This is a genomic window from Paraburkholderia sp. UCT70 (assembly GCF_050434085.1).
In the GTDB taxonomy this organism is placed as follows: domain Bacteria; phylum Pseudomonadota; class Gammaproteobacteria; order Burkholderiales; family Burkholderiaceae; genus Paraburkholderia; species Paraburkholderia tuberum.
In genome coordinates this window covers 686,665-917,350 of sequence record NZ_JBNPVZ010000003.1, presented here as the reverse complement: position 1 = coordinate 917,350, position 230,686 = coordinate 686,665, and the positions used below count along the sequence as shown (strand labels likewise).

Below are 230,686 nucleotides of genomic sequence, written 5' to 3'. Positions count from 1 at the left end.
CGCGAACGAATCCACGCAACCGAGCCGCACCGGCAGCTTGCCTGCATGCGACGCATCGCCGACGCGCGCGCTCACCATCTGCGCATGTTCGATCAACGGACCGGCCAGTTCCAGCAATGCGCGTCCAGCGATATTGGGGCGTGGCGGCCGGCTTTCGCGATCGAACAGATCGACGCCTTGATCGCGCTCCAGCGCGCCAATGGCCTGGCTGATCGCGCTCTGGCTTACGCCCAACTGCTTCGCCGCGCCCGTCATGGACCCCGCCTCGCAGACTGCGATGAAAGCCTGCAACGCGCGCAGGTCGATGGGAGGTTGGGTTCGTCGCATGAAGACTCCGCTGGTTATCGCGTCTGGCGCCTTTCGCCTTCTTGCCCTCTTTTGTCACGGAAGAGCCTGCATGATGCTTTTTTTCTGCCGGCACTTGCCGACCATGAGCAATCCACGGTCTGCACCATAAGTTTGCCTAATACAAAAGTCCCGTGGGGTTCGGCTGCCTAGAATCGGCTCCATCTTCAACGCAGAGGTTCACATGAGCCATTACGATTTTGTTGTGATCGGAGCCGGTGTAATCGGAGCCTCGGTAGCCCATCATCTGGCCGCGCTCGGCGCGAAAAGCGTGCTTGTGCTTGAACGCAGCACCATTGGCGCGGGCACGACGTCACAGTCGTCCGGTCTGTTGCGCACCCATTATTCGGTGAAACAGAACGTCGAACTGGCCCGCTCGTCGTGGCGGGCTTTCAACAATTTCGCCGAATATGTTGGCGACGAGGAAGCGTCGTGCGGTCTCGTCAAATGCGGCTACATGATTTGCGCACCGGACGGCGGCAAGATCGATCCGCTGCGCGCGTCGTTGACCGCACAACAGGACATGGGTATCGAGGTCCAACTGCTCGACCGGGCCGAGGCGCGCGAACGCCTGCCGATCGCGCAATTCGACGACGCCGCGTTGATCGGCTACGAGCCGGAAGCGGGCTTCGCCGACGCGTATCTGGTTGCGACCAGCTTCGCTCGCGCGGCGCGCCGTCAAGGCGTCAGGATCATGGAAGGCGTGAGCGTTACCGGCGTAGTACGCGAAGGCCGCAAGGTGGTGGGGGTTCAGACGTCGGCTGGCTCGTTCGGTTGCGGCGCGCTGATCAGCACGCAGAACATCTGGACGCCGGAGATGGCCGCGTGGATGGACGTCGATTTGCCGGTCAAGCCTGAACGTCATACGGTGCTTGCGCTGGAATGCGACACAGCCGCCTATTCGTTCAAGATGCCCGCGTTCAAGGATCTTGGCTCAGCCGGGATGCTTTACTACCGCAGCTATGGCGGCAGCCAGATGCTCGTGTCCGAAGGCGTGGTCGGCGAAACGTTGAATGCGCCGGAGACCGAGCAAGGCGATATCTCGCTCGATTACGTCGGCGAAGTCGGCGCGCAAGTCGCCGAACGCTTTCCCGCTTATGAGACCGCAGGTCTGGCGTCGTCATGGACGGGTGTGTACGACGTCACGCCCGACTGGAATCCGGTGCTCGGCTCAGTTGGCGATATCGAAGGACTGGTGGTGGGATTCGGTTTCTCGGGACACGGTTTCAAGCTGTCGCCGGGGGTCGGTAAGATTCTCGCGCAGCATGCACTTGGGCAGCCCACTGAGGTTTCGCTGGCCCCCTATGCGTTGAGCCGGTTTGCGAGCGGTGCGCTGCTCGTCGGCAAATACGGCGCGGGCGCCGTGTCCTGATCCGGACCCTATCCACATGACCATTCGAATTCTCGTTCCCGTCAAACGGGTCGTCGATGCCAACGTGCGCGTGCGGGTCAGTGCAAGCGGCGTGATCGATACGGCCGGTTTGAAGATGTCGCTCAACCCCTTCGACGAATGCGCGGTCGAAAAGGCCCTGCAACTCAGGGAGGCAGGCGTGGCCTCCCAGGTAACGGTGGTGACGTGCGGCCAGTCCACCAGCCAGGACGTGTTGCGCACCGCCCTCGCGATGGGCGCCGACGACGCCGTGCTGATCGACACCGGCGCCGCCAGCGCCAGCGTGGACTCGCTGGCCGTCGCGCGCTTGCTGCGCGCGTACATGGCAACGAGCGACTTCGGCCTCGTCCTATGCGGCAAGCAGGCAATCGACAACGACATTGGCGGCGTCGCCGCCATGCTCGCGGCGTTGCTTGGCTGGTCCCAGGCGCTGAACGCAAGCGCGTTGTCCGCACGCGACGCTCACTGGCAGGTGACGTGTGGCGATGACGGCGGCACATCCGTGTGGGAACTGGACGGTCCGAGCGTTATCAGCGCGGACTTGCGTCTGGCCGAGCCGCGTCGCGTCACGCTGCCGAGCATCGTCAAGGCGAAGCAGAAACCGCTTGTGACGATCGACGGCGCATCGCTCGGCGTCGATCTGACGCCGAGCACGACGATCATCGAACTGCGAGACCCGCCTGTGCGCGAGGGCGGCATCAAGGTCGCGAATACCGCCGCGCTGCTGGATGCGCTCGCCGCACAACGTCCGTTGGACAACCTCGGAGCACCGGTATGAGAAGCCTTGTGGTAGGGGAATGGGAGCATGGCGAGTTCGCGGAATCGACGCGGCGCGCCGTCACTGCGGCGTTGCAACGTGGTTTGCCGGTCGACGTCCTGGTACCGGCAGCAGGCGCCCACGCTGCGGCCAGCATCACCGGCGTGGAGCGCGTGCTCGCCATCACGGGCGATGTGGCTCATGTTCAGGTGCCCGAAACGCTCGGCATGCAGCTTCAGGCCGTCTCTCACGATTACACGCTGATCGTCGCGAGTCACCGCAATCTCGGCCGCAGTGCGTTGCCGCGTGCCGCCGCGCTAACCGATGGCGCGTTTCTCGCGGACGTGACCGGCATCGACGCGCAAGGCCGCTTCACGCGAGGTCTTTATGCGGGCAGCGTCATCGCCAAAGTATCGGTCACAGCGCGCGTGACGTTTGCCACGGTACGCACCTCATCTTTCGTTGCGGCGCAGGCATCGGGCGGTGTCGCCGTGATTGTCGAAACGGAACCGGTCGCCGCGTTCAAGAAAACGAAGCTACTGGAGCGCCAGGCATCCGGACAATCCGGACGCGATCTGAACACGGCACGTGTCGTCATCTCGGGCGGCCGCGGACTGGCATCGAAAGACAACATGGTCCGTCTCGGCGAGTTCGCCGATCGCATAGGTGCCGCACTCGGCGCATCGCGAGCCGCCGTGGATGCGGGTTATGCGCCGAACGCCACGCAAGTGGGACAGACCGGCAAGACCGTCGCACCCGACGTGTATTTCGCATTCGGCATCTCCGGCGCGATCCAGCATCTGGCCGGCATGAAGGATTCGAAGGTGATCGTCGCCGTCAACAAGGATCCGGACGCGCCGATTTTTTCGGTGGCAGATTACGGCATCGTCGGCGATCTGTTCGATGTGTTAGGTGAGCTCGAAGCCCATGCCGGCGCAAGGGCAGCGTGATGGAACTCGACCTTCCGAACCCCATCTCGCGCGATAGCGGCGAAGCGCTGGGTCATCTGAAAACGCATCGTGCGGACGAGAACCTGCCGTCGGTCCGCTTTCTCGACTGCACGTCGGTCCCGCCCGAACCATGGGTCAACGGCGGCGGTACGACCCGCACCCTCGCTCGTGGTGCGAATCCGGCGGGCATAGCCGACTGGCGCGTGAGTCTGGCGGACCTTCAGGGCGCCGCGCGGTTTTCGCAATTCCCCGGCTTCGAACGGACTCTGCTGCTGATCGACGAGGGCACAGTCGATCTGCATTCGCAGGACGGCCAGTTGCTCGCGCGAACGGGTCAGCCAGTGCAGTTCTCCGGTGACCTGCACGTGTGGGTCAGCTTGCCGACGAAGCCCGTCCAGGTGCTCAACTTGATGGCACGGCGCGAAGCGTGCCGCGCGAAAGTCAGTGTCGCGACGAACGCGTTGCGGATCACGCCAGCACGCGTGCAACTGTTGATCAGTCTCTCCGGACAATGGAGCCTGTCGAGTGAGTTACTGAAGAACGTCACGCTGTCGCCGATGCATGGCATCTGGATCGAAGGCCGCAGCGACGAGCTGGATCTGCATCATGTCGGGCCCGGCGCGAAACTGGTGTCGATTGCGATCGAACCGATCGTCCCGCCACCCGCGCAATAAAGAATGCAACCATGCAGAACCTGAGAGAGCAATACGGCCCGCGCGAGTCGATGGAATACGACGTGGTGATCGTCGGCGGCGGCCCGGCTGGCCTGTCCGCAGCGATCCGCCTGAAACAGCTGGCGGCTGAAAAAGGCGTCGAGTTTGGCGTGTGCGTACTGGAAAAAGGCTCGGAGATCGGGGCGCATATCCTGTCGGGCGCGGTGATGGACCCGCGCGCGATCACCGAACTGATCCCGGACTGGAAGGAAAAAGGCGCGCCGCTCACGGTGGACGTGACCGAAGACAGGTTTCTGTTCCTGACCGAGACCGGCTCGAAGAGCGTGCCGGTCTGGGCGCTGCCGGAGAACTTCAAGAACCACGGCAACTATGTGATCAGCCTCGCAAACGTGACGCGCTGGCTGGGCCAGCAGGCCGAAGCCGCGGGCGTGGAGATTTTCCCGGGCTTTCCGGCCGCGGAGGTGTTGTACAACGACGACGGCTCGGTGAAAGGCGTCGCCACCGGCAACCTGGGCATCGGCAAGGACGGCGAGCCGACCGGGAACTTCCAGCTCGGCATGGAACTGCACGCGAAGTACACGCTGTTCTGCGAGGGCGCGCGTGGCCACCTCGGCCGTCAGCTGAACGACAGGTTCAAGCTGCGCGAAGGCGCCGATCCGCAGGTCTACGGTATCGGCATCAAGGAATTGTGGGAAATCGATCCGGCGAAGCACAAGCCGGGTCTGGTGATGCACACGGCTGGCTGGCCGCTCGAAAACGACACCTACGGCGGCTCGTTCCTCTATCACATGGACAACAACCAGGTGGTGGTGGGCTTCGTGGTCGGGCTCGGCTACACGAACCCATATCTGTCGCCGTTCGAGGAATTCCAGCGCTACAAGACGCATCCGGCGATCCGCGCGATCCTCGACGGCGGCAAGCGCGTGTCGTACGGCGCGCGCGCGATTACCGCCGGCGGCCTGATGTCGCTGCCCAAGCTGGTGTTCCCGGGCGGCGCGCTGGTCGGCGAGGACGCGGGCTTCCTGAACGCATCGCGGATCAAGGGTTCGCATGCGGCGATCAAGACCGGCATGCTCGCCGCCGACGCTGCTTTCGAAGCGGTGCAGGCGGGACGTCAGTCAGACGAACTGACCGCTTATCCAGCGTCGTTCAAGACTTCATGGCTGCATACCGAACTGCATCGCGCACGCAACTTCAAGCAGTGGATGAGCAAGGGCCTGTACCTCGGTACGCTGATGGTCGGCATAGAGCAGAAGCTGCTGGGCGGCACCGTGCCGTGGACGCTGCATCATCAGCATTCGGATCACGAGATGCTCAAGCCGGCTTCGCAGTGCAAGCCGATCGTGTGTCCGAAGCCGGATGGCAAGCTGACCTTTGACCGTTTGTCTTCGGTGTTCATCTCGAACACCAATCACGAGGAGAACCAGCCGGCTCACCTGACACTGAAAGATCCTGCCGTACCGGTCAATATCAACCTTCTCACTTACGATGGCCCCGAAGCACGCTTTTGTCCCGCAGGCGTCTATGAATTCGTAAAGGAGAACGGTTCGCCGCGCTTGCAGATCAACGCGCAGAACTGCGTGCACTGCAAGACGTGCGACATCAAGGACCCGACGCAGAACATCGTGTGGGTCGCACCGGAAGGTGGCGGCGGTCCGAACTACGCGAACATGTGACCGCGGCAAGGAAAAACGGCTTCAAAATTCGAAGCCGTTTTTCTTATGCACAGACGGATCAATTCAAACATTCGCCACCAACGATTGCACGGTGCCTTTTTCGACATCGCCCACATAGATGCCGAACGCGTCTTCGGTCCGCTCCTTGACGTAGCGGCGCAGCATCGATTGCACGGCCGGCTCGCGAATCTCGTCCCACGGTATCGCGTCGAGCGGCACGTAGCGAACGTCCGCTGCCGCCGGCGCGTCATCGACCACCCGTCCGCGATAGTAGATGTGCGTGACGCCCTTCTCTTCGAACACTGCAAACAGAAAATCGAGGTTGACGTTCAGCTTCAGACCGTCGAGCACGCCACGCAGACTCGCGGCGTCCGTCAGCGGCTCAAGCCGCGTGCCGGTGGGCAACTGCAATCCGCTCGCTGTCCTGATCAGCACGATTCCGTTGGCGTGCTCGAGAATCGCGCCGACCTGCGCACGTTGACCTGTCGCCGCCAACGCTTCCTGCGACAAACTGAAATCCACATACGCGCCACGGCAGTACCCTAACGGCGTCGCGCTCGAATGCGTGAAATCCACCACGCGACCGATCAGGATGATGTGATCGCCGGCATCCACTACCTGATGCGTCTCGCAGTCGAAGCTCGCCGCCGCGCCGTCCATCACCGGGCTGCCGGTGCGCCGCGCGTGCCACGCGACCTGTGCGAACTTGTCCGCGCTCTTCGACGCGAACACGCCTGACACGGGCCGCTGATCTTCCGCCAGCACGCTCACGGCGAAACGCTGCGTCTGTGAAAACACCGGATGGCTCGACGCGGTCTTGGCGATGCACACGAGGATCAACGCCGGATCGAGCGACACCGACGTGAACGAATTCGCGGTAAAGCCGCGCGGCGAGCCATCCCGCTGGATCGTCGTCACCACCGTCACGCCGGTGACGAACGCGCCCAGCGCACGGCGAAACTCGATGAGGTCAAAAGAAGAATCGGTCATGGTGCTGCTCCTCAGGACTGACGGCTCACATCGCGAATAAAGTGCAGAAGCCGCTGATTCACAATCGACGGCGCCGTAACGTTCATCATGTGCCGTTCGTTGGCGATGATCTCAGCGCGGCCAAGCGGCGCCGCGGCCGCCATCGACTCCGACATCGCCGGGCTCGAATTCGAATCGCACTCGCCGGTCATGAACAGCGCGGGCATGGCGAGCTGCGGCAGGCGACCCAGGTGCGCCTGGTCGGAACTCGCAAACAGGCGATATGTCCGCGCGTAGCCTTCGAGGTCGACGCTCTCCAGCAACGAACGCACCAACTCAGCGACGCTCGCCAGATGACCGGGCACGGGATCGTCGAACCAGCGGGCGAGCGTCGCGTCGATGCTCGGCTGGTCGAGGCCGCCGTTCAATGACGCCGCGCGCTGCATCACGGCAGCCCGTTGTGACGGCGTGCGGTCGTACACCGCGTTCAAAGCGGTCACGCTCGTCACCCGCGACGGGTGCCGCAACGCGAATTCGAGCGCGATCAGCGAACCCATCGAGTGGCCGACGACGTGCGCCGTCCTGACGTCGAGATGATCCAGCAGCGCCAGCAACTGCGCCGCGTATTCCTCCAGTTGCGGAGCAGCCGCAGGCAGCCGGCTCGCGCCATGCCCCAGCATGTCGTAGCTGACGACGCGAAAGTGCGCCTGCAACGCTTCGACCTGCGGTTCCCACACGCGGCGATTCATTCCCACACCATGGATCAGCACGAGGACCTCGCCCTCGCCTGCCACGCTATAGGCCGTGCCGTCGAATACACCGCTCCTCGACGCATTTGCGATATCGGTTTCACGCTTCATTGGAGCCCAGCTCCTTCAGATCCTGATAGCGGTCGCCAATCCGGTGATGCGGCCGGCCGCCAATCGACGCGCCGAGCGCAATGACGAGTTCGTCCGGCGCGGGCGCGTCGATGATCGAAAACTGGATGGTCAGGTAGTGCGAGCGCATGCCTTCGTCGTCCTTGTGCATCAGCGGAATCGTGACCGGGCAGTTCGGGCCGCCGCGCAGGTTCGTGAAGCTCAGATAGCTCTTGGCGCCGACCGCCTGGCGAAACCTGTTGCCAAAGCGCAGCGTGTGAATCAACGCCGAGGCGTGCTCGACTTCACCCGACGTCCCGACGATCGCCGCCTTGCCGTAACCCTCCACCGCGTCGCCAGAGCCAGCGATGCGCAGGATCTCGGCCGTCAACACTTCACCGAGCTGCGGCCCGAGCGCGTGAATCTCCGGCTTCAGGTCTTCGACGAAGCCGCGCCCGGCCCACGGATTGCGCAGCACCGCCGCTGCCGCGAACAGTTTCAACGGCTTGGGTGCGACCTTGCCGCCCTCGATGAACGTGTCTTCCACATAGGTGAGCAGCTTGCGAATCTCGAGCTTCATAAGAGTTCCTCCGGAGACAAGTGCGCCTTGGCTCAGTGCGCGACGCGTGGGAGGTATTATGGTATTCCATATTAGCGCATGCAAGGCCTTTCATCCCGATGACGGGTTTACGAGACTTCCTGCGAAGTACAGGCGAAAAAAAACCGTCGCGAGCGACGGTTTTTCTGGAGGACGAACCGACGTATTCAGGCGCTTTCGCTCTGATCCGTGACCTGCTCGGCAAGCGTGGTCATGGCGATCGCCGCGGTGCGCCGCACATGCTCGAGCGATGCCGCAGCGGCCGCATCGCCATCTTTCTTCGCAATCGCAGCCAGCAGCTTGTTCATTTCGCGATTCGAATCAGTGCCGCGCCCCGGCGAAGAAATCGTCACCGAACGCAGCTGGTTGATGCGGCCATTCAGCGACTTGACCACCTGATGCATCATCAGCTTGTGGCCGCCCGCGAACATCGCTTCGTAGAAGCGTTCGGTGTAGGTCAAAACGCGGCGGAAGTCGGACTTGTCGAACGCGTCTTCGATTTCCTTACGCAGTTCGCGCAGTTGCTTCACGAGCGCGGGCGTCGCAAGCTCGGCGCAGGCCCGGGCCGCTTCTGACTCAAGCAACGCCCGAATCTCGTAGATTTCCTGCACCTGTTCCGGGTCGAGTCGCGCGACGATCGGGCCCGAATGCGCGACCGTCTCTACCAGCCCTTCCGTTTCCAGATGGCGCAGCACTTCGCGCACCACGGTCCGGCTCACGCCCAACTGATCGCACAACGTCCGCTCGATCAACCGGTCGCCGGGACGATAAAAGCCCTGCGAAATGGCCTCGCGCAGCTTCTCGAGCGTGAGTTCGCGAAGGGTTGGTGCACTGCGGTCAACGCGCATCTGTTCGATCATGGCGAGCTTCCCAGGCAATATCCCTGGGCCGGTTGGTTCTTGGAATACCAAAGTATCGCACAGCCGTCGGCGGCGAACCGCGGTGCCGTGCGTCATGCGGGAAACACTTGCGCGTGAGACCGGTCCCAGTCGAGCCAGGCCTGTGCGCCCACCGCGAGCGCCGCTTCATGCGTGCCCGCTGCGGTGCGTATCGCGATCTCCTGCTGCCACGGTGTCGCCACCGAATAGTGCATCGTGTCGCCCAGGTACGTGATGTCGCGCACGACGACCGGCAAGCCGTCGTTCGCAACCTGCGGCGCCTGCGCGCGAATACGGATCTGTTCGGGCCGCAGCATCAGCGCGCCGCCGTCGCCGGCGTTGAGCGTATGGTCGCAGCCCGCAATCGGCACCGGTTTGCCGTTCGGGAACACCGCATGCGAGTCCGCGTGGCCGCCGGCCAGCGTGACCGGCAGAAAGTTCGAATTGCCGATGAAGCTCGCCACGAAGCGCGACGCCGGCTTCCGGTAAAGGTCCTCGCCCGTGCCGACCTGCTCAATGCGTCCTTTGTTGAACACCGCGATCCGGTCGGACAGGCGCAACGCCTCCTCCTGATCATGCGTCACATACAGGATCGTGACACCGGTTTGCTGATGAATCCGGCGCAGTTCGGTCTGCAATTCTTCACGCAGCTTCTTGTCGAGTGCGGACAGCGGCTCGTCCATCAGCAGGACTGGCGGATCGTAGGCAAGCGCACGCGCAATCGCGACGCGCTGCTGCATGCCGCCCGACAACATGCCGGGCATCCGGTCGCGGCAATCGCCCAGGTGCACGAGCTTGAGCATTTCATCGACTTTTGCCCGCACTTTGGCTTCAGGCCAGCGCCGCACGCGCAACGGAAACGCGACGTTCTCGCCGACCGTCAGATGCGGAAACAAGGTATAGCGCTGAAACACCATGCCGATATTGCGGCGATTCGGCGCGACGGACAGTAGCGGCTTGCCGTCGAGCAACACGCGGCCGTCAGTGGGCGACTGAAAACCGGCGACGATATATAACGTCGTGCTCTTGCCGGAGCCGGACGGCCCGAGAAAAGTCATGAACTCGCCCTTGTTGACGTCGAGCGACACCTGATCGATGGCGACGACCTGATCGTAGGTCTTGCGAAGGCGCTGAATCTGCAAAAACGGTGAGTTCACGATTTACCTCTCTTGAGTACAAGCCCCAGCAACATCAGGACAACGGTCAGTCCAACCAGCAGAGACGACGCGGCGGCAATCACCGGCGTCAGATCTTGCCGCAGCGTGCTCCAGATGCGCACGGGCAGCGTCTGTAGAGTCGGACTTGCCATGAAGATCGAGACCACGACTTCGTCCCACGACGCAAGAAACGAGAAGATCGCCGCGGCAAACAGGCCAAGCCGGATAGCCGGCAACGTGACCCGCCATTTCACTTCGAACGGACCGGCACCGCAAATCAGCGCGGCATCTTCGAGCGACGTGTCGAAGCTCTCGAGCGAATTGCTGATCGCGATGATCGAAAACGGCAGCGCGATGATCAGATGCCCGATCACGAAACCGACCAGCGTGCCCGTCAAACCGATGCGAAGGAAAAACCCGTACAGCGCGACGGCAAGCACGACGACCGGCAGCACCATCGGCGTGAGGAAAAACGCCTTCAGCAACGCGCGTCCGCGAAAATTGCCGCGTGTCAGCGCCAGCGACGCCAGCAGGCCCAGCACCACCGACAACACCATCACGACGAGTCCCAGTTCGACGCTCGTGAGCAGCGAGTCGAACCAGCCCGGATCGGAGAACAGCGTGCTGTACCACTGCAGCGTCCAACCGGGCGGCGGAAACATCAGCCATTGCGAATCGCCGAACGACAGCGCGACGATGAACAGCACCGGCAGCAGCAGGAACAGCGACACCGCGCCACCCACGCTCAGCAGCATCCAGCGCAAGGGACCAAGACGATCGAAATCGAGCAGCATGTCAGTGAACTCCTGTGGCGCTCGCGGCGCGGCCCGAGAAGCGAAGCTGTACCGCGTACAGCGACAACGTGACGAGCAGCAGCACGAACGCGGCCGCACCCGCCAGCCCCCAGTTCAACAATTGCTGGACGAGTTGCGCGATCAGTTCGGCGAGCATCATGTATTCCGGGCCACCCAGCAGCGCGGGTGTGACGAAGTAGCCGAGCGCCATCACGAACACCATCAACGCGCCACTGGCAATGCCTGGCATCGCGAGCGGCACGAGCACGCGCCAGAATGCCTGCCAGCGGCTCGCGCCGCAGATTGCGGCAGCGCGCAGCGTGGTCGGATCGATCGCGCGCAAGGTGGCGTGCAGTGGCATCACGAGAAACGGCAACATGATGTAAGTCATGCCGATCGTCACGCCAGTGAGGTTGTTCACGAGCGTGAGCGGCTCATGGATGACGCCGAGCCACATCAGCAGGCGGTTGATCGGACCGGTCTGTTGCAGCAACACCATCCATGCGAAGGTGCGCGCGAGCAGATTGGTCCACATCGACAGCAGCAGGATCGCGAACACCAGCTTGCCGATCCAGCGCGGCGCGATTGCGAGCAACCATGCGGTCGGGATGCCGATCACGACGGTCACGGCGGTCACCACCGAGGCGACGAAAAACGTATTGCCGAACACGCGCAGATAGGTAGTCGAGCCGAATAGCTGCGCGTAGTTCTGAAGGCCGGGCGTCGGCTCCAGCACGCTGCGCAGCAGCAGTGAGAGCACCGGCAACAGGAAAAACACGACCAGCAGCAACAGCGCCGGCGCGACCAGCCGGATCTTCCTGAAACCGACGGTCATCTTCGGCGCCACGACCGGCGGCTCCGCGATAGTACTGACTGCATTCGACATGATGACTCCTTCGCTGGGTTCGTCCGGTCGGCGCTTTACTTCGATTGCCACGCGTACCAGCGCTTCGCGATTTCATCGCGGTGATCGGCCCAGTACTTCATGTCGAGATTGATCTGCGTCGCCTTGTATTGATCCGGCTGCGTCTTCGCGACATCCGGCGGCAGGAGCGCGGCGGATTTCAGATTGACGGGCGCATAACCGGTTGCAGCGGCAAAATTCGCCTGAGCCTGCGGCGCGGTTGCGCTGGCAAGGAACTTCATCGCCTCGGCTTTATGTTTCGTACCCTTCGGCACCACCAGCATGTCGGCCGCGGTCAGGTTCTGATTCCACGACACGCCCACGTCCACGCCGGTCTGCTGCAACGCATGCAGCCGGCCGTTCCAGAACACGCCGATCGGCGCTTCGCCGGATGCCATCAGCTGCTGCGACTGCGCGCCGCCGCTCCACCAGACAATCTGGCTCTTGATCGTGTCGAGCTTTTTGAAGGCGCGATCGAGATCGAGCGGGTAGAGCTTGTCGGGCGCGACGCCATCGGCTAGCAAAGCGACTTCAAGCACGCCGGGCGCGGACCACTTGTAGAGCGTGCGCTTGCCAGGAAAACGCCTGGTGTCGAACAGATCGGCGTAGTTCGCCGGCGCGCCGCTCCTGTACGCCGCCTTGTTGTAGCCGAGCACGAACGAATAGTAAAAACTGCCCACTGCGCCCGGCGACATGAAGCGCGGGTCAAGTTGCGCCTTGTTCACCACCGAATAGTCGATCGGCTCGACGAGGCCGTCACGAAGCGCCGCATACGCGAAATCGCCTTCGACGTCGACCACGTCCCACTGCACGTTGCCGCTGTCGACCATCGCCTTGAGCTTGCCGTAATCGGTCGGGCCGTCCATCAGGACCTGAATGCCCGACGCCTGCGTGAACGGCTGCGCCCAATCCTTCTGCTGAGCCGACTGGGTCGTTCCGCCCCAACTGGCGAATACGATCGGCGCGGCGGCCGCGGACACCGGCGTATGGATCAACACGGCTGACGCGGCGGCCACGGTGGTGGCCACCGTGAAAGCCACTGCGCGCGCCCGCGCGGGCATACGTAGCGCTTGCTTCATGACTGCTCCTTGAAAGGATACGGCTGGCTTCGAGAGGACGGGTTGCGAATGCGGTTCTTACTTCAGCGGCGAAAACGCGGCGGGCTTCATGATCTTGCTTTCCATGGTTTCCATCAGCGCCTGAATCTTCGGTGTGAAGGCCTGCCATGCGGGATCTTCGGCGAGCCGTTGACGGCGCGCTTCGCGCTCGTCGAGACTCGGATACGCCCACATGTGGATGATCTGGTTCAGCGGTCCGATCTCCGAGAAGAAGTAGCCGACGAGTTCACCCAGATAGCGCTTCTGCAGCTCGATGCCTTCTTCCTCGACCAGCTTCAGATACGCGCGCACTGCGCCTGTCCTGATCTTGTACGTGCGGATTTCGTAGTACATATAGGTTTCCTTAGCGCATGACGAACGGGTCCGCGATCGGGTCGTCCGACGTGCGAATCCAGACGGATTTGGTGCGCGTGTAATCGAGTACCGCATCGAGGCCACCCTCACGCCCGAGGCCGCTCAGTCCATAGCCGCCGAACGGCACGATCGGAGACACGGCGCGATAGGTGTTGACCCAGACGATCCCCGCACGCAACTGCCGCGTGAGCCGATGCGCGCGCGTCAGATCGCGAGTGAACACACCCGACGCGAGGCCATACTTCGTGTCGTTGGCGAGCGCGAGCGCTTCGGCCTCTGTGTCGAAGGACATCACGCTCAGGACCGGTCCGAACAACTCCTGCGCAACGCTCGGCACCGTGGACGACGGGCAATCGACGATGGTCGGTTCGAAGAAGAAACCGTCGCCGTGTCCTGCGGGACGGCCACCGCCCGTCAAAAGCATGGCGCCCGCCTTGAGACTGGCACCGAGCACTGCTTCGATGTGATCGCGTTGCCTGCGCGTCGCGAGCGGTCCCATTTCGGTATCCACGTCCTGCGGATCGCCGATCCTGATTGCGCGCGCTTTTTCGACTAGCCGTGCGAGTAGCCGGTCACGGATGCCGCGCTGCACGAGCAATCGCGAGCCCGCCACGCAGCTCTGCCCCGTCGCGGCGAAGATGCCCGCGATCACCGCGTGGCTGACGCTGTCCAAATCGGCGTCGTCGAAAACGAGCACCGGCGATTTGCCGCCCAGTTCCAGCGACGTCGCCGCAAGGTTCTCGGCGGAGTTGCGCACGATCTGCCGCGCGGTGTCGGGGCCGCCTGTGAACGCGATCTTCGACACGAGCGGGTGGCTCGTCAGCGCGCGGCCGCAATCCGCGCCGAAACCGGTCAGGATGTTGACGACGCCCGCCGGAAAACCGGCCTCGTGCACGAGCCTGGCGAAGGCGAGCAGCGGCGCGGGGCCTTCCTCGGACGCCTTCAGTACGATCGTGCAGCCGGCGGCGAGCGCCGGCCCGATCTTCACGGCCGAGAGAAATAGTTGCGAATTCCACGGCACGATGCCGGCGACCACGCCGACCGGTTCGCGCCGGAGGAAGACGTCCATGTCGGGTTTGTCGACGGACAGGCAGGCGCCCTGGATCTTGTCGGCGACGCCCGCGTAATAGCGGTAGTACTCGGCCACGTAGCCGATCTGGCTGCGTGTCTCGCGGATGATCTTGCCGGTGTCTGCCGTCTCGAGTTGCGCGAGCTCCAGCGCGTTCGCCGCAACGAGGTCCGCGAGCCTGTACAACAGCTTGCCGCGCTGGCTGGCCGTCAGGCCCGCCCACTCCGGCGCGAACAAGGCGCGGTCCGCGGCTTGCACCGCACGGTCCACGTCCGCCACGCTGGCCGCGGGCATCGTCGCCCATGCGGCGCCGGTCGCGGGATTCACGCTATCGAAGGTTGCGGCCGCGTCGCTGAACTCACCGTCGATGTAATGCTGGAACGACTTCAACATAACTTCTGCTCCTGAGTGCAGAACGTCGATTCAAGGATGAACGGCAATCAGCCGTGCGCGGCGAAGGCGGGCATCACATCGGAGATGAAGCGTTCGAGCGAGCGGCGCTTGCGCTCGAAGCTCATATTGCTGTCAACCCAGAAGCTGTATTGATCGAAACCGAGTTCCTCATACTGTTTGAGACGGTCGATCACGGCGCCCGGCTGGCCGATCACGAGATTCTTGCGAATCTGCTCCGGCGCGTATTGCGGGAACGACGCGATGTCGGCGTCGGTCAGCGGTTCGATGAAGCCCTGCGTGACTGGACGCTCGTTCTTGAACCACTTGCTGAAGTAGCAGTAGAAGCGCGACAGGTCTTCGACGGCCGTGTCGACTTCGGCGGCGTCCGCACCGACGAAGGTATGCATCAGCATCATGATCTGCGGCCGCGGAATATCGGGGTTCGCCTTGCATGCTGCGTTAAAGCGTTCCATCAGACTGACGACTTCGCCGTCGCCCGCGGCCAGCGAGGTCACCTGCACATTGCAGCCATTGCGCACCGCAAATTCATGCGAGTTCGGATCGCGAGCGGCGAGCCACATCGGCGGATGGGGCAGCTGAATCGGACGCGGCACCGGCGTGGTGGACGGCCACGACCAGAACTCGCCCTGGTGCGCGTAATCGCCCTTGAACAACTGGCGCAAGGCAGGAACCAGGTCACGCATTCTGGCGCCGGCGCCGAACGCATCGAGACCGGGCAACAGACGTTCATATTCGAACGAGTACGCCCCGCGCGCGATGCCCAGATCGAGCCGCCCGTTGCTCGCGACGTCGACCATGCCGGCCTCGCCCGCCAGGCGGATCGGATGCCAGAACGGAGCGATCACCGTGCCCGTGCCGAGGCGAATCCGCTCGGTGCGTGCCGCCAGATACGAAAGGTTGATGAAGGGATTGGGCGCGATCGTGAATTCCATCGCGTGATGCTCGCCGATCCAGGCGGTTTCAAAACCACCCTTCTCTGCGACCTGGACGAGTTCGGTCAGCTCGTCGAAAAGTTGCCGATGCGGCGTCGCAGCGTCGTAACGCTCCATATGAACAAACAGCGAAAATTTCATGATCGACCTGTATGCAGAAAGCTGGGAGTCGGTCCTGCCGCGACCGGCGCGTCCTCGAAGGACGCCGTCGCTCCGTATCGACCGCTGGGATGCAGCGGTTGGTATTACGGTATTCCACCCAAGCCAACAGATCAAGCTTTTCAATATTATGGAATACCATAATATATTGCGCTGGCGCCAACTGGGCGCGCAAAGCGATGGTGTAGACGTGGTGGGCCAGGAACGGTAGTCGCCGAACCTGCTGCAGCGAGCGGCAAGGGTACGTTCAGGCAGGGTGCGGCGGAGGTTTCGTCTCGAGAGGGCAGTGTCCAGCGTCCGTTATCTGACGTGCGTTCAGACGCCCCAAGCGCCGCAAATATTCGGCTTACCGCGAGGGCCGCGGCCTTGAAAAAATCAGCCGCTGAGAGCAAGCAGCTTCCCTCATACGTTGGAACACGGCGAATGCGCGCAAGCGTTGCGCCGATCGCCGATATCTTTTCGGCAATGAGTGCTTTAGGCTCTTCACGTTGAAACTCGTCGGACAGGTTCAGTCTGCGGTTCCAATCGCGTCGAGGTACTGCTGAACGCTTTCTTCAATCTGCTGCCGATGCTTGTCGATCTTGTCTGTCCTGTCACGGCTGTCCACAGCCTTGCTCTGCGCTATTCAGGGCGCCGGCGCGAAATTATTTAACATACGCCTAAAAACGCTTTCCCTTTCTCGCAAGCGTATTGATGCGCGCTGGAACATCCGTCAAGAGCGCCGGCACTTTACGATGGTGCGTTGCCTGTTCATAAGCATAGGCCATCGCGATAAGCGTCGCTTCGTCCCATTGACGGCCAACGAAGATAATCCCGAACGGCGAACCCGACGCGTAGTAACCCGCCGGGACCGTCACGCCGGGCAATCCCGCGATGTTGATTTCTCCAACCGTTGTTTCCTGGATCGTTTCCTTCCCATGAAGTGGCGGCAGTTCGCAACGCATTTGCGGAAACGCCAACGCGTCGAGTTGCTGTGCGTTCATCACTGCGTCGAAGATGCGCAGATACTGCGCCTTGAGTTCGATGAACTCGGAGATGTCCGGCGGCGTTGCTGGAGTCTCGAGTGCCGCAGCGAATTGCGGCAAGTTGCGCATGAAACTGAGCACGCCCTTCGGACCGAACGCATCTTGCGAAGCGGTGGCCCTCGCGAAGTCGTCGAACGTCTTCAACGGGGAATCGGGACCCAAGCGCTGCAAGTATTGGTGAACGTCGTAGGGAATCGACTCGATGCCGCGCGCGTCGAAATTGGCGAGCGGCGGTGTCGGCTTGCGAAGTGAAGCGAACGACGTTCCGGCGAACGGGTCGTCGACGATAATTGCGCCCGCCGATTGCAACTCGTGCTTCGCGCGTTCGTAGAGTTGCGCCGCTTCATCCGATAGCGGCTGCGCACGCCAGCCCGGTCCGTACAGACCGATCCGCTTTCCTTTCAATGCGTCGACGCTCAGCGACGCGGTATAGCCGCCCTCCGGTTGATGTCCGACCGAAGCCAGCGTCTTCGGATCTTCCGATGAGTATCCAGCAAGCACATCGAGGCACAGCGCCGCGTCGCGCACGGTTCGCGCAATCGGGCCGACCACATCGCGATTACCGGACAGCGGCACCACGCCCGCATTTGGCACAAGTCCGATCGTCGGCTTGATGCCAACGAGGTCTTGCGACGACGCAGGGTTCTGGATGGACCCACCTGTTTCTTCGGCGAGTCCCAATACCGCCATCGCCGATGCAACGGCGGCCGCCGTGCCTGCACTGCTTGCGCCCGGCACACGATCCGGCATCACGACATTCAGTGTCGGACCGGCCCAACTGTCGTTCGCATGCGTGCCGGAGTGGCTCAACACGGGCACATTGGTCTTGCCGAGCAAGATCGCGCCCGCGGCGCGCATGCGCGCCACGACCGGCGCGTCTTTCGCCGGCATCAGATCGACGCCGCCGGTCTTGCTGTAAAGCAGCGACCAGCCGGCCGTCGTTGGAAAACCAACCATGTCCATCGGATCCTTGATGACGACCGGGACGCCTGCCAGCGGCCCCAGTGATTCACCGGCTGAGCGGCGCCGGTCAATATCACGCGCATCATCGAGTGCTGCCGGGTTCAGAAAAATGAGGGCGTTGTATTTCCCGTTGTGCGCTTCGATCTGTTCGAAACACGCTTTCGCGAGCGACTCAGCGCTAAAGCGTCCGCTTGCGAAACCTTCCTGTACTGCTTCTACGGTGAGATTCGCGAGATCGATGCCGACTCCGCGTTCTGAATCTGCACGCATATTTGACGGATCATGTGTCATGTCGCACTCGGTACATATGGTCGATTTAATGCTGACCGCCCAACGCTGCCCAGAATCGCCAGGAAGGCGGCCGCCAAAGTGATGGTGAAATACGAAGGCCATCGTTCGTCGCACGCAGCAGATTGAAAACAGTTTGCTGTGACCTTTCAAAGTCACAGAACCTGTCGCGGCACCTGATTCACTCAACGCCTTACTTTGAGAGCGAACAATCCTTGCGGCCGGAAGTACAGCGCCACAATCACGAGCAAAAGAATGGTCGCCTTGGCCATCGATCCGCTCAACAGAAGTTCGAACATCGACTGAAGCTGGCCAATCGCAAACGCCGAGAGGAACGTGCCGAGCAGACTCTCGATGCCGCCGAACACCACGACGATGAACGTGTCGACGATGTACTGCTGTCCCGTCACCGGCCCGGTGGAGGCCAGCATCGTGAGCGCACTGCCTGCGATGCCGGCAAGGCCGCACCCCACCGCGAAAGTCACGGCGTCCACACGCTCCGTGTCGATGCCGGCAGCGCCCGCCATCGCGCGATTCTGCATGACCGAGCGGATACGCAACCCCCAGCGACTGCGAAACAGGAACAGGTAGACCGCGAGCGCCACCGCCAGGGTAAGGAACAGGATGAAAATGCGGCTGAGCGGCAGACCGATATTCGGTGTGACGTTCCACGCGCCCTTCAGCCACGAGACGGTCGGCACGCTAACGTCGATGGGTCCGAAGATCTGCCGGTAGACCTGCTGGAGCACCAGCGAGAGGCCCCATGTCGCGAGCATGGTGTCGAGAGGACGATGGTAGAGCCGCCGGATCATCACGCGCTCGAGCACGAAGCCGACCGCCGCCGTGACAGCGAACGCCACCAGTATCCCCACAAGAAAATAGGCGCCCATCAGCACGGGGAAAAAACGCTGGAAAACGATCGACGTCAGGTACGTCATGTATGCGCCGAGCGCCATGAGTTCACCGTGCGCCATGTTGATAACGCCCATCAGGCCGAAGACGATTGCGAGGCCCACCGCCATGAGCGCGAGCACAGTGAACAGGGACAGGCCGTTGAACACCTGGACGAGGAAGACATCGAGAGACATGGTGGCGACCTTGTAAGTGGGCGTCGCGGGCACGCGCCGGACGCGCGCCGCTCAATACCTTTTGTGAAGCGCTTTACCCGAGCTTCGGGAAAGGGTTCGGCTCGATCAGCGGCGACTCGTAGATGATGTCGACCTGTCCGTCCGGCCTGAACATCCCGATCAGTGAATGCTTCCACAAGTGGTGATTGCTGACGTGAAAGCGCACGTCTCCTTCGGGAGCACTCCAGGCGAGTCCCGATGAAGCGGCGACCACCTTGGCGACATCGGTGCTCTTCGATTTCTCGACTGCGAGCTTCCACAGGTAGACCGCGGTATAGGCGGCCTCAAGCGTGTCGCCCAGCACGCGATCCTGCCCATACTTTGTCTTGAACGCCGTCACGAATTTCTCATTCTGCGGGTTCTTTTCGCTCTGGAAATAGCCCATGCACGAGTACACGCCCACCAGGTTGTCCTTGCCGATGCCGATCGCCTCCTCCTCGGTCACCGCCAGCGCCATGATTGCCTGGTTCTTGCCAGTCATCCCCACGGAGTTGAGTTGCTTGTAAAACGCAACATTCGATCCCCCGACGATGGTAGAGAGAATCACGTCGGGCTTGGCCGCCTTGATCTTGTTGATCACCGACGAGAACTCCGTCGCGCCCAGCGGAAAGTAGTCCTCGCCAAGCACAGTGCCACCCGCCTTTGCAATTGCAGCTTTCGCGATCCGGTTGGTGGTACGCGGCCAGATGTAGTCGGAGCCGATCAGGTAGAACTTCTTGCCTTTGTTCCTGGCGAGCCAGTTCACGGCGGGAATGGTCTGCTGCGTCGCTTCCTGGCCGGTGTACATGATGTTCTTCGACATCTCCAGCCCTTCGTAGTAAGTCGGATAGTAAAGCAGCCCGTTGTAGCGCTCGAATACCGGAAGCACAGCCTTGCGCGACGCCGACGTGTAGCAGCCGAACACCGCCGCCACCTTGTCGCTTTCCACGAGCTTTTGCGCTTTTTCGGCAAAGGTGGGCCAGTCGCTCGCGCCATCTTCCACGATCGGCGTGATGGGCCGCCCCATCACGCCGCCGGCCGCGTTGATCTCCTCGATCGCGAGTTTTTCCGCATCGACTACGTGCGCTTCCGCAATCGCAATCGTACCGGTCAGCGAATGCAGAATGCCGACCTTGATCGGGTCCGCAGCGTCTGCCGCGCGCGAGCCCAGCATGAGGGAACCCGGGAGCGTACTGGCGGCCGCTGCGGCAGCGGCTGTTTTCAAAAAGTCGCGTCGAGAATTCGTCATGGTGCCTTCATCGAGAAAGTAGTAGACAAAAAAAAGCCCGCAACTAAGGATGACTTAGCTGTCGGGCTTTTTGGCCTTTACCGTATATGACACCTTTGTCACACGCGGCGGAATTCACTATGATCGTTCTGCAGGACTGGCGCGCTGCTCCAGATCACGAGCGTTAGTGAGCAAGGTCCGTGCCAAATTACTCGCGTCATCGCCGGAATCCGTCGACCGCCTTGGCTCGCCTTATATATTTGATTCAACGACGATGCGGCAATCTCAGCGAGCCTTACGATGTCCGCCCAGGCGTGCGTCCAACACGCCAATTTGTGGCAAGAATGCACGGCGGCTGTGCGCAGCGTGGCTAATGCGCACAAGTCTGGGCGAACGGACCGCAATAAGAAAACGCATCGGCGTCACAGGAAGCCCAATATGTCTTCAACCAGATATGAACCCGTGAAAATCGGCGTGTTGTATTCGACCACGGGCGTAACAGGTCTCATCGAATCCTCGCAGCAGAGCGCCACCCTTTTCGCAGCCGACGAAATTAACCGCGCGGGCGGCATCAATGGCCGGGAAGTCCAACTGCTTGTCCGCGATCCGGGCTCGGTTGCGGCCAACTATGCGTCGATGGCCGAGGAGTTGATTGTCGAGGAAGGCGTGCGACTCATCATGGGCTGCTACATGTCTAGCGGCCGAAAGGTAGTGATCCCCGTGGTCGAGCGGCACAACGCATTGCTCTTCTATCCGACGCTATATGAGGGCTTCGAGTACAGCCGCAACGTCTTTTGCACGGGTACCCTGCCTAACCAGACCTGCGTGCCCCTCGCCGATTACATGCTTGAAAACTTCGGCTCGCGTGTGTTCATGATCGGCTCGGATTACATCTACCCTTACGAAACGAACCGCATCATGAAGGACTTCGTGTTCGAGCGCGGCGGCGAAACGGTGGACGAGCTCTACGTGCCGCTCGACGCTAGCGAGGAGCACTATCGCGTGATCGCTGCGCGCATCGCGGCGCTGTCACCCGACTTCGTGTTCTCGACCGTGGTGGGGGTCGGCGTTGAGCACCTGTATCGCAGCTTCGCGAAGAGCGGCCTCGATCCGCGCACCATGCCGATCGCCAGCGTGACGACGTCCGAGGCGGAGATTGCCGCGATGGGGGCGCACCTCGGTGAAGGCCACTTCACATCTGCCTCGTACTTCCAGTCCGTCGACACGCCAACGAACCGCGCCTGCCTCGACAATTACCGGTGCTTCATGGGCGGCGACGCCGTCACCAATATGTGCTGGGAGGCAGCCTACTTCCAGATGCACGTGCTCGCCAATGCCATGCGCAGCGTGGGCAGCGACAATCCGGTGTCGCTGCTGCGCGCCTTGCCGGGCATGGAGTTCGATGCGCCGCAGGGACGCATCCGCATGGACGAAGAGAATCACCACGCCTATCTTCATACCCGAATAGGCCGGGCCAACGCGGCCGGACAATTCGATATTGTCAGCGCGATACCCGAACGCGTACGTGCTGACCCGTATGTGATCGCACACACGGCGGCCGATAGCGGCCCGTTCGCACATGGCATTCCCAGTGCCGCTGGAGGCCGTTCATGACGCGCAGGCCGCCCACTTCTCAGGCCTTGCAGGACATACGATCGCTGCGCATAGCGGTGGTGCATTCACCCGACCAAGACAGGGATGAGTTGCTCGGGCACCTGAAACGGATTGGCTGCAAGGTGCATGTATGCTGGCCGAACCTCGATGTCGAACTCGACGCGATCGACCTGGTGATCATGTCGGTGAACCCGCAGACCGCTGCATATCATCACACCTGGCTCGGCCAGAAAGGCGCGCCGCCCATCATTCCCGTCGTGACCTATGAAAACCCGGTGGTGATCGAAGCCGTCATGCTGCTGAACGCCTTCAGCGTCATTCCGTCGCCGGTGCGCTCGTTCGGCGTGCTCACCGCGATTGCTGTCACCATCGCGCAGCACAAGAAGCAAAAGTCGCTGGAAAAGTACATCCAGCGCGCTGAGGAGAAGGCGTCGAAGCAGCGGACCATCGAACTCGCCAAGTCGATCCTCATGAAGAGTCAGCAACTATCGGAAGAAGATGCGTACCGTGCGTTGTGTTCGCAGGCGCGCGACAATCAGGCGCTGATAGAAGCCGTCGCCGATGAAATCGTCAGGACCGATTCCATGCGCCACTGAAACGCCCGTTAGCAGTGCGAGACGCACCATCGATGCACGGCTGCGCACGTTCGTCGCGCAGAACATGCCGGCAAAAATCGATGACCGAATCTCCGCGAGCAGTACGGAAATCCGCTAGCGGCTAGCGCTGACAGCGCGCACATGCATCACGCGCAGTCACAGGCACATTTGTTGCTGAAGTTTCGTTGCAGCATGAGCTCGCGCGTCGATGTCAATCAGGCGTAAGCAGCAGCAAAGTTTGACTCAACGATGCCGAACGAGACAAAGACGTCTCGGGCGGCAAAAGGCCAAAAAGCCCGACTTGCCAGTGTTTCTGGCATTCGGGCTTTTTTGCATTTCAGCGGCCGAGCAAGCGCGCAGACGCTGAAAAAACGCATGGCGCATGCGACATGTCTTGCTCCAGTTTTCTGAAAATAAGATTAGTTATCCTTTAAATATTTCTATGAGGTCGATCTCATGATTCCTATCCCGAAGAAAGGCACTCCCGAACGCGAGCAGTTGATCGCGCTTCACAAGGAATGCACGGAGTCCATGCATGGCGTGGCGGGCTTTTCGGTCCTCAGGTGCCAGACACCGGGCGACACCACCGTCGTGACCGGCGGCACCCATGAGCACCATGACCTGCGCCGTGTGCTGCTGCGCATGCGCGGCGCGTCGCCAAAAAACAAGCTCGTCGTGATCTGCACGAAGGTGGACGCCGAATGGCGCATCGGCCGGCTGTCAGGCATTCGCGGCGTGCCGCCAGTGTTCGTCAACGACGATGTCTACACCAGCGAGCAGGATATCCAGCACGCGATCTTCCTGATGCGTCTGGACGAGATGCCGGAAACCGATGGCATGCCCGAGAACTATTCGCAGGGTTACAAGCGCCGCGACGACAACTGGCCGGTGACCTGACCCGGTCTGCAACAACGCCCTTCCCTGCGCGGCCCAGCCGGCGCGGGACCACGACGACCGCCGCTCGACGAGCGGCATGAAAGCAGGAGCGATTCTCCATGTGTGCAATGCGACTCACCGGTTACGCGGACAAATTCAGCGTCTATCCCGGCGACACGATCAGGTTCTACGTCAACTGTGACGGGCCGGCGCAATATCGCGCTTCGATCGTGCAGATGATCAACGGCGACACCAACCCGCGCGGACCAGGCTTCATCGAGAAGGCCGTCATGGCCGATTGCGAAGCGACTTACGACGGCCGCCCGCAAGCGGTCTACGGCGGCTCGTATGCGTACGTGCCAGATGCGCCGCAACTGCAGGTGGAGAGCTTCACGCTGCAATGCTGGATCTGGCCGACCACGCCGCGCACCGATGCGCGCTACTGGAAGCATGGCGAGCAGGGCCTCGTCACAAAGTGGTCGAACGGCGCGGGCTACGGCCTCTTCATCAATGAGGACGGCTGCGCCGAACTGCGCATCAACGACCAGACCTTCACCACCGGCGCGCGTCTGCGGGATCATGCGTGGCATTTCCTCGCCGCCACCTTCGATGCGAAGAGCGGCGCCGTGGTACTGTATCACGAACCGCAGATCGCCTATGCGCTCGACCCGGCCGTGCCGCCCGTTGAAGCGCAGTGCGCCGGTCCAATCAGGCACGCGGACGTTCCGCTTGTCATCGCAGGATTCGTGAAGGGACTCGAAAGCGGTCCGATCGGGCGCTCGTCCGTGCCGCAGGGTGTATTGATCGGCGGTCACTACAACGGCAAGATCGATAGCCCGCGCCTGTGCAACCGCGCGCTCTCGCGCTTCGAGATCGAGACGATGAAGGCCGGTGTGCAACCGGGTCTGAGCGAGCGCCGCCATTCAGGGCCGACCGGCCCGTTGTCCGAATGCATCGTGGCGGCATGGGACTTTTCGGACGGCATCGACACGCTCGTATGCCGCGACCAGGGACCGTACAAATTTCACGCAGCGCTCGTCAACTGCCCGACGCGCGCCATGACCGGCTACAACTGGGCCGGCCGCAACTTCGACTGGAAGCACGCGCAGAAGGAATACGGCGCGATCCACTTTCACGACGACGACCTCGACAATGCGCGCTGGGATGTCAGCTTCGAATGGAAGGTGCCGGAGGACATCAGGAGCCGCTTCTATGCGGCAAAGCTCACCACGTCCGAAGGCGATGAAGACTACATCCCGTTCTGGATCGTGCCGAAACTCGGCGCGAAGAAGTCGAAAATCGCGGTCATGGTGCCGACCATCAGCTACATGGCGTATGCGAACGAGCACGTCGCGTGCAACGCGGGCGGCGCCGAGCTCTTCGTCTATCGGGTTCCGATCATGCAGCAGCAGAACATGTTCCTCGCCGAGCATCGCGAGTACGCCGGTTCGATCTACGACACGCATACCGACGGCAGCGGCATCTGCCTGTCGTCGCGGCTGCGGCCCATCCTGAGCATTCGCCCGAAGTACGACCACTTCCTCGCACAGGCGCCGTGGCAATATCCGGCCGATCTGCACCTCGTGTACTGGCTCGAGACGCTCGGCTACGAATACGATGTCTTCACCGACGAAGACCTGACTTACGACGGCCTCGCGCGCCTCGAAGACTACAACGTCATCATCACCGGCTCTCATCCGGAGCACAACTCGGGACCGCAGCTCGACGCGCTGCACGACTACACGCAGCGCGGCGGCCGAATCATGTACATGGGTGCCGATGGCTGGTACTGGGTGCATTCGTATCATCCGGCGTACGATGAACTCGGCCGCGGCATCGTCACCGAAATGCGCCGCTGCGAATCGGGCATCCGCACGTGGCGTGCCGATCCGGGCGAGTATTACCATCAGGGCACCGGCGAACTTGGCGGCATGTGGCGCTACCGCGGTCGCTACCTGCATTCGGTCGCGGGCACGGGCATGTCGTCGGAAGGCTTCGATATCTCCAGCTATTTCTCGCGCACGCCGGAAAGTCTCGACGAACGCGTCGGCTGGGCCTTCGACGGCATCGACTACGACGAGAAGCTCGGCAACTTCGGCCTCGTCGGCGGCGGTGCAGCAGGACTCGAACTCGATATCGTCGACACCATGCTCGGCTCGCCGCCGCACATTCTGACCGTGGCCACCTCCGCGGGACGTCACACTGAAGCCTACCTGCTCGTGATGGAAGACTTCGGCTTCAACCAGCAAGGTCTCGACGGCACCGTCCATCCACGCGTTCGCGCCGACATCACCTTCCATGAGACGCCGAACGGCGGTGGCTGTTTCGCCTTCAGTTCGATCGCGTATTGCGGCTCGTTACCCTGGAACAATTGCGACAACAACATCTCGCGGCTGACGAAGAACGTGCTCGATCGCTTCAGTGCCGACGGCCCGCTGCCGGCCGCCCCGCCGAGCGCGGTCGTACACCGTGGACGCGCGGACTATGAATCGCCCGCTGTCGTGACAACGAGCTGATTCACGGGGAGACCACGCCATGAGTGAAATCGTCGCGTCACGCGTTAAGGCGGCCGTCCGGACATTCTCGCTTAACGCCGATGCCTACCGTACGCTCGCGTTTGCACAGATCGAGGACGACGCGGTCTGGACCCGCGAGTGGATCTGCATCGGCGTCGACGAGGACATTCCCGACGCAGGCGACCTGCTGCCGTTCACCGCCGGCGATCATGCGGTGCACGTGCAGCGTCTCGCGAACGGCCGGCTCGCCGGCCGCTTCAACCTCGCGCAGCACGGCGGCTGCCGGATAGTGCCGTTGCAATGCCGGCAAGGCGCGAAGACGTCGTGCTCGTTCACGTCCTGCGGACATAGCCGCGACCGCGCGCCACTAGGCGAAGCCGAAACCGGCACGCCGAGCCCCGAGATGTATCAGTATCTCGGCCTGCGTCCGGAGCGCCTGCTGGGCGTGCGTGTCGCCGCGTTCGGGCCGCTGCTGTTCGTTCATCTCGACCCGGCGGGCAACGCGTTCGATGCCGGCGCGGCGCCCGCAGCCATCGCGAGCGTGAGCGGACGGCACGGCAACGAGTGGCTCGAAATGTCCGGCAACTGGAAGCAGGTCGGACAGCGCATCGCGGCAGGTGCGAAGCTCGCAGGCGCACGCGACGGGTGCGCTACATTCGAAAGCGGCGGCGATCCGGTGCATGCCACGTGGTGTTTTCCGAATCTGATCGTGCTCTCTGCAGGCGAAAGCACGTGCGTGATCATTCTCCAACCGATGGCATTGCAGCGCACGTTATGCCGTGTGAGCGTCTACGGCTCACAATCGCTCGCGCGATGGCGGGAGCTGCTCGAGCGCCGTTGCGCCGCAATCGGCAGGCCTGACGATTCGGTCCGCTGGCTCGAAACCACGCTCGCCGCTCGCATCGCACAGCGCATGAACCTCCTTCCCCTGACCGGATACGCCACATGAATTCCGTGACACAGCCAAGCGTCGACGAGGCCGTCAAGTTATATGCGAAGGGCCGTTTCGACGACGCCTTTCGTTCCTTTGAAACCCTCGCCGAGGCAGGCGACAGCAACGCCCAAGCATGGCTCGCCGCGCTCTATGCGAATGGCGAAGGCGTCGAAGCCGATTTGCAGCGCGCGTTCGAATGGTATGAAAAAGCCGCATGCCAGGGACATACGCAAGCGCAGACGAATCTAGGCGCCATGCTGCTGTCGCCTCACGAAGCGCTGCACGACGAGGCCGAGGGCGTGCGCTGGATAACGAAGGCGGCCGGAAACGGCGACCCATTCGCGCAGGCGAACCTCGCCAGTCTCTTCGCGAAGGGCCGCGGAATGCGGCAGGACGATGCGGCCGCCGCGCAGTGGTATCGCCGTGCTGCTGAACAGGGTCATTACCCGTCGCAGGCACGGCTTGGTTTCAGCTATGCAACGGGACGCGGCGTCGAGCGCGATCGGGTGCAGGCCTTCGCGTGGCTCTCGCTGGCCGCGCAGCATGGCGTCGGCACCGCGCTCAATGCGCTCGAGAACGTGTTGAGCGACATGTCGGCGGAAGAAAAGCGCGCGGGGGCGAACCTGTTCGAGCAGTGGCGCTCGCGCACCGCTAGCGGAGCATCGCCGGCACGCCTGATGCCGCTCGCAGGATAAAACACGCACGATGCCCCGGAGGAAACCGTGAACTACAGCGTGCAGCAGATCAAGTTCGAGTGTTTCAGCTACATCAAGGAGTTTGGCGCGCGCATGGAAGACTGGGTGATCGGCGCGGCGAGCGACCCCGACCGCGCGCTCTTCGAAGCGTGCGCCGTGGATCGCCGCGAGGACATCTGGATGTGGAAGCCCGCGCTGTCTCCGGCGGCGGCTTCGGCGGTGATCGACTTCATGACGTCGCGCTACCGATTGAGTCGCGCGGTAATGCAAGCAGACGACACGCCCGCGCGCTTCGTCTTCATGTACAGGAAGCGGCCAGCACGGGGTTGAGCGGGCTATGCCGTGACCGCTGCGATGCGTCGCAGCGCGACCGCGAGACCATCTTCCTGCGCCACCAGGGCCACGCGCTCCCGCCCGAACATCGTAACGGCGACGTCGAGCGATACGGCGTCGAACGAGAGGCAGGCACAACGAATTCCCTGCGCCGTCAGCTCTGTGATCGCGCGGCGCATGTCCTCGCGCAGATAGCGCGGATCGAAACTGTCGATATCGAAGGGCACGCCATCCGATACCACAAGGACCGAAGCCCTCGCGCCGTTGCGAACTTCGGGATCGAGCTTCGCGCCGACATGCCGAAGCGCCGCTCCAAATCGGGTCGACAGTCCCGGACGAACAGCCATGAGCCTCGTCTCGACAGCGCCGCTCCACGCGTCGGCGAAATCCTTGAAGATGTGAAACCGCACGCGCTGGCGGCCGTCGGAGTGAAAGCCGTACATCGCGAACGGGCGGCCATTCGCCGCGAGCGCTCGGCCCAGCACTCAGCTCGACGCAACCGCGCAGCGCATGCGCCCCGCCGCCGACGCCGACAGATCCAGCAGCACCGCGAGCGGCCCGCTCTCCGAACGCATGCGCCGCACAATGAAGCCCTTGACGTCGTCAGCCATGCCGCGACGCGCATCGATCCGGCCCATAATGCAGGCATCCAGGTCGAGCACGTCGCCCTCATATGCTCGCGTCCTGCCCACCGCCACGCGATGCCGCGCCGCGCGAAAAATAGCGCGCACGCGCCGCTCCACCGCTTCGTCGATGAACGCGGGCAAAAGCCGGTCGCCCGGTTCGGAACGCAGCGACTCCACCCGACACCAGTGACTCCGATAGCGCCGGATCACATAATCCCATTCGCGATACCGCGCCACGGAGACAACGGTCGACGGCGTCTCGTCGTCGTGCTCCGCGGGTGCGGCCGACGCCGGCGCTTCGCCCGGACTTGCCGCGAGCCCGCGAGGCGGTTGCGCGGCATCCGGCGGCAGCTCGCGCAGGTTCGGCGACTCCCGTAGCGTCGCGTTGCGCTCGGCAGGAGCGTCGTCGGGCGCATGGGCGATCGGCGTCGGCTCGGCGTTCCAGACGAGGCTATTGTCGTCGCGATACGCGGCCTCCTGCGCATAGGTCTTCGCGTTGAACTGCACGCGCATCTGGCCGAGATCGTTGCCGAGCAGGTTGCCAAGCTCGCGCGAGATGGCCGGATCGGCGCCGTGCGTCGCGGCGAACGCTGAGTCGAAGAGACGCCGGCCTTTCGTCACCCAGCCGTCGTCGTCGGCATAGTCCGGGTCGAGCAATGCGCGCGACAACCTTGCGATCAGCGCCGGCGCCGTCCTCGCGCCCTGCGTGCCGGTCCGATGAAACGTCAGCCACCATTGCCGCAGACCAGGATAACGCAGCACGGCGAGCCGCTCGACACGCGCATCCTCGAGCACCCCCACCAGCGCGACCTGCAGCGGCCGCAGCTTGCCCCGCTCGAAGCGCGCCGTCGACCACGTCAGGTGCGCGGCCGCATGCGCCGCACTCGCGAGGTAGAAGAGAGCTTCGTCGGCGGGTTCATCGCATGCGACCCGCGCGTCGGGCAGGAACAGCACCGGCTCCGTCACGAGCGGACGATCCGCCCGCATCTCGCCGTCGTCCCTCTGTGCGGCGAGCGACTGCACTTTCGGCGCGACGCTCCACGCCGCCTTCAGATAGAAAGCGAGCACGCGCGCGGCCGCGTCCAGTGAACCCGTGACTGCCTGGTCCGCCTGCATCGCTTAGCCGAACACGCCGGCGACCACTGCCATCAGCGCGGCGCACAGGTCCGCGTCGTCGGCGAGCGGCTGGATCACGCCGATGCGGCACGCGGACTGCTCGTCCATGCCCCCGGCAATCAGCGTCGCCGCATAGATCAGCATGCGGGTCGATGCGCCCTCGGGCAACGCGGGATCGTCGAGCGCGCGCGTGCGCGCACCGAGCGCCACCAGCTTTTGCGCGACTTCGGCACTCACGCCGGTCTCATGCGCGACGATGTCCGCTTCGGCGTGCGCGTCGGGCCAGGTCATTTCAAGCGCGACGAAGCGTTGCCGGGTGGACGGCTTCAGATCCTTCGACGCGTGCTGGTAATCCGGATTGAACGAGATCACGAGCACGAAGTCGGGATGCGCCGCGATCACCTCGCCGCACTTGTCGATGGGCAGGATGCGGCGCGAATCGGTGAGCGGATGGATCACAACCGTCGTATCCGTGCGCGCTTCCACGACTTCGTCGAGATAGCAGATCGCTCCGTGACGCACCGCCTGGGTAAGTGGTCCGTCCTGCCAATAGGTGCCATTGCCGTCGAGCAGGTAGCGACCTACCAGATCGCCCGCCGTCATGTCCTCATGGCAGGCAATCGTGACGAGTGGACGCCCGAGCTTCCACGCCATGTACTCGACCAGCCGGGTCTTGCCGCAGCCCGTCGGCCCTTTCAGCATGATCGGCAAACGGGCGTGATAGGCCGCCGCGAACCACCCGGTCTCGTGATGCACCGGCCGATACCACGGTTCCTTCGGCAGCCGCCACGGATCGAGCGGTAGCGCGGCGGTTGCGAGATGCGGCCTCGTCATGCGGGCTCCTTGTATTGGACGATTGAATGATTGGACGCTGCGCAGCGCTCACCCGTTGCACAACGCACCGCGAACCGCATCGATCGCGCGAGCGAGCGTCGTTCGCAACGAAAGACTGTCGGTGGCGAGGACGCGCATAAACGCGCCGCACTGTCCGGGCAACAAGCCGGCACCCGCGTAGAACGCATCTTCGGTCGCGTGTTCGAGCGCATGGGCGGCGGCAGCCCCTTCTTCGGCATTGAGCGTCAGCACCATCAAGCCACCATGCGCGGCGAAGCGCGAACTCACGCCACCCAACGGCCGGCCCGATGCCCCGTCGAGACGGAAGCGGTCGCGCGCGAGCAACCGGCCCTGTGCGCCGCGCACCGAGATCGCCGCATCGAGCGCGCCGAACGGCGTCTCGCTGCCTGCGGGGTCGTGCGTCGTATAGCAGTCCGCCAGCATGATGCGCGCACCGGGATGCAGGACGACGTCGATGCTGCTTTCGAGCCGCGTGCCGGGAAAGAGAATCGACGGATGCGGCAGCCAGTCGAGTTGCGCGCCCGCGTGCGCTTCGATATGCACGCGCGATTTCGCCGAGCCGCGTGTCATCGAGTGGACGATGGTGGCCGCGGCCGTCTCCACACGAGCACGCGCCCGTTCGGTCGCGACGACATGCTGATGCACGTCGTCGTCCTCGAACAGTCCGCCCGACGACGACTGCACGATCACTCGCGCATCCGCTCCATGTGCGAGCAGGCGGCCCACATGATACGGATACCCCGCGCGCTGCCGCGACAGATAAGTGGCGCCCGACGGCCCGCGCGAAAAGCACAGGTCGAGTTGCGGCTGCCAGAGCCCGGCGCTCGCCGGCAGGGCGTCAATGCGCATCGAAGAGCACGTTCTCCACGATCGCGTCGACTACAACATCGACGCCGTCGCCCGTCGCACAGTTGGTGAGCGCGACCGCGCGCTGGCCACGCACCTCGCGCGCCTCCCTCACCATCCGTTCGAGATCGACGCCCACGTAAGGCGCCAGATCGAACTTGTTGATGACGAGCAGATCGCAGGACACGACGCCGAGGCCGCGCTTGCGGGGGATATCGTCGCCGGCCGCCACGTCGATCACAAAGATCCAGTAATCCACCAGATCCAGAGAAAACGATGAAGCGAGATTGTCGCCACCCGACTCGATCAGCACGAGTTGCAGGCTTGTGAAGCGCTCGTCGAGTTCGTCGGCGGCCTGCAGGTTCAGCGTGGGATCCTCGCGGATCGCCGTATGCGGGCACGCGCCGGTTTCGACCGCGAGCACGCGCGCCGGATCGATCAGACCGCTGCGGCGCACGCGCTCAGCATCCTCGCGCGTGACGAGATCGTTGGTGATGACCGCGAGCTCGATGCCGCGCGCGGCGAAACGCGGGATCAGCCGCTCGAGCAACCGCGTCTTGCCCGATCCCACCGGACCGCCGATACCGACCCGCGCCGCTCGCGCCGTCGATTGAAACACCGGCTGGATATCGAAAGCTTCCATTTCAACTGGCACCGAACGTCTCCGGAAAGTACGAGCGATTAGCGCAAGATGTAGCGTCGCGACAGCGGCACTTCGCGCGCCGGGTCGCAGCGGATGACCTGCCCGTCGATCATCACGTCGAAGGTCTGCGGGTTGACCGTGAGATTTGGGCAGGCGTCGTTGTGCAGCATGTCGCGCTTGCTGAGCTTGCGGGTGCCGCACGCGCCGACGAGTTGCCGCGCGAGCCCGAGCTTCGCCGCCGCGCCCGCATCGAGCGCGAGCGGATTCACGAAGTTGACCGCGAGCGAGGCCGGCGCGCGGCCGAACGCGCCCCACTGCGGGCGCATCGCGAGCGGCTCGCAGGTCATCAGCGAGGCCGCCGAGTCGCCCATCGCCCCCCACGCGATAAAGCCGCCCTTCACGACCACCTCCGGCTTGATGCCGAAGAAAGCGGGCCGCCACAGCACGATGTCGGCGAGCTTGCCGTCCTCGAGCGAACCGACCGTATCGGCAATGCCGAAGGTGCGCGCCGCGTTGATCGTGTACTTGGCGATATAGCGCTTGATGCGCTCGTTGTCGCCGCGCGCCGAGCGTTCGCCGGGCAGGCGCCCGCGCTGGTCCTTCATCTTCGATGCGAGCTGCCACGTGCGGCAGATCACCTCGTTGATCCGGCCCATGCCCTGGCTGTCGGAGCCGAGCATCGAGATCGCGCCGAGGTCGTGCAGCACGTCCTCGGCGGAGATGGTCTGCGCGCGTACCCGCGATTCCGCGAACGCCACGTCCTCGGGCACCGCCGGATTCAGGTGATGGCACACCATGATCATGTCAAGGTGTTCGTCGAACGTGTTGATGGTGTATGGGTTGGTCGGGTTGGTCGAGGAAGGCAGGCAGTTCATGCGCCCGGCCACCGCGATGATGTCCGGCGCATGACCGCCGCCCGCACCTTCCGTGTGATACATGTGAATGGTGCGGTCCTTCATCGCCGCGATGGTGTCCTCCAGGAAGCCTGATTCGTTGAGCGTGTCCGAATGCAGTTGCACCTGGAAGTCGTATTCGTCCGCGACGCTGAGGCACGTATCGATCACGGCCGGCATCGCGCCCCAGTCTTCGTGGATCTTGAGACCGAGGCAGCCGCCGCGCAACTGGTCGACAAGCGACCCCGGCTTGCTCGAATTCCCGCGTCCAAGAAAACCGAAATTGAGCGGCCACTGTTCGGAAGCCTGCATCATGCGCCCCACGTTCCACGCGCCGCCGCAATCGATCCCCACCGTAATCGGCCCAAGCGAGCCGCCGATCAGCGTGGTCAGGCCCGAGGCAAGCGCATGCTCGCAGAGCTGCGCGGAGTCGAAATGCACGTGCACGTCGATGCCGCCCGGCGTCGCGATCAGGCCCTCTGCATCCTTGACCGTGGTCGCGACGCCGCACACGAGCTTCGGATGCACGCCGTCCATGACTTCCGGATTGCCTGCCTTGCCGATGGCGACGATGCGCCCGCCCTTGATGCCGATGTCGCCCTTGACGATGCCGAGAACCGGATCGATCACGGTCGCGTTGCAGATCAGCATGTCGAGCGCGCCGTCCGCGCTGTCGTGGCCCGCCTTCAGTCCCATGCCGTCGCGCAGCGTCTTGCCGCCGCCGTGCAGGCATTCATCGCCGGGCACCGCGTAGTCGTGCTCGATCTCGGCGAGAAGCGACGTGTCGCCCAGGCGCACCGCATCGCCGACCGTCGGGCCGAACATCTCGGCGTAGGCCTTGCGTGTCATCGTGACCATTCAGGCTCCCTTGAAGCCGCGCGCAGCGGCGCGACCGATGGCCGCTTCACGCAAGCCGGTTGCGTCGACAGCGCCGTCGGTCAGTCCATTGAGGCCGAAGATCTTCTGCGTGCCGCCGAATGCGACGAGCGTCACCTCCTTGTTGTCGCCTGGTTCGAAGCGCACGGCCGTGCCCGCCGGGATATCGAGCCGCATGCCGAACGCGGCCGCGCGATCGAAGCGCAGCGCGCGGTTGACCTCGAAGAAATGAAAGTGGCTGCCGACCTGGATCGGGCGGTCGCCGGTGTTCATCGCAGTGAGTACGACTTTCGCGCGGCCCGCGTTCAGTTCGATGTCGCCATCCGCGGCGAGGAGTTCTCCGGGGACGAGCGCGTCGGCGGGACGCGCCTCGTTGCCCGCGCGGATCGGCTGGTGCACGGTGACGAGCTTGGTGCCGTCGGGAAACGAGCCTTCCACCTGCAGCATGGGCAGCAAGTCGGCCACGCCCGGCAGCACATCGTCTTCGGTCAGGAGCGTCGAGCCGTACGCGATCAGATCCGCGACGCTGCGCCCTTCGCGCGCGCCCTCCAGAATCTCGTCGGCGATGATCGCGACCGCTTCGGGATGGTTCAGCCTGAGTCCCTTGTCGCGATGGCGACGCGCGAGCTGCGCGGCAGTGTAAAGCGTGAGGCGCTCGTATTCGGTGGGTGTCAGTAGCATCCGCACATCCGTCGTATTCAGTTCAGTTGGCGAAGAGCCGCGCGTCGTGCCGGCAATGGCGCATTGCGGCGATGTCCGCGGCGAAGGTGCTGGACCGCAGTTCGTCGAGATCAGGCGCTGGACGTGCGAGCACGGCGGCGAGCGGCGTGCGCAGGCTCGTGAGCACGCGCTGCGCGTCGAGATGGCCGACGATGCCGAGCCGCACCGCCGAACTCACAGCGCCCGTGCACGCCGCGTGCGCGGAGATTGCTCGCGCCTCGCCCTCACCGATGCCGAAGCTGCGCCACAGCATGCCCTGCACGGCCGGCAGATGGCCGGGTGTGCGCCCGGCGACAATGGCCGCGCGCAGGTCCTTCGCAAGCGCCGCACCGAGCCGCGCATGCACCTCGGCAAGCGTGCGGCCGAGCCGGCGCGAGCCTTGCCGCATCGGTTCGGGCAGCGTCACGGCTTCGGCCGCGGCATCGACTTCGAGCCAGGCGTCGAGCCGGTCCGCCCGCCATGCGGCGCACACGATGCCCTGATCGAGGCTCGCCCAGCGTTCTAGCGCCTGCGCTTGCACGAACACCGCGAGCGACGCGGCATCGGTCACGAGTCCGTCCTGCTGCAAGGCTTCGAGGCCCCATGAAAAGGCCATCGAACCGCTCGGGAAAAAGCTGTCCGATTGCTGCAGGCCCGCGAGCAGGCCCGTGAACTCAGTCATGTGCGTGCTCGTGCGCATGCGGGTGCGGGGAAGCGTGACGGCGCTCGTGCGCATGTTCGTGACCATGCTCGATCTCGCTGATGTGCCCATCTTCGAGCATGGGTGCAAGCCGCACGCGGTAGTCTTCGACCGGCCCCTTCACCGCGATCTCCAGCACGCTCCCGTCGAAGCGCACCGCCCAGTGCATGTTGCCGGCGAAATACCCGAGTTCGAGCGCGCTCGCGGCGTCGCGCGCCTGCACACGCAGCCAGCGCGTGTGCTCGGTGCGCACGACGAGCGCCGCGTCGGCGTCCAGATGCAGCACCGCGCCGTCGAAAAGATGCGTCCGGCGATCTAGCGCGATGCCGCATTCCACGCCGCGCTGGGTGCGCGTGCGCAGCCGGTGACGGCGGATGTCGTCGGCGGCGAGCGTGACCGTATCCACGCGCCCGCGATGTTCGAGCGCGTGCAGCAGATCGGCTACGTGCGGGTCCGACGCGCTGCCCACGATGGACGTATAGGTGATCATCGCGCGCTACCGATGCGTCAGGTCCGACGGGTTCGGGATGCCTGGGATCGGGCATTCCTCGGTGCCGGGCGTGCTGCGCGTGATGTCTTCAACCATCTTGCGCGTCGCTTCGGGGTCGGTGATCCACTTCGAATAGAAGTCGAACGGGCATTCGGCCACGCCGTTCGCATCCTCGCGGGAATTGATCTTGCCCGTGTAGCCGCGATGCAGCAGCTTGTACAGATGGTTTTCCGACTGCATGTTCTTACGCGCGTCGCGGATCAGGCTCTTCGAAAGCGCCGCGTACTGGATGCCCATCTCCTCGGTGCCGCACTCGCCTAGCGTGCGCCCGTCGAAGCCGACGATCGACGAGTGGCCGAAGTAGGAATACACGCCGTCGAAGCCCGCCGCATTTGCAACCGCCACATAGACGTTGTTGGCCCAGGCCATCGACTTCGCCATCACGATCTGCTGTTCCTTCGCCGGGTACATATAGCCCTGGCAGCGAACGATCAGCTCCGCGCCCTTCATCGCGCAGTCGCGCCAGATCTCCGGATAGTTGCCGTCGTCGCAGATGATGAGGCTTATCTTCATGCCCTTCGGCCCTTCCGACACATACGTGCAGTTGCCCGGATACCAGCCTTCGATCGGTACCCACGGCATGATCTTGCGGTACTTCTGCACGATCTCGCCCTTGTCGTTCATCAGGATCAGGGTGTTGTACGGCGCCTTGTTCGGATGCTCCTCGTGGCGCTCGCCGGTAAGCGAAAACACGCCCCACACCTTTGCGCTGCGGCAGGCTTCGGCGAAAATCTCCGTCTCTTCGCCCGGGATCGCGGCCGCCGTGTCGTACATCTCCTGCTGGTCGTACATGATGCCGTGCGTGCTGTATTCCGGGAAAATCACGAGGTCCATGCCGGGCAGGCCGGCCTTCATGCCCTTCAGCATCCCGGCTATGTTGCGCGCGTTCGCGAGCACCTCCGCCTTCGTGTGCAAACGCGGCATCTTGTAGTTCACGACAGCAACCCCGACGGTATCGAGACTGCTCGAAATATCACCATGTTGCATGCTCATCTCCTCGTGGATCAATGACATCGGTCCGGGCGTCTGGCATTACCGCCGTTCAGATGGTCAGGTAACGCATGATGCGATCGGCGTCGACGTTCTCGCGTTTGTCGCTGTGCACGAATCGCCCCTTCTCGATGATGAGGAAGCGGTCAGCGATGTCGAGTGTGAACGTGAGCACCTGCTCGGATACGATCAGTGCGAAATCGCGCTCCTTCTTCAGGCGGTTGAGCGCCCGCGCGATGTCCTTGATGATCGAGGGCTGGATGCCTTCGGTGGGTTCATCGAGAATCAGCACCTTGGGCTCCGAGACGAGCGCGCGCGCGATCGCGAGTTGCTGCTGCTGGCCGCCGGACAGATTGCCGCCGCGCCGGTTGCGCATCTCATGGAGCACCGGAAACGAATCGAAGATGTACTCGGGAATCACCGGCCGCTTGAAGCGGTCCATGCCGGACAGGATGTTTTCTTCGACGCTCAGATAAGGAAAGATCATGCGGCCCTGCGGCACGTAGCCAAAGCCCGCCGTCACACGCTCGTAGCTCTTTGCATTCACGAGCTCTCGGTCATTCAGTTTGATATGTCCGCTGCGCGATGGAATCATGCCGATCAGCGCCTTCAGCAGGGTCGTCTTGCCCATGCCGTTGCGGCCCATCACCGCGACGGTCTCGCCCGCCGCGAGATCGAAAGTGAGGTCGAGCAAGACATGACTCTCGCCGTAGAAGACGTTCAGGTTGTCGATAGCAAGCATGGTCAGTGCCCCAGGTAAACTTCGATCACGCGCGGGTCGTTCTGCACCGCGTCCATCTTGCCCTCCGCCAGCTTCTTGCCTTGATGCAATACCGTGACCTTGTGCGCAACCGATTTCACGAACTCCATGTCGTGCTCGATCACCACCACCGAGCGCCCTTCCGCGATCTTGCGCAGCAGCTCGCCCGTCAGCTCGCGCTCCTTCGCGCTCATGCCGGCAACAGGCTCATCAAGCAGCAGCAGTTCGGGGTCCTGCATCAACAGCATGCCGATCTCAAGCCATTGCTTCTGTCCGTGGGACAGCAGCGCCGCTTTGCGATCGAGTTCATCGTCGAGGAAGATCATCTGCGCGATACGGTCGATCTCGTTGCGCACCGTTTCACTGCGGTTGAAGAACAGGCAGCCGATCACGTCGCGCTTCTTCGGATATGAAATCTCGAGGTTCTCGGCCACGGTCAGATCCTCGTACACCATCGGGTTCTGAAACTTGCGCCCCACGCCCGCGCGCGTGATCTGGTACTCGAGCATTTTCTCCAGATAAAGCCCCTTGAACTCGATAGTGCCCGCCGTGGGCTTCGTCTTGCCGCAAATCATGTCAAGCAGCGTGGTCTTGCCCGCGCCATTCGGCCCGATCACGACATGCAGTTCCTTTTCTTCCACGTAGAAATTCAGATCGTCCACGGCCTTGAAACCATCGAACGACACCGTGAGGCCCTCCACCGCCAGGATCATCGACGTCATTGCGCGACTCCGTGACTGTTGCGTTGCCGGACCGGCTGGCGATCACGCAACCAGTCGATCACGCCAGCGAGCCCTTTCGGCAGGAACATCGGCACGAAAATGAAGAGCGCGCCAATGAAATACACCCAGAAGCCCACGAAATTTTCGGACAGAAAGCTCTTCGCCGCGCCGATGATCACAGTGCCGTACACCGCGCCGACAAGCGAGAGCCGACCACCGACCGCCGCATAGATCACCATTTCGATCGACGGCACGATGCCGCATACCGACGGCGAGGCAAAGCCGACCTGCAGCGTGAACATCGCGCCGCCAATCGCCGAGAACAAAGCGGCGACCGCGAAGATAAAACCCTTGAAGAGCGCCGGATCGTAGCCCGAGAAACGGATGCGGTCCTCGCGGTCGCGGATCGCGATCAACACCTTGCCGAGCCGGCTTCTCAGGATGAAGCGTCCGGCGAGCAGCGCGCCCAGCAACAGCATGGTGGTCACGTAGTACATGATCAGAGTGGCCGTGTTGCTCTGCACGCTATAGCCCATGAAGGTGGGCAAATTCGTGATGCCGTTGACACCGCCCGTATAGCCCTGCTGACCGATGATGACGATCGACATGATCGATGCGAGCGCAAGCGTCACGATCGAAAAATACACGCCGCCCACACGCTTTCTGAAGTTCGCATAGCCGAGCACGAAAGCAACCAGCGCCGGGATGACCAGGATCGCCGGCAACGCGAACCAGCCGTGCTCGAACGGCACCCACCACCACGGCAGCTTGTCGATGCTGTTCCAGGTCATGAAGTCGGGAACCGGCGAACCGCCGCCACCGAACACCGCTGCGGCCGGGTCGTTCGCACTGGCCTCGAGCTTCATGTACATCGCCATCATGTAGCTGCCCAGACCGAAGAAGATTCCTTGACCGAGGCTCAGGATGCCGCCGTAGCCCCATGTCAATACAAGGCCGACCGCGCAAAACGCGAAACTCAGGTACTTCGCGAACAGACCGAGACGGAACGCTCCCGTGAGCGCCGGTATGGCGATCAGCAGCACTAGGGCCAGAATCAGCACGGAATATTTGTCGAGCAGGAAGGCGCCACGCCAGCCGGCCGCGGCCGACGTGGCAGCGTTCGACGCGTCACCGCGTGGCGAAGAGAGAGGAAGGTTTTTCATGTTTCCGCGATGCCTCGATTTCAGTGTGTCCGATGGTCCGAAAGTGAATGGATGAAGACGTTTGTATGTTGCGGCCCTCGTCGCGCGTCACCGCCCGCGGACTCCCCGAAAAAAAAGCCCGAAGCCAGGAAGAACCTGGTTTTCGGGCTTTTTGGCCGGTGTCATGCGAGACGCCTTTGTCTCGGACGACGAAACGAGTGCGAAATTAACCGGCGATGAACGCGGCCGGTTGTTTCGTTAAGAGCGGACTATCGTGTGACGGATCGTGCGCTCGCAGGCTACGATTTGCAAGAGCCGTGCCATCCGACAAGAACGATGCCCAGTGCGGCATCCGTCCTTTCGCCGCGATGCGAGGCTCCCCAAGCTGGGGTGGAGGCGCACATTTCCCGTGCACTACGCATCGATCCTGCACAACGACGGAAGAAGTGCAGTTGGATTAGCAATTCAGAAATGCAGGTTTTCGTGAGCCTTGATGATTATGTCCGCCATCGCCTCGAGCGACTGGCGCTGGCCCATTGCGCGCGAGCGCAACACCTCGTGCGCCTCCGGCTCCGTCAGCTTGCGCGTATCCATCAGGATCGACTTGGCACGTTGGATTTGCCGCTGGTCCGCGGATTTTCCGGCGATTCTCTGCGCGTAGCGTTCCAGCGTCATGCGGCTCTTGTGCTGGTGCAGCGACACCGCCATCGCAGTGAGCACGCCAAACGAGCGCACGGGCGACGGCACTGTGCAGTAAGCGTTCAGTTGCATAACGATCTCGATGAAGATCGGATTCTCGTAGCTCACCACCGGGATCACTGGCGGCGTATCTCGCAACTCCAGCCACGGCAGTGGGCCTGAGAGCGTCTCGGGGCGCATCGCCATGAAGACGATGTCGGCCTCCTCCGGCAAAGCCGCCGGCGCCGGCCAGAAGCGGCACACGCGGCAGCCGATGCGGCGCAACTGCGCGAGCAATTCCTCGCCGTCCTGGTCGAGCGGATGGATTGCTACAACACTGAGCGAGCGGATGTCGCGAAGCCCTTGAGGCGTCGTCGGCAAAGGATGGCGTTTCATCGCTGCACCTCGTGATGGTCTACGTGCGGCACGGAGGCTGAAAGCTGTGCACGTCGCTAAACTCCTTCAAGGCGACTAACCGCATCGTTCAGGGGCCCATCGCCACGCCTTCGTAGCTCCAAGGTGGCCGAAACACAACTTTTCCGATCGGGCGCATGTCGACAACGGCGGCGCCCAGTATGCACACGAAATTTTTTTAACGCAACAATAGTTCCTATTAGGAAACTCCGGGGAGAGCCCCATGCCCGTCACGTAGGAGACCTTTCGTTCCGTATGCGGCTAGCGAATGCAACTGGACGACTGCGCTAGTCTGTCCGAACACGAACTTGGCGTCGCCGTTTGTGAACTGCGCGAGCGGCACGAACCGGAGACGGACTCAACGCGCTCAGCCGCAACTCGAAGGCGCTATTCCTGCCCGACCGATGGGCTTTGTCGATAACGAACAAGGGGCGAGTGAGATCGATATGCGAAGTAGTGCTTATATTGCGAGGTCGTAGAATTGGTCAGCGGCGGACGGAGGGGTCCCGAGAGGACATTTCATCTGCCCTTCAGCGATCATGTGCATAATTTCCATGCCGACCAGAAGAATCGGGGCACAGCGAAATGCCTTGAACCTTTAGCATGGGCCGCGTCCGTCGCTTGATCGCCCGATGGTCCTGTTCGACCAGGTTATTGAGATATTTCGACTGGCGGATGTTGATGGGCGTTTCACGATCGGCATTGATCGCGGCGAGATTGGCGCCGCTTGTGTCGATGGTTATCGTCTGGTGTACACCGTTCTGGACGATCGATTTCTCAAAGTAGCGCCGGGTCGCACTTTGTCCCGATGGGCGCGTTGCAGAGAGTCGATAATGTTGGCGGGCATTGTCACGTTCACGAGGCGGTCGGTTAGGATGACGAGATGAAGAACTCGAAATCGCTTTATCACGGTCACCGATTCCCGGCGTCAGTCATCAGCCATGCCGTTCGTTGGTACTTTCGCTTCCAGCTCAGCCTGCGCGACGTCGAGGAACTGCTGTTCGAGCGTGGCGTGATCGTCAGTCATGAATCGATTCGTCGTTGGACCGAGAAATTCGGCACTGGTTTCGCGCATCGCGTCAGGGCTGCGCGGCGCCAGCCGGGCAGCACGTGGCATCTTGACGAGATGTTCGTGACGTTACGCGGCGTGCCTTATCTCCTGTGGCGCGCGGTCGACCAACATGGCATTGAGCTCGATATCCTGCTGCAGAAGCGGCGTGGGTATTGTCACGTTGTTGATGTGCGGCCGAACGAAACCGCGGCGCGCGAGGATGATGAACTCATGCGGCGAGACGTCCGAGCATCGAGACGCACGTCACCCTCTCCCAAGCCTCGAAGGCTTGGGTGCGTACCTCTCGCTTCTGTTGCGCATTCGTGTGATATCGACAGTGCATGAACGGTTCTGGTGCAAACAGTGAATGTGATCGGTTAGAGTGCTGCTTCCCCGATCTCATGATTCGATAATGAGCAAGCTTAAAAACATGGGCGATCTGTTCTCAGGCCGTCACTTCAACCGCGATGTGATCATTCAGTGCGTGCGCTGGTATCTACGCTACAAGCTCAGCCTGCGTGATCTCGTCGAGATGATGGCCGAGCGCGGCCTGTCGCTCGCCTACACAACGATCCTTCGTTGGGTGAAGCGTTACACGCCGGAGTTTGTCAAGCGCTGGAACCGTTTCGGCACGCCTGCGGGAACGTCGTGGCGTGTCGACGAAACGTACCTGAGAGTCCGCGGTAAATGGGTCTATCTTTATCGGGCAGTAGATCGGGCGGGTCAGACGGTTGACTTCCTGCTCAGGGCGAAACGCGACGTGAACGCGGCCAAAGCCTTTTTCAACAAGGCAATCAAACATCAGGGGCGGCCGCCGCAAACCACTACACTCGATGGCTATGCCGCCTCACACCGTGCTGTGCGCGAGATGAAGGCCGACGGCCTGATGCCCGAGGGCACGAAGGTTCGATCTTCGAAATATCTCAACAATCTGATCGAACAGGACCATCGCCATATCAAGTCCCGGACCAATGCCATGCTCGGCTTCAAGCGTTTCAGGAACGCCGCGAGCACTCTGGCCGGCATTGAGTTGATGCATCGCATTAGCAAAGGCCAATTCAATCTCGCAAAGCTCGGCCTCAAAGATGCCACTGTACCCACCGTATGGAATGCGGTCCTGTCTTATCGATAAGGTATCCTTTTTATCGAGACCTTCTCGTCCAGACAGCCTATTTGCACCAGAACCTCATGCAGGACCGTCTGCCATTGCGCGCCTCGACGCGCTTCCCGGAAAAGCTCACCTTCATGTCGAATCCGGCCGCCCGCAGCGGCGTCGCGCTGCAACCCGCTCCGCTCGAAACGCTCGCTATCCCTGCGGCGCTTGACGGTCGCACGGGATCGAACCGCGCGATCGGCGGCCATGCGCAGATTGCCGCGGCAAACGACCTGGAGGCAATACAGGCATGGCTCGCGCGCTTTGCCGACAAGCCGGCGACCTTCGACAGCTACCGCAAGGAAGCCGAGCGGCTGCTGCTCTGGTCGCTGGTGCAGCCAGGCAAACCGCTGTCGTCACTCACCCACGAGGACCTTGTCCGCTATCAGCGCTTTCTCGCCGACCCGCAGCCCGCCGCAACATGGGTCTCGGGCAGGGGTCGCAAGCATCCGCGCGGCGACGCGCGCTGGAGACCTTTCTACGGCCCACTGTCCCCTGCCAGCACCCGGCAGGCGATGGTCATTCTGAACGTGCTGTTTTCATGGCTGGTGCAGGCCGGGTATCTGGCCGGCAACCCGCTCGCGCTCTCGCGCCAGCGGGCGCGGCATGCCGCGCCGCGCATTACCCGCTATCTCGAACCCGGGCTGTGGCAGGAGGTGAAGGACACCATCGCGTCGATGCCACAGGACACCGCGCGCGCCCGCGCGCACTATCACCGCGTGCGCTGGCTCTTTACGCTGCTGTATCTGGGCGGCCTGCGCATCGCCGAGGCCGGGGGCAACACGATGGGCCAGTTCTTCGCGCGGCGCGATGCCGATGGCGCGATGCGCTGGTGGCTGAGCGTCCACGGCAAGGGCGACAGGGAACGGCTGGTGCCGGCGACGCGCGAACTGATGACCGAACTCACGCGCTACCGGCAATCGTTCGGGATGACGGCCCTGCCCTCACCCGGTGAGGCTACGCCGCTCGTGCTTCCTATTGGCCGGACTTCAGAAGCCAGGACGAAGCTCGCCCGCGAACGCGCTGACGGCCGATCACCCGCGCCGCTCACGCGGGCCGCGCTGCACGCGATCGTGAAAAACGTGTTTGCAGGCGCCGCCGCCCGGCTGCGCGAACGCGGCGGAGAATTCCTGTCACGCGCGGACCTGCTCCAGGCGGCGTCTGCGCACTGGCTGCGACATACTGCCGGTTCGCACATGGCCGACCAGAAGGTCGATCTGCGCCTCGTGCGCGACAACCTCGGGCATGCGTCGCTGACCACCACCAGCGTGTATCTTCATGCTGACGACGATCGCCGCCATGATGAGACCGATGAGAAACACCGCATCGGCTGGTGAGGCCGGTGACTGTTCGTATTGCGCATGTCAGCGCCCCGGCGCAGTACAGGACAGCCGTCCCATATCCAGATTGCATCGCCTGTGCAAAAATGCTCTTAACGCTCCCTGAAGCGTCGTCCCTGACCACCTATGGAACTCCTCGACCTTGAACCGCAAGTGCTCGCGAATCGCCGCGGAGTGGCCTTCGGCCTCCCCCATCAGAGCACGGTTGGATGCGTCATCACCATCCGGGCGCTGGAAGCCTGCTTCTGGCTTGAACCGCAGGCCAGCGACGCGCGGATCCTGAAGACATTTCGTGACGGTTACAGCCGCATCCGGGCCATCGCCGAACGGAAGCTGCTCGCCCATCCGGCCACCACGCTTGAACTGACACCGACCGACTTCGTGCATCGCTAGGCGCGAGACGGCAGGCGAATGCGCACGCGACGCGGCGCTTAGGTGGCGCGCAGATTCGCGCTTCGTGCGCGGGCGCGAGAAGAACGAGCGGCGCAGCCTCGCTGCGGCGCCCAACGCCCCGCCATGTTGCCGGCTGCACAGCGAAGTCGCGCAAATCGGCGAGACCGCATCGCTGCGCACGTCCTCTCTACTGGTGCACGGTGCACGGCCTTGGCCGCCCATTCGACCTGGCGCAGTGCTTCAGCTGCGGCGGGCGGCCGAAGTAAAGTTCATCGCTGCGCGACGCGCTATACGTCGCGAGCTCTGATCCTGCGGATCGGTCAATCAGCGCGGCCTTGCCTGCACCCGGAGCGCCGACGAAACTTGGCATTACGCCATCACCGGCCACCGGGAATTTCATCAATCGCATCATTCGGTCAACGGCGACGGATCCTTATTCGGGCAGGCGTCAAACGCGTCTTTCACCGGTTACGTCTTCATCCGCGCTGTAGACGGTCAATCCTTCTACTGGGTCCATCGGTGCGTCCCACGGGCGCGCGGCAATGGCCCGCATTGCTGCTTCATAGCCCGCGCGCTGTCGGGAAGCAATGCCGGCTGGGGTGAAATCGATATCCTTCAACTGGTCGTCCCCGTCCAGGCGGGGCGCAGCAAGTTTGATCATACGCATGGTGGTCTGGCACCCCCAGGCGGCAAGCTCCTGGACTTCGGACGAGGCGCGCTCGGCTTCCGGCAAGCGCTTAACCAGTTCGCGGATCACATGGCGGAGACGGTGTATCTGCTGCTGACGCGCGATGTGGCTGTCGGTGCGACTGGCGTACTGGATGTCCTTTTGCCGCTCCGAGATCTGCCATATGCTTTCCGGCTCAGGGCCGATCGGGTTCCACACCTGTACCGAGAAGATGACCGAACTCTTGCGGGGCTTGTCATCCAGCACCACCTCGACCGGGGTGTTGGAATAAACGCCGCCGTCCCAATACGGCTCTCCGTCAATCCGCACGGCCGGGAACGCGGGTGGCAGCGCGCCCGAGCTCATGATGTGCGAGGCATTCAGCCGTTGGTCGCGCGAGTCGAAGTAGCGCATCGCGCCCGTGCAGGCGTGAACTGCGCCCACGGTCAGTCGCGGATGCCCGGCGTTCAGCAGATCGAAGTCGACCAGCGAACAAAGCGTATCGCGCAACGGCGCAATCAGGTAATACGACGCTCGATCCACGCCGAGCCGGGCGAGCGGTCCGAGCCAGGATGCCGGATTAGGCTGGAAGAATCCCTCGATGCCGCCGCCGATGATCATCCATTTTGCAAAGATTTTGTCCCAGCCAGGCCAGGCAGCAGGCACGTCCAGGCGGGTGCGGTCGGTCACCTGGTTCCAGAATTCCTCCAGCCGTCGATAACGGTGCTCCGGTGGATTCCCGGCGATCAAGGCTGCGTTGATCGCGCCAATGGAGGTGCCGATCACCCAATCCGGCTGTATGCCCGCTTCGTCCATCGCCTGATAGACACCAAGCTGATACGCGCCCAACGCGCCGCCACCCTGAAAGACGAGTACGACTTGCCCGGGCAACTCTGTGCGCGCTGGCTGGTTCACTCTCATCGATTGCCTCGCTGATCTTTTCCGTAGCGCGACCTGAGTAAGGCGCCCCACGCGCAGTTTCACCGTTGGGGGAGCGGTGCGCGGGGCGAGCGCGAATCGATTGCCAGGATGTGATCCTGTTTCCTTGGCGTTGCGTGACGGCGTGCGACGATGGGACCCGAATGCCATTAGCAAGTGTAGGCGATCGACACACGCTGACCTCCATTTCATCTGGCGACCAAGCGCGCTCAACCTCCGGTACCGGCGACATAGCCGACCCGCTTGATACTGCCGCGAAACGAGGTCTTACAATCGAAACCTGTCCCGCGCGGGGCGATGCTTCGCCAGGCCTGCCCCGGCCAGAGCGGAACAGGAGACATGCGCATCGCGGTTACTCGCCATCGCGATGGGAGGAACGCTGACCGACGAGGCGGCACAGGACTGCAAGGAGGCTACGCGATGCTCGCACTCTTTACCGATTTCGGGGCCGACGACATCTATGTCGGACAGGTAAGGGTCGCCTTGCTGCGACACGCGGCAGCCGGTACCCCCATTATCGATATGCTGCATACTGCCCCGAACTACGACTCGCAGGCAGGCGCGCATCTGCTCGCGGCGCTTGCGCAGTGGTATCCGCCGGATTGTGTCTTCCTGGCCGTGGTCGATCCGGGCGTGGGCGGCGAGCGGGATGCCGTCGTGCTGCAAGCCGACGGGCAGTGGTTCGTGGGGCCGGACAACGGGCTGCTCTCGGTCGTGGCGGCGCGCGCGGCGCGTACCCTGATCTGGCAGATTACATGGCGTCCCGCCGCGCTATCCGCCTCATTTCATGGTCGTGACCTGTTCGCCCCGATGGCAGCATGGATCAGCCGCGGCGAGTTGCCTCCCGACAAGCTCGTTGAGAGGACAGGCTTGCGCGTGCACCTGGATGCAGACGATTTCGCCGAGGTCATTTACGTCGATCACTACGGCAATGCAATGACGGGGCTGCGGGCTGGAACCGTGCCGAGGACTGCACGGCTAAGCGTCGCAGATACCGGTGTCCAATATGCCCGGGTCTTTTCCGATGCAATGGCCGGTCAAGCCTTCTGGTACGAGAACTCAATCGGGCTCGTCGAGATCGCCGTGAATCGCGGCAGCGCCGCGACGCAGCTTGGCGTACGTGTCGGAGATCCCGTCCGAGTGAACGGGGGCGGTGAATCGCCGACATAGCGCCAGGAAAACACGCTGGTGTCCCGAAGGCTGAAATGCTGTTTGTCCTCGAGGCGGTTCCTGGGGGCAGCGGGGAACCCGGAGGCGGCACATCTCGGGATGACAATCGAGAGGCGCCGTCAGCAAACATGCGGCAATCTACGCGAAAGGCATAAACCGACCCAGGTCGTGTGGAAACCCGATGGAATTTCAATGCGGCGCGTGACCCTGACCCAGCGACGCGTTTGACTGCCTTTACGGCGATGAGGGTGTAAAAATTTTTGTGTAAACGGTCATTTGGCAGGAAACTGTCAGCAACTGGAGCACAGATGACCGTAGCGAAACGCAACAAAAGAGAAAACCCCGATCCTGAACTCGTCAAGCTGGCAGACAGCCTGCTGGCGAACTACCAGAAGCCGGAAGATCTGATAGGCGAGAACGGGTTGCTCAAGCAGCTCACGAAGATGCTGGTGGAGCGAGCGCTTGAGACGGAGATGTCCGAGCACCTGGGCCATGGCAAGAGCGAAGCGGTGACTAATGCCACTGGCAACACCCGGAATGGGCATAGCGCCAAGACATTGCAGGGGGGAGTTTGGCGGGTTCCGTCGCAATAGCGGCGGCTGGTATGCTGGGGGACCTTACAGAATGATGTGAACGACAATGAAAGCACTCAGTCCGGCGGTAGCCAAGGTGCTGAAGCGGTTGCACTATCCGCTTGAGATCATGTTGGTGTGCGTGCGTTGGTACGTGGCCTACCCGCTGAGCTTGCGCAATCTCGAAGAGATGATGGCCGAACGCGGGATCGCGGTCGATCATTCGACCGTTCACCGGTGGGCCATCAAGCTTCTGCCGGTGCTTGAAAAGGCGTTCCGCCGCTGCAAGCGCCCGGTCGGCAAGAGCTGGCGTGTCGACGAGACCTACATCAAAGTCAAGGGGCAATGGACCTATCTGTACCGCGCCGTCGACAAGGCCGGCAACACGGTTGACTTTCTGCTGCGAGCCAGGCGGGACAAGGAAGCGGCCCGACGGTACTTCGAGAAGGCCATCGATCAGAATTGCGTGCCCGAAACCGTAACCATCGATAAAAGCGGTGCCAATCTGGCCGGGCTGCACGCCGTGAACGCCGAGCGTGAGACGCCCATCACGATCCGCCAGGTCAAGTATCTCAACAACATCGTGGAACAAGACCATCGGGCGATAAAGCGCCGTACCCGACCCATGTTGGGATTCAAGATATTTCGTTGTGCGCGCATCTTGTTAAGCGGCATTGAACTTATGCATATGATCGCCAAAGGGCAGATGAAAGACTGCGGCATCGGACAGACTGCCGCGGAGCAGTTCTACTCGTTAGCCGTATAAATAGTCCTAATCATGCGGGCCATTGTTCAACGCACTTTTTCTTATTGCGACAGAACCCTTACACTTGGGGCACTGGCCATGATGCTCCCTCCGGTTTATCGCAACCACCCTCAGAACTGGTCCTCCGATAGCGCCAGCCCCCCGCATCGCCATTCGCGCTGACAATCGACGCTTTCAGCCCCACTGCCTGGGGCAGCACATGTTCGGCAAAGAACTGCGCGGTCGCGATTTTCGCGCCGTTGAATAAAGAATTCTCGGCCTGCTTCTGCGCTGCGGCAAGCAGCGAACGCGCCATCTCCCATTGTCTACGTCCTCCGCGGATCCGATGAAGACAGCTGCGCCGGATTACACGTTCCTGCGCTTCGACAACCTCTTCTACACCTATATAGGTGTATGATTCAGCTGTCTTCCTCCTGCTCACTTTTGCACCGGTAGTCGGCAGCCTCATCGACTCACAGGCACGGTCCTCGAAGTCAGCGAGATCGCAAATTTTCGGCTCCAACGCAGCCGCCAAAGCAATATGACAAAGCTCTCCAGCGTCTCTGACGCGATCATCCGTCACATCGAATCCGGGTCACTGCGCGAGGGTGACCGCCTGCCCTCCGAGGGCGAACTCGCGGCATCTCATGGCGTTAGCGTTGGCACCATTCAGAAGGCTCTCGCCCGTCTCGTGCACTCCGGACTGATAACCCGCGAGCAAGGCCGCGGCACGTTTGTGTCGGGTACGCGTGTGGCCCCCGCAGACGTCCGCTACCTGCGCTTTCGCGACGCCGATGGCAACGAATTGCCGTCCTATGTTCACGGGCGCTCCGTAAGGCGTATGAAACGCAAAGGACCGTGGTCAGAATTTCTCAACGGTGACGGTTTCGTTCGCATTGAGAGAATCATCAGCGTCGGTGGACGCTTTGACCTCTATAGCGAATTCTGGCTGCGCGAGGAGCAATTCGTCGGACTGGGCAGTCTCGACAATGAGGCTCTTGATAAGAACCTGCGTGAACTCATCGGTCAGCGACTATCACTTCCCACGCTACGAGTCGACCAGTGGATCCGCTTCGGTGCACTTCCCCCGACGGCCGCTCGCGAGCTTGGGCTTGAGGCCGACGCGCCCGGCTTCATCATGGAGTTGCGCGGCTACACCCTGCGCGACCAGCCGCTTTACTATCAGAGCGTCTATTCCGGGCCATTTTCGGAGCGCCTCGTGGTCGTGCGCGAGAACGCAGCATAAGCCTGACGGCTTCATCGTTTGCGCACGCAGGAGGCGCTCTCGTGCGCCTCCTGTTTTTGGAGCTGCAGTTGCCCGCGAGCGTCGCATCAGAACTGATCTCCCGACAACGCCAGCACACCCTCGTCACCCTTCGCATTGACGATCGCCACTTCGAGCGCCGCCGCCTGCGGCAGCACATGCTCGGCGTAAAACCGCGCGGTCGCGATCTTCGCGTCATGGAACGCGGGATCCTCGTCGCGCCTGACCGCCGCAGCAAGCTGCGCACGCGCCATCTGCCAGCCGCCGAGCACGATGCCCGCGAGCTTCAGATACGGCACGCTGCCCGCGAACACCGCATTCGGATCGCCCTTCGCATTGGCGACGACGAAATCGACGACCGCGCCAAGCGCGCGCTGGCCCTGCGCGAGCTGCGTGCGCATCGACGCGAACGCCGCACCCCGCTGCTCGCCAAGCGCTTCAACCGTTTCGGCGAGGCCAGCGAGCAGTTCCTTCGCGACCTTGCCGCCGTCGCGTAGCGTCTTGCGACCGATCAGGTCGTTGGCCTGGATCGCGGTCGTGCCTTCGTAAATCGGTAGAATGCGCGCGTCGCGGTAGTACTGGGCAGCGCCGGTTTCCTCGATGAAGCCCATGCCGCCATGCACCTGCACGCCGAGGCTCGTCACGTCGATCGACAGCTCCGTGCTCCAGCCCTTCACGATCGGCACGAGGTATTCGTAGATCGCCTGATGCTTCGCGCGCGTCGCATCGTCCGGATGACGATGCGCGATATCGCAGTGTGAGGCCGCGACGTAGGCGAGCGCGCGCGACGCCTCGGTGAGGCTGCGCATCGTCGACAGCATGCGGCGCACGTCCGGGTGCTGGATGATCGCGACCGACTGCTTCGCGGAGCCGTCCACGGGACGGCTCTGCACGCGCTCTTTCGCATACGCGACCGCCTTCTGATATGCGCGATCCGAGATCGCGACACCTTGCATGCCGACCGCGAAACGGGCGGCGTTCATCATGATGAACATGTATTCGAGGCCACGATTCTCTTCGCCGATCAGCTGACCGAGCGCGCCGCCGTGATCGCCGAACTGCAGCACCGCGGTCGGGCTCGCCTTGATGCCGAGCTTGTGCTCGATCGACACGCAATGCACGTCGTTGCGCTCACCGAGCGAGCCGTCTTCGTTGACGAGAAACTTCGGCACAAGGAACAGCGAAATGCCTTTCACGCCATCGGGCGCGTTCGGCGTGCGTGCGAGCACCAGATGCACGATGTTCTTCGCCATGTCGTGCTCGCCCCACGTGATGAAAATCTTCGTGCCGAACAGCTTGAATGAACCGTCGGCCTGCGGCTCGGCGCGCGTGCGTACGAGCGCGAGATCGGAGCCGGCCTGCGGCTCGGTCAGGTTCATCGTACCGGTCCATTCGCCGGAAATCAGCTTGGGCACATACGTCTGTTTTTGCGCTTCGCTGCCAGCGGTTAGCAGCGCTTCGATGGCGCCGTCGGTCAGCAACGGACACAGCGCAAAAGAGAGGTTCGACGCGTTGAGCATTTCGATGCAAGGCGTCGCGATCAGCTTCGGCAGGCCCTGGCCTTCGTAGGCGAGCGGATGTTGCACGCCCTGCCAACCGCCTTCGGCAAACTGGCGGAAGGCTTCCCTGAAACCCGGCGTCGCAGTGACCACGCCATTCTTCCAACTGCTCGGATTGCGATCGCCGTCGACGTTCAGCGGCGCGAGCACTTCGCCGCATAGTTTCGCCGACTCGTCGAGCACGGCCCGCGCGGTGTCGAGGTTCGCGTCCTCGAAGCCGGGCAGCTTCGCGATGTCTTCGAGTCCGGCCAGTTCTTTCATCACGAACAGCATGTCCTTGATGGGCGCCGTATAGCTCATTTCGGTTCTCCTCCCTTGATATGAAAAAAGGGCGCGGGACTTGGTCGGTCCTGCGCCCTTCGCTTGCTTTCGGCGGCCTCTTTCAGGCGCCGCGGCGCTTAGCCGAGTTCGCTCACGAGTTCCGGCACGAGGGTGAACAGATCGCCAACCAGGCCGTAATCGGCCACGCTGAAAATCGGCGCTTCTTCGTCCTTGTTGATCGCGACGATGACCTTCGAGTCCTTCATGCCGGCCAGATGCTGGATCGCACCCGAGATGCCGACCGCGACGTACAGTTGCGGCGCGACGATCTTGCCGGTCTGGCCGACCTGATAGTCGTTCGGTACGAAGCCCGCGTCGACCGCCGCACGCGATGCGCCCAGTGCCGCGCCGAGCTTGTCGGCCAGCGGCTCGAGCACCTTCGTGTAGTTCTCGCCGTTGCCCAGACCACGGCCACCCGACACGATGATCTTCGCGCTCGTCAGTTCCGGACGATCGAGCTTCGTCACTTCGCGGCTCACGAACTGCGAGATGCCGGCGTCGGCTGCCGCTTCGATCTTCTCGACCGCTGCGCTGCCGCCTTCGGCCGCGACGGCATCAAAACCGGTCGAGCGCACGGTGATGACCTTGATCGGGTCAGCCGATTGCACGATCGCGATTGCGTTGCCCGCGTAGATCGGACGCTCGAACGTGTCGGCGCTATCCACTGCGGTGATGTCGCTGATCTGCGCGACGTCGAGCTTCGCGGCGATACGCGGCGCGATGTTCTTGCCGTAGGCGGTAGCCGGCGCGAGGATATGCGTGTAGTGCTTCGCCGCATCTTGCACAAGCGTCAGGACCGTCGCTTCGACGTTTTCCGCGAGGCCTGCGGCCAGTTGCGGCGCATCGGCGAGCAGCACCGTGCTGACACCAGCGATCTTCGCGGCGGCATCGGCCGCGCCCTGCGCGTTATGCCCCGCGACCAGCACGTGAATATCACCGCCGATCTTCCGTGCCGCTGCGATCGTGTTCAGCGTCGCGGCCTTGATCGACGCATTGTCGTGTTCTGCAATTACCAGGTTCGTCATTTCTTGGGTCTCCTCACAGCACCTTCGCTTCGGTCTTCAGCTTCTCGACCAGCGTCTTCACGTCCGGCACCTTCACACCGGCCGAGCGCTTCGGCGGTTCGGCGACTTTCAGCGTCTTCAGACGCGGCGTGACATCGACGCCGAGGTCTTCGGGCTTGACCGTTTCCAGCGGCTTTTTCTTCGCCTTCATGATGTTCGGCAGCGTTACGTAGCGCGGCTCGTTCAGGCGCAGATCGGTCGTCACCACGGCCGGCAGCGTCAGCGACAGCGTTTCCGCGCCGCCGTCCACTTCACGCGACACCGTCGCCTTGCCGTCCGCCACGACAAGCTTCGACGCGAACGTCGCCTGCGGCAGATTCGCGAGCGCGGCGAGCATCTGGCCGGTCTGATTGGAGTCGTCGTCGATCGCCTGCTTGCCGAGGATCACCAGTTGCGGCTGCTCCCTGTCGACGAGCGCCTTGAGCAGCTTGGCAACGGCCAACGGCTGCAGGTCTTCGTTCGATTCGATCAGGATCGCGCGATCCGCGCCGATGGCGAGCGCGGTGCGCAGCGTTTCCTGTGCCTGCGCAACCCCCGCCGACACGGCGATCACTTCGGTCGCGACGCCCGCTTCCTTCAGACGCACGGCTTCTTCAACCGCGATTTCGTCGAACGGGTTCATCGACATTTTCACGTTCGCGATATCGACGCCCGTACCGTCCGATTTCACGCGGACCTTCACGTTGTAGTCGACCACTCTTTTCATTGGCACAATAATCTTCACAACGCTTTCCTCACTAGTTCGAATCCGACGGACCGGCAAAAGTCATTAATACCGGTACACACCGTGGCCTGATTTACGTCCAAATCGTCCCGCCGCCACCAGTTCGCGCAGAAGCGGACATGCGCGGTACTTTGGATCGCCAAGGTCTTTCAACAAGACATCCATAACCGAAAGACAAACATCGAGCCCGACGAGGTCTGCGAGTGCCAGAGGACCGACCGGCTGATTGGCGCCAAGCCGCATTGCGGCGTCGACTTCCTCGGCGCTGGCCACGCCCTCTGCCAGCACGAAAAACGCTTCATTGATCATGGGCACCAGGATACGGTTGACAACGAATCCCGGCGAGTTCTTCACGTCGATTGGCGACTTTCCAAGCCGCACGGTCAATTCACGAACTGCTTCAGCGGTATCAGCGCTGGTTTGCAGACCGCGAATGATTTCCACCAGCGACATCAGTGGAACCGGGTTGAAGAAGTGCATGCCGATGAAGCGCGACGGATCGGCCAGCGATGCAGCGAGCGTCGTGATTGAAATCGACGATGTGTTCGATGCAACTATCGCATCGGGTCTCACCACCGACTCGATCTGCTTCACGATACGCAGCTTGAGGTCAGCGTTTTCGGTGGCTGCTTCGATCACCAGGTCGACGGCAGCCAGTCGCTGATAGTCAGTCGACGTTTCGATACGCGCGAGCGCCGCATCACGCGCCGGACGCTTGAGCTTCTCTTTTGCGACAAGCCGGTCCATGCTTGCGCTCAGGGCGGCCATGCCTTTTGCGAGCGCCTCATTGGTGACGTCGACCATCACGACCTTCACGCCAGCGATGGCCGCCGTCTGTGCAATGCCATTGCCCATCGTGCCGGCGCCGACGACACCTATCGTTTCAATTGCCATGATTTGTCTCTCAATGCGCTATTGCGCACGCACTATGCGCGACGAAGGTTTTCGAACACGGCCGCGATGCCCTGGCCTCCGCCAATGCACATCGTGACGAGCGCAAAGCGTCCATCGATACGCTGAAGCTCGTACAACGCCTTGACCGTAATCAGTGCGCCGGTCGCAGCGATCGGATGGCCCAGCGCAATGCCTGATCCGTTCGGGTTGACCATGGCCGGATCGAGTTTGAGCAGTTGCGTCACTGCGCAGGCCTGCGCCGCGAACGCTTCGTTCGATTCGACGACATCCAGATCCGTTACATCCAGTCCCGCCCGCTGCAACGCGATGCGTGTCGCCGGCACCGGGCCGATGCCCATATAGAGTGGGTCGACCCCGGCGTGCGCGTATGAGACAAGCCGCGCGAGTGGCTCGATGCCGCGTTGCTCGGCTGTCTTGCACTCCATCATCACGATCGCAGCGGCGGCATCGTTGATGCCGGACGCGTTGCCGGCCGTGACCGTGCCCCCATCCCGCAGGAATGCAGGACGCAGTCCCGCGAGTTCGTCGGACTCGAGTTGCAGACGGACGTGCTCGTCGGTGTCGAACACTGTCGACTGTCCCTTGACCTTGCGCGTGACCGGAACGATCTGCTCCTTGAACCTGCCTTCGGCAATCGCGTGCGCTGCCCGGCGGTGCGACTCCAGGGCCAGCGCATCCTGCTGCTCGCGCGTAATCCCATACTTGCGCGCAACATTTTCGGCGGTCATTCCCATGTGCATCGAATGGATCGGGTCGTGCAGCGCGCCGAGCATCATGTCGATCAGACGTGTGTCTCCCATGCGCGCGCCAAAGCGGGCGTCAGGCGTCACGTACGGCGCGCGGCTCATGTTCTCGGCGCCGCCGCCGATTGCTATGTCCGCATCGCCAAGCAGGATCGTCTGCGCAGCCGAAACGATCGCCTGCAAACCCGACCCGCAAAGGCGGTTGACAGTGAACGCAGGGGTCGCTTCGCTCACGCCCGCGTCGAGCGCCGCAACGCGCGCGAGGTAGAGATCTTTCGGCTCCGTCGCGATCACGTTGCCGAACACCACGTGGCCGACCTCGTCTCCCGACACGCTGGCTCGCGCAAGCGCTTCGCGCGCCACCAGTGCCCCGAGCTGGGTCGGCGGCACGTCTTTGAGACTGCCACCGAACTTGCCGATTGCGGTGCGCACACCGCTTACAACGACGACTTCCCTTTCCATTGCTACTCCTTTGCCGACAGCGAATGCGCGCAGCGTGCGCTAGCGACGTTCGCGATACGAAAAAACATCGCTCTCAAGCCGATTGCGTGCGCCGGTAGCGGGCCAGTTCCAGTCTGGCGATCGCGTTGCGGTGAACTTCATCCGGTCCGTCGGCAAGCCGCAGCGTGCGCTGATTCGCCCACGCATAGGCAAGTGGAAAATCGTCCGATACACCAGCCGCTCCGTGTAGCTGGATTGCCCAGTCGATCACCTTCAAGGCCATGTTGGGCGCGACCACCTTGATCATCGCAATCTCGGCCCTGGCCGCCTTGTTCCCAACCGTATCCATCATGTATGCGGCCTTGAGCGTCAACAGACGCGTCATTTCGATTTCACACCGTGCCTGTGCGATGCGTTCCTGCGTGACGCCATGCTCACCGAGCGGTTTGCCGAAAGCGACGCGTTCCAGGCTGCGCGTGCACATCAATTCGAGTGCACGCTCGGCGGCGCCGATACTGCGCATGCAGTGATGAATACGCCCAGGGCCCAGCCGCCCTTGCGCGATCTCGAAGCCACGTCCCTCTCCAAGCAACAGGTTGGAAACCGGCACGCGAACATCGCGCAACTCGATCTCCATATGACCGTGCGGGGCATCGTCGTAGCCGTACACCGGCAGGAAGCGCTTCACCGTGATGCCCGGCGTATCCGCCGGTACGACGATCATTGACTGCTGTGCGTGGCGTGGCGCATCTGGATCGGTTTTACCCATAACGATATAGACTTTGCATCTCGGGTCGCCGGCGCCAGACGACCACCACTTCGTGCCATTGATCACGTAGTGGTCGCTGTCGCGCTCGATCCGGCAGGCAATATTCGTTGCGTCCGATGATGCGACTGCTGGCTCCGTCATCAGGAACGCCGAGCGGATCTCCCCGCGCAGAAGCGGCTCGAGCCAGCGGTCCTTCAGTGCCTCGCTCGCATAGCGTTCGAGCGTTTCCATGTTGCCGGTGTCGGGCGCCGAACAGTTGAATACTTCCGGCGACCATGGAACCCGGCCCATGATTTCGCACAGCGGCGCATACTCGAGATTGGTCAATCCCTCAGGCGCACGCGTCGAGCGCGGCAGGAACAGATTCCACAAGCCCGCCTTTCGCGCAAGCAGCTTCAGCTCGTCTATGATCCGAGTTGGCACCCAGGGATTGCCCGCCTGCCGGTTCGTCCGGATCTCCTCGAGGTAGCGCGCTTCGTTCGGGTAGATGTGTTCGTCGAAGAACGCCAGCAACCGCTCCTGCATGTGTCTGACGTTCGGTGTGTAGTCGAATTGCATGATGTCTCCGTTGTTGCTGACGTCAGAGGGTCAATCCACCGTCGACGACGATGCATTCACCGTTCGTGTAACTCGCGGCGTCGGACACGAGGTAGAGTACGGTACCCGCCATTTCGCGCGGTTCGGCATGGCGACGCAAAGGAATGCGCCCCATCCATTCGTCGTAAATCGATTTCGTTTCGAACAGTGCCCCCGCGAACTTCGTTCTGGTCAAACCTGGAAGGAGCGCATTCACGCGTATTCCGTAAGGTCCGCATTCTTTCGCAAAGGCCTTCGTCATGTTGACGACGGCCGCCTTGCTGACCGAATAGATGCCCTGCATGTCCCCCGGCTGCAATGCGTTGATCGACGCAGTGTTGACAATCGCACCGCCGCCCTGTTCCCGCATCATCCGTCCGGCTTCTACCGACATGAAGAAGTAGCCGCGAATATTGACCTCGACGGTCTTGTCGAACGCCGCGAGGTCCGTGTCGAGTATGTGGCCAAAATAGGGGTTCGCCGCCGCGTTGTTGACCAGAATGTCCAGCCGCTTGTGGACTGCGCGGATGTGCTCGAAAGTCTTTGCGATGTCCTCCATGCGCCCGACGTGGCATGCGAGTGCCTCCGCACTCCCACCGCCTTCGCGAATGCGCCTGCATACGGCTTCGCAGTCTTCCAGCTTCCGGCTCGTCACAATGACATGCGCGCCCTGTTCAGCAAGCAAGCTGGCAATCTCTTCACCGATTCCCCTACTTGCACCGGTGACGAGTGCGACCTTGCCGGTCAGATTGAAGAGGTTAGTGCTCATGTTGATGGTTACTCTTTAAATGAATAGGTCCGCCGGTTCGTCATTGATCCGACGGATCAGCCTTGTTCCTCGAGGACATCTACCGCCATGCGTGCCAGCCTTTCCGCCATCGCCCCGACCTCTTGCGCGTTTGCATGCGACGCATTGCCGTCCATCGCACGCTTTTTGACCCCTTGCACGATGGCGGCCAGTCGAAAGAAACTCATCGCGAGATAGAAGGACCAGCCGTAAATCGCCGGGATGCCGCGCAGTTCACAATATCGGGCAACGATTTCCTTTTCGTTCGGCAAACCCAGCGCGGCCCTGTCTTCGCCCTGAAGCCCCACGATGGGGCCATTCGCAGGCAGCCGCAGGCACATGCAAAAATAGGCAAGATCCGCAAGCGGGTGACCCAGCGTCGACAGTTCCCAGTCGAGCAATGCCTTGATACGGCAATCGTGCGGATCAAAGATGAGATTGTCGATGCGGAAATCGCCGTGCACGAGGGAAGGCGCAACCTGTTGCACGGGGCAATGGACAGGCAACCATTTGATCAGGGTCTCCATCGCGTCTATGTGCTCTGTCTCGGCGGCACGATACTGCCGTGTCCAGAGAGCGATCTGTCGCTCGAAGTAATTGCCCGCGCGGCCGTAATCGGACAGACCCACGACGTCGATATCCACATCGTGAAGCGTCGCCAACGCGCGAACGATCGCGTCGTAATAGTCACCCCGCCGTTCCCGAGCAATCTCAGGCAACGCGGGATTCCAGAAAATGCGCCCCTCTTCGAAGCTCATCACATAGAACATAGTGCCGATCACATCCTTGTCTTCGCACAGGTGATACGCGCGAGCCACGGGTACATCCGTCTTTGCAAGCGCGTCCAGTACACGAAACTCGCGATCCACCGCGTGGGCCGATTTCAGCAGCGGTCCGGACGGTTGTCTACGCAATACGTAGTTGCCACTTGCGGCCTTCAGCAGGAAAGTCGGGTTCGATTGGCCGCCCGTGAATTTGTGCGCGGACGCAGGACCGCTGAAACCCCGAATCGATCGCTCGAGATACGGAGCGAGTGCGCCGATATCGATATCAGTGGTATTCGTAGTTGTCATTCAATCGTCTCCTTTCGTTACGCGTATGTCTGATAGCGTCGACGGTCGACGCGATCGAGATGCGGATCGCTATTGAAGCTGCCAAGCTGCCATGCACGTTCGTTAAAGAAGAAACGGCAAAAGCTGCTGTTGCGAATCTGCATGTTCAGCGCGATGGCCGTCTCGGCCGGCGTTCTCAACACCTGCTGCGCCATGACGGCCATCACGCCGCCCGAGGTCACAACCAGCACGCGCTTTCCCGGACCGTCCTGAATAGCGCGCCTTGCCTCCGACACGCGACGCTGAAAGCTCGCCCATGCCTCGGGAATGGCTCCGTCGATCCCGTCTTCCGACCACAGCTGAAGGACCTGCCGCAGTCCCTTGTAGAAGTCGCTTTTCGACCCATGCCGCAAGGCCTTCAGCGCCGCGTGCTCCGGGCCCAGTGCTTCGAACAGTGCATGAAAGTCGTACTCGTCCAATCCAGCATGCTGCTCGATATGCGTCACGGCGTAGCCGAGGCCCTGAATGATCGCGTCGAGCGTCTGTCTGTGCCGACGCATCGTGCCGGTGATCACGCGATCGAAGACCGCGTCCTGTTGCGAGAAATATTCGCCGAGCCACACGGCCTGGCGCTCGCCGACCTCGGAAAGCAGGTCATAGTTGCCACTGCCAAACGATGCCTGCCCATGCCGGACCAGATAGAGTTCCGCCATACATCCTCTCGTCTGAATTCTGCGGTGACCGCGCGGTCTTACGCCGCTGCCTTCACCATGTCCTCGATGACCTTCTTCGCATCGCCGAACACCATCATCGTCTTGTCCATGTAGAACAGATCGTTGTCGAGCCCCGCATAGCCCGCCGCCATCGAGCGCTTGTTGACGATCACGGTGCGCGCCTTGTACGCCTCGATGATCGGCATGCCGGCGATCGGCGACTTCGGATCGTTCTTCGCGGCCGGATTCACCACGTCGTTCGCGCCGAGCACCAGCACCACGTCGACCTGGCCGAACTCGCCGTTGATGTCCTCCATCTCGAACACCATGTCGTAGGGCACTTCGGCTTCCGCCAGCAGCACGTTCATGTGGCCCGGCATGCGGCCGGCCACCGGGTGAATCGCATACTTCACCTCGATGCCCTTCTCCACCAGCTTGTCGGTCAGTTCCTTCAGCGCGTGCTGCGCTCGCGCGACGGCCAGCCCATAACCCGGCACGATCACCACGGTTTCCGCGTTGCCGAGCATGAACGACGCGTCATCGGCCGAACCCGATTTCACCGGACGCTGCTCGGCCGGCCCACCTGCCGCAGCCGCACCCGGCTCGTTGCCGAAGCCGCCGAGGATCACGTTGAAGAACGAACGGTTCATCGCGCGGCACATGATGTACGACAGGATCGCGCCCGACGACCCGACCAGCGACCCGGCAATGATCAGCATCGCGTTGTTCAGCGAGAAGCCGATGCCCGCCGCCGCCCAGCCGGAGTACGAGTTCAGCATCGACACCACCACCGGCATGTCCGCGCCGCCGATCGGGATGATGATCAGCACGCCGAGCACAAACGCGATCAGCGTCATGACGATGAACGGCAGCCACGACTGCGTGACGAAGAAGAGGATGCCGAAGCCGAACATCGCGAGCGCGAGCACCAGATTGATCAGATGCTGGCCTGCATAGACGACCGGCGCGCCTTGGAACAACCGGAACTTGTACTTGCCCGACAGCTTGCCGAATGCGATCACCGAACCGGAGAACGTGATTGCGCCGACGAACGTACCGATGAACAGCTCGACGCGATTGCCGTAAGGCAGGAAGCCGGGCAGACCCTCTTCGGCGCCGAGCCCGAACGCAGCCGGTTCCGACACGACCGCATACGCGATACAGACGGCGGCGAGACCGATCAGCGAGTGCATCGCCGCGACCAGTTCGGGCATCTTGGTCATCTCGACGCGCGCCGCGACGAACGCACCGATGGCGCCGCCGACAATCAGCGCGACGGACACGAGCGACAGACCGAGCGTCAGGTTCGAACCCAGCGCCGCCGCCTGTTTGGCGATCAGCGCGATGGTCGTGAAAATCGCGATGGCCATGCCGACCATGCCGAACACGTTACCGGCGCGCGCGCTCTTCGGATTCGACAGCCCTTTGAGCGCCTGGATGAAGCACACCGACGCGATGAGATACAGGAGCGTAACGACGTTCGTACTCATTTACACACCCTCCTTAACAGCGATGCCATGGCCGACCTTCTTCTTCGGCTCCTTCTTCCTGAACATTTCCAGCATTCGCCTCGTGACGAGAAAGCCGCCGAACACGTTGACGGCGGCCAGCGCGACAGCGACCGTGCCGAACGACTTGCCCGTGGTGCCGACAGTCAGCCCCGCCGCCAGCATCGCGCCGACAATCACGATCGCCGAAATGGCGTTTGTCACGGCCATTAGCGGCGTATGCAGCGCCGGCGTTACGTTCCAGACAACGTGGTAGCCGACGTAGATCGCCAGCACGAAAATGATCAGATTGATCACGGTGTGGTTGATGACTTCCATCACCCGTCTCCTCTTAATCCTTGCGCGTAACTTCACCGTCGCGTGCCAGCAGCGTGGCCGCGACGATGTCGTCCGCGAGATCGATATTGAGCGCGCCTTCCTTCGTGATGATCAGCTTCAGGAAGTCGAGCAGGTTGCGTGCATAGAGCGCCGATGCGTCAGACGGCACCATCGATGCGAGATTCGTGTGGCCGACGATCTGCACGCCGTTCTCCGTCACGATGACCTTGTCCGGCTCCGTGAGCAGACAATTGCCGCCACGGTGGCCGTTCACGACGGAACCACGTCCCGCTGCGAGATCGACGATCACCGAGCCTGCCTTCATCGCCTGCACCGTCTCGGCGGATATCAGCGTCGGCGCGGCACGGCCCGGAATCAGCGCGGTCGTGATGATCACGTCCGCCTGCTTCGCGCGCTCGTGGACAAGCGCCGCCTGGCGTTGCAGCCAGCTCGCGGGCATCGGCCGCGCATAGCCGCCGACGCCCTGCGCAGCTTCGCGCTCTTCGTCGGTCTCGTAAGCGACGTTGAGAAACTTCGCGCCGAGCGACTCGATCTGCTCCTTGACCGCGGGGCGAACGTCGGATGCCTCGATCACGGCGCCCAGGCGCTTGGCGGTCGCGATCGCCTGCAGACCCGCGACGCCCGCGCCGAGAATCAGCACGCGTGCCGCCTTCACGGTGCCCGCCGCCGTCATCAGCATCGGCATAAACCGGGGATAGTGATGCGCCGCGATCAGCACTGCCTTGTAGCCCGCGATGTTGGCCTGCGACGACAGCACGTCGAGACTTTGTGCGCGCGTGGTGCGCGGCGCGGCTTCCAGCGCGAACGCGGTCACGCCCGCAGCTGCAAGGCGCTGCGCATTCTCGGTGTTGAAGGGATCGAGCATGCCTGCGAGCACCGCACCGCGCATCATCAGCGGCAACTCGTCGGCAGTCGGTGACGCAACCTTCAGGACGATCTGCGCGCCGAATGCCGCTGCCGCATCTCCAATCCGTGCGCCAGCAATACGGTACGCGTCGTCGGTGTAATGAGCAGATTCGCCGGCTCCCGTCTCGACAGTCACCCCGTGCCCGTGGGCGACGAGCGTCTTGACCGTCTCGGGCGTCGCCGCGACCAGTGCCTGGCGGCCTTTCGGCTCCGCGGGTATTCCAATCTCCATTTGCAACCTCACATTGCGCATGTCTGCGCGATACTGTTTTGAATGGGTGAACGAACCAGACAGCCGCCGCGTTCGCGACTGTCACTCGCTCGTATCCGCGATGGTTGTCGAAACGCGACCCGTCACTGTCCGCTGCATGCGTTCCCGCTGCGCGACATGGCCGCGCCGATCCTTCGATCAGAAAAGATGACGAATGCCGATCTCGCCGCCCAGCTGATTCGACCCGGGATGCGGAGCCGCCGGCACTGCGCTGGAGGCTGACACCGAATAGATGCCCTGTTTACCGCTGTTCTTCATGTAAGCGAATACACCGTAAAGCGCGGTGCGTTTACTGAGGTTGTAGTTCGCCCGCAACGTGCCCATCGTGCCGTTGGCGTCGAAGTCGCCGTTATGGATATGCGCCACCTGCGCATCGAAGATCCATGCGCCGTAGGGCACCGATGCGCCGAGGTAGCCGATATCGAGTTTGGCCGACCGTACGTCGCCCTCGATCACCCTGTGCAGCCATCCCGTGCCTAGCCGCACCGACTTGATGTCGATGTGCGCGGCCAGCTGGTAACGCCGGTCGGTATCGCCGGATTTAGTGAAGGCAATACCCGGCGCACCCGGGACAACGGTGACGGGCGTCGCGCCTGCACCGCCGCGCTGTTCGTCATAGGTGGCGGCCACGCCCCAGGTATTACCTTCATACTTGAGCATCCCCGTGACCGCTCGACAGGCAAGGAAGTCGTTACCCGACTGGCCCGGGCAATTTGCCGTTGCACTCGAATCGCGGCCGAACGAGTAGCTCGCTCCGACCGTCACGCCGGAAAACGTGCCCATGTACACCACGTCGTTATCGAAGCGGGCAGCAAGCAGAAAAGGATCGAACGACGCCAGGCCGCCGAATCCCCCCGAGCCGATGATGTTCGATTCCACCATACCCCAGTTCGTCATGCTGTACTGCCGGCCAAACGTGAGCTGCCCCCAAGGCCCGCTCAACCCGACATAAGCCTGCCTGCCGAACAGGCGTCCGCCCTGCTGGAGCCCGCCGTTCGACGCCGAAAACCCGCTTTCCAGCGTGAAGACCGTTTTCAGTCCACCGCCCAGGTCCTCCGTGCCTCGCATTCCCCAGCGCGACGGCACGTCGCCTCCACCGATCACGGGCATTCGCGCAACGGAGCCGCCCGTCGGCGTGGCATGCGTGAAATACTCGATGCCCGTGTCCACGATCCCGTACAGCGTGACGGAACTTTGCGCAAACGCAGGCGCCGATGCGATCGCGGCCACCGCCGTCATTGCGATCCTGGTCTTTTTCATCTGGTCTCCACTTTCCGCCAATATGCTTTTCTTCCACAATTGATTCGTATAACGAATCAATAAACAGACACCGTCAGCAGCGTATCGCCGCGACGCCCTACCCGCTATCGACTGACACGCTGCGCGTCAGACGGGCACTTCTCCTTCGAGCGTGATCCGGTTCAATACGCGCTCTGCCTCGCCATAGTCATGCACGGCATAGTGCATCGTGCAACGGTTGTCCCACATCACCACGTCGCCCGCCTGCCACATGTGGCGGTAGACGTTGTCGGCGCTCGTCGAATGGTCGTACAGGAAGTCGAGCAGCGGCCGGCTCTCGGCGACCGTCATGCCCTCGATCTGCTGGGCGGTCTCGGGGTGGCCGACGTATAGGGCCTTACGGTGCGTTTCCGGATGGGTGCGCACGATCGGATGAACGGCAGTGGGAATTTTGTCGATCCCTCTCATGCGTGCAAGACGCAGCCCCGTGAAGCGTGCACGCAGACCCTCGAGCATGCGCTGCATGGTCGGCGACAGGCGGTCGTACGACACGTACTGGTTGCACCACATCGTGTCGCCGCCATGCGGCACCACAACCGCGGAAAGAATCGAGATTTTCGGCGGAACGGCGGTATAGATCGAATCCGAATGCCAGGCTTCCGTCGACGCGGTCTCTTTCGGAATTTTGGTGACCTGGATCAGGCCCGGGTAGCCCGGCACGGCCGGATCCAACGGATTGCTCTGGGCAGGGTTGCCCCAAAGCCTCGCGAATTCGACGTGCGCCGCCGGCTGCAGATTTTGCCCGCGGAACACGAGGACACCGTGCTCGAGAAATGCCCGATGCAGGACGTCGAACGTATCGCGGTTGACGGATTCGTTCAGATTGATGCCTTCGACCCGCGCTCCAACCGAGCCGGTCAGCGGAGTAATTTGGATGCTCATTGCAGTCTCCTGTTTATCGATACTGTGCGTCTGAGATTCTCATGCCACCGTCAGCACGATCTTGCCGACGTGCTGATCGCGTTGCATGTAGGCGTGTGCTTCTGCGATCGCGTCAATGGAAAATGTCCGGTCGATCGGCAATCCTATGCGTCCCGCCTCGAGAAACGGCAGCAAGTCGCGCGCGCACGCCTGGATGCATTCGAGCCGTTCCTCCTCGGTACGGGTGCGGAACGTGACGCCAATCAGCTTCAGACGCTTGAGCCACAGCTTCGTCAGATCGATCTGGGCGGTGGCGGACCCGAGCCGCGCGATATGGACGAGACGCCCTTGGACCGCAAGGCATTCCATATTTGCTTCGAAGACAGGCCCACCCACCGTGTCGATGATCACGTCGACGCCGCGCTTGTCGGTCGCGGTCATTACTGCGTCGACCTGCGACTCGCGCGACGAATCGATACACACGTCGACGCCGAACCGCGCGAGCTTGTCGAGCTTGGCAGCCGAGCGCGACATTGCGATCACGGGCTTCGCTCCGAGCACCGACGCGATCTGGATCGCGGCCATCGCTACGCCGCCCGATGCGCCATTGATCAGGATGGACTCGCCTTTGCGTAGTTGACCGTTGGTCACGACCGCATCATGCGCCGTGACGAAAACATTCGCGAATGCTGCCGCATCGATCCACGACAGGTTCTGCGGAATGGGCATCAGCGCGCGCGGGTCGGAGAGCACGTATTCCGCCTGACAACTGCGGCCATGACCCATCACCCGGTCTCCTTTGCGCCAGCCGCTCACGCCGTCGCCAATCTGGGCCACTTCTCCGGCGAATTCCACGCCCGTAGTAATGACGTTGCCCGTGCGAAGCTCGCGAGCCTGGTTGATCTCGCCACGATTCAGGCCTGCCGCCCGCACTTTGACCAGCACCTGTCCGGCGCCAACCTGCGGAACGGGAATGTCCTGGATCTCGATCTTGCCGCCGTTTGGCGTCGGTACTACGCGTACTGCTTTCACTGTTGTCTCCTCCGTTGAATACGGGGCGCTTCTGATGTTGATCAGCCGGCGCCCGCCATCACCCTTGTGTGAATGACCGCTAGCAGCGCGAGCGCACGGTCCGCTGCCGCCTGCGCGCCCGGCCAGTTGCCGCGCACGAACGGCGCACGCAAATCTTCGATCTCCGACAGCGCGCGGAGCATCTCGCCGTCCGCGACGCACAGCCGTCGATATTCGTTGATCGTCAGAAGGTAGGTATGCATGACGTCAGTCGCTGGCCGCGTCACGCCCATGCGATGCAGCGCAGCATTCAGCCAATGTGTGCCGGCCAGCATCGCCCCTTCAATCTTCATCTCGCAGTCCTGGGGAAGGCACTTCTCGAGCGATCGCTCGATGCGCGCTGCCGCTGCAATGTGGTCCTCGGTATTCATGCGGCGCCTTCGTCCATTCGCTTGTTCAGCAGCCGAAGACACTCGCCCAGCGCAGCATCGCATTCGTCCACGATCGCCACGGTGGGCGCGACGCCGTCTCGCACGCACGGGTCGCGATGCCCTTCGATGATCTCCATCTGGTGCATCATCGCCGCGACATCTTCGGGCACCGCCGCCTCCACCCTCGGGCGGCCAACGTGCAGCACGTCTCCCAGCGGATGAAAAGCAGGCTTGAGCGAGCGGTCCGGTTGCGCAACCAGATAGACGCCAGGCTGCATCGGAAACGCATCGTCGTCACGCGTCACCGCTGCATGGTGAAGTGCAGCATTCACCGCGTGCGTCCCGGCTGTCATGCCCGCCCAGAACCAGAGCTCGAAGTCATCCAGCGGTTCGAGCCGGGCACGCAGCCCCTCCAGACTCCGGATCTTCTCGAGGTGTGAAGCCACCTTCATGTCTGCGTCTCCTGTAGGTTCCGGCAGAACTGCACCGTCATTGCTATCGAATATAGGCGCCCCTCCGCGTCATCGTCAAGAACTTCTATATAGGTGTTATTTCCGATGCGGCCGGCTAGTGCAAGTACCTAGGCGAATTATCCTTGACTGTGCGCCGCGCGCTCGCTACATTTAAATCACACTTCTATATAGGACTTTGATCATGTCTCGCGCCATCGTGCTTAACCGGTCCGACAATGTGGCTACGCTGATCGACTCCGGACGCGCCGGAGAAACCTGCACCCTGCAGGGAGATGCGTCCGGCCATGTCACGCTGCTCCAGGATGTGCCGTTCGGTCACAAGGTCTGTGTCCTCGACACCCCGCAAGGCGCAAACGTGCTCAAGTACGGCCAGGTCATCGGCAAGGCCAGCCGTGCGCTCAAGATGGGTGAGCACACCCACGTTCACAACATCGAATCCGCCCGCGGCCGCGGCGATCTGAATAAGGGGTAAGCAGATGATGCAAACTTTTCTTGGCTACCGGCGTGAAAACGGCACCGTCGGCGTACGCAACTGGGTGGCGGTGATTTCGGTCATGGACAACTGCAACCCCGCCACGCGGGCAATTGCCCAGGCAGTGAACGGATGCATTCCTATAACCACGCTTTTCGTGCGTGGACAGTTCGGCGCCGACCTCGATTTCACCTTCGAATCACTGGCTGGCCTCGGGCGCAACCCCAATATCGCAGCCGTGCTGCTGGTTGGACTGGAACCATCGTCGACCGAGGAAGTGGCGCGCCGCATCAGGTCCACCGGCAAGCCGGTCGAAGCGGTCCACCTGCAACCCGATGGCACCATCAACTGCATCGCCGACGGTACCCGGCGCGCCGCGCGGCTCGCGCTGGGCGCATCCAGGGCCAGACGGGAATCGTGCCCGGTTTCTGAACTGATCATTGGCGTGGAATGCGGCGGGTCGGACACAACCTCGGGGCTTAGCTGCAATCCGACTATCGGCCGCATGGCCGATCATCTGATCGAAGCGGGCGCCACGGTCATCATTTCCGAAACATCGGAATTCATCGGCGCGGACCACCTGTTTGCCGCCCGCGCCGCCGACGATTCGGTCAGAAGGGCCTTCGTGGACGCCGTGCGCAACATGGAGAATGTCGCGATCAGCCGCGGCGTTGACCTGCGCGACGCACAACCGTCGCCTGACAATAAGCGCGGCGGCCTGACGACGGTCGAAGAAAAAGCGCTCGGCGCGATGGCCAAGGCCGGATCAAGCCCGCTGGTCGGCGTCCTCGGCTATGGCGAAGCGCCAAAGCGCAAGGGCCTGCACTTTATGGACGCGCCGGCTGCTGCCGTCGAAAACCTGACCGCGATGGCCGCCAGCGGTTGCCAGCTGATCTTCTTTGGCACCGGCGTCGGCAATCCGATCGGCAATACCATCGCGCCGACAGTCAAGGTCTGCGGCAACCTGAATACGGTTCGCACGATGGCTGACAACATTGATTTCGATGTCAGCGGGATTCTCGAAGCCGGCATGAAAATCTCTGCGCTCGGCGATCAGCTCTTCGAATACGCAATTGACGTCGCCTCCGGCACGCAACTCACGAGCGAGGTGCTCAACGTCCGGGAGATTGCGATCAGCCGGTTCGAACGCAGCATTTGAGGATACCGAAGTGACCAAGCTTGCCAGCGTGGCCGACGCGATCATCCGTCACATCGAATCCGGGTCGCTCCGCGCGGGGGACAAGTTGCCCTCCGAGGGAGAACTCGCGGCGAGTCACGGGGTAAGCGTAGGCACCATTCAGAAGGCGCTTGCCCGGCTGGTGCATTCTGGACTGATTACCCGCGAGCAAGGCCGGGGAACGTTCGTCTCGGGCACCCAGGTAGCGCCCGCTGACGTGCGCTACCTGCGCTTTCGCGACGCAGAGAACAAGGAGCTGGCGTCCTACGTTCATGCGCGCTCCGTCAAGCGGATGAGGCGCAGCGGACCATGGTCAGCGTTTCTCGGTGGCGAGGATTTCGTACGCATCGAGCGCACCATCAGCGTCGGCGGGCGCGTTGATCTCTACAGCGAGTTCTGGTTGCGGGAGGACCACTTCGCGCAGTTGGGCGACCTCGATCGCGTTTCGCTCGGGAAGAACCTGCGTGAACTGCTCGGCCAGCGGCTCTCGCTGCCCACGCTGCGAGTCGACCAGTGGATCCGATTCGCCGCGCTTCCCGCCGCGGCCGCTCGCGAGCTTGAGTCGAGCACGGACGCGCCCGGCTTCATCATGGAGTTGCGGGGGTACACGTTGCGCGACCAGCCCCTTTATTACCAGTGCGTCTATTGCGGGCCGTTCTCCGAACGTCTTGTGGTCATGAGTTAGGAAAAGCGATGACGAATAACCAATGGAATTGTCAGGCACTCGAGGACTGGACCGCGCGGATCTTCGAAGCCTGCAGCATGCCAGCTGAACAGGCGGCCGAAGCCGCCGCGATCCTGGTGCGCAGCGAACTGCGAGGGTACAAGACGCACGGCATGACGCGCGTGGCCTCCTATACCGAGCGTCTGCGAGCGGGCGACTTCAACCCGCGCCCAAACCTGCGCCACCGGTCGTTCCCAGGCGGGATCGTCCTCGATGCGGACGGCGCGATGGGACAACTCGCCGGCCCCTACGCGGTACGACTGGGGCTCGAGGCCCTCGCCACCAGCGCATCGGTGCTGATCGCGGTGCAATCGAGCGGCCACCTGGGAGCGCTCGGAATTCACGCTCTGCTTGGCGCCGAGGCGGGCGCATTCAGCATGATCGGCCAACGTACGCCGCCGATCCTCGCGATGGAAGGATTCCGGCACGCAGCCATCGGCCACAACCCGATTGCCTTCGGTTGTCCTGTACCTGGCCAGGCTCCCCTCGTTTTCGACATCGCATGCAGCGTCGCCGCGCGCGGCCATATTCTGCTCGCCGCACGCGAAGGTAAGCCGATCCCCGAAGGCTGGGCGCTGGACGCCTCAGGTACGCCAACAACCGACGCGGATCGCGCGCTAGGTGGCTCGCTGCTACCGATGGGCGGACACAAGGGAATCGGCATTGCGATGATGGTGGAATGCCTCGCTGGTGCACTGACCGCCACCGCAGATTCGCTCGGCACCGCAAGAGACGATGTTCAGAAGGCGGGCGCCGCAGGACGACAGGGTGGCTTCCTCTGGATGGTGAAACCCGGCGCATTTGCCACGCAGGGAGTCTTTGACGAATACATGTCGCAATGGACCGGGACCTACCTGAACTCGGGCGGCGACGAGGCGAGGCTGCCTGGCCACCGTGGCGACGCAATGGAACGCGAGCGCCGGCAGCGCGGCGTCATGCTGCCCCCCGAGATCGCGCAGGAGCTTCGCGCGCTGGGTGAGCAGTTCGGCATCAGCTTCCCGGCATCAACGACACAACCTACTGACACCCGTCGGGATCAATGAATCGCGACGTAAGCGGCCCGGGCACTCTCGCCTGCCGCCCGCTCACCACTTCGGAGTAACTGCTACATGAATGCCCCGCTTTCCGATGCCACCCGCAAGGCTCTCGAAGTCGTCACACTCGACGACAAATACACGCTGGAGACGGGCCATGCGTTCATGAACGGCGTCCAGGCGCTCGTGCGCCTGCCGATGCTGCAGCGCGAACGCGACGCACGCGCGGGACACAATACCGCGGCCTTCATCTCTGGCTACCGGGGCTCGCCGCTCGGCACCTATGACCAGGCACTGTGGCAAGCGAAAAAACATCTCGCTGCTCACCACGTCGTGTTCCAGCCCGGCCTCAACGAGGAACTGGCCGCTACGGCCGTCTGGGGATCGCAGCAGCTTGATTTCGATCCCGCCACCAGGAAGTACGATGGCGTGTTCGGGATCTGGTACGCAAAGGGACCGGGCGTGGACCGCAGCGCGGACGCATTGAAGCACGCCAACCTGGCTGGCACCGCGCCGCTGGGCGGTGTGCTCGCGGTGGCCGGCGACGATCATCTGTCCAAGAGCAGTACGCTTGCGCATCAGAGCGACCCCACCCTGATCGCTTGCGGGATGCCGGTCTTCTTTCCAGCGAGTGTTCAGGAGATTCTCGATCTCGGACTTCATGCGTTGGCCATGAGCCGTTATTCCGGTCTATGGGCTGGCATGAAAACGGTTCAGGAGGTGATCGAGGCGGCGTCGTCAGTTGTCGTCGATGCTGGCCGCGTTCCGATTCTGCTGCCCGAAGACTTCCAGATGCCGCCAGGCGGCGTCCATGCCCGTTGGCCGGACGAACCGCTGGTTCAGGAAGCGCGGCTGATGGAGGTCAAGTGGCCGGCCGCGCTGGCCTACATCCGCGCCAACCGCCTCAATCGCAACGTGATAGAGGGGCCGCGGGATCGCTTCGGCATCATCGCGAGCGGCAAGGCCTTCAGTGATACGAGGCAGGCGCTGGCCGACCTCGGCCTGGATGACGCTTTGTGCCGCACCCTCGGCATCCGTCTGCACAAAGTCAGCGTGATCTGGCCGCTGGAGCCAACCGGCGTGCGTGAATTCGCACACGGTCTGCGAGAAATACTGGTTGTCGAGGAAAAGCGCCCGCTGATCGAGCAGCAACTCAAGGACGAGCTCTATCACTGCGCGCCCAACGCTCGGCCTCACGTAATTGGTAAGTACAACGAACGCGATGGCGAACACTTTGGCGGAGAGTGGAGTCACAGCAACCCTGGCGCGAATTGGCTGCTGCGCGCCAACGCAGACCTCACGCCTGCGCTCATCGCCAAGGCTATTGCCCGTCGCCTGAAGATGCTGGGTGTGCCTGAAGACGTCGCCGCGCGGATGGATGCGCGCATCGCAATCATCGAGGCCAAGGAACGCGAACTCGTCGCCAACGACGGCAGCGATGGCAATCGCCTGCCATGGTTTTGCCCTGGTTGCCCGCACAACACGAGCACCCAGGTGCCTGACGGCTCGATCGCGATGGCCGGCATCGGCTGTCATGGAATGGCGGTCTGGATGGACCGCTCGACGACCTCCTGGAGCCAGATGGGTGGCGAGGGCGTGCCATGGGTCGGTCAGGCGCCGTTCAGCACGCGCTCGCACATGTTCGCCAATCTCGGCGACGGCACGTATAACCATTCCGGGTCGCTCGCTGTCCGGCAAGCGATCGCTGCGGACATCAACATCACCTACAAGATCCTGTTTAACAGCGCAGTGGCCATGACCGGCGGGCAGCCGGTCGGCGGGCAACTCGACGTGCCGGCCATGACGCGCGAGCTCGCGGCAGAAGGCACGAAGCAGATCGTCGTCGTTACCGATGAGCCGGACAGGTACGACGGGACGGCGAACCTCGCGCCCGGTGTCACCGTCCGCCACCGCGACGATCTCGATGCCGTGCAACGCGAGCTTCGCGACGTATCGGGCGTCACCGTCATCGTCTACGACCAGGTCTGTGCGACCAAGAAGCGACGCGAGCGCAAGCGCGGCACCATGGCGGATCCGGCGAAGCGCGTGATCATCAACGAGCTCGTGTGCGAGGGTTGCGGGGACTGTTCGGTGCAGAGCAACTGTCTCGCGGTTCAACCCGTTGAAACCGAGTTCGGCCGCAAACGGCGCATCAATCAGGACACCTGCAACAAGGACTTTTCCTGCGTCAAAGGTTTCTGTCCGAGCTTCGTCACGGTCGAGGGCGGGCAGCTCAGAAAGCCTGCGGCGGCGGCCAAGGCGAAGCACACCGACTTCCCGTCGATTCCGGAGCCGGTGTTGCCGGTGGCGGATTCGGCGTGGGGCATCGTCGTGGCGGGCGTGGGCGGTACCGGCGTCGTCACCATCGGCCAGGTGCTCGGCATGGCTGCCCACCTGGAAGGCAAGGGTGTAATCACGCAGGATGCCACTGGCATGGCGCAAATGGGCGGCGCCACCTGGAGCCATATCCAGATCGCCCGCGACCCGGAGGCGCTTCACGCAACCAAGGTCGCCGTCGCCATGGCCGATCTGGTGATCGCATGCGATGCGATCGTGGGCGCCAACAAGACGACGCTCGCGACGATGCGTCAAGGTCACACTTTCGTCGCCTTGAACACCCACGGCGTGCCGACGGCGGAAGCGATCCGCAATCCAGACTGGAAGTCTCCGGTCGACCGTTGCATGACCTCCATCTCCGCGGCGGTCGGCGCTGACCACCTTGGCATGTTCGATGCCGAGCAGGTTGCCACCGCGCTACTCGGGCAGTCGATCTACACCAACCTGCTGATGCTCGGCTACGCATGGCAGAAAGGCCGCGTGCCGCTGTCGCGTGACGCCCTGATGCGAGCCATCGAATTGAACGCGGTGCAGGTAGAAAACAACAAGGCGGCATTCGAGTGGGGCCGTCGTTGCGTCCACGATCTGCAGGCTGTGCAAGCGAGCTTTGCGGCCCCGAGGGTGATCGAGTTCGTCAGAAAGCCATCGATCGCCGATATGGTTGCCAAGCGCGTTGAGTTCCTCACTGCTTACCAGAATCGTGCCTACGCCAGTCGATACAGTTCGTTCGTCGAGAAGGTTCGCGCTGCCGAAGCTCCGCTTGCCAGCACCCAACTCACCGAGGCGGTCGCGCGTTATCTGTTCAAACTGATGGCTTACAAGGACGAATACGAAGTAGCGCGGCTGCAAACCGCGCCGGAATTTACCGCCAAAATTGCGGCGATGGTTTGAAGGGGATTACAAACTTGTTCATCATCTGGCGCCGCCTTTGCTGGCCAAACACAACGAAAAGGGCGAACTCGTCAAGCAGGCCTTTGGCCCGTGGATGCGCCGCGCTTTTCGCGGACTCGCCAAGCTCAAAGGCCTGCGCGGTACCGGGCTGGATCCGTTCGGCTACACCGACGAACGCAGGACGGAGCGTGCATTGATTGGCGAATACCGCGCCTGTATCGAAGAACTTCTCACGACCCTCTCGACCCACAATCTCGCGCTGGCGCTGGAGATCGCTCGCCTGCCCGAAGAGATTCGCGGCTACGGCCATGTCAAGGCACGTAACCTGGCGGCGGCGCGGACAAAGTGGGATCGCTTGATGGTGCGCTGGCGTATCGGCGAAACCACCGGCGTCGAACCTGAGCGAACGCTCAGCCTGAACGCGACGTAGCAGAAAAAGATGCGATGTGCCCCTCCAACCCGGTGGGGGTGCATCGTGTGCGATCGCGCCGAGGCGGCTGCCGCGCGATTCGCACTTCCGATCACGATTTCGATGGCCGCCGTTACCGAGTCCGAGCTGTGAACCGCACACTACCGTGCGGATCATGCTTCAACAGTCAGAACGAGTATCGAGCTCGTCACAATGGAGACATCATGTACAACGATTCCGCCAAACGAGCACCGCTTTCCCCCATCGTGAGCGACGCGCCGCCACACAAGGCATTGTCCAACTCCTTGGCCATTACTGCCATCACCATCGGCAGCGGCCTGGAGTTGTACGACTCCGTGGTCTATAACTTCTTCGCGACCCTGATCGGCCCGCTCTTTTTCCCTGTCGGCAATGCATTTGGACAGACGCTACTGTCGTTCGCAACCTTCGGCATCGGCTATGTGATGCGGCCCCTCGGCGGACTGGTATTTGGCCGATACGCCGACCGCGTCGGCCGCAAGCCGGCGGTGATCCTCACGCTGTGGCTGATGGGGTTGAGCGCATTGATCCTCGTGCTGGCGCCCACCTATGCGCAGATCGGTCTGCTGGCGCCTGTGCTGGTGGTCCTCGCCAGGCTGCTTCAGGGCTTCGCGATCGGCGGCGAAATGGGACCCGCCAGCGCAATGCTGCTGGAGTACGCCGACGAGCACTCGCGTGGCTTCTACACCAGCTGGCAACCGTTCAGTCAGGGGCTGGCAGCGGTGCTCGCCGCGCTGGTCGCGCTGACGCTGAGCAATCTGCTCGACCCGGCTGCACTCAGCGGGTGGGGCTGGCGTATCGCCTTCGTCATCGGCATCATGGTGATTCCAGTCAGCATGGTGATCCGGCGGCGCCTGGAAGAAACCTTGACGCCTGCGCATGCGAAAGCGGCGACGGCGGGTGGCACCCGGCAGATGCTGAAGGAGCATTGGCCCAAGCTCGTGGCCAGCGTTCTGGTCATGATCGGTCTGGCATCGGCCGTGCACATCGTGGTCTTCTACCTTCCGAACTACGCCGTCATCCAGCTGCATATGCCCCTCTCGCAGACGATCTGGGCCGGCTTCGTCGGGTCATTGATACTGGCCGCGTTGTCACCCTTCTCCGGCTGGCTCAGTGATCGGATCGGCCGGCGCAAGGTCGTGTTCTGGTCGCGCGTGGCACTGCTGATCATGATCTACCCGGCGTTCGTGCTCCTCAACGGGCAGCCTTCGCTGGCGTGTCTGCTTATCGTTGCCGGCTGCCTGGCGGTGCCGATGGCGATGACCTCGGCCGCCACACTCGTGCTGGTCAGCGAAGTGCTGCCGCAGAGGCTGCGCGCCACAGGTGTGGCTGTCAGCTACTACGGGGCGATCGTGATCTTCGGCAGTTTCTCGCAGTTCTTTTCGACCATACTTATCCATCTGACCGCCAATGCCAACGCACCCGCCTTCTACGTGATCGGCTGTGGCCTGGTCTCACTTCTCGGGCTGGCGATGGTGCCGGAAACGCTGGGCAAACGGCTATCGTAATTCAGAGGACGGTCATCAGTTGCGCCGCGCGCCCGCGGTGCACTGATCCTTTCGGTTTGAGCTGAGCGTGCGTGACATCGAGGAGCGGCCGTTTGGGCCTGGCGTGGTGAGGAACCGATGCTTCAGCGTGTCGAAGAACCACCTGACGATGCGACGTCGCGAACCGACCGGCCTCGCGACGCCCCGTCAGAGCTGGAACTGCGCCACGAATTGACCCGCTGCGCGGCCTGCTGCCTGAGGCTCTCGGCCGCGCACTGCTCTCGACCAGTGCGGCATTCTGCTTCGTCGTCTGATCCATCTGACCGACAGCTTCACCCACCTGCTCGACGCCGGTTCCTGATTCGGATTGGCGTGTGTGCGACCGAAAAGCCTTCACTTGCAAAGATTCGTGAGTCGGTGATCATCAGCGACTTCCGGCGATGGTTGCAAATGCACCGACGGTTCGACTCTATCATCCCCAACCAGGACAGTACGGATCATGAGAGAAAAGCCGCATCTGATCATCATTACCGGTACATCGCGTGGCACTGGCGCCGCATTGATGCGAGCATACTCAAGCCGGGGAACCGCCTGATATGCGTGTCCCGTAGCCGCAATCTCGATCTGGAGGCAACTGCAGCCGCCAGCGGCCGGCTGGGGACCGGCCTGCTTTTCGACCGTATCCACGCCGGTGCTGTCGTGTTCGTATTCTTCGTCGCTGGTGCCGCTGGGGTATTCCTACTGCATTCCGCACGGGACTATCGCGAACTTCTTCTGGCCGCTACGCTTGTCGGCCTCACCATCGGCGCGGAAGGAGACTTGATTTCTTACCAGGTGCGATCGCATTTTGGACTTCGCGCGTTTGGCACACTCTACGGCATCGCCTTTTCGGGATACAGGCTCGGCGCCGTAATTGGCCCGGTAGGCCTCAGCGCCTGCCTCGATCGCCACGGCAGCTACGATCTTCCTCTCCATGTGATATCGGTTCTGCTGCTGACCGCCTCCGCGCTGACGCTGACACTTGGGCGTTACCGGCGTTCCGGGCCGCTCGATGGGGCAACGCCATCTTCCCTCGGCGGCGCCTGACTGTGCGTCAGGCAAGTGGTCGCCTGACGATGGATCACCCCCTGCGCGCGCACCTCGCAAACGAACTACATGCGCGGCCGTTTCTCCGGATTGCCGGATCGGTCGCGCTGACGCACTACGCCATCTACGCCGTTGGCGACACGGCAGTCCATCACTCACTCCTCAAGTCATTGTGCGAACTCACCGGTCTGCCTGAACCCGCGCCGCAGGCCACACACTACAACGAACGGTGGGTGCCCTGAACGGCAGTTGAAGTGGGAGCGACATACCGAGTTCTCCACGTTCAGCTTCATTACCCACCGCCACGATGCGGACTACTTCTCGGGGCTCGCGACGGAACACATTCCTTCCGCGTAGTTGCAAACGCTGAGAGGGAAGCGTTTCGTCGCCACTCGCATCGAACTGGTGTCCAGCGAAGAAACCAGTATGGCGGCCGACAACGCGAGTGCGTGGTTCGACGGTTCGTCGATGGTAGGAAGCCAGGTCCTTGGCGGCGCACAGGTGTTCTGCGACTGGACAATACAGGCCGACGGATTCCTGCGTTTCCTTATCGTCGACAAAGGCTTACGCCAGGTACAAAGTGGTCGCCTTGTGCAGCGTCTTTATGAAATCGAAACCTACCGCATGATGACGTTGCTTGCCTTGCCGGTTGCACGCGAGATGAGCAGGAGTCTGGACGAACTAGAACTATCGCTTGCTTCACTGATGCGGAGCATGGATGAACGGCAGTGCAGACAACATGACGCGGCGCTGCTAGCCCAGCTGACTCATCTGGCGGCGCGCACCGCAATCCTGGCCGACGCGGGATCCCGGTTCAGCGCCGCCCGCGCCTACGAAGACCTCGTGAAAGCTCGCATTCGCGAGTTGTGTGAGGAGCCTATCGAAGGTATGCCCACGATCGCCGAATTCCTCGAGCGCGCCGCTTCGGCCCGGCCATGGCAACGTGCAAAGCCGTCTGGCTACGGCATGAGCAGATAGCGGCCCGCGTCGCGAGGGCGGTCGACTTGTTGCATACGCGTGTCAGCATAGCTCAGGAGGCGGATACCGCCCGCCTCCTGAGAGGCATGGATCGGACCGCCCGCAACCAGCTAAGGCTTCAGCGTGCCGTCAAGGGCTTGTCTGTTGCGGCCATTTCCTACTATGTTCTGTCGCTGTCCGGAGTCGCACTCAGGTCCGTCCATGCTGCGCACCTCATCGCAGACCCTGATCTCATCGAGGGCCCTGATCCTGCCGGTCATCCTGACGGTGATGTGTATCATGCGGCGCACGAGACGATCCCGAAGCAATCAGGCCTGTGCAACCGAACCGGAACATTAAAGGCACTCGCGGCCGAATACGGGCCGCAAGGTGTGCGCATCAATGCAATTCTCCCGGGCGCGGTCGACACCGAGATGTATCGCGGCATGAATGACACGGCCGAATCGCAGGCATTCGTCACGGCTCAGGTATGCGGCCGCCCTTGCGGTCGATTTCGCCACGCTGCGACGTCTGCGCCACCAGCACCGTAACGGTCGACCCGCCGTCGTAGTCCTCTCGCGCGCTGACCGTGATAATGTAGCCCCGGTGCGCCTGTTGCTCTTCCATGGCCAACTCCAGACAACAAATGAAATGTTATTCAGCGATGCCGGCGAGGTCTTCGATGTCGTTTTCAATACGTCCTCGCGCTTCAACCGCCGCTTCCTCCGTAGTTTTTGCGATCAGTGGGAAAACCAATCCGTTCCCTTTGAATGCGCCGGCGAAATGGACCCATGCCGCGTAAGAACATACGCCGGATTCGAGCCGACAAATATTCAGAACTACATCATAGGTACGCTGCAGTCCCTGTCGACGCGCGTATTGAAATCTGTACACCTCGGTATCAGGCATGACGACCTCTTCCGCACCTTAAGCCTTAAGGGAAGGTGGCTACGTAGCGACGAAGATCTGCGCTCGTCGCTCGGCATAGCGCGGCTGCCTCCGTTCATACGAGGTTACGCCCTTCCGTATAGGTTGCGAAGGCACGGTCAGCGCGCCGCACAATTACGTTGACCGGGCCGCTCGGCAACGGTGCACTGGCGTCACTTGATCGCCGACGGGGGCGATTGGGTTCGTCCGTACCCGGTAGAGTCATGCCCTGAGCAGGTCTGTCAAGCTTTCGTTCGACATCTACGCTCGCTACGACGATTATCCCGCGCCCGCCCGTGAACAACGACGCTGCCCACAGCACGAGGCTGTGGACAGCCGCCTAACGGCGGTTCCCTCGTTGACCACCGTCTCCCCGCGAGCTTCGCCTTCAGCCTGACGCGCCGCTGCGCGGCTTGCCCCAATCAGATAAAAGAGCAGGACCCGGTTTTGACCTAAGTGCTCAGCTTGCCGGCAAGGAGCGAACCGCGTTTTCTGAGCACGTTGAGGTAAACGGTCTCGTTGTACGGCGTGCGGTTCTGCCAGCAGCGATACAGGACGCGAATCCACTTGAACGCGAGGGCTTTCACGGCGACGTGGTGCGAGCTGCCCTTCGCACGCTGCTGCCGGTAGTAGGCACCAGCCCACGATGGCTCTGGTGCAAATAGCGCGGGGGCGAATCGGTTAAGGTGTCAGGCTGAACGAATTGAGAACCGACGATGAGCAAGCTGAAGAGCCTTGACGAACTGTTCGCAGGCCGTCACTTTGACCGCGATGTGATCATTCTGTGTGTTCGCTGGTACCTGCGCTACAAGCTTAGCCTGCGCGATCTGGTCGAGATGATGGCGGAACGGGGTCTGCCGCTGGCGCACACGACGATCCTGCGCTGGGTGCGGCGCTTTGCGCCGGAGTTCGTGAAACGGTGGAACCGCTTTGGCAGGCCCACCGGGCGGTCGTGGCGTGTCGACGAGACTTACCTCAAGCTGCGCGGCAAGTGGGTCTATCTTTATCGAGCGGTGGATCGGGTGGGCCAGACAGTAGACTTCATGCTCAGCGCCAGGCGCGACGTGAAGGCGGCAAAAGCCTTTTTCAGGAAGGCAATCGAACATCAAGGCCAGCCACCGAAGACCATCACGCTTGATGGTTATGCAGCCTCGCACCGCGCCGTGCGCGAGATGAAGGCCGATGGCTTGCTGCCTGAGGACACAAACGTCCGATCCTCGAAATATCTCAATAATCTGGTCGAGCAGGACCACCGCAACATCAAGTCCCGGACGAAAGTCATGCTCGGCTTCAAACGTTTCAGGAACGCAGCGATTACTCTCTCAGGTATTGAGTTGGTCCATCGTATTCGCAAGGGCCAATTCAGCCTCGCGAAGCTCGGCCTCAAAGATACCGCTGCGCCCGCAGTTTGGGAGGCCGTCCTGTCTGCTTGATGAGGTATCCTTTCTATAACAAAAATCTCGTCCAGACCGCCTATTTGCACCAGAGCCGCCGTGCTTTACTGCGAACCGGGTGGCTATTACGAGGCCGATGCGGCTTTTACGAAACCGGTCGTCGCCTGCGTCGTGGGTCGATGGAAGAGCCGGTTGACGCGGGCAGTCGGCCACGCCGGCGCGATGGCCGGCGGCGCCGACGACGCGAAAGCCAAGGAACGCTGGTTCATGGAGAAGTTCGGCGTGGAGGGCCTCTTCACGCCCGACGATCCCTGCTGCTCCGCCAAGGGCGCCGTGGTCACGAACATTGCGCATATCCCGGCGGCCCTGACTGCCGTGATGCGCGCCAACGCGACGATAACCGACTTCGAGCCCGAAGGCAGTCTCGCGCTCAAACCGTGGTTCGGCTCCAACCAGGGCATCAAGCTTCCTTCCGGCCTTGCGATTCCCGTGGTGGAAGCGGTCGCGCCATACAACGAGCAGGTCCTCCAGGTGAATCGCCAGGTCGGTGCGATCGCACCGCGTCAGGCGCTCAAGGACGCATCAGGCGCTTCACAGATGGATGCGAAGACGCAGGTGAGCAGCCTGCACGGAACCTCGATGCTGGAAGCCGCGACGCGCTCGCTCGAAGCGAACGTGAGCCTTGCCCTGCTGCACGAATTCGGTGGCGCGAACGACGAAAATCTCATCGATGTAGCGGTCGCCGCATTCGTGAATCTGCACGGCAAGCCTGAACTCGCGGCGGCGCAGGCAGCACGCGAAGCCGACAACGCCCCGAATGCAATTCTCGCGGCTGCGGCGTCGATCGTCGGGCCGAAACGTCAGCGCGGGGCGCGGGACGCGGCCAAGTGGCTGATCGATCGTTTTGCGCGGCCGCTGGTCTTGCCGACGCGCTGAATGAAACCTTCGACGTCGCATGCATCGACGCAAGCGGCTGTGAACAGTTCTTCGCCGACTCTCGCGATCCGCTCGCCGAAGCAATGCTCGCGGGACTCGCCGCGCGCGGCGCGAAATCGGCGTTCGTACGCTGGGTGACGTCGCAGCCCGCTCACCCGACCGGCGACGCGGTGCTGGCCGCGATTACGACGACGCTGGCGTGGGGCCCGCTCATGCGCAAGCGCATCTCGCGCGTGACCGCCGAAAGCCTGCCCTGGTGGACCATGCTGTTCGGGACGCTGATCGGCGCTTCCGCGGATGCATCGCGACACAGTCCAGACGGCTTCTGCGGCTTTGCCACGCAAGAGCTGCTGAACGAACGCAGTCTGACTGAAATCTGCTTTGCCGCGTTGCTCAACCTCAAGCCTGGCCCGGATGACCTGTTCGCCTTCAGGACGCTCGCCGGCCTGCTGCTCACCAACGGCCCGGGAGCCATATCGGCGCAGGGGGCAAAGGGCGCGGTATCGGCCGACGGTCCGGAAAGTCCCGAGCGCGTGCAACTCAACAAGGCGCTCGTCGGCTTTCTTTCGCATACCGGCTATACGCACGGCGGCAACGGTTACGAGGGCATCGCGTTTCTGATTGAAGCCTTCAGGGACAGCGAACTCGCCGATCCCTCCAATGCCGGGCATGGCGTGGATCTGCGATCGCTGGCCGAGCGCTCCGTAGACCGGTACGCGCAATACAAGGCTCGGCAGAAAAATGCCGGCAGCCTCGACATCGCGAAGCTTCCGGGCGTGAATCATCCAGTCTTCAAGGACAGGCCGGTCACCCACGACCCGCGCGAGGTGTTCATGGCGGACCTGTGCGAAAAGCGTGGGGAATACAACGTGTTCCATGCGTTCTATCGCGAGCTCGTGCAGGCGCTGTTCGATGGGGGCGTCTCACGCAACGTCTATTGCGTCAATGTCGATGCCGTGATCGCCGCCCTGCTGCTGAAGATGCTGTGGCAGCCACTGCGGCGCGGAGAATTCGCCGAGTCCGAGCTGGAAACGGCCGCGTTCACGATCTTCCTTTATCCGCGCATGCTCGGCTGCGCGGCGGAAATCGACGATCACCTCAACCGCGGTCGCAACATGGATACGCGCACGCCAGCCTCTCTGTGCCGCTTCGTGGCGTGATCGGATTCCGCGCCGGCTGCGGGGCAAGGCGCTCAGGCAGGCTTCCCGCGTCGATTGATAACCAGTAGAACATCAATCGTTCCGAAGGTTGCACTTATAGTTTCGCGGCGTTCGGGCGAATATTCCAGCCAACAACAATCCGCCGAAGCGGCGCGACTTCAAAATTTCAGGAGACATCTCGAAGCAACCCTCAGCCTCCACCCTGCCCCTCGGGCAATCCAGGAGCTCCGCCGTTCTTCGTGTGACGGCGGAAAATTCCTGGAGCAGTTCGACTTCTTCCTGTTCGGCTTCTATGCGACGCAGATCGCCGGTGTCTTCTTCCCGGCGGGCAGCGAGTTCGCATCGCTGATGATGACCTTTGCGCTCTTCGGTGCCGGCTTTCTGATGCGGCCCCACGGCGCGGTGATTCTCGGCGCCTACATCGACGACGTCGGCCGCCGCAAGGGAGACGGTAGCCCCACTGCCTCTTAACAGCAGGGCCCCCGAAGGTAGGGTCATGCCTGACGAAGTCTGTCAAGCTTTTTTGTTTAACGTCTAAATCTCGGCTACGACGATCATCCCGCGCCCGCCCGTGGACAACGACGCTGCCCACAGCACGAGGCTGTGGACAGCCGCCTGACGGCGGTTCCATCGTTGCCCACCGTCTCCCCGCGAGCTTCGCCTTTGGCCTGACGCGCCGCTGCGCGGCTTGCCCCAATCAGATAAAAGAGCAGGCCACGGTCTTGAACCTAAGCGCCCAGCGTGCCCAAAAGGCGCGAACCTCGTTTCCTGAGCACATTGAGGTACACAGTCTCGTTGTACGGCGTACGCGTTTGCCAGCAGCGATACAGAATGCGTATCCACTTGAACGCGAGGGCCCTCACAGCGATGTGGTGCGAACTACCCTTCATCGCGTCATGAGCGGTCACGTTCATTTCCATCTGCATTCCTGATGATAATGCAGACCTCGACATCTCACCCATCAGTTTCCGCAATCATCCATCCAGTTTCGCGTGTTTGCGGATGTCGCTCACTAACCACCGGCTTGCACCGGACTGAAACGCGCAACCAGTTGCACGTCATAAGTCGCCCCCGCCAGCCATCTGGAACGTAGCAAATTACATGAGGCAACAACCCCGGCCTGGCGACAAATAACCTGAGTCAATGCGCCGAAATTCGGCGATGGCGTTCGACCCGAAGTCGGGCCGCCTGTTGATTGGATCGCGCAACCCTGGCAAGCTGTTCGTCATGGACGCGAATGACGGCTCTGTCATTCAGACTCTCGGCATCGTCAACATCTGCGACGACATGACTTTCGACCCGCAGCATCGCCGCCTGTATGTAACCGGTGCCGAAGGCCTCGATGTCGTCAAACAGGCCGGTCCGGACAATTACGTGATCGAGCAACACGTCGATACCTTCGCCGGCAAGACTTCAATCTATATTCCGTCGCTAAACCGGTTCTATGTCGTTCACACGAAAGGCCCGCAGGCAAAAAAAAGACAGGAAACGCCGGGGCAATTTCTACTGCGCCGGCGCTTTTTGCACCGGCGTGTGTCGGACAAGTCGCGCTCCCGCCTTCAATCAGGTTCTCCCAATCGATCTAATCTGCCTGTGTGAAATCAAAGGATTGTTCGACGACGACCTGGTCGCCGCCATCGACCTTGCATTGATACTGGGCCATCGCGCGTCGCACCGACGCGTCAAAAACCCCCGGTCGCGTCGAGTTCACGATGTCCACCCGGATCACCTTGCCACCCTTGATCGTGGCGCGCGCCGTGACTTCGCCGGAGATTCCTTCGGCTAGCGCACGCGCCGGCATTTCCGGTTTGGCCTGCACAGGACACACGATCGCAATGTCGGCGGGCGCCGCAGCGGCATTTGCGGTGTTGCCCGAACCCACAGTCGAAGGTCCCGCCGCAGTTGGCACAGCTTGCGAAGTAGAAGGCGCATCCTGCGTCGCGACGGGCGCGGCAGCAACCGGTACCGGTGCGACCGGCGGCTTCGCCACGCGCGGTTGCGCCGGCGCGGCGGCCCGTGTAACAGGAGTGCGCTTCGGCACCTCGGATTGCTGTCTCACCACTTTCCTGATGACCGGCGGCGGTGGCGGCGGGGGTGGTGGTTTGGCGGCTTTGACGAACCGCATCTGCATCACAGGCGTTAGGTGTGCCGGCTTTGGCGCTGGCACGTGTATCGACGTCACGCCCGCGATCAACGCGCCCTCGATCGCAAGGGCCGCGAGAATCGCGATGGTCATTGCATTACCGGAGCGTGGTTGCAAGGCCTCGATCGACCATATCGTGGTGCGGGATTTTTCGGACATACTCATGTTCATTCCGCTCGATTCCAGAGGCTATTGAGCATCGGTCGCGAGCGCGACCGAACTGATCCCCGCTGAGCGCACCAGATCCATGGTCTTGATGATCGTTTCGTACTCGACTCCCTTGTCGCCCGCGATCGTGACATTGACCTGCTTCGCGGCCTCCATCTCCTTGAGACGCGCAGTCAACTGCATCGCGGAAATTTCGTTCTGGTCGAGGTGCAATGCTCCGTCCTTCTCCACGCCGACCGTCACGTCGACCGTATTGAGCCGCGCGGCGGTGGACGATTGCGGTAATTCGAGTTTCAGCCCGTTTCCCTGGATCATCTTGAGCATGACCAGCATGAAAAATACGAGCAGGAACATCATGATATCGATCATCGGAATGATCTCGATCCGCGGTTTTTCTTCACTGCCGAAGTAGTGAGCCCGATGGTTTCTCACGGTGTTCTCCTGGAGGTGATGTGGCCGCGGTTCACGCAGCAAGCCGTGTGACGAGCATGGACTTGATCATATCCATCTGCAGGAGAACCATCCGCACGCGCTTGTTCAGATAGTTGAGCGCCACGACGCCTACCAGTGCAATCGTCAGGCCACAGGCAGTGGCGATCAATGCATGCGCAATCCCGCCGGAGACGGCCATCGGGTCACCCGTCCCCGACGAGCCCAGAATGTTGAACGAACCAATCATGCCGATGATGGTGCCCAGCAGACCGAGCAACGGTCCGAGCGTGATAGCGGTATCCAGTACCCAAAGATTGCGGTCGAGCTTCCTCATCTGGAACATGATGCTTTCTTCGACTTCACGCTCGAAGTCCTCGACCGGTCGGCCCTGCAATTCGAGCGCAGCCTTCATCAGCTCGTTTTGTACCGATCCCTCGTAATGGTGAACCAGTTTCTTCACGTCGTCGCCCCTGGCCCGACCTACATGTTTGAGATCGTATTCAATGTTGCTGCCACTACGCACGGAAGTACTGAAGAAAATCATGCGCTCGATGATGATGGCGAGCGCGGCCAGAAAGATCAGTGCCATCAAAGGCAACAGGCCGCATGACTGGACCGATGAGTCGATAATGTTGCGAAGCATGGTGCTACCTTCCAGGTTGTATCTTGAATCTGCGAGATGCCGGCGATATCGCCGATGCGATACCCCCGGTGGTTCGATTGATGCGATGGCGGTACGTTAGTTCGCGGCCTTCTGTGTCATGCGTTGCGCAACCAGTACGTTGAACGTATCCGGCACGACACTCGCGCGTGGATGCGGATCGTTAGCCGTCGCAGCAGGAGCAGGGCCGAATTTTGACGAGACCAGGTAGACGCGGTGCGCGTCGCCGTCGAGCGCCATCGACTTCGCGCCGACTTCGGTCGGCACGTTCTGCAACACGGTGTAGTGATCCGCGTCGTCTTCGTGCACCACAGTCAGCGTGCCGTCCGCGCCGTTCGAACTGAACGCGGTCTTGAGTACCGGATCGAAGGCTGCGGCATCGGGATGGCCGCCGATCGGCAATTGCGCGACCTGATGCCCGAAACGGGCATCGATCACCATCATCCGTTGGTTGGAGCACACCGTGAAGAGCCGCTCCGACTTTGTATCGATTGCCAGTCCAGACGGCCCTTCACAAGGCGCGATCGGCCAGTGTCTTAGCACCTTGTTCGACTTGCCGTCCATCACAACGATCTCGCTCTTGTCTTCGACGTTGACGAAGACACGGCCATCACTGTCGACCGCGAGCGATTCGGGCTTGCCGCCGACTGCCATCGTCGCGACGACCTTGCGGGTGGCAGGATCGATCGCGCTGACGCTCTGGTCATGGCCATTGCTGACGTAAAGGCGCTTCAGATTGGCTGCATACAGGATGCCGTCCGGGTCCCGGCCACCCGCCTTGATCGTTTCGACGGTGCGCAGCGTGTCGAGGTTGACGACCGTAATCGTGTCGGAGCGGCCGTTGGTAATGAAGCCAAGCTTCTCGTCCTGGACAAATGCGAAGCCATGCACGCCGTCAGTGTTGGCGATCTCGCCGATCAGCTTGCCGGATTGGGTATCGACAACCTGGACGTGGCTGGCACGGCTGATAAACAGATGATGGCGCACCGGGTCATACCCGATGTAGTCCCAGCCGTCGGTGCCACCCAGCGTGTAGTGCTGCGCGATTTCAAACTGGGCGTGATTTCCTGTCGGTACGGCGTGCGCCGTGTCGCACAGTAGCAGCGTTGCGGCGAGCGACGCTGCGGTAATGGCCTGCACAATCGTCTTGAGTTTCATATTGATCCTGTTCTCTGCGGGTTATTCGTTGATCGTCATGCCGACCATCACGGTCGGGCCGTAGAACTCACGCTGGATCGGACGATCCGGCGAGCCTTCATAGAACTTCAGCGGCGTGTTCAGGATGTTGCGCACATTGAGATAGATGCCCACATCCTTTCGGACCTGATAACTGCCGCCGAAGTCGAGCGAGAAGCGCGACGCGGTGTAGACGTCGGTTGCAGCAGAACTGCCCACCGCCCACAGGCTCTTGCCCACATAGGAGGCCGACAGGCGCAGGTCCAACGGACCACGCTCGTAGAACACGCTGGCGTTATACGTATTGCGCGGACCGGATGGCAGCGTGTGGTCGTCGCCCGGGCGAATGTCAAGGTGCGAATTGGTCCAGGTCCAGTTCGCACCTGCGCCCAGGCCGCTCAGGAACCCCGGCAACTGCGTAAAGTGCTGCTCGTAGTTAGCGGTGACACCACGCACACGCGCCGACGCGACATTGGTAAAGCTGACGAGCCTGATTGGGCCCGAATACCCCGGAAGATAAGGCGAGCTGAAGACGGTCGATGACTGGCCCACGACGTAGTCGCTCATCGACTTGTCAAACGCGCCGAGCGAAACGATCCCGCCGTGCGGCAAATACTTCTCTAACTGAAGATCGAAGTTCTGCGAAGTGGTCGGCTTCAGGTTCGGGTTACCGGTGGTCACGGTTCCCGTTCCCGCATCGGCAAGGACCGACGCGCTGCTCTGGGCAAAGCCAGGACGCGCAATCGTGCTCGAATAGATCGCGCGACCCACCAGTGTCGGCGTGAAGTCGTAGCGCAACTGCAAGGACGGAAACAGGTTGAAGTAGTTGTTCGCCGTCTGGTTTGGCGTGATGTTGCTGCCGTTGATCAGATTGCCGCTGAACGCATCCTGCGTCCACTCACCGCGCAGACCAGCCAGCACGCCCAGGCGGCCCCAGCCGAACTGATACTGGCCATACATGCTGTAGATGTTCTCGTTGATAGCCGAGAACGCGGCGGCGTTCTTCAACGGGTAAGCCGTGACGTTGCCGGCGGCCGCAGCCGCGCCATAGAGGTCGCTCATGACGCCATCGCTGATGGACGGCCCCACGTTGTACATGCCGTTGTAGAAAACGTTTGGAGAGCCGAACACCGCCTGCGACAGCGGGATTCCCGCAGCCGGCGAGTACGAGTAGTTGCTCTGCGAGCTGGCGAACGTCATCCGGCGCAGGCCAGTGCCGAACTTGAACTGTTCGTCGTCGGCACTCGTGAAGTGAGTCGGCAGCGTGTAGTTGACGTTGGCCGACCACTCGTTGGTCTTGACGTACTGCGACGAGTTGACGATCTGGCCCAGCGTGTAGCCGGCGGGATCGGCCGGGTTCGGACCGGACACGATCGATTGCGTCGCGTAGTCCGAGCCAGGGTAATACGTCACCGTGCCCGGGGCGCCATTGTTGAACGTCGAATTCAGGTCGTACGGTTTGTCGTACGTGCCACTGGTGAAGCCGGCGCGATAATCGATCTTGCCTGGGCCGAGCTTGTTTTCTCCGCCTAGCGCAAAGATTTGCGTTCGCAGCGTCTCCTTCTCGTCGCGCAATCCCTTTGCATAGGTCGCCGTATCCGTGAGCGTGCCGTTGGCGTTCTGGACCGGATTGCCGTTGAAGTTGGTCTGAATGTCTTGCCGGTTCACATTCTCCGTATAGCCGAAGTTGTAGTAGCGGAAATACCACTTGTTGTCGGCGTTAGGCTGAAAGTCCAGTTCGCCGCCGTAGCCAAGGCGCTTCCGGTGATAGTTGTAGTAGCGCGGGTCGGTTTGCGCGTACGCCTTGTTCGGTACACCAGCCGCATCGACATACGCGTTTTCTTCGTCGTCGACGCCGCGGTGGTCCTGGTTGTAGGCAAGGGTACCGATGAAGGTGAACGGCGCGTCGGAATATGACGTGATGCCCGAACCGAGACCGGCAATGCCGTGCGCGCCGAAGCGCGCACCCGCAGTCATCCCTACATCCTGAATTGTGCTGCCGCGCAGCGTCTCGACACCCGAGCCGAGCTTCGCGTCCAGGAACGGCTTGCCCGAAGGGGGCAACGTGCGCGGCGAAATGTCGATCGTGCCGCCGAGCGCATCCGCATCCTGTTCAGGCTTGTTGGTGCTGGTTACGACGATCTGCCCGATCATGCCGGCCGGGATCGTATCAAGCGCGACAGCGCGCCCCCCGTTCTGGGCCGAAGCCGGATTGGTAGGCGGCAGGTGGATGCCGCCGAAGGTCGTACTGTTCAGGTTGGTGTCGAGACCTCGAATGTTGACGTATCGGCCCTCACCCGAATCCGTTTCGAGCGAGACGCCCGGCGCGCGAGCAACGGCTTCCGCCGCACTGACGTCCGGTAGTTTCGCGATGTCGGCGGCGGTGAGGATGGTGATCATGTTCGCGGCGCTCTGCTGGGTCGCCCGTGCGACTACGTTCGCATTGCGTTGCGACGTAACCGTCACGCGATCCAGCGACGCAACGGCTGCGTCCACCAGAACGTCCTCGCTCGTGGTGTCGTTCTCGCGCACCACCATGGTCCGTTCGACCGCGGGTGAGCGAACCGGCGTGATGACCAGTGTGTATTGCCCCGCCGGAAGCCGGGTAAAGCGAAAGGAGCCGTCTGACGACGTCGTGGTGCTCGTCCCGGTTTCCCGAATCTGGATTCGCGCGCCAGCAAGCGGACGCTTGTCCGCGCTCGACAGCAGGTGACCTTGCAAAATCGCCGTATCAGCGGCGTAGGCGACGGTCATCGCCACGCTGCTTACCACCCCCACCAACAACCCTGTCATATGCCTGTGCGGCATGCTAATTCTCCGTCAATCGTTGCAGACATTCCGTCCTGGTCACGCGTTCCAGCTGTCCGGCATGTAGAAATTTCGGCATCCTCTACGAAGCCGCGGCACACCGCTGTACCGCAGGAATACCAATGATTTTTTCGCTCGTTCCGTGGATTCATACCGACGTTGTCAGGATCGATATCGGCGGCCGTACCTCCGACTGTCTCGCCTTCGACGCCGGAGACGTTTTACGGATCTACTGTGACGCCAAGGTGTCACCGGGTGCGTTTGTATAAATTGTCATCGTCATATGACGACTATTTCTTACGCTTTTATTTTTCTACTTTTTCACGTATCTACGCACGTTATAAGGTATTTTTCTTTGCTCAACTGACACTGCGTCATGCCCGTTTTTGTAATTTCCATATTATTATGTCGTCGCTTGACGACAACGTTGGTGACGACGTGTGTGCAACGGGCGCTCACGGGGATCCACTGTGGACAAGCACTGATCCGGCGCGAATGTCGAAGCGACGCTGCCGCCACACTGCGCTGCCTGAAGATGACAAGTCGGTAATCTTCGCGTAACGGACATGACACTGTTGCAAACGACAATGCCGCGTCTGCCATTCGCAGTGCGGCGCATTCAAAAACACTTCAACAGGTAATCATGGACATGAGGTTCACTCGTCGGCGACTCTCCGTGGCAACTGCCACGGCGCTTGGTCTGGCTATCACGCTTGGGGCGCACGGCGAAGACAACGCCAGTTCGAACGTCGGAATGACCTCGGCGCCGAGCGCCCAGCATGGAGAACGGACGGCTACCCCGATCAAGCATCTCGTGGTGATTTTTGGCGAGAACGTTTCGTTCGATCACTACTTTGGAACCTATCCGAATGCGCTTAACCGGCCCGGGGAGCCGACTTTCACCGCATTGCCCAATACACCGCGGATCAACGGACTACTGGACGGCTTGCTGAAGTCCAACCCGAACTCGACGAACCCTGCCAATGGCGACGACGCAGCGGATCCATTCCGTCTCGATCGCTCCCAGGCGCTGACGGCGTCGCAAGATCACGCGTACAAACCCAGGCAATTAGCGTGGAAACGTCATGGCGGGTACGCAAAGATATGGCCCGACTCCCGCCTGTAGTGCGGCCGCTATCAGACGGAACTGAGCGATGCCATGCACGGCGCGAGCCCCAACTCAACCTTTTCCTTATCCTTGGACATCAGATGAAACACCGCGAACCGCCCGCCTCTCCTCCCGTGAATGAAGACGCCGACGCTGCGCAGGCGCCCCAACGCCCCGGCCGCCGCCACTTCCTCGGCGGTGTCGCTGCGGTGGCGATGGGAGGAGGACTGGGCGCCTGTGCGCTGGCGCCTTCTCGCGAAGCTGCCGTGACGGATGTCGCAGCGGGACCGCAGTTTGATCGTGCGCTGCGGTCCAAGGTCAAGACAGTCGTGGTGATCTACGCCGAAAATCGCAGCTTCAATAATCTGTTCGGCGATTTCCCTGGCGTTGAGCGCCCGCTCTCCGGCGTGAAGCCGGAAGATTACCTGCAGCGTGACCGCGATGGCTCGAGCGCATTGCCGCAACTGCCACCGGTGCCCGGCGGCTGGCTGTTAAAAGACCAGACCGTGGACGGCGTTACGTACAAAGCCGGCCTGCAATATCAGACCAGTCTGCCGAACGCGCCATTCGCACTTAAAGGCCCGCAGGGCGAGAATCTGCCGTTGTCGCTCGTCACACATGATCTGTGGCATGTGTTCTATCAGAACCAGATGCAGATCAACGGCGGCAAGAACGATATGTTCGTCGCATGGGCGGACTCGGCTGGCTTCACGATGGGTCACTATGCGAATACCAGCTACGACCTGCGGATGTGGGACCTCGCCGGCGAATTCGTGCTGTGCGACAACTTCTTCCAGGGTGCGTTCGGTGGCTCGTTCCTGAACCACCAGTATCTCATTGCGGCGACGCCGCCGGTGTATCCCAATGCCGCGCAGAGCATCGCGAAGTTCCAGATTGCGGAGACTCTCAGCGGACGCCCCGACGATCCCAATCTGAAACCGCTCGCCACGTCGCCGAAAAGCGCGTTGGATGGCATCCCCAAGTTCGGCCCGAGTGCGCTGACGCCGCCGGAAACGTTACCGGGCGGCCGGACCGTCAGCTATGCCGTCAATACGATGATGCCGCCGTTCGCGCCCACGCCCTACAAAGTCGGCGCAAACGGCGTGGTCGACTTCACGCAGGATAGCAACACGATGGCCGTGCCGCCGCAGACGCACGAGAACATCGGCGACAAGCTCAACAAGCGCGGCATCGACTGGGCCTGGTACGCGGGCGCGTTTCAGCAGACGCTGGACATGCACGGCAAGAACACCAACGACGGCACGCCACTGGTTCCGAACTTCCAGTATCACCACCAGCCGTTCAACTACTTCGCGAATCTCGGACCGGGCACGGCCGCACGTGCGAAACATCTGCGCGACGGCGGACTCGGTGATGATGAAAGCACCAACCGCTTCCTTGCCGATGCTCGCGCGGGCCGGCTCCCGGCCGTCACGTTTTACAAGCCGCAGGGCAACCTGAACATGCACGCGGGCTATGCGGACGTCGCGTCAGGCGACCGCCATATCGTGCACGCTGTGAAAGCGCTGCGTGCAAGCCCTCAATGGGAAAACATGCTGGTGGTCGTCACTGTCGACGAGAACGGCGGATGGTGGGATCACGTCGCTCCGCCCAAAGGCGACCGCTGGGGGCCGGGCACACGCGTGCCGACGCTGGTGATCTCGCCATTCGCAAAGAAGGGATATGTCGATCACACGGTATATGACACGGCATCGATCTTGCGCCTGATTACGCGTGTGTTCGACCTCGAAACGCTCGACGGCATACGCACGCGCGACGGCGCGATGGAGGCGCGCGGCCAGCTCGTCATGGGCGACCTTGACCAATGCGTTGGACCTGTCAGCGTAATGTGACCGTACGTCGCCGGAAATGCCTGCAAACGTGAGAAGCAGCTGTTGAAGTTCGCTGATTCCGCTAATGACGTCCGTGAGCGTGCTAATCGTGTTCATTAATTCTGCTAGCGCGGCTGGGAGAGTCAGCCGCCGCTGCTGCCCGCCGTTCCGGATGAGATTGCGCATATCCCTGCGAACACTTCAGGATGAGTGCTTCGATTAGCCAGTCAGAGCAACTGCTGTAGCAACTGCAATACATTGGGCCACTGTTCTCATTCGCCTCTTCCCCTGCAGCGGATCTCCGGCGTCACACGCCTCGAAGCGACGTCGATTGTTCGCCCGGGTCGGCTGATTCACGTGCGAGTTGCATTAGCAGAATTAACGGACAAGCTGAACGCGCTAGCAGAATTAATGGATATCCTGCCGCACGGCCGTTGTCAAAACGCAACGTCGAAAAAGCGAGACAATCTCCCACTCAGGCCCGCTGGCCGGAGCTGCCCGCCGATCTTTCATTAGCGAAAGCTGTGAACACGGCTAGCATAATTAACGAACATCAACAACTGCCTCGTCGCCGACCTCGACGCGCCTGGTCTCGCCCGCTTGCTGATTCCGTTGACCGCCGCCAGATCGCTTCAGCCGAAACTCGCAACCAGTTGGCAACCAGTTGAAGCACATCGTCGATCTGCCTGAGCCATTGGATGTCGCTGCTGTCGAGCAGGTTGTGAGGCCAGAAGCGCAGCGCAAGAATCAGGAACGACACGAACATCACGACGCCGACGAACGGATGCAGGACGCGCGTCCACTGGCCACCCCCGAAGAGCGCGGTGAGCCAGAACATCGACGGATGAAACAGCGCGAGCCCGGACAACGCGAGCAGCACGAAACTGATCGTGGTGATTCAGTGGTTCGTGCGCTCGTTAGCGGAATAACGCAGGATCCGGTTCGCGTCTGCCGTATTCTGGTCAGCTTTCATCGGAACTCTCCTTCGAGCGGTGCGCTTCGTCACGGGCGGCCGTTTCATCTTCTTCCGTGACTTCGTTCGGGCCGACGCGCGTGTAATGGAAGAACCCGGCAAGCGCCGCCAGCGCCATCGCACCCAATGCAAACGGCTTCGCCGCGCCCTTCCAGATGCCGACCAACGGACTGATGTGCGGATCGTCCGGCAGGCCGTGATACAGCGACGGCTGGTCGGCGTGATGCAGCACGTACATCACATGCGTGCCGCCGACGCCGGGCGGATCGTACAATCCGGCATGCTCGAAGCCGCGTTCCTTCAGGTCCTCGATGCGTTCCGCCGCGTGCTGCTTCATGTCTTCCTTGGTGCCGAACACGATCGCACCGGTCGGGCATGTCTTCACGCATGCCGGCTCCTGGCCCACCGCGACACGATCGGAACACAGCGTGCATTTATACACACGATGATCCCGCTTCGAAATGCGCGGAATGTTGAACGGACAGCCGGTGATGCAATAGCCACAGCCAATACAGTTTTCCTGATGGAAATCGACGATGCCGTTCGTGTACTGGACGATCGCACCCGGCGAAGGACACGCCTTCAGGCAGCCGGGATCGTCGCAATGCATGCAGCCGTCCTTGCGGATCAGCCATTCGAGGTTGCCATCCGGGTTTTCATATTCGGCGAAGCGCATCACCGTCCACGAGTGCTCCGTCAGGTCGGGCGGGTTGTCATAGACGCCGACGTTCGTGCCGATTTCGTCGCGCAGGTCGTTCCACTCCATGCATGCCGTCTGACATGCCTTGCAGCCGATGCACTTCGTGACGTCGATCAGCTTCGCGACGCTGCCCGTAGCCGGCTCGCGCACTGTCGGCGGCTGCACCGTGGTGGCCGACACGCGCCTGATATCGAGCGATTGCAGTGCCACCGTGTTCTCCTTTCGCGTATTCAGGCTTTCTCGACTTTCACGAGGAAAGACTTGAATTCCGGCGTCTGCGTATTGCCGTCGCCAACCACTGGCGTGAGCGTATTGATCAGATAGCCCGGCTTCGCGAGTCCCTTGAAGCCCCAATGCAACGGAATGCCGACGGTCTGCACCTTCTTCCCGTCAATCATCAGAGGTTTGATGCGTTTGGTGACCACGGCAACCGCAACGATGTGTCCGCGATTAGACGACACTTTCACGCGGTCGCCCGCCACCACACCGACCTCCTTCGCGAGATCCTCGCCGATCTCGACGAACTGCTCCGGCTGGATGATCGCGTTCAGCCGTACGTGCTTGGTCCAGTAGTGAAAATGCTCGGTGAGCCGATAGCTCGTCGCCGTGTGCGGGAAGTCCGCCGCCTTGCCGAACGCCGCGCGATCGTTCGGGAACACACGGGCGGCCGGGTTGCTCGTCGCCTGGGCATTTTGCGGATGCAGCGGGTTGTAGCCGAGCGGCGTCTCGAACGGCTCGTAGTGCTCAGGGAACGGACCTTCGGCCATGGCGTCACGCGCAAAAAAACGCGCGACGCCTTCCGGGTTCATGATGAACGGCCCCATGCCGGTTTCGGGCGGCTCGTCCGCCTTGTAGTCCGGCACGTCGGCGCCGCTCCACGTCTTGCCGTTCCAGGCGATCAGCTTGCGCGTCGGATCGAACGGCTTGCCGTTGACGTCGCACGATGCGCGGTTGTACAGGATGCGCCGGTTCGCCGGCCACGCCCACGCCCAGCCAAGCGTCTGGCCGATGCCCGTCGGGTCTGCATTGTCCCGTCGCGCCATCTGGTTGCCAGCCTGCGTCCATGCTCCGCAGAAGATCCAGCAGCCGCTCGCCGTGCTGCCGTCGTCCTTCAGTTGCGCGAAGCCAGCGAGCTGCTCGCCCCTCTTCACGAGCACCTTGGTCGCGTCCTTCGGGTCCGTCAGGTCTGCCAAAGCCTTGCCGCTGAATTCCATCGCCATTTCTTCCGGCGTCGGTGCCGACGGAGTCGCATAGGGCCAACTGAGATTGACCACCGGGTCCGGGAATTTGCCGCCCTGATCCTTGTACAGCCTGCGGATCCGCACAAACAGGCTCCCCATGATCTCCAGATCCGTCTTCGCCTCGCCCGGCGGCTCGGCACCCCGCCAGTGCCATTGCAGCACGCGCCCGGAGTTGACGAGCGAGCCGTTCTCTTCGGCAAAGCAGCTTGTCGGCAGCCGGAACACTTCGGTCTGGATCTTCGACGCATCAACGTCGTTGAACTCGCCATGGTTCCTCCAGAACTCCGACGTCTCGGTCGCGAGCGGGTCCATGATGACGAGCCACTTCAGCTTCGAAAACGCGACGGTCATCTTCGCCTTGTTCGGCGCAGCGGCAAGCGGGTTGAAGCCCTGAGCGATGTAGCCGTTCATCTTGCCCTGAGACATCAGTTCGAACACCTGCAACATGTCGTACGGCTTGTCGAGCTTGGGCAGATAGTCGAAACCCCAGTTGTTCCCAGCGGTCGCCGCATCGCCCCACCACGCTTTCATCAGACTGACGAAGAAGCCCCGATAGTTTTTCCAGTAGCTCAACTGGTTCGGCCGCAACGGCTGCGCTGCGCGCTTTGCGATGTAGGCGTAGTAATCCTGCTCGGCTTGCGACGGCAGCGTCATGTAGCCCGGCAGCAGGTTCGACAGCAGGCCGAGATCGGTCAGCCCCTGGATGTTCGAGTGGCCGCGCAACGCGTTCATGCCGCCGCCCGCAATGCCGATATTACCCAGCAGCAGTTGTACCATCGCGCCCGTGCGGATCATCTGCGAACCGACCGAGTGCTGGGTCCAGCCAAGCGCATACATGATGGTAGCGGCGCGCGTCGGCGACGCGGTCGAGGCGAGCATTCCGCACACCTTCAGGAACTTGTCCTTAGGTGTACCGCAGGTCTTCTCGACCATCTCCGGCGTGTAGCGCGAGTAGTGCTGCTTCAGCAGGTTGTAGACGCAACGAGGGTGTTGCAGCGTCGTGTCGACCTTCACGAAGCCGTCGTCGCCCAACTCGTAGTCCCACGTCGATTTGTCCGGATAGCCGTGCTTCCCGGCGTCGTAGCCGGAAAAGATGCCGTCGTTGAACGCGAAATCCTCGCGCACGATGAACGGCAGGTCCGTGTAGTTCTTCACATACTCGTGCTGGATCTTGTCGTTCGTCAGCAGGTAATTGATGATCCCGCCGAGGAACACGATGTCGGTGCCGGTGCGAATCGGCGCGTAGTAGTCAGCGACAGATGCTGTACGCGTAAAGCGCGGATCGACCACGATCAGGCGCGCCTTGCGGTGTGCCTTCGCTTCGGTGACCCATTTGAAACCGCATGGGTGCGCCTCGGCAGAATTGCCGCCCATCGCCAGAATGACGTCCGCGTTCTTGATGTCGACCCAATGGTTCGTCATCGCTCCACGGCCAAACGTCGGGGCAAGACCTGCCACCGTCGGGCCGTGTCAGACACGCGCCTGGTTGTCGAATGCAAGCATCCCCAGACTGCGGGCCACCTTGTGCGTCAGGTATCCTGATTCGTTGCTGCTTGCTGATGCGGCCAGCATGCCCGTCGTGAGCCACCGGTTGACCTTCTTGCCATCGTCCGTCGTTTCGACGAAGTTGGCATCGCGGTCTTCCTTCATCAGCCTGGCGATGCGGTTGAACGCGTCATCCCACGAGATGCGCTGCCACCGGTCGGAACCAGGCGCACGGTATTCCGGGTGCTGGAGACGGCTTGGACTGTGAATGAAATCGATCAGGCTCGCGCCCTTCGGACACAGCGTGCCACGATTGACCGGGTGGTCGGGGTCACCTTCGATATGGATGATGCTGGCTTTGGCGTTCTTCGCGCCATCGCCAAGGCTGTACATCAGGACCCCGCAACCGACTGAACAATACGGACACGTATTACGGGTTTCAGTGGTACGCGCCAGCTTGTACTGCCGCACCTCCGCGAGCGCTGGTTCCGGCGAGAAGCCCATCAGGGCGATACTCGATCCGGCCAGCGATGTGGCGGTGAGTTTCAGGAACTGGCGCCTCGTCAAGTTGACCATGGTAGCGGCCCTCGAACGTGGACATTGCACCAATTACCAGTATAGATAGCGACTTTATAAATTTCCGTCGGGGCGGCAGCGGATAAACCCTCACGTGGCACGGCGGACGCGACGGCGACGGAGAAGCGTTCGCTCGATGAGGATGCCGAAGCGGTTCGCCAGTGCGTGGACAACAGCACGGCCGCGTGACTCGAGCCGGTCTGTACGGCGATGCCCGTGGCGGTCATCCCGTGGTTGTCGTGCAGCGCCGGATCTGCGCCGCACGCAAGCCATCTGGCAGTTCGCGTGAGGCTGAGCAAGCGCGAATGTCACCTTCGTCGCGATCGGCAAGGCGATGCACGCACGCTCATTGCCGATAAGGTCCCATTGGGTCGGCGGGCCGACCACGAGGCCATGCTACTTCGGCGCCCATTCGCCGGCCGAGTGCTATCTGAAACAGCATTCTCATGGGCCAGCAGAGATCAGATCCCGTTCAACGGGTGGTAATCGCTACCTACGAAGCTAAAATTGTTAGTAGGACCATTGAAATGGGCAGACTGCAGGCGCGTCGCATCAGGCGCGCGGAGTTCGGCCTCAAATCGCAATGAGCACGAAGGCACGTTTTCCGGTCCAACTGCGGCGCGCGCGTCGCAGTTGGCGCAAGTTTGCGCTTGAAGTGACGGCACGCGCCATGGGAGCGGTATCGACGCTCTCCCGCGCGATCGTCTGGAACGGCACGCCCGCCAGTACAAGAGCTGACGTGCCTGAGCTACCGCGCCGGCCGGTCCCACCGCCTCGCGAGCGGGGCACCTGTCGTGCATTTGCACTCGCCGTAGCGATGCACGTAGTGCTGGCAGCGTTCCTGTTCTCCGGCGCACACTGGCAGAAAAACACACCGGCCGGCACGACGGTAGTCGTGGCTGACCGGTCAACGTTGGCTCCATCGTCGTTGCCTGTGCCTTCCGTGACGGAGGAGCCCATGCGATCCACGGCCCGCAACGAAAATGCTCATATCAATGTCGCGTCGCGGCCGGAAATGCACCGGTATCGGCAAACGGTGCGTCAGGCCCAACCGGCCAAACGGCCACAACAAGCGCCTGCTGTCCGAACCCTGGTGGCGAAGGCTGGAGAAAAAGCCGCGCAGAAGGCAGACAGTTCGGCCGATAGACAACACGAGGAACGCCTCGCCGCATTGCTGGCATTGGCAGCGGACGTATCGTCGGGTAACGACCTGAAGCCTGACACCGTCGCAACGGCGTCGCCGGGTTACGCGGACCGGGTCAGACGGCGGGTGCGCCCGAACGTCGTGGCGCCGACTAACATCAATGGAAACCTGTCGTCGGTCATTGCCGTGAGATGCGCACCCGATGGGTCGCTTTTGAGCGCCACAATGCAGCGTTCGAGCGGCAACCTCGAATGGGACATCGCCGCGTTGAGCGCGGTGGAGAAATCCAACCCGATGCCGCGGGATGTTAACGGCAGCACACCGTCGAGCTTTCTGATCACATTTCGGCCGAAAGGCTGATTCCGATTCGCCAGGTCACGGTTGAACGGCTTGTGGGCGTCGTTCAGGGCGATACACCGGCCGCAGCTATGGGCGACCCTGTTTCTGAGCTTTTTCTTAAACGGGTCGTGTTCCGTGATTTCTGTAGGGAATACGGTGGTAGGAAACACCCAGCTCGACAAGGCTTTGCGGGCGGCCCCTATAAAAATATCCCGTCCGATCAGGCACTGTCGGTCTGGTCTTTTCCCTAGTTGCGACACACCTGCAGCAGGCTTGGGCGGCCATCGGTATGCGTCAGGAAGCGCGGTGCACACCGTTGAGCGCGCTAAAAAAAACGGCCCGCAGCGAGCGGGCCTCATCCGAGGCGGGGTGGAGACAACTGCAGACTTATGTCCGGCCAGCCGGCCTTCACCCCGTTTTGCGGTCGCGTGTCGAAAACACGGACCACATATATAGGATAGCCAATACGCCGGCGCGCGGCGGATTTTTCGACCAGGATGCAGATCCGTCAAGCATCGGCACCCAGCCGCGGGCGACTGACATGGCGAGCAGTGTCGGATTGCATATTCCACGCAAATCGAGCGGCCATTCTGCGGCAAAGCGAGCAAGCATTCCACGCGAAACCGAGCAGGCATTCCACAACAAAGCGAGCGCTGCGGACATGGCGACGCGGGGTGAGTTTTTTTACTCCTTCCCGCCTTCGGCGGTCAAACTATTTCGGCGCTTGCGCATCGATTCGCCTGAGAGCGTGAAGCGATGCGCGTTGTGAACCAGCCGGTCGAGAATTGCATCAGCGAGCGTCGGATCTCCGATGGCAGCATGCCAGCTGTCGACTGGAATCTGGCTGGTGACGATCACCGAGCGCCGGCCGTGCCGGTCGTCGAGCACCTCCAGCAGATCGCGCCGCGCCGCATCTGACAGCGGTGCCATGGCCAGGTCATCCATGACGAGGATGTCGGTCTTGGCCAACTGTGCCAGCAGCTTTGCGTAGCCCCCACTGCCGTGCGCGATGGCCATCTCCTCGTTGAACTTCGGCATGCGCAGATAGCAGGCCGAGAAGCCCTGGCGACACGCCTGGTTGACCAGCGCGCATGCAAGCCAGCTTTTACCGAGCCCGGTTGGTGCGACCAGAATGATGTTCTGGTGCGCCCGTACCCATTCGCCAGTGAGCACCCGGGCGAGCAGCGCACGATCCAGTCCACGGGGCTCGCGGTAGTTGATGTCTTCGGGCACCGCGTCCGGGAAACGCAGCTTCGCGCGGCGTAGCCGCGCCGTGAGCAGGCGCGACTGACGTTCGCTTGCTTCCCGTTCGACGAGCAGCCCCAGGCGCTCCTCGAAGCCGAGCTGGTCGATGCTGCTCTGGGATTGCTGGTCGGCCAGCGCGGCGGCCATGCCGAACAGGCGCAACTCGTGCAGCCGCTCGACAGTTGGATGATGCAGCATGTCATGATCTCCTTTCAGTGGTAGTAAGACGGTCCACGCACGTTGGCATGCGCGAGCGGCAATTCGGTCTGGGCGGCGGCCGTGTCGGCCCTGTTCTCCAGACCGTTCTTCAGCGTCGAGGCGATGAACCGATAGCTCGGCGCTTTAAGATCAATGGCACGCTGGCAGGCGGCTTCCAGTCGCGCATGGCCATAGTCCTTGCCCATGCGCAGCACGCCCAGACAGGCGCGGTAAGCCTGCTGTGGATGCTGGCGACCGCCAAGCAGGTGTTCGATGACTGCGGCGGTGTGCGGGCCGATCTCCATGGCCCAGTTGATCAGCCGCTGCGGATTCCACTCGGTGGTCGCTGCCCGATGATTCGCCGGCATGTGGGCGGCGATCGTGGTGTGATGGCCGCGGCGCTCGCTCTTCGCGTGCGCGGCAATGCGCTGACCGCGCAGGAAGATCTCGACGGTCGTCTTCGTGTGGCGCACCTCCACCTGCTCGCGGGCGTGGCTGTATGAGACGGAGTAAAAGTGTTCGTCGAGCTCGACATGGTAATCAATGCCGACGCGAGCAACCTTCCACTGCGCATACTGGTAGGGTCTGTCTGGCAGCGGACGAAGTGCCGGACGATCAAGTTCCTCGAAGGCGCTGCGGCGGCAACCGGGCAGTTTCTTGAACGGCCTGTTGTTCAGTTCAACGAGGAGTGCCGCGATCGCGCGGTTGGCTTCGTCGAGGCTGAACAGCCGCTGGTTGCGCAGCCGTGCCAGAATCCAGCGCTGCGCCAGGAGCACCGACTGCTCGACCTTCGCTTTATCACGGGGCCGACGTTTGCGGGCTGGGATGATCGCCACGGAATAATGCGCGGCCATCTCTCCATAGGTCCGGTTCAGAACCGGATCGTAGAAGTCGGCTTTGTGCACGCCGGACCTCAGGTTGTCGGGGACCAGGATCTCGGGACAACCGCCAATGAAGTTCAAGGCGCGCACATGCGAGCCAATCCAGTCCTCAAGCTGCTGGGTCCAGGTGACTTCGGCGTAGGTGTAGTTTGATGCGCCGAGCGTCGCGACGAATACCTCTGCTTCACGGATCTCGCCGGTGTGCGGATCGACGATGCCCAACCTGTTACCCGAATAGTCGATGAACAGCTTCTCCCCGGGCGTGTGCGTCTGGCGAAGCGTGACCGGCAACGCTGCCGCCCATCGCTCGTAATACTTGCAGAACCAGCTGTAGCCGTAGCCTTCGGGCTCCTGCGCTTTGTACTCGTTCCATAGCAGGTCAAGCGTCACGCCTTTCCTGCCGAGCTCACGATGTACCATCGGCCAATTGGGCATCGGCCGTGTCCGGCTTGACGACGGCGGCGGCGGGAATAGCAGCGCATCCAACGCTGTCTCCTCCATCGTCATCGCCTTCTCGAAGTCCAGTTGTGCGCGCCGTACGCGATCCAGATAGTCCCAGACCGTCGCGCTCGATGCGCCTATCGTCGTCGCGATCTCACGCTGGCTACGCTGGCACACAAAGCGCAGGCGTAGCACTTCCTTGATTTGACGCATGGATAACCTTTTATTCGACATTCGCTCGCTCGACAAAATCGTCAAGCGTGCCATGGTTATCCCGCGTTGCCGTCCCTCCAGCTTACCGCTCGGTTACGCGTGGAAATCGCGCTCGGGCAGTCGCGGAATCCCTGCTCGATTTGCCGTGGAATCGACGCTCGGCTTGCTGTGGAATCCGTGCTCGGTTCGCCGTGGAATTGGTGTTCGGTTTGGCGTGGAATACGCAGTCGGATCCGCCAGCCGCTCGCCGAACGCCTCGGCACGCGCGAGATATCAGCCTAACGACGGTGATGCTTTGTGGCCGAAGACGTCCTGGATCCGGGCGCCGATGCGCTGCAGTGCGGCGCGGTCCACTGACGCGGCGCCGTCATCGACCGCGAGCGCCCACTGAAGCGGGTCATCCGCATGCAGATCATTGGATGCCGCATAGGAAACCCACACCACTTTGACACGCCTCCAAGCCTGAGACTCCTGATTGTGCCCGCAGCTTCTTCGTGATGATGGGCATGCCAGGATTTCTCCGGGACATCGCCGGGGCCGAGCCGCGGACCTGCGGAGATCAGGCAGCACCTTGTCTGAGTTCTCGTTCAACAGCGCTGCGTCGATTTCGATCAAACCCGCAACCAGTTCTAAATTAATAAGCCAATGACGAAATTGGCAGGTGAAAGCCCATGTACAGCTCGTTGCGTCGTTGCATGCCCGTCTCAGAGGTGGGCGCGCAAATTCGGACAGTCGGATAAGTGGAACGCTCGGGGCCTGAGCCGGCGATAATGCCGACAAAGGAACCAGGAAGATGACGAAGAGAACCCGACGGACGCACTCAGCCGCGTTCAAAGCGAAAGTGGCGATGGCGGCGGTCAAGGGCGAGCGGACGCTAGCCGAACTGGCGCAGCAGTTCGATGTGCACCCGAACCAGATCACCGAATGGAAGCGGCAGTTGCAGGAACGTGCCGCCGACGTGTTTGGCGCAGGCGGCACGGCGTCGAGCGAGCCGCAAGTCGATTTGAAGGAGCTACATGCGAAGATCGGCCAGCTCACGCTGGAGAACGATTTTTTAAGCGGCGCGCTCAACAAGGCGGGATTGCTGAGCGCAAAGCGATGATCGATCGTACGCACGCATTGCCGGTCTCGCAGCAGGCGCGACTCGTTGGTATCGCAAGATCGAGCGTGTATTACCGGGCGCAACCGGTGAGCGAGGCAGACCTGTTGCTGATGCGCCGGATCGATGAACTGCACATGGAGTTTCCGTTTGCCGGAGCGCGGATGCTGGCGCGACTGCTGCGTCGCGAGGCACACGAGATTGGCCGCAGGCGCGTGCGCACGCTGATGAAGCGCATGGGTATCGAGGCGCTGTACTGCAAGCCGAACACGAGCCGACGCAATGCTCAGCACAAGATCTGGCCGTATCTGCTGCGGGGCATGACGATCAGTCGGGCAAACCAGGTCTGGGCACTGGATACGAGTTATATCCCGATGGCGCGCGGCTTCGTGTATCTGACCGCCGTGGTGGACTGGGCCAGCAGGAAGGTACTGGCCCACCGCGTAGCGATCACGATGGAGGCGATGCACGCTGTCGAGGCGTTGGAAGAAGCGTTCGCAAAGTACGGGCAACCTGAGATCGTCAATACCGACCAGGGCAGCCAGTTCACCGCGACAGTGTTCACCGGGGCCGTGCTCAGCCGGGGCATCCGCCTGTCGATGGACGGCAAAGGTGCCTGGCGAGACAACGTGTTCGTCGAGCGCGTGTGGCGAAGCGTGAAATATGAAGCGGTGTATCTGAAAGCCTATGAATCGGTAGGCCACGCCCGGCGCTCAATCGGCGATTACATCAATCTGTACAAGTGCGTTTCATACTGCCCAACCTCGCTATGTTGTTGATAAATCTAGAGAGCCCTGTTGTGTCGTTGGTATTGTGGGGTGTCCACGCCGTGCGCGAGCCCGTCCGACGAGTTCGGTAACTGCGTCCCCGGTCAGCGAATTGCGATTGAAGATCCATGGCCCGTTGGGTAACGGATGTTCGGCTGGGATCTTGTTGCGCTCAACTGCGAGCCTGAGCGTTCCGGGGCTCACACCGATGAACGCCGATGCCTCGGTCAACGTCATCCATCCTTCAGCAGCACGTCGTTCGCTCGAATAGACCGGGATCTGATGGTGGCTGCGCAACGCGGTGACTCGCTCCTGGGTCCAGAAGTTACCCCGGCCGGTTCGCAGGTCATTGCGATTGAGTACGCCGGCGATCACCAGATCCGGACAGATACGGACAAGCTGGCGCACGGCATCAATTGCTTCACGTGACGTATGCGTAGTGTTCTCTCCGCGGCGCCGCCGCGGCACGCGAATCTCGGTATGTACTCCGCCCTTCCAGTGAATGACGAGCACGATTTCGCTCGTTGCGTCGTCAACGTCAACGACGACTTCGTGGATCAGGGTGCGCACTATGCGCTTCTTCAGGCGGGCGTCGGCCTGCGGCCAGATCGATTCCAATGCAGTGGCAAGATCGGCAAACTCCTCTGGCTGGGTAGGCGGTATCTGGCCGGATGTGCGCGACTGTTGCTCGATACGCGATTCCAGTTCCTCGACGCGTAGTAGCGCATGATTCCAGCGCCGCTCCAGTTCGTCGGCGACGAGCCGGTTCTCGGGGTCAGCAGCATCGTACTGTTTCTGCGCGCGTTGCGCGGCGTAGCGTGCAGCCTGAAGATCCCGCTGCAACGCGGCCAGCACTTCGTCCTGCTTCAGGGTCTCTTCTTCGCGCGCCACGATTGCTGCCTCAATTGCCGCCGGTTGAACGACCTGCAAGACCGCCTCGGCGATGGCCGCGTCCGCGCGTGTGCCACCGAACGCAATACAACGCGGTTGCCCCTTGTCCATCCAGCCGCGATGACAGCTATAGCGCAAGGCGTCGTGCCTGTTACCCGTGTAGTGTAGCGTCAGCTTGCTCGCGCAGCGCCTGCAGCGCAATAGTCCCGCCAGCAGGGCCTCACCGTTCTTCGGGGCGCCAGCGTGTCCGGCCAGACGCAGGTTGCCGCTAATGGCACACTGGATCCGTTCGAATTCGTCCCAGTCAACGTACCCTTCGTGGGCATTCGGAATGAGCGCAAGCCACTGATCCCGTGGTTTGCGGCGATCACGTTTGCGTGGTTCCCCAGCCTCGTAATGGATCGCGCATTCGGTTTTGCCATAGGCATACGTGCCACCGTAGATCGGGTTGGTCAGGATCCGGTACACCGTGCCGTAGCTCGGCCGTTTCCATTGGATTTCGCCGCGCGGCATGCATGCCGGCAACTGCAGGCCGTGCTCCAGGAACCATAACAACGTCTGACGCACCGAACCAATCGCGCCGAACTGGCGGAATACTGAGCGGATGGCGTCCTGCACGCGCAAATCCGGATCCTTCTCCAGGCGCTGGTCTTCGGTCTTGCAGTAACCCACCGGCGCCGCGACAATGAGTTCGCCGCGTTTGGCCTTCTCCCGACGAGCTTCGAGCGAACGCTGACGCAACAGATCCAGCTCGTATTCGTTCAGGCTGCCCTTCAAGCCGAGCAGCAAACGATCGTTGCTCTGCCGCGGTGAGTAGACGGTCTCCTGATCGACGAGCACCGTGTCGACGACGCGGCACACCTCAACCAGTTGCTGCCACTCGCGACTGTTGCGCGCGAATCGTGAAACCTCGCGAGCGGCAACTGCGCCGACGTGCCCAAGACAGACCTCTGCGACCATCCGTTCGAAGCCCGTGCGCGTTTGCGTTCCGGCCGCAGAGCGTCCCAGATCCTCGTCGATCACCTCGATCTCGTTCCAGCCCAACTGATGCAGACGATCCTGCATCGCATACTGCAGCTTCTGGCTCTCCAGATTGTGGCTGACCTGGTAGGCCGACGACTGGCGCACGTACAGCATGGCCTTGCGCGCCAGATGCTGCGCCCGAATCTTGTCACTCATCGCGCACCTCCGGCTCGTGTACGGCGGCGAGCAGCCCGCGACGGTGTTGCCGCAGCAGCTGCGCCAGCAAACGCACCGTCTGCTGCCGGACCTCTTGCGGCAGGTGCTCCCATTGTGGTGTCTTCGGAAAGAGACGGAACAGGTCGAGTTGACCGCCCGGTTGGGGGTTTGTCTGGCGTCGCATCAGCACCTCCTGTACGGAGCAAAGGATGGTGCTCGGCTTGTACCATACCGCGCGGCGTGGCAGCAGGCGCCTGCGCCAACAGGTACTTCAGTTCCCTCAATGCTTCACAGCTGACGGCGGGAGACGTTGCCGAGGTAATGCGACAGCAGGCAACGGGATCGAACATCCATTGCGGCACCTCCAGCAAGCCCGCCGTGTCGAACGGCTCTCGCCCACAGCGCAGCACTGACTCGGCGTTCTTCCTCTCTATCGTGGTGAAAATCCATACCGTGTGCCCGTACCACGGGTGCCAGCGGTAGAGAACCTCCTTTGATTCGCCGATATGGGCGTTGTGTTGACGGCTTGTACAACCAGAGACGGCCTCATTCGAGTCTGGAAGACCGCACGCCGGATGAGGCATACTTCGCAACACTGCCTGCGATCAAATTGGCAGCATGACTGCCCCGGACGTTCCACTTAAAAATATCCAGAACCTGTCCGAACAAGCGAGGCCACCTCTGTCGGCGAGTTGCGCCCTCCCGCCGCCCGTCCCTCACGGATACGCGGTGCGACCGTGCTCACTGCTCGCAAATGGAATCCCCGAACAGATCCAGGGTTGGGGCACGCTGCTGCGCCGGCAGTGCGCCGCTGCGGACCTGGGCCACCACTGCCTGCGGCAGCCACGCGTCTTCCATCGCGCCGATGCCCTTCTCGATCAACTGCTTGAGAAAAAACGACTGGCTGCGCCCGGTGACCTCCGCCAGCAGTCTCAAGCGCTGTTCGATTGCCGCCTCGACGCGTACCGCGATGACGTGCGAGCTGTTCCCTGACTTCCTTCTCAACCTCGGCTCCTGATTCCATCTGTGCGCAACGGACCGGCGCATTCGCGCGCTGTTTTACCACAACCGGACCGAGCGGCGGCGGGTCGCGCAGATCGCTGCCCGGACTCGCATTGCGTCGACGGGGACATTGCGATCCACGACCCGTCTGATCCCATCGCCGGGCGAAGCAGGAAGAGTTGCCGACGCTATATCGATAGCGGACACGCCCCATCCCTCACAAGGTTGCCCGCACACCAATCCATAACGATGCCTTTGCGAAAAACGCATCACATAACCGGTCTATTTAGATAAGTTTTCTTATCTTAAGGTATCTGTTTGTGCGCTAAACTTCTCTGCATGCAAACGCGCCTCAGCCTGCCCTAGATGCCCGCCCCTGACACTGCGTCCACTTTTCCCCATGCGGACGAGCTCGCCGTGCTGCGCGCGTGGTATGCGGGGGTACCGGTGCGCCAGGCCGTGGCGCGTTACCTGCCCTTCGCACTCGGTGACGGGAAATCGGCGCGCGGCGTCCTCGGGCGCATCCGCGGCAAGCTGCTGGACGTTGCGCGCGCGGCCCATCGCGACGATCTCGTCGCACTCCTCACTCATCCTGTAGCGGGACGCGAGCAGCAAGCGAAAGGCGTGGCGCAGGCGATCGCTGCGCTGCGCACGGCGCGCCCGCCGGAACCGCAGATCGCCGACGACATCGCGCAGTGGTTTTCCCCGCGCGCGGTGCGCGTACTGCACGCGTACGGCATCACGACACTCGCCGATCTCACCGTGCGCATTCCGCGCCGGCGCCAGTGGTGGAAGGCCGTGCCGGGGCTCGGCACGGCGAGCGCCCGTTCGATCGAGGCGTTCTTCGCCGCCTGGCCCGCGCTCACGGACAGGGCGCGTGGGCTGGTGGTCGCGAGCCAGCGCGGCGAGATCGTGCCGTGGGAAGCCCTCAAACTGCCGCATGAAGTCGACGGCTCTGCAGGCATGTTCCGCGCACCGGGGTAATCGTTCGAATCGTGCAAATTCTGGCGGTTTGCACGAAAAATATCCGACGGATCAATGGCTTGCATGCCTCCCGATCGCGCGACATCCACGGAACCGCAAACCCTTGCTGCGCGCGGCTCGACGTCCTGTTAGCGCCATTTTCTGCACGAGAAGTACGATTACCCCATGGTGGGCGAAAGGCGGGCAAAGTGTTCAGCTTAGCCCTAAAGCCGCGCGCTATCCGGCAGAGCTGTGGGCGACCATCCGCGAGCTGTGGGAGGCCGATCCCCGCATGAACTCCAAGGGGTAGGCTTGCTTTTGCAGCAAAAATAAGCCTACCCCTCTCAGCAATGCCGGCAGGCGCAACGTCGCGAGCGCGATGCCGACGGGGCGAGTACCAGGCCGTATGCGGCCACACGTGACAAGGACTACGTACCTTGGGATTTGGACGAGGTGAGAATCAGGCGACCTGAGTCTACCCTGTGCAAAGCCAGTGAACGACGACCTCGCCATGGACGCATCCTTCTACTGACTTCTCCTTGACGCGACTGTCCGCCCTCCCCGCCACGCGAGCTTAAGAACTGGCTCTGGTTCCCTCGGCATTGGCCGAAGCCACCGCCGTCATGTTGATGATCCGGCGCACGGTCGCAGCCGGCGTCAGGACGTGCACCGGCTTTCCCGCGCCCAGCAGGAACGGCCCGACCGTCACACCCTCGCCGCCCACGACCTTCAGCAGGTTGTACGCGATGTTCGCCGCTTCGACGTTCGGCATGATCAGCAGATTCGCTTCGCCGGCGAGCGTCGTGCCCGGGAACGCGGCCTTGCGGATCGTCTCCGACAGCGCCGCGTCGCCGTGCATTTCACCGTCGATTTCGAGCGACGGCGCGCGTTGCGTGATCAGCTTGCGCGCCGCGGCCATGCGCTGCGACGACGACGACGGCGCGCTGCCGAAGTTCGAGTTCGACAGCAGCGCGACCTTCGGCGTGATGCCGAACTTCTCGATTTCGCGCGTGGCGAGCATCGTCATGTCGGCAAGCTGCTCGGCGGTCGGCACTTCGTTCACGTACGTGTCGCAGATGAACAGGTTACGGCCCGGCAGCATCAGCAGATTCATCGCGGCGAAGTTCTCGACGTCGTCGGCCTTGCCGAGCACCTGCTCGATGAAGTTCAGATGCGTGTGGTACTGGCCGATCATGCCGCAGATCATGCCGTCCGCTTCGCCAAGGCGCACGAGGATCGCGCCGATCAGCGTGTTGAACTTGCGCATCGCGGCCTTCGCGACGTCCGGCGTTACGCCTTCGCGCGCGCCGAGTTCGTGATACGCCTGCCAGCACTTGTGATAGCGCGGATCGTCTTCCGGATCGACGATCTCGACGTCTTCGCCGCACTTGAGCTTCGAGCCCATCTTCTTCAGACGCATCTCGATCACCGACGGACGGCCGACCAGGATCGGCTTGGCGATCTTTTCGAGCAGCACGAACTGCGCGGCGCGCAGCACGCGCTCGTCTTCGCCTTCCGCGAACACGATGCGCGCCGGTGCCGACTTCGCCGCCGCGAACACCGGCCGCATCACCATGCCCGAGCGATAGACGGTCGCGCCGAGCTGTTCGCGGTACGCATCCATGTCCTGGATCGGGCGGGTCGCGACGCCCGAATCCATTGCGGCCTGCGCGACGGCCGGCGCGATCTTGATGATCAGGCGCGGATCGAACGGCTTCGGAATCAGGTATTCGGGACCGAATTCGAGCGAGTGGCCTTCGTAGGCCTTCGCGACTTCATCGCCCTGGTCGGTTTCCTCGGCCAGTTCGGCAATCGCGCGCACGCACGCAAGCTTCATATCTTCGGTGATCGTCGTCGCGCCGACGTCGAGCGCGCCGCGGAAGATGAACGGGAAACACAGCACGTTGTTGACCTGGTTCGGATAGTCCGACCGGCCGGTCGCGATGATGCAGTCCGGGCGCACCTTGCGCGCCTCTTCCGGACGGATTTCCGGCTCGGGGTTCGCGAGCGCGAGAATCAGCGGCTGCGAGCCCATTTCGGCGACCATCTCCGGCTTCAGCACGCCGGCGCTCGAGCAGCCGAGGAACACGTCGGCGCCGCGGATCGCATCGGCGAGCGAGCGCGCTTCGGTGTGCGCCGCATAGCGCTCCTTCGACGGATCGAGGTTGCCGCGCCCTTCGTAGATCACGCCCTTCGAGTCGGCGACGAGAATGTTCTTCTTCGACAGACCGAGATTGACCAGCAGATCCAGACACGCAATGGCCGCCGCGCCCGCGCCCGAACAGACCAGCTTCACTTCGTCGAGCCTCTTGCCGACCACCTTGAGGCCGTTCAGGATCGCCGCCGACGCGATGATCGCGGTGCCGTGCTGATCGTCGTGGAAGACCGGAATCTTCATGCGCTCGCGCAGCTTCTTCTCGATGTAGAAGCACTCGGGCGCCTTGATGTCTTCGAGGTTGATGCCGCCGAGGGTCGGCTCGAGCATCGCGATCGCTTCAACCAGCTTGTCCGGATCGGACTCGGAGAGTTCGATGTCGAACACGTCGATGCCGGCGAATTTCTTGAACAGACAACCCTTGCCTTCCATCACCGGTTTCGCGGCGAGCGGGCCGATGTTGCCGAGGCCGAGCACCGCGGTGCCGTTCGTGATCACGCCGACGAGGTTGCCGCGCGACGTGTACTTCTGCGCGTCGAGCGGTTCGTCGTAGATCGCCATACAGGCCGCGGCGACACCCGGCGAATACGCCAGCGACAGATCGAGCTGATTCGACAGCGGCTTGGTGGGCGTCACCGAAATCTTGCCGGGTTTCGGATTCTGGTGGTAGGCGAGAGCACTTTGCTTCAGTTGTTCGTCCATGCTGTTCGAAGCCTTCCATTCTTTATCTGTTTAGTGGACCGATCTGCGACAGTTATGTGCCGTCGCACCATGTTGGCCGCAGAACATCTACGGCGGGCGTATCTTTGCATCGCTCTGCGGACCCGGGAAATCCTGCATCAGGAAGCGGCAAAACTCCTATTGCGACGGAACCACTACATGCGCTCGCGGCGTAGCACCTGGCCCGGCCGCGCACCGCTGGGCTGGCCATTGCGCCACACAACGGTGCCGTTGACAAGCACCGTATCAATGCCGATGGCCGGGGCGATCGGTTTAGCAAATGTCGCACCCTCATCGACTGTGTCGGGATTGAAAATGGTCAGGTCGGCGAAGGCGCCCTCTTGCACCACACCGCGGTCCGCCAGGCCAAAATTCCGGGCCGTCAGTCCAGTCATCTTGTGGATTGCGGTCTCAAGCGGAAACAGGCCCAAGGACCGTCCGTAGTGTCCGAGCACGCGCGGGAAACTCCCCCACAGACGCGGGTGCGGCGCTTCGTCGTGCGGCAAACCATCCGAGCCGATCATGGTTTGGTCGAACGCCAGAATGCGTTGCACATCGCGGTCGTCCATCATGTAATAAATCGCACCGGCGGGAGACAGGCGGTCGATGACCTCATCCAGCGTACCACCGAGTTCAGCGACGATGTCGGCCAGATCCCTGCCAGCGTATTGCGGCAGGCTTTTCGACCAGGTCACGGGTCACTCGGGTTGCGTTTATTGCACGATGTGCGGACAAAATGGTGGACGACGCCGGATAAGGGTAGCAGTCGAGACAAATCTCCTGCTTTGCCATGTGCTCGGCAATGAATTTCAGCGTTTCGGGAGAACGGCCATAATTTTTGACGCCGACCAACTTATGGTGCGAAATGACGACCGGCACACCGACTTCGCGGCCGATGCGGAACGTTTCATTCAGTGAGTCGATGATGCGATCGCCTTCGTTGCGCATGTGAGTGCAATACAGTCCGCCGTACTCGCGCAGCGGCTGGCATATTTCGATCACTTCGTCCGTGGGCGCGGCTATCGAAGGTTCGTAGAACAACCCGGTTGACACGCCGATCGCGCCGGCGCGCATCGCTTCATCGACCAATGCGCGCATCGCGACGATCTGGTCTGCATTTGCCGGTACGTTCAGGTCTTCCATTGTGGCGACACGCAACGTCGTATGGCCAACCAGCATGGCGCAATTGGTTTGCCGCAGGTTGTACGCGCAACGCGGCCAGATATTCAGCAAAGCTGGCGAACCGAAACCACGCGCCGATATCATCCAGCAGATTAAGCGGCGGGGTGACCGGATTTGGGATCGGTCGCGGCATCGGCGCCAGAGAAACGCCGCAATTGCCGCCCACCACGGTCGTGATGCCCTGGCTGACCTTCGGCGCCATGTCTCCGCCCGATAGCATCAGGCGGTCGTCATGCGTATGCGCATCGATAAAGCCAGGCGCAACGGCCAAGCCCGACGCGTCGATCTCGGTCGTTGCGCTGGACCCTTGCAAATCGCCGATGCAGGCAATGCGATCGCCTTTGATAGCCGCATCACCCTCATAGCGGACAGCGCCCGTGCCGTCGACAATCGTCGCATTGCGGATCAGCACATCGTAACGCTCACTCATCAACACTCCCTTGTATCGCATTTACCTGGGGCTCAATACGGTGGGCAATTCAGTGACTCTTGGCCGTAATGCGTTCACCGCGAACGTTTAGTGGTGAGCTTGAGGCGTGCCCGTCCGGAAACAGGTATGCCGGCATAACAAACTAGAGAGTCGGCAAACGCTGGTGCGCGATGATCCCGAGCCTGAATCATTCGCCTCGCGGGCCCACTTCGAAACTGAACTCTGCGACGCCCTCCACTCCACCGGTGAGCTTGTCGCCTGGCTGCAGCGCGCCAACGCCCGCAGGCGTTCCACTGAAGATCAGATCTCCCGGCTTGACAGTCACGCCTTGCGACACGTAACTGATGATATCTGCAACAGGCCAGATCATATCGGCGAGATCGCCTTGCTGACGGGCCTCGCCATTAACGGCCAACCAGATTCTGCCGCTGGCCGGATGACCGATGTCGGACGCCGGCCTGATCTCGCTCACCGGCGCGGACGCGTCGAAGCTCTTTGCCCAGTCCCACGGGCGGCTTAGTTTCTTTGCCGTCGCCTGCAGATCGCGCCGAGTCAGATCGACACCGACGCCGTAGCCCCATACAAAGTCGAGCGCGTGTTCAACGGAAATTGCTCGTCCTTCCTTGCCGACCGCGATGACGAGTTCGACCTCATGGTGGAGGTCGGAGGTAAGTGGCGGGTATGGAAGCATGCCGGATGCCGGCACAACTGCATCGGCAGGCTTGGAAAAAAAGAAAGGAGGATCGCGATCCGGGTTGGCACCCATTTCGCGCGCATGCTCGGCGTAGTTTCGTCCCACGCAGAACACGCGGCGCACGGGGAAGCGGCTCGTCGAGCCGCCGACAGCAACGGAGGTAATTGGGGATGGTGTTACAGCGTATTCAATCATGGCAGGCCTCTCCAGAAAATGTTGGTCTACCTACGATATCGCCCTGCGAATGGGTCGTGCAGGACAAATCCGCCGAACACCAGGACGATCTTACGGCGCCCCCTTGCGCACGGCAGAACCATCGCAGCGTTGACCCGCGACCCGATGCATGGCGCGAAAGTCGCTCGGAGACTGTCCGACCGACTGACGAAACCGCCTCGCAAAATAGGCTTCATCGCGATAGCCGACCAGAAACGCAATGTCCTTGATGCGCCGGCTGTCGTTCGCCAGCAGGTCCTTTGCTCGCGTGATGCGTCGCTCGGTCACCCACTCGACGAAGGTCCGGCCCGTTTCCTTTTTGATCAGATGCGCAAGATAGTTTGGCGACAAAAAAGCAGCGGCGGCCGCAGAGGTCAGAGACAGTGTGTCGCTAGCGAGATGTGCATTGACGTGACGGTTCACGCGGACAAGGGCTTCTCTTCGGCCGCGTCGCTGGACGTTATGGGAGGAATGCTGAAGAAGCTGCTCCCCGTGTCGCTGGCATACGATCCCGATGAACTGAAGAAGGTACCCGCGCAGAAGTGCGGTCGCACCGAAGCGTCGTGTCTCATTGACCTCCAGCATGCGCGACGAGAGCATCTCGATGTTGGCGAGATCGGCGTCTTCCAGAATGAAGTCCATGTACTCCTGAAACCGGAAAGGAGCGAGCTCAGGCGCCTGCATGATCGGCACGTCTTCGAAGTCCAGGACATCCGCGATTCCGTCCGTATTCGCGCGCAGAAAATTCTGCGTGAAGTTGATGACCATGAAGCGCGAGTGTGCCGGGTGCGGTATTAGATGCAAGCGATGCGGCAGGATAAAGGCAGCCGCGCCAGCAGGAAACGGCCTGCACACTCCGCCAATGTGCTGCTCGGTGTCTCCGCCGAGGTTGAGCTGAATCTGAAAGTATTCGTGCTTGTGCGGCTCTTCGATCGCGGGCCGCGACGCCTGATCGCGTATGTAGAAGTCGAGCCGATCGCTTCGCTCGAGCATCGCATAAGTGCGTGATGCCACCGCCTGTGACGCCTTCATCGCTTTGTGCTCCGGTTGATACGTGGTCGCCGGTAAGTTTCTCGACTCGCCACGAAGCGCCCGAAGGCGTAGCGAAACGGTTCCAGCGCTGGACGAACTCCGGCGTGTAACGCTTCACCCAGCGCAGGATACGAACTATCTCTTCCAGACCGTCTATTTGCACCAGAGCCGTTTGTCGCCCCTTTCGTCAAGCATCCCCGAATTGACGGCTGGCGTTCGGGGCCTGCCGGCTTCCTTGATTAGCAACACTAAAACACACGTCCCGATCAGGCTACCGCCCATGACCAGCAAACCTGCGGAAAACGACTGCGTGACTGCGCGGACATAGCCAATTAGATAGGGACCGGCAAACGCACCCAGAACGCCAACCGCATTGATTGTTCCGCTGACTGAGCCGGTCACGCTGCTCGGCAGGATCTCAGTGGCGATCGACCACAGTACCGGTTGTGAACCGTATAGCGTCGCGCCTGCGATCACCAGCAGTCCCATGTTAACGACGAAGGTATTACTGCCATAGCTCAACCCTCCGATTATTAGCGCCGCGCCTGACACGGCGAGCGGAAGCGCGGAGAAAAGCCGACGATCCAGCGTACGGTCTGACCAGTAAGTCAGGACCTGCATGACGACAATCGCGCATGCATAAGGAATCGCACTGAGCCAGCCGATGTCGGTTTGCGTCAAGCCCTGCTGCTGATGGATCACGCTCGGCAACCAGATGACGAAGCCGAGGAAACCTACGTTCCACAAGAGGATCGATGCGGTGAATAGCAGCACGGGAAAACGCCGCATCTGCGAACCGAATGAGGCAGGGACGGTCGGGGCTCCTCTTTCGGCGCGCAGCCTGTTTTCGGTATCGATCTTTTCGATGAGCTGCTCGCGGTCGGCCTGACTCAGCCACTTCGCATGGCGCGGGGAGTCGGCCACGCCCCACAACCAGACAAACATCCAGACGAGCGGGAAGATGCCTTCGATAATAAACAGCGAGCGCCAGTCGTGCGCACCCAGGATATAGCCAGCGACAGGACCGCTTATGACCGCGGCCAGCGGATAGCAAAGCTGCCAGATACCATTCGCGCGCGCCCGCTCGGAGGGGGCAAACCAGTTCTTCACGAACAGCAGGAAAGTCGGGAACACGCCGCCTTCGAACAAACCGATGGCGAAGCGCACGATGACAAGTTGGCTTGCGGAATGAACGAAGCCCTGCGACATCTCGGTCAGGCCCCAGAGCACCATGAGGACGGCAACCAGCGCCCGGCCATGCCCTTTGTCCGCGAGCCAGCCGCATAGCGTCTGCGACATGCCATAGCCGAAGAACAGCACCCCGGAGGCGAACCCAAGGACCGAGGCCGTTATGCTCAGCTCCTTGCCCATCATCGGTATTGCGAAACCGATGTTCGTGCGGTCCATGAATGCAATGATGAACGTGATCATCATCACAGGCAGTAAGCGAAACCAACGCTGGTTCATCATTCGTCTCCGGGATTCTGTTTTTGAAGCGAGGCCCGCTGATGCAGGACTTGCCGGGCGCTGTTCGATTATCATGCGAGTAAGCCCACGGCTTATACGGATGCTTGGGTACGTCGCACGCTAAAGACAACGGCAAGAAGGATATTGCGCGAAATCGAACACGCGTGGCTCATGCGGCGGCAATACCGTAGCGCCAAGCGCAGCCAGGCGTTTGAAGCTAGCGGCGTACGCACGCAAGTCCGTGTGATTTCCGTTGGGTACCGCCTGGCTTTCCGTGCCAGGCCAATTTTCATAGAGAGGGACCAGATCGCCTGCGATCAGGAATTCACCCTCTGTGGTATTGACGAGGACGCCCTGTGAACCCGCGGTATGCCCCGGAAGAAGCAAAGCGCGCACGCCGGGCACGATCTCCGTGTCCCCTTCGAGCACTTCCATGCGGTCCAGGATTGCAACCCACGAAGGCACCGTGCCGCGCTGGTTAGTCTCGTAAATGGGCCGTTGAAAAGGGACAGGTCACACCGCTTCCGTGAGCTCCGCCTTCTGCACATAAAAACGAGCGTTCTGCAGGAGCGGCGCGCCCCCTACATGGTCGTTGTGCAGATGCGTCAGTATCACGCGTGTCAAACTGGACGGATCTACGTCCAGACGGAGAAGCTCGTCGAGCAGAAGATCCTCGCGGTTCTCGTCGTCGGTATAGAAGCGTCCTGCCCGGGTCCGGGTGCCCGGTCCTGTGTCCACAAGCAGTATTTCGGTCTGACCGCGCAGCAACCACGCGATACACGGAGCATTCAGCCGCGCGCCGCCGCAATCCGTGCGATACAAGAAGCCCGACCGTTCGTGATTGCGGATAGTGCCGCAATAAAGCGGGTGGATCGTAAATTCGTCTACCTGCTCAGGCAGACGTATGGTGGATTCGGTCATGGGCGTCTCCTGATCGCTTGGTATTCGTTGGCGCGTGACGGACTTCGTCCCTCACGAAGCGCTGCTCTGGCCGGCGGTGGAATGCACGCGTAGCATCGATCGGCTTTTTCACCGGCAGTAAGCGATTACGCAGAATGTAGAGACATTCGTCCATGCTGTCAACGACCGCGGTTAAGGAATACCCCGACTACCGACAAATTATTTGACATTAAAACAATTACTTAAGTTGACGCCTGCATGTGTTTATTGCTGTACAGGACAGGGGGCTTTAGACGGGAAAATCATTATCATTCGCTCGTAAGGTAAGCGATTACAATCAAAGTCGGAAGGTTCACGCACGGATGCACTTATTCCCACGCTCATGAGCACCCGCCTCACGCGCGCAGCATCAGATAACCACTCAGCCCAGTTCCTGCGCCACTGCTTCCAGTGCTTCAGCAAGCGCCAGTACGCTTGCATCGCCTTCGCGCTGTCTCAGACGGACAAGCCCGACTTCGCGCACGAAGCGGGGCTCATCGATCGGCAATACCCTGAAATTGAACCGACCGCCTCCGTGGGTATGGGTGTGCGGTATTAGCGCCACGCCGATGCCCGCCTCCACTGCCCCGGCAATTGCGTCGAGTTCGTCGAGTTCGAGGCTTTCGTTGACTGCAATGCGCTTGCGGCGCAGGAACTGCTCGACTAACCGGCCGCCAAACGACGCGCGATCGTAACGCACGAAGGGCTCGTGGCGCAGTGCTTCTCGCCAGTCGGAATACGTGCTGCCGGGCGGCAGCGCGAGAACAAACGGCTCGTTCAGAAGCGGCTGCCAGACAAGCTCGGGCGGCAGTGCGAACGGCGGCTTGATCATCAGAGCCAGGTCGATATTGCCTGCGCCGACATCGCCGAGCAGGCTTAGGGAGACGCCGGGCAACACCCGCACACGCGCGTTGGGAATGCGCTGGCGCAGCGACGCCAGCGCGCGCGTGAGCAACACCGGCTGCGCAGACGCGATAGCACCCACGAGCAGCAACGGCGCCGTGGCCTGCTGGCCAGGACGGTTCACGAGCGAATCGAACAGCGCGACGATCTCCTGAGCGACCGGGAGCGCGTTCTGGCCGGCATCGTTAAGAATGGCCGTGCGCTTTGTCCGCTCGAAAAGCTGCGTCCCCAGCACCTGTTCCAGCTTCTGGATCTGCGCACTGACTGCCGACTGGGTAAGCCCCAGGCTATCTCCCGCGGCCGAGAACGTACCGTCCCGGGCAATCGCGATAAAGGTCTTGAGTTCTCGGATCATGCGAGCATGATATATCGATAAAACTTGTACTCAGCGCCAAAACAATTTGTTTTTTAATCGAAGAATCGAATCTTAAAATAACGTATCGGTCTTGGCAAAACCGGACAAACCCTTTCCAGGAGCCACCATGAGTCATCCAGCCAGCGCAGCCATGCCCCCGTTTCATCTCGCGTTTCCTGTCCATAGCCTCGAAGCGGCGCGCAGCTTCTATGGCGACCTCCTCGGTTGCTCCGAAGGCCGCAGTTCGCCGGAATGGGTCGACTTCAATTTCTATGGCCACCAGATCGTTGCGCATTTGTCGCCGGACGAAGCGGGACACCGAAACACGAGCGCAGTAGATGGCGACAACGTTCCGGTTCGCCATTTCGGCGCAGTGCTTTCCATGGAACAGTGGGAAGCGGCCGCGGACAAGCTTCGCGCCGCCGGCACGAAGTTCATCATCGAGCCGCATATCCGCTTCAAGGGCGAAGTCGGCGAACAGGCGACCATGTTCTTCCTGGATCCGTCGGGCAATGCGGTGGAGTTCAAGGCGTTCGCCGACATGGCGTCGCTGTTCGCCAAGTAAGCGCGAGTCCGGCTTAACGCTTGGCCGGCGCACGGCCCGTCGTGCCACGTACGATCAGGTCGGTGGGCACGATGTTCTGCGAGCTGACGGGCCGTCCTTCTATATGGGCGAGCAGGTATTCGGCGCTACGCGCGCCGATTTCTTCCGCGGGCAGGCGCATGGTGGTGAGCGGCGGCGTGGTGAAACTGGCGAACTCGATGTCGTTGATACCGGCAATCGACAGTTCGCCCGGGACGTCTATGCCCGCCTCGTGCGCTTCGGCAAGCGCCCCCACGGCAAGCAGGTCGGTGCCGCAAATGACGGCAGTCGGCCGGACCGGCCCCTGCATCAGCGCACGCATGGCCATCTGCCCTTCAATGATCTTGTGCGGCATCTCGATCAGATGCTCGTGGCGCAACTCAAGTCTGCGCGCCTCCAAGGCACTGCGCACGCCGATGATCCGATCGGCTGCGCGGTCGCTGTGCTGGGTCATCTGCGTGATCATGCCGAAATGCACGTGCCCGAGGTCGAGCAGATATTCCGCGATCCGCCGCCCCACCGCGACATTGTCGAACCCGACGTACGGATGATGCTGATCGACGGTCCAGCCGTTGACCAGCGGAATCTGCTCCTTCGCGAGCAGTTCGTACAACGCGGGAGAATGACTGCGGCCGACCAGCATCAGTCCGGCAACGCCATCGGCGATCAGCGCACGGACCTGTTTGAGTTCGTCCTCCTGGTCGTAGTACGAGCACGCCAGAAGCAGCGTATAACCTGCTTCGCCGATACGTTTTTGAAGGGCGAATACGCCCAGCGCGAAGTTCTGGTTCTCGAGCGAGGGAATCACCGCGCCGATGGTCTTCGAGCGCTGCGAGGCGAGCGCCCGCGCAGCAGCGTGCGGTGTGTAGCCAAGTTTTTGCGCGATCTCGCGCACCCGGTCCTGCAATGCCGGAGCGACCGTGCCGTTGCCATTAAGGACACGCGACACGGTCGCCGTGGACACCCCGGCGGCACGCGCGACGTCCATGACGGAAATCGCATTGGACTTTCGGCGCGACGCCCTCTTCTTTAGTTCTGTGTTCAACGTCCACCTGCTTCTCGTCGTAGGGTCATGAAGGATGTCAATTCACGACCGCATACTATAACGCGACGCACAACTTGCGACGATGGACGCGTCACGCTTAGTCGATCTGCTGCGGATCGCCGTCGAATTCGACGAGACAGCCAAAGCCGCCATGAAAAAGCGCCTCGCGCGTATCTTCCACGTGTCCTGTTGCGCCGATCTCCGCCGTGTGCAGTTCGGCGTCGTCTTCCGGCTCGAACCCGAGAAAACGCACGTTGGCGTTGTCCCAGCGATTGCGCGCGTTAGCGGAGACGCCATACACGACTGCGAAATGGTAGTCCGGGTAGTCGATACAACGGCGCGCCACCTGCACCATATCGCGATGGCTGATCCATGTGAAGAGGTGCCGCGGCGCGGTAGGCCGGTCATCCGGGCGGAACGAGCCAATACGGATGCACGCAACGGACATGCCATGCTTGTCGGCGTACATCCGGCCAAGCGCCTCGCCGAACACCTTCGAGATGCCGTAGCGGCTATCCGGGCGCGGCTCGACGGTGTTATCGATCATCCGGTCGCGACGATGAAAACCCACTGCGTGGTTCGAGCTTGCGAACACCACGCGCTTGACGCCCGCTCGACGCGCCGCTTCGAAAACGTTGTAGCAGCCTTCGATGTTCATGTCGCGGATGCGCTCCCAGGGCGCCTCGTCCGGAATGCCGGCCAGATGCACGACGACGTCCACGCCTTCCATGATTGGCAGAAGATCCTCCAGCCGCGTGATGTCCGCGGTCACGATATCCTCGCCCGCCTGCGCCTCGGCTTGCGGCGCAATATCGGCGAGGCGCAACGCATAGTGGCCCTGGAAACCGGCGCGCAGTACGCGTCCGATGTGACCGGCCGCGCCGGTAATCAGTACTCGAGTCATTCATACTCTCCGTGTCATTCGGTAAAGCAGTTAATCGGTTTCGCTTTTCTGTGCGGCGTAGCCGAACGAGCGGCGGTGTTGCGCTTCGAGATAAGCGTCGCGGGATGGCACCAGATGCTCCCGGCACAACCTGATCAATGATTCGCGGTCGCCGGTGCGCAGCGCCTCGATCATCTGGTGATGCTGCACGCGCGCCTTCTCCAGATACTGCGGAAACACGATTGATACCGAACGGATGGCATGCGTCCTGCGCTCATACTCCCGAATGGCCTCGGTCAGGACCTGGCTTTCCGACAACGCAAAGAACGCATGGTGGAACGCCATGTTCGCGCGGAACACGCGCCGCAGATCGCCGACATCGGCCGCTGCGTCGTGCTCCGCCTGGATGGCCGCCAACGAATCGAGCGCCTCGCGACTGACCGGAAACACGATGCGCCTGGCCGCATCGACCTCAAGCAGCTCGCGCAGCGCATACAGCTCGGTGACCTCGCGCGGCGTGTATGACTTGACCAGCGCGCCCACATTCTTGCGGCGCTCGACCAGCCCGCGCCGCTCCACCTCCACCAGCACCTGCCGCGCCACGTGGCGCTTCAGGTTGAAGCGCTCGCACAAATCGTCTTCCACGAGTCGTTCTCGCGGATGCAGGACGCCGAGGACGATCTGCTCCTCGAGTTCATCCGCGACGCTGCGCAAGGTCTGGTCGACATGACGGTCGCGCTCGACCGTCCTGGCTGTGGGGGCATCGGGGCGTCTGGACTTGGCAGCGTTGGTCATACTAGGGTCCGCAAATTGATCTAAGCCGCGAGCCTATACGAAAAAGCGAGGCCGTTAAACCTTGCTTCCATCGCCTGGAACCGTCGCGGTGACGCGGGTCGCCTGCAGGAAGTCGAAGTCGCAGCCCTCGTCGGCCTGAGTAATCGTGGTCAGGAAAAGCTTGCGATACCCCCGCTCGTCGGGATCGGCCTGGCGCGCCGGCAAGGCGGCGAGACGCGCGGCAATTTCCTCGTCGCTCAGCGCCAGTTCGATCGAACGGTCTGCCACGCTCAGGCGAATCCGGTCGCCGGTCCGCACGATTGCAAGCGGACCGCCGATCGCGGCTTCCGGCGTGACGTGCAGCACCACCGTACCGGACGCCGTGCCGCTCATGCGGCCGTCCGAAATGCGCACCATATCCTTGACTCCCTGGCGGCCAAGCTTGCGCGGAATGGGAATGTAGCCCGCTTCCGGCATGCCCGGCGCACCCACCGGTCCGATCCGCTTGAGCACGAGTACGTCGTGCGCTTCCACCTCCAGATCAGGGTCGTCGATACGGCGTGCCAGATCTTCCGCATCCTCAAAGACGACGGCGCGGCCTTCGTGTTCCATCAGGGCGGCGCTTGCTGCCGACTGCTTGATGATCGCGCCGCCTGGCGCAAGATTGCCACGCACCACGGCAATCCCGCCTTGCGGGTAAATCGGGCGCTCGAACGGACGGACGACATCTTGCGGGAAGCTGGCGGGCGCGGCATCGAGCTCTTCGCCGAGCGTGCGGCCGGTCACGGTGAGCGCATCGAGATGCAACAGGCCCTTGATCTCGCGCATGACGGTCGTCAAACCGCCGGCGCGATGCAGGTCTTCCATATAGTGCTGACCCGACGGCTTCAGATCGACCAGCACCGGCGTCTCGCGCGCCATCTGGTCAAGCTGCGCAAGGTCGATGCGAATCCCGAGTCGGCCCGCAATTGCTGTGAGGTGAATGATGCCGTTGGTCGAGCCGCCAATCGCGAGCAGCACCCGCAACGCGTTTTCGATTGCCTTGGGCGTCAGGATCGCCGCCGGACTGAGGTCCCGCCCGATCATCGCCACGGCCTGAGCGCCGGTGCGCTCCGCAATGCGGATGCGATCGGCGGTTACGGCAGGCGCGGACGCGCCGCCGGGCAGCATGATGCCCAAGGCTTCCGCAATGCAGGCCATTGTGCTTGCCGTTCCCATCACCGAACAGGTCCCGACCGTCGCGACGAGCTGGTTGTTGACCGCTTCGATCTCGGCCGCGTCGATCTGGTCGCCGCGAAAGCTCGCCCAGAAGCGACGGCAGTCCGTACACGCCCCAACCCGCTCGCCCCGATGCGAGCCCGTAAGCATGGCGCCCGTCACCAGTTGAATGGCGGGAACGCCCGCCGCCGCCGCCCCCATCAACTGGGCCGGGACGGTTTTGTCACAGCCGCCGATCAGCACCACCGCATCCATCGGCTGGGCGCGGATCATCTCCTCCGTGTCCATCGACATCAGGTTGCGCAGGTACATGCTGGTCGGATGCGAAAAGCTCTCGGCGATCGAGATCGTCGGAAATTCGACCGGCAGCCCGCCAGCCAGCATCACGCCGCGTTTTACCGCCTCGATCAATTGCGGCGCGTTGCCGTGGCACGGGTTGTAGGCACTGCCGGTGTTCGCGATCGCCACGATCGGACGCGATAACGCATCGTCGGTATAGCCCGCGCCCTTGATGAACGCCTTGCGCAGGAACAGCGAGAAACCCTCATCGCCGTAGTTCGTCAGGCCCTGCCGCAAACCGCTTTTCTTCTCGCTCATTCTTGCTCCTTAATCGTCGATGACATTATCAATAATCTTGACGTGAATCTTAACGATATTTATAGTGCTTCGGCAAGCGGTTCTTTTCGGTGGTGTTCGATGCCGCGTCGCCACTCTCTCAAACAGCATTCCTCGAGGTCTTCATGAAGCATGTCGTAGCTTATCGTTCGTTGCCTCGTGCTGTGCTGGGGCTTCTTCGTGAGCACTGCTCCGTCGAACTGGTCGACGTTTCGTCCGGTGACCTCGCGCCGTTCAGGCACGCCTTGGGCACGGCTCATGGGATGGTCGGCAACAATCTCAAGATAACGCCCGAGATCCTTGATGCGGCGCCCTTACTTCAGGTCGCCTCCACCATTTCGGCCGGCTTCGATGCCTTCGATGTCCCCGAACTCTCGCGTCGCGGCATCGTTCTGACCAATACGCCGGAAGAAGTCACCGAAACCACCGCCGATCTCGTGTTCAGCCTGATCCTCGCGACTGCCCGGCGCATTTCGGAACTTGCCGACTGGACGCGTCGCGGCCAGTGGAAGCGAACGGTCAGCGAGGCGCAATTCGGTGTCGACGTGCATCACAAAACGCTCGGAATCGTCGGCCTTGGGCGCATTGGCAGCGCGGTCGCGAGGCGCGCCGCCCTCGGCTTCGGCATGGAGGTGATCTATTCCAACCGCTCCCGCAACCCCGAAGCCGAGGAGCGCTACGGCGCGCAATGGCGACCGCTGCCCGAACTACTCGCGACTGCGGATTTCGTCTGCGTGCTCGTGCCGCTATCTCCCGCCACGGAGCGCCTGATCGGCAGCGCCGAGCTCGGGACCATGAAGCCGTCGGCCATTCTCATCAACTGTGCTCGCGGACAGGTCGTCGACGAAGCCGCCCTCATTGCGCATCTGCGTGAAGGCCGCATTCTCGCCGCCGGCCTCGATGTGTTCGAACGCGAACCCGTGTCGCCGGACTCGCCGCTGCTCCAGCTCCCCAATGTGGTAGCGGTGCCGCATATCGGCTCCGCTACGCAACAGACGCGCGAGAACATGGCCATGCGCGCGGTACGCAATCTCGTCGCCGCGCTCGACGGCAAGCTCTCGTCGACCTGTGTCAATCCCGAAGCGCTCGAGGCCCGCTCGTCCGCGCGACAGAACACCGTCTGAATGGCGCGAAACACCCTCACTTCAACCCAAAGGAACACGCGATGACCTCAGTCAACCGGCCCCGCGGCGTCTACTCGCCCGTGGTCACGCCCTTCACAAAAGACCTTCTTCCGGACCACGACCGCTATGTCCGTCATTGCCGGTGGCTAATCGAACAGGACGTCGGACTCGCTGTGTTCGGCACCAACTCGGAAGCGAATTCGCTCGCAGTCGGCGAGAAAATCAAGCTGCTCGACACGTTGGTTGACGCGGACATTCCGGTCGATCGCCTGATGCCGGGCACCGGTTGCTCGGCACTCACCGACACAGTTGAACTGACACGCCATGCGCTCTCGCTCGGCGTGAATAACGTGCTGATGCTGCCGCCGTTCTACTACAAGGGCGTCACCGACGAAGGCCTGTTCCGCAGCTACGCGCAGATCATCGAGCGCGTGGGCTCCGATGCCCTGCGCATTTATCTGTATCACATCCCGCCTGTGTCTCAGGTACCGCTGAGCCTCGCGCTGATCGAGCGGCTGCTGGCTGCTTTCCCGGGCGTGATCGCCGGCGTGAAGGACAGCTCGGGCGACTGGAGTAACACACAGGCCATGCTCGAGCGCTTTCAGCCGCAAGGCTTCGATGTATTCGCTGGCAGCGAAACTTTCCTGCTGGCCACGATGCGTGCGGGCGGCGTCGGCTGCATCACCGCGACCGGGAACGTCAACCCGGGGGCTATCGTCGAGTTGTATCGTCACTGGCAATCGGCCGACGCCGATGCCCATCAGGCCGCACTCGATGCCACTCGTGCGGTGTTCGCCCGGTTCCCGATGATCCCCGCGCTCAAAGCAGCGATCGGCGTGTATTCGAACGGTGCCGACTGGGGCGTCGTACGCCCTCCTCTCGTCGATCTGACGCCGGTGCAATCCAATGCGCTCGCCTTGGCACTGCGCGAGATCGGCTTCTCGATGCCGGGAATCGAAGTCACCGGCTGATTCCGTGAACGAAATACCCGCCGGCTGCATGCGCAACCGGCGGACTTGTCGAGCCAATCACTGCTTCTCCATTTATGCCCAGTCGTCCAGCGCGTATTCGTTCAGCGCGGCTTCATCGAAACCGAATCCGAGGCCTGGACGAGTCGGCACGATCAGCATGCCGTCTGCGAACGACAGCTGCGTGTCCACCAGCCGGCGGAAATTCAGCACCTGATCGTCGGGAAAAAATTCGACATAGCGCGCATTGGTCGTCGACGCCACCAGATGCACGTGCAGATCGTGGAACCAGTGCGGGCACATCGTCACACCGACCGCCGCGGCCGACGCCGCGATCCGCCGCCATTCGCTGATTCCGCCGCACACCGCCGCGTCCGACTGAAGGATCATGGCCGCGCGCTTATCGAGCAGTTCCTGATGCCGCCAGCGCCCTGCTTCTATCTCGCCGGTCGCAACGGTCACCGGTGTGCGCCGGCTCAGTTGCGCATGGCTCTCGATGTCGTCGGGACTGAACGGCTCTTCTATCCAGTACGGGTTGAACGGCTCGTATCGGCGCATGTATTCGAGCGCGGTTGGCACGTCGGACCAGGCGTTGTTGGCATCGAGCATCAGCAGCACATCGTCGCCGATGGCCTGCCGTGCAGCCCTGATCCGCGCTTCCTCGCTGCGCGGATCGAGCCGCCCTACCTTCATCTTCACGGCGCGGAAACCTAGCGCCACGTAGCCCGCCATTTCCTCGCCGAGATGCTCCGGCGTCTTGCCTTCGAGGTAGTAGCCGCCGCTGGCATAGGCCGGCACGGTGGCGGCGGACGTACCGCCGAGGTAATGGCTTAGCGGTAGGCCGGCGGCACGTGCGTTCCGGTCCCACAAGGCGATGTCGAGAATGGACAACGCCCGCATGACCGAGCCGGCACGCCCTTGCAGCAGCGACTCGTCGTACATGGCGCGCCACGAGCCTTCGACATCGAGCGCCGAGCGCCCGCGCAACAGCGGCGCGAACAATTCGCGCACGGCATACGTGACCAGCATGCCGGCGCGGCTGCCGCCGTAGCAAAAGCCGATGCCGTAACGGTCATCGGCTGTCGTGACGCGCACGACCGTGTAGTCGCGGGCAGTCACGAGACGGGTCGAGAATGCAGTGTGGCGGTCGAGCGGCACGCGAATGGTGCGTGCCTCCACAGAAACGATCCGCGAACATGTCTGGTAATCGGTTTGCTCAGGTTCAACGATGACGTGTTTCATGGCAGTCAATCGACCCGGAAAAGATAACGATATTCATGGAGCTGATCTTCCGGCGGCGGTAGCCGTCCCCGTTGCGTCCCCTGCCGTGGTGCGCCGGCCGATGACCAGCAGCATGGCCAGCACGCCGGCAAGATCGACTGCCGCGCCGAGCAAGAAGCCGCTGCTGTAACCGCCCAGGTACTGGACCGCTAGACCCATCATGGTCGGACCGACGATGCCCGAAATGTTGCTCATCAGGTGAACAAAGCCGCTTACGCCGCCAAGATGCCTGCCTGGCACAAGCTCGTGAATGGTGGCCCAGCACGCTTGCGACGAAGCCGTCAGGAACAGCACGGCGCACGCGACAAGCATTACCGCCGGCGCTACGGAATCGACCATGCTGACGCCCACCAGCGCGAGACCCGACAGCGCGAGCGGCACGATCGCGGAGAGCTTGCGCGCCATCAGCTTGTTGCTCATGCGCTTGAAACACGCGTCGGCGAGCAGGCCGCCGCCGAAGTATCCGATCCCGCCGCATGCCCATGGCACCGCGCTCAGGATACTCATGTGTTTCATGTCCAGATGCAGCGCGTTGGTGAAATAGCTCGGCATCCACGAGATGAACACGAACAGCGTGTAGTTCACCGCGAACAGGCCGACCCCAAGCGCAAGCGTGCTCGGACGAAACAGGTAGCTGCGCAGGGGAGTGGCTTCGTCGCCACCTTCTGCGGGGTGCGCCGCGCCGCGGCTCACTTCGACCATTTTGCGTTCGGCCGCGCCGACCCGGGCGCTTTGCGCGGGCTTGTCGGTCACGAACAGGCGCCAGGCGACGATCCACACCAGCCCGAACGCCGCGATGATCACGAACGACGTACGCCAGCCATAAGAAATCGCAATCAGTCCGACGACCGGCCCGGCGATTGCGCTGCCTGCCGTCTGCCCCGAAAACGTAAAGCCGACCATGGTCGCGGTTTCATGCCGGGGAAACCAGTTCGTGATGGTCCGGTTGGTCGTCGAATTCATCGGACCTTCGCCGAAGCCGAACAGCGCCCGGGAAATCAGCAGCGTGCCGAACCCGGTCACGGCCGCAGTCAGGCCGCAGAGAATGGACCACGTCCCCATCGCCCAGGAGAACACCCGGCGCGGTCCGTACTTGTCGGCGAGTTGGCCGCCGACGAATGCGAAGATGGAATAGCCGAAGAAGAAGCTGCTGAACACCACGCCGAGTTGCGACGGAGAAAGACTCAGCTCCTTGTTGATGATAGGTGCGACCACGCCAAGCGCCGCGCGGTCCATGTAATTGATCGCGCCCGCAATAAACAGCAGCACGGCGACGACGTAGCGATACTTCCCGGTCTTCATGTTGTCTCCGTTCCGGATAAATAAGGATGCCAAATTTTATTGTCTGACACTTCTCGCGAGTGCCATGAAGGTACTACTTGTTGACAAGCCTGGCAGGAAGCTGCGTCAAGATGAGACTGGCAGACACGATCAGCGACCCCGCGATCAGGAACAGGCTCGAATCAAGTGAATGCGTAACCGTCTTCAACCATCCAACAAGCGCAGGGCTTACGAATCCCGCGAGATTGCCCGTCGAATTAATCAATGCAATGCCGGCGGCCGCACCGGTGCCACCGAGAAAAGATGTGGGCAAGGCCCAGAACATGGGTAAGGCGGTAATCACACCCGAAGCGGCAAGCGTCAGGCCAAGCAACGCAATATACGTATTGTTGCCCGCATAGGCGCACATCACGAAGCCAGCCGCCGCCGCGCATTGCGGCAACACGACGTGCCAGCGGCGTTCACGCGTGCGGTCCGCATGGCGTCCGACCACGACCATCGAAATCAGGGCGGCAAGATAAGGCACGACAGTGAGCAGGCCGATGGTGAAGGCGTCCGTGACACCCGAACCCTTTATGATGGTGGGCTGCCAGAAGCCAACAGCATAAGAGCCCATCACAATACCGAAGAGGATCGCACACAAGGTCCAGACCTTGAGCGACGTGAAGACCTCGCGCACGGAGCCGTGGCTTTTGGTGCGCGCTTCCGCATCGATTTCCGATGCGATGAATTCGCGGTCCTGAACCGGCAGCCACTTTGCATCCTTCACCCGGTCGTCGAGGAACCAGAAAATGACCGCTGCCAGAATTACCGCGGGGGCGGCTTCCAGAATGAACAGCCACTTCCAGCCGGCAAGCCCCGCGTTGCCCGCCAGGCGCTGCATGATGAAGCCCGATATCGGGCCGCCGACAATGCCCGCCACCGGATTGCCGGCCATCAGGAAAGCGATCATCTTGCCGCGACGATGCGATGGGAACCAATACGTGAGATACAGCACCATCCCCGGGAAAAAACCCGCTTCTGCCACACCCAGAAAGAAGCGCAATACGTAGAACATCGTGGGCGTGGTGATCCATGCGGTCGCGGCCGAGAGTACGGCCCAAGTCAGCATGATCCGGGCAATCCAGCGGCGCGCGCCGAGCCGGTGCAGCAGCAAGTTGCTCGGCACCTTCAGATCGCTGAGCATCTGGAGCTTGGCGAAGCCCACGTTAACCCGATCCAGATACGCCACCACGTAGCAGACGAACAGCAAGGGCATGAAGCGCCAGGTCACCCGCGTGTAGATCGAGTTGCTTGCCGCGCTGTCAGGTATCCGTATTGCGGGTGTCTGGGTACTCAAGGGCTGTCTCCATTATTTTGATCGACTGGCTATCGGGCTGCGGTTTTACTTATCGGTATAAGTGGCCGTTCGCCCTCGCGATGCGCTGAACTGCTGCCGACTCAACTCATGATGCCGATCTGCCACGGTACGAATTCGTGGTCGCCCAGCCCGAGCATTTCGCTCTTTGTGCGCTCGCCCGACGCGGCGGCAAGAATGGCGTCGAAGATTTTCTGACCCGTGCTCTGGACCGACGCAACGCCATCCAGGATGCCGCCGCAGTTCAGATCCATGTCTTCAGTGAGGCGGCTGTACATCGGCGTGTTGGTGGCGAGCTTGAGCGATGGCACGGGCTTGGCGCCGAACATCGAACCGCGTCCTGTGGTGAAGGCAATGAGGTTCGCGCCGCCGGCAATCTGACCGGTCGCCGAGACCGGGTCGAAACCGGGCGTGTCCATGAAAACGAGTCCAGCTTGCTTCACCCGCTCGGCGTACCGATACACCTCCATCAGCGGCCCGGTGCCGCCTTTCATCGATGATCCAATCGACTTTTCGAAGATGTTCGCCAAGCCGCCCACCTGATTGCCAGGGCTGACCTGACCGTTGATCTGGACGTCCCGGCCGACTGAATATTCGTCTTTCCACCAGCGGATCCGTTCGACGAGCTTCTCGCCCACTTCGCGGCTGACGGCACGCCGCGTGAGCGTATGTTCCACGCCGTAGATTTCGGGTGTTTCGGAGAGAATGGCCGTGCCGCCATGCCGGACCAGCAAGTCCATCGCCGCGCCGAGCGACGGATTTGCGGTAATCGACGAAAAGCCGTCCGAGCCGCCGCATTGCAGGCCGATCTTCAGGTGGCTGGCCGAAACCGTCGCGCGCTTCACGCGATTAGCGTCGGGCAGCATCGCCTTTACCGCAGCCACGCCGGCCTCGATGGTCCGGCGGGTGCCGCCGCTCTCCTGCATGATGAAGGTGTGCAGCCGCGAATCAGCTTTCAGGCCTTCCTGATCGATCAGTCCGGCCAGTTGATTGCGCTCGCATCCCAGCCCGACAATCAGTGCCGCCGCGAGATTGGGATGGCGCGCGTAACCCGCCATGGTCCGACGCAGCAGCGCCATCGGCTCACCGCTCATCTCCATGCCGCAACCGATCGAGTGAGTGAACGCAACCACGCCGTCTACGTTGGGGTAGTCCGCCAGCCGTTCCGGCGTGAACCATTCGGCGATCCTGTGCGCGACCGTGGCTGAACAATTGACTGTCGACAACACGCCGATGTAGTTGCGCGTGGCAACCTCACCGTTGTCTCGCACGATGCCTTGGAATGTGGCGCGCTCGCCTTCGGGCAGCATCTCGACGGGCCGGTAGTCGGCGCTGAACGCGTAGTCCCGGTTGAACTCGCGGAACTCGACGTTATGGCTATGGACCATCGTGCCCGGCGAAATATCCGTCGTGGCGAAACCGATCACCACGTTGTATTTGCGAACCGGCTCGCCCTTCTTGATCGACGTCGCCGCGATCTTGTAACCCGCGGTCACCTGGCTGCGGCAAACAAAATCCTCCGATGAAACCGCCGTACCAATTGCGACGTCGATGCGCGCAATCACCACGTTGTCAGCGGGGTGCAATCGGATCACCGGCCCGGTCATGTTCTTGCTCGTCATCTCAGTCATCAGGCATTGCCTTCCTAAATATGCAGCTCGACGGTCAAAAAAGGACGCGATGCGAGTAATCGCTTTCCTGAACGTCCGTTATGGTCGAGGCGCCACTGGCTTGATCATCCGGAATTCCATTGCATCTTATGGTACTTCGGTCGCGAGTTCAAGAGAAAGCGCTTACTTATTTCCTTTATACTATCGACCGGGCCGCCGCATTGGCGGATGCCGGTACCCGAACAGGAGATTGAGATGTGGCAACAAGCTGAGCGATACCCCGACCCCCGTGTGATCTCGCTGGACCCTTCCTTCGATAAATACCGCGTCGCCTTTTCGGCTGTCGAACGGTTGGCTACCGGCTACCGGTGGACCGAGGGTCCGGTGTGGTTCGGCGATGGCCGTTACCTGCTCTGGAGTGATATTCCGAACAACCGGATGCTGAAATGGGAGGAGGAAACTGGCGTGGTCAGCGTGTTCCGGAATCCTTCGAACTACGCGAACGGCAACACTCGCGACAGGCAGGGACGGCTCGTCACATGCGAGCACGGCCGTCGCGTCACGCGCACCGAGTATGACGGCAGCATTACGGTCCTCCTCGATTCCTTCGAAGGCAAGCCGCTTAATTCTCCGAACGATCTGGTAGTGAAATCGGACGGTTCTATCTGGTTCACCGATCCGCCGATGGGCATTGCCGGGCACTACGAAGGGATCAAGGCGGAACAGGAACTCCCGCATTCGGTGTATCGGATCGATGGCGTGACGGGTGAAGCGTCCGTGGTCACCCGCGACTTGAAAGGCCCGAACGGCCTGTGCTTTTCACCCGACGAGAAGCTCCTCTACATCATCGAGTCACGCGGTGTGCCCAACCGGCTCATTCACGTTTATGAAATGGATGCGGACGGTCGCGGAATCGGTAAAGGCCGGCTGTTCTACGACGCGGGGGTCGGCACAATCGACGGCATGCGCGCGGACATCGACGGCAACTTGTGGTGCGGCTGGGGCATGGGCAACGACGAACTGGATGGCGTCATGGTCATTTCGCCGCAAGGAAAGATGGTTGGCCGGATCGCCCTGCCCGAGCGCTGCGCGAATCTGTGTTTCGGTGGGCGCGCACGTAACCGGTTGTTCATGGCGTCGTCGCAGTCCATTTATGCGGTGCACGTCAACACGCAGGGCGCGCTCGGCGGATAACCCGGTGCGTTGCGAAACGTATCCCGGCCACCGGCATCTGCCGGTGGCGACACTTCACTTCAACACACAGACTTGGTAACCCTGACATGCAAAGCAAATCAGTATTGACCGTTGTAGAGGCTACGCGGATCCTCGAAGCCGCGCGCGCGGAAGCGGAGAAAAACCAGTGGGCAGTGACGATCGCGGTTGTCGACGACGGCGGCCATCTGCTGGCCCTGCTCCGCCTCGACGGCTGTGCGCCGATAGGCGCTTACATCGCGACCGAAAAGGCGCGTACGTCGGCACTCGGTCGACGTGAATCGAAGCAATACGAAGACATGATCAACGCCGGGCGGACCGCATTCCTGAGCGCACCGCTGGCCGGGACACTTGAAGGCGGGGTGCCGGTCGTCGTCGACGGGCACGTTGTGGGCGCAGTTGGCGTGTCGGGCGTCAAGCCGGATCAGGATTCGCAAGTGGCCAGAACCGCAGCAAACAGCCTCAATGGCTGACTGATTAATATTTGAAACTGTTGGAGCACATGATGGGTGAAATGATCGAGCGAAACGGGCTGCGCGTCGCGGCTGTACTCAGTAAATTTGTCGACGATGAGGCGTTGCGCGGCACCGGCATCGACAGCGAGTCCTTCTGGAGCGGTTTCGCCCAGTTGGTCCGCGACCTTGCCCCGAAGAACCGCGCGCTGCTCGCCGAACGCGATCGTCTGCAGACGGAGCTGGACCAGTGGCACCGCGCAAACCCGGGTCCGGTGCGCGATCTGAAGGTATACCGTGCGTTTCTCGAAGGCATTGGTTATATCGTGCCGGCGAGCGCAGCCGTCAAGGCGACGACCCAGAATGTCGATACTGAAATCGCCGTGCAAGCCGGCCCGCAACTCGTCGTGCCGCTCTCGAACCAGCGCTACGCGCTCAACGCCGCAAATGCACGCTGGGGCAGCCTGTACGACGCACTCTACGGCACCGATGCAATCCCCGGCACCGATGCCGAGCACACCGCGCACTTCAACCCGATCCGCGGAGCGCGCGTGGTCGCCCGTGCCCGCGCATTCCTCGATCAAGCCGCGCCGCTCGCCAACGGCTCGCACTTCGACGCCATCGCGTATCGCGTGGAATGCGGCAAACTCGCCGTTACGCTCGAGAACGGCTCATCTGCGTTGGAGGTCCCCGCGCAGTTCATCGGCTATCAGGGCGATGCGGGCTCCCCTTCCGCAGTCCTCCTGAAGCATCACGGCCTGCACTTCGAGATCCAGATCGACGCGACGGACTCCATCGGCAAAACCGACCCCGCGCGCGTGAAGGACGTACTGATGGAAGCGGCTGTCTCCACGATCATCGATTGCGAAGATTCGGTTGCCGCCGTCGATGCCGCCGACAAAGTCCAGCTCTACCGCAACTGGACCGGCCTCATGAAAGGCGATCTGGCCGAGCAGGTCACGAAGAACGGCGAGACTTTCACGCGCCGCCTGAATGCCGACCGCGAATACACCACGCCCGATGGCTCGACCGGAAAGCTGCATGGCCGTTCGTTGCTGTTCATCCGCAATGTCGGGCATCTGATGACGAATCCGGCGATCGTCGATGGCGACGGTCACGAGATCCCCGAAGGCATTCTGGATGCCGTGATGACCTCGCTGGGCGCGCTGCACGACCTGGAGAACAAACTCAATTCGCGCACCGGTTCGATCTACATCGTCAAGCCGAAGATGCACGGCCCGGCGGAAGTCGCGTTCTCCGATGAACTGTTCGGCCGTGTCGAAGATCTGCTTGGGCTGCCCCGCCACACCATCAAGATGGGCATCATGGATGAGGAGCGCCGCACGAGCGTCAATCTGCAGGCCTGCATTGCGGCGGCATCGGCGCGGGTGGCGTTTATCAATACGGGCTTCCTGGACCGCACCGGCGACGAGATGCACAGCACGATGGAAGCGGGTCCGATGATGCGCAAGGGCGACATGAAATCGTCGGCGTGGATCGCGGCTTACGAACGCAATAACGTGCTGGCGGGATTAAGCTCGGGATTGCGCGGGCGCGCGCAGATCGGCAAGGGCATGTGGGCGATGCCCGACCTGATGTACGCGATGCTCGAACAGAAAATCGCGCATCCGAAAGCGGGCGCGAACACGGCTTGGGTTCCCTCGCCCACGGCCGCGACGCTGCACGCGCTGCACTACCATCAAGTCGACGTTCAGGCCGTGCAGCAGGAGCTCGAGAAAGCCAGCTACGACAGCGCACGCGACGAACTGCTCGACGACTTGCTGACGATACCTGTCGTCGAAAAGGCGCAATGGTCCAACGAGGAAATCCGTCAGGAGATCGAGAACAACGCGCAGGGGATCTTGGGTTACGTGGTGCGCTGGATCGATGAGGGCGTCGGATGCTCGAAGGTGCCGGATATTCACGATATCGGCCTGATGGAAGACCGCGCGACGCTGCGCATTTCGAGTCAGCACATTGCGAACTGGCTGCATCACGGAGTGGTATCGGAAGCGCAGGTGAACGAGACGTTCTCGCGCATGGCGAAGGTGGTGGATGCACAGAACGCCAACGATCCGTATTACCAGCCGATGTCCGGTCACCTTGACTCGTCGCTGGCATTCAAGGCGGCGAAGGCATTGGTGTTTGAAGGGCGGGCGCAGCCTGGCGGATATACCGAGCCGTTGTTGCACAAATTCCGGCTCGGTGCGAAATCGTAGGGCGCACATCGCAGTCGAATCGGGGAGACAGATTGCTGATCGTGAGTTTCTATCGGTAATTCCGGACGTTTTCGATTGGCGCCATTCATTTTTGCGTCGCTATACTCGGTTCCAACCAGCGCCGGCGCACGCATCCGCGGCACGTGGGCGCCGAGCTCAGGGCATGGGGCATCGTACGTCTGGCGCGAAACGCGTCGGGGCTGAACACGGCATTCAACAACAGATAGGGTGAACGGTATGAGCAAGGTATACGCATCCGTCGCGGCGAACGTAGAGGTCAAGACTTCAGTTCGCTGGCGGATTTTCCTGATGCTGTTGCTGCTCGTCACGGTCAACTACATCGATCGTGCGTCGCTGTCGGTCGCCATGCCTATGATCTCGGCCGAGTTCACGCTTACGCCGGTCATGCAGGGCCTCATCATGAGTTCGTTCTTCTGGTCATACACGCTGATGCAGATTCCTGGCGGCATGGCCGTCGACCGCTTCAAGCCGCGGCTGGTGCTTGCACTGTGCACGTTGCTGTGGGGTGCGTTCCAAGGCTTGGGCGCGGTGACGACCAACGCAGTGTCCCTGCTCGTGACGCGGCTCGGACTCGGCGTTGCAGAAGCGCCTGTCGCATCGGCCGGCGGCGCCCTCAATGCGATGTGGCTCACGCAGCATGAGCGGGTGCGCGGCGCTTCGCTGATGGATGGCGGTTCGCCTCTCGGCGCGGCACTCGGATCGCTGTTGATCGCGTGGTTGATCGTGGTCGCGCATTCGTGGCGGGCAGCCTTCGCGATTGCGGGCGTAGGAACCATCGTCTGTGGCGTCGCCACCTGGTTCTACGTCAAGAATCACCCGCGGGACCACGCAGGCGTCAATGAGGCTGAAGCCGAGCACATCGAAAAAGCGCAGCAGCAGGAATACGAGAAAGAGGCGAAAGAGCTTTCAGGCAGAACGGTCGATTTCTTCAAGCATCGTTCGGTGCTTCTGATGTTCGTAGGTTTCATGTGTTGCACGACGCTCTACTACGGTCTGCTGACATGGATGCCCACCTATCTGCACAAGGTACACGGTCTCGACATACAGCAAATGGGAAACGCCAGCTTCGTGATTTTTTTCTGCGGCTTCATTGGTGAGCTCGTCGGCGGTTATGCCGCCGACAAGTGGCTAGCAAGTGGAGCGTCGCCGAATCGCGTCATGCGCACGATCTTTGGCGTGGCCGGCGCGGTTGCCACGGTCGCCGTGTTTTCAGTCGCGCACGCGAAAAGCCCGACAACCGTCGTCATCCTGCTTTCCATCACGCTTTTCTTCCTGCGCTGGGGCGGCCTCTACTGGTCGATTCCCGCGATGCTCGCCACGCGCCACAAGGTAGGCGTACTGGGCGGTCTGCTGAACTTCGGCGGGAATATCGGCGGCATGGTCATTCCGATCGTGATCGGTGCGATCGTTCAGTACACGGGCTCGTATTTTCTCGCGTTGATGTGCTTTGCTGCGATGGGCGTCGGGCTTTTGCTCTGCTCAGTCTGGATCGACTACGAAACGAAGATTCCGGTCTGAGCGGTCCTCGCGGCTTGCATGAACCAAGCGTGTTACTTGATGGGAAAATTGGAAAAATGGGAATCGCAGTAGTCGAGAACATCATTGGCCAGACCGTACGGCGTGATATTGGCCGCATGAAGCGCTTCGTCGAAGGGCAGCTCGAAGCGGCCGCGCGGTCGATCCTGAACACGCCCAACGCCCACGTCGGTATCGTGACGGGCTTTTTCATACGCAACGCCGTTCCACCGTCGCCGGAGACAGATGGCCTCGGCGGCATGGCGCATATGGCCGCAGCGCTCGTGAACCTGGGCATTCCGGTGACCGTGATTTCCGACGCGCCATGCAGCAAGGCGGTCTGGGCGGTCACCACGGAACTGCCCAAGGAGGTGTCGCTTGAGATCACCTCGCTGAGCGAGGCGTCGGTCAGGTTGTTGCGGGACCGGCTGAGTGCGGGCGAGCGGCCGCTCACGCACCTGATTGCAATCGAGCGGGTATCGCCGGCGAACGACGGCAAGCCGCATCGCGAATACGGTGCGGACATGTCGGACGATACTGCGCCGTTGCACCTGCTGTTCGACGATGCCGGGTGGCAACGCCCGTGGGTCACGATCGGCATTGGCGACGGCGGCAACGAGATCGGCATGGGCATCCTGCCCGAGGAGATTGTCCGCGAGGATATCCCCAACGGGCCCCTCATCAGCGCGGCTACCCCGGCGGATTTCCTGATCGTGTCCAGCGTCTCGAACTGGGGTGGCTGGGGACTTGTCTCTGCCATGGCGATGGTCGCGTCGAAGGAAGAGGCCGCACGGCTTCTTGCCGACTTCAACCCGGAGCGCGACCGGGCCTATCTCACCGCCGCGGTAGTCGTCGGACAGGCCGTCGACGACAGCCGCATCGACCTCGCCGCGACACCCAAGATGAGCGTCGACCGGCTTGCGTGGGAACAGCACGCACAAGTGCTGGGGCAGCTTAGAGCGCACATAGACGGCTATCTCGCGGATCTGCCGCGTACGTGAAAAACGGCGCCTGAAAATGGCGCCTAGAAACCATACAGGTCTGCCGGGTTATCGACAAGGATCCGACAGGTTGTGGTGTCGTCAGATATCCATGACGCCAGGTCTTCAAGCAGTCTTGCGGCGTCTGGCTTTTTGTCGGCGGACTGGGTGGGATGGGGCCAGTCCGTTCCCCATAGCATCCTGTCCGCGGCATGCAGTGCGAAGCTGCGCGCAACCTCCCCGGCGTCTGCGTAGTCGGGCCCACCGGTTTGCGACACCAGATAGGGGCCGCTCAGCTTGACCCAGGTTCGGCCACGCGCTATCAGCTCCTTGACTACCCGGAACGCGGGATCCAGCACCCCGGCTGGTTGCGGGATCTGTCCCATATGATCGATGACAAGACGCGACGACACGCTCGCAAGCAATGCGTGATGCTCCAGAATCTGCGCAGCCGTGGCATTGAGCTGGATATGCCAGCCCAGCGGTTCGATTCGCTCCGACAGCGGCGCGATCATCGCCACGGTCAGACCGACCAGGTACTCCAGGTTGAAGCGCAGCCCTCGCACGCCGGCGTCATGAAGAGTGTGCAGTTCACGATCAGTCACTGTGTCAGGAACCGAGGCAATGCCGCGCGCATTCGTTCCGAACTGGCGCAACGCATCGAGCAGACAGCGGTTATCGGTGCCATACGTGGACGGTTGAACCACGACATGCCGTCCGATACCGAGCCGCTGCTGTAACGCGCGATAGTCGGCGACTGTTGCATCGGTGGGGCGCAATTGCGCGGCCGGATCGAGCGGATACCGCGAGTCATAGATGTGGTGATGAGTGTCAGTCAGTTTCCCGCGGGTGTTGGCTACAAGCGTTTCCAGCGATGATGCAGGTTCGCCCCGACGGGTAGTGAGGGTCTCATCATGACGATCGCAGTTATCGCGGGAAACATCGGAGCAGTCCTGTTTGTCCTGCTTCAAGGTGCTCTCCTCTTCTCGGCTCGTCCTTGCGCAGGACGAGTCAACTGTGAAAAGACGGCGGCTCGCTACTGCTGCGCGCTGACCGAACCTTCTCCGGGTTCCGCGACCGCGTCGATCTCGATCCGCACGCCGTTGAGCGCGCATCCGATGGTAGTTCGTACCGGCGCGATATCGCCCATCACCTGCGCGTACACGGCGTTGAAGCGCTGAAATTCGCTGATGTCGGACAAATAGACCTGGACGCGAACGAGCCGGCTGAAATCAGTGCCAGCGTCTTCCAGAACAAGACGCAAATTGTTGAGAACTGCGACCGTTTGCTCTTCGATCGTGTTTCCTAGCAAATTTCGCTCGGGATCTCGGGGAACCTGACCCGCCACAAATATCAGACCGCCTGCGCGGCGCCACAGGCAGTAGTGGCCGCCCAAAGACGGTTTCCTGATCGATTCAGTCATTTAGTGAAATCTCCACTGGAAGAAAATGTCGACAAGGGTCCGCAGGCGCTGACCTGTCGACGGCCATCATGGGCGTGCAACGACAGAACGTTCGTTGCCGAGCTGATCGCGGTATTCCCATCGCCCGTGGACGGAGCGGACGAGAGCATGGCTGTAAAGGTACGCGGTGGTGCACGTGTGCTCCGGCACCAGCAGCAGCCGGTCGCCCGTGTCGAGCGTTTCGTTGCGAATCACGGTGTGCTCTTCATTCATCATCACGATTTCACCGGCTCCCTGAAAACGCTGTTGCGCTGGCTTGTCCGGCGAGATCGCCTTGCTACCGGCATCCAGCGTCGACGTGCCATTGCGGGTGGAAATAACCGTCGTCAATACAAACGCGGCCGCAAGCCAGTCGTGATGCGCAAGCTCCCTCAGATGCTGCGCGTTCGAATACACCCAGGTGCCCGGCGACACATGCCGCATGACGGAGCGTGGCCACAGGTCGAACGTATAGCTGCATGCGCCGACCGCATCGACGTCGATGCCCTCTTCGCGCAGGCTCGACTGCAGGGCCTCAAGGGTATCGGCAAGCTTTTGCACCGCGACTTTGCGCTCGTCATAAGTACCGCGGATGTTGCCGTCGTAGAGATGCCAGCCCGCAAGCCGGCCGATCCGGACAACCGCGCGAGCAAGTTCAAGAGCGGTCTCATCCATTGGGACTCCCGTGCGCCCCATCGCCGGGTCGAGATCGACGCGCAGGTTAATCGAAGCCGGCGCGCCCTCGAGCAGCCGGGTCCACACGTCCAGTCCGTGGCGGGAATCGATCAGGCCCGTCAGTTCGGCCTTCGGAAACTTCGCGGCCAATTCGATAAACCGGCCAATGTTCTGCGGGTTGACAGTCGGGAACGCCCAGGTGACGCGCGTGGCGCCTGCGGCCAGCACCATTTCGACCTCGGTAACCGTACTGGCCTTGAACGCGCTGACGCCATTGGCCAGCAACAGGGCAACGAGCCACGCGGCACGGTGAGTCTTCACGTGCGGCATCAGGCGCTCGACGCCGCCGCACGCCTGGGCGGTGACCTTCAGATTGTGCAGGATGCGGTCCTCCACCACCACGAAACAAGGTGTCGCGACCGCCGGCACGAGGTCCGCGGCAAGTGGGGGGAACGTGTTGTGTGTAGTCATGGCGTCATAGAGTCATGGTTAGGGGCAGCGGGGTCGTCTCGCTCGCCGGCCTGTACCTCACTGGAGAGCGACCTCGCATCGATGACAGTGGCTAGTGGCGCAAGTCAGAAAGGAATGCCTGCGCGCGCGGGTGTTGTGGCGACCGAAAGAACGTTTGCGGGTCGGCTACTTCGAGAATTGCGCCGCGATCCATGAACCATACGCTGTCGCTCACCTCGCGCGCGAATCCCATCTCGTGGGTCACGCACATCATCGTCATGCCGTCTTTGGCAAGCGACTTCATGACGTTGAGCACTTCGCCAACCATCTCCGGATCGAGCGCGCTCGTCGGCTCGTCGAACAGCATCACTGGCGGTTCCATAGCCAACGCACGTGCGATCGCGACACGTTGCTGCTGCCCTCCCGACAACTGCTGCGGATATGAGGTCGCCTTGCTGGCCAGTCCCACGCGATCGAGCAATGCCAATGCCTGCCGTTTCGCCTCCGCGCGGCTCTTTCCCGCCGCCTTCGTCGGCGCGAGGCACACGTTGTCGAGTGCTGACAGATGAGGAAACAGGTTGAACTGCTGAAACACGAAGCCGACACGACTGCGAAACTGGTTCAGATTCATCCCGGCCTGATGGACGCTCGTTCCGTCGACCGTGATCTCGCCTCCCTGAATCGCCTCGAGGCGGTTGATGGTACGGATCAGCGTCGACTTGCCCGACCCCGAAGGGCCGCACACGACCACCACCTCGCCTCGCTTCACCTCGGCGGTTACGTCGACCAGCGCCTGATACTCGCCATACCACTTATTAACTCTGGACAACTGAATCATTGATGAAGCTCCTGACATTTGGCATCTTGCCCGAAGCGCGCCGGTGCGAAATACGCTGTTCGACCACCTGCACCCATCGGGTGAACGTGTAACACACCGCGAAATAAACCAGCGCGAGTACCAGAAAGACCTGAAACGGCTGCGTGAGAAGGCTGGCGTTAATCTGTTGGGCCGAAAACGTCAGTTCCTGAACACTGATTACATAACCGATCGACGTGTCCTTCACCGTCGAAACGCATTGGCTGAGAATGCTCGGCAGCATGTTGTACAGCGCCTGCGGCAGAATCACGTGGCGCATCGTCGATGCGTAGCTCAGCCCGAGCGAGCGCGCGGATTCGGCCTGGCCTTTGGGCAACGACTCAATACCCGCACGGACAATCTCGCTCAGGTAAGTCGCCTGATAGATCACCAGTGTGACGACCAGGGTCGTGAACGCGCTGACGATATGGCCGATCAACTCCGGCACGAGGAAATAACTCCAGAACACCAGCATCACGAGCGGCACACCGCGCACGATACAGACGATCACCACGGCAGGAGCACTCAGCAACCTGTAGGGCGAAACCCGGCACAACGCCAGCAGCAAGCCGAGCGGAAAGGCAAAAGCGAGACCGAGCAGCGCGAGAATCAGCGTGAGCGCGAGACCGCCAATCGGCCCATTCGGATATGGCCCGAGCAGCAGGAAATGCGCATTGTTGGTGAGTATGTCGAGCATCGCTTATTTCGCCAGGATACGTGTGTGGCGCGTAATCACTGCTCCGACACCCATCACGCCCAATGAAATGGCCAGGTAGATGACCGTTCCAACGAGATAGATTTCAAAGGTTTGAAAAGTACGGTTCTCGATGTCGCGCACCGTATATGTCAGCTCCGCAACGCCGATCGCCATCGCAAGGCTGGTGTTCTTGAAGAGCACCACCGTATGGTTAATGAACGGCGGCATTGCGATGCGGAAGCTTTGGGGCAGGATTACGTATCGCATCGACTTTGCAAAGCTCAAACCCAGCGAGCGGGCTGCCTCGTGTTGACCTGTCGATACCGCCCGCAGGCCGCTTCTAATGTCCTCCGAGTAGTACGCCGCCATGCACAGGCCAATGGCAATCGACGCGAAGATGAATTCACCTCCATGCGCATTGATCCATTGTTGCGTGCTGTCGGGCAGTAGCGTCGGAAATCCGAAGTACCAGAGGAACAGTTGCGCGAGCATTGGCACGTTCTGGTGGTAGGCAACGTAGCCAGCGACCAGCCTCTCGATGATCGGGTTACCCATCGTGCGCAGCGTCGCCATCACCGTTCCGAGCGCAACCGCGAGTAGCCAGCTGGTCAGCGTGAGCAGCACAGTTAACTGCACGCCCAACATGAGGTTTTTCAGATTCGGAGCCTGAAATAGGCTCGAAAAGTCGAGATGTAACAGCATGAGCAATCCCCATCACACAGAACGGCCCGAAGGTCAGCGTTTGATCGCCCCAATCCTGAATTCGCGATGCATCTGATAAATGGTGTTGGGCCCAAGCCACTTGTCGAATATCTGCTGGGCTTCGCCGGATTTCTCCATACCGTCCAGCGCGTTGTTCACCGCGTCGAGCAATGCCGGCTCGCCCTTCCTGATCCCGAGCCCCCAGTACTCCAGGCCCACCGGCGGCGACAGCGCTGCAACGTTGGTGTCATGACCGAGTTTGGCTGCAAAGCGGTGCATGATGGGTTCGGAGACGACAAAACCGTTGACCTTACCTTGCACCATGGCCAGAAAAGCGGACGGCGAGTCGTCATAGCTGACGAGCTGCACGCTCGGCATGACCTGCCCCATGATGGCGATATTGCTGGAGCCTTTGATCGTACTCACGCGCTTGCCGTCGAGGTCGTCCCGGACCTTGAACGGGCCGCCGGTCTTCACGGCGATGATCTGTCTGGCCACATAGTACTGATGGGTGAATGCGAGTTGCCCCGCGCGCGCCGGCGAGTAGCCGAGCACCGCGGCGAGCACATCGACGCGGCCTTGCAGCAGTTCGGGGATGCGTGCTTCCATAGACACCACCTGCAACACGGGCTTGACGCCCAGCATCTTCGCAACGCCCTTGCAGTAGTCCACGTCGTAACCGACGATTTCTCGCGACGCCGGATCTTGGAAGCCGAATGGCTCGAAATTGGCCAATACACCGCACACCAGCGTTCCGCGCGTCTTGATGTCCGCGAGCTGATCCGCCCGGGCGGAGCCCGCCAGCAGAGCGAGGGTGAGTACAAGCAATGTGGCGGTGAGTTTGTTAGACAATTTCATGCGATCTCCGTAGACAGCGTGCTTCATCACACAACGTCGACCTGCATTGCGGATGACATGGAGGTCGTATTCTTGGCGGAAAATAAACGCAAACAAAGAGATATTTATGCATAATTGTTCATTCCGAAATCAGATGGATTCGAGAGGGGCTGCGTGGCACATCAGATTACTTTTCTGCAACTCGAGGCACTGGTTGCAATCGCGGACATGGGTTCGTTCGAGGCGGCCGGGCGCAAACTCGGCAGCGTTCAGTCCGGTGTGTCGCGCCATGTTCGCGAACTGCAGGGGCAATTCCCGAAGCCGCTATTCGACCGCGTTTCGCGATCGGCACGGCTGACCGTCGACGGCCTCGAGGTACTCTCTCAAGCGCGCGCGATTCTTCAGCAACGCGACTATCTGTTGAGCCAGTATGCGAGCGAAAAGGTACTCCGGCGTTCGTTGAGGCTGGGCGTGACCGAACTCGCGGCACTCACCTGGTTGCCGCGCTTCATCGATGCACTGCGCTCTACTTTCCCGCTGGTGAACGTCGAGTTGGAGGTGGGCGGCGTCGCTGCGGAACTCTACGAAAAGCTCAGACTGGCGCAGCTGGATCTGGCCATCGTGCCCGATACGCCTCGCTGGACGGACATGTTGAGATTCCCGCTCGCCAACGTGCGTAACGGCTGGTTCTGCAGTCCCACGTTCAGCATGAAGCGGCGCAGGCTCGCCGTGTCCGAGCTCGGTCAGTTGACGTTGCTTTCGCAGTCTACCGATTCGGCGGTCGGACATGTGATGAGCAAATGGCTCGAGCGTAATGGCGTGCGACCGCGCAGCATCCTGACCTGCAACAGCTTCGCGGCGCTGGGTGGCATGGCGAGCGCCGGGCTGGGTATCGCCTGTCTGCCGAAAGCCATTTCGCGCGAGCTCGTTACGCTGGGCATGTTGTTCGAAGTCCATGTGGCGCCCGCGATCCCACCCGTGCGTTACGTCGCCGTCGCGCGGCACGACGCGCTGACGCCGTTTCACCGCAAGGTCATTGCGCTCGCGCGCGCAACGTGCAACTACGCGACGCGCTATCAGGACGCCGGCGCACCGTTGCCAAGAGAAGCTGAATAGCAATGCTGACTGTCAAACAGATTGAGACGTTCTACTGGATAGCGAAGCTCGGTACTGTCCAGCGCGCAGCCGACAAGCTCCATATCACGCAGTCCGCGGCGACCAAGCGCCTGCAGGATGTCGAAGCCAGGTCCGCGGCACCTTTGTTCGAACGCGGCGGCAAGAAAGCGAGGCTATCCGCGAAAGGGAACGAGATATTCGCGCTGTGCGAGGGCTTGCTGGATAGCATTGGGCGGCTGCAGGCCTCGCAGGACGCCGACCGGCATAGGGCCCGTGTGCTGCACATCGGTCTGACTGAACTGGTTGCGTTGACCTGGTTCCCGGCGTTTCTGCAGGAGATGCGCGAGTTTTTTCCAAATGTCATCCTGCAACCCCATGTCGACATGTCCGGGCCGCTGCAGGAGCAGGTGATCGATGGACGCCTCGACCTCGCGATCCTGCCCGAACCGGAGGTACCCGCATCGGTCGCGCGAGTACCGCTCGGGAGCGCCCGCTTCGCCTGGTTCTGCCGTCCCGGCGAGTTCAGCAGCAAGCGCAGGGTGCCGCTGCGCGAACTGGCCACCCGTCCAGTCATTGAGCAGATTCCCGTATCCGTCATTACGATCATGAGTTCAAGGGCCTTCGAGAGGGCGGGCGTCGATCCCCAGCGTATTTGCGGCGGCAATAACGCGGTCGCGGTGGGAGGCCTCGTGGCGGCTGGAGTTGGCGTGAGCTTACTGCCGGTCGATCTTTTCAGGCAGCAAATCCAGGACCGCCTGATGCAAATCGTGACTACCGCCCCGCCCGCGCCGCTGGTTCGCTATGACGCGATTTTCCTTAAGCAGTCACATTCCGCGCTAGGGCATACGGTCGCGGACGTTGCACGGCGTTGCTGCCACTTCAGTTCAGACGAACAAGCGCCGGCGCTGTCGCGCGAAAGATGACAGGACGCGCAAGTTCCGACACGATCAGGATCGCTTATATGACCCGGACCTGTGCCCCGCACCACGCCGGCACCGGAAAACGATGGCCGGTTCCGCGAAATCACTATATCGAAGCAAAATTGACGGAGATAATAATACGATTTAGTGAAGGCTAGCGGACAGCAAATATAGTCATGCGCATTTCCTTGCAGCAAATCGAAACCTTTTACTGGGTTGCGCGACTCGGCGGATTTCACGCGGCCGCACGTCACCAGCATCTCACGCAACCCACCATCTCCGCGCGCATCCAGGAGTTCGAAGAGCACCTCGGCGTGCGGCTATTCGAGCGCAGCCGGAGCCGCTCCGAACTGACGCTGGCGGGCCGCGACGCACTCGCCAACGCGGAGCAAATGCTCAAGCTCGCGGACAAACTCGAATGTATCGGCAAGCGCCGCGACCCCATGCAAGGGCTGCTGCGTCTTGGCGCGAACGAGTCCATTGCTCAGGCGGGACTTGCGGAGTTGCTCACGCATATGAAGACGCGCTATCCGCAGATGAAAATCGAGCTCACCATCGACGTCGGCGTAACGCTTGGTCGCAAGCTCGGCGCTCGCGAACTCGACGTCGCAATACTGAACGATTCCACCGATGCTCCGAACGTCGTGGAGACGGCAATCGGTCATACCGATCTCCACTGGGTTGCGTCGCCGCTACTCGTGCCTGATCGCGTTGTCACGCCTCTCACGCTTGCGCCTGTTCCGATCATTACCGTCTCGCAGCCGTCGTCGAACCATTCGCTCGTCATGAACTGGTTTCGCAACGCCGGCTGTACGCCGGAAAACATCAGCTCGTGCAACTCCCTGTCTACCATGTTGCGGCTCGTCGCGGCGGGGCATGCTGCGGCGGTGCTGTCTCCGGCGATCATGCGCGCGGAGCTCGAGGGCGGACTGATTCATGTGCTCAACACCGAACGGCCCGTTATACAGCAGGCCTTTTACGTGGCCTATCAGGACGAGCGCCATGGCGGCATGGACACCATTGTGAAACTCGCGAAAGATGTGCTCACGCGCAGCCGTTTGCTCATTCCCGACTAATCGCCGCGGCGCGCCATTTCCGCGCGTCTCTCACCCCTATCGGCAGGCGCTGGTTAAGCTCACCTTGAGCGATTCCCAGCATAACGCGGTCGTCACGGCACTGTAAGGTTAATGGGGAGGCGACGGTAGAATGAAGTGATGAAGAAGACAAAATCGCTTTATCACGGCCACCGTTTCCCTGCCGTGGTCATCAGCTGCGCGGTTCGCTGGTATTTCCGGTTCAGCCTGAGCCTGCGCGACATCGAGGAGCTGTTGCTCGAGCGTGGTGTCGTGGTCACGTACGAAACGATCCGTTGCTGGTGCGACAAGTTCGGCGCTCGATTCGCACAGTGCGCCAAAGCGGCGCGACGCAAGCCAGCGAGCATATGGCATCTGGACAGGCTCTGTCAACTTGGTGGGCGTAGGCTACCTACGTAGCCAAAGCGTAGTTATCCTTATCAGATAACTTCCTCGACTGCGGCAATAACAGTCCAACCATGCCATGTGGCGAAGCGTTCTTTGAGTACGGCACGATGCCATGCCGCGTTCATTTGATGTCTGGGCAACGCGCAGTGCTGCCGTATCGGTCCGAAGCATGAGAGGAATGCCTGCGTGCGACGCGCATCGCGAAAGCCGCACATCTGGCGTTCGCGCCTGCGGGTCGGCTGGTGGCTGTTCTCGGCACGGTTGTTCACGCGTGCAGCCGCTTTGACAAAAACGTGCTTCACATGAGCGAGTTCCGGAATTTCAGCCTTCGCCGCCGGATAGCTGCGCAGCTGGTCGGTAACGATCTTGCGCGGCACCGGGTTTGAACGCAGCACCCGCCGGAAGAAGCGCTTTGCCGCAGCCTTGTCGCGCCGCTTTTGCACCAGCACGTCGAGTTCGGCACCATGCTCGTCGACCGCTCGCCACAACACATACGGCTCGCCGCGCAGCGTCACGAACATCTCGTCCGGATGCCATATGCTCGCTGGCTTGCGTCGCGCCGCTTTGGCGCACTGTGCGAATCGAGCGCCCAACTTGTCGCACCAGCAACGGATCGTTTCGTACGTGACCACGACACCACGCTCGAGCAACAGCTCCTCGATGTCGCGCAGGCTCAGGCTGAACCGGAAGGCGAACCGCGCAGCTGATGACCACGGCAGGGAAACGGTGGCCGTGATAAAGCGATTTTGTCTTCTTCATCACTTCATTCTACCGTCGCCTCCCCATTAACCTGACAGTGCCACACGCAGGACTCGCACCGCGTCGACGGGGAAATGATAATCCGCGCCCGGTCTGATTACGGTGTCGGCGGAGCAGGAAGAGTTGCCGACGCTATGTCGATGCGCAAACGCCCCATCCCTCTCAAGGGTGCCCGCACGCCAATCCGTGAAGATGCTTTCGCGAAAAACGCATCGTGAGACCCGGCCATTAGGCTACCGCCGCGTTAAAACTACCCGCGGACGGCCCGATCTGTCTTCAAACCCGTCACCGGGGCTTGCGCCGGCGAGCGTACGGATTGTCTCCGCAGTGCGGAGACAATTACGGATACCTGTTCGGCCTCGCGGCCGTCTCCTCGCCCGGGCGAACCGTCCGCCCCCGAGTCGCATCTCGCGAATGATTGCAGGACGACTGCCCGATGTGACCACTCGCGGCCTCGCTCACCGATCAACGGTGCTGCACTTTCCGTGTCGCCATGTAGGTGTCGAACAGGCCCGCATGCAGCCGGCTGAGCTCCTGGCGCAGCCCGATGAGTTCATGCTGGTCGCCTTCGTGCTCCCGGCGCCGGATCTCTCCGAGCAGGGCCGTCGCGCGCCATGCCGCCTGGTCACGCTGTACGCGCGCCTCACCTAACCTGCCGGCGAGCGCCGGCTTCACCAGCAGCAGCCAGGCCGGGAACCAGGCGTAATCGTCCACTTCGCCGGTGCCAGGGAATTCGGCATCGAAGCGCCGGCGCAGCGCGTCCAGCGAAGCATCACCCAAGGTGGGCAACAACGCCACGAACCTCGCCGGCGCCAGCCAAGTCAGCTGCGCGAGCAACGGCCACGCCGCATCCAGGCCGGCCGCCCGGTAGCGTGCCTCGGTCCTCCACGCGAGCGGTGCCGGCATGCGCCACCAGGACTCAATGGCCTCGACCGCTTCGCTGGCGGCGGCCCAGGCGGCCGCCAGCAGCCACAGCGGCGCGGCGTGGCTGTCGGCATCGGCGCTCTGAAATGGAAGGGTTGCGGCCTGCCGGGCGAGCGATCGCCAGCACGGTGCGAGCCATGCGGAAACGGTGTGCGGGGGCAGCACCCGCCAGGCGGCAAGTACGACCTCGTCCTCCAGGTGCCGGCGTGCGCTGGCCAGCGACTCGTGATCAGAAAAGGGCGTGGGGGATCCGCGTTCCAGCTCACGAACCAGCACGGTCATCGCGGGCAGCGCGCCATCGTCCGGGTATTCGGCGGCGAGCTGCGCCAGTGCCGTTCGCGCGGCCGCCACATCCCGCCGCTGCAACGGCTCCAGCACGTCGTTGCGCAACATCACGTCACGGCTGTCGGCGAAGATGTCGAGCTGCTGAATGGTGGGCTGCTGCATGTTCATCCCGCTCAGAAGAGCTGATCGTGAAGAGCGGCCAGATTAGCCCACTTCACGGTGCTGCGGAAGGTACTGCCGTCTTCGTGCACCGACTCGATGATCACGCGCTGGCCGCTCGCTTCGGCGATCACGCGCACGGTCCGCTCGCCATAGCGCATCAGCGCGCCGATCGGCGGACAGACCGGGGCCTTCCGTCTCCTGCGCGGGCGGGTTCTATTTTCCATCCCTCTTTCCCCGCTTGCGGTGCACTACGGTCTGGCTGGCTGGCGCGGGCGCGACACGCGGCGCGCGTGAAGGGCGTGTCGCCACCGGCCGCGCCGCAGTGGAGGCGGACTTCGCGCGGGCTGGGCGGGCGTCGCGTGTATCCGCCTGCCGCAGTGCCGCCAGCTGTTGCTGCAGCGTGACATTCGTGGCCAGCACGGCATCAAGCCGTCCCTGCAGCACGCCCGCCTGGTGACGCACGTCCCCGAGCTGCGCCTGCAGCGCCTCGACCGCCCGGTGATGGTCCGCCCCGCGACTGTCGGCCCGCTTGACGGCGGCATCGAGCTCCTTCTGCAGCTTCGCGGCCGCACCCCGCTCGCGGTCGATCTCCAGCAGCGCGCGCTTTTCCGACGCTCGCAGGCGCTCTTCGGCGCGTTCCGCGCTCTCGCGCAGCTTCTCGAGATCCCGCGAGAAACCTTCGCGCACCTTGTCCAGTTCACGGTCGCGCACGCGCGCCTCGGCCTTGAGCCGGACGACCTCGGCCTCGCACGCCTGCCGCGCCGCGTGGCCCTCGGCCTGCGCCTTTTCCAGTTCGCGCCCCTCGACCTGCGCGGCAAGGAGCGCCGCCGTGCGCTGTTCGAGCGCGGTCTCGGTGCGACCCAGTTCGTCGCGGGCAGCAACGACCGACCGTTGCGCCTCAACGCGTTGCGTCTCGACCTCGTCGCGCAGCGCGTCGAGCGCGGCTTCGGCAGCGGCGGTTGCGCGGGTCCAGAGCGCCGCCACCAGTTCGCCGGCAGCCGGCCCCAGATCGGCGGGCAGGTCCGGGTGGTCGATGCGCACCCGGCTCTTTTCGCGCAGTTCGGCCCAGAATTCACCGAGCACCTGGGTCGGCGTGCTCATGCTGCCCCGCTTCACCAGCTGATAAAGCCGGTTCGCGGTCGGCGTGATCCCGAAGCGGAAGAACAGTAGCGCGCAGACCTCGCGGTACAGCTCGCGGGTCTTCGGGAATGCGGCCTTCAGGCGGTCGATTTCAGCGGCGAGACGGGTTTCGTCAGGGAGGGCGTCGGCCATGGAAGCATGCTGGGGTGGAATCGGATAAATAATACAACGTAAACCGCCCTATATCTAATGGATTGGCCCGCCTATTTTGACATTACGGCTATAATGTTGAAAATCTCGAGCCGAAATCTGTCGCCTGCCTAGTCTCACCTTTCTCATGTCCGGTTCCGCCATCCCGCCCGTTGCCGTTGTGCCCAAGCCGCTAGACGCGCTGGATATCCCTGTCGCACTGGATGGGCGTGACGGCGTAAACCGGGCCACCGGGCGCCAGGCGCAGATTGCCGCGACCAATGACCTCGACGCGCTCCGCGCGTGGCTGGCGCGTTTCACCGATACGAAAACTACGTTCGAGAACTACCGCAAGGAAGCCGAACGTCTGCTGCTCTGGTCGATCGTCCAGTTAGGCAAACCACTCTCCTCGCTCACCCACGAAGACCTGCTGGTCTATCAGTACTTCCTCGCCGATCCACAACCGTCGGCCGTCTGGATCGCCGGGAGCGGCCGGAAACATCCGCGAACCGATGGCCGCTGGCGCCCGTTCCATGGGCCCCTCTCTCCTGCCAGCCAGCGGCAGGCGATGGTGATCCTGAACGTGATGTTCGCGTGGCTGGTGCAGGCGGGATATCTTGCCGGCAATCCGCTCTCCCTGTCGCGCCAGCGGGCGCGCAAGGCACCGCCGCGGATCACCCGTTACCTCGAGCCGGAGTTGTGGCAGGAGGTCAAGGCGTACATCGTGTCGATGCCGCACGAGACAGAGCGTGAGCGGTTTCACCATGCGCGGGTGCGATGGCTCTTTACGCTTCTCTATCTGGGCGGCCTGCGCATCACTGAGGTCAGCGCCAACACAATGGGACAGTTTTTCAGCCGGCGCGATGCGGCCGGACGCGATCGCTGGTGGCTCGCGGTGACCGGCAAGGGTGGCCGCGAGCGGCTGGTGCCGGCCACTGCCGAAATGATGGGGGAACTCACCCGCTACCGCCGCGCGCAGAATCTCCCCGACCTCCCCTTGGCCGGTGAAAACACGCCACTGGTGCTTCCTGTCGGCGAGGTGCGCAAGCCGTTGACCCGCTCTGCGCTCCACACCATCGTCAAACGGGTTTTTTCGAGCGCAGCGCATAGCTTGCGAGCGAGCGGCAATTCGAATGAAGAGCGGGCGAAGCGCCTTGAACAGGCATCAGCCCACTGGCTGAGGCACAGCGCGGGCTCCCACATGGCCGATCAGCTGGTCGATCTCCGGTTGGTCCGTGACAATCTCGGTCACACATCCCTAACGACGACAAGTCAGTACCTCCACGTGGACGACGATCGGCGTCACCGCGAAACTGAAGAAAAGCATCGGATCGGATGGTGAAGCCGTCGTGGGGTAACGCGGCTCCGGGTCTGGCAGAACGCAGAATGTACCTGCCGCGGTCGGGGCCCCCGCGATCACCTGCCGCGTCGCGGTAAAGGCCGCAATCGACCGTCGGGCTGAAGTATGTGATCGCTCGTGTTTTTAGAAAAGCGCCACAACTGGTCAGTCGAGTACTTCCTGTTCTGCGGTAAATTCTGACTCCGCGAGCAGGAGCGCCAGATCGGTCCAACCGGCGCTCGCTGCAAAGGCGCTCATCCGCACCACCTGCTTGTCTGCGGCGGGGCGGCGACGATCCTCCGGTATATCTTCCGGACTCATCCTGAAGGGGCGAAGCTCATGTCCGACGCCGCGCGCCGTTTCTGCAATATTGGCTGCGATGCGAAACCCTCCCTCATCCACGTCGCCCCAGTGCAGCACCGGCACGCCTCGTGGCAAGCCGGCAAGCACGCGCGCAAACATCGCGCGCCAAGACGGGGACGGCATGCCCGCCGTGTAAATTAGCAGCACATTATCGTTTGTGCGACGCCTGGCCTCGCTATGAAACGTCGTCTGGTTTTCGATTGTCAGCACGACTTCCGGTGTTCCTTCAATACCGAGGATAGTTGCTGCCGGAAAAGCACCGTAGCGGTCATGCGCCTGCCGAGCTTGAGGGCTTCTTCGAGGACGGTTTCCGGCAAGGCCTTTCCGGCAAGAACCGGATCATTTATCAGGTCCGCGACGAGACCGTGTTCGTTCTTCTCGTGGTCGACGCTCGACGCGACCTGCCCTCCCTCCTCCAGAGAATCGTGCTTCGGCTGATGTAACGCGTCAGGACGGCCGCCTTGCGTTTCACACGCATTACATGCGCGCGCTGCGCGCCCGACTCAGGAAGCCTCCGGACCCGTGCGAAACCCGAAAATGTCCAGCACATGCAGCGCGCGTGCAACGGGTATGTTAATCAGCATTCTCTCCGGCTAAGGGCCTTCCCTCGACAATCGAACGCGGGAAACACTAATTGTGAGATACGGATTACTCATTCAACCATGACCGCACCCCGGCTCGCGCTTTTCTTGTATCTGATCGCTCAATGGCGAACTCCGACGCAGATAAAAAGCGCCGACCGGTTTGCACTCGAACTACCGGGGCGCAACGCGAATCCTGTCGCGTCGAGCCCCCGATATCCCCTGCAATGCCTCCACGCGTTGCCGTGTTTATTGTGGTGCGTCACCTTCGCGATGTACCGGCTGCGTCTGCTTCAGGCTCTTCGCGAGGCGCGAGGCCTGCAGATAGCCGGGATTCGCGGGCCGCTTCAGATAACGCCCGGCTCCGCGCCGCGCGCGCAGGTCGCCGTCCGCCCACACGAGTTCGCCTTGTGAGACGGTGTGTGTCGGCACGCCGCGAACCGTCATCCCTTCGAACACGTTGAAGTCCACGTTCTGATGATGCGTCTTGACCGATATCGCGCGCGTGGCCTCGGGATCCCAGACGACGAGATCGGCGTCGGCACCCACGGCCACCGTGCCCTTGCGCGGGTACAGGTTGAAGATTTGCGCCGCATTGGTGGAAGTGACGCGCACAAATTCGTTCGGCGTGAGCCGGCCGGTGTTCACACCTTGATCCCACAACACCGCCATGCGATCTTCCACGCCGCCGCAACCATTCGGAATTCTCGTGAAATCATGGCGGCCCATGGCTTTCTGCGAAGCGCAGAACACGCAGTGGTCGGTTGCGGTGGTGTGCAGCAGGCCGCCCTGAAGCCCGCGCCAGAGCGCGTCGCGATGCTCCTGGGTACGGAACGGCGGACTCATCACGTGGGCGGCGGCGCGCGTCCAGTCCGGGTCGCGATAGACCGACTCATCGATCACGAGATGCCCCGCGAGCACTTCGCCGAATACGCGCTGCCCTTCGCCGCGTGCGCGCGCGATCGCCTCGAGCGCGTCTTTCGCCGAGACATGCACGATGTACACCGGCACTCCGAGCACCTGCGCGATGCGGATGGCGCGATTCGCTGCCTCGCCTTCGACTTCGGGTGGCCGTGAAAGCGGATGCGCCTCGGGCCCCGTGAAACCGCGCGCAAGCAACTGGCGTTGCAACTGGAATACGAGCTCGCCGTTTTCCGCATGCACGGTAGGCAGCGCGCCCAGTTCGAGTGAGCGCGCAAAGCTGTTCACGAGAATCTCGTCGTCGGCCATGATGGCGTTCTTGTAGGCCATGAAGTGCTTGAAGCTCGATACGCCATGCTCGTTCACGAGGAGCCCCATGTCCCGATACACGCTTTCATCCCACCACGTCACCGCCACGTGAAGGCCATAGTCAGAAGCGGCTTTCTCTGCCCAGCCGCGCCACTCGCGAAAGGCGTCCATCAGCGGTTGCTTCGGGTTGGGGATGACGAAGTCGATGATCGATGTCGTGCCGCCCGCAAGCCCCGCCGCCGTGCCCGTGTAGAAGTCGTCGCTGGCGGTCGTGCCCATGAAGGGCAGCTCCATATGCGTGTGCGGATCGATGCCGCCAGGCATCACATATTGGCCACCGGCGTCGACCACGGTCGCGCCCGCAGGCGCGTCGAGGTTCTCGCCAACGCTCTGGATCACGCCGTTTTCGCAGAGCACGTCCGCACGCCAGCTCTTGTCTGCATTGACGACGGTGCCGCCTCGAATCAGGATCGCCATGATGCCAAGTCTCCTTCAGTTGAACATTCACGCTTGAAACGCTCACGCGCGCGCAACACGTGGGCGCCGGCTCTTGCCGAGCTTCATCATCACGCCATAGACGAGCGCCGCAATGGCGAGCCCCACGAACCACGCATAGGTGTAAATGCTTTTGAACGCATCGGGCACGGTGGCAAACGCATTCGGGAACGCGACATTGAGAAAGCCCGGCAGGTTCGGCAGCACGCCTGCGATCAGCGCGATCACGGCAGCCGGATTCCAGCCGTTCGAGTAGGCGTATTCGCCGTTTTCCTCGAACAGCTGGGCCGTGTCGAGGCGTGTGCTGCGAACGAGAAAGTAGTCGACCATCAGGATGCCGGCCACAGGCCCAAGCAGCGCCGAATAACCGACGAGCCACGTGAAGATGTAGCCCTGGGTGGTGGCAAGGATCTTCCACGGCATCATCACGATGGCGATACCCGCGGTGATGAGACCGCCCGTCTTGTACGAGATGCCCTTGGGCCAGAGGCTCGAGAAGTCGTAAGCTGGCCCGACGAGATTCGCGGCGAGATTGCAGCACATCGTGTCCAGTGTGAGGATGATGAGCGCGATGCCCACACCGACGCCCTCCATGCGACTCGTGAGGTCGATCGGGTCCCAGATCGCCCTTCCGTAAATCACAACCGTTGCCGAGGTCACGACCACGGAGACCACCGAGAGCAACGCCATCGGAATGGGCAGGCCGATGGCCTGGCCCACGAACTGGTCTTTTTGCGTTTTTGCGAAACGCGTGAAGTCGGGAATGTTGAGCGCGAGCGTGGCCCAGAAGCCCACCATGGCCGTGAGGCTCGGCCAGAACGTCGCCCAGAAGAGGCCCGCCTTCTTGCCGCCGGCGGCGAACTGTGACGGTTGCGACAGCATCGAGCCCACGCCGCCTGCCTTCGAACATGCCCACCACACGAGCACTGCGCACATCACCACCTTGATGGGCGCGGACCAGCTTTCGAGCCAGCGGATCGAATCGGTGCCGTGCAGGATGAAGTACAGCTGGAACACCCAGAAGACGAGGAAGCAGCTAGCCTGTCCGATCGAAATGCCGAGCCACGGCAGTGCGTCGCCCACCAGCGCGTTGTGCGTGAGGATGTTGACGAGCGTATAGATGGCGCTGCCGCCAAGCCATGATTGAATGCCGTACCAGCCGCACGCCACGACGGCGCGCAGCATGGCTGGCAGCTTCGCGCCCTGGGTGCCGAACGACGCTCGCACGAGCACCGCATAAGGAATGCCGTACTTCGTACCCGCATGACCGATCAGCAGCATCGGCATGAGCACGATCAGATTGCCGAGCAGCACGGTTAGCACGGCCTGCCATGGCGCCATGCCCTGCTCGGTGAGGCCGGCGGCGAGCATGTAGGAGGCGATGTTCATCACCATGCCTACCCATAGTGCCGCGAAGTGATACCAGCGCCATGTGCGCTGCGCAACGCCGGTGGGCGCGAGGTCATCGTTGTATAGCTCGCTTTCGGCGCGGCGCGCATTGGCGTCGACTGCAAAGGGCTGGCTCATGACGTGGGTTCTCCGTGCTTGTCGTGGGTCCGGCTCGATCCGGCTTCGAAATGTCAGGCGGCTTTCGGGTCGGCGACACGCGCCGGGTTGTTCGGGTGCGTGGTCCAGTTCTCGTAGCGCTCGCCCGAATCGACGCGCTCCATCGTGATGCATTGATCGACCGGGCAAACATGCATGCATAGATTGCACCCGACGCAGTTCGCATCGACCACCTCGAAGTGGCGCTTGCCGTCGCGCGTGGCGGTGATCGCCTGATGCGAGGTGTCTTCGCAGGCGATATGGCAGAGCCCGCACTGGATGCAGCGGTCCTGATCGATACGCGCCTTGATGTCGTAGTTGAGGTTCAGGTATTGCCAGTCGGTGACGTTCGGCACGGCGCGGCCGCGAATGGCGTCGAGGCTGGCGTACCCTTTGTCGTCCATCCAGTTGGAAAGGCCGTCGATCATGCCGCTGACGATCCGGAAACCGTAGTGCATCGCCGCGGTGCATACTTGCACGCTGCCCGCTCCCAGCACGATGAATTCCGCGGCGTCGCGCCAGTCGGAAATGCCCCCGATGCCAGAGATGGGCAAGCCTTGCGTTTGCGGGTCGCGCGCAATCTCCGCGACCATGTGCAGTGCAATGGGCTTCGCGGCAGGACCGCAATAGCCGCCATGCGTGCCCTTGCCGTCCACGGTGGGCAGCGGCGCCATGACGTCGAGATCGACACCGACGATCGAGTTGATGGTATTGATGAGCGAGACGCCGTCCGCACCACCCTTCATCGCCGCGCGCGCGCCGTGACGAATGTCGGCGACGTTCGGTGTGAGCTTTACGAGGCAAGGCAGCCGCGTGCCTTCCTTCACCCAGCGGGTGACCATTTCGATGTACTCGGGCACCTGACCCACCGCCGCGCCCATGCCGCGCTCGCTCATGCCGTGCGGACAGCCGAAGTTCAGCTCCACGGCGTCCGCGCCAGTGTCTTCCACCTGAGGCAGAATCCACTTCCAGTCGTGCTCGTTGCAAGGGACCATCAGCGAGACGATGAGCGCCCGGTCGGGCCAGTCCCGCTTCACCTGCGCGATTTCCTTTAAGTTCACGTCGAGCGGCCGGTCGGTGATGAGCTCGATGTTGTTCAGACCCGCGATGCGCTGGCCGCGCCAGGTGGTGGCGCCATAGCGCGAGCTTACGTTCACCACGTGCGGGTCGAGCCCGAGCGTCTTCCAGACCACGCCGCCCCAACCCGCCTCGAAGGCGCGATTGACGTTGTAGGCCTTGTCGGTGGGCGGCGCGGAAGCGAGCCAGAACGGGTTGGGCGATTGAATGCCGGCAATCGTGCAGCGCAAGTCGGCCATGATGCGACTCCTTCGTTTTATCTGGATTCGGTGCAGCTATCACGCGGCTCGGGCGGCCCTGGCGGACTGATTCGCAAGGAAGCGGTCGATCGCATGCGCAGCGAGCTTGCCGTCCTGCACGGCCTGGACGGTCAGATCGGTTGCGCCGTGGCCGGCACAGTCGCCGCCAGCGAAAACGCCCGCGAGCGAGGTGGCGCCGTTTGCATCCACTGCGACGCGCCGGCCGTTGCCGGTGAGTTGCAGTCCGTCGAGACCTGCGGGTAAGAGCGTCTGGCCGATTGCCTTCAGCACCATATCGGCCTCCACGCGCACGATCTCCCCAGTGCCGCGCAATGCGCCGCTCATATCGAGCCCGGCGCACTCGAATTCCACGGCCCGCACCTGCGTGTCGCCGACGATTCGCAGCGGCTTCATCCACTCGGCCAGCGTCACACCCTGGCTACGCGCGAATTCCAGTTCGGCCCAGGTGGCGCTCATCTGCGCCGCGCCGCGACGATAGGCGAGCGTCACTTGCTCCGCGCCCAGCTTGCGGCTTTGCACGGCGGCGTCGATTGCCGTATTGCCGCCTCCGAGCACCACCACCTTGCGACCGACGGGCACGCTGGCCAGATCGTCGGCCTCGCGCACGCGCGCGATGAAATCCACGGCATCGAGCACGCCGTCGAGCAGTTCGCCTTCGATGGAGAGCGTATGCGTGCCGCCAAGGCCCACGCCGATGAACACCGCGTCATACGCCGCGCGTAACTCCACAAGCGTCACGTCATGCCCCAGTCGCTGGCCCTGGCGCAGTTCTATCCCGCCAACGGAAAGAAGCCACCGCACTTCGCGCTGCGCGTAGTCGTCGACGGTCTTGTACGCCGCTATGCCGTACTCGTTCAGGCCGCCCGGATGTTCGCGCGCGTCGAAGACGCTCACGCGATGCCCGGCAAGCGCGAGCGTGTGCGCGCAGGCGAGACCCGCGGGACCCGCGCCGACCACGGCAACATGACGGCCTGTCTCGCTGGCGCGCTTGAAGAGCGCAGGGGCACCGGCGGCTTCGCGGGCCATCTGGAAGTCGGTGGCATGACGTTGCAGCGCGCCGATCTGAACGGGCTCGCCATCCTGATGATTTCTCACGCAGGCGCCTTCGCAGAGAATCTCGGTCGGGCACACGCGTGCGCACATGCCGCCTAGCGGGTTCGCGCTGAGGATATCGCGCGCCGCGCCCTTGAGATTGCCGTTGCCGATCTTGCGGATGAAACCGGGAATGTCGATGCCCGTGGGGCACGCGTTCACGCAAGGCGCGTCGTAACAGTAATGACAGCGGTCGGCGGCGATCACGGCCGCATTCGCGGAAAGCGGCGGCGCGACGTCGGCGAAATTGCAGCCCAGTTGCTCGGCACTGAGACGGCCTGGCGCGATGCCGTTGGCGGCATTCGAGGTGGTCTGGGACATCCGGATGCTCCTTGCGCGGCAAAACACGGGTCCGCCGGCCGTGTGCGTGACGTGCGCGGCCGGTACGTGGGGAATCGTTGGAAAGACAGCGCGGCGCTGAGACCGCTTGCGTTCGATCGAAATTGCGTCAGCCGGGCTCCCTCGCACGTTCGAGCATGGCGTGCAGCAACACGTTCGCGCCGGCTTCGATCCATTCGATCGTCGCGTCCTCGACTTCGTTGTGGCTGATGCCGTCGATGCACGGTACGAACACCATCGAGGTCGGCGCGACCGTCGCGAGATAGCACGCGTCGTGACCTGCGCCCGAAACGATGTCGCGATTCGAATAGCCGAAGCGCTCGGCCGCCGCGCGCACGGACTTCACGCACGCCTCGTCGAACGGCACCGGCGCGTAGTAGAAAATCTGCTCGACGTCGGCTTCGAGCTTGCCCTGTTCCGCGATCTTCGCGATGCCTTCGCGCAGCTCGGCGTTCATCTGCGCCAGCACCTCGTCCTGCGGATGGCGAAAATCGATGGTGAAGAACACGCGGCCCGGAATCACGTTGCGCGAATTCGGATGCACCTGCATCATGCCGACCGTCGCGCACGCGAGCGGCGCATGACGCAGGCCGATTTCGTTGACGAGTTGCACGACGCGCGAGGCGCCCAGCAGCGCGTCGCGGCGGCGCGGCATGGGCGTAGGCCCCGCGTGCGCCTCCTGGCCCGTGAGCACGACTTCGTACCAGCGCTGACCTTGCGCGTCGGTGACCACGCCGATCGTCCTGTTTTCGGCCTCGAGTATTGGCCCCTGTTCGATGTGCAGTTCGAACGCCGCGTGAATCTTGCGGCCGCCGCACGGCAACGCGCCCGCGTAGCCGATGCGCTGCAATTCCTCGCCGATGGTCTTGCCCTCGACGTCCTTGCGCGACAGTCCGTACTCGAGCGCAAACACACCCGCAAATACGCCCGAGGCGACCATCGCCGGCGCGAAGCGCGAGCCTTCTTCGTTGGTCCAGATCACCGTTTCAACAGGGCGCTCGGTTTCGATGCCGTAATCGTTGAGCGAGCGAATCACTTCGAGGCCGCCGAGCACCCCATAGATACCGTCGAAGCGCCCACCGGTTGGCTGCGAGTCGGCGTGCGAGCCGGTCATCACGGGCGGCAGGTCGTTGTTGCGCCCCGCGCGGCGCATAAACACGTTGCCCATCTGATCGACACTGATCGTGCAGCGCGCCTCTTTCGCCCATTGCACGATGAGATCGCGGCCCTGCTTGTCGAGGTCGGTCAGCGCAAGACGGCACACGCCGCCTTTGGGCGTGGCGCCAATCCTGGCCATCTCCATCAGGCTGTCCCACAATCGCTGACCGTTCACGTGGATCGCGGTCGTCAGCGCGGCTTCGCTTACTGCGTTCATGCGTGTTCTCCTGTCCGTGCTTGTCAAACGTGCATGCATGCCACCGTGTTGGGGCACGAAGGATCACGACGGTGCACGTCTCGATGGCACTGCGCGGCCCCTGAAACCCAGCCCTTCGAATCCTGTCCGATTGGACAGGTTTTAGACGAGAAACTTCGCGAATTCAATGCGGAGTTACGAGCGAGAAGCGTGCCATTGATGCTGCAGCGCGTGAAAAAACCAGGCGTCCGTGCTGCGCGTTTCTCCGGATGTCGGTGAATTCGCAGCGCACTTGCATCGTGGCTACAATGATTCCCGCATGCGCGCGCCGCCGCGCTCCTTTTCTCTTCCGAATGGACCGAACATGCGCGACGACGAACCCACCACGCGAGCCGCGCCCCTCGCGACGCGCGGCACCGCGCAGGCGCAACGAGCCGCCGACACATCGCACAAGCCACAGCGGCGCAAAGCCTCCATTCGTGCGTCGAATGAATCCCATCTACTCGCCTGTGCCGAAGCCGTGTTCGCTGAACGCGGATTCGAAGGCGCGAGCACGGCGCTGATCGCCGAGCGCGCGGGTTTACCGAAGGCGAATCTGCACTATTACTTCCCGACCAAGCTGGCGCTGTACTGGCGTGTACTCGACGATGTGTTCGAGGAATGGAACGCCGCCGCCAACCTGTTCGATGCAAGCGACGATCCGATCGAGGCGATTGGCGGCTACGTGCGCGCCAAGATGGCCCTGTCACGGCGCCGCCCACTTGGATCGAAGGTGTGGGCCAACGAAATAATCAGCGGGGCGCTGCACATGCAAGAGATCCTGCTCGAACGCGTGAAGCCGTGGATGGACACACGCGTGAAGCTGATCGAGCGATGGATAGCCAAAGGGTTGCTCGCGCCCGTCGACCCTCGGACGCTCCTCTTCATGATCTGGGCGACCACGCAGCACTACGCCGATTTCGAGGCTCAAATATGCGCGCTCTCGGGCAAACGCGCGCTCTCGACGAAGCGCTTCGAGGCTACGACGGAAGAAGTGGTGAGCATGATCCTGCGGGCGAGCGGAGCGCGATCGCCGGTCCGATGAATCGTTTAGGGAGTTTCCCTGATGACGTCATTTTCTCGTTGCCGCGGTCGCTGTTTTGCGCGTTAATGTAAGCGCTAACACGCCCAACAAGCAGCAACACACCCTCATTCACACATGTCATCGTCAAAAATGCTCGAAAATGTAAGCGCTACCATTCAATCTGCGGACCAGCATTCCTGGGACCGGATCGTCGTGGTCGGCAGTGCGAACATGGATCTCGTTGTCCACGCAGAGCGACTTCCGGCGCGCGGCGAAACCTTGCTCGGTGGCGCGTTCGCTACATTCGCCGGCGGCAAGGGCGCCAATCAGGCGGTGGCGGCGGCGCGTCTCGGCGCATCGGTGGCAATGCTCGGCTGTGTCGGCCGCGACGAATTCGGCGCGCAGCTTCGCGACGGCCTTCAGCACGAACACATCGACACCGCGCACTTGCATACGGTCGATGGCACGTCGAGCGGCATCGCCGCCATCACCGTGGCCGCGGACGGTGCGAATACGATCGTCGTTTCGCCCGGCGCCAACGCCGCGCTCACGCCCGATCACCTGGACGCCGCGGCTGCCGGCATCGCTGCCGCCGGCATGCTCATTTGCCAGCTCGAAGTGCCGCTCGATACCGTGCGGCACGCGATTGCGCTCGCGGCAAAGTTCGGCACCCCAGTGCTGCTGAATCCCGCCCCGGCGCAGGCCCTTCCAGACGCACTTTACGAACAGACCAGCTTGCTCATCCTCAATGAATCGGAAGCGGCGTTGCTGGCGCAGGTTCCCGTCGATAGTCCCGCTTCTGCGCGCGAGGCGGCGACGCGTTTGCGCGCGAAAGGCGTGGAGACGGTGATCGTCACGCTCGGCGCGCAGGGCGTCTGGTATGCGACGACCGGAGAGGAAGGCCATCTGCCCGCGCTGCGCGTCGATGCGATCGACACCACGGCAGCCGGCGACACCTTCGTGGGAGGCTTCGCAGCCGAGCGCGTGCGCGGCGCGAGCATCCGCGGCGCGATCGACTTCGCTCAGCGAGCCGCGGCGCTCAGCGTCACGCGTGAAGGCGCGCAGGCATCCATCCCGACACAGTTCGAAGTGCGGGCGCAACCCACGTTCGCGGCGGCGGTTTCATAGACCCGGCTGCGCGACGTCGCAGTCCATTATTCATAAGACGACACGGAGACGACAGCATGAACCCAACCCCCGCGCCCGAACAGGCACCATCCCGCGTGCGCCGCGCCCAGATCGTGGCGCTTGCGCTGCTGATGGTGAGCGGCATCGTGAACTATCTCGACCGGGGGACGCTCGCGGTCGCCAATCCACTGATCCGCAAGGATCTCGGTCTGTCGCTCGGCGAAATGGGGCTGCTGCTATCGGCGTTCTCCTGGAGTTATGCACTGTTTCAATTGCCGGTCGGCGGCCTCGTCGACCGCATCGGCCCGCGCAGGCTGCTGGGTTGCGGCCTGATCCTGTGGTCGCTCGCGCAGGCGGCGGGCGGCATCGTGTCCACCTTCGGCTGGTTCGTCATCGCGCGCATCGTGCTCGGGATCGGCGAGTCGCCGCAGTTTCCGTCCGCGGCGCGCGTCGTGAGCAACTGGTTTCCGCTGCGCGCGCGAGGCAAGCCGACCGGCATCTTCAATTCAGCGTCGCCGCTCGGAACCGCGCTCGCACCGCTGTGCCTGTCGGTCCTCGTCGTCGAATTTCACTGGCGTTGGGCCTTCATTATTACGGGCGCGCTCGGCCTCGTGGTGGCGGTGATCTGGCTGGCGGTTTATCGCGACCCGAATCCGGCGACGCTGACGCCGGAAGAAAGGCGCTATCTGAAGGGCGACGCCGCCGAGACGAAGCCCGCCGAAAGCCTGAGCTTCGCGGACTGGCGCGCCCTCTTCTCGAACCTGACGACGTGGGGCATGCTGATCGGCTTCTTCGGCTCGGTGTATCTGAACTGGGTCTATCTGACCTGGCTGCCCGGCTATCTGACGATGCAGCGCCACATGACGCTGATCCACACGGGCATCGCGGCCTCGGTGCCGTTCTTCTGCGGCTTTCTCGGCGCGCTCTGCGCGGGATGGTTCTCCGACCTCATCACGAAGAAGAGCGCCTCGCCGGTGGCGAGCAGACGTAACGCGGTCGTCATCGCGATGCTCGGGATGGTCGCGTTTACCGTGCCCGCCGCGCTCGTCGAAAGCAATACGATCGCGATCGTCTGCATCTCCGTGGTGATTTTTCTCGCCAACGCGGCGTCCGCCTGCTCATGGGCGCTCGCGACGGCCGCTGCGCCCGCCAACCGCGTCGGCTCGCTTGGCGCGATCCAGAACTTCGGCGGCTTTCTGGGCGGCGCGCTCGCGCCCATTCTCACGGGCTACATCGCGCAGGCGTGGTCCTTCGTGCCGGCTCTGCTGACGGCTGCCGCGATTGCCTTCGTCGGCGCCATGAGCTATCTGTTTCTGGTGCGCAAACCGATCGAAAGCGAACCGGAACCGGGCAGCCCGGCACGGGCACCCGCTTGATGAACTGCCCGTTCAACCCTGCTAAGGACAACACCGACATGACCCTCCCTACTTCTTCGACGCGCTCGTCGCAATCGATCGAAGGCATCGTGCCCGTGATGCTGACGCCTTTCGACGACGACGGCGCCATCGACTATGCCGGGCTCGAACGGCTGATCGAGTGGTATCTCGCGCACGGCTCGGACGCGCTGTTCGCCGTGGCGCAGTCGAGCGAGATGCAATTTCTCAGCCTTGCGGAGCGCGCGGCACTTGGCCGCTTCGTGGTCGAGCGCGTGGGCGGCCGCGTGCCGGTGGTGGTCTCGGGCCATATCAGCGATGAACCCGACGCGCAGGCTGAAGAGCTGAACGCCGCCGCGGCGACCGGCGCGGATGGGATCGTGCTGGTGACGAACCGGCTCGATCCAGCCCGCGACGGCACGCAAGCGTTCTCAACGAACTTGCGCCGCCTGATGAGCCGCTTGCCTTCCGACATACCGCTCGGGCTATACGAATGCCCGGCTCCCTACCGGCGCCTGCTATCCGACGACGAGCTCAAGATGTGCATCGACACCGGCCGCTTCGTGATGTTGAAGGACGTGAGTTGCGATCTCGACACGGTGAAGCGCCGCGTTGCCCTGGCGAAGGGTTCGCCCATGAAGATCCTTAACGCGAATGCCGCGATTGCCTGGGATGCGATGAAAGCCGGATCCGCGGGATTCAACGGCGTGTTCACGAACTTCCATCCGGACCTGTACAACTGGCTGCGCAATCGCGCCGACGAGAACCCAGCGCTCGCCCGCGAGCTCTCGATCTTTCTCGCGGTCGCGGCGGTATCCGAGGCACTCGGCTATCCGGCGCTCGCGAAGATGTACCACCAGCGCATCGGCACGTTCCAGTCCATTCGCTGCCGCGCGATCGACTACGACGTGCGCGAACGCTTCTGGGCGCTCGACGCGGTGCTCGACAAGATCGTCGAAGGTACCGGGCATTTCCGCTCGCGCATCGCAGCGGGGGCCTGACGGATGCGCCGTTGTGTCGCGCCGCGAGTAAGATGACGGGCTCCCTGTACGAAACCTGAACGTCGATGCCTCGCTCTTCCGCCTCTGACTCTGCTCTCGAAGAAAAACCGTCACCAGCCGGGCGGGCGGCCGGGGCGCGCTCCCGCCGCAGCACGGGGCGCACGGTGCTGTCCGACGTGGCGAAGCTCGCGGGCGTATCCACGGCGACGGTATCGCGCGTCTACAACGAGCCCAGCAAAGTGTCGGACAGCGTGCGCGAGCGCGTCGAGCGGGCTGCGCTGGAGCTGAACTGGTTTCCGAATGCAGCCGGACGTGCGCTCGCATCCACACGCAGCCACATTGCGGGCATCGTCATTCCGACGCTCGATGATCAGGTGTTTGCCTCGCAGGTGAGCGGCATGCAGGCTGCGTTCGCCGCGCGCGGCATCACGCTTTTTCTCGGGTGCTCGAACTACGATCCTAAAGAGGCTCTCTCCCAGGTTCAAGCGATGCTCGCGCGCGGCGTGGAGGCGATCGCGGTGGTGGGCGAAGCGCATCCGCCGGAGCTCTTTGATGCGCTACGAGTCTGGCGCGTGCCCTACGTCGTGCTTTATGCGTGGCGCAAAGGCAGTCCGCACGATTGCATCGGCGTTGACAACCGCGCCGCGTATGAAGAGATCACCGAGCATCTCGTCGCGCTCGGTCATCGGTCGTTTGCGGTCTGCATCCAACCGACGCGCGACAACGACCGTGTGCAGGCGCGGCTCGCAGGCATCCGCATCGCGCTGGAGCGTCATGGCCTCGCGGTGCGGCCGGAGCACCTCGTCGAAGGTGAATCCACGCTCGATTTTGGCCGGCGCGCATTGCGCTCGCTCTGGCAACAGCCGGGGCCGCGTCCGACAGCGATCATCTGCGGCAACGATCATATTGCGCTCGGCATTTTGCGGGAGGCGGAAGAGTTGGGCATCGCCATTCCCGAGCGACTTTCGGTCACCGGCTTCGACGATCTCGCGATCGCACGCGAAGCGCGCCCGCCCCTCACGACGATGTATGTGGACACACGCGAGATCGGCACGGTCGCCGCGAGGCATCTGCTCGACGCGCTGGACGGCCGGGCAACGCGACAAGGATATGCGCTGCCTGCGGTGCTAAAAGTACGCGGGTCAACAGGGCCGTATCCCGATGCGGCTGGCAAAAGATGATGTCCTCGTGTGCGCTTGCGGAAGCAGACGTGCATTTTTCGAAGAATTGCTAATCGCTATTAGGCCAGACGGCTTTGCAGTAAGGTTGTCGCTTTCATGTACCGAACGGCATGAACGGCTGAAAGCTCAATGACGGCGTTGAGTCCAGAGGCGGCGCGAGTACTCAAACGTCTGAATCATCCGCTCGCGTTCCGTGCAAAAAGCTGGTCTCGCCGACTTGGATATCCCGCCAGGCGCCCTATACTTAAAGAAAGCCGCGCGGAAGCCGGCCCCGGATGCAGAAGCGGACGAGAAATCGTTCATTGGGGCGCGGTAGCGGGGCCACGGAAACGCCCGTGTGAATAACGCGGGCGTTTTCTTTTTTGTGCCCCGATCGTGCAGGCGCCCTGCCCTATGGCAGGGTGCCGAAGGAATGGTGGTCCGATGTCCGCGGGGTGCGCCAACCCAAGCGTGTGCGCATTCCACCCCGGCGACTACGAGGAAGTCGAAGATCCGAGGGCTCGTCAGTACTTCGCGGTTCGCCGGTTGAGGCTAGCTGCTCGCTCGAGTCCCAGCCGACACGCGGCAGGTTTCGACTTCTCAGTGTATGCGCGCGAGGTTACGAAGGAGCGAATCGCCGTCCTGCGTCACGCGAGGTCGCACTGCCCCGCCGGCAAGCCTCTCCATGGTGACGAGCTGACGTTCAAGCAGCGTATCGAGTTCTTCCCGCTCGGCAATGTGGTCAGCCGAATCCCTGACCAGCATCAATGTCGCAAATTCATGGGCGCTGAGCATGCTTGCCTCCTGATAGCTTGAGTAGGTGCTGTATGGATTGTGTTGGCTGAGGCACTCGCTTTTGACGTCGCCTGCCGATGGCGCGCTCGCTGCAATGGCGCGGGGAGTTGATGGTAGGGGGAGCGCAGCGGCGCGGCAATCCAGGGTCGTCCCGCATATTGGGTCGATTGGGGAGTACCGCACTGCAACAAATGCGGTTGCGATCACGCAAAAACGGGTTTCGGCGCGCTGGAGATTGGGAGGATCGTCGACGTAGCCGTTCGGGCTGTACGCCGCCTTCTCGAGTTGAGCCAGTTCGGCCGCCAATGACTACAATTTAGGGATGGTCGCATTCCCCAAGGAGGCTACCATGACTCAATCAATGATCAGTTTCTGGGTTGGCCTTGTGGTTCTCGTTGTCGTTGCATCGGCCTTGTCCAGGCGCTACAGGCGCGATCACCCGGGAGAGAGCCTGAGTCAGTGGCTCGACACGCATCATATGAGCTGGATGCATCGCAAGCACTAGCTGGCGGCGCGGGCTGACGCCGAGGAGCGCACTATGGCCTTCACCCTCACCTCACAAGCTTTCCACGAAGGAAGCGAGATTCCTCGGCGCTACACCTGCACGGGCGCGGACGTCTCCCCGCCGCTCTCGTGGTCCGGAGTACCCGCCAATGCGAAAAGCCTCGTGCTGATCGTCGACGACCCCGACGCGCCCGACCCGGCCGCGCCACGGATGACGTGGGTACACTGGGTGCTTTACAACATCCCGACGACGGCTCCTGGTGTTCAGGAGGGCGTCACTTCGGGCGCGCTTCCGGCAGGCACACTTGAAGGCACCAACGACTTCCATCGCACCACGTATGGCGGCCCATGCCCGCCCACTGGCCGTCATCGGTATTTCCATAAGCTCTACGCGCTCGACACCGTGCTGCCCGATCTTCACAAGCCCACAAAGGCGGCGTTGGAAAAGGCGATGGAAGGCCATGTCGTGGCGCACACCGAACTGCTCGGCACATTCAAGAAGTAACACGCAGACCCCTGGACGCTACTTGTCCGGGATTGTCGATTCCGTGTCGATGCTGGCGGTGCTGGTGTTTGAGCGTGTTGTGATGCCCTCTTCGCGTGGTGGCTCGACAGAATAGTCGCGATGATGCGCCAATGCCGGCCGCCCTTCTGCCCGAACACGTGAAAGGTCGGCAGCGCCGCCCAACCGGCTTGGGCTCTATGGATCAACCGACGCATCAAATACCAACATCGCCCCGTCTATATTGACAAAATTCCACATACCAACGATCGCATGGAGTCTTACTTTATGAGTCAAGCCCGCGGTCTCTCCATTTTCAAACCTCAGTCTCCTTCAGGCGATGCTCAGCTGTTCGAGTTTGGTGTCGACCAGCTGTTTCTTCAGTTCCGGCACGCAGGACCCGCAGTTGCCGCCGGCTTTCAGGCACGCGGTAATCTCTGCGGCGGTCTTTAGTCCCTGCTCGCGGATCGCCGCACAGATCGTATTGCGCCCGACACCGAAGCACGAACAGACCGTCGGTCCCGTATCGGCGCCCTTGCCGATTGGCTGACCCAGCGGCGCGGCAACCGGGTTTGACCTTGCGCGAAGCGATGACAGGCGCCCCAGAATTCCCGCACCAGTTCGCGATTGCCCCGCGCGCGGCAGCAACGCGCGCATTCAGCGCGACGATGTTTGCACGGGAGATCGCTGCCAGTTCGTCGACGACGGTTAACTGACGCCGGCGCGCCGCCCGAAAGCCAATTTCCCAATGGCTTCATATCCATTCCGTTATACAACACATAACGAATCAATATTTCGGCCTTGATATTGACTCACCACCATCATCGCTGACGCGACGCAGCCAGTCGTCTGGACGACTGGCGTCGTCTCCTTCCCGTTCCCCATCTTCGGAGACTCCATGAGAACAAACTTCGCTCGCGCGGTGGTGCGCTCACTGCGCCCTGCGGTTACGCTTTTAGCCGCGCTTGGCATCTATGTCGCGTTGAGCCCCACTGCCACCGCCGCGGTGCCGATGGGCGTCGCGTTCGTCTACCTCGGCAACCCCGGTGACGCTGGCTGGACCTACGCACACGAACAGGGTGTGAAGGCGATCGAAGCGAGGTTCGGTGACAAGATCAAGGTCACGCGCGTCGAGAACGTACCCGAATCCGCTGACTCGGAGCGCGTGTTTCGCGACCTCGCGAACAAGGGCAACAAGATTATCGTGGGCTCGAGCTTCGGATTCCAGGACTTCGAACTGAAGACTGCAAAGGATTATCCCGACGTCGTCTTCGAGCATGCGACCGGATACAAGAAGGCCACGAACTTTGCGACCTATGACGTGCGCACGTACCAGAGCGCCTATCTGGCTGGGCTCGTCGCCGGCTATACGACGAAGACGAATACGCTCGGCTTCGTCGCCTCGGTGCCGGTCCCGGAAGTGGTGCGCAACATTAACGCCTTCACAATGGTGCGCGTTCGATCAATCCGAATGCGAAGGTCAAGGTCATATGGATCAATAGCTGGTTCGATCCAGGCAAGGAAAAACAGGCGGCCGAAACGCTGATTGGCCAGGGAGCCGACGTGCTGATCCAGAACACCGATTCGACGGCGACAATGCAGACTGCCGAGCAGAAGAATGTGCACGCGTTCGGTTGGGACTCGGACATGAAGAAGTTCGGCCCGAATGCCCAACTGGGCGCATGCGTGAGCTACTGGGGCGTCTACTACTCTCACCTGATCGAACAGGTGCAATCCGGCACGTGGACCAACGCGCCGACGTGGTGGGGTCTCAAGGAAAAAGCAATCGACCTCGCTGACATCAACACTGCAGCCGTATCGCCTGCCGCGCAAAAGGCGCTGGCGCAAAAGCGCGACGACATTATCGCTGGCAGATTCGATCCGTTCTCCGGACCGATCAGGGATCAGAATGGCGCGATCAAGGTGGCAGCAGGCACGTCGCTGCCCGACGCCGAGTTGCTGCGGCTCAACTGGTTCGTGCAGGGGGTCGAGGGCACGTTACCGAAGTAACTCAGCCAACGTGGAGGAGACACACTTTGAGCCTTGTCATTTCCCCGAAACAGAACGCGTCGGCGTTCCCTGAGCAGGGGCTCGCGCCGACACGCGAGCAGATCGTCCGCCATCTGCGTCACGCAAGCGTTATCGCAGAACGTGCGATGCTGTTGGGCCGTCACCCGTTTGGCGCCATACTCGTCGGGCCTGATCAGGAGTCGGTTCTAATAGAACAGGGCAATGTCGATTCCGTCAATCATGCGGAAGCGGTGCTCGCGCGTATCGCCGCGCTCAACTTTACGCCGCAATTCTTGTGGGGTTGCACGCTCTATACGACGGTTGAGCCATGTTGCATGTGCGCAGGCACGGCATATTGGGCCAACATTGGGCGGGTGGTTTTTGCAATGACGGAAGAGCGCCTGCTGCAAGCCACGGGCAATCATGCAGAGAATTCGACGATGAGTGTGTCGTCGCGGTATGTCTTCGACCATTGCCAGAAGCGCATTGAACTGGTTGGGCCCGTGGCCGAGGTTGAGGAAGAAGTGATGCAGGTGCAGCGCAGGTTCTGGGGACGCCCATGAGCATGGCGCATCGCGGCCTTATGTTCGCATCATGCCGCGCGCGGAGCCGCCACCGCCCGCGCAGCGGCCGCCGCAGCCACCGCGCCCGCAGGGCTCAGTTCGGGCCTTGCGCAGTTGCGGCCGTTCGCCGGATCAGACCACCCGAACGTACCCCCACGCTGAGAGACGGACAGCATCCTCGCATGACTCGATGGTGAAAGCCCTGCGCCTCGCAAACTCACGCCGGCGATCGAGGAAGCCAGCGGCGCTCACTGGAACGAGCGTGAGCGGAGCACGTTGCTGACCGACCCTCGCGCGCACTTTTCCGGTGAGGTAGGAGCACAAATGCTGAGATGGTGCGGTCAGATCCCGTGACGTCGCATGCCGGTGCTCCGAGCACACCACCGGTCTGCGTTGGCGTAGGCATGGCCACCGCTCACGCCGCGGCAACTGACGACAACGGTGGACACGATCGCTGTGCAGACCGGCACGCGGTACCCTCCACCATGCCGCAGACGCGCGCTACCGCTGCGGTACGCCGTCGCGCCACTCGCCCCAATGCGTGACGATGTCCTGCACGAGCGGATTGCCCGTGAGGAACAGATTGTCGATCGCGATCGTGAAGCCCCCCTGCGACGAGTAGTTGAGCAGATTGTCCGCGCTCGACTGGCCCGCGTACGGCCGGTCGAAGTCCGAGCCAGCGCGCAGCACCGCGACACGGTTCAGGTCAACGCGATGCACGGTCGCCGCGCGCGTCAGCGCCTCGAAGGTGGCGTTGTCTTCCTGCTGCGTCGTGCAATAGGTGCCCTTGCCGTCGGTCAGGATCTTCGTCCAATGCCGCGCGCGCTCGCCGAGATCGGCGCCCGACCACCAAGTATCGCCCGCCAGCGTGTCGCACTGGATCACGGTCGGCGGACGGTTCGCGGGCGCATAGTTGTATTTGGCGCGGGCAGCCTGCGCCTGTGCGTCGTCGGTCAGCGTCACGTTGCGCGACAGCGCGAATGCCGCGTTCGAAAGCGCCGGATTGAGCTGGAACACTTCGGTGCGATAGTCGAGCGGCGGCTTCTGCGTCGGGCCCGTCGTGTTGATGCCGAGATAGCCGGTATTCCAGCCCGGCGGAATTTCGCGTCCGTCGATTTCCCATTGAATCCCGAAGTCGACCAGCCAGTTCGCCCACGCAGCGGAACCGACGGTGCCCTGAAGCGGATCAATACCAGCAATGCCCGCCACCATGAAGTACGTATGACGCAAGTCGAAACGCGGCGAGAACGTCAGCGCCATGATCGACGCGGCGGCATTCGCGTGCCCCATGCCCGTCGTCATCACGCAGACCTCCTTGCGATTGCAGTGTACGGCAGGGTAGTCAGGAGACAGGCCCGCGACGGTGATGTCCTGCCACGGGCCGAGATGATCGAGCCACACCTGGCCTTCCGGACCGAACATCGAAATGATCATCACCTTGACCGGCCGGCCATGCGACGCGCCGTCGTCCTGCGCGAAGCCGTCGTCGGTATGCGCGATGGCCGGTGCAACTGCGGCGCCTGCCACGAGCAACGATGAAATCGCTACACCAAAAGCACGATTTAGCATAAGAGGTCCCACCTGATATGTAAGAACTGCGGTTGCGAAACGTGAGTCGCGTGCCGTGTTGTCGACTGACGTCGTGGTTTTTTGTCGGCGTGCAGCGTGGGACCTGGGCGTGAGCCGTTCAGGTGACAGTGAGTATAAGCAGAGAAAAATCTGTATTGCCAGGCGGCGGCGAATTTTGATGCGGACGAAACGGCAACGGCGGACACAACGTACAGCGACTGGTTCTGGCGCAAATAGTGAAGGTGAATCGATTAAAGTGTTGCCCCCGATCTCATCATCCGACAATGAGCAAGCTGAAGAGTACGGACGAACTGTTCTCAGGCCGCCACTTCAACCGCGACGTGATCATTCTGTGCGTGCGCTGGTATCTGCGCTACAAGCTCGGCCTGCGTGATCTTGTCGAGATGATGGCCGAGCAGCAAGGCAACCAAACATCAGGGCAAGCCGCCAAAGACCATTACGCTCGATGGCTATGCCGCCTCACACCGTGCTGTGCGGGAGATGAAGGCCGACGGCCTGCTGCCGAAGGACACCAAGGTCCGATCCTCGAAATATCTCAACAACTTGATCGAGCAGGACCATCGCCACATCAAGTCCCGGACGAATGTCATGCTCGGCTTCAACCGTTTCAGGAACGCCGCGATCACTCTTGCAGGCATTGAGTTGACGCATCGCATTCGCAAAGGCCAATTCAACCTGGCGAAGCTCGGCCTCAAAGATACCGCCGCGTGAGCACACGTTGTGCGCTCAACTCGCGCAACACGCGCGAAACGGTCATGCGTGCGACTCCGGACTCCTTGACCAACTCGGTTTCCGAAGGGATTGCGTCTCCAGGCTTCCGCGTGCCATCGGCTATGCGCTCGATTACATAGCGCTTTATCTGTTCGTATGCTGGCGCAAGCTTGCGCTGCAGCTTCAACCGCTTCGCCTCTCCCCCCGCCTGCGCCGCCTCGGTCATGACTGTCCTGGTTGCACCGTGAACGATTTGCGCGCGCCGCGCGACGCCAGCCTCAAGTACCAACCGCCCCGGGCAAAGCATCGTTCGCCGAGGCCGCCGCGCTGCCCGCCACGGAGTCCGTTGGTGCCGGAATGCAGAAATCCCGTAAGGGCCGGACCGTCAACGGGCCGGGCAACGGCGGCGGACCATCATCCATGATCATGTGGAATGCGTGTGCCATGTCGTCCGCAAGCGGACGGTCGTCACGGTAGGTCGACAAGACAGCGCGAACCTGGCTATACAACGCCTGCGTATACGGCGCGCGCTCGGCCGCGATAGGCTGCAGGTCGTATGCCTGAACCGCGGCAAGCAGTTCAATGCCAAATATGCGGCCGCTGTTGTCGATGACGGCAAGCGCCTTGAGCGCGGCCGGCGTGGCGTGGCAAAGGTGATCTTCCTGCAAGCCGGACGTCACACCGCCGTCGAGGCTCGCGGGCGCGGCCTCGCGGCGGTTCTGCGCGACCAGCGCCGCCGCCGTGTACTGCGCGATCATGAAGCCCGAGCGCGTGCCGCTCGCTTGTGCGAGAAACGCGGGCAACCCGCTCACGAGCGGATTGACGAGACGATCGAGACGCCGCTCCGCCATCGCGGCCACCTGTGCGACCGCAACCGCGAGGCTGTCCATGGCGAGCGCGATCGACGCGCCGACGGCGTGCGCCTGCGAGAACACGCGCGGCTCCTCGGGCGTGCCGGCGATGATCGGATTGTCAGTCGTCGAGGCGAGTTCGCGGTTCACGACTTCGGCCGTCGCAGACAGCACATCGCGCGCCGCACCGTGCACATGCGGAATCGTGCGCATGCTGAGCGGATCCTGCGTACGCCGTCCGAGTGCCGCCGCCAGCAGACCGCTGCCCAGCAGCGCTGCGCGCATGCGCGCGCCGACCTGCGCAAGGCCCGGTGAGACGCGATACGCGAGCGAGCCCGCGTCGAACGCCACCATCTGCCCGCCGAGATTCTCGAAGCTCATCGCCGCCACGGCGTCAGCCCAGTCGAGCAACCGGTGCGCGCGTTGCAACGCGAGCGCCGCGAGCCCGGTCACGCACGGCGTGCCGTTCACGAGGCTCAAGCCTTCCTTCGCTTCGAGCGACAAGGGTTCGAGACCCAGCCGGCGCAGCGCCTCGGCGCCGCTGATGCGCTCACCACGCCAGTTCACGTGCCCCGCGCCGACGCACACGAGTGCGATATGCGCCATGTGGCTCAGATAGCCGACCGAACCGAGCGCGGGCACTTCGGGCAGGCAATCGGCCTGGAGCAGCGCGACGAGCCGCTCGACGAGTTCGACGCGCACGCCCGAATGCCCGTGCGCGTAATTGTTGATGGCTGCGGCCATGATCGCGCGCGTCTCCTGCGCGCCGAGCGACGCGCCGACGCCCACCGCGTGGCTCATCAAAATGTTGTGCGAAAGCGTGTGCTGTTCGGCCGGCGACACCACCACGTCGCACAACGCGCCGACCCCGGTGTTCACGCCATAGGCGCGCATGCCGCGCGCGATGATCTGCTCAACGAGCGCGCGCGCGGCGCCAATGCGCTCGCGCGCTTGCGCGGAAAGCTCGAGCGGTGCGCCTGCCGCGACGGCGCAGACTTCGCGCCAGTCCAGCGGGCTTCCGGTACGGATGACGGTCATGATGAACCCCGACGATGGATCAATGTGCGTTGCGGTCCTGATGGCTCGACACGAACTGGCGGAAGCGCTCCGACTTCAGTTCGCCGAATACCTCCGCGGGCGTGCCGTTCGAATCGACCTGGCCCTGATCCAGGAACATCACGCGGTTGGAAACGTGTTTCGCGAAGCCCATCTCGTGCGTGACGACGAGCATCGTGCGGCCCTCGTCGGCAAGCGTGCGCATTACGCGCAGCACTTCGCCCACGAGTTCGGGATCGAGCGCCGAAGTTGGCTCGTCGAACAGCATCACCTTCGGATGCATCGCGAGTGCGCGCGCGATTGCCACGCGCTGCTGCTGGCCGCCCGAGAGATGTGCGGGATAGTGGCCACGCTTGTCGGCGAGGCCGACCTTCGCGAGCAGCGCCTCGGCTTCCTCGACCGCTTCGGCGCGGCTGCGCTTTTGCACGCGCATCGGGCCTTCGATCAGGTTCTCCAGCACCGTCATGTGCGACCACAGGTTGAAGTTCTGGAACACCATGCCGAGCTGCGAGCGCACGCGGTCCACCTGGCGGCGGTCGCCCGGTTGCAGCGTGCCGTCACGGCGGCGCTTCATCTTCAGCGCTTCGCCGGCAAGCGCGACGGTGCCGTCGTCGGGCATCTCAAGTAGGTTCAGGCAGCGCAGGAACGTGCTCTTGCCCGAGCCGCTCGCACCCAGGATCGAAATCACGTCGCCTTCGTGGGCGTCGAGCGAAATGCCCTTGAGTACGTGATGGTCGCCGAACGACTTGTGGATGTTCCTCACGGACAGGGCGACCGGTACGACTGGGTTCATACGATTCTCCGGAAAGCTGGGCCGATCAAGACGCGACGCGGCGGGTTTCGAGTTGCGTGGCGGAACGGCGCACGACGGTGGGCGCGGCGCGCAGATGGCGCGAGAGGCGACGCTCGACGAGGCCGATGAGGCGCACCACGAGGAAATTCAGGCATAGATAGATCAGCGCAGCGCACGTGAACACCTCCGTCGTGCGATAGGTCTGCTGAATGATCTGTTGCGCGACACCAGTCACTTCCCAGACGGTGACAAGGCTTGCGAGCGCCGTCGACTTGACGAGCAGCACGGCTTCAGTCGAATAGGCGGGCAGGCACTGCCGCAACGCGATGGGGCCGATCACGCGGCGCAGCAGCGCGAAGCCCGACAGGCCGATTGCATAACCCGCCTCGATCTGCCCGACCGGCACGGCCATCAGGCCGCCGCGGATGATCTCGGCGGTGTAGCCCGCCGTGCACAGCGCGAGCGAGAGCACGGCGCACACGTAGGGCTCGCGCAGCACGGGCCACAGGAAGCTTTCGCGGATCACGCCGAACTGTCCGAGCCCGTAGTAGACGAGAAACATCTGGATCAGCAGCGGCGAGCCGCGGAACACGAGAATATAGGCGCGCGCGAAGCGGTTAGGCAGCCAGTGCGGCGAGACGCGCATCGTGACGATCACGAGCGAAAGCAGGCCGCCGAGCACGAGCGAGGTGAAAAAGAGGCTCAGCGTGGTCGGCACGGCGGCAACGAGCTGGCGCGTCGTGTCGAGAAGAAAATCGAAATCGATATGCATGATGAGGCCGCCCTTGCGTCAGTTGCGCGCGAAGTTGCGCTTGAAGGAGCGGCCGACGATCGTCTCCGCCCGGCCGAACACACGGTTCGAAACGCCCGTCATCGCGAGATAGAGCGCTCCGCCAACGACGAAGAACAGGAAGTACTGGTGTGTCGATCCCGCCGCGACCTGGCTGGCACGCAGCAATTCGGCGAGACCAGTGACCGAGATCAGCGCCGAGTCCTTGAGGCTCAACTGCCACACATTGCCGATACCCGGCAGTGCGAATCGCAGCACCTGGGGAATAAGGATGCGGCGCGCCATGGTGAGCGTCGGCATGCCGATCGCGCGCGCAGCTTCGAGTTCGCCGCGCGAGACAGCTAGCACGGCGGCGCGATAGACCTCCGTCTGATACGCGCCGGAAATCATGCCCACCGCGAACGCGCCAATCACGAACGGCGGCACGCCGATGAAGCCGTCGGCACCGAACCACTGCCCGATCGAGGACACCAGCGTCGAGCCGCCAAAGTAGAACAGATAGATGACAAGCAGTTCCGGCACGCCGCGGAAGACGGTCGTGTAGAAGTCGCCGATCACGCGCGCCGTGCGGAAGCGCGAGAGCTTTGCCGCTGCGACGATCGCGCCGAATACCGCGCCGATCGCGAGCGCCGCAAGCGTCAGCATCACCGTCATCAACGCACCGAGCAGGAGCAGGCCGCCCCAGCCATCGGTCCCGAAGCCGAGCATTTCGAAAAGAGCCATCACGCCACCTCAACCAGGCCTGCGAAACAAGCCGCGCGGCATCAGCCTTTCGAGCCGGATCAGGCCGAAGCGCGCGGTCACGTTGTGAGCGACGCTCAGGGCGTCACATCGGTCTTGAACCACTTCTCCGAAAGCTTCTTCACAGTCCCGTCGGTAATCGCCGACGTTATCGCCGCGTCGAACTTCGCCTTCAGGTCCGCGTCCTGCTTGCGGAACGCGAGGCCTTCGCCCGGCCCCCAGATCAGGCCGCCGATCTTCGGGCCGGCCGTCACCGTCGGCACCGCTTCCTTCTTGTCGGCATTTGCGGCGTAGTACGTCACATCGTCGAACGACGCGTCGATGCGGCCATTGGACAGATCGAGATCGCGTTCCGGCGAGGTCTTGTAGACGCGGATCGACGCGACATCCTTGAAGTTCTCGTTGATGAAGCGCGTATAGACCGTGCCCGACTGAATGCCGATGGTCTTGCCCTTGAGCGCCGTGCGCAGCGCCTGGACGGCGGGCGCGTTCGACTTGGAGTCGGTGTCGAGCTTCAGCGGCGCCAGGGTGTCGGTTGCCTTCGGCAGGATCTTCGTGTCGGTGACCGCGAAGGTCGCCGGCGTGGACGCATACGGCTTCGAGAAGGCAATGATCTTCTCGCGCTCTGGCGTGATCGAGATCGCATCCATCAGAACATCGAACTTTCCGGCTTGCAACCCGGGAATCATGCCGTCCCAGTCCTGCGCCACGAGATTGCACTTGAGTTGCGCCCGCGCGCACAGGTTAGCGGCGAGTTCGGGTTCGAAGCCACCCAGCTTGCCGCCCGGCAGCGTCATGTTCCAGGGCGCGTAGCCGCCTTCGAGGGCGATCGTCACTGTCGTCCAGTCCTTCGCCTCGGCGGTGTTGCCCGCAAGCGCCGCCGCTCCAAACGCGGCACCGATCAAACTCTTGACCACCCATCTGCACTTCGCCTGCATGTCCACACTCCTTGGATTGCCGAAAACTTCATTACGGTAGCGCGCCAATCGCGGTTTCGTCTTGTCTAGACAAGATGCGGGAAGTCGAATTTTGACGCAAGCGCATTTTCTGAAAATGTCGCCGATTCAGGGTATCCACCAGGTCAGGGTCTCGGAACCCATCTTGCAGGAACCTCGGAAGGATTGCACTCGTGGCGCCTTGCGCCAAAATGGTGCAACCATTGTTCAGCAGGCTCTGAACTTATGACGGGCATGCCAGTACTCGGAAACGCCTCGAATCTGCCGAGGGGACACAGAAGAAAGCGGGCGCGATTTCGGGATATACCTCGAGTTGACTAGACTTTTCGGCAGCGACTGCGCTTCTACATCGCTGCCTTTCAGGCTCGCAGCACAGCTCAACACGGCGATATGCGCGGGTGAGCACCAGTGCTTCCTCACCTTGGTCGGAAACTGGAGAAAAAGCGCTGGCGCGAATCGGAGTCATTCCAGTGAGTGCGGCCGCCACAGATCCCGCTAGCAGCCCAGGCTTACTGCATAAACCCTGCGTGACGCAGCGCCTCCTCAGCGGCCTCATGGTCTTGCACCGATGTTCCGCCAGAAACACCGATGCCACCCACCAGACGCCCTTCGTGGAAAATCGGTACGCCACCGCCGACCGGCGTCAGCCGCGGATGGTGCGCCAGCGGGGCAACGGTGGGTTCGGCCATGTACTGATTCCATTGATGCGTGGCCATGCCGAATGACGCGGCGGTCCATGCCTTGTCGATGGCGACGTCAACAGTCAGGAACGGGACGGAATCCGAGCGCTCGAACGCGCGCAGGTGACCGCCTGCATCGGCAATTGCGATTGTCGCGGCGAACCCGCGCGCGGCGCACGCGCGGCGTGCTTCTGCCAGCAGTGCTTGCGCGGCTTCCAGGCTGATCGTTGTCGTGCTGATGATTTTCGATGTCATGTTGATGCTCGTTTTCAGAAGGGTTCAGTGGTTAGCGACGACGACCTTGCCGATCATGTCGCCCGCCTCGACCAGCGCATGCGCTTCGATGAGACCTGCGGCGTTGATGCCGTCAATGCGTCGGGTCAGGGTGTGCTTGAGGCGGCCCTGGTCAACCAGCTCCGCCACGCGGCGCAGCAAGGCGTGTTGCCGTGCGATGGTGTCGGTGGTGAACATCGCGCGGGTGAACATCAGCTCCCAGTGAATCGAGATGGATTTCCCCTTGAACGGTCCGATGTCCAGATCCACCGGGTCGTCGATGAGTGCGAACTGGCCTTCCGGGCGCAGCACGGCGGCGATTTGCGGCACATAGGCGGCGCTGTTGTTCAGCCCGGCTACGTGGGTGACGTGCTCGATGCCGAGCGCGGCCAACTGGGGTGCCCAGGGCTGGTGGTGATCGAGGACGTAATGCGCGCCATGCGCCAACACCCACTCGCGGGTTTCCGATCGCGAGGCCGTACCGATGACGGTCATGCCAGTCAACTCGCGCGCCAACTGGGTCAGAATCGATCCGACGCCACCAGCCGCTCCAATGACGAGCAGCACGTTGTTATCGGTCGGGTCCGCGGCCTGAACACGCAGACGGTCGAACAGCAGCTCCCACGCGGTGATCGTCGTCAGCGGCAACGACGCGGCCTCTGCGAAGTCCAGGGATGTCGGCATGGGTCCGACGATGTGTTCGTCCACGGCGTGCAGTTCGCTGTTGCTGCCGGGCCGCTTGATGTCGCCTGCGTACCAGACTCGGTCGCCTGGCTTGAAGCGCGTGGCCAGCGCACCGGTCGCGCGGACGATTCCCGCAGCGTCCCAGCCAGGGATGCGCGCACCCCCTTCTGGAATATCTCCACCGAGCCGGATTTTGGTGTCGACCGGGTTGACCGATACCGCTTTCACTTCCACCAGCAGATCGTGGCCGCGCAGTTCCGGCGTCGGCAGCTCGATATCCTGCATTGCCTGCGGGTGGTTGATGGGATGGTTCTGATAGAAGCCAATGGCCTTCATACAAGTGTTCTCCAAGGGTGTTGGAGCTTATGTTATCTTTCGTCGATACGCGGATAAATACCCGCCTCACCCAAATACTTTCGGCATTTCAGTGAAAATAATTCGACTCGATGACGTTCAGATCTTCGTGCAAACGGTCGACCACGGCAGCTTCTCGGAGGCTGCGCGCCAGCTGAATATCGCGCCCGCACATGCGAGCGCGTCAGTGCAGCGGCTCGAAAAGGCGTTGGACACGCGCCTGTTCACGCGTTCGACGCGCAGCATGCAACTGTCGGAGGCCGGTGAGCGCTACCTGCCGCATGCGCGGGTCATGATCGGTGCGCTGGAGCAAGGGGAGCAGGCTCTGGCAAACGGCCGGGAGGTGCTGTCCGGACCGCTGCGGCTGTCTGCTCCGTCTGACTTTGGTCGAAACCTGCTGTTGCCGTGGCTGGATGAATTTCAGCACCTGCACCCTGGCTTGTCGCTGCACCTGAAAATGAGCGACCGTGCGGCCGACCTCATTCGCCAGCCGCTGGATGCAGTCGTGCGCTACGGAGCGCTGCCCGATTCGTCACTTCTGGCGATGAAGCTGGTCGACAACAACCGACGCGCATTGTGTGCCGCACCGTCATACCTCGAACGGCATGGCGCACCGGCCAAAGTTGAGGACCTGCGGCGACACAACTGCCTTCGGTACGTCTGGAGCGAGCAGATACATGAACGCTGGCGCTTTACCCCGCCTGGCGGCGAACGCACCGTGGCAGTCACGGGTAATCGCATCAGCGACGATGCCGATGCAGTTCGTCGCTGGGCGATAGCCGGGGAAGGCCTCGTCTACAAGTCGCGACTGGACCTCATCGACGATCTGAAGGCAGGTCGACTGGTGGAGTTGTTTCCGCCGGAGTATTGCGAGCCTTCGCCGCTGCACTTGATTTGTGCTCACCGTGCGCAACTGACACCGACGATCAGCGCGTTGAATGCCTTCCTGCGCGAGCGCTGCTCCGCATTGCTGGCCAGCTACCCCTCGGGAAGCTCCCGATCTGCGTAACGAAGTTCGCCCTTTCCTGATCGTCTCAATGAGTCGACCGAAGGCTCAGGCGCTAGCTCAGTGTCTTGAACTGGATACCCGGATAGGCGAGTTTTGGCATCCTGCTTTCCAGGAAGGTGCGGAGTTCCTGCACCTGCGCCGCTTTGTCGGAATCTTCCGGTCTGATGAGGTAATACGCGTCACCACTTCCAACGGCGGTTTGAACGGCAGCACGAGTTGCCGCTCGTCGATCGCGTTGGCGCAGAGCGCCAGATCGCCTGTCGAAATACCGTGCCCCGCTGCGGCCACAGCGATTCCCTGTTCGAGCATGTTGAAGACCTGGCCACGGGTGATGTCCACGTTGGCGAGGGGTCGGGAGTGTGAGTTCGCTGATGCAGGAAGCTCCATTGCGAGCGTCGACCCCCGCTCGTTCTGTTCGGCAAGAGCCTCGGCGCCGCGGGTTGGACGCGCCTGTCGACCAGCTGCATCTCACCGACGACGTTGCGCTCGCGGTCCGCGCGAACGTCGCGGTCATCACGACGCTCTCCGCACAGATCGCCATCGTGGAAAAGCGTCTTCAGGAAAACGTCGCGCACACGCGGACTGCGCCCTCTTTACTACAGTACCCGGCATTGGACAAACGCTTGCGACCGTGATCGTACTGGAGACGGGCACACGCCACCTTCGTGTCGGAAGCCAGTTAGGCCGTAACCAGGTCAGCCCCAATCTTTGTCGCGGGATAGAAGTCAAGATCTGGAATGAAAGGAACTGATGGAGCACGCTTAATTCGCACCCTTTGTCTTATAACAGTTTCACGAACTGATTGAATTAAATGCCATTTCACTTATCCTCTTTTCATAGTCGCGCGATGGTCCAAACCAGCAGTCCTCTCGTCGGAGGTCACGGCCAATGAGTCCCGTCGTCGTCACCCTGCTCGTGCTGCTGGGCGTCGGGCTACTGCTCGCGCTCCGCCTCATGGGCATCTACAACGGGCTAGTGGTCGCCCGGAACCGCTTCGCGAACGCCTTCGCCCAAATCGACGTGCAGCTCAAACGCCGCTACGAGCTGATTCCGAACCTGGTCGAAGCGGTCAAGGGCTACATGGGTCACGAGAGGGAGACGCTCGACGCCGTCATCAAGGCCCGCAACAGCGCGATGGCAGCCGAGCAGAAAGTCGCCGCCAACCCCAGCGACCCGGCGGCCATCAGGGGGTTTAATGAGGCCGAGGCGCAGCTGGGCGGCACTCTGGGCCGGCTCTTTGCGCTATCCGAAGCGTACCCGGACCTCAAGGCCAACCAGAACATGCTCGCCCTGCAGGAGGAACTGAGCTCGACCGAGAACAAGATCGGCTTCGCCCGGCAAGCCTTCAACGACGCCGCCACCGACTACAACAACCGGCGCGAGGTCTTCCCGGCCGTCATGGTGGCCGGCATGTTTGGTTTCAAGGAAGCGTCACTGCTCGAAACCGCAGAGGCCGAGCGCGCAGCGCCCAAGGTGTCGTTCCGGTAACCCGGAACCGCCACGGCTCCGTGCGCTTCACGCTCTCAAAACCGCGCCGACCATGGCCACCAATTTCTTTCAGCAGCAGGATTCGGCACGGCGCAAGACCTTCCAGCTGGTGGTCTATTTCGTCCTCGCGATCCTGATTCTGATCGCCCTCGTGTACGGTCTGTTGGTGGCGCTCAGCATGTATGGCGCTCACGAGCCAGTGTCTTGGTGGCAACCTGACATGCTCCTGCTCGCGGCGCCGGCGGTGGGCATCGTGGTCGGCGGTGCCAGCGCGCTCAGGGTGGCCCAGCTCGCTTCTGGCGGGCAGGCCGTCGCCTTGATGTTGGGCGGTAAGGAGGTGCCCGGCACGACCACCGACGAGCGGCAGAAGCGGCTGCTCAACGTCGTCGAGGAGATGGCCCTCGCTGCGGGAGTGCCGGTACCCCCCGTATATGTTCTGCCGGTGACCGGCATCAATGCCTTCGCGGCCGGCTACGCCCCGGGCGATGCTGTGGTCGCCGTCTCCCAGGGCTGCCTCGACTACTTGACCCGTGACGAGCTGCAGGGCGTGGTGGCGCACGAGTTCAGCCACATCCTCAACGGCGACATGCGGCTCAACATCCGGCTGATCGGCCTGATCTTTGGGATCATGGCGTTGTCCATCATCGGCCGCAGCCTCATGTTCGCGTCCCGCGGACGCTCGTCGGGAAGACAGGATTCCCGCGGCGGCATGGTGCTACTGGGCCTGGGCGTGTTTGTGCTGGGACTGGTGGGAGCGTTCTTCGGTCGGCTGATCATGGCAGCGGTGTCCCGGCAGCGCGAGTACCTGGCCGACGCGAGCGCCGTCCAATTCACGCGCAACCCCGACGGGATCGGCGGGGCGCTCAAGAAGATCGGCGGGCTGGCCGAGGGGTCGCGCATCGACACCCCCCGGGCCGCCGAGGCTGGTCACATGTTTTTCGCCAACGCTTTCGCCGGCGAGGGCCTCGCCGGACTGCTGGCCACCCACCCGCCCCTCGTCGAGCGCATCCGCCGGCTCCATCCCCAGTTCGACGGCCAGTTCCCGGAAGTGCGACCGGTCGATGTCGATCGGGAACAACTCAAGGGCACCCGCCCCAGCCGCGTCCCGCCGTTCGCCGGGGTTCCCACGTTACCGGGGCTGCCGCAGGTGCCTGTGCCGGTATTGGGCTTCGCCGAGGAAGCGGCGTCTCGAGTCGGCCACGTCCATCCGGAAGTGATGAGCTACGCCCAGGCACTGCACGACGGTATGCCCGACGCGCTCCGGGTTGCCGCCGAGGAGCCGTTCAGTGCTCGCGCCCTAGTCTGCGCCCTTCTTCTGGACCCGCTGGAGGACCTGCGGGAACTTCAGCTGGCCCAGCTGAAGGCCGGCGCCGAACCGCAGGACTTTGCCGAAACCTTGCGGCTGGTCGCCCCAGTCCGGGCTCTGCCGGACACGCATCGGCTGCCCCTCCTGGATCTGGCGCTGCCAGCCCTGCGGCAGATGTCGCACCGCCAGCACCAGGCTTTCCGCGCACAGGTCGAGTTGCTCATGATCGCCGACCAGCGGCTGAGCCTGCTCGAGTACACGCTCCGCTGCGTGCTGCATCGCCATCTCGACGCCCAGTTCCTGCCGCAGCGTCAGACGCGTCCGTTGCACAGCTCGCCGCAAAAACTGGCGCAGCCCGTGGCGACGGTGTTAGCGCTGTTGGCCTGGGAAGGCCGGCCGGAACCCGACCGGGCCGCCCAAGCTTTCGATACCGGCATGCGCGGCTACATCGGCGGCGACCACACCCACCGCTTGCCGCCCCGCGAGAAACGTTCCCTCATCGAACTCGATGCGGCCCTGCGAACGCTCAATCAATCCGTTCCGGCAATCAAGCGCCGGATCGTCGCCGCCTGCGCGGCGTGCATCCTGGCGGACCAGCAGTTCACCGTCCGTGGAGCAGAGCTGCTCCGCGCCGTTTGCGACACGCTCGACTGCCCGCTACCGCCACTCGTCGCGAGCGAATCGGACAGACGATGAACGACATTGCATGCAGGGCTTTGTCGCGGCAAGGAACGCAGAATAACTGCGATCGCTATGCAAACCAGTGCTTATAAGTTTTTCAGAATGCTCGCAACGTTGAGAATCATCCTTGAGTGCATCCATCCCAATAGGGCTTCGTAAGCGGTGTGAGAAAAGGTTGCGGCGCGGTACCAATAACAACTATTCGGCATCGGTTGAAGCCGACTACCCGTTCGCGCTTCCTGACCACTTCGATGTTGAGTCTCAGCTGCAACTGCTTGGCCAGCATCTGAGCGTGCACGTCGCGGCTGACGCCGACGGGCTGGCGGTCAACATCGACTCGCAGAATGAGTTGATCGGCCGGCTCGGGGCGCGCATGACCCGACCATTCGACATCGCGAGCGGTCGCCTCATGCCGTATCCGGGCATTGACGTGCTGTATGCGTTTGCCGGTGGCAAGAACGTGGAGATCAGCGAAGCGCGCTTCACGTCGGGCACGATAGGGGACACGGTGCAGTCCTCGGTTGGCGTGAATGGCACGAACACGCCGAAATCTCTCGCTCTGTGGCCGCGTTTCTTACCAGCAGTCGTTCGGCAACGCGGGATTCCGTGGCGGGTTGCTGAATGCGGGCGCGCGTTACCTGTACTAACGGGAGATGCGAGCTTGTCAACAAGCCGCGGGATCGAAGAACCGGGGTTACACCCCTTGCTCCGGTTTTCTGATCGCGGATGACCCTGCCTGAGCGGCTGCTGTGTCGGTGGCAGTCGCGGCCGTCGCGCTTGGAACGATGTGCAATTCACGGGTGCGCAACGGCAGCGAACATTGCGCGTCGGTCAATGTTTGCCGCACCTGGCGAGCGAGTTCCCAGCGCATGGTCCAGAACACGTCCGTGTTCGACCAGACGCGGATATTCAGCACCGCCGTGCTGTCGTCGAAGCGGATGACCATCACCTGCGGCGCGGGATCGCGGAGCGCACGCGGATCGGCCGCGGCGAGCGTGCGCAGCGCCTCAAGCGCGCGATCCACATCGTCACCGATCGAGATCTCCACTTCGAGATCGAGCCGGCGCATCGGATTACGGCTGAAGTTGCGGATCGAATTGCTCCACAATGCGCTGTTCGGCACGTATTCGCAGATCCCGTCGGGTTTGGTGAGACGCGTCGTGAACAGATTGACTTCGTCGACCGTGCCCGCGACACTGCCGGCTCCGCCCTCGATATAGTCGCCGACCTTGAACGGCCGCAACACTAGCAGCATGATGCCGGCCGCGATGTTCTGCATCGTGCCTTGCAGCGCGAGACCGACCGCAAGACCGGCTGCGCCAAGCACGGCAATGATGCTGGCCGTCTGGATGCCTAACTGCGACAGCGCACCGACGATCGCGACAATGCGAATGCCCCAAAGGCCGATGTCGCAGAGGATCGGTCGCAGCGTGGCGTCCATGCGTGATTGACGCGCAAGGAGCCGGCTCAGCGACATCGAAGCGCGGCGCGCGACCCACCATCCGATCACCAGTATGCCCGCAGCGGCGCACAGACGAATCGAGAACGCGGTGAGCATATCCAGCAAGAAGGCCCATCTGTCCGGACTGATTTCGACGAGAAGATTCTCCATGTGTCTTGACGATCCCTATATTGGACAGCGGGTAGATTGCCGCGCGCGAGCATCGACGGTATATATGGACGAACTCGACTGGCTTCCGGGAATTTAACCAGATAACTTCCGTTTTGGGCATTATCAGCGGTTAAAACTGCGTGTTTTTTCTGAGCCTGTTGTCCAGATCGCTTCCCGGATTAGCCGTCTGTCACCATCAATCTTCCGTTGTCGTAACGGCAGCCGCCCGGGCTAGCGGCTGACCGCCCCGAGTTCCGTGAACGCCCCCGCCGGCGTGAATTTGAGGAGACGGAAACGATGTCCTCACGCCCCGTTCGAACCACGCATTTCGTCGAGCTCGGCCATACTCTTTCGTGGCGCGGGCATCGCCGTGGTCTGGCAACCCTTCCGGTGGCTCGCGGCGATAAGAGGTCACGCAGCGCATGAATGAGCGCTTGCTACGCCGCGCCGAGGTCGAGCAGCGTATCGGCCTAACCGGATCGACGATCTATCTGAAGATCGCGCAAGGCAAGTTCCCCAAACCCATCAAGGTCGGCGTAGCGGCGGTGCGCTGGCGTGAAAGCGAGGTCAATCAATGGATCGCAGATTGTGCGGCAGGCACATTGCAGCACGACCCGGACTCAGGCAAGGCGCAGATGAAGCCGCCAAGGAAGGCGAAGCGCCAGCGATCCGAGACCTGATCGCAGGACATCCACCCGACCCGCATCGCGCGGGTCTTTTTTTGCCTGCGCGCTGCGCTCGATCAGATCGCAGTCACACTTCCGATGTTTGTTAAATCACGTGAAAGTATTGATAGTGCATAGCATCCCCGTTGCAAATGCTTGCGTATCCGGGTAAAAGATTGTCCGTTCGTAGTGCGTACCTTATTAAAAATGAGGTCGTAACCATGCAGCGCTCATTTAACCATTCAAGGAAAAATTCAAGATGCCAATTCCTGCGCATATGTGGCTGAAAGATGATGGCGGCGCAGACATCAAAGGCTCGTCAACCGTTCAGGATCGCGAGGGAAGCATTGAAATTATCGGCTTCAGCCACGGCGTGAATCTGCCGGTTGATGCGGCTAACGGCAAGATTACCGGCGCGCGCTCGCACTCGCCAGTTGCGTTAGAAAAGGAGTTTGACGCTGCTACGCCTTATCTTTACAAGGCCGTGGTAAAGGGGCAAACGTTGCAGTCTGCTGAGATAAAGTGGTATCGCATCAACGACGCGGGGAAGGAGGAAGTTTATTTCGTGATGCTACTCGAAGGCGTAAAGGTCTGCGGCATCAATCCTGGCATGATGAATACCAAGCTGTCACCCGACTCGCTGCTCAATCACGTTGAGGCCGTGTCGATGATGTATGAGCGAATCACATGGCACTACCTTGACGGCAATATCAAATACACCGATGCATGGAATGAGCGCGGATAAGCGGGAGTGACAATGGCCTATGAGGGTAAGTTTTTGGTGAATAACAAACCGTTTTCACCGCTCACAATTTTCGGTGTCGGCACGTTCGACGCGTATTCGGGCGATGGTCCGTACCTCAACCGGGGCGGCTGCACGATGGTGCCTGACAAGGGGCCGATTCCTGCCGGTAAATACTGGATCGTGGATCGCCCCACGGGCGGCATCCGTTCGCAGGCTTACGCATGGGCAAAAGATACGTGGAATGCCGCATGGGGCAGTGCGACCAATCACGATGACTGGTTCGCACTGTATCGGGATGATGGCAGCATTGATGATGTGACATGGGTTAATGGCGTCCGGCGCGGCCAGTTCCGGTTGCATCCCGCAGGTGGTGCGGGGGTGTCACTTGGCTGCATTACCCTGCCGAGCCGTACCGACTTCATGCGAATCCGCAACGCGCTGCTGCACACCGTGAAAATCCCTGCGCGCAGTTCGGGCCTTCGCGCCTATGGAACAATTGAGGTCATCACGTATGGCAACACTTGCCCGTAGGGTGTTCAAGGTCGCACTGTTCTTTGGTCTGTTCGTTCTTTCGGTTCGCTATGTGCGCCCGTATCCCTACCCGATGCCGGAGAGCCAGCTAGCAGTCTGGTGGGATGCTTCGGATTGGCTCGGCATCCGGGACCCCGAAGATTTGATTTTCGTGGTCTGGGTGACTATCGAACTGATCGTCGCCGTGCTCGCCTATGTGGTGATCATAAGGCTATGGCGGCGCTATCAACGCAAAAATTAACAGGGTCGATGAGCAGCGATCGGGCCGAATTCATTCCTGCGCGGTCCCGTCAAGTCCGGCGCGTGATGATCGCGTTGCGGGGGTTAACTGGTGGGTCAGAAAGTGCGCGTTTGCTCAGAGCCAGGCGGGACAAGGCTTTGCGCGGCGCGCGCGAATTTTGGTCTGGAAGGCGATCCCTTCGATGATCCCGATGATATCCGCAATTCTGGTGGAACTCGTCCTGATCTCGCTCATCGTATCGACCGACGGCGGTGCTCAGCGCAATTTTTCAAAGGCCCAGCTCGCTCGGACCGGGGTGATCGTCGGGGCGGCGACCCAGCGGCGAATGGAACTTGCGATCGCTTGCCTTGATCGGCATGTCGTTGATACAGGCATACCGGTGGTGCATCAGACCATCAGGTCCAAACTCCCAGTTCTCGTTTCCGTAGGAGCGGAACCAATTGCCAGCGTCTTTCGCAAGTCGAATCTTCTCGATTGCGGATTCAGGGTGAACGGTGGGATGGGCGGGCGCACTTCAGCGTTTATGGACATCACAGACTCCCCTTATTCAGGCGGGATTGAGATAGAAATCGGCACTACTCAGCAGCGCAACCGCGCTACACGTTCGTCATCTCGAGAGAACTCAGTCTGAGAAATCGGTTGACGCCGACAGTGCCTTCCATGTTTCAGTTTCCGTAGCAACATAGGCGTTCTTTTCGGCTATCGCCTTCAGCGTGTCGGTTCCGAGCGGCAGACGCAGTGGCGGTCTCGGTACATCGACAAGCGTGACGAGGGCCTTCGCAAGCTTCTGCGGGTCGCCCGGCTGATTGTGATTCATTCCTTCAGCGAATCGACGCACGTTGCCCGACGTCTCGTCGTAGCCGTCGATGACCTCCTTGCCGACGACGAGCGACGACGGATCGAGGAAATCGGTACGGAAATAGCCGGGCTCAACGACGGTCGCGTGAATGCCGAGCGGCTTCAACTCCGCGTGGAGCGCTTCCGTAATGCCTTCGACGGCGAATTTCGTCGAGCAATACACCCCGAATCCCGCCGCCGAGCGAGGACACGTTGATCACATGGCCCGAGCGCTGTCCCCGCATCACTGGCAGCACCGCATGCGTGACATTGAGCAGTTCAAAAACGTTAGTGTCGTACATGCGACGTACGTCTGCGTCGGCCGATTCCTCTACGGCTGCGAGCAGTCCGAAGCCGGCGTTGTTGACCAACACGTCGATCCTGCGAAACTTTGCCAAAGCAGCCTGCGCGGCTCTTTTGGCCTGCTCCTCGCCAGTTACGTCGAGCGCGACCGGCAACAGCGCAGGTGATTCGCCAAGACGCTCAATGATCGCCCGAACGTTGCGTCCCGCCGCAACCACTGCATTTCCGTCCGCCAGGCCCGCTTGTGCGATCAGTGTGCCTAACCCGCGTGAGGCGCCCGTAACGAACCAGGCGTGCTTGAACCGGTGCTGCGTAGCGTTGCTCATGATTTGCTCCCGTTTCGTGGTGAATGTGAAGAGAAGCATAGGGCGCGCGATTAACAGCTACCAGGCATCGAATGCTAGACTCATAATCAATCAATATTTGCGAATGGAGTCAGCCATGAATGAGGTCCGGGCGATTTCGGTGTTCGTCCGTGCAGCAACGCTCGGCAGCTTCCGTCGGGCAGCCGCAGACCTCGGCATCTCGCCGCAGGCCGCGAGCCACGCGGTCATGCAGTTCGAAAAGTCGCTTGGCGTCCGGCTGTTTCATCGGACAACGCGAAAGTTGAGTCTGACCGAAGAGGGGCAAAGACTATTGCAAGGTGTCGAGCCAGCGCTCGCTATGTTGTCGTCCGCGATTGACGATGCTCGCCGTTCAGGGGAAGAAGTTGCGGGGCCCCTACGGATAAGCGCTCCGACGGCGCTCGGGCGAACGGCACTCTGGCCATCGATCCTTGAGTTTGCGGTGCTATACCCTGACGTGCAGATCGATATTCGCTTCGACGATCATTTCACGGACCTCGTCAGCGATCGCGCCGACGTCGGCTTCCGCGGCGGATCCCCGCCTTCCGAGGGGGCAATTGCCAGGCGACTGCTACCGATTCAGTTGATCGTATGCGCGTCGCCAGCCTATCTCGAACGGTACGGCACGCCGAAAACCGTGGACGAGCTCGATGCGCATCGTTGTTCTGGATACCGGCGTGCGAACACCGGCAAGCAGGCGCCGTGGGAATTTATGGTGGGCGGGGAGATTGTGTATCGGGAGATGGCTGCTTCGGTCTGTTCGAACGATATCGACGCGGAAACCGAAGCGGTACTGGCCGGCGTGGCAATTGGGCAGCTTGGAAGCTTCTCGGCCGTCTCACACATCCGGGCTGGACGGCTCGTGCCTTTGCTCACTCAGCATTTGACCCAGCGCGAGTCGATTTACGTCTACTACCGTCGCCGGACGGAACAACCGCTCCGCGTGAGAACCTTCATCGACTTCATCGTTGCGCGCCTCGCGGACAACAGTCAATTTTTCCTCACAGCAGAGGAGTTGGTTACTTCGACGAGCAGAAGCGGCCGCGCCAGGAGTAGACGAAGTGCCGCGTAGGGGTGTCTGTTGCGGCAAGCGTAGCCAGCCGTGGTAAATCACCCGCTAAACGCAAACAAGGCTTCGTAGCGGGACAAGGGCGTGACGAACGAGCCGTTTCCGCCTGTACATCAATGATCGTGTAACAATCCCTCCAACGACCGCGAGACGCCAACGAGCGTCGAGCCGGCGGATGCGCACGTCAGCCCGGGAGCATCAAATGAAGCCCATACGTAATACCGACTCCGCTTCAGGAGAGTGGTACATCGACACTGCATGCATCAATTGCGGTGCATCTCGTCACGTCGCGCCTGGGCTGATTGTCGAGCGCAACGACAAGAGTGTCTTCGCTCGGCAGCCGGCCACACCAGAAGAGCAGCTTGATGCCTGGCGTGCGGTGCTCGTGTGCCCTACGGCGTCGGTACGCAGCGAAACGAAACAGCCTCGTCCGAACGCAGCGATCTTTCCGCAGCAGATCACATCGGGCGTGTGGCGCTGTGGATTCAACGCACGGTCGTCGTTTGGCGCACATTCTTATTTTGCCGCGCGTCCGGAAGGCAATCTGCTCATCGACTCTCCGCGCTATGCGGCGGAACTCGTGAAATGGTTTGACGGCGCTGGCGGTATTGCGCACATTCTGCTGTCGCATCGTGACGACGTCGCAGACGCGGACAAATACGCGCGTCAATTCGGCGCGCGCGTCTGGATTCACCGCGAGGACGTGTCGGCCGCCCCATATGCGACGGATCTGCTCGACGACGGTTCAGCACTGAACATTGCGGCCGGCGTGCGCGCGATCCCTGTACCCGGGCACACTCGAGGTAGCGTCGTGTACCAGCTCGATGATCGCGTGCTGTTCTCGGGGGATTCGCTTGCCTGGAGCCAACGCCAGCAGGACCTCGTCGCGTTCAGGGACGCGTGCTGGTACTCGTGGACAGCGCTCACCGAATCGCTCAGCAAGTTGGCCGCGTATCGCTTCGAATGGCTGCTTCCTGGTCACGGTTGGCACGCGCATTTGCAGGCTGCGGAAATGAATGCCCGCTTGCTCGCATTGGTTGCACGCATGCGAAAGGACTGAATTCGCTGTTTTTCGCTAAAACGCGTCGTCCTTGCCCCTGTGGAAGCGCTTGAACTCGAACCGCACGTGCCAAACAATCGCCTCGGGGTTGTGGTGCAAATTCAGCAGGTGGGCGAGAAATCGCCCATTTTTCAGGGACCTCAACGAGCTGAAAGAACCGCCATCCAGATCGAGGGCGAAGTGGTATCTTCGAGGTGCACGCCGGTGAGATCAAACTCGCCTTTGCGAATGCGATGCATCAGTTCGATGCCGGAGAGGGTCACGACCGCGTTCCGGAACCGCTTGAACCCGAGCATCACGTTCACCCGCGATTTGATGTGGCGGTGATCCTGTTCGATCAGGTTGTTCAGGTACTTCGAGGATCGCAATTTCGTTCGCCTGGGTAGCGACCCGTCAGTCTTCATCTCGCGGACCGCCCGATGAGATGCCTCGTAGCCGTCCAGCGTGATCGTTCCAGGAGCGCGCCCCTGAGTTCCGATCGCCTTCGCGAAGAATGCCTTTGCTGCCGCCACATCGCGCCTGGCGCTGAGGCGAAAATCGATCGTCTTTCCCGCCCGGTCACAGCGCGGTAAAGATAGGCCCATTTGCCACGAATCTTCACGTAGGGGTGAGTAGACCCAGGGAATTGCGCCCCGAGTCTCTCGCAGAACCGTGCGTAAACCTCTCGATTTACACGGCCCCCGTTATCCAACCCGTCCCCCTGATACTGCCAGTGCGCGAACTCTCGCGGGTACGCCTTCTTCATCTTGCGCAACCACTCTTCACTGCACCGTTTGTACCGTCGCAGTGTTTTGTACTTGCGCCGAACCCAGCGCACGAGCTTTCGGTCGAGATACCGACTCAACTCATGCATGGCTGTCCGATAGAAAGCCCCGTAGTAGTCGAGACCTGCCCGTGCCGGGTCAACACCCTTCGCGGACGAAACTGAAAGCCCAGAAATGTGAAGGTCACATTCGGGTAGGTTTGGGTGCGACTTCTGTCCTTTCGGCTGACCATAGATAAGCGCGTTCAGCAGTGTCGATTCGAACTGCTCAAATGCGAGTGGATTGCGCAGCGGATGCGCCTCCGTACTCATGATTTCCACGAGCATCGGCAGCAACTGCATCAGGCACTGCCCCTGTGCCGACGTCAGTGCGAATTCTGGCTCGAATTCGATTGCCCCACGCGCCGCGTCGCCGAAATGACGCTGTGCATGACGCTCGAGCACATCGCGCTCGATACGCAGGATGGCCTGCGGGCAAGCCTCGCCCCACCGCATGCGCAGCGCCAGCGTGGGCGACACCAGCGAGCCAGCGAGCGTCCATATTGAAGTGGACCTGCGCGTCGGCGAGCTCGTACAGTTTGCGCTGCTCGTCGGAAGGGCGGCCGTCACCGATCAATGCTCGCCTCGCATCCATCCCGCTGCATAGGGTATCTACCGAACATTTCATGCTTGCGTTGTCAGGATACCTGATATCAAATACGGAACTATCGCGACGGACAGGCGCGTCTTCCAGGACGCGCTTTATTTTGTTCTTGATATCAGACTGCCTGATATTGCATCAACGGTGATCGGCGTCAGCATCCCCGTCACGCTCATCGCTGCAATCGCCTGAAACCGAAGATCCCTCAACCGCAGTTCAACAAAAAAACATACAACTGGTCTGGAGACATCACCATGCAATTGAAGTCGACTCACGTTCTCATGTTCGGTGCGCTATGCGCGCTGAGCACTGGAGCCTTTGCGCAATCAAGCGTCACGTTGTATGGCATCGTGGACACGGGGATCGAGTATGTCTCGCACGCGAACGCGAAGGGCGACAGCGTCTTTCGCATGCCATCCGTTACCGGAGAGTTCCCATCACGCTGGGGGCTGCGCGGCAACGAAGATCTAGGCGGCGGCTACAGCGCTGTCTTCACGCTCGAAAGCGGCTTTAACGTGCGCGACGGCAGTTCTGGACAGGGCGGGAGGCTGTTTGGACGTCAGGCATTCGTCGGCATGAAAAGCCCGTATGGAACGCTCGCGTTCGGACGTCAGTACACGATGACCTATCTTGCGGTTCAGGGCGCCGACATCATCGGTCCGGACATTTACGGCATGGGCTCCCTGGATGCCTATGTGCCCAACGCACGCGCCGACAACTCCATCACCTATCTTGGCTCGTACAAGGGCTTTACGCTGGGCGCGGGCTATTCATTCGGACGGGACGCGGCGGGTACCGGCAACTCCCCGGGACAAGGAACCTGTACCGGCTCGGTTCCAGGCCACGCCACGGAATGCCGCGACTGGTCCGCAATGCTCAAGTACGACTCTCAATATTTCGGCGCGGCTGCGTCGTACGAGGAGCAACGCGGCGGCGCGACCGCGGCCGCGAACTTCTTCGACGGAATTGCGCCGACACCTCTCATCAACGCCGCGGACAAGGACGCCCGTACCCAACTGAGCGCCTATGCGCAGTACGCAGGCGCGAAGATCGGCGCAGGTTGGATTGGACGCCGCGTAGTGACCCAGTCGCCGACAGTACCGAATATCCGTTCGGATCTGTTCTTCCTGGGCGCTTCGTACATGGTCACGCCTGCGTTCCTCCTCGATGGCGAAGTGTTTCGGATCATCAATAGCGACCACGATACCCGCGCCACGATGGGAACGTTACGCACCACCTATCTTCTGAGCAAGCGTTCGTCGGTCTATGCGCAGGCTGCGTATCTCGCGAACAGCGCGAAGGCGCGCTATTCGGTCAGCGGTGGCGGCGGTGGGACCACGCCAGGCGCGGGCATGGGTCAAACGGGCGTGATGGTCGGCATTAAACACATGTTCTGATAGGGGGCGAGAATGAAACGAACTTCAATTGCGATGTGCGTATCGACAGTGTCCGCGATGCTGGCGGCCTGCGGCGGCGGTTCCGACTCGCTCTCCACCAGTGCGACACAATTGCCTCAGCTTTCCGCAGCACAACCCGCGACGCTGTCAGGAAACTGCAGCGCGCTCGCCGCCAGGTTGACGTTTGCGGCCACGACGTTCACGTCCGTTACCGACGTGCCGGCCGGAACGCTCACGGTGGCGGGAAAGTCCGTGCCCGAACATTGCGTGATCGAAGGGAAAATGAATCAACGCACGAGCGCCGTTGACGGCCAAACTTATGCGATTGGTTTTGAAATGCGGCTACCTATCGCGTGGAATGGTCGCTTTTTCTATCAGGCCAACGGTGGTCTCGACGGTAATGTGACACCGGCGACGGGGGTGCTCAGTGGCGGGGGCCCGCTGAACAACGCTCTAAACATGGGCTTCGCCGTGATCAGTTCGGATGCAGGTCATTCCGGGTCGCAAAACCCGCTGTTTGGTCTCGATCCCCAGGCGCGCCTCGATTATGGCTATAACGCCGTTGCTACGCTCACGCCAATGGCCAGGCAGGTGATCAAGTTGGCCTATGGCAAGGGCCCCGACCGCAGCTACTTCGAAGGTTGCTCGAACGGCGGCCGTCATGCGATGGTGGCGGCAGCCAGGTCTTTCGCGGATTACGACGGCATCATTGCCGGCGACCCCGGCTTCCATTTGCCAAAGGCGGCGATCGGGCAGATGTGGAGCGCACAACAGCTAGCTACCGTCGCGACCGCCAAAACGTCGTCCGGAATTGCCGATATCACCAGCGGCTTGACGACTGCTGAAAGGCAGCTCATCGCGTCGAAGGTCATCGCGAAGTGCGATTCGCTGGATGGTGTAGCGGACGGGATGGTGCAAGACATCAAAGCGTGCCAGGCGAACTTCGACCTGGCCACGGACGTACCGACATGTTCGAGCAATGGGCGCGACGGCACCTGTCTTACGACGGCTCAAAAGCAAGCCGTTGGAAATATTTTCTCTGGGGCGAAAAATAGCGCTGGCACTGCGCTCTATGCGAGCTTTCCGTATGACGTCGGTGTCAACGGATCAGGCTGGGCCGCGTGGAAGCAAGGCAATTCGATCAGCCTTGACCCGGCCGCGGCGGCCTTTGTATTTACGTCGCCGCCTCAGAGCGCTTCGCTGCTCAGCTCCATCGGCGCCTACGCTCTGAACTTCAACATGGACAGTGACGCGCCGAAGATCTTCGCAACGAGCGGTGTCTATTCCGAGTCTTCGTGGTCATTCATGACCCCGCCGAACGAGACTGATCTGAGCGGTCTGAGGAGCCGGGGCGCGAAGTTGATCGTCTATCACGGGACGAGCGATCCAGTGTTCTCGTCGAACGATACGACCGACTGGTATCAGCGCTTGTCCACGGCTAGTGGCGGTGACGCGAGCAATTTCGCCCGGCTCTTCACTGTAGCAGGGATGAACCACTGCAGCGGCGGTCCGACGGCCGATCAGTTCGACATGCTGACGCCTATGGTGGCATGGGTCGAGCAAGGGCAAGCGCCGAACCGGGTCATCGCAACGGCTCGCGACACGACCAACGCGATACCGAATAGCGAGGTGCCGACTAGCTGGGGTGCCGGGCGCACGCGTCCGCTCTGCTCGTATCCGAAGGTGGCCCGCTATACCAGCGGAGACGTGAACTCGGCAAGCAGTTTCACTTGCAGCTAAGCCACTGACCGTGCGAGGGGGAGAAGATGTGAACGCTCCCCCACTACGCCGAGGAAACGTTAGGCCCCCTCACCGCCCGCGATCGCTTTGAGCCGGCGATAAAGCGTGCGCTCGCTCAATCCCAGCTGCGCGGCAAGCTCACTGCGTTTTCCGCGGAATTGCGCCGCTGCGCGCGCGAGTTCCGCATCGGTCAGCTTGCGCGGCAAGCCCTCGGCGGCGGCTCCATCATTGTGCCGATGATGCGCAAGCTGACGGACGTGTCGATGCACGGTATCGTCGCGACTTCGCTGATGGTGATCGCACTCGTCGGCAGTGGCGGCGTTCTCGCGACGGCCACGCACGGCGCAACGCTTCCACTCGAAGTCGCGTTGTGGTTCACTGGCGCCACCGCCGCCGGTATGCTCAGCGGACGGCTTGCGTCGCATCACATCGCCGCGCGTCAGGTGCAACTGGGCTTTGCGAGCATCCTCGTCTGCGTGGCGCTCGGCCTGCTGGTCAAAGCGGCGCTGATGTAAGCGCTGCCGCTTCCCTCCAACCCACACAACAGTCAACCTGAACGATGATCGATCTCGACCATTTCACCCCGCTCGCGTCCCTGTGCGGAGGCCTGCTGATCGGCGCCGTGGCTGCGGCGATGGTGCTTTTGCTGGGCCGCATCGCCGGAATCAGCGGGATAGTCGGCGGCCTGCTGCGCTGGACCAGGCGAGACGGCGCATGGCGCGTCGCCTTCGTTGCCGGGCTGGTCGCTGCCGCGGTAATCGCGCGCGCAGTCGGTGCGCCCGTCGCGATCAGCGTCGACGCGTCGTGGCCGGCCGTGATCGCGGCCGGCTTTCTGGTCGGCATCGGCACCCGCTATGGCAGCGGTTGCACGAGCGGACACGGCGTGTGTGGCATTTCACGCGGCGCCAGGCGCTCGCTCGTGGCGACGGCGACGTTCATGGCGGCCGGCTTCGTCACCGTCTATATCATGCGACATCTTCTCGGAGCCTAGGATGGCAACAGTTGTTTCATTCGTATGCGGGCTGCTGTTCGGCTTCGGCCTGCTGTTGTCGGGCATGGCCAACCCCGCCAAAGTGCTGGGCTTCCTCGATTTCGCAGGACGCTGGGACCCGTCGCTCGCGTTCGTGATGATCGGCGCGGTGGCTGTCGCAGCAATCGGCTTCGCGATCGCGAAGCGCCGCGGCAAGTCGCTGCTCGGATTGCCGATGCAGATTCCCGCGTCAACGCACGTCACGCGAAGGCTGATGGTGGGCAGCCTCGCGTTCGGCGTCGGTTGGGGAATTGCAGGGTTCTGTCCCGGCCCGGCGCTCGTTGCGCTCGGACTCGGGTCGGCGAAAGCGTGGGTGTTCGTGGCGGCGATGATCGCGGGAATGGCCGTCTTCGAATGGTTGGAACGGCGCAGACAGGCGGCCTTGACGACTGCCCCTTAACCTGGCCTTAAGGCGCGGTCGTGTACGATCTGTTTCGACTGAATCCAACTCACAGGCTCCCCTATGCAAGTCTCCACTGAACACCGCTATGACATCGTCGCACGTTTGCTCCATTGGCTCGTCGTCGGGCTGGTTGCCGCGCAGTTCGTGATCGGCTGGACGATGCCGGACGTGCACCGCGATACCGTGCCGGACGGCGAAATCGCCTGGCACCTTGGCGTCGGCACCGCACTGCTCGCAGCGATGGTGTTGCGGGTGCTGTGGCGCGTGACTCATCGGTCGCCGCCGGACAACCTGCCGCCGCTGTTTCGCGCCGCTTCGAAGCTCACGCACCTCGCGCTGTATGTGCTTCTCGTGCTGGTGCCGCTGCTCGGCTGGATCAACGCTTCGTCGCGCACGTGGACGGTCCGCCTCGCCGGACTTGCTTCGTTGCCCTCACTGTCGGCACCGGGTTCGTCATTCGGACATGCGATGGGCGATGTTCACGGCGTCCTCGCCTGGGTTCTATTCGGCGTGATCTGCCTGCATATCGCAGCGGCGATGTTTCATCAGTTCGTCGCCGGCGACCGCGTTCTGCAGCGCATGAAGATCTAGCGGTAGTTCGAGCGCTGCCTATATTTGCCCGTCAAACAGGGCAAAGCCGCGTGGCATGTCACGCGGGCGGACAGTTGCCCGAACTGACGCCGTACGGTCGAATGTTCAAGCTGAACGGATATACCTTCGGCGAACGTACGATTCCAGTGGCCGTGATGGCGATGCTCGACGTGACCCAGGACGAGGCTCAACCATGATGCCAGCGGCAATATCGTCTCTCCCAAAGACGGTCTGCCGATTTTCGATTCAGCCAGCATCTTCCTCGCCGGCAAGATCACCGACAGGGTCGGTGCGTTCACGCAATTTACCTACTCGAACTACGACCATCAGGGAAGCGATGGACGCTGGATCGGCCACTGGGCATCGGACAACATGGATTTCCGTTATGTCGACAGGATCATTGGGAACGCAAGCGACCTGATTCTCGGCGATGCTGGCGGGCCAACCACGGGTGTTCAAGGACCATCGTCGCCCAATCTCGCTTCGTGGCATTTGGGACTTATCGGCCAGTACGTGCCCGTCCCGCCGGAAACCAGCGTGGAAGCATCGCGATCAGGACGTCGTCTTTAAGGAAGGCATGATGAAAAATAGCCGCGAATGCGTGCAACCCCGCAAGCCACATAATGGCGTCGCCGAGCCACGCGTGCAGCGATGCGAGGGCTGAGCCTGCTCCATGCGAACTACTGAGCAAAGGCGGAATATCGTAACCGCCGATCAGCGTCAGCGGATGCCCTTCGAGCCACGCGCCCGAGATGGCGGTAAGCGGTAGCGCGAGGAGAAGCAGATACAGCATCCATCGAACGGTTGTTGCCATCACAGCCATCCAGCGAGAAACTGGAGGTGTCTCGGGACGCGCGTCGTATGCTCGCCACAGCAGGCGGATGAGGGTGAGCGCCAACACGCACAAACCCAAAGTCTCGTGCAGTCGCCGGTCGAACTCGTGCACCGAAGAGTAGACGCGCTGTTCAGATCCGCCGGGCCCATACATGAACGTCACGAGCACGACAATTGCCGTGCACCAGTGGAGGAATTGGGCAATCGAACCGTAGCGTGTGGCAGAGCTTTTCACTATAGCGCTCCCGATGTGTGCCGATCGACGAACGGTAGGCACGACCGCGACACGGCAAGCCAGTGGATACCACACGCAGATGCATCGTATCGTGACGTGGCATACATGGCTGGCCGGACGCTGGCGTATTGGATTCGTGAATGGATTCTACGCGCAAACTCCTGGTGAAATCTCAAGCTGTTAGCGGCTCACGTTTCAAATCTTCTCCGTCCAGCCAGGCGGCGCGGTGTGCAGCCGGTCGCGTGGCGCTTGCAAAGTCATTCTCAAGTTCTTCGTATTGCTGCCGATATCACCATCGAGGAGACAATAGCCCGGTTACCGCGCGCAGTAACCGGTAAAAGATGCTGACGCACAGCCACGCCGCCGTCGAGTATCAAATGTTATGTACTCGTGCGCGCGCTGATTCTTGACCGATGCAATATATTTCGAGTTTAGGCATCGCCGGCATTATTGGCCGGTGGAGGCGGCGACATGGCGTCGACCGGCAACTGATCATCACCGTCGCACTGGTGTTGACTGGCCTCGTCATTTTCGCTGTCGGCATTGGTTACACGCTCATATGGCATGAGCGGTCCGACGCGGAGCGCATTCACGCTCTGCGTGCACGCGACGACATCGAGACGCTGCAGGCAGTGAACATCCAGGCGAACGCCGATTTCCTGGTGGGGCTCGACAGTGCACGGGTGGCGTCTTTCGCGTGGCCAGTGCAGCGGGTAGTTTCGGCCGCCACCAGTTTCGACCGCCTGGAACAAAGTTACGCCAGCGACCCGCGAAGCCAACTGATGGTAAGGCACCTGCGCGGTGAGACGGCTCGCTGGGCGTGGCTTCTTGCCGACATCGCGGTACATGCGCGCGTGGCGGATGGCCGCGCGTCGGTCGACAGCCCGGCGCTGCTCGAAGCGAACCGTATGCTGGCGAACATCGTCACCCAACTGGTGACTCTCCGCGACGCGCAGACCGCTTCCCTGAGGGCTGCATCCGACAGCGCGACGCGCCACCTGGTGATAGAGCGGACCGTGCTTGCAATCACGGCGCTGGCGGCATGTTTTCTCCTTTGCTATGCGTTGGTTGCTCACTATCGCGCCCGTCTAGCACGGCAGCGCGCGCGGGTCATTGCTTCAGAAAGCGAGCGCCGGTTTCGTCAGTACTTTTATCATCATCCACTTCCGATGTTGATTTTCGACGTCGAGACGCTATCGATTCTCGCTGCGAACCGGGCCGCCGCATCGCAATACGGACGCACGCGCCGTGATCTGTGTTCGCTCGACATGACCTCTCTGTATGCGAACGCCGACTTGCCGTCATTTCTGCACGATCTGCACGCGCTGTTGGCCGCGGCTACCACGAGCGGCTCGGCCGGCGTATGCCGGCATCGACACAGCGACGGCACGCCCGTGTACGTGGAGCTGTCGTATCACTTCCTCACCTATGCCCGCCGTCGCGCGTGCTTCATTACGGCCGTCGACGTAACGGAGCGCAAGCACGCCGAACTCGCGTTATTGCTGCGAAGCCGTGCACTCGACGCAATTGGCAACGGCGTGCTCATCACCCGACCCGATCCGAGCGGCGACGTGGTCGAATACGCGAACCCGGCATTCGAGAAAATAACCGGCTATGAGCGCCCGCAGATCGCAGATCATTCCGCGCGGCCGGAAACACCTGGATTGTGGAAACAGATCAGTTCCGCTATTGCCGAGAAGCGAGAGGCAACCACGCTAACGAAAAGCCTGCGCGCAAACGGGACAGAGTTCTGGTATCAGCTGTACGTGGCACCGGTGAGCGACGAGGCGGAAAAGGTTACGCATCACATCAGCGTGGTGAGCGACCTGACGGAACTCATTGAGTCGCGCGATCTACTGGTCAGGCAGGCACGTCGCGATGCGCTGACGGATTTGCCGAACCGCGTGACGCTGCGTGAGCTGATCGACACGGCGATTCTCGATGGTCACGAATTCGCGCTGCTGTTCATCGACCTCGATCATTTCAAGGACATCAACGACAGCCTGGGCCATGGCGCAGGCGATCGCCTGTTGCAGGAAGTTGCGCGGCGGCTGTCGACATCGGTCGGAACGGATGGCGTGGTGACGCGATATGGCGGCGACGAGTTCGTGACGATGTTGAAGGGTTCAACCGACGATGACGAACTCTCCGCGCTGTTGACGCGCGTGATGCAAGCGCTGGACAAGCCAGTGCAAATCGACGACATGCAACTGCGGGTCCGGATGAGCATCGGGGTCAGCTGCTATCCGCAAGACGGCACGGACTGCGAAACTCTGCTGAAACACGCAGACCTTGCGATGTATCGAGTCAAGGCAGGCGGGCGTAACGGCGTCGAGCGATTTGCCCCTTCGCTCGCGCATGCGGCGACTCAGCGCATCGCGCTATCGCACAAGCTACGCAACGCCGTCGAGCAGAACGGCTTTGAGCTGGCGTACCAGCCGCAAGTGGACATACGCAGCTACCGGCTGACTGGAGTCGAGGCGCTCATCCGATGGCGCGACGCGGACTTCGGCACGGTCAGCCCAACGACGTTTATACCCCTGGCCGAAGACATCGGTTTGATTGCGTCAATCGGAGAATGGGTGCTGCAAACTGCCTGTGCACAGGCAAAGCGCTGGGAGGAAGTGCTGCCGGAGCTGCGCATGTCGGTCAACGTGTCGCCCAGCCAGCTTACTTCGAGTGATTTCGGCGCCGTCGTGCGTCGTGCTCTTGCCGCATCACAATTGGCCGCGGACCGGCTCGAACTGGAGATTACCGAAGGAGGCCTGGTTGCACCGGGCGCCCTGCCCACCCTGCGCGCCCTGCACGACATTGGCGTGTCCATAGCGATCGACGACTTTGGCGCCGGTTACTCGAGCCTGGCTTACCTGCGCAGCTTTCACGCGGACCGTCTGAAGATCGACATGTCGTTCATCCGCGGCATTGGTAGCAGTCTCGCGGATGAGACGATTATCGGTGCGATCATCGCACTCGCCCGCAATCTGCGTTTCGAAGTCGTCGCGGAAGGCGTCGAACGAGCGGAACAATTGGCTTTCCTTGCCGAGGCCGGCTGCGAGATCGTTCAGGGATACTACTTCGCCGCGCCACAGCCAGCGGCGAATATTCCGGCCTACGCTGCGAGCCTGATGAGCGAGCTGCAAAGTGGCTCGTCTTGAGAGCCCCCGGCGCGACGACTTCACTTTAGCTGTGCGACGCCAAAGAGCGGCGCCTCGCCGCTCTTTTGTGCGTCGTATTTAACGCGGATCCGACAGCGTCTGATTGAGCGTCTGCCCAGCGATGATCACGTTCTGCAACGTAATGTCGTGCACGTTGTAGAGGTAGATCGGACCCGGCGTGCTGGCGCTCGCGGGGCCTGCGGCCGCAGGCGTGCCGAAGTCGCAGTTGGAAATCGTCACTCCCGTGATTGCCGGTACGGTCGGCGCAGGCGCCGGACCGTTGTAATCGAACGCAACTGGACCTTGCGCAACGATGGCCTGGAAACAGGAGCCGGTTGTACTGCCCAATGTCACGTTCGAAGCATTGACGTTCGCGATGTTGACGTTGTCAATGAGTGCGGGGCGTGTGCGAATCGCATCGGCGGCAGGCTGGTAATCGCAATCGAACGTGATCAGGCCGCCTTGAGACGCGGACGGGTTGGCGGCTGTTGCGGTGGCCACACCGATGGGCACGGTGCCGTTGATCGGACTGCCCGTCAGCATCTTGCTGCCGTAGCCTCCACCCGTCAGGCTCACGCCGTGTGGGAGCGTGACGCCATTGACGTAGAAGTTCTTGACGTAGCCTCCACGGTTCATGTTCGTCTTGATACGGATCGCGATGTTCAGCGAATTCGTTGCCCAGAACTGATTGAGCATGGTCAGATTGCGCGCGTAGATGTTCTGCACGCCGCCACCCATCTCGCTGCCGAGCGTAATGCCGCCGTGACCGCTATTCATCATGCAGTTCTGGATCACATGGTTCTGCGCGGGTCCGTACTCCGTGTCGAGATCCTTGCCTGACTTGATCGCGATGCAGTCGTCGCCGGTGTTGAACGTTACGCTGTCGCACAGCACCGTGTTGCAGGCGTCGGGGTCGAAGCCGTCGTTGTTCGGTCCGATACTGTCGGCTGTCACGCCACGGATCACGACGTTCGTGCAGTCCGTCGGATGATGCTGCCAGAACGGCGTGTTGTTGGTTCGGTAGTTTTCCATCAGCACGTTCGTGCAACCGATGAACTCAACCATACACGGCCGCAGAAAGTGGCCGAGACCAAAGATTCGCTGCGCGACCGGCACGCCCGCTTCGGAGAGCGCCGGCAGGTAGTTCTGGTCTTGCTGCCACGGCGTAGCCGGATTGGTCAATAGCGTGTAGAGCGAGGCCGAAATGGTGGGGGCGACCACCATCAGATCGACGTTGTTCGGGTTCGTATAGGCCTGGGACGGCGTGGTCGACCCCGCGCAGCCGTACGCGCCGCTGGAACCCTTGTAGGTCCACCAGCAAGTGCTGGTGTTTCCGCTTCCGGCGAACGGCGTCATCGCCTGACCGTTCAGCACCGAGGTCGGGCCTTCGCCAGTCACCGCGATGTTGTTCGCATTTCGCGCGTACACGGGCGAGCCGAAGTTCAGGCAGTCGTTCGCCTGCCAGCGGCTGTAGTAAAGATTGCCGTTGGCGCCGCATTTGACCGGACCGTCCTTCGCATAGTCGGCGGGATTCGGGCTGAAATAGATCGTGCAGTTCGCACTCAGATGGAAGTTGACGTTGCTCTGCAGCACGATGGGACCCGCGCAATACCACGTGCCCGCCGGCACCACGACCCGGCCGCCACCGGCTGCGCTGCAGGCCGCGATTGCCGCGAGGAAAGCGGGACGTGAATCGAACGATCCCGGTGCGTTGGTCGCGCCGGCCCCCGTACTCAGGGGCGATGAACTGCCGGTGTAGGGGTTGGCCTGGGCAATGACCGCGCACGGTTGCGCACCGTACTGTTCGACCTGGAAATCGACGGCCGGGAACGCGCTCTGCGTGATTTTCTGCAGCGCATTAATGATGTTCGTCGCTGATCCGTTGGGACCCCAGATCGGATCGGCCGCAGCCGTTGACGGCGTGCTTCCCGTCGCTGGCGTGGAACTACTGCTTCCGCCTGCCGCGGAAGCGGAAACTCCGCTGCCGCCGCCGCAAGCCTGCAGGAGTGCGCTGCCGGCGAGCGCGCCTCCGAGGCCCATGAAGCCACGGCGCGAAATGCGCAAGGTGTCGCCCGTTGCGGGCGCGTTTTTATCAAGATCGCACGACAGCTTGGACATCGAGTCCCCTCCTGATAGATAGTTGTAGGCGCACGAGAGAATCGTCATTGCGCCGGTTGTATGACAAGTCTAGAAGAGTAAAGACAAGACGCGGGTCAGTACACATGGAGGAAACCCTTACTAAATGGTTTCCTCGATAGCATTCGCGAGGTGTGAAGAGGGTTCGGGTCGCTTTTGGAAACTCGCGCAGGCGCTTCGACTAGAATAATTTCGACGTGCGGCTCCGGATTCGATGCACCACACCCGTTAATAGGTATCGCCATGAACGACGGAAGGCTCGTATTGCATGCGCGACATCGGGTCGAGGGCGGCGGCTTGCTGGTCGCCGCAGCCTGCTGCCACGCCGCCAATAGGCACGGCGCTATGCATATATGCGATCGATGAAACCGCGATCCGCCGCCTGCACTGCTGTCCTGATGATCGCAACGTGCATTGCGGGCATCATGCAGACCTCACCAGTAGCGGCACAGGCATGGCGCGACCTCGCGCCGCAACCCGCACCGCAGGCGCCGCGAAGCGCGTCGTCACCCTCCTCCCCAGAAGCGCAGGCCGAGTCCGCACGGATCGCTGTCGAGCGGCTTGCCGGGCTCATCTTCGAACCGGCCGGCGCGTCCGCGGCGGCATCGCCGAGCCAGCAAGGTCGTATCGTCGCGCAAGGATTGCCCGTACTCGACGCCGCCTTCCTGCAGAGCTTCGCCACGGACCTCGACAAGCCGCTGACCTTCGGCCGCCTCGCCGAGATACGCCGCGCCGTGGTCGAGCGTTATCGGGCGGCGGGAAAGCCGCTCGTCGACGTCTACGTGCCGGAACAGGACGTCAGCTCGGGTGTCGTGCGTATCGCCATTGCCGAATTCAGACTGGGTCGGGTTCATGCCAGCGGCAACACCTACTTTTCGAGCAGGCTTCTCGAACGTGAAATGCCGCTCGAGCCCGGCGGACCGATCCAGCAATCGGCGGTCTCGAAGGGACTTGCGGTGCTCAACGCGAATCCTTATCGACGGGTCGATGCTGTTTTTGCGCCCGGTGAGGCCGCCGACACGACCGACGTCGTGTTGCAAACCGAAGACCGGCTGCCGCTTCGTGTAAGCGCGGGTTACGACAATGAAGGCGTGCCGGAACTCGGCCGTGATCGTTTCTTTGCAGGCATAGGCTACGGCAACCTGCTTGGTCTCGATCAGCAGATCGCCTATCAATTCACTGCCAGCAACGATTTTTTCAGCGGCAATCCGAATATCGAAGGCCGCCCGAACCGCGCCCGCTTCACCGCGCACGCGCTGAACTACACGGCGCCGCTGCCTTGGCTCGACAGTATCGAGTTGTTCGGCGTCTACGCGCAGAGCACGCCACGGTTGCCCGACACGTATGGGCAAACGGGCATTTCTGCGCAGTTCAGCTTTCGCTACGACTTGCGTCTGCCGACCATCACGGACACGACACAGTTGATCCAGATCGGATACGACTTCAAGCGCAGCAACAACGATCTGGAATTTGGCGGCTCCCAGGTTTTCAACTCGAATACGCACATACATCAGTTCGTGTTGTCTTACGACATCAGCAAACCGACCGAGGCTGGCACGGCGCACGCCGCGGCGACACTCGTCGCCAGTCCGGGCGGACTGGATGGCAACAATCAGGACGAGGCATTTAACGCCGCGCGGCAGGGCGCGACGGCCCGCTACATCTATATGCAGTTGACAGCGTCTCGTGCCACCGCGCTTGGGGCTGGCTTCACGCTGATCACGAACGGAACGTTTCAGTGGACGCCGAACACGTTATTACCGAGCGAGGAGATGGGGCTCGGCGGGGAGTCCAGTGTGCGAGGCTACGACCCATACGTCACGCTGGGCGATCGCGGCTGGAACATTCAGACCGAGGTGCGCACGCCTGCGATCTCGCTCGGCGCGAGCAACGCAGTCGTGCAACCCTTTGTGTTTCTCGATGCGGGCCGCGTATGGAGCACGATCGACCAGCCAGCCGAAAATAACCCCGGTCTGCTCGCGGGCGTCGGCGCGGGCGTGCGCGTCCAATGGTCGAGATTCGTGGATTTGCGCTGCACCTATGGCGCGCCATTACGCTCGGCGACACCAAATGGTTCGAAGGCGCCGATCGTGCTCTTGTACGTGTCGGTCGGAACGTGAGCCGTCGATAGATGCCCCATGTTCGACACGGCCCGCCGCCGTGTCTGCCTTCACTGCACCGTCATCCGGCCGAGTCCGAGCCCTGCTCGGGCTCCCAACCGCGCGCGGCGGCGAGACAGGCGCGGACTTCTTCATCGGTCGTCTGGTCGAAATTCACATAGAACCCGCTGATCCCCATCAACCAATCCGGCTCCAGCACGCTCACGAACGCGTGCGCGATTCCTTCGAATGCCGTGCGCGCATCAGATTGCGACACCGGGACCGCCACCACGATCCGAGCGGGATGTCTGCTGCCGAGTGCGTCGAGCGCCGCATGCATCGACGCCCCCGTCGCGATGCCGTCGTCGACCACGATCACCGTCTTGCCCTGTACTGGCACCGGCGGGCATTCCCCACGGTACGCCAGTTCCCTGCGCGCGAGTTCGGCTCTTTCGCGCGCGATCACGTCGGCCAATTGGGCGTCACTGATTTGCAGTTCGCGAAGCACCGACCTTTCCAGATGAAGGGCGCCCCCCGTCGCGATGGCGCCCATCGCCAGTTCCTCGTCTTGAGGCGCCCCAAGCTTTCTGACGACGAGAACGTCGAGCCTGGCATGCAATGCCCGTGCGACTTCGAACGCGACAGGAACGCCGCCGCGCGGCAGAGCCAGCACCACCAGATCGCCGCGACCCTGATAGTCGCGCAGTGCGTGGGCCAGCTGTCTGCCAGCGTCGGCGCGGTCGCGAAACACGTTGCCCATCGCTTTTCCTCCACCGCAACGTCAGTGCGGGTTGCCAAACCCACTATGCCATCAATTGGCCGCATCAAGCGTTCCTCCTGAACGGAGAAGTTTTCACGGCTCTCGTAGGCGATACCGATACAGGGGCATGCTTCCGCGGCGGCTGCCTCGCGCTTGACGGCAATGAAACTGTCCGGACCCACCGACATCGAATCGATCGCGCACTCGACGAGGAACGCCGCGAACTCCCGCCTGCGGTCCGCTGCGCGTAGCGATGCCGGCGACCGACGGAACCCGCGCCAAGCGGCGTCGATTCGTCGACGGTGACGGCGGGGGCGCTCATCACGTCACGCACCCGAATCGAACGCTCTTTCAGATACTCGACCGCGAGTGATCTCCACATCGAGTGCCCTGCGCTGTCGCACATCGGTGCAGGCAGGCGCGAGGCGACGCAATTGACGGGCGCTGAAGGACGCGTCGCCGCGCTCCCTTCGGCGCCAACTTCGAATCCGCTCGCGCGGCGTGCCGCCGCGACGAAGTCCGCGTCGACCAGTCGTTGCAACGCGTCGATTCCGCCGTGCGATGCGCCTATCGCAAAGATCCGGCCACTCGTGATTAGCCCCGAGTTCGAGTACAGCCCAATGATCGATGCGTAGCGGCGGACCATTGTTGATTTGCATCAAGCATCAAGCCCGCCCTCCGCTGTCCAGGCGACGGTGACGACGTCCATGTCGATGCGCCACCTGGCGAATTCGCACTGCCGACTGCGATGCGACGGTGAATTACCGGTCACCCGCTCCACGAACGTCGCGTCAAAACGCAACGCTGAACGCTGTCACGAATTCGTCGAGCCGCGCGCGATCGAGCCCGTCGATACCGGCGGCAGCGACCCTGCCGTTTCCTCCGAACTTCCTGCAAAGGACGTCGGCGCCTCGCGGACAATCGAGCGGAGCCCGTACGCTCGCCGTGTATCGGCCATCGGCGCCGGCCGTCAGCACCGCGTGCGCTCGCGCCGGGTCGCGTCGCGCGACGAGATTGGCGAAATCGCCTCGCACGCGCCGCGCCCACGCCGCGTCGGGAAGAATGTGCACCGTTCCATTGGCGACCCGCCGCATTACCGCGAGTCCCAAGGCCAGTTCGAGGTCTTCCGTTCGTCGCGCCTGCAGTTCGGGCAGCACGCCGGTCGACGCAATGAACTCGAGCGGATCCGAATAGGGTTGAATGGCGCGATACATCTCGACAGGATCGACGGCAAGATCGACGACGCTGTCCCCGTAGGCGTTGTAGTTGATCGCTTCGCCGAGTTCGCGCAGTTTGTGCTCATCGGACGAGTTCACCGCGCACGCAGTGGCGGCCCGATGCGCTGCCCGATGCAGGTTGTCGCCATAGGCCGCGACCACCGCCCATCGCGTGCACCGGCCTTGCAGATGGCGGTCCACGATCAGCGCAGTGCACCTATCCGGTGACGTATCGATATGCGTCGTCAGCAGCGCGTGTGCGGGGATGGGCCCGGGGAAATGATGATCGAAATAGTCGATCTTTACACCAAGATCCAGCAACGCGATGAGTGGCTCGCGGTTCGAGTCGAGCGAAATATCCAGCACCGTCACGCTGTCGCCCTGCTGCGCGTTCGCGCGTTGCAGAAGCGTTATCTCGCGCTTGGCTCCCGTGATCAGGATCGTGTCGGCAGGCTCGGCGAGCCGCAACTGATGCAGCGCGCAGATGCCGTCGGCATCGCCATTGAAAATATCGAATCGCTTCATCAGCTGCTCCACCGGCGCGTTGCTGCTACGATCGCACGCGGCTTGACTGCGGTCAAACGGTGACCCACGCTCCATTTCGTATGGAAGCGTACAGGCAGTTGCCGACCGACTGGCGATGCCCGGCTACCGCCTCGCTGATACAGATCAAGCCGGTTACCATACCCGATGGCTTAAATGAGTAGACGATTCCGGCTCGCGCGCAAGGCGGGCGCCGGCCGTCCCACCAGGCGGAGGTCAACCGTGCCGAATGAGACGCTCGTGCTTCACGATGACGCCCGGCAATTGCTGCTCAATAGCGTCAATGCGCTCGCCGAGGCCGTCAAGGTCATGCCTGGTTTCGGCGGCCGCAGCGTGATCGTCGAACGCGCGCCCGGCGTGCCGCTCGTCGCGAATTCCGGCCTGGTTGTCGCGGGCTCGGTCGACTTGACCGGTCGCCACGAAGAAATGGCCGCGCAGCTGCCCGCGAGGTGGAGTCCGGCATGAGTTCGCCACGGAGCCGCAAGCTTTCTTCACCACGCGCCAATGCAAGCATGCGCGGCATCCAGCATCTCGACAACCGGGTCCGCGCCGCGCGCCGCAGCGTGCGCGGACTCGACGCGACGCTGCGCAGGCCGGGCACGTACCGTCATCCGGCGGGCAGGATCGTCCGGGTCGAAACGCACATATCCGTCGTGTATCTCGCCGGGCGCTTCGCGTACAAGATCATCAAACCCGTCGCCCCGGGTTTCGCGGACTTTACCGCCACCGCGACCCGCAAGCGCTGCTGCGAAGCCCAGCTCCGTCTGAACCGGCCACTCGCGCAAGGTATTTACGCCGGCGTGCTGCCGATTGCGCGCCACGCCGGCGTGCTGACACTCGGGGACGGCGGCGTGACAGTCGATCACGCGGTCAAGATGCGCCGCTTCGACGAGGCGATGCTCTTTTCGAGTCTCGCGGCGAATGGAGCACTGACGCCGCGCGACATCGACGGCGCGGCGAAGCGGCTCGCCGACTATCACCTGAGGGCGCCCCGCAACGCGCCGTCGTCGCGCTACGGGAGCGCCACGCTGGTGCGAACGCAGATCGAAACGATCAACGCGGCGCTGCTGGCCAATTGCAGCCATCCCGCGCTGCCCGGTATTGCCGCGTGGTGCGCGCGACAACTCGACCAACTCGCGCCGCTGATCGAGCGGCGCTGCGCCGAGGGTTTCGTGCGGGGCTGCCATGGCGATCTGCATCTGGACAACGTGGTTCGCTGGCGCGGCGCAATCGCGATGTTCGACTGTATCGACTTCGACGATGCGCTACGCTGGATCGACGTCGCAGCGGACGTCGCGTTTCTCGTGATGGACCTGTGCGCGCGAGCGGAGCCCCGTCTGGCCAATCGACTGTTGAACCGTTGGCTGGAAACGTCGGGCGATTATGCGACGCTGTCGCTGATGCCTTTGTACGTCGCCTATCGCGCGCTGGTGCGGGCGTGGGTCGCGTGCCTGAAAGCGGGATACGTAGCGGGCCGCAACGTCGCCATCCCGGATCCGGCCCTGCGCTACCTCGAGGTGGCACGGGCGCAAACGCAGAAGCCGGCACCCGTTTTGCTGCTGTGTCATGGCTACTCCGGTTCGGGAAAATCAGTCGCGAGCCGGGCTCTCGCGGACCTGTGCGGCGCGGTGCGAGTGTCGAGCGATGCCGAACGCAAGCGTCTGCGGCCGGCGCCCGACGCGCAAACCTCGCTTGGCGCCGAACACTACACGCCAGCCGCACGTCACGCGATCTACGACCACCTTCTTCGACTCGCGCACCGCGTGCTGCAAAGCGGCCACAGCGCGATCGTCGACGCGACCTTTCTCGAGTTCCGTCACCGCGACACGTTTTTCGCGCTCGCCCAACGGCTTGGCGTACCGGCTCGCATTCTCGACTTTCGTGCCGAACCAACGGTGCTCGCGCAACGCATCGAAGCGCGCCGGCATGGTCCGCGCGATCTATCCGACGCCGACACCGCGACGCTCGCGCGTCAACTCGCGAGCGCCGAAGCACTGACGCCGGCGGAACAGGCGTCGACCTTGTCATTCGACACCGCGGTACCGATGGCGGCGTTCGACTCCCCCGCGTTCTGGCGACCCGTGCTTGCACTGATGCAGTCAGCGCCGTTTGCGACACGCTGATCGTGTTCCGACGCGAAGCGGGGTCATTGATCTGCGCGTGTGATCGAGGTCGCGTCCGCGTCGATCACGGCTGGCCAAAGTGACATCTCACACAAACGGCCCGACTGCCCGCCGCGGATAGCGGATAATGGATCGCGAACGAGACGCCAATCGCGAGACGGTCGGAGCCAGCGGTCACGAAATGCCGTTCGGATTGATCGGCGTGCGCGAACACGCGCCGATGCTCGGCGACTCCATGCGGATCGATACCGCGCAAAGCGCGGACTTCGCGATTGCGGTCAGGTTTCCCCTGGCAATGGATGCAACCGGGAGAGATCACCCCCTGATCAAGGTGTTGCTGGCCGACGACCACACGCTCGTACGCGACGGACTGCGCCATATCCTGCAGCGCGCGAGCGGCTTCGAAGTGGCCGGCGAAGCTTGCGACAGCGCGACGCAGGCCCACGTGCTCGTGCTCGACCTGTCGATGCCGGGGCGCAATGACCCGGCGACACGATGACGACACGAACCGCGTGCTCGCGGGAACGATCCGAAAGGAGACTTCGAGATGACCGATGCCGCCCAACATGACGCGTGGGAAATCGGCGAACCGCACTTCCACGCCTCCACGCCACTGGAACAGCAGCTGCGCTTTGCGCTGCATTATGCGGTGCTCGCGCCGTCGAATCACAACACGCAACCGTGGCGGTTCATCGTCGACGGCGAGACCGTACAGATCTGCGCCGACCGCATGCGCGCGCTTCCCGTGGTCGATCCTTTCGATCGCGAACTGCTGATGAGCTGCGGCGCGGCGTTGCTCAATCTTCGCGTGGCGCTGTGCCGTCTCGGTCTCGCTTATGCGATCACGCCGTTTCCATCGGAAGCCGACCCCGACATCGTGGCGCTCGTGCGCGTGTCGCGCGACGGGCCTCGCGATCCCCACCTGCACGAACTATTCGACGCGCTGACGGCGCGCGTGACGACGCGTGCGCCGTTCGTCGACGAAGCCGTTCCGGTGGCACTGCAACGCAAGCTCAGCGACGCCTGCGACGACGAGGGCGCGATTGCCTGTTGCGTGGAGCAAACGACCGCGCGCGAGGCGCTTGCGCAACTGATCGCCGACGCCGATCACGCGCAGTTCGCGGACCCACGTTTCCGTCGCGAGCTCGCCAGCTGGATCCACCCGCGCCGGCGCGACGATGGCATGCCGGCTTACGGTACCGCTGTCGGAGCATTGCTCGACTTCGCGGCGCCGCTCGTCAGCCTGGCCGTCCGCGTATTCGATGTGGGCGCAGGACAGCCCGCCACGCATCAGCACCTCGTGCAAGGCTCGCCGCTGATGGTCGGCATTGCCACGATGCGCGACGACCGCGAGGCATGGCTCGCCGCGGGACAGGCGCTCGAGCGGATGCTGCTGGTCGCGGCATCCGCGGGACTGAGCGCTTCCTACCTGAACCAGCCGATCGAAGTGGACCCGCTGCGCGAGCGGCTCCGGACGCTGCTGGGAACGGAGGCGATTCCGCAGCTTCTGCTCCGCGTCGGCCGCGGCCCGCGCGTCAGTCATGCGCCGAGGCGGCCGCTGGCCGATGTGGTGTCCTGACACGCGTGGGTCCGGGCACGCGTGGAAACGGTACCGATGGGCCCGTGATGAAGGTCGCGCGACAGCCCGACCAACGCCGGCATGGGCGATCCGACCGAAGGATCGCCATGTCATGCGCTACCCCAATGCCGCCACATGCTGTATGAACTGGACCTCAGCACTTCGCGATGGCCGCGCTTGAGCGAACGCGGCCAGCAACAATATCAAGCGGAAAACCAGCGCGTTGCCTCACCTCAATGTCGGTTAGCGGGCTACACCTCGCGGGCTACACCGTTACCACGATCTTTCCGAACTGCCCGTTGGTTTCGAGGTAGCGGTGCGCGTCGACGATCTCGTCGAACGCAAAGGTGCGATCGATGACCGGCTTCAGCGAGCCGCTTTCGAGCCCCTTGAGCACGAACTCCACCGCAGCCTTTCGGCGCGTCGGGTCGCCACTCGTCAGCCAGATGTTGTGCGCCTTCACGGAAATCATTTTGGCGATCATCTGCAGCACGGGCAGCGTCGTGGCACGTTCGTCTAGCACGCCGTACAGATACGCGATCCCCTGGAAGGACAGCGCCGAGACCAGTTTCGCGAAGTTCGGGCCGCCGACCGGATCGAAAGCGACGCGAGCTCCCTTTCCATCCGTGATCCGCATGATCGCTTCGACAAGGTCCGACTCGTCCGTCACGACCACGTGTGCGGCACGCGCGTCGAGCAACTGCTGTCGCTTGCCAGCATGGCGCGTGACCGCGATCGACGTCGCCCCCGCGTAATTCGCTAGCTGGATCGCTGCCAGTCCAACGCTGCTCGAAGCGGCCGGTATGACGACGTAGTCGCCGGCGCCCACCTTCGCATCTTCGATCAGCGCGCCATATGCGGTGACGAACATCATCCACACCGACGCGGCCTCGGCGAAGGAAAGAGATTTCGGGTGCCTGACGACTGCATGGTCCGGCACGATGATGACTTCGCCGTAGGTGAAGTACTGATTCATCGAGAACGACGGGATCACATTGACCTGGTCTCCGGGCGCGAATCCGCCGACGCCCTCGCCCACCGCGTCGACGATGCCGGCCGCCTCGTACCCGAGCCCGGCCGGAAAGCGGACGGGCTCGGTGTACTGGTCGGTGCGCCACATCGATTCCGCGCGATTGAGACCGATCGCTTTCACGTTGATGCGAACTTCACCGCGGCCGGGGCCGCGGACCGATTCGTCGACGAATCGAAGCACTTCCGGCCCACCGGCCTCGGCAAACCTGACAGTCCGTGACATCACTACCTCCTGGATGGATTGATGGTAGAGCACTGCGAAAATTACAACGTCGTTCCCGCGAGGGAATTCGACTGATAAGCGGGGAAATCCGAACAGTGCTTTTCGTCGTCGCCCCAGAACGCCGCCTCGCACAAAGAGGGTCGATCGAAAACTATGCGGTGGCCGGATTTTCGCCGGTCATTCGCCTGATGATCGCAAGCAGTTCTTCGATATCGACGGGTTTGACGAGATGACTATCACACCCCGCCCCCGCTGAACGAGCCACGTCCTCTGGCTGTCCGTATCCCGACACGGCGACGATTTCAAGGCGCTTGCCAGCCGCCTGATGATCCCTCAGCCGACGCGCAACCTCATAGCCGCTGATTCCCGGCAGACCAAGATCAAGGAAAACGATCTGCGGCTCGAAGGCAGCGGCAATCTGAAGCGCTTCTTCCCCGCTGTGTGCGGTGCGCACATCGTGCGCGTCGAGAATCATTGCGAGCGACAGCGCGGCATCGCTGTTATCGTCGACGATCAGAACACGCATTGGATCGGACGGCGTTCGACCTGCTTCGGCACCGTCCTTCGCCCGCTGGTTGCTGCCCTGGCAAACGGGTAGACGTATTTCGAATTCACTGCCTCTGTTCTTGCCTTCGCTCCTGGCGACAATGGTCCCGCCGTGCATCTCGGTCAGCGTCTTGCACACCGAGAGCCCGATCCCAAGACCGCCCCTGGACGGCTCGCCGTGGCAGGAACCCTGTACGAACAGATCGAACACGTGAGGCAGTGCGTCGCCCGAAATACCCGTGCCCGTGTCCGACACGGTAACGGATACCTGCTGACCGACGAGCGTCGCGCATACCACGATCCGGCCACCCTCGTCGGTGTATTTGATCGCGTTATCCAGCAGATTGGAGAATGTCTGGGTGATCCGCGCCGGGTCACCGTGGACGTACACTGGGTGCGCGAGCGGCAGACGCACGATGTCGTGATGCCGCTGCAACGCAGCCGGCATCGTGATCTCGAGAGCGTGGTCGAGTGCCAGCCTGATATCGAAGACCTCGCGCTTCAACTCGATCTTGCCGGTGGTGATCCTCGATACATCGAGCAGGTCGTCGATCAGATGCGACAGGTGGCCGGTCTGGCGTTCGATCACATTCCGCAGCCACTCACGTTTGGCGGGATCGGCTCCCGCGCTGTGGCCCAGCAGATGCGCGGCGTTCCGCACGGGCGCCAACGGGTTGCGCAGCTCGTGCGCGAGCGTGGCCAGAAAGATGTCCTTGCGGCGATCGGCGTCCTGCAATTTCGCCTGCGCGTCGGTCCGCTCCGTCACGTCGCACAAGCTGCCAATGAACGTGTAATCGTCCTGCTGAGCGGGCGAACGCAGATACCCGAACATTTCGACGGTCCTGAGCGCGCGGTCGGTTACGCGGTGCAGCCGGAACGCGACATGCACCGGCTCGCCGGAGACCAGCCGGGACTGAAAATGGCATTTCAGCAGTTCGACATCGTCGGGATGAACGACCGACGTCATGAACTCGGTTTCCGTCAACGGCCCCCTCTTCTCGGGCTGCCCGGTGATTTCGTACATCTGGCGGTTTTCCCACACGCCTTGTCGCGAGGCGCCACACCACTCGAAGATGCCGATGCCGGCCGCGCTCGTGGCGACACGCAGCCGCTCCTCGGAGAGCTTCAGCGCAGTCAGCGCCGTGTGCAGGCTGTCCTGCGCCGCCGCCACCTCGGCGGCCTGACGTTGCATTTGCGCCTCGATGGCGTTTTCGATCATCGCGCGAAACGTGCGCTCGACGATGTCGTGTGCCCGCATGTGAACGTCGACGGAAGACGCAACCGGACCGAAATACGCGCGGATCTCGTCTTTCAGAAAGCGCTGCATCAGATCGATGTTGCGAAACAGATCCGTGACCCGCCAGCCCTCTGGCCAGAACCTGCCGGGGTGCGCGACCGCCACATGCGCGGATAGTGACGCGTCGCTCCCGGCGACCAGCAGGGCGGCGCATACTTCGGCCAGCATATAGGCGAAACAGCCAATGAGTCCCTGCCCGCTGTCCGCATCGGTGTGCGCTCCCAGCTCCGAGGTCTCGGCGATCCAGCGATGCATCAGTTGCTCACGGGTACGCCCCAGCCTGCGCGCCAGCCCGTTTAGCGTGATCGCGCCTCGGGAATCCAGATCGAGATGCCGTTTCATCCAGGTACCCCCGGACGAACGCTGTGAGCCCGCGATGCCGTCCCGGCACACCGGTTTGTGTCAGTCAACCTCTTTGTCATGGACCGTTTTAGTAGGTTACGCAGCGCGCGACTATAAATAGTATCGCAGCATCCAAGGCGGTCCGCCATGGCATGCGGGACAGGACGAACCATTAAAAGCTCGACGTTTCCGACGCAAGTATCCTCGCGTGCGCGTAAGATTGCCGGAAACGCGATGAAGACGCGAAGGAGCCATGGCGATGGAGGAACCCCGGAACTCAACGCGACAGAACGGCCCCAAGATCGCGTTTGCCCTGCAAGGCGGCGGTTCGCACGGGGCCTTCACGTGGGGTGTGCTCGACCGTCTGCTGGAGGCTTCGTCGCAGGCAACCCCGCTCGATATCGCGGCGATCAGCGGCGCAAGCGCGGGCGGAATCAATGCGACGCTGTGCGCGGCGGGTCTCACAACCAGCGGCGCACCGAAAGCGCGCGACATGCTGCGCGCCTTCTGGGAAGCGGTATCGCGCGCCGGTGCGCTGGCGGGCAACGCGCTCCTCGGCTTTTCCGAACCCGGCCCATTCGGCGGCTGGAATATCGACTGGAATCCCGCCGCCATCATGCTGGAGGCCGTGGGACTCGTCGCTTCGCCTTACGGCAATCCGTTTTACCGCGATCCTCTCGGGCCGGTGATTCGTTCCGCCCTCCCCGAACAGGATCTCGCCGCGCTCAATACCACGCGCGATGGCCCGCAACTGTTCATTTGCGCAACCGACGTACGAACCAACCAACGCGCAATTTTCACCCGCCCCGAGATTTCCATTGACGTATTGCGCGCTTCCGCATGCCTGCCGAGCGAGTTTCGCACCATCAGCGTGGGCGGCATACCGTACTGGGATGGCGGCTATCTGGGCAACCCGCCATTGGCACCGTTGATCGCCCATGCCCAGGACCTGATTCTCGTTCTGGCGAATCCGTTCGTGCGCCACGACATGCCGCCTAAAGACGCGCGCGGCATTCTCGACCGGCTCAATGAAATCGGTTTCAACGCGTCCGTCGTATTGGAGATCAACGCGATCGAAGCGGTCAACCGTGTGCTCGACTCGGTCGGCGAGGAAGCGGCGCGCAAAAGCCGCTTCAAGCCCGTCAGGTTTCACCTGATTCGCGACGACGATTTTCTCGCGAAGTTCGGTTTTGTTTCCAAGAGCAGCACGTCCTGGTCATTGCTCAAAACGCTCTTCGAGCGTGGCCGCGAAGTGGCGAACGTATGGCTCGAGAACGACTACGCGAAACTCGGGCAAGCGTCTTCGCTCGACGTCAAGGGTTCGTTGCTCGATCCGACGCTCAGGCACAGCGGCAACGCGAGCGCGCGACGAAACTGAAAAGGACGGAGGTCGCACGCCCAGCGCTCATCGTCAGACTTCATGGCCGTACTTCGTGGTCAACACCACGGGCTTCAGCCGCAACACGGCGACGCTATGCGGACCCGTCGATCCAGGCGGTGATGATCCCGCGTGGATACAGCCGGACTGATCGCGTATCCGGCCGCGGCTGCCAGCTTGCGGCAGTCTCAATCGCCTGCCCGCGAGATGACCCTCGCGATGGCCTCCGCAGCCGTCGCAACGTTGTTGTCATTGAGCGCGGCGACGCACATGCGCCCGGACCGGATCAAGTAGACGCCGTGCCGTTCGCGCAGCGTATCGACCTGGTCTGCCGACAACCCGGTGTACGTGAACATACCGCGCTGCTCGAGGTAGCGCGCGAGCATCGTGTCCGGCACCTTGCCGCGCAGGCGTTCATGGATCTCCGCACGCATACGCATGATGCGCCGGCACATCGATGCAAGCTCTTGTTGCCATGATTGCCGCATTGCCGGTGTTGTCAGCACGCGCGCTACGATCTTTGCGCCGTGCGTCGGCGGATTGCTGTAGTTCGCGCGCACAGCGCTCGTCAATTGACCCAATACGCGCCCGGCGACATCCGGCGACTCGCAAATCACCGACAGTCCGCCGCACCGCTCGCCATACAGCGAGAAGTTCTTCGAGAATGAATTGGCCACCAACGCCGGCACGTTCTGGCGCACGAGTTCACGAATCGCAAATGCGTCCGCGTCGATGCCCGCGCCGAAGCCCTGGTACGCCATGTCGATGAATGGCAGCAGGGTCCGCTTCCTGATGACCTCGATCAGTTGCATCCATTGCGCGTCGTTCAGATCGACGCCCGTCGGGTTGTGACAGCACGCGTGCAACAGGACGACGCTGCGCGCCGGCAGCGCGTCGATGGCCGACAGCATCTCTTCGAACTTGAGCCCGCCGCTCGATTCGTCGTAGTACGGGTACGTGTCGACTTCGAATCCCGCGCGCTCGAAGATGAAACGGTGGTTTTCCCACGTCGGATCGCTGACCCATACCCGTGAGCCCGCAAAATAGCGCTTGATGAAATCCGCACCGACCTTGAGCGCGCCCGAGCCGCCCAAGGTCTGCGCAGTCGCGATGCGCCCCTCGGTACGTGCCGGCGAGTCGTCGCCGAACACCAACGATTGCACGGCATCGCGGTAGTGGGCGAAGCCCGCCATCGGCAGGTACGGCTTTGGACCGGGCTCGGCGAGCAGTTGTCCTTCGGCCTCGCGTACGGCTTGCATCACCGGTAAGCGGCCTTGATCGTCGTAATAGATGCCGATGCTCAGATTGACCTTATGGTCGCGCGAATCCTTCGCGAAGTTCTCGTTCAATGTGAGGATCGGGTCGCCCGCATAGGCATCGATGTGTTCAAACATGCTGGTTCCCTGGATTAGGCCAAATGGTTGCAGAAACGCGGTGCCTAGCGCATCGGCACACCAACTGGTACCGAGGCGTCCGCGCGTCGATTGCGCAAGCGATAGCCGACGCCCAGCGCAACGAGCCAAACGGGGATCAGGTAGACCGACATGCGCAGATCCGGTATCAGCCACATCACCACCAGAATGCCGCCAAGGAACACCAGACACAGATAGTTGGTGAGCGGATAACCCACGCTGCGGAATACGGTCGTCTCACCGGCTCGCGCTTTCGCGCTGCGAAAGCGCAAATGAATGATGCTGATCATTGCCCAGTTGATGATGAGCGCCGAGACGACGAGCCCCATCAGCAATTGAAATGCCTTGCCGGGCATCAGGTAGTTGATCACCACGCAGGTGGCCGTCGCCACGGCGGAAACACCCAGCGCGACGAGCGGAATCCCGCGGGCGTTCACCTTCAGCAGAGCGCGCGGCGCATTGCCCTGGCCTGCGAGGCCGTAAAGCATGCGGCTGTTGCAGTAGACGCCGCTGTTGTACACCGACAGCGCGGCGGTGAGCACCACCGCATTGAGCACGTTGGCGACGAAGTTACTATTCATCGCGTGAAAGATCAGCACGAACGGACTACCGCCCGTAACGACTTTTTCCCACGGATACAGCGACAGCAGCACGCCGAGTGCGCCGACGTAGAAAATCAGGATCCGGTAGATCACCTGGTTGGTCGCGCGCGGGATGGTGTGCGAAGGATCTTCCGCCTCGGCGGCCGTAATGCCGACGAGTTCCAGTCCACCGAACGAGAACATGATGACAGCCATCGCCATCACGAGGCCCGACACGCCGTTCGGAAAGAAGCCACCGTGGCGCCAGAGATTGGCCACGCCCGCGTCAGGGCCTGCATGGCCCGAAATCACCAGGTAGCCGCCGAAGCCGATCATGCCAACGATCGCCGCGACCTTGACGATCGAGAACCAGAACTCGAGCTCGCCGTACGACTTCACGCTGGTGAGGTTGATCGCGTTGATGACGCAAAAGCAGACGAGCGCGGAGACCCACGTGGGCAGACCGGGCCACCAGTACTGCATGTAGATGCCAACGGCCGACAGTTCTGCCATTGACACGAGAACGTACAGCACCCAGTAGTTCCAGCCGGACACGAAGCCGGAGAATTGGCCGCAGTATTTGCCTGCGAAGTAGCTGAAGGATCCCGCAACCGGCTCGTCGACGACCATTTCGCCGAGTTGCCGCATGATGAAGAAGGCGACGATGCCCGCGATCGCGTACCCGAGCAACACGGACGGTCCTGCCGTCTTGATGGTCTGCGCGATGCCGAGAAAGAGGCCGGTGCCGATTGCGCCTCCTAGCGCGATCAACTGAATGTGACGATTCTTCAGGCCGCGCTGTAGCGTGCCCTGTTGCCGGTGTGCCACGATGTTGTCTCCTGTGTCCTGCGGTTGGTTCTGGACGCCACGCCTCGCTTTTCACCTGCTCTGGTCGGGCAGGCGAAACGTGCCGAGGCCTCACAGCCGACGCTTGTGGCGCCGGTGCCGTGTCTTGCTGGAATAGGTATTGTTGCAGCGGCTATCAACGGGGTTGTATGCGCGTCAAACCTTCAGCGTGCCCCGCTCGATCTGATCGCGTTCGAGCGACTCGAACAGCGCCTTGAAATTGCCTTCGCCGAAACCTTCATCACCCTTGCGCAGGATGAATTCGAAAAAGACAGGGCCAAGCAGCGGCTTGGAAAAAATCTGCAGCAGCAGGCGCGGCGATCCGTCTGCCGTCGTTCCATCGAGGAGGATGCCGCGCGATTGCAATTCGCCCACCGGTTGACCGTGGCCCGGCAAGCGCGTCGCGAGCGCATCGTAGTAGTAGCTGTTGGGCCCCGTCATCAGCGGCACGCCTGCCATCTGCAGGTTGTCGATAACCGTTATCAGATCGTCCGTCAGGAACGCGATGTGTTGAATGCCCTCGCCATTGAAGGCCATCAGGAATTCCTCGATCTGCCCGCTCCCCTTGCCAGATTCCTCGTTCAATGGAATGCGGATCTTGCCGTCCGGCGCCGTCATCGCCTTCGACGTGAGACCCGTGTATTCGCCCTCGATGTCGAAGTAGCGTAGCTCACGGAAGTTGAACAGCGTCTCGTAGAAGTTGGCCCAATACGTCATGCGGCCGCGGTAGACGTTGTGCGTGAGGTGGTCGACGAGGCGCAAGCCATGACCGGCCGGCCGCCGCTCGACACCTTCGATGAACTCGAAATCGATGTCGTAGATCGACTTGCCGTCCTCGAAGCGGTCGATCAGATAAAGCGGTGCGCCGCCAATGCCCTTTATTGCGGGCAATCGCAACTCCATTGGACCGGTTGCGATTTCGATCGGCTGAGCCCCTAGCGACAGCGCGCGGGCGTAGGCCTTGTGCGAATCCTTCACGCGAAATGCCATGCCGCACGCACTCGGGCCATGCTCGGCGGCAAAGTAAGCGGCCGCACTGTTGCGCTCGCGATTGACGATGAAGTTGATTTCGCCCTGGCGGTAAAGCAGCACGTCCTTCGAACGGTGGCGAGCCACCAGTGTGAAGCCCATCTGCTCGAACAGCGGTTCGAGCACATTGGGTACGGGCGAGGCAAATTCAACGAATTCGAAGCCCATCAGTTGCATTGGATTGTCAAACAGGTCGGCCATGATCTCTCAGGTTCAGCAGAGGGTGAATGATTTGTGGCGAGCAACCGGCACCGAGTGGTGCTGGGTGTCGCAATGATGAAAGAAAATTTCTCCAATCGCCACGCAGGCAGCGTCCTCGGACCACTCTCTCAACGCATTTGCCGGCGGCATCGCAGCGACATCTCGATTCAGTGTAAGTTTTTATCGACGCAATTGGATTTCCTTGCAGACGCAGACAAACCCTGATTTGTGCATTAAAATTTCATTTCACTGGCGAATGAGGAAATAAAAGTGCATGCAATCGACATCGATCGTATCGACGTGCGTTTACTGGAGATTCTTCAGTCCCAGGGGCGCATCTCCAATCTCGAACTTGCGGAGGCGATCAAACTGTCGCCCGCGCAAACGCTGAGGCGGCATCGCCGGCTCGAGGAAATGGGTGTGATCAAACGCTACGAGACGCGGCTCGACGCGCAGCTGCTGGGCTTTGGCGTAGTGGCCTTCATCCAGGTGACGATGGAGCGAGGCCATGTCCGCGACCTGTCGAAGTTCAAGCGAATGATCTCGGAACTCACCCAGGTTCAGGAATGCTTCGTCGTAACGGGTGATATCGATTACATGCTCAAGGTCGTGGCGCACGACCTGAAAGCGCTGTCGGAGTTTCTGCTGGATACGCTGATGCGCATTCCGGGCGTGAGCGGAGTCAAGTCCAGCGTTTGCCTCGATGAAATCAAATGTACGGGCGCTGTCCCGTTGGCGGCCTAGCCCGCCGAGCGCGAGCGTCGCCCATCACATTCCGGTGCCCACTATTCCCCGCATGCGTGCGTGCGGATCAACGGTCACTTTGCTCCTGAAGGTCAAAGCTCCCAGGCGATGCAGAGCGAGGCACTAGTTCACCCTCCCGACCGACCGCAATATCGAGCGTCCTTGCGCAGTCAGACGCCCTCGCGCGTATCCAGACGCGCATTTTGTCGCATACCTCGATGCCCGAATCCGGCTTCCCGGGCGCAGGTCGAAGCCTCAGCATGCCGCCAAGCTTCGTGTAGGAGGTTCCGCCCCGATAGAGCCCAACCGCCCCGCAACACGGTCGATAGCCACGAGATGACTGAGTGCCTTACAGAACGTCTCGTCGAGACTCCGCTCCGCATCCAGCGCGACAACGCCGTTGACCTCGAACACCGCGCGATAGGCCGCCACCTGACGCGTCAGAAAGCTCATCGGCGGCGGCTGGTCGTTCTCGTCGTTCCTTGCCCGCACGCGACGGTGTGAAGTCGCGCCGGAAACGTTCAGACCAAAGGCGACGTCGGGACGCAGCAAATGACCAGCGATGCTGCGGAGCACAGGCGCAGTCTCTGCGGGATCGGAACGCGTGCCGATTTCAGCCTGGGAGGTGAACACGTAGCGGTCGCAGAAAACGACGTCGCCACGTTCCAGTGCCGGTATGACCGTGGCGGTCAGATGCTGGACGAGGTCTCCCATGATGGACAGCAGAATGCCCAGCATGTCGACGCGCCGTCGGTTTACGTCGAGTCCGGAACCGGCGCTCGATGTATGCCAGTGGCTGTCCACCATATCCCGGAACACCGCGTCTTTGCGAATCCGACGGGTCGGCGTAAACGTCGTCACGCAGTTGAGCCCCGCACGCGTGCACGCGCTTTCGAGCCTTTCCATCAGTGACGACTTCCCCGCCCCATCCACACCGCACAACGTGACCAGAACCCCCGGATAAGCATGCGGTTTGAGCTCGAGCGTTTCGAAGACACCATTCGACATGAAATCACCTCAGACCAAAACTTCCCGAGACTCCGCGAGCATCTCGTCACAGGCCTCGATCGGCGCGAGGACCGCGGTGAAGTGCTTGAGCATCGACGGTGCCGAGACGATGCGCATTCCCCGGATCGCATCGCGTCGTTGGTAGACCCGGATCAACGCGGCGGCAGCCGCCGCGAGGTGGCTATCGGTGTAGACGCGGCGAGGAATAGCCAGCCTCAGCAGCTCCAGCCTCGGGGCGCTGACAGTGCCCGTCGACGGATCTTCTTTCAGGAACGCCAACGAGCCCAGACCGACGGCGCGCACGCCGCCCTCCAGATAAAGCTCGGCAGCCAGCGCCTCGGCCGGGAACTGCGAGCGCGGCAAGTGCGGCAGGAAGGCGGCCGCATCGACGTACACCGCGTGTCCACCGGTCGGCCTCAGTATCGGAACGCCGCCGGCGAGCAGTGTGTCTCCTAGCCGTTCGACCTGACCTACGCGGTGTTGCAGATATCCGTCGTCGACCATCTCGCGCAGACCGATCGCGAGCGCCTCGAGATCGCGGCCCGCCATCCCTCCGTAGGTGACGAAACCTTCGTACAGCACGAGCAGCGGCACGACCTGCTCATAGAGCGCGCGCGACCGTGTCGCGAGCAAGCCGCCGATGTTGACCAGCGCATCCTTCTTGCAGCTGAACGTGCAGCCCTCGGCATAGGAAAACTGCTCCTTCAGAATTTCCGCCACGGACCGGTTCGCATAGCCGCTCTCGCGCTGCTGGATGAAGTAAGCATTCTCCGCGCAGCGCGCCGCATCGAAGTAGACCGGAATCGCAAACTCATCGGCCAACGCCCTCACCGCGCGCAGGTTCGCCATCGATACCGGCTGGCCGCCGCCCGCGTTGTTCGTCAGCGAGACCATGATCAGCGGAACATTGTCGCGCCCTTCGCTCTCGATCACGTTGCGCAGCTTCTGCACATCCACGTCGCCCTTGAACGGGTGCTCGACAGCGGGTTGGTAGCCGATTTCGGCGACGCACGGTATCGCGCTCCCGCCGGCAATCGATACGTGTGCCTCGGTCGAATCGAACGGCGCGTTGAATGGCACCACCTGGCCTGGGCGCACGAGGGTCCGAAACAGGAAGTGCTCGGCCGGCCGGCCCTGATGGGTTGGCAATACGTATTCGAAGCCGAGCATGTCCCGCACGGCCTGCGTCAACTTCGTGAAACTGCGGGAACCGGCATATGATTCGTCGCCGGTCATGATGCCTGCCCATTGGTTCGCGCTCATCGCGGAGGTGCCGCTGTCCGTCATCAGATCGATGTAGACGTCGTCTGCTTCGAGGCGAAAGACGTTGTACCCGGCGGCGACAAGCCGCGCCTGCCGTTGCTCGCGGTCGATCAGCCTGATCGGCTCGACCATCTTGATCCTGTACGGCTCAGGCTGGCTGTTTTCTAAAAGCATGCACTCCTCCTGGGTTGAAAGTACACAGGCCACTGGATGACTGGCCGCTTCGGGCATCGCACACCGCATCAGGCACTTTGCCCGATCGGCACAACCTCGGTCGGTGCCCAATCCGCATCGCCGCCGGCCGCGGACGTGCGGTGACAACCGCGAGCGTCGTGGGCCGCTTCGAAGCGTTTCTCGATCCGGTTCAGGATCGACCAATACGCGCCCCGCTCGCCTTGCGCGATCGCTTCGACCAGCGCGTCGTTCGCGTTGTAGTTGAACAGACTCGCGTTGGTCCCGAAGAACCGGCGATCATTGCCGATCAGATCGGCAATGAATTGCTGCGGGTCCGGGCCCAATGCGGTCGGCAGATAGAACACCGGATGCAGCAGATCGTCGTTGCCTTCAATATGGCCGTGAAGATTCGGATTTCCGACGTGCAGGCCTTCGCGGCGAATCATCTGCTCTAGCTCGGTGCCGGGGAAAATCCTCAGCCCGACCGTCACCGAAACGCGCTCGGGATCGACGCGCTTGATGAACTCGATCGTCTCGCGCGCGGTTTCCTGCGTCTCGCCGGGGGCGCCGAACAGCAGCTCGATGATGTGCTCGAGGCCGTGGCGCTTCGCCGTATTGACCGCGTGCTCGATGTCGTGGGCGCTAAAGGTGCGGCGCAGTATCTTCAGCATCGTTTCGCTGGCGGTGTCGACGCCGAAGTTCATGCCCACGCAACCGGCTGCTTTCATCGCGGCCGCGAGTTCATCGGGAAACGGCCGCGGCATACCGTACGCATACCACTGGATTTTGCCGGCGAGCCCATGCCGGATGATGGCCGCGCACAGCGCAAGAGGATGCGCGACGCTCAGATTGAATTCCGAGTCGTTGATGTGAAAGACGTTGACCCCGCGTTCTTCGAGCGATGCCATCTCGGCGACGACATCATCGGGTTCGCGCATGCGCACCGTGCGGCCTTTGATCAGCGGCTCGACGCAATAGATGCAGGAGCGATTGCAGCCGCGCTTCGTTTCGATGCCGATCTGGCCGCCTTTGGCGAAGTAGTGGGGGTTGTCGACCAGCTCGCGTTTGTGAGGCCCTATGCTGGCCAGCGGTCCACATGCGTTCGGGGCGAGCGGCGTAGCGCGCACCCCGGCCGTATCGCGGTAGACCACGCCGGGTATGTGCGTGAAACTCCTGCCTTCTTCGAGGCAGGTCAGCAGCTCGGGAAAGCTGAATTCGCCTTCCCTGACGATGCCGAAGTCGGCGTCGAGGTAAGCAAGCAGCTTTTCCGGCATCACCGAGTAGCCCGCGCCGCCCATCACGACCGGAACCGCGCGCGCGCGCCGAAGCAACGCGACGATCTCCCTGATTCTGTCGAGAAAGCTGTAGCCGCTGGAAAAATAGACGTCGTCGGTATTTCGCAGCGTCACCCCCCAGTAATCCGGCGCGGCGGTGCGGCAGTGCGCGGCAATGGCCGCCTCGCAATCGTCGGAGAAGCACAGGTCGAGCAAATCGAGCTCGAACCCGGCTCGCTCCATCGGCGCCGACAGGTAGTCGAACGCAATCGGCGCAATCGCCGGTTTGATCTGGTTCGTGTTGACGAAGGTGACGCGCTTGGCCATGTTCGATCGGTCTCGGTGGAAAGGTTCGCGAGGGCTCGCAGGAATGCGCCTAGACGGCGACGTCGATGGACATCTTCTGGCCCGCGCGGGCCACCGTCATCTCACTCATGAATTCACCGAACCGATGCATCATCACCGCCGCGAGGTGCTTCGCCTTGTCCTCGCAGTCGGAGAATGCATAGAAGCCCGGACCCGCGCTGCTCATCCCCGCGTACACCGCGCCCTCGCGTTGCATCGTCTCGTCGAACTCGCGCATCACGTCGGTCCGGAAAATGCCTTCGAGCACCTTCATGTTGCTCATGCTGTTGAGTTCCCAGCCGTGCTTCAGAAACGCGAACAGGTCGTTGCGATGCAGTGCCGGCCGCAACTTCTGCTCGATGAAGTTGCGCCACGCGATGCCGTAGCGCTTCTGCCACTCGACAAAATGCGTCGGCACGAAGCCCGCCTCGGTGGTGCCGGACATGTCCGCGCCTTCGCCATGGGCGCGCAGCGCTTCGGTCGATAGCGTGTCGTAGTTGCCAACGGCGGTGGTCACCCACAGGTTTTCCGAACTCAGGTTGCCGAGAAAACGGCCGTTGCCGTGCTTCTCGTCGACCCAGACCAGACCGCCGAAGAACAGGCACGCTTCGCCGACGCCGGTCTCCAGTCCGAAATACACGTGCTCGTCATCCTTCGCGGTCTCGACGTAGTTGCGGGTGATCATTTCCCACATGTCGTGCGGCGAAAACGGTGAGCCGAACAACGCGTTCAAGCCGGCGAGCGTCGCGGTATTGAACGAGACATTCGAGCCGAAGCCGCTGTGCTGGTGCTGGATGCTGCGCACCCGATCGACGCGGATGTCGTCACGTGCGTAGCCGACGGCTCGCTTGAACAACTCGAGCATGTGCCGCCCGCTCGGGACGTCGCAGCCACCCTCGCCGTTGGTCGTCTTCGTGACGGTGATCCGGTGTCCGACCGTGCTCGTCGATACGCCGAGTCCGCCGCCACCGAAGCCGGGCGCCATTTGCATAAAGTCGAATACCGCGAAGTGAAGGCGCCCTGGCACCGAGACCTCGGCACGATCGTAGCTCGGTACCGCGTCGCGCTCCCAGTGCGGCAGCACAGTCAGATTCGCGCCCGGCAGGAACTGCCCCGCTTTCGCCTTCCATGCCTGATTCATTGCTCTACCTCCATCCTCGTGAGTTCTACGAATTTCAAAGCGCACCAGCCATTGTTCGCGCTCCTGACGCACTGTTCATGCCAGGCATTCTTTTGCAGCACGACGTGAGTCCTCGTCAGAAGCAATGACGCAAGCGGGCAGCCAGATTTCAAAGGGCAGCGCGATACATCCGCACGTTTAGATGTTTGGACGTCGGCATGCGTACCGGGCCGGTATCGAATGTCCTGCAGTCGACCCGCAACCAACAGATGCGCTTCACGTGTTGGCCCGGCACCGACATCCAGCAGGCTGCGAGGGGCTCCCCCGAACGTGCGTTGGCAAATCGCAGATCCGCTTCAATCCACGCGATACCCGCGCCCGCCTTTTGAGATCTGGCCACTTCGGTCCGTTCTTGCAGGGGATGAGGACGACTTTTGTGCTGCCCGCGGATAACTGGCATGAACCCTGCAAAAAGCGTCCACAGGTAGTGGCACCAGTCGATTTCCACTCGTGACTCGCCCTCTTGATCTTTGCCGGGAGCCGCAGATGACAGCAACCTTGAAGGACGACGCGCTGGCGCGACGCCACATCGATTGGCCGCGCGCCTTGCGGGCGATCAAGGCGTTGAGGGCGAACGTAGACGATATTCAGCATGCCTACGAAGTGATGATCGCGCTCGACGGCGGCCAGATGGAGACGATGTACCAGCGTTTTCTCGGCGAGCCCGGCGCCGGCGCGCTGCTTGCCGAGCAGCCGTCACTGCTCGGCACGCTCGCGGATTCCGACACGCTGCTGCGCTTGCCGCCGGGCTCGTTCGGCCGCGCTTACATGGCGATGATGGAGCACAGCGGCTACCGCGCCGATGGTCTGCTGCAGGCGAGCCGGCTGGCCGCGGGCCTCGAAGAAATCCTCCCCGGCCCGGACCGTCAGTGGTTCATCGAGCGCAGCGGCTGCATTCATGACCTGCTGCACGTGTTGACGGGCTATGGCCAGGACTGGGCCGGCGAGACCTCCCTGCTTGCATTCGACTGCGGGCTCGAACCGATGCGCGCGCGCATCGTCGGTCTGCTCGGCACCGCGCTGACTGCGCCGTGGTGGCCGAACTTCTGGGTCCATCGTTTTCTGCGCCGCGCGTGGCTGCGTGGCAAGCGCGCGCGCATTCCCCTTTCCTACCGCTGGGAAGAAGCGTTGCAGCGGCCACTCGAAGCCGTCCGCCTGGAGCTGGCGATCGAGCCTGTCGCGCTCGCGCATCCACAGGGCATCCTGGCCGGCGGCCAGACACTGCCGTGGCGCTACGCCGCGTCGAGCAACGCGTGAACGGAAAGGATCCCAGCATGGCCAGCACATCGAAAAAAGCGTCGACGCGCAACACCGTATTCGGAGTCGTACGCACGCAGTTACTGCGCGTCTGCCGCGAGCATCAGCGTGACTTCAACACTGAGATTCGCCTCGACAGTTCGCTGATCGCCGATCTCGGCCTCGACTCGCTGTCGCTCGTCGAAGCCGTGGTCGCAATCGAGCAGGCGTTTGGCATCGAGCGTCTGCCTCTAGAAGCGTTGAACGAAGAATGCGCCGAAGCGTATTTCACGGTCGGCTCGCTAGTGGACCTGTGCATCCGGCACGCCGCCGTCCGTGTAGACGCCAATGAGGGGTTGCGCACATGAGCCCGCGCCTTTCGCTGGCCACCGCGCATGCGAGACGTGGCCGGCTTGCCGCCGCGGCAGCCGCTTTCGGCAACACGCTCGGCCGCTTGCCGCTGGCGGCCGAGGCGGTGCCGATCGCCGGCGCGTTGGTCTGCTCGCTACTGCTATACGGACGAATAGCCGGCGTCACCATTGAACCGGGCTGGCGCTTGCTGGCCGGTCTTGCGTCGTTTTTTTTGCTGTTCGTCCAGCTTCGCCTGATCGACGACCTCGACGACCTCGAACGCGACTATCCCGCCGGGCACGCGCTGTTGGGGCGACGCGAGGCGCGACGCACACGCCTCGTCGCCAGCCTCGCGACAAGCGCGATGCTGCTCGTTGCGCTGAACACCGGCATGGGGCACGCGAGGACGGCCGCCGCTGCCGCTACCGCACTGGCCTTCGCTGCGCCGTTCGTCTTCAAGCGGCTGCTCCCGACCCACCCGCTGCTGTGCCTACCCGTTTTCGAGGGAGCACCCTTCGCCATCTTCATGTACGGCTTTTTCTTGTGGCGCGACGTTGCTGGGCGCGAACTGAGCTTCTACGTCGTGGTGTGCGTAGCGGGTTCGATGTGGACCGGCTACGAATTCTGGAAGTTCTCGCGCAAGGTCGGCACCGCCGCGCTGCGGCCCTATCACCTCTCCGCGCGCGCCATTCGGGTCGCGCTGAATGCCCTGCTGATTCTGGCGCTCGGCATCAACGTGTCGCTCTCGCGCCTGGCAAGCCTGTCGCAAACGTATTCGATCTATGCCGCAACGTTGCCGCTCGTATGGCTCGTGTGGCTCAACGCGAGCTGGCCGGGCCCCGCGAACAGACCGGGCCGGCCACGCTGGGCTGGCACCCGCTTCATCGTCGCCGTCGAGCTCGGACTGCTGGCCGGGCTTCTCCTCAAATGATACGCAACCCTGAATGGTCACCCACGATGGATAAGCACGTTCTCGTCACCGGTGCGCGAGGTCTGTTGGGCGCCGAAGTGATCGCCCGGCTGACGGCAATGGGGTACCCGGTCGTCGCATTCTTGCGCTCCGATGGACCGGTTGTCCGCAACGACGGCACACCGCTCGCGGCAACACCGTACGGCGGCCACACACCCGCTGCCGGAACCTTCGCATGTGTGCGGGGCGACGTCGCCGAGCCCAGGCTTGCGCTCGATCCACACACCTACGAGGCACTGCGCGCGGCAACGGGCGCGATCGTCCACTGTGCCGCGCTAACCAGCTTCGGGCGCAAGCCCGAGGTCTACGACGCGATCAACTTTCGCGGCACCGAGCGCATCGTCGAGTTCGCGCAAGGTAGCGGCGACGCGCCGATTCCGCTGCTCTACGTGAGCACCGCCTATGTCTGCGGCGAGCGCCCCGGCGTGTTCAGCGAGGACGATCTCGAACTCGGTCAGCGTCTGGGCAACCCGTATGAGCAGAGCAAGTACCGCGCGGAACAGTCGGTGCGAGCGGCGATGCGCAGCGGTCTGCCGGCGGCGGTGCTGCGCCCGTCGATCATCGTCGGCGACTCGGCGAGCGGCGTGATCCGCAAGTTCGACACGCTGTACACCGTCGTGCGCCTGACGGCCGCGGGACTCGTGCGCACGATGCCTGGCGACTACGGGGCGACGCTGAACATCGTGCCGATCGACTGGGTCGCGGACTGCGTCGTCGAAGCGCTGGCGAAGTTTCCGCTCGTGCGCGGACGCACGCTGCATCTGACCTCGGGCACGCCGACGACGCTGCGCGAAATCAATGACGTCTGCGCGGAGTTTCCCTCGTTTCACGTGCCTCGCTATGTGCCGCGGCATGTCTTCGACGCCGCCGCGATGAAACCGCTCGAGCGGCGTTACTACGACGAGGTCGTGAAACTGTACGAGTCGTACCTGACGCGCCAGGTGCGCTTTGCACGCGACGCGACCGCCGCGATCCTGCCGGCCCTGCCTCGGGCGACGGGCAAAACGCTGCTGCGCAGGATCTTTCGTTACGGGATCGCGGCGGGCTACTTCGTGCCGCGCTCGGCTTGACGCTCAGGGAGCCTAACCATGTTGATGACTGATCCGATGCTCGCCGAGCTCTGGCAAAAAGCGCGGGCCGCGCTCGGCGCCCAGTTCGAACAGCGGGCACCGAGCGCCGTGTTTCTCGAAGGCTCGATCGCCGAAGGCTTTGGCAACGAGCGCTCCGACGTCGACTTCGTCGCGATCGTCGATAGCGGGCTAGAGCCAGCCACGATGCCGTACATCCTGTTCATCGACGGCCGCCGCGTCGAGGTCAGGTTGCTGAGTCCGGCGCGGCTGCGCCGCGAACTCGCGCAGGTTCGCGCAGCGCTCGGCAAAGGCCGGCGCGCGGTCGCGCGTCTGTCGTGGAATCTGCTCGAACGGTGCCAGCGCTTTATCGGCGCGCTGCCGATCGACAACCCGGCGTTGATCGAGACGCTGCAAGCGGCGCTTGGCCGCGAGGCGCTCTGCGAGGCGGTGGCGCTGTGGTTCGAGGATTTCGCGCGTCAGACCGGCCGTTATGCGGTGGCGATGTTCGCGCTCGGCGAGCCCGACTACGCACGCGCCTGGATCAGGACCGCCGCGTTTCATG

General features: G+C 62.2%; 197 protein-coding genes and 31 pseudogenes (2 of these 228 running past the window's edge). 94 read left to right on the top strand and 134 right to left on the bottom strand.

Features of this window, described 5'->3' with window-relative positions:
* Window positions 1–327 carry the start of a LysR family transcriptional regulator gene (locus OKW41_RS22150; protein ID WP_429447780.1) on the bottom strand. 639 nt of this gene lie to the left of the window's left edge, so the window shows 327 of its 966 coding nt (coding positions 1–327); it begins with the start codon at window positions 325–327; its stop codon lies off the left edge, out of view.
* Between the two features lie 202 nt (window positions 328–529).
* Here OKW41_RS22150 and OKW41_RS22145 point away from each other — a divergent pair, with 202 nt between their 5' ends.
* Genes OKW41_RS22145 through OKW41_RS22125 form a run of 5 tightly spaced genes read left to right on the top strand, consistent with a single transcriptional unit; the run spans window position 530 to window position 5,792 of the window.
* Window positions 530–1,717 carry an NAD(P)/FAD-dependent oxidoreductase gene (locus OKW41_RS22145; protein WP_429573955.1) on the top strand — a complete coding sequence of 396 codons (1,188 nt, stop codon included), beginning with the start codon at window positions 530–532 and terminating at the stop codon, window positions 1,715–1,717.
* Between the two features lie 22 nt (window positions 1,718–1,739).
* Window positions 1,740–2,513, top strand: coding sequence for an electron transfer flavoprotein subunit beta/FixA family protein (locus OKW41_RS22140; protein WP_429574360.1), 774 nt, complete (start codon window positions 1,740–1,742; stop codon window positions 2,511–2,513).
* Window positions 2,510–3,442: an electron transfer flavoprotein subunit alpha/FixB family protein gene (locus OKW41_RS22135; protein WP_429573954.1), complete on the top strand. Its 933-nt coding sequence runs from the start codon at window positions 2,510–2,512 to the stop codon at window positions 3,440–3,442. Before OKW41_RS22140 ends, OKW41_RS22135 begins: the two co-directional genes overlap by 4 nt.
* A complete protein-coding gene (locus tag OKW41_RS22130; RefSeq protein ID WP_429573953.1) occupies window positions 3,442–4,116 on the top strand; it encodes a HutD/Ves family protein in 675 nt (224 codons plus the stop codon). The genes OKW41_RS22135 and OKW41_RS22130 overlap by 1 nt, the downstream gene beginning before the upstream one ends.
* A gap of 11 nt (window positions 4,117–4,127) precedes the next feature.
* A complete protein-coding gene (locus OKW41_RS22125; RefSeq protein ID WP_429573952.1) occupies window positions 4,128–5,792 on the top strand; it encodes an electron transfer flavoprotein-ubiquinone oxidoreductase in 1,665 nt (554 codons plus the stop codon).
* Between the two features lie 63 nt (window positions 5,793–5,855).
* Here the strand turns inward: OKW41_RS22125 and OKW41_RS22120 are convergent, their stop codons facing one another.
* The 11 genes from OKW41_RS22120 to OKW41_RS22070 form a co-directional block, all read right to left on the bottom strand.
* Window positions 5,856–6,782, bottom strand: a complete 927-nt coding sequence (locus OKW41_RS22120) for a flavin reductase (RefSeq protein ID WP_429447792.1) — start codon at window positions 6,780–6,782, stop codon at window positions 5,856–5,858.
* An 11-nt stretch (window positions 6,783–6,793) separates the two neighbouring features.
* The gene (locus OKW41_RS22115; RefSeq protein ID WP_429447793.1) at window positions 6,794–7,621 is read right to left on the bottom strand and encodes an alpha/beta fold hydrolase; all 828 of its coding nucleotides are present in this window, start codon (window positions 7,619–7,621) and stop codon (window positions 6,794–6,796) included.
* Window positions 7,611–8,198: an amino acid synthesis family protein gene (locus OKW41_RS22110; protein WP_429573951.1), complete on the bottom strand. Its 588-nt coding sequence runs from the start codon at window positions 8,196–8,198 to the stop codon at window positions 7,611–7,613. The genes OKW41_RS22115 and OKW41_RS22110 overlap by 11 nt, the downstream gene beginning before the upstream one ends.
* 185 nt (window positions 8,199–8,383) lie before the next feature.
* Window positions 8,384–9,076 carry a GntR family transcriptional regulator gene (locus tag OKW41_RS22105; RefSeq protein WP_429447796.1) on the bottom strand — a complete coding sequence of 231 codons (693 nt, stop codon included), beginning with the start codon at window positions 9,074–9,076 and terminating at the stop codon, window positions 8,384–8,386.
* Window positions 9,077–9,168: 92 nt separating this feature from the next.
* On the bottom strand, window positions 9,169–10,251 hold the full coding sequence (locus tag OKW41_RS22100) for an ABC transporter ATP-binding protein (RefSeq protein WP_429447798.1): 1,083 nt from the start codon (window positions 10,249–10,251) through the stop codon (window positions 9,169–9,171).
* Window positions 10,248–11,045 (bottom strand): ABC transporter permease, encoded by a 798-nt coding sequence (locus OKW41_RS22095; RefSeq protein ID WP_429447799.1) that lies wholly within the window; start codon window positions 11,043–11,045, stop codon window positions 10,248–10,250. Before OKW41_RS22095 ends, OKW41_RS22100 begins: the two co-directional genes overlap by 4 nt.
* A 1-nt stretch (window position 11,046) precedes the next feature.
* Window positions 11,047–11,880, bottom strand: a complete 834-nt coding sequence (locus OKW41_RS22090; RefSeq protein ID WP_429574359.1) for an ABC transporter permease — start codon at window positions 11,878–11,880, stop codon at window positions 11,047–11,049.
* A gap of 86 nt (window positions 11,881–11,966) precedes the next feature.
* Complete coding sequence (locus OKW41_RS22085) at window positions 11,967–13,010, bottom strand: ABC transporter substrate-binding protein (RefSeq protein WP_429574358.1); 1,044 nt, start codon at window positions 13,008–13,010, stop codon at window positions 11,967–11,969.
* A 75-nt stretch (window positions 13,011–13,085) separates the two neighbouring features.
* Window positions 13,086–13,400, bottom strand: a complete 315-nt coding sequence (locus OKW41_RS22080) for an NIPSNAP family protein (RefSeq protein WP_429447801.1) — start codon at window positions 13,398–13,400, stop codon at window positions 13,086–13,088.
* Between the two features lie 10 nt (window positions 13,401–13,410).
* Window positions 13,411–14,883 carry an aldehyde dehydrogenase gene (locus OKW41_RS22075; RefSeq protein WP_429573950.1) on the bottom strand — a complete coding sequence of 491 codons (1,473 nt, stop codon included), beginning with the start codon at window positions 14,881–14,883 and terminating at the stop codon, window positions 13,411–13,413.
* A gap of 47 nt (window positions 14,884–14,930) precedes the next feature.
* Window positions 14,931–15,977, bottom strand: a complete 1,047-nt coding sequence (locus OKW41_RS22070; RefSeq protein ID WP_429447803.1) for an LLM class flavin-dependent oxidoreductase — start codon at window positions 15,975–15,977, stop codon at window positions 14,931–14,933.
* Between OKW41_RS22070 and OKW41_RS22065 the strand changes: the two genes are divergently transcribed.
* The gene (locus OKW41_RS22065) at window positions 15,976–16,206 is read left to right on the top strand and encodes a hypothetical protein (RefSeq protein ID WP_429447805.1); all 231 of its coding nucleotides are present in this window, start codon (window positions 15,976–15,978) and stop codon (window positions 16,204–16,206) included. The genes OKW41_RS22070 and OKW41_RS22065 overlap by 2 nt on opposite strands.
* Window positions 16,207–16,654: 448 nt before the next feature.
* Here the strand turns inward: OKW41_RS22065 and OKW41_RS22060 are convergent, their stop codons facing one another.
* The 3 genes from OKW41_RS22060 to urtA form a co-directional block, all read right to left on the bottom strand.
* Window positions 16,655–18,253 carry an amidase gene (locus OKW41_RS22060; RefSeq protein ID WP_429573949.1) on the bottom strand — a complete coding sequence of 533 codons (1,599 nt, stop codon included), beginning with the start codon at window positions 18,251–18,253 and terminating at the stop codon, window positions 16,655–16,657.
* Window positions 18,254–18,456: 203 nt separating this feature from the next.
* Window positions 18,457–19,359 carry an urea ABC transporter permease subunit UrtB gene (urtB, locus tag OKW41_RS22055; RefSeq protein ID WP_429448786.1) on the bottom strand — a complete coding sequence of 301 codons (903 nt, stop codon included), beginning with the start codon at window positions 19,357–19,359 and terminating at the stop codon, window positions 18,457–18,459.
* Window positions 19,360–19,432: 73 nt separating this feature from the next.
* A complete protein-coding gene (gene urtA / locus OKW41_RS22050; RefSeq protein ID WP_429447809.1) occupies window positions 19,433–20,626 on the bottom strand; it encodes an urea ABC transporter substrate-binding protein in 1,194 nt (397 codons plus the stop codon).
* Window positions 20,627–21,043: 417 nt separating this feature from the next.
* Between urtA and OKW41_RS22045 the strand changes: the two genes are divergently transcribed.
* The 7 genes from OKW41_RS22045 (at window position 21,044) to OKW41_RS22015 (ending at window position 28,166) form a co-directional block, all read left to right on the top strand.
* Window positions 21,044–22,219 (top strand): transporter substrate-binding domain-containing protein, encoded by a 1,176-nt coding sequence (locus tag OKW41_RS22045; protein WP_429573948.1) that lies wholly within the window; start codon window positions 21,044–21,046, stop codon window positions 22,217–22,219.
* Window positions 22,216–22,815 (top strand): ANTAR domain-containing response regulator, encoded by a 600-nt coding sequence (locus OKW41_RS22040; protein WP_429447813.1) that lies wholly within the window; start codon window positions 22,216–22,218, stop codon window positions 22,813–22,815. Before OKW41_RS22045 ends, OKW41_RS22040 begins: the two co-directional genes overlap by 4 nt.
* 456 nt (window positions 22,816–23,271) lie before the next feature.
* Window positions 23,272–23,712, top strand: coding sequence for a hypothetical protein (locus OKW41_RS22035; RefSeq protein ID WP_429447816.1), 441 nt, complete (start codon window positions 23,272–23,274; stop codon window positions 23,710–23,712).
* A 98-nt stretch (window positions 23,713–23,810) separates the two neighbouring features.
* Window positions 23,811–26,207, top strand: a complete 2,397-nt coding sequence (locus OKW41_RS22030) for a N,N-dimethylformamidase beta subunit family domain-containing protein (protein ID WP_429573947.1) — start codon at window positions 23,811–23,813, stop codon at window positions 26,205–26,207.
* A gap of 19 nt (window positions 26,208–26,226) precedes the next feature.
* Window positions 26,227–27,156: a hypothetical protein gene (locus OKW41_RS22025; protein ID WP_429447820.1), complete on the top strand. Its 930-nt coding sequence runs from the start codon at window positions 26,227–26,229 to the stop codon at window positions 27,154–27,156.
* On the top strand, window positions 27,153–27,836 hold the full coding sequence (locus OKW41_RS22020) for a tetratricopeptide repeat protein (RefSeq protein WP_429447822.1): 684 nt from the start codon (window positions 27,153–27,155) through the stop codon (window positions 27,834–27,836). The genes OKW41_RS22025 and OKW41_RS22020 overlap by 4 nt, the downstream gene beginning before the upstream one ends.
* 27 nt (window positions 27,837–27,863) lie before the next feature.
* Window positions 27,864–28,166, top strand: coding sequence for a hypothetical protein (locus tag OKW41_RS22015; protein WP_429447824.1), 303 nt, complete (start codon window positions 27,864–27,866; stop codon window positions 28,164–28,166).
* A gap of 5 nt (window positions 28,167–28,171) precedes the next feature.
* On the opposite strand, the gene OKW41_RS22010 is transcribed toward OKW41_RS22015, so the two are convergent.
* The 15 genes and pseudogenes from OKW41_RS22010 to OKW41_RS21940 all read right to left on the bottom strand — a co-directional run.
* Complete coding sequence (locus OKW41_RS22010; protein ID WP_429573946.1) at window positions 28,172–28,654, bottom strand: hypothetical protein; 483 nt, start codon at window positions 28,652–28,654, stop codon at window positions 28,172–28,174.
* Window positions 28,655–29,911 carry a hypothetical protein gene (locus OKW41_RS22005; protein ID WP_429573945.1) on the bottom strand — a complete coding sequence of 419 codons (1,257 nt, stop codon included), beginning with the start codon at window positions 29,909–29,911 and terminating at the stop codon, window positions 28,655–28,657.
* A gap of 3 nt (window positions 29,912–29,914) precedes the next feature.
* Entirely contained in the window at window positions 29,915–30,745 is an 831-nt protein-coding gene (locus OKW41_RS22000) for a CbbQ/NirQ/NorQ/GpvN family protein (RefSeq protein WP_429573944.1), read from the bottom strand.
* A gap of 48 nt (window positions 30,746–30,793) precedes the next feature.
* Entirely contained in the window at window positions 30,794–31,615 is an 822-nt protein-coding gene (locus OKW41_RS21995; protein ID WP_429447833.1) for an urease accessory protein UreD, read from the bottom strand.
* On the bottom strand, window positions 31,605–32,255 hold the full coding sequence (gene ureG / locus OKW41_RS21990) for an urease accessory protein UreG (protein WP_429447836.1): 651 nt from the start codon (window positions 32,253–32,255) through the stop codon (window positions 31,605–31,607). Before ureG ends, OKW41_RS21995 begins: the two co-directional genes overlap by 11 nt.
* Before the next feature lie 38 nt (window positions 32,256–32,293).
* Window positions 32,294–33,997, bottom strand: a complete 1,704-nt coding sequence (gene ureC, locus OKW41_RS21985; RefSeq protein ID WP_429448788.1) for an urease subunit alpha — start codon at window positions 33,995–33,997, stop codon at window positions 32,294–32,296.
* A gap of 9 nt (window positions 33,998–34,006) precedes the next feature.
* Window positions 34,007–34,705 (bottom strand): urease subunit beta, encoded by a 699-nt coding sequence (gene ureB, locus OKW41_RS21980; protein ID WP_429573943.1) that lies wholly within the window; start codon window positions 34,703–34,705, stop codon window positions 34,007–34,009.
* Window positions 34,706–34,727: 22 nt separating this feature from the next.
* On the bottom strand, window positions 34,728–35,405 hold the full coding sequence (locus OKW41_RS21975; RefSeq protein WP_429447840.1) for an urease accessory protein UreF: 678 nt from the start codon (window positions 35,403–35,405) through the stop codon (window positions 34,728–34,730).
* Complete coding sequence (gene ureE, locus OKW41_RS21970) at window positions 35,398–35,913, bottom strand: urease accessory protein UreE (RefSeq protein WP_429447843.1); 516 nt, start codon at window positions 35,911–35,913, stop codon at window positions 35,398–35,400. The genes OKW41_RS21975 and ureE overlap by 8 nt, the downstream gene beginning before the upstream one ends.
* Before the next feature lie 6 nt (window positions 35,914–35,919).
* Window positions 35,920–36,960, bottom strand: coding sequence for an aliphatic amidase (locus OKW41_RS21965; protein ID WP_429447845.1), 1,041 nt, complete (start codon window positions 36,958–36,960; stop codon window positions 35,920–35,922).
* Between the two features lie 55 nt (window positions 36,961–37,015).
* Window positions 37,016–37,705, bottom strand: coding sequence for an urea ABC transporter ATP-binding subunit UrtE (urtE, locus tag OKW41_RS21960; protein ID WP_429573942.1), 690 nt, complete (start codon window positions 37,703–37,705; stop codon window positions 37,016–37,018).
* Window positions 37,706–37,707: 2 nt separating this feature from the next.
* Window positions 37,708–38,445, bottom strand: coding sequence for an urea ABC transporter ATP-binding protein UrtD (gene urtD, locus OKW41_RS21955; protein ID WP_429573941.1), 738 nt, complete (start codon window positions 38,443–38,445; stop codon window positions 37,708–37,710).
* Window positions 38,442–39,608 carry an urea ABC transporter permease subunit UrtC gene (urtC, locus tag OKW41_RS21950; RefSeq protein ID WP_429573940.1) on the bottom strand — a complete coding sequence of 389 codons (1,167 nt, stop codon included), beginning with the start codon at window positions 39,606–39,608 and terminating at the stop codon, window positions 38,442–38,444. The genes urtD and urtC overlap by 4 nt, the downstream gene beginning before the upstream one ends.
* Window positions 39,609–40,052: 444 nt before the next feature.
* Window positions 40,053–40,661 carry an ANTAR domain-containing response regulator gene (locus OKW41_RS21945; RefSeq protein WP_429447855.1) on the bottom strand — a complete coding sequence of 203 codons (609 nt, stop codon included), beginning with the start codon at window positions 40,659–40,661 and terminating at the stop codon, window positions 40,053–40,055.
* Window positions 40,662–41,139: 478 nt separating this feature from the next.
* A pseudogene (locus OKW41_RS21940) lies at window positions 41,140–41,517 on the bottom strand (DDE-type integrase/transposase/recombinase); the annotation flags it as partial.
* Between the two features lie 45 nt (window positions 41,518–41,562).
* Here OKW41_RS21940 and OKW41_RS21935 point away from each other — a divergent pair.
* The 4 genes and pseudogenes from OKW41_RS21935 to OKW41_RS21920 all read left to right on the top strand — a co-directional run.
* A pseudogene (locus OKW41_RS21935) lies at window positions 41,563–41,898 on the top strand (IS6 family transposase); the annotation flags it as partial.
* A gap of 244 nt (window positions 41,899–42,142) precedes the next feature.
* Entirely contained in the window at window positions 42,143–42,862 is a 720-nt protein-coding gene (locus OKW41_RS21930; protein ID WP_429574357.1) for an IS6 family transposase, read from the top strand.
* 113 nt (window positions 42,863–42,975) lie between these two features.
* Window positions 42,976–44,220, top strand: coding sequence for a tyrosine-type recombinase/integrase (locus OKW41_RS21925; protein WP_429448790.1), 1,245 nt, complete (start codon window positions 42,976–42,978; stop codon window positions 44,218–44,220).
* A 129-nt stretch (window positions 44,221–44,349) separates the two neighbouring features.
* Window positions 44,350–44,616, top strand: a complete 267-nt coding sequence (locus OKW41_RS21920; protein WP_429573939.1) for a DUF1488 family protein — start codon at window positions 44,350–44,352, stop codon at window positions 44,614–44,616.
* A 448-nt stretch (window positions 44,617–45,064) separates the two neighbouring features.
* Here the strand turns inward: OKW41_RS21920 and OKW41_RS21915 are convergent, their stop codons facing one another.
* Window positions 45,065–46,204, bottom strand: coding sequence for a patatin-like phospholipase family protein (locus OKW41_RS21915; RefSeq protein ID WP_429291267.1), 1,140 nt, complete (start codon window positions 46,202–46,204; stop codon window positions 45,065–45,067).
* A 438-nt stretch (window positions 46,205–46,642) separates the two neighbouring features.
* Here OKW41_RS21915 and OKW41_RS21910 point away from each other — a divergent pair, with 438 nt between their 5' ends.
* The 3 genes and pseudogenes from OKW41_RS21910 to OKW41_RS21900 all read left to right on the top strand — a co-directional run bounded on the left by OKW41_RS21910 (window position 46,643) and on the right by OKW41_RS21900 (window position 48,730).
* Window positions 46,643–47,392: an SAM hydrolase/SAM-dependent halogenase family protein gene (locus OKW41_RS21910; RefSeq protein ID WP_429573938.1), complete on the top strand. Its 750-nt coding sequence runs from the start codon at window positions 46,643–46,645 to the stop codon at window positions 47,390–47,392.
* 308 nt (window positions 47,393–47,700) lie between these two features.
* Window positions 47,701–47,976, top strand: a pseudogene (locus tag OKW41_RS21905) (transposase); the annotation flags it as partial.
* Window positions 47,977–48,031: 55 nt separating this feature from the next.
* On the top strand, window positions 48,032–48,730 hold the full coding sequence (locus tag OKW41_RS21900; protein WP_429573937.1) for an IS6 family transposase: 699 nt from the start codon (window positions 48,032–48,034) through the stop codon (window positions 48,728–48,730).
* 110 nt (window positions 48,731–48,840) lie between these two features.
* Here the strand turns inward: OKW41_RS21900 and OKW41_RS21895 are convergent.
* Window positions 48,841–49,031: pseudogene (locus OKW41_RS21895) on the bottom strand (acyl-CoA dehydrogenase C-terminal domain-containing protein); the annotation flags it as partial.
* A gap of 219 nt (window positions 49,032–49,250) precedes the next feature.
* On the opposite strand from OKW41_RS21895, the gene OKW41_RS21890 reads away from it, so the two are divergent.
* Window positions 49,251–49,955 carry a GntR family transcriptional regulator gene (locus OKW41_RS21890; protein WP_429447742.1) on the top strand — a complete coding sequence of 235 codons (705 nt, stop codon included), beginning with the start codon at window positions 49,251–49,253 and terminating at the stop codon, window positions 49,953–49,955.
* 86 nt (window positions 49,956–50,041) lie between these two features.
* Here the strand turns inward: OKW41_RS21890 and OKW41_RS21885 are convergent, their stop codons facing one another.
* From OKW41_RS21885 to OKW41_RS21805, 17 genes are all read right to left on the bottom strand, one after another.
* Window positions 50,042–51,832 carry an acyl-CoA dehydrogenase gene (locus tag OKW41_RS21885; RefSeq protein ID WP_429573936.1) on the bottom strand — a complete coding sequence of 597 codons (1,791 nt, stop codon included), beginning with the start codon at window positions 51,830–51,832 and terminating at the stop codon, window positions 50,042–50,044.
* A 98-nt stretch (window positions 51,833–51,930) separates the two neighbouring features.
* The gene (locus OKW41_RS21880; RefSeq protein ID WP_429573935.1) at window positions 51,931–52,878 is read right to left on the bottom strand and encodes an electron transfer flavoprotein subunit alpha/FixB family protein; all 948 of its coding nucleotides are present in this window, start codon (window positions 52,876–52,878) and stop codon (window positions 51,931–51,933) included.
* Window positions 52,879–52,891: 13 nt separating this feature from the next.
* Window positions 52,892–53,641 carry an electron transfer flavoprotein subunit beta/FixA family protein gene (locus tag OKW41_RS21875; protein WP_429573934.1) on the bottom strand — a complete coding sequence of 250 codons (750 nt, stop codon included), beginning with the start codon at window positions 53,639–53,641 and terminating at the stop codon, window positions 52,892–52,894.
* Window positions 53,642–53,686: 45 nt separating this feature from the next.
* The gene (locus OKW41_RS21870; RefSeq protein WP_429573933.1) at window positions 53,687–54,535 is read right to left on the bottom strand and encodes a 3-hydroxybutyryl-CoA dehydrogenase; all 849 of its coding nucleotides are present in this window, start codon (window positions 54,533–54,535) and stop codon (window positions 53,687–53,689) included.
* 32 nt (window positions 54,536–54,567) lie between these two features.
* Window positions 54,568–55,761, bottom strand: coding sequence for a beta-ketothiolase BktB (gene bktB / locus OKW41_RS21865; RefSeq protein WP_429573932.1), 1,194 nt, complete (start codon window positions 55,759–55,761; stop codon window positions 54,568–54,570).
* 73 nt (window positions 55,762–55,834) lie between these two features.
* Window positions 55,835–57,067, bottom strand: a complete 1,233-nt coding sequence (locus tag OKW41_RS21860) for an acyl-CoA dehydrogenase family protein (RefSeq protein WP_429573931.1) — start codon at window positions 57,065–57,067, stop codon at window positions 55,835–55,837.
* A gap of 22 nt (window positions 57,068–57,089) precedes the next feature.
* Window positions 57,090–57,854, bottom strand: coding sequence for an SDR family oxidoreductase (locus OKW41_RS21855; protein WP_429573930.1), 765 nt, complete (start codon window positions 57,852–57,854; stop codon window positions 57,090–57,092).
* A gap of 56 nt (window positions 57,855–57,910) precedes the next feature.
* Entirely contained in the window at window positions 57,911–58,945 is a 1,035-nt protein-coding gene (locus OKW41_RS21850; RefSeq protein WP_429573929.1) for a phosphotransferase family protein, read from the bottom strand.
* Between the two features lie 17 nt (window positions 58,946–58,962).
* The gene (locus tag OKW41_RS21845; protein WP_429573928.1) at window positions 58,963–59,637 is read right to left on the bottom strand and encodes a histidine phosphatase family protein; all 675 of its coding nucleotides are present in this window, start codon (window positions 59,635–59,637) and stop codon (window positions 58,963–58,965) included.
* A 38-nt stretch (window positions 59,638–59,675) separates the two neighbouring features.
* Window positions 59,676–61,127: an NAD(P)(+) transhydrogenase (Re/Si-specific) subunit beta gene (locus tag OKW41_RS21840; protein ID WP_429573927.1), complete on the bottom strand. Its 1,452-nt coding sequence runs from the start codon at window positions 61,125–61,127 to the stop codon at window positions 59,676–59,678.
* Window positions 61,128–61,463: an NAD(P) transhydrogenase subunit alpha gene (locus tag OKW41_RS21835; protein ID WP_429447876.1), complete on the bottom strand. Its 336-nt coding sequence runs from the start codon at window positions 61,461–61,463 to the stop codon at window positions 61,128–61,130.
* Window positions 61,464–61,476: 13 nt separating this feature from the next.
* Window positions 61,477–62,622: a Re/Si-specific NAD(P)(+) transhydrogenase subunit alpha gene (locus OKW41_RS21830; RefSeq protein ID WP_429573926.1), complete on the bottom strand. Its 1,146-nt coding sequence runs from the start codon at window positions 62,620–62,622 to the stop codon at window positions 61,477–61,479.
* Window positions 62,623–62,799: 177 nt separating this feature from the next.
* Window positions 62,800–63,981, bottom strand: a complete 1,182-nt coding sequence (locus OKW41_RS21825) for a porin (protein WP_429447881.1) — start codon at window positions 63,979–63,981, stop codon at window positions 62,800–62,802.
* 66 nt (window positions 63,982–64,047) lie between these two features.
* Window positions 64,048–64,842, bottom strand: a complete 795-nt coding sequence (locus tag OKW41_RS21820; protein WP_429447883.1) for a TauD/TfdA dioxygenase family protein — start codon at window positions 64,840–64,842, stop codon at window positions 64,048–64,050.
* A gap of 39 nt (window positions 64,843–64,881) precedes the next feature.
* Window positions 64,882–65,853 (bottom strand): zinc-binding dehydrogenase, encoded by a 972-nt coding sequence (locus OKW41_RS21815; protein WP_429447885.1) that lies wholly within the window; start codon window positions 65,851–65,853, stop codon window positions 64,882–64,884.
* Between the two features lie 41 nt (window positions 65,854–65,894).
* Window positions 65,895–66,263: a hypothetical protein gene (locus OKW41_RS21810; protein ID WP_429573925.1), complete on the bottom strand. Its 369-nt coding sequence runs from the start codon at window positions 66,261–66,263 to the stop codon at window positions 65,895–65,897.
* Window positions 66,260–66,715, bottom strand: coding sequence for a hypothetical protein (locus tag OKW41_RS21805; protein WP_429447888.1), 456 nt, complete (start codon window positions 66,713–66,715; stop codon window positions 66,260–66,262). The genes OKW41_RS21810 and OKW41_RS21805 overlap by 4 nt, the downstream gene beginning before the upstream one ends.
* A gap of 202 nt (window positions 66,716–66,917) precedes the next feature.
* Here OKW41_RS21805 and OKW41_RS21800 point away from each other — a divergent pair, with 202 nt between their 5' ends.
* From OKW41_RS21800 to OKW41_RS21760, 9 genes and pseudogenes are all read left to right on the top strand, one after another.
* Window positions 66,918–67,208, top strand: coding sequence for a UxaA family hydrolase (locus OKW41_RS21800; RefSeq protein ID WP_429447891.1), 291 nt, complete (start codon window positions 66,918–66,920; stop codon window positions 67,206–67,208).
* Window positions 67,209–67,212: 4 nt separating this feature from the next.
* On the top strand, window positions 67,213–68,367 hold the full coding sequence (locus tag OKW41_RS21795; protein WP_429447893.1) for a UxaA family hydrolase: 1,155 nt from the start codon (window positions 67,213–67,215) through the stop codon (window positions 68,365–68,367).
* A 10-nt stretch (window positions 68,368–68,377) separates the two neighbouring features.
* Entirely contained in the window at window positions 68,378–69,070 is a 693-nt protein-coding gene (locus OKW41_RS21790) for a GntR family transcriptional regulator (protein ID WP_429447895.1), read from the top strand.
* An 8-nt stretch (window positions 69,071–69,078) separates the two neighbouring features.
* Complete coding sequence (locus tag OKW41_RS21785) at window positions 69,079–70,152, top strand: Ldh family oxidoreductase (RefSeq protein ID WP_429574356.1); 1,074 nt, start codon at window positions 69,079–69,081, stop codon at window positions 70,150–70,152.
* Between the two features lie 66 nt (window positions 70,153–70,218).
* Window positions 70,219–73,801 (top strand): annotated as a pseudogene (locus tag OKW41_RS21780) (indolepyruvate ferredoxin oxidoreductase family protein).
* A gap of 203 nt (window positions 73,802–74,004) precedes the next feature.
* Window positions 74,005–75,327 carry an MFS transporter gene (locus tag OKW41_RS21775; protein WP_429447901.1) on the top strand — a complete coding sequence of 441 codons (1,323 nt, stop codon included), beginning with the start codon at window positions 74,005–74,007 and terminating at the stop codon, window positions 75,325–75,327.
* A gap of 351 nt (window positions 75,328–75,678) precedes the next feature.
* Window positions 75,679–76,392, top strand: coding sequence for a hypothetical protein (locus tag OKW41_RS21770; protein WP_429573924.1), 714 nt, complete (start codon window positions 75,679–75,681; stop codon window positions 76,390–76,392).
* A gap of 29 nt (window positions 76,393–76,421) precedes the next feature.
* Window positions 76,422–77,709 (top strand): annotated as a pseudogene (locus tag OKW41_RS21765) (DUF3422 family protein).
* Window positions 77,700–77,900 (top strand): annotated as a pseudogene (locus tag OKW41_RS21760) (SDR family oxidoreductase); the annotation flags it as partial. The pseudogenes OKW41_RS21765 and OKW41_RS21760, both read left to right, overlap by 10 nt.
* Here the strand turns inward: OKW41_RS21760 and OKW41_RS21755 are convergent.
* The 3 genes and pseudogenes from OKW41_RS21755 to OKW41_RS21745 form a co-directional block, all read right to left on the bottom strand.
* Entirely contained in the window at window positions 77,827–77,976 is a 150-nt protein-coding gene (locus tag OKW41_RS21755; RefSeq protein ID WP_429574392.1) for a hypothetical protein, read from the bottom strand. The pseudogene OKW41_RS21760 and the gene OKW41_RS21755 overlap by 74 nt on opposite strands.
* Window positions 77,977–78,003: 27 nt before the next feature.
* Window positions 78,004–78,258 (bottom strand): hypothetical protein, encoded by a 255-nt coding sequence (locus OKW41_RS21750; protein ID WP_429447458.1) that lies wholly within the window; start codon window positions 78,256–78,258, stop codon window positions 78,004–78,006.
* A gap of 470 nt (window positions 78,259–78,728) precedes the next feature.
* Window positions 78,729–78,920, bottom strand: a pseudogene (locus OKW41_RS21745) (IS110 family transposase); the annotation flags it as partial.
* A gap of 72 nt (window positions 78,921–78,992) precedes the next feature.
* Between OKW41_RS21745 and OKW41_RS21740 the strand changes: the two are divergent.
* The 3 genes and pseudogenes from OKW41_RS21740 to OKW41_RS21730 form a co-directional block, all read left to right on the top strand.
* Window positions 78,993–79,709, top strand: coding sequence for an IS6 family transposase (locus OKW41_RS21740; protein WP_429573923.1), 717 nt, complete (start codon window positions 78,993–78,995; stop codon window positions 79,707–79,709).
* A 48-nt stretch (window positions 79,710–79,757) separates the two neighbouring features.
* Window positions 79,758–81,766, top strand: a pseudogene (locus tag OKW41_RS21735) (CoA-binding protein); the annotation flags it as partial.
* A gap of 175 nt (window positions 81,767–81,941) precedes the next feature.
* Window positions 81,942–82,213: pseudogene (locus OKW41_RS21730) on the top strand (citrate-proton symporter); the annotation flags it as partial.
* Window positions 82,214–82,494: 281 nt separating this feature from the next.
* On the opposite strand, the pseudogene OKW41_RS21725 reads toward OKW41_RS21730, so the two are convergent.
* A pseudogene (locus OKW41_RS21725) lies at window positions 82,495–82,653 on the bottom strand (IS110 family transposase); the annotation flags it as partial.
* Between the two features lie 274 nt (window positions 82,654–82,927).
* Between OKW41_RS21725 and OKW41_RS21720 the strand changes: the two are divergent.
* The gene (locus OKW41_RS21720) at window positions 82,928–83,365 is read left to right on the top strand and encodes a YncE family protein (protein WP_429573922.1); all 438 of its coding nucleotides are present in this window, start codon (window positions 82,928–82,930) and stop codon (window positions 83,363–83,365) included.
* On the opposite strand, the gene OKW41_RS21715 is transcribed toward OKW41_RS21720, so the two are convergent.
* Window positions 83,349–83,585 (bottom strand): energy transducer TonB, encoded by a 237-nt coding sequence (locus OKW41_RS21715; RefSeq protein WP_429447911.1) that lies wholly within the window; start codon window positions 83,583–83,585, stop codon window positions 83,349–83,351. The two genes, OKW41_RS21720 and OKW41_RS21715, sit on opposite strands and share 17 nt — an antisense overlap.
* A gap of 16 nt (window positions 83,586–83,601) precedes the next feature.
* Between OKW41_RS21715 and OKW41_RS21710 the strand changes: the two genes are divergently transcribed.
* On the top strand, window positions 83,602–84,105 hold the full coding sequence (locus OKW41_RS21710) for a hypothetical protein (RefSeq protein ID WP_429447913.1): 504 nt from the start codon (window positions 83,602–83,604) through the stop codon (window positions 84,103–84,105).
* On the opposite strand, the gene OKW41_RS21705 is transcribed toward OKW41_RS21710, so the two are convergent.
* The 4 genes from OKW41_RS21705 to OKW41_RS21690 form a co-directional block, all read right to left on the bottom strand.
* Complete coding sequence (locus OKW41_RS21705; protein WP_429447915.1) at window positions 84,099–84,509, bottom strand: ExbD/TolR family protein; 411 nt, start codon at window positions 84,507–84,509, stop codon at window positions 84,099–84,101. The genes OKW41_RS21710 and OKW41_RS21705 overlap by 7 nt on opposite strands.
* A gap of 31 nt (window positions 84,510–84,540) precedes the next feature.
* Window positions 84,541–85,152 (bottom strand): MotA/TolQ/ExbB proton channel family protein, encoded by a 612-nt coding sequence (locus tag OKW41_RS21700; protein WP_429573921.1) that lies wholly within the window; start codon window positions 85,150–85,152, stop codon window positions 84,541–84,543.
* Between the two features lie 96 nt (window positions 85,153–85,248).
* On the bottom strand, window positions 85,249–86,328 hold the full coding sequence (locus tag OKW41_RS21695) for a YncE family protein (RefSeq protein WP_429573920.1): 1,080 nt from the start codon (window positions 86,326–86,328) through the stop codon (window positions 85,249–85,251).
* Between the two features lie 21 nt (window positions 86,329–86,349).
* Window positions 86,350–89,100: a TonB-dependent receptor gene (locus OKW41_RS21690; protein WP_429447921.1), complete on the bottom strand. Its 2,751-nt coding sequence runs from the start codon at window positions 89,098–89,100 to the stop codon at window positions 86,350–86,352.
* 730 nt (window positions 89,101–89,830) lie between these two features.
* On the opposite strand from OKW41_RS21690, the gene OKW41_RS21685 reads away from it, so the two are divergent.
* Both OKW41_RS21685 and acpA read left to right on the top strand, forming a co-directional pair.
* Window positions 89,831–90,280 carry an alkaline phosphatase family protein gene (locus OKW41_RS21685; protein ID WP_429573919.1) on the top strand — a complete coding sequence of 150 codons (450 nt, stop codon included), beginning with the start codon at window positions 89,831–89,833 and terminating at the stop codon, window positions 90,278–90,280.
* An 83-nt stretch (window positions 90,281–90,363) separates the two neighbouring features.
* Window positions 90,364–92,110: pseudogene (gene acpA / locus OKW41_RS21680) on the top strand (acid phosphatase).
* 651 nt (window positions 92,111–92,761) lie between these two features.
* Here the strand turns inward: acpA and OKW41_RS21675 are convergent.
* The 3 genes and pseudogenes from OKW41_RS21675 to fdnG all read right to left on the bottom strand — a co-directional run.
* Window positions 92,762–93,067, bottom strand: a pseudogene (locus OKW41_RS21675) (cytochrome b/b6 domain-containing protein); the annotation flags it as partial.
* A complete protein-coding gene (gene fdxH / locus OKW41_RS21670) occupies window positions 93,057–93,977 on the bottom strand; it encodes a formate dehydrogenase subunit beta (protein WP_429447927.1) in 921 nt (306 codons plus the stop codon). The pseudogene OKW41_RS21675 and the gene fdxH, both read right to left, overlap by 11 nt.
* A gap of 20 nt (window positions 93,978–93,997) precedes the next feature.
* Window positions 93,998–97,069, bottom strand: coding sequence for a formate dehydrogenase-N subunit alpha (gene fdnG / locus OKW41_RS21665; RefSeq protein WP_429573918.1), 3,072 nt, complete (start codon window positions 97,067–97,069; stop codon window positions 93,998–94,000).
* 583 nt (window positions 97,070–97,652) lie between these two features.
* Between fdnG and tolA the strand changes: the two genes are divergently transcribed.
* On the top strand, window positions 97,653–98,573 hold the full coding sequence (tolA, locus tag OKW41_RS21660; protein WP_429573917.1) for a cell envelope integrity protein TolA: 921 nt from the start codon (window positions 97,653–97,655) through the stop codon (window positions 98,571–98,573).
* Between the two features lie 387 nt (window positions 98,574–98,960).
* Here tolA and OKW41_RS21655 read toward each other — a convergent pair whose 3' ends face one another.
* From OKW41_RS21655 to OKW41_RS21640, 4 genes are all read right to left on the bottom strand, one after another.
* A complete protein-coding gene (locus OKW41_RS21655) occupies window positions 98,961–99,215 on the bottom strand; it encodes a hypothetical protein (protein WP_429573916.1) in 255 nt (84 codons plus the stop codon).
* A gap of 21 nt (window positions 99,216–99,236) precedes the next feature.
* Window positions 99,237–99,995 carry an IS21-like element helper ATPase IstB gene (gene istB, locus OKW41_RS21650; protein WP_429571338.1) on the bottom strand — a complete coding sequence of 253 codons (759 nt, stop codon included), beginning with the start codon at window positions 99,993–99,995 and terminating at the stop codon, window positions 99,237–99,239.
* A gap of 14 nt (window positions 99,996–100,009) precedes the next feature.
* Window positions 100,010–101,551 (bottom strand): IS21 family transposase, encoded by a 1,542-nt coding sequence (gene istA, locus OKW41_RS21645; protein WP_429571339.1) that lies wholly within the window; start codon window positions 101,549–101,551, stop codon window positions 100,010–100,012.
* Window positions 101,552–101,803: 252 nt separating this feature from the next.
* Window positions 101,804–101,971 (bottom strand): hypothetical protein, encoded by a 168-nt coding sequence (locus OKW41_RS21640; RefSeq protein WP_429447933.1) that lies wholly within the window; start codon window positions 101,969–101,971, stop codon window positions 101,804–101,806.
* Between the two features lie 352 nt (window positions 101,972–102,323).
* Between OKW41_RS21640 and OKW41_RS21635 the strand changes: the two are divergent.
* A pseudogene (locus tag OKW41_RS21635) lies at window positions 102,324–103,369 on the top strand (IS3 family transposase); the annotation flags it as partial.
* A 27-nt stretch (window positions 103,370–103,396) separates the two neighbouring features.
* Here the strand turns inward: OKW41_RS21635 and OKW41_RS21630 are convergent.
* The 3 genes from OKW41_RS21630 to OKW41_RS21620 all read right to left on the bottom strand — a co-directional run bounded on the left by OKW41_RS21630 (window position 103,397) and on the right by OKW41_RS21620 (window position 106,402).
* Window positions 103,397–105,466, bottom strand: coding sequence for a recombinase family protein (locus OKW41_RS21630; RefSeq protein WP_187639680.1), 2,070 nt, complete (start codon window positions 105,464–105,466; stop codon window positions 103,397–103,399).
* A complete protein-coding gene (locus OKW41_RS21625) occupies window positions 105,459–105,650 on the bottom strand; it encodes a hypothetical protein (RefSeq protein ID WP_187639681.1) in 192 nt (63 codons plus the stop codon). Before OKW41_RS21625 ends, OKW41_RS21630 begins: the two co-directional genes overlap by 8 nt.
* Before the next feature lie 557 nt (window positions 105,651–106,207).
* Window positions 106,208–106,402 (bottom strand): hypothetical protein, encoded by a 195-nt coding sequence (locus tag OKW41_RS21620; RefSeq protein WP_429573915.1) that lies wholly within the window; start codon window positions 106,400–106,402, stop codon window positions 106,208–106,210.
* Window positions 106,403–106,834: 432 nt separating this feature from the next.
* On the opposite strand from OKW41_RS21620, the pseudogene OKW41_RS21615 reads away from it, so the two are divergent.
* Window positions 106,835–107,446, top strand: a pseudogene (locus OKW41_RS21615) (phage integrase family protein); the annotation flags it as partial.
* 559 nt (window positions 107,447–108,005) lie between these two features.
* On the opposite strand, the gene OKW41_RS21610 reads toward OKW41_RS21615, so the two are convergent.
* From OKW41_RS21610 to OKW41_RS21575, 8 genes and pseudogenes are all read right to left on the bottom strand, one after another.
* Window positions 108,006–110,288: an NADP-dependent malic enzyme gene (locus OKW41_RS21610; protein ID WP_429573914.1), complete on the bottom strand. Its 2,283-nt coding sequence runs from the start codon at window positions 110,286–110,288 to the stop codon at window positions 108,006–108,008.
* Between the two features lie 173 nt (window positions 110,289–110,461).
* A pseudogene (locus tag OKW41_RS21605) lies at window positions 110,462–111,918 on the bottom strand (N-acyl-D-amino-acid deacylase family protein).
* A gap of 187 nt (window positions 111,919–112,105) precedes the next feature.
* Window positions 112,106–112,807 (bottom strand): fumarylacetoacetate hydrolase family protein, encoded by a 702-nt coding sequence (locus OKW41_RS21600; protein WP_429573913.1) that lies wholly within the window; start codon window positions 112,805–112,807, stop codon window positions 112,106–112,108.
* A gap of 90 nt (window positions 112,808–112,897) precedes the next feature.
* Window positions 112,898–113,857 carry a helix-turn-helix transcriptional regulator gene (locus OKW41_RS21595; RefSeq protein WP_429573912.1) on the bottom strand — a complete coding sequence of 320 codons (960 nt, stop codon included), beginning with the start codon at window positions 113,855–113,857 and terminating at the stop codon, window positions 112,898–112,900.
* A 37-nt stretch (window positions 113,858–113,894) separates the two neighbouring features.
* Window positions 113,895–113,987: pseudogene (locus OKW41_RS21590) on the bottom strand (IS6 family transposase); the annotation flags it as partial.
* Window positions 113,988–114,010: 23 nt separating this feature from the next.
* Window positions 114,011–115,327 (bottom strand): MFS transporter, encoded by a 1,317-nt coding sequence (locus tag OKW41_RS21585; protein ID WP_429573911.1) that lies wholly within the window; start codon window positions 115,325–115,327, stop codon window positions 114,011–114,013.
* A 117-nt stretch (window positions 115,328–115,444) separates the two neighbouring features.
* Window positions 115,445–116,245: pseudogene (locus OKW41_RS21580) on the bottom strand (N-acyl homoserine lactonase family protein).
* 400 nt (window positions 116,246–116,645) lie between these two features.
* On the bottom strand, window positions 116,646–117,521 hold the full coding sequence (locus tag OKW41_RS21575) for a LysR family transcriptional regulator (RefSeq protein WP_429573910.1): 876 nt from the start codon (window positions 117,519–117,521) through the stop codon (window positions 116,646–116,648).
* 127 nt (window positions 117,522–117,648) lie between these two features.
* Here OKW41_RS21575 and OKW41_RS21570 point away from each other — a divergent pair, with 127 nt between their 5' ends.
* Window positions 117,649–118,086, top strand: coding sequence for a VOC family protein (locus OKW41_RS21570; RefSeq protein ID WP_429573909.1), 438 nt, complete (start codon window positions 117,649–117,651; stop codon window positions 118,084–118,086).
* Between the two features lie 13 nt (window positions 118,087–118,099).
* Here OKW41_RS21570 and OKW41_RS21565 read toward each other — a convergent pair whose 3' ends face one another.
* The 4 genes from OKW41_RS21565 to OKW41_RS21550 all read right to left on the bottom strand — a co-directional run bounded on the left by OKW41_RS21565 (window position 118,100) and on the right by OKW41_RS21550 (window position 122,621).
* The gene (locus tag OKW41_RS21565) at window positions 118,100–119,149 is read right to left on the bottom strand and encodes a LacI family DNA-binding transcriptional regulator (protein WP_429573908.1); all 1,050 of its coding nucleotides are present in this window, start codon (window positions 119,147–119,149) and stop codon (window positions 118,100–118,102) included.
* A 97-nt stretch (window positions 119,150–119,246) separates the two neighbouring features.
* A complete protein-coding gene (locus tag OKW41_RS21560) occupies window positions 119,247–120,053 on the bottom strand; it encodes an NAD-dependent epimerase/dehydratase family protein (RefSeq protein WP_429573907.1) in 807 nt (268 codons plus the stop codon).
* 30 nt (window positions 120,054–120,083) lie between these two features.
* Window positions 120,084–120,827, bottom strand: a complete 744-nt coding sequence (locus OKW41_RS21555) for a GntR family transcriptional regulator (RefSeq protein ID WP_429573906.1) — start codon at window positions 120,825–120,827, stop codon at window positions 120,084–120,086.
* A 54-nt stretch (window positions 120,828–120,881) separates the two neighbouring features.
* Window positions 120,882–122,621, bottom strand: a complete 1,740-nt coding sequence (locus OKW41_RS21550) for an IlvD/Edd family dehydratase (protein ID WP_429573905.1) — start codon at window positions 122,619–122,621, stop codon at window positions 120,882–120,884.
* Between the two features lie 143 nt (window positions 122,622–122,764).
* On the opposite strand from OKW41_RS21550, the gene OKW41_RS21545 reads away from it, so the two are divergent.
* Complete coding sequence (locus OKW41_RS21545; protein WP_429573904.1) at window positions 122,765–123,763, top strand: 2-hydroxyacid dehydrogenase; 999 nt, start codon at window positions 122,765–122,767, stop codon at window positions 123,761–123,763.
* 41 nt (window positions 123,764–123,804) lie between these two features.
* Entirely contained in the window at window positions 123,805–124,734 is a 930-nt protein-coding gene (locus OKW41_RS21540) for a dihydrodipicolinate synthase family protein (protein ID WP_429573903.1), read from the top strand.
* A gap of 72 nt (window positions 124,735–124,806) precedes the next feature.
* On the opposite strand, the gene OKW41_RS21535 is transcribed toward OKW41_RS21540, so the two are convergent.
* The 4 genes from OKW41_RS21535 to OKW41_RS21520 form a co-directional block, all read right to left on the bottom strand.
* Window positions 124,807–125,973, bottom strand: a complete 1,167-nt coding sequence (locus OKW41_RS21535) for a mandelate racemase/muconate lactonizing enzyme family protein (protein WP_429573902.1) — start codon at window positions 125,971–125,973, stop codon at window positions 124,807–124,809.
* Between the two features lie 33 nt (window positions 125,974–126,006).
* Entirely contained in the window at window positions 126,007–127,314 is a 1,308-nt protein-coding gene (locus OKW41_RS21530; RefSeq protein WP_429573901.1) for an MFS transporter, read from the bottom strand.
* A 73-nt stretch (window positions 127,315–127,387) separates the two neighbouring features.
* Entirely contained in the window at window positions 127,388–128,632 is a 1,245-nt protein-coding gene (locus tag OKW41_RS21525; RefSeq protein ID WP_429573900.1) for an MFS transporter, read from the bottom strand.
* A gap of 101 nt (window positions 128,633–128,733) precedes the next feature.
* The gene (locus OKW41_RS21520) at window positions 128,734–130,281 is read right to left on the bottom strand and encodes a UxaA family hydrolase (protein WP_429573899.1); all 1,548 of its coding nucleotides are present in this window, start codon (window positions 130,279–130,281) and stop codon (window positions 128,734–128,736) included.
* A gap of 234 nt (window positions 130,282–130,515) precedes the next feature.
* Here OKW41_RS21520 and OKW41_RS21515 point away from each other — a divergent pair, with 234 nt between their 5' ends.
* The 5 genes from OKW41_RS21515 (at window position 130,516) to OKW41_RS21495 (ending at window position 136,680) form a co-directional block, all read left to right on the top strand.
* On the top strand, window positions 130,516–131,454 hold the full coding sequence (locus OKW41_RS21515) for an SMP-30/gluconolactonase/LRE family protein (protein WP_429573898.1): 939 nt from the start codon (window positions 130,516–130,518) through the stop codon (window positions 131,452–131,454).
* 86 nt (window positions 131,455–131,540) lie between these two features.
* On the top strand, window positions 131,541–131,945 hold the full coding sequence (locus OKW41_RS21510) for a heme-binding protein (protein ID WP_133663838.1): 405 nt from the start codon (window positions 131,541–131,543) through the stop codon (window positions 131,943–131,945).
* 41 nt (window positions 131,946–131,986) lie between these two features.
* Window positions 131,987–134,143, top strand: coding sequence for a malate synthase G (locus OKW41_RS21505; RefSeq protein ID WP_429573897.1), 2,157 nt, complete (start codon window positions 131,987–131,989; stop codon window positions 134,141–134,143).
* Between the two features lie 237 nt (window positions 134,144–134,380).
* On the top strand, window positions 134,381–135,682 hold the full coding sequence (locus tag OKW41_RS21500) for an MFS transporter (protein WP_429573896.1): 1,302 nt from the start codon (window positions 134,381–134,383) through the stop codon (window positions 135,680–135,682).
* Between the two features lie 56 nt (window positions 135,683–135,738).
* Complete coding sequence (locus tag OKW41_RS21495) at window positions 135,739–136,680, top strand: glutamate cyclase domain-containing protein (protein ID WP_429573895.1); 942 nt, start codon at window positions 135,739–135,741, stop codon at window positions 136,678–136,680.
* A 23-nt stretch (window positions 136,681–136,703) separates the two neighbouring features.
* Here OKW41_RS21495 and OKW41_RS21490 read toward each other — a convergent pair whose 3' ends face one another.
* The 7 genes from OKW41_RS21490 to OKW41_RS21460 form a co-directional block, all read right to left on the bottom strand.
* Window positions 136,704–137,630: an amidohydrolase family protein gene (locus tag OKW41_RS21490; protein WP_429573894.1), complete on the bottom strand. Its 927-nt coding sequence runs from the start codon at window positions 137,628–137,630 to the stop codon at window positions 136,704–136,706.
* A 65-nt stretch (window positions 137,631–137,695) separates the two neighbouring features.
* Complete coding sequence (locus OKW41_RS21485; RefSeq protein ID WP_429573893.1) at window positions 137,696–138,082, bottom strand: RidA family protein; 387 nt, start codon at window positions 138,080–138,082, stop codon at window positions 137,696–137,698.
* A 66-nt stretch (window positions 138,083–138,148) separates the two neighbouring features.
* Window positions 138,149–139,204: an alanine racemase gene (locus OKW41_RS21480; RefSeq protein ID WP_429573892.1), complete on the bottom strand. Its 1,056-nt coding sequence runs from the start codon at window positions 139,202–139,204 to the stop codon at window positions 138,149–138,151.
* Window positions 139,205–139,337: 133 nt separating this feature from the next.
* Window positions 139,338–140,063 (bottom strand): amino acid ABC transporter ATP-binding protein, encoded by a 726-nt coding sequence (locus OKW41_RS21475; RefSeq protein ID WP_429573891.1) that lies wholly within the window; start codon window positions 140,061–140,063, stop codon window positions 139,338–139,340.
* Window positions 140,041–140,778, bottom strand: a complete 738-nt coding sequence (locus tag OKW41_RS21470; RefSeq protein WP_429573890.1) for an amino acid ABC transporter permease — start codon at window positions 140,776–140,778, stop codon at window positions 140,041–140,043. The genes OKW41_RS21475 and OKW41_RS21470 overlap by 23 nt, the downstream gene beginning before the upstream one ends.
* Before the next feature lie 3 nt (window positions 140,779–140,781).
* Entirely contained in the window at window positions 140,782–141,480 is a 699-nt protein-coding gene (locus OKW41_RS21465) for an amino acid ABC transporter permease (protein WP_429573889.1), read from the bottom strand.
* Between the two features lie 33 nt (window positions 141,481–141,513).
* On the bottom strand, window positions 141,514–142,338 hold the full coding sequence (locus tag OKW41_RS21460; protein WP_429573888.1) for an ABC transporter substrate-binding protein: 825 nt from the start codon (window positions 142,336–142,338) through the stop codon (window positions 141,514–141,516).
* Between the two features lie 153 nt (window positions 142,339–142,491).
* Between OKW41_RS21460 and OKW41_RS21455 the strand changes: the two genes are divergently transcribed.
* The 4 genes and pseudogenes from OKW41_RS21455 to OKW41_RS21440 all read left to right on the top strand — a co-directional run.
* The gene (locus OKW41_RS21455) at window positions 142,492–143,433 is read left to right on the top strand and encodes a LysR family transcriptional regulator (RefSeq protein ID WP_429573887.1); all 942 of its coding nucleotides are present in this window, start codon (window positions 142,492–142,494) and stop codon (window positions 143,431–143,433) included.
* A gap of 2 nt (window positions 143,434–143,435) precedes the next feature.
* Complete coding sequence (locus OKW41_RS21450) at window positions 143,436–144,356, top strand: LysR family transcriptional regulator (RefSeq protein WP_429573886.1); 921 nt, start codon at window positions 143,436–143,438, stop codon at window positions 144,354–144,356.
* A 173-nt stretch (window positions 144,357–144,529) separates the two neighbouring features.
* Entirely contained in the window at window positions 144,530–145,429 is a 900-nt protein-coding gene (locus OKW41_RS21445) for a LysR family transcriptional regulator (RefSeq protein WP_429573885.1), read from the top strand.
* 138 nt (window positions 145,430–145,567) lie between these two features.
* Window positions 145,568–145,813, top strand: a pseudogene (locus OKW41_RS21440) (IS6 family transposase); the annotation flags it as partial.
* Window positions 145,814–145,866: 53 nt separating this feature from the next.
* Here OKW41_RS21440 and OKW41_RS21435 read toward each other — a convergent pair.
* The 4 genes and pseudogenes from OKW41_RS21435 to OKW41_RS21420 form a co-directional block, all read right to left on the bottom strand.
* Window positions 145,867–146,593 (bottom strand): annotated as a pseudogene (locus OKW41_RS21435) (IS6 family transposase).
* A gap of 465 nt (window positions 146,594–147,058) precedes the next feature.
* Window positions 147,059–147,970: a hypothetical protein gene (locus OKW41_RS21430; protein WP_429573884.1), complete on the bottom strand. Its 912-nt coding sequence runs from the start codon at window positions 147,968–147,970 to the stop codon at window positions 147,059–147,061.
* A gap of 5 nt (window positions 147,971–147,975) precedes the next feature.
* Window positions 147,976–148,188 (bottom strand): hypothetical protein, encoded by a 213-nt coding sequence (locus OKW41_RS21425; protein WP_429573883.1) that lies wholly within the window; start codon window positions 148,186–148,188, stop codon window positions 147,976–147,978.
* A complete protein-coding gene (locus OKW41_RS21420; protein ID WP_429573882.1) occupies window positions 148,178–149,236 on the bottom strand; it encodes a DNA-binding protein in 1,059 nt (352 codons plus the stop codon). The genes OKW41_RS21425 and OKW41_RS21420 overlap by 11 nt, the downstream gene beginning before the upstream one ends.
* Window positions 149,237–149,381: 145 nt before the next feature.
* Here OKW41_RS21420 and OKW41_RS21415 point away from each other — a divergent pair, with 145 nt between their 5' ends.
* Window positions 149,382–150,575 carry a tyrosine-type recombinase/integrase gene (locus OKW41_RS21415; protein WP_429573881.1) on the top strand — a complete coding sequence of 398 codons (1,194 nt, stop codon included), beginning with the start codon at window positions 149,382–149,384 and terminating at the stop codon, window positions 150,573–150,575.
* A 162-nt stretch (window positions 150,576–150,737) separates the two neighbouring features.
* Here the strand turns inward: OKW41_RS21415 and OKW41_RS21410 are convergent, their stop codons facing one another.
* Entirely contained in the window at window positions 150,738–151,166 is a 429-nt protein-coding gene (locus OKW41_RS21410) for a Wadjet anti-phage system protein JetD domain-containing protein (protein WP_429574355.1), read from the bottom strand.
* 11 nt (window positions 151,167–151,177) lie between these two features.
* Between OKW41_RS21410 and OKW41_RS21405 the strand changes: the two genes are divergently transcribed.
* Window positions 151,178–151,378, top strand: a complete 201-nt coding sequence (locus OKW41_RS21405) for a type II toxin-antitoxin system RelE/ParE family toxin (RefSeq protein ID WP_429573880.1) — start codon at window positions 151,178–151,180, stop codon at window positions 151,376–151,378.
* 387 nt (window positions 151,379–151,765) lie between these two features.
* Here OKW41_RS21405 and hydA read toward each other — a convergent pair whose 3' ends face one another.
* The 5 genes from hydA to OKW41_RS21380 all read right to left on the bottom strand — a co-directional run bounded on the left by hydA (window position 151,766) and on the right by OKW41_RS21380 (window position 158,929).
* Window positions 151,766–153,223 (bottom strand): dihydropyrimidinase, encoded by a 1,458-nt coding sequence (gene hydA, locus OKW41_RS21400; RefSeq protein WP_429573879.1) that lies wholly within the window; start codon window positions 153,221–153,223, stop codon window positions 151,766–151,768.
* Between the two features lie 42 nt (window positions 153,224–153,265).
* Window positions 153,266–154,768, bottom strand: coding sequence for an NCS1 family nucleobase:cation symporter-1 (locus tag OKW41_RS21395; protein WP_429573878.1), 1,503 nt, complete (start codon window positions 154,766–154,768; stop codon window positions 153,266–153,268).
* A 53-nt stretch (window positions 154,769–154,821) separates the two neighbouring features.
* A complete protein-coding gene (preA, locus tag OKW41_RS21390) occupies window positions 154,822–156,102 on the bottom strand; it encodes an NAD-dependent dihydropyrimidine dehydrogenase subunit PreA (protein WP_429573877.1) in 1,281 nt (426 codons plus the stop codon).
* A 39-nt stretch (window positions 156,103–156,141) separates the two neighbouring features.
* Window positions 156,142–157,536, bottom strand: coding sequence for an NAD(P)-dependent oxidoreductase (locus tag OKW41_RS21385; protein WP_429573876.1), 1,395 nt, complete (start codon window positions 157,534–157,536; stop codon window positions 156,142–156,144).
* A gap of 127 nt (window positions 157,537–157,663) precedes the next feature.
* Window positions 157,664–158,929 (bottom strand): Zn-dependent hydrolase, encoded by a 1,266-nt coding sequence (locus tag OKW41_RS21380; RefSeq protein ID WP_429573875.1) that lies wholly within the window; start codon window positions 158,927–158,929, stop codon window positions 157,664–157,666.
* A gap of 343 nt (window positions 158,930–159,272) precedes the next feature.
* Here OKW41_RS21380 and OKW41_RS21375 point away from each other — a divergent pair, with 343 nt between their 5' ends.
* The 5 genes from OKW41_RS21375 (at window position 159,273) to OKW41_RS21355 (ending at window position 164,654) form a co-directional block, all read left to right on the top strand.
* Window positions 159,273–159,992, top strand: coding sequence for a TetR/AcrR family transcriptional regulator (locus OKW41_RS21375; protein WP_429573874.1), 720 nt, complete (start codon window positions 159,273–159,275; stop codon window positions 159,990–159,992).
* Between the two features lie 192 nt (window positions 159,993–160,184).
* On the top strand, window positions 160,185–161,099 hold the full coding sequence (gene rbsK, locus OKW41_RS21370; RefSeq protein ID WP_429573873.1) for a ribokinase: 915 nt from the start codon (window positions 160,185–160,187) through the stop codon (window positions 161,097–161,099).
* Between the two features lie 56 nt (window positions 161,100–161,155).
* On the top strand, window positions 161,156–162,475 hold the full coding sequence (locus tag OKW41_RS21365; RefSeq protein WP_429447955.1) for an MFS transporter: 1,320 nt from the start codon (window positions 161,156–161,158) through the stop codon (window positions 162,473–162,475).
* A gap of 38 nt (window positions 162,476–162,513) precedes the next feature.
* Window positions 162,514–163,473, top strand: a complete 960-nt coding sequence (locus OKW41_RS21360) for a dihydrodipicolinate synthase family protein (RefSeq protein ID WP_429573872.1) — start codon at window positions 162,514–162,516, stop codon at window positions 163,471–163,473.
* A 65-nt stretch (window positions 163,474–163,538) separates the two neighbouring features.
* Window positions 163,539–164,654: a LacI family DNA-binding transcriptional regulator gene (locus OKW41_RS21355; protein ID WP_429573871.1), complete on the top strand. Its 1,116-nt coding sequence runs from the start codon at window positions 163,539–163,541 to the stop codon at window positions 164,652–164,654.
* Window positions 164,655–165,233: 579 nt separating this feature from the next.
* Here OKW41_RS21355 and OKW41_RS21350 read toward each other — a convergent pair.
* Entirely contained in the window at window positions 165,234–165,428 is a 195-nt protein-coding gene (locus tag OKW41_RS21350) for a hypothetical protein (RefSeq protein WP_184054110.1), read from the bottom strand.
* 538 nt (window positions 165,429–165,966) lie between these two features.
* Between OKW41_RS21350 and OKW41_RS21345 the strand changes: the two genes are divergently transcribed.
* Entirely contained in the window at window positions 165,967–166,437 is a 471-nt protein-coding gene (locus tag OKW41_RS21345; RefSeq protein ID WP_429573870.1) for a YbhB/YbcL family Raf kinase inhibitor-like protein, read from the top strand.
* A gap of 330 nt (window positions 166,438–166,767) precedes the next feature.
* Here OKW41_RS21345 and OKW41_RS21340 read toward each other — a convergent pair.
* Window positions 166,768–166,989 (bottom strand): annotated as a pseudogene (locus OKW41_RS21340) ((2Fe-2S)-binding protein); the annotation flags it as partial.
* 343 nt (window positions 166,990–167,332) lie between these two features.
* On the opposite strand from OKW41_RS21340, the pseudogene OKW41_RS21335 reads away from it, so the two are divergent.
* Together OKW41_RS21335 and OKW41_RS21330 are read left to right on the top strand one after the other, a co-directional pair.
* Window positions 167,333–168,444, top strand: a pseudogene (locus tag OKW41_RS21335) (BMP family ABC transporter substrate-binding protein).
* A 26-nt stretch (window positions 168,445–168,470) separates the two neighbouring features.
* Window positions 168,471–169,007 carry a nucleoside deaminase gene (locus tag OKW41_RS21330; protein ID WP_429573869.1) on the top strand — a complete coding sequence of 179 codons (537 nt, stop codon included), beginning with the start codon at window positions 168,471–168,473 and terminating at the stop codon, window positions 169,005–169,007.
* A 501-nt stretch (window positions 169,008–169,508) separates the two neighbouring features.
* On the opposite strand, the gene OKW41_RS21325 is transcribed toward OKW41_RS21330, so the two are convergent.
* A complete protein-coding gene (locus tag OKW41_RS21325) occupies window positions 169,509–170,576 on the bottom strand; it encodes a purine-nucleoside phosphorylase (protein ID WP_429447964.1) in 1,068 nt (355 codons plus the stop codon).
* Window positions 170,577–170,860: 284 nt separating this feature from the next.
* Between OKW41_RS21325 and OKW41_RS21320 the strand changes: the two are divergent.
* Window positions 170,861–171,308: pseudogene (locus OKW41_RS21320) on the top strand (DDE-type integrase/transposase/recombinase).
* Here OKW41_RS21320 and OKW41_RS21315 read toward each other — a convergent pair.
* From OKW41_RS21315 to OKW41_RS21280, 8 genes and pseudogenes are all read right to left on the bottom strand, one after another.
* Window positions 171,301–171,534: pseudogene (locus OKW41_RS21315) on the bottom strand (GntR family transcriptional regulator); the annotation flags it as partial. The pseudogenes OKW41_RS21320 and OKW41_RS21315 overlap by 8 nt on opposite strands.
* Before the next feature lie 52 nt (window positions 171,535–171,586).
* The gene (locus tag OKW41_RS21310) at window positions 171,587–173,197 is read right to left on the bottom strand and encodes an HAL/PAL/TAL family ammonia-lyase (protein ID WP_429573868.1); all 1,611 of its coding nucleotides are present in this window, start codon (window positions 173,195–173,197) and stop codon (window positions 171,587–171,589) included.
* 19 nt (window positions 173,198–173,216) lie between these two features.
* The gene (locus OKW41_RS21305; RefSeq protein WP_429573867.1) at window positions 173,217–174,008 is read right to left on the bottom strand and encodes an ABC transporter ATP-binding protein; all 792 of its coding nucleotides are present in this window, start codon (window positions 174,006–174,008) and stop codon (window positions 173,217–173,219) included.
* Between the two features lie 25 nt (window positions 174,009–174,033).
* On the bottom strand, window positions 174,034–174,780 hold the full coding sequence (locus OKW41_RS21300) for an ABC transporter permease (protein WP_429573866.1): 747 nt from the start codon (window positions 174,778–174,780) through the stop codon (window positions 174,034–174,036).
* An 18-nt stretch (window positions 174,781–174,798) separates the two neighbouring features.
* Entirely contained in the window at window positions 174,799–175,521 is a 723-nt protein-coding gene (locus OKW41_RS21295; RefSeq protein WP_429573865.1) for an ABC transporter permease, read from the bottom strand.
* A 95-nt stretch (window positions 175,522–175,616) separates the two neighbouring features.
* The gene (locus OKW41_RS21290; RefSeq protein ID WP_429573864.1) at window positions 175,617–176,477 is read right to left on the bottom strand and encodes a transporter substrate-binding domain-containing protein; all 861 of its coding nucleotides are present in this window, start codon (window positions 176,475–176,477) and stop codon (window positions 175,617–175,619) included.
* Between the two features lie 527 nt (window positions 176,478–177,004).
* A complete protein-coding gene (locus OKW41_RS21285) occupies window positions 177,005–177,430 on the bottom strand; it encodes a GlcG/HbpS family heme-binding protein (RefSeq protein ID WP_429573863.1) in 426 nt (141 codons plus the stop codon).
* A gap of 24 nt (window positions 177,431–177,454) precedes the next feature.
* Complete coding sequence (locus OKW41_RS21280; RefSeq protein ID WP_429573862.1) at window positions 177,455–178,468, bottom strand: zinc-binding alcohol dehydrogenase family protein; 1,014 nt, start codon at window positions 178,466–178,468, stop codon at window positions 177,455–177,457.
* Window positions 178,469–178,565: 97 nt separating this feature from the next.
* Between OKW41_RS21280 and OKW41_RS21275 the strand changes: the two genes are divergently transcribed.
* Window positions 178,566–179,495: a LysR family transcriptional regulator gene (locus tag OKW41_RS21275; protein WP_429574354.1), complete on the top strand. Its 930-nt coding sequence runs from the start codon at window positions 178,566–178,568 to the stop codon at window positions 179,493–179,495.
* 57 nt (window positions 179,496–179,552) lie between these two features.
* On the opposite strand, the gene OKW41_RS21270 is transcribed toward OKW41_RS21275, so the two are convergent.
* Window positions 179,553–179,834 carry a hypothetical protein gene (locus tag OKW41_RS21270; RefSeq protein WP_429573861.1) on the bottom strand — a complete coding sequence of 94 codons (282 nt, stop codon included), beginning with the start codon at window positions 179,832–179,834 and terminating at the stop codon, window positions 179,553–179,555.
* Window positions 179,835–179,935: 101 nt separating this feature from the next.
* Here OKW41_RS21270 and OKW41_RS21265 point away from each other — a divergent pair, with 101 nt between their 5' ends.
* The 4 genes from OKW41_RS21265 (at window position 179,936) to OKW41_RS21250 (ending at window position 183,700) form a co-directional block, all read left to right on the top strand.
* Complete coding sequence (locus tag OKW41_RS21265; protein WP_429573860.1) at window positions 179,936–180,130, top strand: hypothetical protein; 195 nt, start codon at window positions 179,936–179,938, stop codon at window positions 180,128–180,130.
* A 253-nt stretch (window positions 180,131–180,383) separates the two neighbouring features.
* A complete protein-coding gene (locus tag OKW41_RS21260) occupies window positions 180,384–180,983 on the top strand; it encodes a LemA family protein (RefSeq protein WP_429447981.1) in 600 nt (199 codons plus the stop codon).
* A 52-nt stretch (window positions 180,984–181,035) separates the two neighbouring features.
* Complete coding sequence (locus tag OKW41_RS21255; protein ID WP_429573859.1) at window positions 181,036–182,985, top strand: M48 family metallopeptidase; 1,950 nt, start codon at window positions 181,036–181,038, stop codon at window positions 182,983–182,985.
* A gap of 112 nt (window positions 182,986–183,097) precedes the next feature.
* The gene (locus OKW41_RS21250; RefSeq protein ID WP_429573858.1) at window positions 183,098–183,700 is read left to right on the top strand and encodes an autotransporter domain-containing protein; all 603 of its coding nucleotides are present in this window, start codon (window positions 183,098–183,100) and stop codon (window positions 183,698–183,700) included.
* On the opposite strand, the gene OKW41_RS21245 is transcribed toward OKW41_RS21250, so the two are convergent.
* Window positions 183,665–184,582 (bottom strand): mechanosensitive ion channel family protein, encoded by a 918-nt coding sequence (locus OKW41_RS21245; protein WP_429573857.1) that lies wholly within the window; start codon window positions 184,580–184,582, stop codon window positions 183,665–183,667. The two genes, OKW41_RS21250 and OKW41_RS21245, sit on opposite strands and share 36 nt — an antisense overlap.
* Window positions 184,583–185,016: 434 nt before the next feature.
* Between OKW41_RS21245 and OKW41_RS21240 the strand changes: the two genes are divergently transcribed.
* The 4 genes from OKW41_RS21240 (at window position 185,017) to OKW41_RS21225 (ending at window position 186,764) form a co-directional block, all read left to right on the top strand.
* Window positions 185,017–185,262 (top strand): helix-turn-helix transcriptional regulator, encoded by a 246-nt coding sequence (locus tag OKW41_RS21240; protein ID WP_429573856.1) that lies wholly within the window; start codon window positions 185,017–185,019, stop codon window positions 185,260–185,262.
* 244 nt (window positions 185,263–185,506) lie between these two features.
* Window positions 185,507–185,992: an Hcp family type VI secretion system effector gene (locus OKW41_RS21235; protein WP_429573855.1), complete on the top strand. Its 486-nt coding sequence runs from the start codon at window positions 185,507–185,509 to the stop codon at window positions 185,990–185,992.
* A gap of 12 nt (window positions 185,993–186,004) precedes the next feature.
* Window positions 186,005–186,523, top strand: coding sequence for a DUF2778 domain-containing protein (locus OKW41_RS21230; RefSeq protein ID WP_429447991.1), 519 nt, complete (start codon window positions 186,005–186,007; stop codon window positions 186,521–186,523).
* Complete coding sequence (locus tag OKW41_RS21225; RefSeq protein ID WP_429573854.1) at window positions 186,504–186,764, top strand: hypothetical protein; 261 nt, start codon at window positions 186,504–186,506, stop codon at window positions 186,762–186,764. The genes OKW41_RS21230 and OKW41_RS21225 overlap by 20 nt, the downstream gene beginning before the upstream one ends.
* Before the next feature lie 268 nt (window positions 186,765–187,032).
* Here OKW41_RS21225 and OKW41_RS21220 read toward each other — a convergent pair.
* Window positions 187,033–187,215 (bottom strand): annotated as a pseudogene (locus OKW41_RS21220) (DUF1348 family protein); the annotation flags it as partial.
* A gap of 171 nt (window positions 187,216–187,386) precedes the next feature.
* A pseudogene (locus OKW41_RS21215) lies at window positions 187,387–188,230 on the bottom strand (SDR family NAD(P)-dependent oxidoreductase).
* A 115-nt stretch (window positions 188,231–188,345) separates the two neighbouring features.
* On the opposite strand from OKW41_RS21215, the gene OKW41_RS21210 reads away from it, so the two are divergent.
* On the top strand, window positions 188,346–189,320 hold the full coding sequence (locus OKW41_RS21210) for a LysR family transcriptional regulator (RefSeq protein ID WP_429573853.1): 975 nt from the start codon (window positions 188,346–188,348) through the stop codon (window positions 189,318–189,320).
* A 199-nt stretch (window positions 189,321–189,519) separates the two neighbouring features.
* Window positions 189,520–190,377, top strand: a complete 858-nt coding sequence (locus OKW41_RS21205; protein ID WP_429573852.1) for an MBL fold metallo-hydrolase — start codon at window positions 189,520–189,522, stop codon at window positions 190,375–190,377.
* Between the two features lie 140 nt (window positions 190,378–190,517).
* Here OKW41_RS21205 and OKW41_RS21200 read toward each other — a convergent pair.
* Both OKW41_RS21200 and OKW41_RS21195 read right to left on the bottom strand, forming a co-directional pair.
* Window positions 190,518–190,978 (bottom strand): annotated as a pseudogene (locus OKW41_RS21200) (IS6 family transposase); the annotation flags it as partial.
* A 369-nt stretch (window positions 190,979–191,347) separates the two neighbouring features.
* Window positions 191,348–191,665: pseudogene (locus OKW41_RS21195) on the bottom strand (AraC family transcriptional regulator); the annotation flags it as partial.
* A gap of 369 nt (window positions 191,666–192,034) precedes the next feature.
* Between OKW41_RS21195 and OKW41_RS21190 the strand changes: the two are divergent.
* Both OKW41_RS21190 and OKW41_RS21185 read left to right on the top strand, forming a co-directional pair.
* A complete protein-coding gene (locus tag OKW41_RS21190) occupies window positions 192,035–193,177 on the top strand; it encodes a porin (protein ID WP_184058736.1) in 1,143 nt (380 codons plus the stop codon).
* A gap of 12 nt (window positions 193,178–193,189) precedes the next feature.
* On the top strand, window positions 193,190–194,917 hold the full coding sequence (locus OKW41_RS21185; protein ID WP_429573851.1) for a tannase/feruloyl esterase family alpha/beta hydrolase: 1,728 nt from the start codon (window positions 193,190–193,192) through the stop codon (window positions 194,915–194,917).
* A gap of 59 nt (window positions 194,918–194,976) precedes the next feature.
* Here OKW41_RS21185 and OKW41_RS21180 read toward each other — a convergent pair.
* Window positions 194,977–195,138: pseudogene (locus tag OKW41_RS21180) on the bottom strand (helix-turn-helix domain-containing protein); the annotation flags it as partial.
* On the opposite strand from OKW41_RS21180, the pseudogene OKW41_RS21175 reads away from it, so the two are divergent.
* The 5 genes and pseudogenes from OKW41_RS21175 to OKW41_RS21155 all read left to right on the top strand — a co-directional run.
* Window positions 195,127–195,432 (top strand): annotated as a pseudogene (locus OKW41_RS21175) (TSUP family transporter); the annotation flags it as partial. The pseudogenes OKW41_RS21180 and OKW41_RS21175 overlap by 12 nt on opposite strands.
* A 44-nt stretch (window positions 195,433–195,476) precedes the next feature.
* Window positions 195,477–195,908, top strand: coding sequence for a YeeE/YedE family protein (locus OKW41_RS21170; RefSeq protein ID WP_429573850.1), 432 nt, complete (start codon window positions 195,477–195,479; stop codon window positions 195,906–195,908).
* A gap of 1 nt (window position 195,909) precedes the next feature.
* Window positions 195,910–196,347, top strand: coding sequence for a DUF6691 family protein (locus tag OKW41_RS21165; RefSeq protein ID WP_429573849.1), 438 nt, complete (start codon window positions 195,910–195,912; stop codon window positions 196,345–196,347).
* A gap of 63 nt (window positions 196,348–196,410) precedes the next feature.
* A complete protein-coding gene (locus OKW41_RS21160) occupies window positions 196,411–196,941 on the top strand; it encodes a cytochrome b (protein ID WP_184058744.1) in 531 nt (176 codons plus the stop codon).
* A gap of 74 nt (window positions 196,942–197,015) precedes the next feature.
* Window positions 197,016–197,138 carry a hypothetical protein gene (locus OKW41_RS21155; protein WP_429573848.1) on the top strand — a complete coding sequence of 41 codons (123 nt, stop codon included), beginning with the start codon at window positions 197,016–197,018 and terminating at the stop codon, window positions 197,136–197,138.
* A 302-nt stretch (window positions 197,139–197,440) separates the two neighbouring features.
* Here the strand turns inward: OKW41_RS21155 and OKW41_RS21150 are convergent, their stop codons facing one another.
* The gene (locus OKW41_RS21150; protein ID WP_429573847.1) at window positions 197,441–198,010 is read right to left on the bottom strand and encodes a cytochrome b; all 570 of its coding nucleotides are present in this window, start codon (window positions 198,008–198,010) and stop codon (window positions 197,441–197,443) included.
* A 431-nt stretch (window positions 198,011–198,441) separates the two neighbouring features.
* On the bottom strand, window positions 198,442–198,942 hold the full coding sequence (locus OKW41_RS21145; protein ID WP_429574391.1) for a hypothetical protein: 501 nt from the start codon (window positions 198,940–198,942) through the stop codon (window positions 198,442–198,444).
* On the opposite strand from OKW41_RS21145, the gene OKW41_RS21140 reads away from it, so the two are divergent.
* Window positions 198,919–201,165, top strand: coding sequence for a putative bifunctional diguanylate cyclase/phosphodiesterase (locus OKW41_RS21140; protein ID WP_429574353.1), 2,247 nt, complete (start codon window positions 198,919–198,921; stop codon window positions 201,163–201,165). The genes OKW41_RS21145 and OKW41_RS21140 overlap by 24 nt on opposite strands.
* A gap of 78 nt (window positions 201,166–201,243) precedes the next feature.
* Here OKW41_RS21140 and OKW41_RS21135 read toward each other — a convergent pair whose 3' ends face one another.
* Window positions 201,244–203,283, bottom strand: coding sequence for a glycoside hydrolase family 28 protein (locus tag OKW41_RS21135; RefSeq protein WP_429573846.1), 2,040 nt, complete (start codon window positions 203,281–203,283; stop codon window positions 201,244–201,246).
* A 416-nt stretch (window positions 203,284–203,699) separates the two neighbouring features.
* Here OKW41_RS21135 and OKW41_RS21130 point away from each other — a divergent pair, with 416 nt between their 5' ends.
* On the top strand, window positions 203,700–205,421 hold the full coding sequence (locus tag OKW41_RS21130) for a ShlB/FhaC/HecB family hemolysin secretion/activation protein (protein WP_429573845.1): 1,722 nt from the start codon (window positions 203,700–203,702) through the stop codon (window positions 205,419–205,421).
* Between the two features lie 61 nt (window positions 205,422–205,482).
* Here the strand turns inward: OKW41_RS21130 and OKW41_RS21125 are convergent, their stop codons facing one another.
* Together OKW41_RS21125 and OKW41_RS21120 are read right to left on the bottom strand one after the other, a co-directional pair.
* Entirely contained in the window at window positions 205,483–206,160 is a 678-nt protein-coding gene (locus tag OKW41_RS21125) for a phosphoribosyltransferase (protein WP_429573844.1), read from the bottom strand.
* 791 nt (window positions 206,161–206,951) lie between these two features.
* Window positions 206,952–207,902: an acetyltransferase gene (locus OKW41_RS21120; protein ID WP_429573843.1), complete on the bottom strand. Its 951-nt coding sequence runs from the start codon at window positions 207,900–207,902 to the stop codon at window positions 206,952–206,954.
* A gap of 174 nt (window positions 207,903–208,076) precedes the next feature.
* On the opposite strand from OKW41_RS21120, the gene OKW41_RS21115 reads away from it, so the two are divergent.
* From OKW41_RS21115 to OKW41_RS21100, 4 genes and pseudogenes are all read left to right on the top strand, one after another.
* Window positions 208,077–208,385, top strand: coding sequence for a hypothetical protein (locus OKW41_RS21115; RefSeq protein WP_429573842.1), 309 nt, complete (start codon window positions 208,077–208,079; stop codon window positions 208,383–208,385).
* Window positions 208,382–210,043, top strand: coding sequence for an AAA family ATPase (locus OKW41_RS21110; protein WP_429573841.1), 1,662 nt, complete (start codon window positions 208,382–208,384; stop codon window positions 210,041–210,043). The genes OKW41_RS21115 and OKW41_RS21110 overlap by 4 nt, the downstream gene beginning before the upstream one ends.
* Window positions 210,044–210,365: 322 nt before the next feature.
* Window positions 210,366–210,524, top strand: a pseudogene (locus OKW41_RS21105) (response regulator transcription factor); the annotation flags it as partial.
* Window positions 210,525–210,590: 66 nt separating this feature from the next.
* Window positions 210,591–211,622, top strand: a complete 1,032-nt coding sequence (locus OKW41_RS21100) for an Acg family FMN-binding oxidoreductase (RefSeq protein ID WP_429573840.1) — start codon at window positions 210,591–210,593, stop codon at window positions 211,620–211,622.
* A gap of 265 nt (window positions 211,623–211,887) precedes the next feature.
* Here the strand turns inward: OKW41_RS21100 and OKW41_RS21095 are convergent, their stop codons facing one another.
* Window positions 211,888–212,877: a zinc-dependent alcohol dehydrogenase family protein gene (locus OKW41_RS21095; RefSeq protein ID WP_429573839.1), complete on the bottom strand. Its 990-nt coding sequence runs from the start codon at window positions 212,875–212,877 to the stop codon at window positions 211,888–211,890.
* A 151-nt stretch (window positions 212,878–213,028) separates the two neighbouring features.
* Window positions 213,029–215,062 carry an ATP-binding protein gene (locus tag OKW41_RS21090; RefSeq protein WP_429573838.1) on the bottom strand — a complete coding sequence of 678 codons (2,034 nt, stop codon included), beginning with the start codon at window positions 215,060–215,062 and terminating at the stop codon, window positions 213,029–213,031.
* Between the two features lie 259 nt (window positions 215,063–215,321).
* Here OKW41_RS21090 and OKW41_RS21085 point away from each other — a divergent pair, with 259 nt between their 5' ends.
* On the top strand, window positions 215,322–216,440 hold the full coding sequence (locus tag OKW41_RS21085) for a patatin-like phospholipase family protein (protein ID WP_429573837.1): 1,119 nt from the start codon (window positions 215,322–215,324) through the stop codon (window positions 216,438–216,440).
* Between the two features lie 188 nt (window positions 216,441–216,628).
* Here the strand turns inward: OKW41_RS21085 and OKW41_RS21080 are convergent, their stop codons facing one another.
* From OKW41_RS21080 to hppD, 3 genes are all read right to left on the bottom strand, one after another.
* A complete protein-coding gene (locus OKW41_RS21080) occupies window positions 216,629–217,834 on the bottom strand; it encodes an amino acid aminotransferase (RefSeq protein WP_429573836.1) in 1,206 nt (401 codons plus the stop codon).
* A gap of 44 nt (window positions 217,835–217,878) precedes the next feature.
* On the bottom strand, window positions 217,879–219,261 hold the full coding sequence (locus tag OKW41_RS21075) for an amino acid permease (RefSeq protein WP_429573835.1): 1,383 nt from the start codon (window positions 219,259–219,261) through the stop codon (window positions 217,879–217,881).
* A gap of 174 nt (window positions 219,262–219,435) precedes the next feature.
* Entirely contained in the window at window positions 219,436–220,509 is a 1,074-nt protein-coding gene (hppD, locus tag OKW41_RS21070; RefSeq protein ID WP_429573834.1) for a 4-hydroxyphenylpyruvate dioxygenase, read from the bottom strand.
* 270 nt (window positions 220,510–220,779) lie between these two features.
* On the opposite strand from hppD, the gene OKW41_RS21065 reads away from it, so the two are divergent.
* A complete protein-coding gene (locus OKW41_RS21065; protein WP_429448021.1) occupies window positions 220,780–221,253 on the top strand; it encodes an Lrp/AsnC family transcriptional regulator in 474 nt (157 codons plus the stop codon).
* 255 nt (window positions 221,254–221,508) lie between these two features.
* Here OKW41_RS21065 and OKW41_RS21060 read toward each other — a convergent pair whose 3' ends face one another.
* From OKW41_RS21060 to OKW41_RS21040, 5 genes are all read right to left on the bottom strand, one after another.
* The gene (locus OKW41_RS21060) at window positions 221,509–222,261 is read right to left on the bottom strand and encodes a dTMP kinase (protein ID WP_429573833.1); all 753 of its coding nucleotides are present in this window, start codon (window positions 222,259–222,261) and stop codon (window positions 221,509–221,511) included.
* A 9-nt stretch (window positions 222,262–222,270) separates the two neighbouring features.
* Complete coding sequence (locus OKW41_RS21055; RefSeq protein WP_429573832.1) at window positions 222,271–223,698, bottom strand: tryptophanase; 1,428 nt, start codon at window positions 223,696–223,698, stop codon at window positions 222,271–222,273.
* Window positions 223,699–223,766: 68 nt separating this feature from the next.
* The gene (locus OKW41_RS21050; protein WP_429448024.1) at window positions 223,767–225,299 is read right to left on the bottom strand and encodes a B12-binding domain-containing radical SAM protein; all 1,533 of its coding nucleotides are present in this window, start codon (window positions 225,297–225,299) and stop codon (window positions 223,767–223,769) included.
* Between the two features lie 49 nt (window positions 225,300–225,348).
* Window positions 225,349–226,458, bottom strand: coding sequence for a hypothetical protein (locus OKW41_RS21045; protein WP_184073184.1), 1,110 nt, complete (start codon window positions 226,456–226,458; stop codon window positions 225,349–225,351).
* Window positions 226,459–226,606: 148 nt separating this feature from the next.
* Window positions 226,607–226,945: a hypothetical protein gene (locus tag OKW41_RS21040; protein ID WP_429573831.1), complete on the bottom strand. Its 339-nt coding sequence runs from the start codon at window positions 226,943–226,945 to the stop codon at window positions 226,607–226,609.
* A 38-nt stretch (window positions 226,946–226,983) separates the two neighbouring features.
* Here OKW41_RS21040 and OKW41_RS21035 point away from each other — a divergent pair, with 38 nt between their 5' ends.
* The 5 genes from OKW41_RS21035 to OKW41_RS21015 all read left to right on the top strand — a co-directional run.
* Complete coding sequence (locus OKW41_RS21035) at window positions 226,984–227,754, top strand: Coq4 family protein (RefSeq protein WP_429573830.1); 771 nt, start codon at window positions 226,984–226,986, stop codon at window positions 227,752–227,754.
* 17 nt (window positions 227,755–227,771) lie between these two features.
* Window positions 227,772–228,101 carry an acyl carrier protein gene (locus tag OKW41_RS21030; protein WP_429573829.1) on the top strand — a complete coding sequence of 110 codons (330 nt, stop codon included), beginning with the start codon at window positions 227,772–227,774 and terminating at the stop codon, window positions 228,099–228,101.
* A gap of 86 nt (window positions 228,102–228,187) precedes the next feature.
* The gene (locus OKW41_RS21025) at window positions 228,188–229,015 is read left to right on the top strand and encodes a hypothetical protein (RefSeq protein ID WP_429573828.1); all 828 of its coding nucleotides are present in this window, start codon (window positions 228,188–228,190) and stop codon (window positions 229,013–229,015) included.
* A 26-nt stretch (window positions 229,016–229,041) separates the two neighbouring features.
* Complete coding sequence (locus OKW41_RS21020; protein WP_429573827.1) at window positions 229,042–230,124, top strand: SDR family oxidoreductase; 1,083 nt, start codon at window positions 229,042–229,044, stop codon at window positions 230,122–230,124.
* Window positions 230,125–230,142: 18 nt separating this feature from the next.
* Window positions 230,143–230,686, top strand: partial view of a nucleotidyltransferase domain-containing protein gene (locus tag OKW41_RS21015; protein WP_429573826.1) — the 5' end (the start) only. It continues 1,118 nt past the right edge of the window; only the first 544 of its 1,662 coding nucleotides appear in the window; it begins with the start codon at window positions 230,143–230,145; its stop codon lies beyond the right edge, outside the window.

What these genes read in the sequence shown, in the direction of transcription:
- OKW41_RS21545 (WP_429573904.1), top strand. Translation starts at nt 122,765, where the DNA reads ATGAAGCATGTCGTAGCTTATCGTTCGTTGCCTCGTGCTGTGCTGGGG.
- OKW41_RS21290 (WP_429573864.1), bottom strand. Translation starts at nt 176,477, where the DNA reads ATGCAGGCGAAGTGCAGATGGGTGGTCAAGAGTTTGATCGGTGCCGCG.
- OKW41_RS21470 (WP_429573890.1), bottom strand. Translation starts at nt 140,778, where the DNA reads ATGCTCGACATACTCACCAACAATGCGCATTTCCTGCTGCTCGGGCCA.
- OKW41_RS21870 (WP_429573933.1), bottom strand. Translation starts at nt 54,535, where the DNA reads ATGGCAATTGAAACGATAGGTGTCGTCGGCGCCGGCACGATGGGCAAT.
- OKW41_RS21345 (WP_429573870.1), top strand. Translation starts at nt 165,967, where the DNA reads ATGGCCTTCACCCTCACCTCACAAGCTTTCCACGAAGGAAGCGAGATT.
- OKW41_RS22075 (WP_429573950.1), bottom strand. Translation starts at nt 14,883, where the DNA reads ATGTTGAAGTCGTTCCAGCATTACATCGACGGTGAGTTCAGCGACGCG.
- OKW41_RS21230 (WP_429447991.1), top strand. Translation starts at nt 186,005, where the DNA reads ATGGCCTATGAGGGTAAGTTTTTGGTGAATAACAAACCGTTTTCACCG.
- istB (WP_429571338.1), bottom strand. Translation starts at nt 99,995, where the DNA reads ATGCTGCATCATCCAACTGTCGAGCGGCTGCACGAGTTGCGCCTGTTC.
- OKW41_RS22020 (WP_429447822.1), top strand. Translation starts at nt 27,153, where the DNA reads ATGAATTCCGTGACACAGCCAAGCGTCGACGAGGCCGTCAAGTTATAT.
- OKW41_RS21695 (WP_429573920.1), bottom strand. Translation starts at nt 86,328, where the DNA reads ATGAAACTCAAGACGATTGTGCAGGCCATTACCGCAGCGTCGCTCGCC.
- OKW41_RS22120 (WP_429447792.1), bottom strand. Translation starts at nt 6,782, where the DNA reads ATGACCGATTCTTCTTTTGACCTCATCGAGTTTCGCCGTGCGCTGGGC.
- OKW41_RS21550 (WP_429573905.1), bottom strand. Translation starts at nt 122,621, where the DNA reads ATGAGCGAGAAGAAAAGCGGTTTGCGGCAGGGCCTGACGAACTACGGC.
- OKW41_RS21140 (WP_429574353.1), top strand. Translation starts at nt 198,919, where the DNA reads ATGCTGGCGAACATCGTCACCCAACTGGTGACTCTCCGCGACGCGCAG.
- urtD (WP_429573941.1), bottom strand. Translation starts at nt 38,445, where the DNA reads ATGACGTCGATGATCCTGGCGGTGGAGGGCCTCACGGTGTCGTTCGAT.
- urtA (WP_429447809.1), bottom strand. Translation starts at nt 20,626, where the DNA reads ATGACGAATTCTCGACGCGACTTTTTGAAAACAGCCGCTGCCGCAGCG.
- OKW41_RS21165 (WP_429573849.1), top strand. Translation starts at nt 195,910, where the DNA reads ATGGCAACAGTTGTTTCATTCGTATGCGGGCTGCTGTTCGGCTTCGGC.
- OKW41_RS21860 (WP_429573931.1), bottom strand. Translation starts at nt 57,067, where the DNA reads ATGCAATTCGACTACACACCGAACGTCAGACACATGCAGGAGCGGTTG.
- OKW41_RS21135 (WP_429573846.1), bottom strand. Translation starts at nt 203,283, where the DNA reads ATGTCCAAGCTGTCGTGCGATCTTGATAAAAACGCGCCCGCAACGGGC.
- OKW41_RS21210 (WP_429573853.1), top strand. Translation starts at nt 188,346, where the DNA reads ATGAATGAGGTCCGGGCGATTTCGGTGTTCGTCCGTGCAGCAACGCTC.
- OKW41_RS21375 (WP_429573874.1), top strand. Translation starts at nt 159,273, where the DNA reads ATGCGCGACGACGAACCCACCACGCGAGCCGCGCCCCTCGCGACGCGC.
- OKW41_RS21945 (WP_429447855.1), bottom strand. Translation starts at nt 40,661, where the DNA reads ATGAAACGCCATCCTTTGCCGACGACGCCTCAAGGGCTTCGCGACATC.
- OKW41_RS22130 (WP_429573953.1), top strand. Translation starts at nt 3,442, where the DNA reads ATGGAACTCGACCTTCCGAACCCCATCTCGCGCGATAGCGGCGAAGCG.
- OKW41_RS21630 (WP_187639680.1), bottom strand. Translation starts at nt 105,466, where the DNA reads ATGAGTGACAAGATTCGGGCGCAGCATCTGGCGCGCAAGGCCATGCTG.
- OKW41_RS21570 (WP_429573909.1), top strand. Translation starts at nt 117,649, where the DNA reads ATGAGTCATCCAGCCAGCGCAGCCATGCCCCCGTTTCATCTCGCGTTT.
- OKW41_RS21710 (WP_429447913.1), top strand. Translation starts at nt 83,602, where the DNA reads ATGTCGGCGGGCGCCGCAGCGGCATTTGCGGTGTTGCCCGAACCCACA.
- OKW41_RS21360 (WP_429573872.1), top strand. Translation starts at nt 162,514, where the DNA reads ATGACCCTCCCTACTTCTTCGACGCGCTCGTCGCAATCGATCGAAGGC.
- ureB (WP_429573943.1), bottom strand. Translation starts at nt 34,705, where the DNA reads ATGCTACTGACACCCACCGAATACGAGCGCCTCACGCTTTACACTGCC.
- OKW41_RS21555 (WP_429573906.1), bottom strand. Translation starts at nt 120,827, where the DNA reads ATGACCAACGCTGCCAAGTCCAGACGCCCCGATGCCCCCACAGCCAGG.
- OKW41_RS21690 (WP_429447921.1), bottom strand. Translation starts at nt 89,100, where the DNA reads ATGACCGTCGCCTACGCCGCTGATACGGCGATTTTGCAAGGTCACCTG.
- OKW41_RS21850 (WP_429573929.1), bottom strand. Translation starts at nt 58,945, where the DNA reads ATGACAACTACGAATACCACTGATATCGATATCGGCGCACTCGCTCCG.
- OKW41_RS21095 (WP_429573839.1), bottom strand. Translation starts at nt 212,877, where the DNA reads ATGTCACGGACTGTCAGGTTTGCCGAGGCCGGTGGGCCGGAAGTGCTT.
- OKW41_RS21125 (WP_429573844.1), bottom strand. Translation starts at nt 206,160, where the DNA reads ATGGGCAACGTGTTTCGCGACCGCGCCGACGCTGGCAGACAGCTGGCC.
- OKW41_RS21355 (WP_429573871.1), top strand. Translation starts at nt 163,539, where the DNA reads ATGCCTCGCTCTTCCGCCTCTGACTCTGCTCTCGAAGAAAAACCGTCA.
- OKW41_RS22095 (WP_429447799.1), bottom strand. Translation starts at nt 11,045, where the DNA reads ATGCTGCTCGATTTCGATCGTCTTGGTCCCTTGCGCTGGATGCTGCTG.
- OKW41_RS21190 (WP_184058736.1), top strand. Translation starts at nt 192,035, where the DNA reads ATGCAATTGAAGTCGACTCACGTTCTCATGTTCGGTGCGCTATGCGCG.
- OKW41_RS21890 (WP_429447742.1), top strand. Translation starts at nt 49,251, where the DNA reads ATGACAAAGCTCTCCAGCGTCTCTGACGCGATCATCCGTCACATCGAA.
- OKW41_RS22090 (WP_429574359.1), bottom strand. Translation starts at nt 11,880, where the DNA reads ATGACCGTCGGTTTCAGGAAGATCCGGCTGGTCGCGCCGGCGCTGTTG.
- OKW41_RS21030 (WP_429573829.1), top strand. Translation starts at nt 227,772, where the DNA reads ATGGCCAGCACATCGAAAAAAGCGTCGACGCGCAACACCGTATTCGGA.
- hppD (WP_429573834.1), bottom strand. Translation starts at nt 220,509, where the DNA reads ATGGCCGACCTGTTTGACAATCCAATGCAACTGATGGGCTTCGAATTC.
- OKW41_RS21595 (WP_429573912.1), bottom strand. Translation starts at nt 113,857, where the DNA reads ATGAAGGCGTCACAGGCGGTGGCATCACGCACTTATGCGATGCTCGAG.
- OKW41_RS21500 (WP_429573896.1), top strand. Translation starts at nt 134,381, where the DNA reads ATGAGCAAGGTATACGCATCCGTCGCGGCGAACGTAGAGGTCAAGACT.
- OKW41_RS21920 (WP_429573939.1), top strand. Translation starts at nt 44,350, where the DNA reads ATGGAACTCCTCGACCTTGAACCGCAAGTGCTCGCGAATCGCCGCGGA.
- OKW41_RS21305 (WP_429573867.1), bottom strand. Translation starts at nt 174,008, where the DNA reads ATGAACCCAGTCGTACCGGTCGCCCTGTCCGTGAGGAACATCCACAAG.
- OKW41_RS21425 (WP_429573883.1), bottom strand. Translation starts at nt 148,188, where the DNA reads ATGGAAAATAGAACCCGCCCGCGCAGGAGACGGAAGGCCCCGGTCTGT.
- OKW41_RS21325 (WP_429447964.1), bottom strand. Translation starts at nt 170,576, where the DNA reads ATGCTAAATCGTGCTTTTGGTGTAGCGATTTCATCGTTGCTCGTGGCA.
- OKW41_RS21655 (WP_429573916.1), bottom strand. Translation starts at nt 99,215, where the DNA reads ATGTCCGCAGCGCTCGCTTTGTTGTGGAATGCCTGCTCGGTTTCGCGT.
- OKW41_RS22035 (WP_429447816.1), top strand. Translation starts at nt 23,272, where the DNA reads ATGATTCCTATCCCGAAGAAAGGCACTCCCGAACGCGAGCAGTTGATC.
- bktB (WP_429573932.1), bottom strand. Translation starts at nt 55,761, where the DNA reads ATGGAAAGGGAAGTCGTCGTTGTAAGCGGTGTGCGCACCGCAATCGGC.
- OKW41_RS21350 (WP_184054110.1), bottom strand. Translation starts at nt 165,428, where the DNA reads ATGCTCAGCGCCCATGAATTTGCGACATTGATGCTGGTCAGGGATTCG.
- OKW41_RS22005 (WP_429573945.1), bottom strand. Translation starts at nt 29,911, where the DNA reads ATGCAGGCGGACCAGGCAGTCACGGGTTCACTGGACGCGGCCGCGCGC.
- OKW41_RS21475 (WP_429573891.1), bottom strand. Translation starts at nt 140,063, where the DNA reads ATGATTCAGTTGTCCAGAGTTAATAAGTGGTATGGCGAGTATCAGGCG.
- OKW41_RS21720 (WP_429573922.1), top strand. Translation starts at nt 82,928, where the DNA reads ATGGCGTTCGACCCGAAGTCGGGCCGCCTGTTGATTGGATCGCGCAAC.
- OKW41_RS21260 (WP_429447981.1), top strand. Translation starts at nt 180,384, where the DNA reads ATGAGTCCCGTCGTCGTCACCCTGCTCGTGCTGCTGGGCGTCGGGCTA.
- OKW41_RS21090 (WP_429573838.1), bottom strand. Translation starts at nt 215,062, where the DNA reads ATGAAACGGCATCTCGATCTGGATTCCCGAGGCGCGATCACGCTAAAC.
- OKW41_RS22030 (WP_429573947.1), top strand. Translation starts at nt 23,811, where the DNA reads ATGTGTGCAATGCGACTCACCGGTTACGCGGACAAATTCAGCGTCTAT.
- OKW41_RS21795 (WP_429447893.1), top strand. Translation starts at nt 67,213, where the DNA reads ATGATGCAAACTTTTCTTGGCTACCGGCGTGAAAACGGCACCGTCGGC.
- OKW41_RS21560 (WP_429573907.1), bottom strand. Translation starts at nt 120,053, where the DNA reads ATGACTCGAGTACTGATTACCGGCGCGGCCGGTCACATCGGACGCGTA.
- OKW41_RS22135 (WP_429573954.1), top strand. Translation starts at nt 2,510, where the DNA reads ATGAGAAGCCTTGTGGTAGGGGAATGGGAGCATGGCGAGTTCGCGGAA.
- OKW41_RS21750 (WP_429447458.1), bottom strand. Translation starts at nt 78,258, where the DNA reads ATGCCTGATACCGAGGTGTACAGATTTCAATACGCGCGTCGACAGGGA.
- OKW41_RS22065 (WP_429447805.1), top strand. Translation starts at nt 15,976, where the DNA reads ATGATCGACCTGTATGCAGAAAGCTGGGAGTCGGTCCTGCCGCGACCG.
- OKW41_RS21835 (WP_429447876.1), bottom strand. Translation starts at nt 61,463, where the DNA reads ATGGAAGTCATCAACCACACCGTGATCAATCTGATCATTTTCGTGCTG.
- OKW41_RS21575 (WP_429573910.1), bottom strand. Translation starts at nt 117,521, where the DNA reads ATGATCCGAGAACTCAAGACCTTTATCGCGATTGCCCGGGACGGTACG.
- OKW41_RS21365 (WP_429447955.1), top strand. Translation starts at nt 161,156, where the DNA reads ATGAACCCAACCCCCGCGCCCGAACAGGCACCATCCCGCGTGCGCCGC.
- OKW41_RS21845 (WP_429573928.1), bottom strand. Translation starts at nt 59,637, where the DNA reads ATGGCGGAACTCTATCTGGTCCGGCATGGGCAGGCATCGTTTGGCAGT.
- OKW41_RS22105 (WP_429447796.1), bottom strand. Translation starts at nt 9,076, where the DNA reads ATGATCGAACAGATGCGCGTTGACCGCAGTGCACCAACCCTTCGCGAA.
- OKW41_RS21050 (WP_429448024.1), bottom strand. Translation starts at nt 225,299, where the DNA reads ATGGCCAAGCGCGTCACCTTCGTCAACACGAACCAGATCAAACCGGCG.
- OKW41_RS21855 (WP_429573930.1), bottom strand. Translation starts at nt 57,854, where the DNA reads ATGAGCACTAACCTCTTCAATCTGACCGGCAAGGTCGCACTCGTCACC.
- OKW41_RS21445 (WP_429573885.1), top strand. Translation starts at nt 144,530, where the DNA reads ATGCGCATTTCCTTGCAGCAAATCGAAACCTTTTACTGGGTTGCGCGA.
- OKW41_RS21485 (WP_429573893.1), bottom strand. Translation starts at nt 138,082, where the DNA reads ATGACTGAATCGATCAGGAAACCGTCTTTGGGCGGCCACTACTGCCTG.
- OKW41_RS21045 (WP_184073184.1), bottom strand. Translation starts at nt 226,458, where the DNA reads ATGAATCAGGCATGGAAGGCGAAAGCGGGGCAGTTCCTGCCGGGCGCG.
- ureC (WP_429448788.1), bottom strand. Translation starts at nt 33,997, where the DNA reads ATGACACGCAAGGCCTACGCCGAGATGTTCGGCCCGACGGTCGGCGAT.
- OKW41_RS21055 (WP_429573832.1), bottom strand. Translation starts at nt 223,698, where the DNA reads ATGCTTTTAGAAAACAGCCAGCCTGAGCCGTACAGGATCAAGATGGTC.
- OKW41_RS22115 (WP_429447793.1), bottom strand. Translation starts at nt 7,621, where the DNA reads ATGAAGCGTGAAACCGATATCGCAAATGCGTCGAGGAGCGGTGTATTC.
- OKW41_RS21530 (WP_429573901.1), bottom strand. Translation starts at nt 127,314, where the DNA reads ATGAAGACCGGGAAGTATCGCTACGTCGTCGCCGTGCTGCTGTTTATT.
- OKW41_RS22045 (WP_429573948.1), top strand. Translation starts at nt 21,044, where the DNA reads ATGTCTTCAACCAGATATGAACCCGTGAAAATCGGCGTGTTGTATTCG.
- OKW41_RS21495 (WP_429573895.1), top strand. Translation starts at nt 135,739, where the DNA reads ATGGGAATCGCAGTAGTCGAGAACATCATTGGCCAGACCGTACGGCGT.
- OKW41_RS21100 (WP_429573840.1), top strand. Translation starts at nt 210,591, where the DNA reads ATGACCGATGCCGCCCAACATGACGCGTGGGAAATCGGCGAACCGCAC.
- istA (WP_429571339.1), bottom strand. Translation starts at nt 101,551, where the DNA reads ATGTCGAATAAAAGGTTATCCATGCGTCAAATCAAGGAAGTGCTACGC.
- OKW41_RS21515 (WP_429573898.1), top strand. Translation starts at nt 130,516, where the DNA reads ATGTGGCAACAAGCTGAGCGATACCCCGACCCCCGTGTGATCTCGCTG.
- OKW41_RS21115 (WP_429573842.1), top strand. Translation starts at nt 208,077, where the DNA reads ATGAGTAGACGATTCCGGCTCGCGCGCAAGGCGGGCGCCGGCCGTCCC.
- OKW41_RS21775 (WP_429447901.1), top strand. Translation starts at nt 74,005, where the DNA reads ATGTACAACGATTCCGCCAAACGAGCACCGCTTTCCCCCATCGTGAGC.
- OKW41_RS21300 (WP_429573866.1), bottom strand. Translation starts at nt 174,780, where the DNA reads ATGCATATCGATTTCGATTTTCTTCTCGACACGACGCGCCAGCTCGTT.
- OKW41_RS21965 (WP_429447845.1), bottom strand. Translation starts at nt 36,960, where the DNA reads ATGCAACATGGTGATATTTCGAGCAGTCTCGATACCGTCGGGGTTGCT.
- ureG (WP_429447836.1), bottom strand. Translation starts at nt 32,255, where the DNA reads ATGGAAGCTTTCGATATCCAGCCGGTGTTTCAATCGACGGCGCGAGCG.
- OKW41_RS21395 (WP_429573878.1), bottom strand. Translation starts at nt 154,768, where the DNA reads ATGAGCCAGCCCTTTGCAGTCGACGCCAATGCGCGCCGCGCCGAAAGC.
- OKW41_RS22145 (WP_429573955.1), top strand. Translation starts at nt 530, where the DNA reads ATGAGCCATTACGATTTTGTTGTGATCGGAGCCGGTGTAATCGGAGCC.
- preA (WP_429573877.1), bottom strand. Translation starts at nt 156,102, where the DNA reads ATGGCCGACTTGCGCTGCACGATTGCCGGCATTCAATCGCCCAACCCG.
- OKW41_RS22040 (WP_429447813.1), top strand. Translation starts at nt 22,216, where the DNA reads ATGACGCGCAGGCCGCCCACTTCTCAGGCCTTGCAGGACATACGATCG.
- OKW41_RS21450 (WP_429573886.1), top strand. Translation starts at nt 143,436, where the DNA reads ATGCTGACTGTCAAACAGATTGAGACGTTCTACTGGATAGCGAAGCTC.
- OKW41_RS21465 (WP_429573889.1), bottom strand. Translation starts at nt 141,480, where the DNA reads ATGCTGTTACATCTCGACTTTTCGAGCCTATTTCAGGCTCCGAATCTG.
- OKW41_RS21740 (WP_429573923.1), top strand. Translation starts at nt 78,993, where the DNA reads ATGAGCAAGCTGAAGAGCCTTGACGAACTGTTCGCAGGCCGTCACTTT.
- OKW41_RS21295 (WP_429573865.1), bottom strand. Translation starts at nt 175,521, where the DNA reads ATGGCTCTTTTCGAAATGCTCGGCTTCGGGACCGATGGCTGGGGCGGC.
- OKW41_RS21080 (WP_429573836.1), bottom strand. Translation starts at nt 217,834, where the DNA reads ATGTTTGAACACATCGATGCCTATGCGGGCGACCCGATCCTCACATTG.
- ureE (WP_429447843.1), bottom strand. Translation starts at nt 35,913, where the DNA reads ATGATCACCTATACGTCCATCGTGGGCAGCGCGTCGGACCCGCACGTA.
- OKW41_RS21185 (WP_429573851.1), top strand. Translation starts at nt 193,190, where the DNA reads ATGAAACGAACTTCAATTGCGATGTGCGTATCGACAGTGTCCGCGATG.
- OKW41_RS21120 (WP_429573843.1), bottom strand. Translation starts at nt 207,902, where the DNA reads ATGAAGCGATTCGATATTTTCAATGGCGATGCCGACGGCATCTGCGCG.
- OKW41_RS21600 (WP_429573913.1), bottom strand. Translation starts at nt 112,807, where the DNA reads ATGATTGAATACGCTGTAACACCATCCCCAATTACCTCCGTTGCTGTC.
- OKW41_RS21625 (WP_187639681.1), bottom strand. Translation starts at nt 105,650, where the DNA reads ATGCGACGCCAGACAAACCCCCAACCGGGCGGTCAACTCGACCTGTTC.
- OKW41_RS21280 (WP_429573862.1), bottom strand. Translation starts at nt 178,468, where the DNA reads ATGAAGGCCATTGGCTTCTATCAGAACCATCCCATCAACCACCCGCAG.
- OKW41_RS21910 (WP_429573938.1), top strand. Translation starts at nt 46,643, where the DNA reads ATGCTCGCACTCTTTACCGATTTCGGGGCCGACGACATCTATGTCGGA.
- OKW41_RS21235 (WP_429573855.1), top strand. Translation starts at nt 185,507, where the DNA reads ATGCCAATTCCTGCGCATATGTGGCTGAAAGATGATGGCGGCGCAGAC.
- tolA (WP_429573917.1), top strand. Translation starts at nt 97,653, where the DNA reads ATGAGCACGAAGGCACGTTTTCCGGTCCAACTGCGGCGCGCGCGTCGC.
- OKW41_RS22000 (WP_429573944.1), bottom strand. Translation starts at nt 30,745, where the DNA reads ATGACGAGGCCGCATCTCGCAACCGCCGCGCTACCGCTCGATCCGTGG.
- OKW41_RS21060 (WP_429573833.1), bottom strand. Translation starts at nt 222,261, where the DNA reads ATGTCGAATGGTGTCTTCGAAACGCTCGAGCTCAAACCGCATGCTTAT.
- OKW41_RS21840 (WP_429573927.1), bottom strand. Translation starts at nt 61,127, where the DNA reads ATGAGTACGAACGTCGTTACGCTCCTGTATCTCATCGCGTCGGTGTGC.
- OKW41_RS21245 (WP_429573857.1), bottom strand. Translation starts at nt 184,582, where the DNA reads ATGGAGAATCTTCTCGTCGAAATCAGTCCGGACAGATGGGCCTTCTTG.
- OKW41_RS21310 (WP_429573868.1), bottom strand. Translation starts at nt 173,197, where the DNA reads ATGACCGTCATCCGTACCGGAAGCCCGCTGGACTGGCGCGAAGTCTGC.
- OKW41_RS21420 (WP_429573882.1), bottom strand. Translation starts at nt 149,236, where the DNA reads ATGGCCGACGCCCTCCCTGACGAAACCCGTCTCGCCGCTGAAATCGAC.
- OKW41_RS21755 (WP_429574392.1), bottom strand. Translation starts at nt 77,976, where the DNA reads ATGGAAGAGCAACAGGCGCACCGGGGCTACATTATCACGGTCAGCGCG.
- OKW41_RS21205 (WP_429573852.1), top strand. Translation starts at nt 189,520, where the DNA reads ATGAAGCCCATACGTAATACCGACTCCGCTTCAGGAGAGTGGTACATC.
- OKW41_RS21930 (WP_429574357.1), top strand. Translation starts at nt 42,143, where the DNA reads ATGAGCAAGCTTAAAAACATGGGCGATCTGTTCTCAGGCCGTCACTTC.
- OKW41_RS21255 (WP_429573859.1), top strand. Translation starts at nt 181,036, where the DNA reads ATGGCCACCAATTTCTTTCAGCAGCAGGATTCGGCACGGCGCAAGACC.
- OKW41_RS22070 (WP_429447803.1), bottom strand. Translation starts at nt 15,977, where the DNA reads ATGAAATTTTCGCTGTTTGTTCATATGGAGCGTTACGACGCTGCGACG.
- OKW41_RS21535 (WP_429573902.1), bottom strand. Translation starts at nt 125,973, where the DNA reads ATGAAACACGTCATCGTTGAACCTGAGCAAACCGATTACCAGACATGT.
- OKW41_RS21700 (WP_429573921.1), bottom strand. Translation starts at nt 85,152, where the DNA reads ATGCTTCGCAACATTATCGACTCATCGGTCCAGTCATGCGGCCTGTTG.
- OKW41_RS21885 (WP_429573936.1), bottom strand. Translation starts at nt 51,832, where the DNA reads ATGAGCTATACGGCGCCCATCAAGGACATGCTGTTCGTGATGAAAGAA.
- hydA (WP_429573879.1), bottom strand. Translation starts at nt 153,223, where the DNA reads ATGGCGATCCTGATTCGAGGCGGCACCGTCGTCAATGCAGACAAGAGC.
- OKW41_RS21820 (WP_429447883.1), bottom strand. Translation starts at nt 64,842, where the DNA reads ATGAGCATCCAAATTACTCCGCTGACCGGCTCGGTTGGAGCGCGGGTC.
- OKW41_RS21540 (WP_429573903.1), top strand. Translation starts at nt 123,805, where the DNA reads ATGACCTCAGTCAACCGGCCCCGCGGCGTCTACTCGCCCGTGGTCACG.
- OKW41_RS21915 (WP_429291267.1), bottom strand. Translation starts at nt 46,204, where the DNA reads ATGAGAGTGAACCAGCCAGCGCGCACAGAGTTGCCCGGGCAAGTCGTA.
- OKW41_RS21810 (WP_429573925.1), bottom strand. Translation starts at nt 66,263, where the DNA reads ATGAATACCGAGGACCACATTGCAGCGGCAGCGCGCATCGAGCGATCG.
- OKW41_RS21995 (WP_429447833.1), bottom strand. Translation starts at nt 31,615, where the DNA reads ATGCGCATTGACGCCCTGCCGGCGAGCGCCGGGCTCTGGCAGCCGCAA.
- OKW41_RS21880 (WP_429573935.1), bottom strand. Translation starts at nt 52,878, where the DNA reads ATGACGAACCTGGTAATTGCAGAACACGACAATGCGTCGATCAAGGCC.
- OKW41_RS22080 (WP_429447801.1), bottom strand. Translation starts at nt 13,400, where the DNA reads ATGTACTACGAAATCCGCACGTACAAGATCAGGACAGGCGCAGTGCGC.
- OKW41_RS22110 (WP_429573951.1), bottom strand. Translation starts at nt 8,198, where the DNA reads ATGAAGCTCGAGATTCGCAAGCTGCTCACCTATGTGGAAGACACGTTC.
- OKW41_RS21035 (WP_429573830.1), top strand. Translation starts at nt 226,984, where the DNA reads ATGACAGCAACCTTGAAGGACGACGCGCTGGCGCGACGCCACATCGAT.
- OKW41_RS21160 (WP_184058744.1), top strand. Translation starts at nt 196,411, where the DNA reads ATGCAAGTCTCCACTGAACACCGCTATGACATCGTCGCACGTTTGCTC.
- OKW41_RS21170 (WP_429573850.1), top strand. Translation starts at nt 195,477, where the DNA reads ATGATCGATCTCGACCATTTCACCCCGCTCGCGTCCCTGTGCGGAGGC.
- OKW41_RS21830 (WP_429573926.1), bottom strand. Translation starts at nt 62,622, where the DNA reads ATGGAGATTGGAATACCCGCGGAGCCGAAAGGCCGCCAGGCACTGGTC.
- OKW41_RS21925 (WP_429448790.1), top strand. Translation starts at nt 42,976, where the DNA reads ATGTCGAATCCGGCCGCCCGCAGCGGCGTCGCGCTGCAACCCGCTCCG.
- OKW41_RS21380 (WP_429573875.1), bottom strand. Translation starts at nt 158,929, where the DNA reads ATGAACGCAGTAAGCGAAGCCGCGCTGACGACCGCGATCCACGTGAAC.
- OKW41_RS21430 (WP_429573884.1), bottom strand. Translation starts at nt 147,970, where the DNA reads ATGAACATGCAGCAGCCCACCATTCAGCAGCTCGACATCTTCGCCGAC.
- OKW41_RS21610 (WP_429573914.1), bottom strand. Translation starts at nt 110,288, where the DNA reads ATGGACGAACAACTGAAGCAAAGTGCTCTCGCCTACCACCAGAATCCG.
- OKW41_RS21285 (WP_429573863.1), bottom strand. Translation starts at nt 177,430, where the DNA reads ATGACATCGAAAATCATCAGCACGACAACGATCAGCCTGGAAGCCGCG.
- OKW41_RS21805 (WP_429447888.1), bottom strand. Translation starts at nt 66,715, where the DNA reads ATGAAGGTGGCTTCACACCTCGAGAAGATCCGGAGTCTGGAGGGGCTG.
- OKW41_RS21415 (WP_429573881.1), top strand. Translation starts at nt 149,382, where the DNA reads ATGTCCGGTTCCGCCATCCCGCCCGTTGCCGTTGTGCCCAAGCCGCTA.
- urtB (WP_429448786.1), bottom strand. Translation starts at nt 19,359, where the DNA reads ATGTCTCTCGATGTCTTCCTCGTCCAGGTGTTCAACGGCCTGTCCCTG.
- OKW41_RS21460 (WP_429573888.1), bottom strand. Translation starts at nt 142,338, where the DNA reads ATGAAATTGTCTAACAAACTCACCGCCACATTGCTTGTACTCACCCTC.
- OKW41_RS21385 (WP_429573876.1), bottom strand. Translation starts at nt 157,536, where the DNA reads ATGTCCCAGACCACCTCGAATGCCGCCAACGGCATCGCGCCAGGCCGT.
- OKW41_RS21225 (WP_429573854.1), top strand. Translation starts at nt 186,504, where the DNA reads ATGGCAACACTTGCCCGTAGGGTGTTCAAGGTCGCACTGTTCTTTGGT.
- OKW41_RS21785 (WP_429574356.1), top strand. Translation starts at nt 69,079, where the DNA reads ATGACGAATAACCAATGGAATTGTCAGGCACTCGAGGACTGGACCGCG.
- urtC (WP_429573940.1), bottom strand. Translation starts at nt 39,608, where the DNA reads ATGAAAAACCTTCCTCTCTCTTCGCCACGCGGTGACGCGTCGAACGCT.
- OKW41_RS21110 (WP_429573841.1), top strand. Translation starts at nt 208,382, where the DNA reads ATGAGTTCGCCACGGAGCCGCAAGCTTTCTTCACCACGCGCCAATGCA.
- OKW41_RS21510 (WP_133663838.1), top strand. Translation starts at nt 131,541, where the DNA reads ATGCAAAGCAAATCAGTATTGACCGTTGTAGAGGCTACGCGGATCCTC.
- OKW41_RS21020 (WP_429573827.1), top strand. Translation starts at nt 229,042, where the DNA reads ATGGATAAGCACGTTCTCGTCACCGGTGCGCGAGGTCTGTTGGGCGCC.
- OKW41_RS21520 (WP_429573899.1), bottom strand. Translation starts at nt 130,281, where the DNA reads ATGACTGAGATGACGAGCAAGAACATGACCGGGCCGGTGATCCGATTG.
- OKW41_RS21130 (WP_429573845.1), top strand. Translation starts at nt 203,700, where the DNA reads ATGATCGCAACGTGCATTGCGGGCATCATGCAGACCTCACCAGTAGCG.
- urtE (WP_429573942.1), bottom strand. Translation starts at nt 37,705, where the DNA reads ATGCTTGCTATCGACAACCTGAACGTCTTCTACGGCGAGAGTCATGTC.
- OKW41_RS21585 (WP_429573911.1), bottom strand. Translation starts at nt 115,327, where the DNA reads ATGATGAACCAGCGTTGGTTTCGCTTACTGCCTGTGATGATGATCACG.
- OKW41_RS21975 (WP_429447840.1), bottom strand. Translation starts at nt 35,405, where the DNA reads ATGACTGAGTTCACGGGCCTGCTCGCGGGCCTGCAGCAATCGGACAGC.
- OKW41_RS21900 (WP_429573937.1), top strand. Translation starts at nt 48,032, where the DNA reads ATGAAAGCACTCAGTCCGGCGGTAGCCAAGGTGCTGAAGCGGTTGCAC.
- OKW41_RS21505 (WP_429573897.1), top strand. Translation starts at nt 131,987, where the DNA reads ATGATCGAGCGAAACGGGCTGCGCGTCGCGGCTGTACTCAGTAAATTT.
- OKW41_RS22025 (WP_429447820.1), top strand. Translation starts at nt 26,227, where the DNA reads ATGAGTGAAATCGTCGCGTCACGCGTTAAGGCGGCCGTCCGGACATTC.
- OKW41_RS22085 (WP_429574358.1), bottom strand. Translation starts at nt 13,010, where the DNA reads ATGCCCGCGCGGGCGCGCGCAGTGGCTTTCACGGTGGCCACCACCGTG.
- OKW41_RS21085 (WP_429573837.1), top strand. Translation starts at nt 215,322, where the DNA reads ATGGAGGAACCCCGGAACTCAACGCGACAGAACGGCCCCAAGATCGCG.
- OKW41_RS21800 (WP_429447891.1), top strand. Translation starts at nt 66,918, where the DNA reads ATGTCTCGCGCCATCGTGCTTAACCGGTCCGACAATGTGGCTACGCTG.
- OKW41_RS22060 (WP_429573949.1), bottom strand. Translation starts at nt 18,253, where the DNA reads ATGCGTGCAGATTCAGAACGCGGAGTCGGCATCGATCTCGCGAATCTC.
- OKW41_RS22125 (WP_429573952.1), top strand. Translation starts at nt 4,128, where the DNA reads ATGCAGAACCTGAGAGAGCAATACGGCCCGCGCGAGTCGATGGAATAC.